Source organism: Pseudomonas sp. B6(2017) (assembly GCF_002112765.1).
Taxonomy (GTDB): domain Bacteria; phylum Pseudomonadota; class Gammaproteobacteria; order Pseudomonadales; family Pseudomonadaceae; genus Aquipseudomonas; species Aquipseudomonas piscis.
On the sequence record NZ_NEIQ01000005.1, the window covers coordinates 115,344 to 342,256 of the forward strand.

211 protein-coding genes and 3 pseudogenes (2 of these 214 cut by a window edge) are annotated in these 226,913 nt (G+C 64.0%); 96 read left to right on the forward strand and 118 right to left on the reverse strand.

All coding sequences use genetic code 11. The features are described 5' to 3' along the window. From CAG11_RS10015 to CAG11_RS10035, 5 genes are all read right to left on the reverse strand, one after another. On the reverse strand, positions 1-1,985 hold the start of the coding sequence (locus CAG11_RS10015; RefSeq protein WP_085596195.1) for a DNA repair ATPase. The gene continues 3,163 nt to the left of window position 1, outside the view; only the first 1,985 of its 5,148 coding nucleotides appear in the window; its start codon is at positions 1,983-1,985; the stop codon falls past the left edge of the window. A gap of 149 nt (positions 1,986-2,134) precedes the next feature. Continuing rightward, a complete protein-coding gene (locus CAG11_RS10020; RefSeq protein WP_022642517.1) occupies positions 2,135-4,207 on the reverse strand; it encodes a flotillin family protein in 2,073 nt (690 codons plus the stop codon). A gap of 36 nt (positions 4,208-4,243) precedes the next feature. After that, on the reverse strand, positions 4,244-4,885 hold the full coding sequence (locus CAG11_RS10025; RefSeq protein ID WP_053134372.1) for an OB-fold-containig protein: 642 nt from the start codon (positions 4,883-4,885) through the stop codon (positions 4,244-4,246). A 66-nt stretch (positions 4,886-4,951) separates the two neighbouring features. Then, the gene (locus tag CAG11_RS10030; protein WP_022642515.1) at positions 4,952-5,647 is read right to left on the reverse strand and encodes a PspA/IM30 family protein; all 696 of its coding nucleotides are present in this window, start codon (positions 5,645-5,647) and stop codon (positions 4,952-4,954) included. A 15-nt stretch (positions 5,648-5,662) separates the two neighbouring features. After that, positions 5,663-6,283: a YjfI family protein gene (locus CAG11_RS10035; RefSeq protein ID WP_085596196.1), complete on the reverse strand. Its 621-nt coding sequence runs from the start codon at positions 6,281-6,283 to the stop codon at positions 5,663-5,665. A 296-nt stretch (positions 6,284-6,579) separates the two neighbouring features. Between CAG11_RS10035 and CAG11_RS10040 the strand changes: the two genes are divergently transcribed. Together CAG11_RS10040 and CAG11_RS10045 are read left to right on the forward strand one after the other, a co-directional pair. Then, positions 6,580-7,779, forward strand: coding sequence for a CaiB/BaiF CoA-transferase family protein (locus CAG11_RS10040; RefSeq protein WP_031320958.1), 1,200 nt, complete (start codon positions 6,580-6,582; stop codon positions 7,777-7,779). 40 nt (positions 7,780-7,819) lie between these two features. Continuing rightward, the gene (locus CAG11_RS10045) at positions 7,820-8,671 is read left to right on the forward strand and encodes a TIGR02285 family protein (protein WP_085596197.1); all 852 of its coding nucleotides are present in this window, start codon (positions 7,820-7,822) and stop codon (positions 8,669-8,671) included. A 167-nt stretch (positions 8,672-8,838) separates the two neighbouring features. Here the strand turns inward: CAG11_RS10045 and CAG11_RS10050 are convergent, their stop codons facing one another. Next, positions 8,839-9,126: a DUF3509 domain-containing protein gene (locus CAG11_RS10050; protein ID WP_085596198.1), complete on the reverse strand. Its 288-nt coding sequence runs from the start codon at positions 9,124-9,126 to the stop codon at positions 8,839-8,841. 207 nt (positions 9,127-9,333) lie between these two features. On the opposite strand from CAG11_RS10050, the gene CAG11_RS10055 reads away from it, so the two are divergent. Continuing rightward, the gene (locus tag CAG11_RS10055; RefSeq protein ID WP_031320957.1) at positions 9,334-9,996 is read left to right on the forward strand and encodes a response regulator transcription factor; all 663 of its coding nucleotides are present in this window, start codon (positions 9,334-9,336) and stop codon (positions 9,994-9,996) included. On the opposite strand, the gene CAG11_RS10060 is transcribed toward CAG11_RS10055, so the two are convergent. The 6 genes from CAG11_RS10060 to xerD all read right to left on the reverse strand — a co-directional run bounded on the left by CAG11_RS10060 (position 9,993) and on the right by xerD (position 19,762). After that, on the reverse strand, positions 9,993-11,255 hold the full coding sequence (locus CAG11_RS10060; RefSeq protein ID WP_085596199.1) for an EAL domain-containing protein: 1,263 nt from the start codon (positions 11,253-11,255) through the stop codon (positions 9,993-9,995). The genes CAG11_RS10055 and CAG11_RS10060 overlap by 4 nt on opposite strands. Before the next feature lie 91 nt (positions 11,256-11,346). Beyond that, complete coding sequence (locus CAG11_RS10065) at positions 11,347-14,937, reverse strand: ATP-binding protein (RefSeq protein WP_143494534.1); 3,591 nt, start codon at positions 14,935-14,937, stop codon at positions 11,347-11,349. Positions 14,938-15,030: 93 nt separating this feature from the next. After that, positions 15,031-16,440: a threonine synthase gene (thrC, locus tag CAG11_RS10070; protein WP_085596201.1), complete on the reverse strand. Its 1,410-nt coding sequence runs from the start codon at positions 16,438-16,440 to the stop codon at positions 15,031-15,033. A 104-nt stretch (positions 16,441-16,544) separates the two neighbouring features. Next, positions 16,545-17,849 carry a homoserine dehydrogenase gene (locus CAG11_RS10075; protein ID WP_085596202.1) on the reverse strand — a complete coding sequence of 435 codons (1,305 nt, stop codon included), beginning with the start codon at positions 17,847-17,849 and terminating at the stop codon, positions 16,545-16,547. A gap of 137 nt (positions 17,850-17,986) precedes the next feature. After that, positions 17,987-18,718 carry a thioredoxin fold domain-containing protein gene (locus CAG11_RS10080; protein ID WP_022642502.1) on the reverse strand — a complete coding sequence of 244 codons (732 nt, stop codon included), beginning with the start codon at positions 18,716-18,718 and terminating at the stop codon, positions 17,987-17,989. A gap of 147 nt (positions 18,719-18,865) precedes the next feature. Then, positions 18,866-19,762: a site-specific tyrosine recombinase XerD gene (xerD, locus tag CAG11_RS10085; protein WP_085596203.1), complete on the reverse strand. Its 897-nt coding sequence runs from the start codon at positions 19,760-19,762 to the stop codon at positions 18,866-18,868. A 106-nt stretch (positions 19,763-19,868) separates the two neighbouring features. Here xerD and CAG11_RS10090 point away from each other — a divergent pair, with 106 nt between their 5' ends. Next, positions 19,869-21,671: a sodium:proton antiporter gene (locus CAG11_RS10090; RefSeq protein WP_085596204.1), complete on the forward strand. Its 1,803-nt coding sequence runs from the start codon at positions 19,869-19,871 to the stop codon at positions 21,669-21,671. 3 nt (positions 21,672-21,674) lie between these two features. Here CAG11_RS10090 and CAG11_RS10095 read toward each other — a convergent pair whose 3' ends face one another. From CAG11_RS10095 to ffh, 6 genes are all read right to left on the reverse strand, one after another. Beyond that, positions 21,675-22,088: an acyl-CoA thioesterase gene (locus tag CAG11_RS10095; RefSeq protein ID WP_085596205.1), complete on the reverse strand. Its 414-nt coding sequence runs from the start codon at positions 22,086-22,088 to the stop codon at positions 21,675-21,677. A gap of 91 nt (positions 22,089-22,179) precedes the next feature. Further along, positions 22,180-22,530: a 50S ribosomal protein L19 gene (gene rplS / locus CAG11_RS10100; RefSeq protein WP_053134351.1), complete on the reverse strand. Its 351-nt coding sequence runs from the start codon at positions 22,528-22,530 to the stop codon at positions 22,180-22,182. Positions 22,531-22,575: 45 nt separating this feature from the next. Continuing rightward, positions 22,576-23,328, reverse strand: a complete 753-nt coding sequence (gene trmD / locus CAG11_RS10105) for a tRNA (guanosine(37)-N1)-methyltransferase TrmD (RefSeq protein ID WP_031320952.1) — start codon at positions 23,326-23,328, stop codon at positions 22,576-22,578. 2 nt (positions 23,329-23,330) lie between these two features. Next, positions 23,331-23,867 carry a ribosome maturation factor RimM gene (gene rimM, locus CAG11_RS10110; RefSeq protein ID WP_022642495.1) on the reverse strand — a complete coding sequence of 179 codons (537 nt, stop codon included), beginning with the start codon at positions 23,865-23,867 and terminating at the stop codon, positions 23,331-23,333. 5 nt (positions 23,868-23,872) lie between these two features. After that, positions 23,873-24,124: a 30S ribosomal protein S16 gene (gene rpsP, locus CAG11_RS10115; protein WP_003198088.1), complete on the reverse strand. Its 252-nt coding sequence runs from the start codon at positions 24,122-24,124 to the stop codon at positions 23,873-23,875. 250 nt (positions 24,125-24,374) lie between these two features. Next, a complete protein-coding gene (ffh, locus tag CAG11_RS10120; protein WP_085596206.1) occupies positions 24,375-25,748 on the reverse strand; it encodes a signal recognition particle protein in 1,374 nt (457 codons plus the stop codon). 208 nt (positions 25,749-25,956) lie between these two features. Here ffh and CAG11_RS10125 point away from each other — a divergent pair, with 208 nt between their 5' ends. The 3 genes from CAG11_RS10125 (at position 25,957) to CAG11_RS10135 (ending at position 29,602) form a co-directional block, all read left to right on the forward strand. Beyond that, positions 25,957-26,769, forward strand: a complete 813-nt coding sequence (locus tag CAG11_RS10125) for an inner membrane protein YpjD (RefSeq protein WP_085596207.1) — start codon at positions 25,957-25,959, stop codon at positions 26,767-26,769. Between the two features lie 9 nt (positions 26,770-26,778). After that, positions 26,779-27,996 carry an HlyC/CorC family transporter gene (locus CAG11_RS10130; RefSeq protein ID WP_085596208.1) on the forward strand — a complete coding sequence of 406 codons (1,218 nt, stop codon included), beginning with the start codon at positions 26,779-26,781 and terminating at the stop codon, positions 27,994-27,996. 289 nt (positions 27,997-28,285) lie between these two features. Continuing rightward, positions 28,286-29,602, forward strand: coding sequence for an MFS transporter (locus tag CAG11_RS10135; RefSeq protein WP_085596209.1), 1,317 nt, complete (start codon positions 28,286-28,288; stop codon positions 29,600-29,602). A 93-nt stretch (positions 29,603-29,695) separates the two neighbouring features. Here CAG11_RS10135 and purT read toward each other — a convergent pair whose 3' ends face one another. The 5 genes from purT to CAG11_RS10160 form a co-directional block, all read right to left on the reverse strand. Next, complete coding sequence (gene purT, locus CAG11_RS10140; protein ID WP_085596210.1) at positions 29,696-30,877, reverse strand: formate-dependent phosphoribosylglycinamide formyltransferase; 1,182 nt, start codon at positions 30,875-30,877, stop codon at positions 29,696-29,698. Positions 30,878-30,971: 94 nt separating this feature from the next. After that, complete coding sequence (locus tag CAG11_RS10145; RefSeq protein WP_022642489.1) at positions 30,972-31,439, reverse strand: preQ0 transporter; 468 nt, start codon at positions 31,437-31,439, stop codon at positions 30,972-30,974. Between the two features lie 100 nt (positions 31,440-31,539). After that, positions 31,540-31,755: a DUF1289 domain-containing protein gene (locus tag CAG11_RS10150; protein ID WP_085596211.1), complete on the reverse strand. Its 216-nt coding sequence runs from the start codon at positions 31,753-31,755 to the stop codon at positions 31,540-31,542. Continuing rightward, positions 31,752-32,276 (reverse strand): gamma carbonic anhydrase family protein, encoded by a 525-nt coding sequence (locus tag CAG11_RS10155; protein WP_053134561.1) that lies wholly within the window; start codon positions 32,274-32,276, stop codon positions 31,752-31,754. The genes CAG11_RS10150 and CAG11_RS10155 overlap by 4 nt, the downstream gene beginning before the upstream one ends. A 55-nt stretch (positions 32,277-32,331) precedes the next feature. After that, positions 32,332-32,931, reverse strand: coding sequence for a CoA pyrophosphatase (locus tag CAG11_RS10160; RefSeq protein ID WP_085596212.1), 600 nt, complete (start codon positions 32,929-32,931; stop codon positions 32,332-32,334). Between the two features lie 149 nt (positions 32,932-33,080). On the opposite strand from CAG11_RS10160, the gene CAG11_RS10165 reads away from it, so the two are divergent. The 7 genes from CAG11_RS10165 (at position 33,081) to nagE (ending at position 41,601) form a co-directional block, all read left to right on the forward strand. Further along, positions 33,081-33,632 carry an NUDIX hydrolase gene (locus CAG11_RS10165; protein ID WP_022642485.1) on the forward strand — a complete coding sequence of 184 codons (552 nt, stop codon included), beginning with the start codon at positions 33,081-33,083 and terminating at the stop codon, positions 33,630-33,632. 48 nt (positions 33,633-33,680) lie between these two features. Then, positions 33,681-34,184, forward strand: coding sequence for a murein L,D-transpeptidase family protein (locus CAG11_RS10170; RefSeq protein WP_022642484.1), 504 nt, complete (start codon positions 33,681-33,683; stop codon positions 34,182-34,184). A gap of 270 nt (positions 34,185-34,454) precedes the next feature. Then, the gene (locus CAG11_RS10175; RefSeq protein ID WP_022642483.1) at positions 34,455-35,186 is read left to right on the forward strand and encodes a GntR family transcriptional regulator; all 732 of its coding nucleotides are present in this window, start codon (positions 34,455-34,457) and stop codon (positions 35,184-35,186) included. A gap of 29 nt (positions 35,187-35,215) precedes the next feature. Then, positions 35,216-36,322, forward strand: coding sequence for an N-acetylglucosamine-6-phosphate deacetylase (gene nagA / locus CAG11_RS10180; RefSeq protein ID WP_085596213.1), 1,107 nt, complete (start codon positions 35,216-35,218; stop codon positions 36,320-36,322). Next, on the forward strand, positions 36,303-37,325 hold the full coding sequence (locus tag CAG11_RS10185; protein WP_143494536.1) for an SIS domain-containing protein: 1,023 nt from the start codon (positions 36,303-36,305) through the stop codon (positions 37,323-37,325). Before nagA ends, CAG11_RS10185 begins: the two co-directional genes overlap by 20 nt. A gap of 28 nt (positions 37,326-37,353) precedes the next feature. Continuing rightward, the gene (ptsP, locus tag CAG11_RS10190; protein WP_085596215.1) at positions 37,354-39,870 is read left to right on the forward strand and encodes a phosphoenolpyruvate--protein phosphotransferase; all 2,517 of its coding nucleotides are present in this window, start codon (positions 37,354-37,356) and stop codon (positions 39,868-39,870) included. A 24-nt stretch (positions 39,871-39,894) separates the two neighbouring features. Continuing rightward, positions 39,895-41,601, forward strand: a complete 1,707-nt coding sequence (gene nagE, locus CAG11_RS10195) for an N-acetylglucosamine-specific PTS transporter subunit IIBC (protein WP_022642477.1) — start codon at positions 39,895-39,897, stop codon at positions 41,599-41,601. A 75-nt stretch (positions 41,602-41,676) separates the two neighbouring features. On the opposite strand, the gene CAG11_RS10200 is transcribed toward nagE, so the two are convergent. After that, entirely contained in the window at positions 41,677-41,988 is a 312-nt protein-coding gene (locus tag CAG11_RS10200; protein ID WP_085596216.1) for a YqfO family protein, read from the reverse strand. 4 nt (positions 41,989-41,992) lie between these two features. After that, the gene (gene purL / locus CAG11_RS10205) at positions 41,993-45,889 is read right to left on the reverse strand and encodes a phosphoribosylformylglycinamidine synthase (RefSeq protein WP_085596217.1); all 3,897 of its coding nucleotides are present in this window, start codon (positions 45,887-45,889) and stop codon (positions 41,993-41,995) included. A gap of 286 nt (positions 45,890-46,175) precedes the next feature. Between purL and mltF the strand changes: the two genes are divergently transcribed. Then, the gene (gene mltF / locus CAG11_RS10210) at positions 46,176-47,636 is read left to right on the forward strand and encodes a membrane-bound lytic murein transglycosylase MltF (protein ID WP_053134316.1); all 1,461 of its coding nucleotides are present in this window, start codon (positions 46,176-46,178) and stop codon (positions 47,634-47,636) included. A 93-nt stretch (positions 47,637-47,729) separates the two neighbouring features. On the opposite strand, the gene pdxJ is transcribed toward mltF, so the two are convergent. From pdxJ to lptF, 8 genes are all read right to left on the reverse strand, one after another. Continuing rightward, positions 47,730-48,473, reverse strand: a complete 744-nt coding sequence (pdxJ, locus tag CAG11_RS10215; RefSeq protein ID WP_085596218.1) for a pyridoxine 5'-phosphate synthase — start codon at positions 48,471-48,473, stop codon at positions 47,730-47,732. Positions 48,474-48,581: 108 nt separating this feature from the next. After that, positions 48,582-49,271: a DNA repair protein RecO gene (gene recO / locus CAG11_RS10220; protein ID WP_085596219.1), complete on the reverse strand. Its 690-nt coding sequence runs from the start codon at positions 49,269-49,271 to the stop codon at positions 48,582-48,584. A gap of 110 nt (positions 49,272-49,381) precedes the next feature. Continuing rightward, entirely contained in the window at positions 49,382-50,284 is a 903-nt protein-coding gene (gene era, locus CAG11_RS10225) for a GTPase Era (RefSeq protein WP_022642471.1), read from the reverse strand. Then, on the reverse strand, positions 50,277-50,966 hold the full coding sequence (gene rnc / locus CAG11_RS10230; protein ID WP_031320944.1) for a ribonuclease III: 690 nt from the start codon (positions 50,964-50,966) through the stop codon (positions 50,277-50,279). The genes era and rnc overlap by 8 nt, the downstream gene beginning before the upstream one ends. A 205-nt stretch (positions 50,967-51,171) precedes the next feature. Further along, positions 51,172-52,026 (reverse strand): signal peptidase I, encoded by an 855-nt coding sequence (gene lepB / locus CAG11_RS10235; RefSeq protein WP_016967828.1) that lies wholly within the window; start codon positions 52,024-52,026, stop codon positions 51,172-51,174. Between the two features lie 5 nt (positions 52,027-52,031). Further along, positions 52,032-53,831 (reverse strand): translation elongation factor 4, encoded by a 1,800-nt coding sequence (lepA, locus tag CAG11_RS10240; RefSeq protein WP_053134309.1) that lies wholly within the window; start codon positions 53,829-53,831, stop codon positions 52,032-52,034. A 166-nt stretch (positions 53,832-53,997) separates the two neighbouring features. Beyond that, positions 53,998-55,059, reverse strand: a complete 1,062-nt coding sequence (gene lptG / locus CAG11_RS10245) for an LPS export ABC transporter permease LptG (RefSeq protein WP_085596220.1) — start codon at positions 55,057-55,059, stop codon at positions 53,998-54,000. After that, positions 55,052-56,170 carry an LPS export ABC transporter permease LptF gene (gene lptF, locus CAG11_RS10250; RefSeq protein WP_085596221.1) on the reverse strand — a complete coding sequence of 373 codons (1,119 nt, stop codon included), beginning with the start codon at positions 56,168-56,170 and terminating at the stop codon, positions 55,052-55,054. Before lptF ends, lptG begins: the two co-directional genes overlap by 8 nt. 314 nt (positions 56,171-56,484) lie before the next feature. Here lptF and CAG11_RS10255 point away from each other — a divergent pair, with 314 nt between their 5' ends. From CAG11_RS10255 to rlmF, 5 genes are all read left to right on the forward strand, one after another. Then, positions 56,485-57,975, forward strand: a complete 1,491-nt coding sequence (locus CAG11_RS10255) for a leucyl aminopeptidase (protein WP_085596222.1) — start codon at positions 56,485-56,487, stop codon at positions 57,973-57,975. 59 nt (positions 57,976-58,034) lie between these two features. Next, the gene (locus CAG11_RS10260; protein WP_085596223.1) at positions 58,035-58,463 is read left to right on the forward strand and encodes a DNA polymerase III subunit chi; all 429 of its coding nucleotides are present in this window, start codon (positions 58,035-58,037) and stop codon (positions 58,461-58,463) included. A gap of 7 nt (positions 58,464-58,470) precedes the next feature. Continuing rightward, entirely contained in the window at positions 58,471-58,929 is a 459-nt protein-coding gene (locus CAG11_RS10265) for a DNA polymerase III subunit chi (protein ID WP_085596224.1), read from the forward strand. 119 nt (positions 58,930-59,048) lie between these two features. Beyond that, a complete protein-coding gene (locus CAG11_RS10270; RefSeq protein ID WP_085596225.1) occupies positions 59,049-61,895 on the forward strand; it encodes a valine--tRNA ligase in 2,847 nt (948 codons plus the stop codon). 156 nt (positions 61,896-62,051) lie between these two features. Continuing rightward, a complete protein-coding gene (gene rlmF, locus CAG11_RS10275) occupies positions 62,052-63,077 on the forward strand; it encodes a 23S rRNA (adenine(1618)-N(6))-methyltransferase RlmF (RefSeq protein WP_085596226.1) in 1,026 nt (341 codons plus the stop codon). Between the two features lie 93 nt (positions 63,078-63,170). Here the strand turns inward: rlmF and CAG11_RS10280 are convergent, their stop codons facing one another. Next, positions 63,171-63,452, reverse strand: a complete 282-nt coding sequence (locus CAG11_RS10280; RefSeq protein ID WP_022642462.1) for an HU family DNA-binding protein — start codon at positions 63,450-63,452, stop codon at positions 63,171-63,173. A gap of 395 nt (positions 63,453-63,847) precedes the next feature. Between CAG11_RS10280 and yejK the strand changes: the two genes are divergently transcribed. After that, positions 63,848-64,852: a nucleoid-associated protein YejK gene (yejK, locus tag CAG11_RS10285; protein WP_022642461.1), complete on the forward strand. Its 1,005-nt coding sequence runs from the start codon at positions 63,848-63,850 to the stop codon at positions 64,850-64,852. Further along, positions 64,852-65,205: a glutaredoxin family protein gene (locus CAG11_RS10290; protein WP_068583499.1), complete on the forward strand. Its 354-nt coding sequence runs from the start codon at positions 64,852-64,854 to the stop codon at positions 65,203-65,205. Before yejK ends, CAG11_RS10290 begins: the two co-directional genes overlap by 1 nt. 16 nt (positions 65,206-65,221) lie before the next feature. On the opposite strand, the gene CAG11_RS10295 is transcribed toward CAG11_RS10290, so the two are convergent. The 5 genes from CAG11_RS10295 to CAG11_RS10315 all read right to left on the reverse strand — a co-directional run bounded on the left by CAG11_RS10295 (position 65,222) and on the right by CAG11_RS10315 (position 69,129). Further along, positions 65,222-66,157, reverse strand: coding sequence for a glutathione S-transferase family protein (locus CAG11_RS10295; protein WP_085596227.1), 936 nt, complete (start codon positions 66,155-66,157; stop codon positions 65,222-65,224). 87 nt (positions 66,158-66,244) lie between these two features. Further along, on the reverse strand, positions 66,245-66,565 hold the full coding sequence (locus CAG11_RS10300; RefSeq protein ID WP_085596356.1) for a GIY-YIG nuclease family protein: 321 nt from the start codon (positions 66,563-66,565) through the stop codon (positions 66,245-66,247). Between the two features lie 52 nt (positions 66,566-66,617). Further along, positions 66,618-67,088: a nuclear transport factor 2 family protein gene (locus tag CAG11_RS10305; protein WP_085596228.1), complete on the reverse strand. Its 471-nt coding sequence runs from the start codon at positions 67,086-67,088 to the stop codon at positions 66,618-66,620. Positions 67,089-67,186: 98 nt separating this feature from the next. Continuing rightward, positions 67,187-68,455 carry a CynX/NimT family MFS transporter gene (locus tag CAG11_RS10310; RefSeq protein ID WP_085596229.1) on the reverse strand — a complete coding sequence of 423 codons (1,269 nt, stop codon included), beginning with the start codon at positions 68,453-68,455 and terminating at the stop codon, positions 67,187-67,189. Between the two features lie 14 nt (positions 68,456-68,469). Beyond that, positions 68,470-69,129 (reverse strand): FadR/GntR family transcriptional regulator, encoded by a 660-nt coding sequence (locus CAG11_RS10315; protein ID WP_085596230.1) that lies wholly within the window; start codon positions 69,127-69,129, stop codon positions 68,470-68,472. 262 nt (positions 69,130-69,391) lie between these two features. Between CAG11_RS10315 and CAG11_RS10320 the strand changes: the two genes are divergently transcribed. The 5 genes from CAG11_RS10320 (at position 69,392) to CAG11_RS10340 (ending at position 74,578) form a co-directional block, all read left to right on the forward strand. Beyond that, a complete protein-coding gene (locus CAG11_RS10320) occupies positions 69,392-70,048 on the forward strand; it encodes an alpha/beta hydrolase (protein WP_085596231.1) in 657 nt (218 codons plus the stop codon). Between the two features lie 96 nt (positions 70,049-70,144). Then, entirely contained in the window at positions 70,145-71,623 is a 1,479-nt protein-coding gene (gene rhlB / locus CAG11_RS10325) for an ATP-dependent RNA helicase RhlB (RefSeq protein WP_085596232.1), read from the forward strand. Between the two features lie 124 nt (positions 71,624-71,747). After that, the gene (locus CAG11_RS10330) at positions 71,748-72,701 is read left to right on the forward strand and encodes an ornithine cyclodeaminase family protein (RefSeq protein WP_085596233.1); all 954 of its coding nucleotides are present in this window, start codon (positions 71,748-71,750) and stop codon (positions 72,699-72,701) included. A gap of 34 nt (positions 72,702-72,735) precedes the next feature. Next, positions 72,736-73,863 carry an FAD-binding oxidoreductase gene (locus tag CAG11_RS10335; RefSeq protein WP_085596234.1) on the forward strand — a complete coding sequence of 376 codons (1,128 nt, stop codon included), beginning with the start codon at positions 72,736-72,738 and terminating at the stop codon, positions 73,861-73,863. 85 nt (positions 73,864-73,948) lie between these two features. Beyond that, a complete protein-coding gene (locus CAG11_RS10340; RefSeq protein ID WP_085596235.1) occupies positions 73,949-74,578 on the forward strand; it encodes a transcriptional regulator in 630 nt (209 codons plus the stop codon). 52 nt (positions 74,579-74,630) lie between these two features. Here CAG11_RS10340 and CAG11_RS10345 read toward each other — a convergent pair whose 3' ends face one another. From CAG11_RS10345 to moaC, 4 genes are all read right to left on the reverse strand, one after another. Then, on the reverse strand, positions 74,631-75,407 hold the full coding sequence (locus CAG11_RS10345) for an ABC transporter substrate-binding protein (RefSeq protein ID WP_085596236.1): 777 nt from the start codon (positions 75,405-75,407) through the stop codon (positions 74,631-74,633). A 213-nt stretch (positions 75,408-75,620) separates the two neighbouring features. Further along, complete coding sequence (moaE, locus tag CAG11_RS10350; protein ID WP_022642448.1) at positions 75,621-76,073, reverse strand: molybdopterin synthase catalytic subunit MoaE; 453 nt, start codon at positions 76,071-76,073, stop codon at positions 75,621-75,623. A 1-nt stretch (position 76,074) separates the two neighbouring features. After that, the gene (locus tag CAG11_RS10355) at positions 76,075-76,317 is read right to left on the reverse strand and encodes a MoaD/ThiS family protein (RefSeq protein ID WP_085596237.1); all 243 of its coding nucleotides are present in this window, start codon (positions 76,315-76,317) and stop codon (positions 76,075-76,077) included. Next, the gene (moaC, locus tag CAG11_RS10360; protein WP_022642446.1) at positions 76,314-76,787 is read right to left on the reverse strand and encodes a cyclic pyranopterin monophosphate synthase MoaC; all 474 of its coding nucleotides are present in this window, start codon (positions 76,785-76,787) and stop codon (positions 76,314-76,316) included. Before moaC ends, CAG11_RS10355 begins: the two co-directional genes overlap by 4 nt. 188 nt (positions 76,788-76,975) lie before the next feature. Between moaC and CAG11_RS10365 the strand changes: the two genes are divergently transcribed. Further along, positions 76,976-77,422: a DMT family transporter gene (locus tag CAG11_RS10365; protein ID WP_085596238.1), complete on the forward strand. Its 447-nt coding sequence runs from the start codon at positions 76,976-76,978 to the stop codon at positions 77,420-77,422. Between the two features lie 6 nt (positions 77,423-77,428). Here the strand turns inward: CAG11_RS10365 and CAG11_RS10370 are convergent, their stop codons facing one another. The 3 genes from CAG11_RS10370 to CAG11_RS10380 form a co-directional block, all read right to left on the reverse strand. After that, complete coding sequence (locus tag CAG11_RS10370) at positions 77,429-78,346, reverse strand: LysR family transcriptional regulator (RefSeq protein WP_022642444.1); 918 nt, start codon at positions 78,344-78,346, stop codon at positions 77,429-77,431. A 104-nt stretch (positions 78,347-78,450) separates the two neighbouring features. After that, positions 78,451-79,845 carry a PhoH family protein gene (locus tag CAG11_RS10375; protein WP_022642443.1) on the reverse strand — a complete coding sequence of 465 codons (1,395 nt, stop codon included), beginning with the start codon at positions 79,843-79,845 and terminating at the stop codon, positions 78,451-78,453. Positions 79,846-80,202: 357 nt separating this feature from the next. Next, positions 80,203-81,327, reverse strand: a complete 1,125-nt coding sequence (locus tag CAG11_RS10380) for a polysaccharide deacetylase family protein (RefSeq protein ID WP_085596239.1) — start codon at positions 81,325-81,327, stop codon at positions 80,203-80,205. A 136-nt stretch (positions 81,328-81,463) separates the two neighbouring features. Between CAG11_RS10380 and yaaA the strand changes: the two genes are divergently transcribed. The 14 genes and pseudogenes from yaaA to CAG11_RS10450 all read left to right on the forward strand — a co-directional run bounded on the left by yaaA (position 81,464) and on the right by CAG11_RS10450 (position 100,426). Further along, entirely contained in the window at positions 81,464-82,243 is a 780-nt protein-coding gene (gene yaaA, locus CAG11_RS10385; RefSeq protein ID WP_085596240.1) for a peroxide stress protein YaaA, read from the forward strand. Between the two features lie 812 nt (positions 82,244-83,055). Then, positions 83,056-84,372, forward strand: coding sequence for a nucleotide sugar dehydrogenase (locus CAG11_RS10390; protein WP_022642440.1), 1,317 nt, complete (start codon positions 83,056-83,058; stop codon positions 84,370-84,372). 95 nt (positions 84,373-84,467) lie between these two features. After that, positions 84,468-85,949 carry a mannuronan synthase gene (alg8, locus tag CAG11_RS10395; protein ID WP_085596241.1) on the forward strand — a complete coding sequence of 494 codons (1,482 nt, stop codon included), beginning with the start codon at positions 84,468-84,470 and terminating at the stop codon, positions 85,947-85,949. Between the two features lie 35 nt (positions 85,950-85,984). Then, complete coding sequence (locus tag CAG11_RS10400; RefSeq protein ID WP_022642438.1) at positions 85,985-87,154, forward strand: alginate biosynthesis protein Alg44; 1,170 nt, start codon at positions 85,985-85,987, stop codon at positions 87,152-87,154. Between the two features lie 2 nt (positions 87,155-87,156). Then, positions 87,157-88,548: an alginate biosynthesis TPR repeat lipoprotein AlgK gene (gene algK / locus CAG11_RS10405; RefSeq protein WP_085596242.1), complete on the forward strand. Its 1,392-nt coding sequence runs from the start codon at positions 87,157-87,159 to the stop codon at positions 88,546-88,548. 74 nt (positions 88,549-88,622) lie between these two features. After that, positions 88,623-90,080: an alginate export family protein gene (locus CAG11_RS10410; RefSeq protein WP_256578560.1), complete on the forward strand. Its 1,458-nt coding sequence runs from the start codon at positions 88,623-88,625 to the stop codon at positions 90,078-90,080. 8 nt (positions 90,081-90,088) lie between these two features. Next, positions 90,089-91,693, forward strand: coding sequence for a mannuronan 5-epimerase AlgG (gene algG / locus CAG11_RS10415; RefSeq protein WP_371857888.1), 1,605 nt, complete (start codon positions 90,089-90,091; stop codon positions 91,691-91,693). A gap of 11 nt (positions 91,694-91,704) precedes the next feature. Next, entirely contained in the window at positions 91,705-93,153 is a 1,449-nt protein-coding gene (locus CAG11_RS10420) for an alginate O-acetyltransferase (RefSeq protein ID WP_085596244.1), read from the forward strand. Positions 93,154-93,161: 8 nt separating this feature from the next. Further along, positions 93,162-94,286 (forward strand): mannuronate-specific alginate lyase, encoded by a 1,125-nt coding sequence (locus CAG11_RS10425; protein WP_085596245.1) that lies wholly within the window; start codon positions 93,162-93,164, stop codon positions 94,284-94,286. Between the two features lie 210 nt (positions 94,287-94,496). Beyond that, positions 94,497-96,074 (forward strand): MBOAT family protein, encoded by a 1,578-nt coding sequence (locus tag CAG11_RS10430; protein ID WP_085596246.1) that lies wholly within the window; start codon positions 94,497-94,499, stop codon positions 96,072-96,074. An 11-nt stretch (positions 96,075-96,085) separates the two neighbouring features. Beyond that, positions 96,086-97,204, forward strand: a pseudogene (locus CAG11_RS10435) (alginate O-acetyltransferase); the annotation flags it as partial. Between the two features lie 215 nt (positions 97,205-97,419). Beyond that, positions 97,420-98,076: an alginate O-acetyltransferase AlgF gene (locus CAG11_RS10440; RefSeq protein ID WP_085596248.1), complete on the forward strand. Its 657-nt coding sequence runs from the start codon at positions 97,420-97,422 to the stop codon at positions 98,074-98,076. Positions 98,077-98,178: 102 nt separating this feature from the next. After that, complete coding sequence (locus CAG11_RS10445; RefSeq protein ID WP_085596249.1) at positions 98,179-99,630, forward strand: mannose-1-phosphate guanylyltransferase/mannose-6-phosphate isomerase; 1,452 nt, start codon at positions 98,179-98,181, stop codon at positions 99,628-99,630. Between the two features lie 520 nt (positions 99,631-100,150). Beyond that, positions 100,151-100,426: a short-chain dehydrogenase gene (locus tag CAG11_RS10450; protein ID WP_085596250.1), complete on the forward strand. Its 276-nt coding sequence runs from the start codon at positions 100,151-100,153 to the stop codon at positions 100,424-100,426. Between the two features lie 674 nt (positions 100,427-101,100). Here CAG11_RS10450 and CAG11_RS10455 read toward each other — a convergent pair. After that, a complete protein-coding gene (locus CAG11_RS10455) occupies positions 101,101-101,688 on the reverse strand; it encodes a putative adenosine monophosphate-protein transferase Fic (RefSeq protein WP_085596251.1) in 588 nt (195 codons plus the stop codon). Further along, complete coding sequence (locus CAG11_RS10460) at positions 101,681-102,160, reverse strand: YhfG family protein (protein WP_177409107.1); 480 nt, start codon at positions 102,158-102,160, stop codon at positions 101,681-101,683. The genes CAG11_RS10455 and CAG11_RS10460 overlap by 8 nt, the downstream gene beginning before the upstream one ends. A 289-nt stretch (positions 102,161-102,449) precedes the next feature. Here CAG11_RS10460 and CAG11_RS10465 point away from each other — a divergent pair, with 289 nt between their 5' ends. The 4 genes from CAG11_RS10465 to CAG11_RS10480 all read left to right on the forward strand — a co-directional run bounded on the left by CAG11_RS10465 (position 102,450) and on the right by CAG11_RS10480 (position 106,092). Beyond that, on the forward strand, positions 102,450-102,914 hold the full coding sequence (locus tag CAG11_RS10465; RefSeq protein WP_022642426.1) for a hypothetical protein: 465 nt from the start codon (positions 102,450-102,452) through the stop codon (positions 102,912-102,914). A 34-nt stretch (positions 102,915-102,948) separates the two neighbouring features. Further along, entirely contained in the window at positions 102,949-103,773 is an 825-nt protein-coding gene (locus CAG11_RS10470) for an SDR family oxidoreductase (protein ID WP_085596253.1), read from the forward strand. Between the two features lie 245 nt (positions 103,774-104,018). Then, the gene (locus CAG11_RS10475) at positions 104,019-105,017 is read left to right on the forward strand and encodes a hypothetical protein (protein WP_085596254.1); all 999 of its coding nucleotides are present in this window, start codon (positions 104,019-104,021) and stop codon (positions 105,015-105,017) included. 49 nt (positions 105,018-105,066) lie between these two features. Next, complete coding sequence (locus CAG11_RS10480) at positions 105,067-106,092, forward strand: hypothetical protein (RefSeq protein WP_085596255.1); 1,026 nt, start codon at positions 105,067-105,069, stop codon at positions 106,090-106,092. A gap of 42 nt (positions 106,093-106,134) precedes the next feature. Here CAG11_RS10480 and CAG11_RS10485 read toward each other — a convergent pair whose 3' ends face one another. Genes CAG11_RS10485 through CAG11_RS10500 form a run of 4 tightly spaced genes read right to left on the reverse strand, consistent with a single transcriptional unit; the run spans position 106,135 to position 110,929 of the window. Beyond that, a complete protein-coding gene (locus tag CAG11_RS10485) occupies positions 106,135-106,998 on the reverse strand; it encodes an HlyD family secretion protein (protein ID WP_022642420.1) in 864 nt (287 codons plus the stop codon). Positions 106,999-107,008: 10 nt separating this feature from the next. Next, positions 107,009-107,209 (reverse strand): DUF1656 domain-containing protein, encoded by a 201-nt coding sequence (locus tag CAG11_RS10490; RefSeq protein ID WP_007930063.1) that lies wholly within the window; start codon positions 107,207-107,209, stop codon positions 107,009-107,011. After that, positions 107,199-109,406, reverse strand: coding sequence for an FUSC family protein (locus CAG11_RS10495; RefSeq protein WP_085596256.1), 2,208 nt, complete (start codon positions 109,404-109,406; stop codon positions 107,199-107,201). Before CAG11_RS10495 ends, CAG11_RS10490 begins: the two co-directional genes overlap by 11 nt. Before the next feature lie 11 nt (positions 109,407-109,417). Continuing rightward, on the reverse strand, positions 109,418-110,929 hold the full coding sequence (locus CAG11_RS10500; RefSeq protein WP_085596257.1) for an efflux transporter outer membrane subunit: 1,512 nt from the start codon (positions 110,927-110,929) through the stop codon (positions 109,418-109,420). A 272-nt stretch (positions 110,930-111,201) separates the two neighbouring features. Here CAG11_RS10500 and CAG11_RS10505 point away from each other — a divergent pair, with 272 nt between their 5' ends. The 3 genes from CAG11_RS10505 (at position 111,202) to CAG11_RS10515 (ending at position 113,796) form a co-directional block, all read left to right on the forward strand. Next, complete coding sequence (locus tag CAG11_RS10505; protein ID WP_022642418.1) at positions 111,202-112,170, forward strand: LysR family transcriptional regulator; 969 nt, start codon at positions 111,202-111,204, stop codon at positions 112,168-112,170. Positions 112,171-112,275: 105 nt separating this feature from the next. After that, complete coding sequence (locus CAG11_RS10510; RefSeq protein ID WP_085596258.1) at positions 112,276-113,253, forward strand: D-glycerate dehydrogenase; 978 nt, start codon at positions 112,276-112,278, stop codon at positions 113,251-113,253. Positions 113,254-113,427: 174 nt separating this feature from the next. Beyond that, positions 113,428-113,796, forward strand: coding sequence for a hypothetical protein (locus CAG11_RS10515; RefSeq protein ID WP_143494538.1), 369 nt, complete (start codon positions 113,428-113,430; stop codon positions 113,794-113,796). A gap of 54 nt (positions 113,797-113,850) precedes the next feature. On the opposite strand, the gene CAG11_RS10520 is transcribed toward CAG11_RS10515, so the two are convergent. After that, positions 113,851-114,750, reverse strand: coding sequence for a DMT family transporter (locus CAG11_RS10520; protein WP_085596260.1), 900 nt, complete (start codon positions 114,748-114,750; stop codon positions 113,851-113,853). A gap of 154 nt (positions 114,751-114,904) precedes the next feature. On the opposite strand from CAG11_RS10520, the gene CAG11_RS10525 reads away from it, so the two are divergent. Beyond that, positions 114,905-115,780, forward strand: a complete 876-nt coding sequence (locus CAG11_RS10525) for a helix-turn-helix domain-containing protein (protein ID WP_085596261.1) — start codon at positions 114,905-114,907, stop codon at positions 115,778-115,780. A gap of 8 nt (positions 115,781-115,788) precedes the next feature. Here CAG11_RS10525 and CAG11_RS10530 read toward each other — a convergent pair whose 3' ends face one another. The 12 genes from CAG11_RS10530 to CAG11_RS10585 all read right to left on the reverse strand — a co-directional run bounded on the left by CAG11_RS10530 (position 115,789) and on the right by CAG11_RS10585 (position 129,537). Then, positions 115,789-116,853 (reverse strand): hypothetical protein, encoded by a 1,065-nt coding sequence (locus CAG11_RS10530; protein WP_085596262.1) that lies wholly within the window; start codon positions 116,851-116,853, stop codon positions 115,789-115,791. After that, the gene (locus tag CAG11_RS10535) at positions 116,853-119,288 is read right to left on the reverse strand and encodes a TonB-dependent receptor (protein WP_085596263.1); all 2,436 of its coding nucleotides are present in this window, start codon (positions 119,286-119,288) and stop codon (positions 116,853-116,855) included. The genes CAG11_RS10530 and CAG11_RS10535 overlap by 1 nt, the downstream gene beginning before the upstream one ends. A 312-nt stretch (positions 119,289-119,600) precedes the next feature. After that, the gene (locus CAG11_RS10540; protein ID WP_085596264.1) at positions 119,601-121,304 is read right to left on the reverse strand and encodes a bifunctional UDP-sugar hydrolase/5'-nucleotidase; all 1,704 of its coding nucleotides are present in this window, start codon (positions 121,302-121,304) and stop codon (positions 119,601-119,603) included. A gap of 131 nt (positions 121,305-121,435) precedes the next feature. Then, positions 121,436-122,077: a MotA/TolQ/ExbB proton channel family protein gene (locus tag CAG11_RS10545; RefSeq protein ID WP_085596265.1), complete on the reverse strand. Its 642-nt coding sequence runs from the start codon at positions 122,075-122,077 to the stop codon at positions 121,436-121,438. A gap of 28 nt (positions 122,078-122,105) precedes the next feature. Continuing rightward, positions 122,106-124,346 (reverse strand): TonB-dependent receptor, encoded by a 2,241-nt coding sequence (locus tag CAG11_RS10550; protein ID WP_085596266.1) that lies wholly within the window; start codon positions 124,344-124,346, stop codon positions 122,106-122,108. Positions 124,347-124,388: 42 nt separating this feature from the next. Next, on the reverse strand, positions 124,389-125,174 hold the full coding sequence (locus CAG11_RS10555; protein ID WP_085596267.1) for an energy transducer TonB: 786 nt from the start codon (positions 125,172-125,174) through the stop codon (positions 124,389-124,391). A gap of 4 nt (positions 125,175-125,178) precedes the next feature. Then, positions 125,179-125,586, reverse strand: a complete 408-nt coding sequence (locus tag CAG11_RS10560) for a biopolymer transporter ExbD (RefSeq protein WP_022642394.1) — start codon at positions 125,584-125,586, stop codon at positions 125,179-125,181. A gap of 168 nt (positions 125,587-125,754) precedes the next feature. Further along, positions 125,755-126,744 carry a FecR family protein gene (locus CAG11_RS10565; RefSeq protein ID WP_085596268.1) on the reverse strand — a complete coding sequence of 330 codons (990 nt, stop codon included), beginning with the start codon at positions 126,742-126,744 and terminating at the stop codon, positions 125,755-125,757. Beyond that, positions 126,741-127,316 (reverse strand): RNA polymerase sigma factor, encoded by a 576-nt coding sequence (locus CAG11_RS10570; protein WP_022642392.1) that lies wholly within the window; start codon positions 127,314-127,316, stop codon positions 126,741-126,743. Before CAG11_RS10570 ends, CAG11_RS10565 begins: the two co-directional genes overlap by 4 nt. A 14-nt stretch (positions 127,317-127,330) precedes the next feature. Next, a complete protein-coding gene (locus CAG11_RS10575; RefSeq protein ID WP_022642391.1) occupies positions 127,331-127,657 on the reverse strand; it encodes a DUF3325 domain-containing protein in 327 nt (108 codons plus the stop codon). Beyond that, positions 127,658-129,235 (reverse strand): PepSY domain-containing protein, encoded by a 1,578-nt coding sequence (locus tag CAG11_RS10580; protein ID WP_085596358.1) that lies wholly within the window; start codon positions 129,233-129,235, stop codon positions 127,658-127,660. It lies immediately after the preceding gene. Further along, entirely contained in the window at positions 129,232-129,537 is a 306-nt protein-coding gene (locus tag CAG11_RS10585; RefSeq protein WP_085596269.1) for a DUF3649 domain-containing protein, read from the reverse strand. Before CAG11_RS10585 ends, CAG11_RS10580 begins: the two co-directional genes overlap by 4 nt. A gap of 212 nt (positions 129,538-129,749) precedes the next feature. On the opposite strand from CAG11_RS10585, the gene CAG11_RS10590 reads away from it, so the two are divergent. From CAG11_RS10590 to fecA, 3 genes are all read left to right on the forward strand, one after another. Next, positions 129,750-130,238, forward strand: a complete 489-nt coding sequence (locus CAG11_RS10590; protein WP_085596270.1) for a sigma-70 family RNA polymerase sigma factor — start codon at positions 129,750-129,752, stop codon at positions 130,236-130,238. An 8-nt stretch (positions 130,239-130,246) separates the two neighbouring features. Then, positions 130,247-131,212, forward strand: a complete 966-nt coding sequence (locus tag CAG11_RS10595) for a FecR domain-containing protein (protein ID WP_085596271.1) — start codon at positions 130,247-130,249, stop codon at positions 131,210-131,212. 167 nt (positions 131,213-131,379) lie between these two features. Further along, entirely contained in the window at positions 131,380-133,737 is a 2,358-nt protein-coding gene (fecA, locus tag CAG11_RS10600; protein ID WP_085596272.1) for a TonB-dependent Fe(3+) dicitrate receptor FecA, read from the forward strand. A 62-nt stretch (positions 133,738-133,799) separates the two neighbouring features. Here fecA and CAG11_RS10605 read toward each other — a convergent pair whose 3' ends face one another. Then, on the reverse strand, positions 133,800-134,207 hold the full coding sequence (locus CAG11_RS10605; RefSeq protein ID WP_031320917.1) for an HPF/RaiA family ribosome-associated protein: 408 nt from the start codon (positions 134,205-134,207) through the stop codon (positions 133,800-133,802). Positions 134,208-134,419: 212 nt separating this feature from the next. Beyond that, a complete protein-coding gene (locus CAG11_RS10610) occupies positions 134,420-135,367 on the reverse strand; it encodes a LysR substrate-binding domain-containing protein (RefSeq protein ID WP_053134202.1) in 948 nt (315 codons plus the stop codon). Positions 135,368-135,502: 135 nt separating this feature from the next. On the opposite strand from CAG11_RS10610, the gene CAG11_RS10615 reads away from it, so the two are divergent. From CAG11_RS10615 to CAG11_RS10625, 3 genes are all read left to right on the forward strand, one after another. Continuing rightward, a complete protein-coding gene (locus tag CAG11_RS10615) occupies positions 135,503-136,879 on the forward strand; it encodes an L-serine ammonia-lyase (protein WP_022642383.1) in 1,377 nt (458 codons plus the stop codon). A gap of 63 nt (positions 136,880-136,942) precedes the next feature. Further along, positions 136,943-138,244, forward strand: a complete 1,302-nt coding sequence (locus CAG11_RS10620) for a serine/threonine transporter (RefSeq protein WP_085596273.1) — start codon at positions 136,943-136,945, stop codon at positions 138,242-138,244. Between the two features lie 220 nt (positions 138,245-138,464). Beyond that, a complete protein-coding gene (locus CAG11_RS10625) occupies positions 138,465-138,782 on the forward strand; it encodes a DUF3509 domain-containing protein (RefSeq protein ID WP_085596274.1) in 318 nt (105 codons plus the stop codon). Here the strand turns inward: CAG11_RS10625 and CAG11_RS10630 are convergent. Further along, entirely contained in the window at positions 138,779-139,279 is a 501-nt protein-coding gene (locus CAG11_RS10630) for a phosphate-starvation-inducible protein PsiE (RefSeq protein WP_022642380.1), read from the reverse strand. The two genes, CAG11_RS10625 and CAG11_RS10630, sit on opposite strands and share 4 nt — an antisense overlap. 283 nt (positions 139,280-139,562) lie before the next feature. Here CAG11_RS10630 and CAG11_RS10635 point away from each other — a divergent pair. Beyond that, a pseudogene (locus CAG11_RS10635) lies at positions 139,563-139,817 on the forward strand (YebG family protein); the annotation flags it as partial. Positions 139,818-140,019: 202 nt separating this feature from the next. Here the strand turns inward: CAG11_RS10635 and CAG11_RS10640 are convergent. Together CAG11_RS10640 and CAG11_RS10645 are read right to left on the reverse strand one after the other, a co-directional pair. Continuing rightward, on the reverse strand, positions 140,020-140,274 hold the full coding sequence (locus CAG11_RS10640) for a hypothetical protein (protein ID WP_022642378.1): 255 nt from the start codon (positions 140,272-140,274) through the stop codon (positions 140,020-140,022). A 107-nt stretch (positions 140,275-140,381) separates the two neighbouring features. Next, complete coding sequence (locus CAG11_RS10645; protein WP_085596276.1) at positions 140,382-141,401, reverse strand: Glu/Leu/Phe/Val dehydrogenase dimerization domain-containing protein; 1,020 nt, start codon at positions 141,399-141,401, stop codon at positions 140,382-140,384. A gap of 181 nt (positions 141,402-141,582) precedes the next feature. Here CAG11_RS10645 and CAG11_RS10650 point away from each other — a divergent pair, with 181 nt between their 5' ends. Both CAG11_RS10650 and CAG11_RS10655 read left to right on the forward strand, forming a co-directional pair. Next, positions 141,583-142,389 carry a SirB1 family protein gene (locus tag CAG11_RS10650; protein WP_022642376.1) on the forward strand — a complete coding sequence of 269 codons (807 nt, stop codon included), beginning with the start codon at positions 141,583-141,585 and terminating at the stop codon, positions 142,387-142,389. Positions 142,390-142,461: 72 nt separating this feature from the next. Then, a complete protein-coding gene (locus CAG11_RS10655; protein ID WP_085596277.1) occupies positions 142,462-142,929 on the forward strand; it encodes a GNAT family N-acetyltransferase in 468 nt (155 codons plus the stop codon). 12 nt (positions 142,930-142,941) lie between these two features. Here CAG11_RS10655 and CAG11_RS10660 read toward each other — a convergent pair whose 3' ends face one another. From CAG11_RS10660 to hmgA, 4 genes are all read right to left on the reverse strand, one after another. Beyond that, entirely contained in the window at positions 142,942-144,312 is a 1,371-nt protein-coding gene (locus CAG11_RS10660) for an aromatic acid/H+ symport family MFS transporter (RefSeq protein WP_085596278.1), read from the reverse strand. A 147-nt stretch (positions 144,313-144,459) separates the two neighbouring features. Further along, positions 144,460-145,098, reverse strand: coding sequence for a maleylacetoacetate isomerase (gene maiA, locus CAG11_RS10665; protein ID WP_022642373.1), 639 nt, complete (start codon positions 145,096-145,098; stop codon positions 144,460-144,462). Between the two features lie 172 nt (positions 145,099-145,270). After that, entirely contained in the window at positions 145,271-146,575 is a 1,305-nt protein-coding gene (gene fahA / locus CAG11_RS10670) for a fumarylacetoacetase (RefSeq protein WP_085596279.1), read from the reverse strand. 3 nt (positions 146,576-146,578) lie between these two features. Beyond that, a complete protein-coding gene (gene hmgA / locus CAG11_RS10675; RefSeq protein ID WP_022642371.1) occupies positions 146,579-147,883 on the reverse strand; it encodes a homogentisate 1,2-dioxygenase in 1,305 nt (434 codons plus the stop codon). 167 nt (positions 147,884-148,050) lie between these two features. Between hmgA and CAG11_RS10680 the strand changes: the two genes are divergently transcribed. After that, on the forward strand, positions 148,051-148,848 hold the full coding sequence (locus CAG11_RS10680; protein ID WP_085596280.1) for an IclR family transcriptional regulator: 798 nt from the start codon (positions 148,051-148,053) through the stop codon (positions 148,846-148,848). Between the two features lie 7 nt (positions 148,849-148,855). Here CAG11_RS10680 and CAG11_RS10685 read toward each other — a convergent pair whose 3' ends face one another. The 8 genes from CAG11_RS10685 to CAG11_RS10720 all read right to left on the reverse strand — a co-directional run bounded on the left by CAG11_RS10685 (position 148,856) and on the right by CAG11_RS10720 (position 159,254). Continuing rightward, a complete protein-coding gene (locus CAG11_RS10685) occupies positions 148,856-151,396 on the reverse strand; it encodes a LuxR C-terminal-related transcriptional regulator (RefSeq protein ID WP_085596281.1) in 2,541 nt (846 codons plus the stop codon). Between the two features lie 160 nt (positions 151,397-151,556). Continuing rightward, the gene (locus CAG11_RS10690) at positions 151,557-152,924 is read right to left on the reverse strand and encodes a DUF1329 domain-containing protein (protein WP_085596282.1); all 1,368 of its coding nucleotides are present in this window, start codon (positions 152,922-152,924) and stop codon (positions 151,557-151,559) included. Positions 152,925-152,948: 24 nt separating this feature from the next. Continuing rightward, a complete protein-coding gene (locus CAG11_RS10695; protein WP_085596283.1) occupies positions 152,949-154,739 on the reverse strand; it encodes a DUF1302 domain-containing protein in 1,791 nt (596 codons plus the stop codon). A gap of 564 nt (positions 154,740-155,303) precedes the next feature. Then, entirely contained in the window at positions 155,304-156,215 is a 912-nt protein-coding gene (locus CAG11_RS10700) for an SDR family oxidoreductase (RefSeq protein WP_022642369.1), read from the reverse strand. A gap of 148 nt (positions 156,216-156,363) precedes the next feature. Next, positions 156,364-157,266 carry an alpha/beta fold hydrolase gene (locus tag CAG11_RS10705; protein ID WP_022642368.1) on the reverse strand — a complete coding sequence of 301 codons (903 nt, stop codon included), beginning with the start codon at positions 157,264-157,266 and terminating at the stop codon, positions 156,364-156,366. Beyond that, positions 157,266-158,048 carry a class II aldolase/adducin family protein gene (locus CAG11_RS10710; protein ID WP_085596284.1) on the reverse strand — a complete coding sequence of 261 codons (783 nt, stop codon included), beginning with the start codon at positions 158,046-158,048 and terminating at the stop codon, positions 157,266-157,268. The genes CAG11_RS10705 and CAG11_RS10710 overlap by 1 nt, the downstream gene beginning before the upstream one ends. A 143-nt stretch (positions 158,049-158,191) precedes the next feature. Continuing rightward, positions 158,192-158,878, reverse strand: coding sequence for an LrgB family protein (locus CAG11_RS10715; RefSeq protein WP_053134186.1), 687 nt, complete (start codon positions 158,876-158,878; stop codon positions 158,192-158,194). Further along, a complete protein-coding gene (locus CAG11_RS10720) occupies positions 158,868-159,254 on the reverse strand; it encodes a CidA/LrgA family protein (protein WP_022642365.1) in 387 nt (128 codons plus the stop codon). The genes CAG11_RS10715 and CAG11_RS10720 overlap by 11 nt, the downstream gene beginning before the upstream one ends. Positions 159,255-159,352: 98 nt before the next feature. Here CAG11_RS10720 and CAG11_RS10725 point away from each other — a divergent pair, with 98 nt between their 5' ends. Beyond that, on the forward strand, positions 159,353-160,249 hold the full coding sequence (locus CAG11_RS10725) for a LysR family transcriptional regulator (protein ID WP_022642364.1): 897 nt from the start codon (positions 159,353-159,355) through the stop codon (positions 160,247-160,249). Here CAG11_RS10725 and CAG11_RS10730 read toward each other — a convergent pair. After that, positions 160,230-160,685 (reverse strand): flavodoxin, encoded by a 456-nt coding sequence (locus CAG11_RS10730; protein ID WP_085596285.1) that lies wholly within the window; start codon positions 160,683-160,685, stop codon positions 160,230-160,232. The genes CAG11_RS10725 and CAG11_RS10730 overlap by 20 nt on opposite strands. A 154-nt stretch (positions 160,686-160,839) precedes the next feature. Here CAG11_RS10730 and CAG11_RS10735 point away from each other — a divergent pair, with 154 nt between their 5' ends. Both CAG11_RS10735 and CAG11_RS10740 read left to right on the forward strand, forming a co-directional pair. Continuing rightward, on the forward strand, positions 160,840-161,313 hold the full coding sequence (locus CAG11_RS10735) for a PAS domain-containing protein (protein WP_085596286.1): 474 nt from the start codon (positions 160,840-160,842) through the stop codon (positions 161,311-161,313). 51 nt (positions 161,314-161,364) lie between these two features. Then, the gene (locus tag CAG11_RS10740; protein ID WP_085596287.1) at positions 161,365-161,970 is read left to right on the forward strand and encodes a hypothetical protein; all 606 of its coding nucleotides are present in this window, start codon (positions 161,365-161,367) and stop codon (positions 161,968-161,970) included. Between the two features lie 17 nt (positions 161,971-161,987). Here the strand turns inward: CAG11_RS10740 and CAG11_RS10745 are convergent, their stop codons facing one another. Further along, positions 161,988-162,944 (reverse strand): MerR family transcriptional regulator, encoded by a 957-nt coding sequence (locus CAG11_RS10745; RefSeq protein WP_085596288.1) that lies wholly within the window; start codon positions 162,942-162,944, stop codon positions 161,988-161,990. A gap of 211 nt (positions 162,945-163,155) precedes the next feature. Between CAG11_RS10745 and CAG11_RS10750 the strand changes: the two genes are divergently transcribed. The 6 genes from CAG11_RS10750 (at position 163,156) to CAG11_RS10775 (ending at position 166,231) form a co-directional block, all read left to right on the forward strand. Then, a complete protein-coding gene (locus CAG11_RS10750; RefSeq protein WP_085596289.1) occupies positions 163,156-163,725 on the forward strand; it encodes an antibiotic biosynthesis monooxygenase in 570 nt (189 codons plus the stop codon). Between the two features lie 118 nt (positions 163,726-163,843). Beyond that, the gene (folM, locus tag CAG11_RS10755) at positions 163,844-164,554 is read left to right on the forward strand and encodes a dihydromonapterin reductase (protein WP_085596290.1); all 711 of its coding nucleotides are present in this window, start codon (positions 163,844-163,846) and stop codon (positions 164,552-164,554) included. A 22-nt stretch (positions 164,555-164,576) separates the two neighbouring features. Next, a complete protein-coding gene (gene folE, locus CAG11_RS10760; protein ID WP_022642355.1) occupies positions 164,577-165,137 on the forward strand; it encodes a GTP cyclohydrolase I FolE in 561 nt (186 codons plus the stop codon). Continuing rightward, complete coding sequence (folX, locus tag CAG11_RS10765) at positions 165,138-165,509, forward strand: dihydroneopterin triphosphate 2'-epimerase (RefSeq protein WP_085596291.1); 372 nt, start codon at positions 165,138-165,140, stop codon at positions 165,507-165,509. A 94-nt stretch (positions 165,510-165,603) separates the two neighbouring features. After that, the gene (locus CAG11_RS10770; RefSeq protein WP_085596292.1) at positions 165,604-165,900 is read left to right on the forward strand and encodes a DUF1244 domain-containing protein; all 297 of its coding nucleotides are present in this window, start codon (positions 165,604-165,606) and stop codon (positions 165,898-165,900) included. After that, the gene (locus CAG11_RS10775) at positions 165,893-166,231 is read left to right on the forward strand and encodes a HopJ type III effector protein (protein ID WP_085596293.1); all 339 of its coding nucleotides are present in this window, start codon (positions 165,893-165,895) and stop codon (positions 166,229-166,231) included. Before CAG11_RS10770 ends, CAG11_RS10775 begins: the two co-directional genes overlap by 8 nt. Before the next feature lie 66 nt (positions 166,232-166,297). Here CAG11_RS10775 and trxB read toward each other — a convergent pair whose 3' ends face one another. Beyond that, positions 166,298-167,260 carry a thioredoxin-disulfide reductase gene (gene trxB / locus CAG11_RS10780; protein ID WP_053134173.1) on the reverse strand — a complete coding sequence of 321 codons (963 nt, stop codon included), beginning with the start codon at positions 167,258-167,260 and terminating at the stop codon, positions 166,298-166,300. A 310-nt stretch (positions 167,261-167,570) separates the two neighbouring features. Here trxB and cysZ point away from each other — a divergent pair, with 310 nt between their 5' ends. After that, complete coding sequence (gene cysZ / locus CAG11_RS10790) at positions 167,571-168,326, forward strand: sulfate transporter CysZ (protein WP_085596294.1); 756 nt, start codon at positions 167,571-167,573, stop codon at positions 168,324-168,326. A gap of 120 nt (positions 168,327-168,446) precedes the next feature. Further along, on the forward strand, positions 168,447-169,727 hold the full coding sequence (locus CAG11_RS10795) for a glycosyltransferase family 1 protein (protein ID WP_085596295.1): 1,281 nt from the start codon (positions 168,447-168,449) through the stop codon (positions 169,725-169,727). Here CAG11_RS10795 and CAG11_RS10800 read toward each other — a convergent pair. The 3 genes from CAG11_RS10800 to CAG11_RS10810 all read right to left on the reverse strand — a co-directional run bounded on the left by CAG11_RS10800 (position 169,724) and on the right by CAG11_RS10810 (position 172,129). Further along, positions 169,724-170,827, reverse strand: a complete 1,104-nt coding sequence (locus CAG11_RS10800; RefSeq protein WP_085596296.1) for an NADH:flavin oxidoreductase — start codon at positions 170,825-170,827, stop codon at positions 169,724-169,726. The two genes, CAG11_RS10795 and CAG11_RS10800, sit on opposite strands and share 4 nt — an antisense overlap. 212 nt (positions 170,828-171,039) lie before the next feature. After that, entirely contained in the window at positions 171,040-171,522 is a 483-nt protein-coding gene (locus tag CAG11_RS10805; RefSeq protein ID WP_053134161.1) for a glutathione peroxidase, read from the reverse strand. A gap of 121 nt (positions 171,523-171,643) precedes the next feature. Further along, positions 171,644-172,129, reverse strand: coding sequence for a peptidylprolyl isomerase (locus tag CAG11_RS10810; RefSeq protein ID WP_022642345.1), 486 nt, complete (start codon positions 172,127-172,129; stop codon positions 171,644-171,646). On the opposite strand from CAG11_RS10810, the gene CAG11_RS10815 reads away from it, so the two are divergent. Genes CAG11_RS10815 through CAG11_RS10825 form a run of 3 tightly spaced genes read left to right on the forward strand, consistent with a single transcriptional unit; the run spans position 172,098 to position 175,500 of the window. Beyond that, a complete protein-coding gene (locus CAG11_RS10815) occupies positions 172,098-172,436 on the forward strand; it encodes a DUF3565 domain-containing protein (RefSeq protein ID WP_083456939.1) in 339 nt (112 codons plus the stop codon). The two genes, CAG11_RS10810 and CAG11_RS10815, sit on opposite strands and share 32 nt — an antisense overlap. 58 nt (positions 172,437-172,494) lie before the next feature. After that, positions 172,495-174,594 (forward strand): phosphate acetyltransferase, encoded by a 2,100-nt coding sequence (pta, locus tag CAG11_RS10820; protein ID WP_085596297.1) that lies wholly within the window; start codon positions 172,495-172,497, stop codon positions 174,592-174,594. Then, positions 174,595-175,500, forward strand: coding sequence for an acyltransferase (locus CAG11_RS10825; protein WP_022642343.1), 906 nt, complete (start codon positions 174,595-174,597; stop codon positions 175,498-175,500). A 115-nt stretch (positions 175,501-175,615) separates the two neighbouring features. On the opposite strand, the gene cysN is transcribed toward CAG11_RS10825, so the two are convergent. The 4 genes and pseudogenes from cysN to CAG11_RS10845 form a co-directional block, all read right to left on the reverse strand. Further along, positions 175,616-177,514 (reverse strand): sulfate adenylyltransferase subunit CysN, encoded by a 1,899-nt coding sequence (gene cysN / locus CAG11_RS10830; protein WP_085596298.1) that lies wholly within the window; start codon positions 177,512-177,514, stop codon positions 175,616-175,618. 64 nt (positions 177,515-177,578) lie between these two features. Continuing rightward, positions 177,579-177,908: pseudogene (locus tag CAG11_RS10835) on the reverse strand (four helix bundle protein); the annotation flags it as partial. 104 nt (positions 177,909-178,012) lie between these two features. Next, positions 178,013-178,930 (reverse strand): sulfate adenylyltransferase subunit CysD, encoded by a 918-nt coding sequence (gene cysD, locus CAG11_RS10840; protein ID WP_022642340.1) that lies wholly within the window; start codon positions 178,928-178,930, stop codon positions 178,013-178,015. A 213-nt stretch (positions 178,931-179,143) separates the two neighbouring features. Further along, entirely contained in the window at positions 179,144-179,902 is a 759-nt protein-coding gene (locus CAG11_RS10845) for a Nif3-like dinuclear metal center hexameric protein (RefSeq protein ID WP_022642339.1), read from the reverse strand. A gap of 103 nt (positions 179,903-180,005) precedes the next feature. On the opposite strand from CAG11_RS10845, the gene algW reads away from it, so the two are divergent. From algW to CAG11_RS10860, 3 genes are all read left to right on the forward strand, one after another. Then, entirely contained in the window at positions 180,006-181,160 is a 1,155-nt protein-coding gene (gene algW, locus CAG11_RS10850; RefSeq protein ID WP_022642338.1) for a Do family serine endopeptidase AlgW, read from the forward strand. A gap of 84 nt (positions 181,161-181,244) precedes the next feature. Continuing rightward, entirely contained in the window at positions 181,245-183,350 is a 2,106-nt protein-coding gene (locus CAG11_RS10855; protein WP_085596300.1) for a TonB-dependent siderophore receptor, read from the forward strand. A 21-nt stretch (positions 183,351-183,371) separates the two neighbouring features. Continuing rightward, positions 183,372-184,091 carry a DUF4198 domain-containing protein gene (locus CAG11_RS10860; protein WP_085596359.1) on the forward strand — a complete coding sequence of 240 codons (720 nt, stop codon included), beginning with the start codon at positions 183,372-183,374 and terminating at the stop codon, positions 184,089-184,091. Between the two features lie 90 nt (positions 184,092-184,181). On the opposite strand, the gene hisC is transcribed toward CAG11_RS10860, so the two are convergent. The 10 genes from hisC to CAG11_RS10910 form a co-directional block, all read right to left on the reverse strand. Continuing rightward, entirely contained in the window at positions 184,182-185,234 is a 1,053-nt protein-coding gene (gene hisC, locus CAG11_RS10865; RefSeq protein ID WP_085596360.1) for a histidinol-phosphate transaminase, read from the reverse strand. Positions 185,235-185,236: 2 nt separating this feature from the next. After that, positions 185,237-186,565, reverse strand: coding sequence for a histidinol dehydrogenase (hisD, locus tag CAG11_RS10870; protein ID WP_085596301.1), 1,329 nt, complete (start codon positions 186,563-186,565; stop codon positions 185,237-185,239). A gap of 155 nt (positions 186,566-186,720) precedes the next feature. Then, positions 186,721-187,356: an ATP phosphoribosyltransferase gene (hisG, locus tag CAG11_RS10875; RefSeq protein ID WP_053134145.1), complete on the reverse strand. Its 636-nt coding sequence runs from the start codon at positions 187,354-187,356 to the stop codon at positions 186,721-186,723. A gap of 125 nt (positions 187,357-187,481) precedes the next feature. Further along, positions 187,482-188,747, reverse strand: coding sequence for a UDP-N-acetylglucosamine 1-carboxyvinyltransferase (murA, locus tag CAG11_RS10880; RefSeq protein ID WP_022642334.1), 1,266 nt, complete (start codon positions 188,745-188,747; stop codon positions 187,482-187,484). A gap of 22 nt (positions 188,748-188,769) precedes the next feature. Continuing rightward, the gene (locus CAG11_RS10885; protein WP_022642333.1) at positions 188,770-189,009 is read right to left on the reverse strand and encodes a BolA family protein; all 240 of its coding nucleotides are present in this window, start codon (positions 189,007-189,009) and stop codon (positions 188,770-188,772) included. 118 nt (positions 189,010-189,127) lie between these two features. Further along, on the reverse strand, positions 189,128-189,433 hold the full coding sequence (locus tag CAG11_RS10890) for a lipid asymmetry maintenance protein MlaB (RefSeq protein ID WP_085596302.1): 306 nt from the start codon (positions 189,431-189,433) through the stop codon (positions 189,128-189,130). Continuing rightward, the gene (locus CAG11_RS10895) at positions 189,430-190,083 is read right to left on the reverse strand and encodes a phospholipid-binding protein MlaC (RefSeq protein ID WP_085596303.1); all 654 of its coding nucleotides are present in this window, start codon (positions 190,081-190,083) and stop codon (positions 189,430-189,432) included. Before CAG11_RS10895 ends, CAG11_RS10890 begins: the two co-directional genes overlap by 4 nt. 11 nt (positions 190,084-190,094) lie before the next feature. Beyond that, entirely contained in the window at positions 190,095-190,562 is a 468-nt protein-coding gene (gene mlaD, locus CAG11_RS10900; RefSeq protein ID WP_085596304.1) for an outer membrane lipid asymmetry maintenance protein MlaD, read from the reverse strand. Continuing rightward, positions 190,562-191,359 (reverse strand): lipid asymmetry maintenance ABC transporter permease subunit MlaE, encoded by a 798-nt coding sequence (gene mlaE / locus CAG11_RS10905; protein WP_085596305.1) that lies wholly within the window; start codon positions 191,357-191,359, stop codon positions 190,562-190,564. The genes mlaD and mlaE overlap by 1 nt, the downstream gene beginning before the upstream one ends. Continuing rightward, positions 191,359-192,168: an ATP-binding cassette domain-containing protein gene (locus tag CAG11_RS10910; RefSeq protein ID WP_085596306.1), complete on the reverse strand. Its 810-nt coding sequence runs from the start codon at positions 192,166-192,168 to the stop codon at positions 191,359-191,361. The genes mlaE and CAG11_RS10910 overlap by 1 nt, the downstream gene beginning before the upstream one ends. A gap of 262 nt (positions 192,169-192,430) precedes the next feature. Here CAG11_RS10910 and CAG11_RS10915 point away from each other — a divergent pair, with 262 nt between their 5' ends. The 10 genes from CAG11_RS10915 to CAG11_RS10960 all read left to right on the forward strand — a co-directional run bounded on the left by CAG11_RS10915 (position 192,431) and on the right by CAG11_RS10960 (position 199,537). Continuing rightward, on the forward strand, positions 192,431-193,405 hold the full coding sequence (locus CAG11_RS10915; protein WP_085596307.1) for a KpsF/GutQ family sugar-phosphate isomerase: 975 nt from the start codon (positions 192,431-192,433) through the stop codon (positions 193,403-193,405). Next, entirely contained in the window at positions 193,406-193,930 is a 525-nt protein-coding gene (locus CAG11_RS10920) for an HAD family hydrolase (protein ID WP_085596308.1), read from the forward strand. A 10-nt stretch (positions 193,931-193,940) separates the two neighbouring features. After that, complete coding sequence (gene lptC / locus CAG11_RS10925) at positions 193,941-194,513, forward strand: LPS export ABC transporter periplasmic protein LptC (RefSeq protein WP_085596309.1); 573 nt, start codon at positions 193,941-193,943, stop codon at positions 194,511-194,513. Further along, on the forward strand, positions 194,500-195,045 hold the full coding sequence (gene lptA, locus CAG11_RS10930) for a lipopolysaccharide transport periplasmic protein LptA (protein WP_053134140.1): 546 nt from the start codon (positions 194,500-194,502) through the stop codon (positions 195,043-195,045). Before lptC ends, lptA begins: the two co-directional genes overlap by 14 nt. Continuing rightward, the gene (gene lptB, locus CAG11_RS10935) at positions 195,045-195,770 is read left to right on the forward strand and encodes an LPS export ABC transporter ATP-binding protein (RefSeq protein ID WP_022642325.1); all 726 of its coding nucleotides are present in this window, start codon (positions 195,045-195,047) and stop codon (positions 195,768-195,770) included. Before lptA ends, lptB begins: the two co-directional genes overlap by 1 nt. 182 nt (positions 195,771-195,952) lie before the next feature. Beyond that, entirely contained in the window at positions 195,953-197,446 is a 1,494-nt protein-coding gene (locus CAG11_RS10940) for an RNA polymerase factor sigma-54 (protein ID WP_085596310.1), read from the forward strand. Positions 197,447-197,605: 159 nt separating this feature from the next. After that, the gene (hpf, locus tag CAG11_RS10945) at positions 197,606-197,911 is read left to right on the forward strand and encodes a ribosome hibernation-promoting factor, HPF/YfiA family (protein ID WP_011059268.1); all 306 of its coding nucleotides are present in this window, start codon (positions 197,606-197,608) and stop codon (positions 197,909-197,911) included. Positions 197,912-197,923: 12 nt separating this feature from the next. Beyond that, the gene (ptsN, locus tag CAG11_RS10950) at positions 197,924-198,388 is read left to right on the forward strand and encodes a PTS IIA-like nitrogen regulatory protein PtsN (RefSeq protein ID WP_085596311.1); all 465 of its coding nucleotides are present in this window, start codon (positions 197,924-197,926) and stop codon (positions 198,386-198,388) included. A gap of 2 nt (positions 198,389-198,390) precedes the next feature. Then, on the forward strand, positions 198,391-199,248 hold the full coding sequence (gene rapZ, locus CAG11_RS10955; RefSeq protein WP_011059266.1) for an RNase adapter RapZ: 858 nt from the start codon (positions 198,391-198,393) through the stop codon (positions 199,246-199,248). Between the two features lie 16 nt (positions 199,249-199,264). Beyond that, positions 199,265-199,537, forward strand: coding sequence for an HPr family phosphocarrier protein (locus tag CAG11_RS10960; RefSeq protein WP_085596312.1), 273 nt, complete (start codon positions 199,265-199,267; stop codon positions 199,535-199,537). 27 nt (positions 199,538-199,564) lie between these two features. Here the strand turns inward: CAG11_RS10960 and CAG11_RS10965 are convergent, their stop codons facing one another. The 6 genes from CAG11_RS10965 to pmbA form a co-directional block, all read right to left on the reverse strand. Continuing rightward, the gene (locus CAG11_RS10965) at positions 199,565-200,458 is read right to left on the reverse strand and encodes a ZIP family metal transporter (protein WP_085596313.1); all 894 of its coding nucleotides are present in this window, start codon (positions 200,456-200,458) and stop codon (positions 199,565-199,567) included. Positions 200,459-200,488: 30 nt separating this feature from the next. Beyond that, positions 200,489-201,100: a superoxide dismutase gene (locus CAG11_RS10970; RefSeq protein WP_085596314.1), complete on the reverse strand. Its 612-nt coding sequence runs from the start codon at positions 201,098-201,100 to the stop codon at positions 200,489-200,491. A 1-nt stretch (position 201,101) separates the two neighbouring features. Beyond that, positions 201,102-201,545 carry a hypothetical protein gene (locus CAG11_RS10975; RefSeq protein WP_085596315.1) on the reverse strand — a complete coding sequence of 148 codons (444 nt, stop codon included), beginning with the start codon at positions 201,543-201,545 and terminating at the stop codon, positions 201,102-201,104. Between the two features lie 27 nt (positions 201,546-201,572). Continuing rightward, positions 201,573-202,949, reverse strand: a complete 1,377-nt coding sequence (locus tag CAG11_RS10980) for an aspartate ammonia-lyase (RefSeq protein ID WP_085596316.1) — start codon at positions 202,947-202,949, stop codon at positions 201,573-201,575. Further along, positions 202,942-203,337, reverse strand: coding sequence for a FagA protein (locus CAG11_RS10985; protein WP_085596317.1), 396 nt, complete (start codon positions 203,335-203,337; stop codon positions 202,942-202,944). Before CAG11_RS10985 ends, CAG11_RS10980 begins: the two co-directional genes overlap by 8 nt. A 164-nt stretch (positions 203,338-203,501) precedes the next feature. Continuing rightward, the gene (pmbA, locus tag CAG11_RS10990) at positions 203,502-204,848 is read right to left on the reverse strand and encodes a metalloprotease PmbA (RefSeq protein WP_085596318.1); all 1,347 of its coding nucleotides are present in this window, start codon (positions 204,846-204,848) and stop codon (positions 203,502-203,504) included. A 108-nt stretch (positions 204,849-204,956) separates the two neighbouring features. On the opposite strand from pmbA, the gene yjgA reads away from it, so the two are divergent. Continuing rightward, a complete protein-coding gene (gene yjgA, locus CAG11_RS10995; RefSeq protein WP_085596319.1) occupies positions 204,957-205,478 on the forward strand; it encodes a ribosome biogenesis factor YjgA in 522 nt (173 codons plus the stop codon). 49 nt (positions 205,479-205,527) lie between these two features. On the opposite strand, the gene tldD is transcribed toward yjgA, so the two are convergent. From tldD to mreB, 8 genes are all read right to left on the reverse strand, one after another. Continuing rightward, positions 205,528-206,970, reverse strand: coding sequence for a metalloprotease TldD (gene tldD, locus CAG11_RS11000; RefSeq protein WP_085596320.1), 1,443 nt, complete (start codon positions 206,968-206,970; stop codon positions 205,528-205,530). Positions 206,971-206,996: 26 nt separating this feature from the next. Next, positions 206,997-207,836 (reverse strand): carbon-nitrogen hydrolase family protein, encoded by an 840-nt coding sequence (locus CAG11_RS11005; protein WP_085596361.1) that lies wholly within the window; start codon positions 207,834-207,836, stop codon positions 206,997-206,999. A 58-nt stretch (positions 207,837-207,894) separates the two neighbouring features. Further along, the gene (locus tag CAG11_RS11010; RefSeq protein WP_085596321.1) at positions 207,895-211,698 is read right to left on the reverse strand and encodes a YhdP family protein; all 3,804 of its coding nucleotides are present in this window, start codon (positions 211,696-211,698) and stop codon (positions 207,895-207,897) included. A 75-nt stretch (positions 211,699-211,773) separates the two neighbouring features. Beyond that, a complete protein-coding gene (gene rng / locus CAG11_RS11015) occupies positions 211,774-213,231 on the reverse strand; it encodes a ribonuclease G (protein WP_022642312.1) in 1,458 nt (485 codons plus the stop codon). 56 nt (positions 213,232-213,287) lie between these two features. Further along, on the reverse strand, positions 213,288-213,884 hold the full coding sequence (locus CAG11_RS11020) for a nucleoside triphosphate pyrophosphatase (protein ID WP_085596322.1): 597 nt from the start codon (positions 213,882-213,884) through the stop codon (positions 213,288-213,290). A gap of 43 nt (positions 213,885-213,927) precedes the next feature. Continuing rightward, on the reverse strand, positions 213,928-214,419 hold the full coding sequence (gene mreD / locus CAG11_RS11025; RefSeq protein WP_022642310.1) for a rod shape-determining protein MreD: 492 nt from the start codon (positions 214,417-214,419) through the stop codon (positions 213,928-213,930). Then, on the reverse strand, positions 214,419-215,510 hold the full coding sequence (mreC, locus tag CAG11_RS11030; protein ID WP_085596323.1) for a rod shape-determining protein MreC: 1,092 nt from the start codon (positions 215,508-215,510) through the stop codon (positions 214,419-214,421). Before mreC ends, mreD begins: the two co-directional genes overlap by 1 nt. A gap of 142 nt (positions 215,511-215,652) precedes the next feature. After that, entirely contained in the window at positions 215,653-216,690 is a 1,038-nt protein-coding gene (gene mreB / locus CAG11_RS11035; RefSeq protein ID WP_022642308.1) for a rod shape-determining protein MreB, read from the reverse strand. 211 nt (positions 216,691-216,901) lie between these two features. Here mreB and gatC point away from each other — a divergent pair, with 211 nt between their 5' ends. From gatC to CAG11_RS11065, 6 genes are all read left to right on the forward strand, one after another. Beyond that, complete coding sequence (gatC, locus tag CAG11_RS11040; RefSeq protein WP_022642307.1) at positions 216,902-217,189, forward strand: Asp-tRNA(Asn)/Glu-tRNA(Gln) amidotransferase subunit GatC; 288 nt, start codon at positions 216,902-216,904, stop codon at positions 217,187-217,189. Between the two features lie 16 nt (positions 217,190-217,205). Continuing rightward, entirely contained in the window at positions 217,206-218,657 is a 1,452-nt protein-coding gene (gatA, locus tag CAG11_RS11045; protein WP_085596324.1) for an Asp-tRNA(Asn)/Glu-tRNA(Gln) amidotransferase subunit GatA, read from the forward strand. Between the two features lie 10 nt (positions 218,658-218,667). After that, a complete protein-coding gene (gene gatB, locus CAG11_RS11050) occupies positions 218,668-220,113 on the forward strand; it encodes an Asp-tRNA(Asn)/Glu-tRNA(Gln) amidotransferase subunit GatB (RefSeq protein ID WP_085596325.1) in 1,446 nt (481 codons plus the stop codon). 115 nt (positions 220,114-220,228) lie between these two features. Next, entirely contained in the window at positions 220,229-220,603 is a 375-nt protein-coding gene (locus tag CAG11_RS11055; RefSeq protein WP_085596362.1) for a septal ring lytic transglycosylase RlpA family protein, read from the forward strand. A gap of 48 nt (positions 220,604-220,651) precedes the next feature. After that, positions 220,652-221,716, forward strand: a complete 1,065-nt coding sequence (locus CAG11_RS11060) for a calcium/sodium antiporter (protein WP_085596326.1) — start codon at positions 220,652-220,654, stop codon at positions 221,714-221,716. Then, positions 221,713-222,093 carry a carboxymuconolactone decarboxylase family protein gene (locus tag CAG11_RS11065; RefSeq protein ID WP_022642302.1) on the forward strand — a complete coding sequence of 127 codons (381 nt, stop codon included), beginning with the start codon at positions 221,713-221,715 and terminating at the stop codon, positions 222,091-222,093. The genes CAG11_RS11060 and CAG11_RS11065 overlap by 4 nt, the downstream gene beginning before the upstream one ends. A 39-nt stretch (positions 222,094-222,132) precedes the next feature. Here CAG11_RS11065 and CAG11_RS11070 read toward each other — a convergent pair whose 3' ends face one another. Then, complete coding sequence (locus tag CAG11_RS11070) at positions 222,133-223,074, reverse strand: AEC family transporter (protein ID WP_085596327.1); 942 nt, start codon at positions 223,072-223,074, stop codon at positions 222,133-222,135. 250 nt (positions 223,075-223,324) lie between these two features. On the opposite strand from CAG11_RS11070, the gene CAG11_RS11075 reads away from it, so the two are divergent. Continuing rightward, the gene (locus CAG11_RS11075; protein WP_085596328.1) at positions 223,325-224,962 is read left to right on the forward strand and encodes a phospholipase; all 1,638 of its coding nucleotides are present in this window, start codon (positions 223,325-223,327) and stop codon (positions 224,960-224,962) included. Between the two features lie 13 nt (positions 224,963-224,975). Continuing rightward, complete coding sequence (locus CAG11_RS11080) at positions 224,976-225,167, forward strand: hypothetical protein (RefSeq protein ID WP_022642299.1); 192 nt, start codon at positions 224,976-224,978, stop codon at positions 225,165-225,167. Positions 225,168-225,233: 66 nt separating this feature from the next. On the opposite strand, the gene CAG11_RS11085 is transcribed toward CAG11_RS11080, so the two are convergent. Next, on the reverse strand, positions 225,234-226,913 hold the 3' portion of the coding sequence (locus CAG11_RS11085) for an ABC transporter ATP-binding protein/permease (RefSeq protein WP_085596329.1). Its footprint extends 48 nt past the window's final position; 1,680 of the gene's 1,728 nt are visible here — the last part of the coding sequence; its start codon lies beyond the right edge, outside the window; it ends in the stop codon at positions 225,234-225,236.

Below are 226,913 nucleotides of genomic sequence, written 5' to 3' on the forward strand. Positions count from 1 at the left end.
TGGGTGGCATCGTCGATCTGCAGCGAAGCCATCAGGCTGGAGAGCATGTCCAGGTCGCCGGCCATGGCTTGCAGGGCGCCCAGGGGCTCGCCGAGCTGGGCCACGGTCTCGGCCTTCTGGGCCTGGGCATCGAGGTTTTCCAGCTGGCTGACCAAGGGCAGCAGGGCCTGCTCGCTGGCCAGGAAGGTCGCGGTGCCAGCGGCGGTACGCTCCTGGGCCTTGAGCAACTCGGCCTCCATGGCATCGATGCGGACCACGTCGATGTAGCGATAGTCGCGGATGGTCAGCAGCAGGCCGCGCTGGGCGGTGATGTCGTTCAGGGCATCGACGAAGCTCTGCACCTGGTCCCAGCTGTCCACCAGCAAGCCATCGAGCAGGGCTTTGTGCTTGGCCTCGGCGGCCACCATGGCCTGCTCCGACTGGAGCCGGATGCTCTCGACCTTCTCGTATTCGTCCAGCACCAGTTCCGAGGTGGCGGCCACTTCGCGCAGCAACGGCGCCAGGCCATCGAGCTCGGCGCTGCCCAGCCAGTGGTACACGTCGAACAGGCGCCGGGTGTTCTGGCACAGCAGCGAATAGCGCTGGACCGAGACCGCCGGGGTGTCGATCTCGCGGCACAGGTCATAGAGATCGGAAACGCTGCGCACCAGCTCGGCATTGCCGATGCGCCCCAGGAAGCCGCTGCGGGCCGGTTGCCGCGCGGCGTACTCCTCGGTGAAGAACGGGGTCTGCCAGACCTGCATCGGGTGGACCCGGGTCGGCTCGTCGCCCTCGGCGGCGAAGATCACCATGCGCCCGTCCTCCAGGCGCGCATAACCATGGCCGAACAGCGGGTTCTGCAACTGGCGGTTGATCATGTTGTAGGTCAGCAGTACCGAGCGCCCCTGCTCCGGGTGGTAGAAGATGTACTGCACATCTTCACCGTTGGGCGAACGGACCGAGCGCTTGAAGCGCATGCCTTCCATGGACTGCTCGAAGGTCTTGTACTCGCCGCTTTGCAGGTAGTAGCCACCGGGGAAGATGATCCCGTGGTCCTCCGGCAACTGGACGCAGGCCAGGCCCATGGCGTCGATGCGCTCCACCTGGCGGGTCAGGCTGTTGAACACCAGGTAGCGCCACTGCTCCTCGCGATACGGCAGGACCTTGAGCAGGATCAGGCTGCCCAGGCGGGCGAACTCGATCTGTGAGTCGTCCAGGGACTGGGTCTTGTCCAGCACCTCTTCGCGGTAGATGCCCAGGCCCGACTCGGTATTGTTCTCGACCTTGATGGTCAGGTCGCCACCGATGGTTTCGACGAACACGGTGTCGAGGATATTCAGGTGTGGGAAACGGCCCTCGACCACCATCTCGCGGGTGGCCTTCTTCCATTCGAAATCGAAGGGCGCCGGCAAGGCGATATCCCGTTCACCGCGGTTGTCGATGTAGCGCACGTCCCGGCCGTCCGCCGAGATCGACCAGCGGAACACCCGCACATCGGTGACTCGCTCGCCGATCTGGAAACTGGCCAGGAGCTTGCCATCGCGAATCGCCAGCTGCAGCAGGCGGGTGTTCTTGTAATAGGTGTACAGCTCGTTGAAATCGTTGAGGAAGCCCTGGGCTCCCAGGAAGCTGCCGTCCAGGGGCACGGACTCGGCTTCGTAGCCCTCGCCCTCCTCCACCAGCCGGTACAGGGAAAACACGTCGGCGACGCTGGTTTCCTTCTTCAGGCCCATGAACACGTTGTAGCCGAACAACAGGCAGTCGCCGACCTGGACGATGTCCCGGGCGATGCAGTTGTTCTCGGTGCGGATGCGCACCCGCCCGACCACTTCCATGCGGCTGTTGCCGAACTCGTCCAGACGCTTCTGGTTGAGACTGTCCGTGGTGGCGCGCAGGCGTTGGCCCTGGTCCTGCAGGCGCTTTTGCAGCACCTCATAGGCGCCGCCTTCGGCGACAGCCTTGTCCAATACGTCCTGCGGGGGAGTTGCGACTTGAGCGTCCGACATCGTGGCCTTCCTGGATCTACGGCGGTGTGCAAAAAAAGCGGGAGCCTGGAACCTGGCTCCCGGTACCCGGACTCAACCCCTGGAGCCCACCCGGGAGCCGCTGCCCAAGACAGCGGCTACCGGTGCATCAGCAGGTGAGTTCAGGTATTTCAGGCTTCGGCAGAGGGTGCCTCGACCTTGCGCGCGGCGGCGGCAGCCAGCTCGGCGGCTACGGCCGGTGCGGTCTTGCCGTTGAGCAGGCGTGCCAGGACGTCCTGGACCACCGGGCTCTTGCCCACCACGCCCTCGATGGCCTTGCCCACCGACAGCGACTTGGCGAAGGAGTTGAAGAAGTCGCCCTCGCCTCCGACGATCTCGATCTTGGCCTTGCTGAGCGCCGCGGACAGCACTTCGGCCTGCTCCTTGGCGATGTCCTTGTTGGCGGCGATGGCGGCCATCGCTTCCTCGAAGTTCTTCTCCAGTTGCATGCGGAACTCTTCGTGCTGGCGAGCGCTGTCGCTGAGGGCATCCAGGGCACCGAACTTCTTGCCCAGGCCTTCGGCCTCGGCGTTCAGGCGCTGCAGCAGCACTTCGGCTTCGGCCGAACCCAGGTCCTTGGTGGCCTTGGCCTTGGCCGCGCCCAGCTGTTCCTCGCCGCGTGCCTGGGCACCGAGTTTCTCTTCCAGGACCTTGGCGTCGGCCAGGCCGTCTTTTTCCTTGGCGGCAGCCTGGGCTTCCAGCACCCGGGCGTCGGCCAGGCCTTTTTCCTGGTCGCCACGGGCCTCGGCGATCAACTGCTCGGCACGTACCCGGGCCAGGGCCAGGCCTTCTTTCTCCTGGGCTGCAGCAGAGACTTCCAGCACCCGCGCATCGGCCAGGCCAGGCGCTGCACGCTCGGCTTCCAGGCCCTCGGCCAGGCGCTTCTTGGCCTCGGCCTGCTTGGCCGCGGCTTCCAGCTCGGCCTGGGCCAGGTTGTTGATTTCCACCGCCTTGTGCTTGGAGCGGGTTTCGTCGGCTTCGGCCTGCTTGACCTGGCGCACCAGGTCCTGCTCGGCTTCGGCCTGGGCCTGGATCACCACCACCTGCTTGGCGCGCTCGGCCTCGGACACTTCACGCACTTCCTTGATGCGCTCTTCTTCCTGGGCCACGGTCTTCTCGACCGCCACACGCTCGCGGATCACCGTGGCGATGTTCTTGCGCTGTTCTTCCAGGGCCTTTTCCTTCTCGATGCGCTGCAACTCCACTTCGCGCTCGCGGGCCACCACTTCCAGGTCCTTGGCGCGGGTGACTTTCTCCACCTCGATGACCACGGCACGCTGGCGGTTCTGCTGGGCCACTTCGACTTCGCGCTGGTGGTTCTCGGTGCGCACGTCGATTTCCTGCTGGGACTGGATCCGCGCCTGCTCGGCCTTCAGTCGCTCTTCTTCCTTGACCTTGGCGGTCTCGGCTTCCTCGCGGGCACGAATGGTCTCGATCTCGCGCTTCTGCCGCGCCTCGGCATCGGCCTGCTGGCGTTCCAGGGCCAGGGATGCCTCGCGGGTCTCGACGTTCTTCTTCTGGATCGCCAGCTCCTGGTTGCGCTCCAGCTCGTTGGTGATGACGTTCTGGGTCGCGGTCAGCTCGGTGATCTTGCGGATACCCTCGGCGTCGAGGATGTTGCTCGGGTCCAGGGAATGCTTGGCGGTTTGCTCCAGGTAGTCGATGGCCACGTCTTCAAGCACATAACCGTTGAGGTCGTTGCCAATGATCTCGATGATCCGATCGCGGAAGTCCTGGCGGTTCTCGAACAGCTGGACGAAGTCGAACTGCTTGCCCACGGTCTTCAGGGCTTCGGAGAACTTGGCGTTGAACAGCTCATTGACCGCCGCACGATCGGAGGCACGGTCGACGCCGATGGCCTTGGCCACCTTGAGCACGTCTTCCTGGGTTTCGTTGACCCGCAGGTAGAAGGCCACGGTGATGTCGGCACGCATGTTGTCGCGGCAGATCAGCCCGTCCTTGGCCCGACGATCGACCTCCAGGGTGATCAGCGAGATACGCATGAATTCCTTGAGGTGGATCACCGGGTACACCAGAGCACCGGTGAAATGCACCTTGGGCGTGGAAGACATGTCGTTGACGATCAGGGCCGTGCCTTGGGGGACCTTGATGTAGAAGGCCTTGAACAGGGCCAGCAGGCCGAAGACCACCAGGACGACAAGGCCGAGCCCGAGCAGGATGGGCAGCAGCGACGGTAAGTTCATGCAATCAATCTCCTTTGATTCTGAGGGAGTCCGGGCTCAGAGGCCGCGAAACTCGTCCTCGGTAATGACCCGATAGGCGTGTTGCGCCTCCAGATACTCCAGCAACACGACTCGGTCGCCGCGTTTGAATGCCCGCGCCTCATCGGCACGCACCCGCAGGATCAGCCCCGCGCCACCGTCCTCGAGCACGGCTTCGCCATGCTCCAGGGTGACCCGGCCACTGCGCACTACGGCAGTCTGCCCCAGCACCGACTTGCTGCTGGTGGCTTCCATCTTGTGAAACAGCGGGCGCAACGGAGCGCAGATCGCCGCACTGAGGGGCGCCGCCAGGAACAGTGCGAGCACCGCCAGCAGCAGGCCCAGGGGATAGCGCAGCCAACCCAGGGGCAACTGGCTGAAAATGTAGAGTTCGGTGAAATACGTCAGGAACCAGCTGAAGAACATCAGCAGGGTCAGCACCAGGGTGACCGGTACGCCATTGAGCTTGAACTTGATCAGCAGCCCGGCCAGGCCTTCGGCGCTGTGGGCGCCGTCGAGCAGCGAGTCGGCCTCGAAATCCAGGAGGTCCACCTCGAGCAAACCCATGGCGACCACGGCCCAGTAGATCACCGCCAGGCAGAGCATGAAGCTGAACAGCACAGTGGGGAACGACAAGACTGTCCGCAGGAAGATTTCCATTGCTTTCCTATCCCTGAAAAAGCCGGGCAAGGCCCATCGGCCCCGCCCCTGATACACAACGATGAATCAGGACTTGCTACGGTCCTTCAAACGCGCCAGCACGTTGTCGGCGCTGGTGCTGCCGGCGACGATCCCGGCCTCGCGCAGCTTGGCATCCAGGGCATCGTCCGGGTTGCCGGAGCTGGCCAGTTCGGCCGCGGCTTCCATTTTCGCCGCGCGCTCGGCCTGCTTCTGCTTGATCCGCTCCAGCGACTCCACGGCGGTGTGCAGCTTGCTCTGCGAGCCGCCATAGCGCTGGGCCACGGCCTGCTGGGCCTTCTGCACGCTTTCGGTGGCCTTTACGGTATCGACCTGTTGTTTCAAATGCTTAATGTTGCCTTCGGCCTGGGTCACGGCCTTGCGCAACTGGGCGACGCTGGCGGCGAACCCGTCGGCCTGCTCACGCTCCACCACCAGGTCGTTTTCCAGGTTGGCGATCTTCTGCGCCACTTCCTGGGCCAGGCTTTCATTGCCTGCTTCCAGGGCCTTGAGCGCATAGCTCTCGTATTCGGCGACCTTGGCCGCGGTGGCGTCGGCACGCTCGGCGGCGAGCTTCTGCCGGGCCATGATCTCGGCCAGGGCCTCCTTGGACTTGCGCAGTTCCTGGTCGGCGTCGCGGATTTCCTGATCGAGAATCCGCAGTGCCTGGCTGTCCACCAGGGCTTCGCCCGCCTCGTTGGCGCCACCGCGCAGGGCAGTGAGCAGCTTGCTCCATACGTTCATGTGCATTCCTCCAGGTCAGGCCTGAGCCTTCAGGTAGCCTTCATAGGCTTCGGTGGCCCTGATCACGTTGCCGGCCAGGGTTTCGATCTCGTAGAGCACATTGGAGAGGATCGAGGTGGCGCTCAGGGCGCCGAACATCATGTAGAAACGCTCGCCTCCGGGGCCTGTCTCCAGGCCGATGCTCGACAGCGGGAAGAGCTGGCGACTGAGCAGCACTTCCTCGTTGAAGGCGGCTACGTCGGTGACTTCGCTCTGCGGCCAGAGCAGTGCTTCCACCAGGATCTGCTCGCCGGACACGGCGACGAACAACGGCAAGTCGCCGTATTCGCGCATGGTCACGTGCAAGCTCGGCTCGGCGCCTTCGAGCAGCTCGACGTTGGCTTCACCGCCAGTGAACAACTCGGTGGCCGCCAGGGCCTGGCACAGCGATCGGGCATTCCAGATCTGCGGCATGCTCATTTCTCCATCCTTTTCCACAGAAACCAGCCCCTGGCAGGGCTGGCGCAGTTGGCGTTCAACCGCCAGCAACGCCTTGGCGTTCTCCGGCAGTATCCAGACTTCCTTTTTCACCAGGCCCTGGTCACGCAGGCGCTGGCGGAATAAACGTTGGTAATGGGCTGAGGATTTGTTTTCCATGGCGCACAGACTAAAACATCACATGTAATTATCGCAATTCATCACATGTAATTTTTGAGATCGGCATTTGTAACAAGATTATTCAAGATATTGCGACATCTGCAGGCACGACCACGCCGTCCTACCGAACCTTGTTCTGCGAAAAGGACGCCATTAGACACTGCGCGCCGGCCCGCTGAGAAGCGCAACCGCGCAAGGCCCAAGCCGGGAAAATGCCCGGCAAGAACCTCCAGGCGCTGCCTTAATGCCGACCAATGGTCTAGGCTAGGCGGATTTTCCTGCCCTGCGGATGCACCATGAACAGTCTCAGCAAGCCCCTCGCCGGATTGAAAGTGATCGAACTCGGCACCCTGATCGCCGGCCCCTTCGCCTCACGCATCTGCGCCGAGTTCGGTGCCGAGGTGGTCAAGGTGGAATCCCCCGACGGCGGCGATCCGCTGCGCAAGTGGCGCAAGCTGTATGAGGGCACCTCCCTGTGGTGGTTCGTGCAGGCCCGCAACAAGAAATCCCTGACCCTCAACCTCAAGCACCCCGAGGGCCTGGCAGTGCTCAAGCAACTGCTGGGCGAGGCGGACATCCTGATCGAGAACTTCCGCCCCGGAGTGCTGGAGAAGCTCGGCCTGGGCTGGGACGTGCTGCACGCGCTGAACCCCAAGCTGGTGATGGTGCGCCTGTCGGGCTTCGGCCAGACCGGGCCGATGAAGGACCAGCCGGGTTTCGGCGCCGTGGGCGAATCCATGGGTGGCCTGCGCTACATCACTGGCTTCGAAGACCGGCCACCGGTGCGTACCGGGATCTCCATCGGTGATTCCATCGCCGCCCTGTGGGGCGTGATCGGCGCACTGATGGCCCTGCGTCATCGCGAGGTCAACGGCGGCCAGGGGCAGGTGGTGGACGTGGCGCTGTACGAGGCGATCTTCGCCATGATGGAGAGCATGGTCCCCGAGTTCGACGTGTTCGGCTTCATCCGCGAGCGTACCGGCAACATCATGCCCGGCATCACCCCCTCCTCCATCCATACCAGCGCCGACGGCCGGCATGTGCAGATCGGCGCCAATGGCGATGCGATCTTCAAGCGTTTCATGCTGCTCATAGGCCGCCAGGACCTGGCCGACGATCCGGCCCTGGCCAGCAACGACGGCCGCGATACCCGGCGCGACGAACTCTATGGGGTGATCGATCGCTGGGTCGCGTCGCTGCCCCTGGACCAGGTGCTGGAGCAGCTGAACCAGGCCGAAGTACCGGCCAGCCGTATCTTCAGCGCCGAGGATATGTTCCACGACCCGCAGTTCCTGGCCCGGGAAATGTTCCTCCAGGCCAGCTTGCCGGACGGCAAGCCCTTCAAGATGCCCGGCATCGTGCCCAAGCTTTCGCAGACCCCGGGCAGCGCCGACTGGGTCGGACCGCAACTGGGCGAACACTCAAGCGAAATCCTGCAAGGCCTGGGCTACAGCGCCGAGCAGATCCGCGACCTGCGCAGCAGCGGAGCGATCTGAACTGGCCCGCCAGCGCCCGAGTTCCCGCCGGCGGCTGGCGATGCCCCTGGTGGCGCTGCTGCTCTGGCTGCCCAGCCTGCCGGGCCAGACGGCAGAGCTGCTGACCTGGCTGCTGCGCGACCTGCCGCCCTTGAGCATTTTCGAGGGCGAGCTGAAAGGACGCGGGGTGGTCGACCTGCTCATGCCGCAACTGATCGCCGAGCTGCCGCAGTACCAACACGAACTGATGCGGATCAACCGCGCCCGGGGCATGCAGATGCTCCGCGAACCCAGCTTCACCTGTGATCCCTCGCTGATCTGGAGCAAGGAGCGGGCGCAATGGGTGGCCTACTCCATCACCAGCCTGCGGGTCGTGAGCAACGGCCTGGTGATCCGCCGCGCCGATCGCGAGCACCTGGCGCCATTCATCCATGACGGCCAGGTCGATCTGCCGGCGCTGCTCGCCAGCGGCAAGCAGCGGCTGGGCATGGTGGCCGAACGCAGCTACGGCCAGCAGCTCGACAGCCTGCTGCAACAAGCGCCAGCCGGCACTCTCAACGCCCACTACGGCAATGACGCCCTGGGCAGCCTGTTGCAGATGCAGCGCCTGGAACGCCTGCAACTGCTGCTGGGCTACTGGCCGGAGATCCGCTACCAGGCCGTGCAGCAAGGCATCGACCCGCAAGAACTGCTGTTCTATCCGATCCAGGGCATCGACAAGTACCAGGATGTCCATGTCGGCTGCTCCGACACGCCCCAGGGCCGGCTAGCCATCGCCCAGATCAACCAGGCCCTGCTCAAGCTGCGCGAAGAGCGCCTGGTGGAGTTGTACGCCGCCTGGTTGGAGCCCGCCATGCGCGATGCATATCGGGCCGATGCCCATGCCTACTTCCAGGCCCACCCGGACCGCTGACAAACGCCAGGCAAAAAGAAACCCCGAGAAGTGGGGAGACGACTCGGGGTTAAACGTGGTCTTCAAGACCCGTACCTGCAGGTTGCAAGCATCGGAGCAAAATGCCTGTTTCCTGCTGGCATAAGGTCTGACTGACGGGATTGTCGGAAGGTTCCGTAAAAATCAATTCATGTACGGCGTTCGAAGACCTTGCCCTCGGTGGCGTGGCGCAAGGCCGCGAATACACAGGGCTCCAGGCGCCCCTCGGCAATCAGCACGTCACGGTGCAGACCGTCGACTACATCGGTGAGCAAGCGTTTGTCGGTGAGCTGGGCCTGGTTGACCTCACGCTCCACTACCAGGGCTCCAGCGGCATCGCTCACGCTTACCAGGCACTCGCCATGGGCTCCCGAAGGGGTCAGGGCCACTTGGTATGGACTTAGTGCCTCGTTCAACAAAAGACTGATACTTTCCATCTAGATCACCACTCAATAGCTCGAATTAAGGTTCGAAAACAAAAATGCCGGTAGCTTTCTGACATTCAAGTGACCGTTGCTCAGAGAGGAAAGTTCGCCAAACCTACAGCTACCGATCTGAGTCAATCGAGCATGCACGGGTAATATGACAAGCAAAAAACGGCCAACCAGGCGCCCGCCATACCGTCCCTGCAATGGAGTCCCGCCTTGATAGCTACGCCGAACAACAGATTGCGCATCATCCTCGCCGACGATCATCCGATCTTCCTGATTGGCCTGCGGGCAGTGCTGGAGCAGGACCACAGCCTGGAGGTGGTCGGCGAAGCCAGCTCGCCCTCAGCGCTGTTCCAGCTGGTGCAAGATACCCCCTGCGACGTGCTGGTGACCGATTTCATGATGCCCGAGGAGCAGCAGAACGATGGCCTGCGCCTGCTCGAGCAACTGCGCCGGCATCATCCCGGGCTGCCCATCGTGGTGGTGACCATGCTCAATCACGCCGGGCTGTTCCGCTCGATCCTCGACCTTGGGGTCATGGGCCTGCTGAGCAAGGCCAGCCTGGCCCAGGAGCTGCCCAGCGCCATCGAGCACGCTCGCCAGAACAGGCCCTACGTGGCCCAGGCGATCCAGCGGGCATTGAGCCTGGCCGGCGAGGTGGGCCCCGATCGGCTGGCGTCCAAGGACCAGCTCTCGCCCCGGGAACTGGAGGTGATCCGCCTGCTCGCCGCCGGCCATGCGGTGGGCGAGATCGCCGCCCAGCTCAACCGCAGCAAACAGACCGTCAGCGCACAGAAAGTCAGCGCCATGCGCAAGCTGGGCCTGGCCAGCGAGGCGGCGCTGTATATCTACGTCCAGGAACACGGCCTGGCCTAGGCACACATCCCGGCGGCCCGTACTGCCGATTCCGCAGACTCGCGCCCCAGGGTTTGCGCCAGCCATTGGCGCATGTCGGCGGCGCTCATCGGCGGCGCCATGAAGCACCCTTGCAGATGGGCCGCGCCCATGGTCTTGGCCACCTGGTACTCGGCTTCGGTCTCGATCCCCGCCACCACCACGCCCAGGGCGATGCGCCGGGCCATGCCCACTGCACTACCGACCAGCGCCTGCTTGCGCTCGTCCATGGCCATGCCGGCGACGAATGCCGGAGGGATCTTCAGCTCGGTGAATGGCAACTCCAGAAGGCGTTGCAGACTGGTACCGCCAACGCCGAAATCACCGATGGACAACTTGCAGCCGATCATCCGCAGGCGCAGCAAGGCTTCCACATGGGCGGTGTCGGTTTGCAAACAAGTGGTATCGACGATCTCCAGGGTCAACAGCCGCGCGGGGATCTCGAAGCGCCGCAGCAGGGCCTCCAATTGGCGCGGGAACAACGGCCGTTCGAGGATGCCCACCGGAACGTTCACCGCCACCGGCAGAGCATGGCCCATCACCAGCCGCACCCCCGCCGCCAGCTCCAGCGCCTGCTCCAGCATGTGCCAGGTGAACACCTCCTGCAGGCCGGCGAACTCGATCAACGGCAAGAACTCGGCCGGCATCAATAGCCCCCGTTCCGGATGCTCCCAGCGCGCCAGCGCCTCGACGCCGTGCAACCCGCCACACCGCTGGATGACCGGCTGGAAGTGCGCCACACCGTGCCCCAGGATCGCCGCCACACCTTCCTCAGGGGAGACATCCTCGGGGGCGAACAGGTCCAGGGCCAGCAAATCCCGGAGCAATGCCTGGTTGAGCGCTGGCGTCTGCCGGGACAGCTGCTGGTAGGTAGTGAGCAGCTCGCCGATCACCGCCACCGACGCCGGTTTTGGCAGGCAGGCGAGGATTTTCAGCCCCAGTTCCCGGGCCATGCCCGCGGCGCCTTCGAGCACATCCGGTTCGGCGTCGCTGAGGATGATCAAGGCCTCGGCCTGCCGCTCCCGGGCCAGTTCGCGGATCAACTCCAGGCCATCGGCCTGTTCCAGGTAGAGGTCGCAGATAGCGATATCCACCGGCCCCTTGCTGGCCAGCGAACGCCGTGCGGACTCAAGGTTCTCGGCGGCCAGCACGTTGTACACGCCATTGGCGTTGAGCATCTGGTGCAGGGCCATCAGCTGGAACGAGTTGTCTTCGAGAATCAGCACTTTAAGCGAATGCATGGGGCAACCTCCGGTACGACACAAGCGGGAACAGTCCACTAAGGGGTCGACACGGTAACCAGGCAAACCTTAATCACACATAGGACAAGTCCTAAACGTCCAGGGCCGCCTCGATATCGCCACGCAAGTTGTCGATAGCCTCCCGCAACGCCGGCCACCGGTCCTCTATCCCTTCCCCGGCCTTGATCCGCGCCTGCGCCTCGATGCAGGCCTTGGCCAGTGGCAAGGCATCGATCAGGCAACAGACGCCCTTGAGCCGGTGCAAGGTGGCGCCCAGGCGCCCAGGATGCTGGTCTTGCATGGCCGCCTCCAGGGCCTGGCGCTCCTGGGCCAGGTTGCGCTGCAACTCCTGCAGCATGCGTTGCAGTACCTGTTCGTCGGCCTGGGTCATCGTCCGCAGGGTCTGGATATCGAAGGACGGCGGCGGCAGGAACCGCGCCAGCGTCTGCGCCAGCTGATCCAGGGTCACCGGCTTGACCAGCAGCAGGTCCATGCCCGCCCGCTCGCAACGTTCTTGCTCATCCTCGAAGGCATTGGCCGTGCAGCCGATGACCGGACAAGCGCCGCGCCCCCGCTGCGCCTCGAACTGCCGGATCGCCTCGGCCAGGGCATAACCGCTCATGCCGGGCATCTGGCAGTCGGTCATCACCAGGTCGAACTCGCCGCCCTGCCAGAGCTCCAGCGCTTCCTGGGCGTTGTCGCAAGCCACCACCCGATGCCCGAGGAACATCAACTGCTGGCTGAGGACCATGCGGTTGGCGCTCAAGTCATCCACCACCAGCACTTCGATGCTGCGACTGGGCGGACGCTCGGCCGCCGTGGGCGAGGCTGCCCAGTCCTCGTCCAGCCGCTCCAACGCCAGTTCGATGGTCACCAGCGTCCCGGCACCCGGGGCGCTGTGCAGCTCGATGCGCCCCCCCATCAGCTCGACCAACTGGCGGCAGATACTCAACCCCAGGCCCGTGCCGCCATGGGCCTGGGAAGTCGCGGCGGTGGCCTGGACGAAGGGCGTGAATAGCTTCTGCTGCTGCTCGGGACTGATCCCCGGCCCGGTATCCGCAACGCTGATACGCAGGTTGGCAAGAGCGCAGTCCAGCTCCTGGCGCTCGACCTGGATGCGCACCTGGCCTTCGCTGGTGAACTTCAAGGCATTGCTCAACAGGTTGTGCATGACCTGGCGCAGGCGCAATGGGTCGAACAGGTAACGGCCCCCGGCCTGTTCGTCGAACACCAGATGCAGCTGCACACCGCGGCTGCGCGCAGTGGCATCGAACAGCTGGCGAATGCTCTCGAAGAACGGCTTGAGGGCCGTGGCCTCTGGCGCCAGTTGCATGTAGCCGGCCTCGATCTTGGCCAGGTCGAGACTGTCGCCCATCAGGCTGATCAGCTCCTGGGCGGACTGGTACGCCACTCGCAGGGCTTCGGAAAACGGCGCGCCGCGCACCCTGGCCTGTTCCTTCTCCAACTCCAGCAGGCCGATGATCGCCGTCATCGGCGTGCGGATTTCATGGCTCATGGTGGAAAGGAAGGCACTCTTGGCCGCGTTGGCCTGGTCGGCGGCGTGACGCGCCTGGACCAGCTGGTTCTCCAGGCGCTTGCGCTCGGTGATGTCGATCCAGCCGCCCAAAAGCCCCTGCAACTGCCCTTCGGCGCTGTAGAACGGCACCGTCCATTGGTAGGCGTGGATCGGCCCGTGGCGGGTTTGCACTTGTCGGTCGGCGAACACCGACTGCTCGGAGGCCAGCAGTTGCATGAGTTCGTCATGCAGCTGGCGGGCGGTGTCCGCCGGCAGCAGGTCCAGGTCGATCAACCGGCGCCCCTGGATCCGCTCCAGGCGAGTGCCCAGTTGCTGTTCGTAGCTCTTGTTGCAAGTGATCAAGCGCCCTTGCAGGTCGCGGACGAAAACCGGATTGGGCATGCCATCGAGCAACGCGCGCTTGAAGGCCAGCTGGTCGTTCAAGCGCTGCTCGGCCTCCAGCCGCTGCTGGATCTGGCGCTTGAGCCGGCTGCTCCAGGCCAGTGACAGCAGGCCGAACAGCAACGCCGTGCAGATGGCCCAGTAGACCCAATCCGGCACCCGCTGCCAGACGGGCATCGGCACCGGGGTCGAGCCCAGCCACTTCAGGCGCGTAGCACTGAGCTCGGCCACTGGCAGGGCTTCCAGGGCCTTGTTCAGGATGCTCAGCAGTTCCGGCTGGTCCTTGCGCACGGCGAATTCGTCGGCGGACCAGGTCCCCTCGACGCTGCGCCCTGCCCGCAAGCCTTCATAGGCCAGGTCCAGCGCTTGCACCTGGATCTCGTTCTGGATAGTGGCCAGGGCTTCGCCGTTCTTGACCAGGGCCCGGGCCTCCTCGTAGTTGGCCACGCTGCGCAGGCGGATATCCGGATAGTTGCGCCGGATATAGCTTTCCAGGGTATGCCGGGCCGGCAGGGCCAGCACCTCCCCCGCCATCTGCTTGAGGCTGCCCAGGCGACGATCCTCGGGACGGACGACGAACACCCAGGCGGCGCCACCGAAGGCATGGGAGAAATTCAGGAACAGCCGCCGGTCCTCGCTGTCGGTCAGGGTGGTGTTCATCTGCGCCTGCCCGCTTTCCAGCAACTCCAGGGTCTGGGCGGTGGATGCGCTCTGCTTGTGGACGAAATGCAGCCCGGTCATGCGTGCAATCCGGTTGAGCAGGTCAATGTTCAGGCCGACCCAGCGTCCTTCCTTGTCCTTGAACACATGGGGCGGATAGGACTGGGACGCCACCAGGACATGGGGGTGCTGGAGAATCCAGGCTTGCTCCTCGGCACTCAGCTCGATGCGTTCGCCGGAGTTGGTTCCCAGGCCTGTGGTCCAGCGCGCCTGGATTTCCCGGCGCAGCGATTCGTCGATGCTCTGCAGCGCCTGCTCCAGCAACTGCGCCAGGCGCGGGTTGTCGTCACGGGTGGCGAAAGCGAAGCCGGTGGGCGGCAAGCGGCTTTGCTCATGGATCTGCACCGCCAGGTAGGGCCGCAGGGCCTTGTAGGCGCGAACGATGATCTCGTTGCCGATAAAGGCATCGGTATCGCCCTGGTTCAGGGCTTCCAGGCCGCTGTAGAGGTTGGGCGAAAGCATGATCTGGCTGTCCGGGTAGGCCGCATGGACCTGCGCGGCATTGGCATAGCCATCGAGCAGCACCAGGCGCTTGCCGGCCAGGTCGTCAGCGGGCTCCGGCTCGTCGCGGCGCACGACCACCACGGCCTTGTCCGGCATGTAGTCGCTGGTGAAGCGCAGCCCCGGCACGCCACGCTCATAACCGTTGGCGCTGGTGAGGATATCGATGGTGCCGTTGCGCAGGGCCTCTACCGCCTGTTCACGCTCGGAAAACCCCAGCACCTCCATGCTCACCCCCAGTCGCTCGCCCACCAGCCCCAGGTAATCGGCGCTGATGCCCTGGTAGCGGTTGCGGTCGCGGGTGATGTCGATGGGTTGGTAGTCATCGATGGCGATGCCTACCCGCAGGGTCGGGTGCGCCGCCAGCCATTGGCGCTCGGCAGGCTTAAGGTCCAGTGGCTCGAGGTCGATGAAGGCCGGCACCAGCTTGAACGGCAGGCTCTTCGCGGCACTGGCCGGCAAGGCATGGAACATGCCCCAGGCCAGCAGGCCGGCGAGCAGCCAGGACAGCGCAGGGCAAGCGCGAGAAGTTCGAAGGGACATCAACCGGGCCTCCCTGCCTCTGGCGGGCTACAGGTTCGCGAAAAAACAAAGCCCGTCAGGAGACGGGCTTCGTGATCGGCAAGGCCAGGATACTTAGAGCGGCTTGCCACGATTGCCGTGCTGGCTGACAAAAGCCTGCACTGCCTTGAGGTCGTTGGCCAGCACCGTGCAGCGCTCTTCGCGCTGGAACAGGTCGGTCAGGTGCGCCGGCAGCTCCAGGGCCTTGCCAACGCCAGCCTTCTGTACCGCATCGGGGAACTTGACCGGGTGCGCGGTGCCGAGGGTGACCATCGGCGTATCGAGGCTGCGCCGGCATTCGCGGGCAGCGCGCACGCCGATCGCAGTGTGCGGATCCAGCACCTCGCCGGTCTGGGCGAAGACTTCGGCGATGGTCTGGCAAGTCTGCTCGTCAGTGACCGCCAGGGAGTCGAACAGCTTGCGCGCTTCGGTCCAGCGATCCTGTTCGACGCTGAAGCCGCCGCCCTGCTTGAAGCTGTCCATCAGGCCAGCCAGGGCCGCACCGTTGCGACCGTGCAGGTCGAACAGCAGGCGCTCGAAGTTCGACGAGACCATGATGTCCATCGACGGCGACAGGGTCGCGTGCAGGGTTTCCTTGACGTACTGGTTGCCGCTCATGAAGCGGTGCAGGATGTCGTTGCGGTTGGTGGCGACGATCAGCTGGCTGATCGGCAGGCCCATGTTGCGCGCCAGGTAGCCGGCGAAGATGTCGCCGAAGTTGCCGGTAGGCACCGAGAACGCCACGGAGCGCGCCGGGCCGCCCAGCTGCAGGGCCGCATGGAAGTAGTAGACGATCTGGGCCATGATCCGCGCCCAGTTGATGGAATTGACCGCTACCAGGCGCGTGCCCTTGAGGAAGCCCTGGTCGGCGAAGCTGGCCTTGACCATTTCCTGGCAGTCGTCGAAGTTGCCTTCGATGGCGATGTTGTGGATGTTCTCGCCCAGGATGGTGGTCATCTGCCGGCGCTGCACTTCCGAGACACGGTTATGCGGGTGCAGGATGAAGATGTCGACGTTGTCGCAACGCTTGCAACCTTCGATGGCCGCCGAACCGGTATCGCCGGAAGTGGCGCCGATGATCACCACGCGCTCGCCGCGCTTCTCCAGGACGTGATCCAGCAGGCGACCCAGCAGTTGCAGGGCGAAGTCCTTGAACGCCAGGGTCGGGCCATGGAACAGCTCCATCACCCATTCGTTGCCATTGAGCTGGCGCAGCGGCGCCACGGCGCCATGGGCGAAGACGCCGTAGGTTTCCTCGAGGATCTTCTTGAAATCGGCATCGGCGATGCTGCCGCTGACGAATGGGCGCATGACCCGGAACGCCAGCTCGTGATACGGCAGGCCCGCCCAGGAAGCGATTTCCTCCTGGGTGAAACGCGGCAGGTTCTCCGGCACGTAGAGACCGCCATCGCTGGCCAGACCGGCCAGCAGTACATCTTCGAAATTCAGGGCCGGTGCCTGGCCGCGGGTGCTGATGTAGCGCATAAGAGCAAACCTTCGGTTTGAGCGGCAAGCTGCAAGCTACAAGCGACAAGTCAAAGCAGATCCGCTTCTGACTTGCCGCTGGCTACTTGCAGCTTGCCGCTGCATTAATTGAGATGTTCGACGCGGACACGCGCCACTGGGCCGACGACGCCCTGCAGGGCCTCCAGCGCGGTGATCGCATCGTTGATGTGCTGCTCCAGGACCCGGTGGGTCAGCAGGATCATCGGCACCAGGCCGTCCTGTTCCTCGACTTCCTTCTGCATGATCGACTCGATGTTGATCCCACGCTCGGAAAGGATGCTCGCCACCTGGGCCAGTACGCCCGGATGGTCCTTGGCCTGGATGCGCAGGTAATAGGCGCTCTCGCAGGCTTCGATCGGCAGGATCGGGTGGTCGGACAGCGAATCCGGCTGGAAGGCCAGGTGCGGCACGCGGTTCTCCGGATCGCTGGTCATGGCGCGGACCACATCCACCAGGTCGGCCACCACCGAGGAAGCGGTAGGTTCCATGCCGGCGCCGGCGCCATAGAACAGGGTCGAGCCGGCGGCATCGCCGTTGACCATGACTGCGTTCATCACGCCGTTGACGTTGGCGATCAGGCGATCGGCCGGGATCAGCGTCGGATGCACCCGCAGCTCGATGCCGGCCTCGGTGCGCCGGGCCACGCCCAGGTGCTTGATGCGATAGCCCAGGGCCTCGGCGTAGTTCACGTCGGCTGTGGTCAGCTTGGTGATGCCCTCGGTGTAGGCCTTGTCGAACTGCAGCGGAATGCCGAAGGCGATGGACGCCAGGATGGTCAGCTTGTGCGCGGCGTCGATGCCTTCCACGTCGAAGGTCGGGTCGGCCTCGGCGTAACCCAGGGCCTGGGCCTCGGCCAGCACGTCTTCGAAGGTACGACCCTTCTCGCGCATCTCCGAAAGGATGAAGTTGCCAGTGCCGTTGATGATCCCGGCCAGCCAGTTGATACGGTTGGCCGACAGGCCTTCGCGGATCGCCTTGATCACCGGGATGCCGCCAGCCACCGCCGCTTCGAAGGCGACGATCACGCCCTTCTCCTGGGCCTTGGCGAAGATCTCGTTGCCGTGTACGGCGATCAGCGCCTTGTTGGCGGTGACCACATGCTTGCCATTCTCGATGGCCTTGAGCACCAGCTCGCGGGCCACGGTGTAGCCGCCCACCAGCTCGATGACGATATCGATCTCGGGGTTGGTGGCCACGGCGAACACATCGTTGGTAATCGCAATACCGGTCGTTTGGAACTGAGGCTTTGGCGTACGGGTAGCAATCTGCGCTACTTCGATTCCACGCCCGGCACGACGGGCAATCTCCTCGGCGTTGCGCTGAAGTACGTTGAAGGTACCGCCACCGACGGTACCCAGCCCACAGATGCCTACTTTGACCGGATTCACTCTGAACTCCCCATAAAACGGCCGACTCGAAGGCCGGCCGTGGAAATCAGCCGCAAACAGCGCGGCTCTCTATTAGATGACCCAGTGGCTGCAACCGCCGGGTCATGATCGTCAAAGGCTAGCGTGACGATGCAGGATTATTTCGCACCCAGCGCCAGTTTGGCGATCTGTGGTGCAGGCTGATAGCCCGGAATTACTTGGCCGTCGGCCAGGACGATGGCTGGAGTGCCGTTGACGCCGATCGACTGGCCCAGGGCGAACTGCTTGGAAACCGGGTTGGCGCACTTGGCCGCCTTGATTTCCTTGCCGTTGACCATCTGGTCCATGGCCGCCTTCTTGTCCGCCGAGCACCAGACCGCCTGCAACTGCTCATCACCTGGCGAGCCCAGGCCCTGGCGTGGGAAGGCCACGTAGCGCACTTCGACACCAGCCTTGTTCAGCGCCGGGATCTCGGCGTGCAGCTTGTGGCAGTACGGGCAGGTGGTGTCGGTGAACACGGTGATGTGGGTCTTGGTCTCGCCGATCGCCGGGTAGACCACAGTTTCCGCGACTGGAATACCGTTGATCAACTTGGAAATCCCCAGGCGCTCGGTTTTTTCCGTGAGGTTGACCGGCTTGCCGTCCTTGAGCTGGAACAGGTAGCCCTGGACCACGAACTGGCCGTCGGCGCTGGCGTAAAGCACGCGACTGCCCTTGAGCTTGACTTCGTACAGGCCGGCCAGCGGACTGGCGCTGATGCTCTCTACCGGAACCTCGAGCTGCAAGGTCTCGAGGCTTTTGCGAATAGCTTTCTCGGCACTGTCATCGGCCATGACGAAAGTGCTGAGCAACGCCAGGGAAGCGGCGGCAATAATCTGGGTCAAGCGCATGGGAACTCCTGAAGGCGGGCAAATAGGCAAATGGGAGCGGTCGCGGTGGCGACGGCTCGCAACAGCCGTTTTGCGAACCGGCAAAGCCTAACACATCTGTTTGTCTGCACCGACTACGGGCGACGCAAAGCGCCACCGGCAGGTCGCTCAGCCTCGCGGGTGATGCTTGGCGTGCAGATCCTGCAGGCGCGCGCGGGCCACATGGGTATAGATCTGGGTAGTGGACAGGTCGCTGTGGCCCAGCAGCATCTGCACCACCCGCAGGTCGGCACCATGGTTGAGCAGGTGGGTGGCGAAGGCGTGGCGCAGGGTGTGCGGCGACAAGGCCTTGCCGATCCCGGCAACCTTGGCCTGGTGCTTGATGCGGTGCCAGAAGGTCTGCCGGGTCATCTGTTCGCCCCGCAGGCTGGGAAACAGCACATCGCTGGGGCGCCCGCCAAGCAGCTCGGCCCGGGCATCGCGCAGGTAGCGCTCGACCCAGGCGATGGCCTCCTCGCCCATGGGCACCAGGCGTTCCTTGCTGCCCTTGCCCATCACCCGCAGCACGCCCTGGCGCAGGTTGACCTGTTCCAGGGTCAGACTGACCAGCTCGGTGACCCGCAAGCCGCAGGCGTAGAGGACCTCCAGCATGGCGCGGTCACGCTGGCCGATGGCTTCGCCCAGGTCCGGCGCTGCCAAAAGCGCCTCGACATCCGCTTCCGACAGCGACTTGGGCAGCGGGCGGCCCAGTTGCGGCATGTCGACTTGCAGGGTCGGGTCCACCTCGATCAGCTTCTCGCGCAGCAAGTAGCGATAGAACCCCCGCAGCCCGGAAAGAAAACGCGCAGTGGAGCGCGGCTTGTAGGCCTGCTCCACACGCCAGGCCAAGTGATCGAGGATCGACTCGCGCCCGGCCCCAGGCAGCTCCACCCCTTGCTCCTGCAACCAGCCGTTGAACAGCGCCAGGTCGCTGCGATAAGCGCCCCGGGTGTTGTCGGAGAGGCCTTTTTCCAGCCACAAGGCGTCGAGGAAACGGTCGATGAGGGGGTGGTCGATGGCAGGCATAAAGACTCGAACGGCGCGGCTGGCGAGGCGGCGGAAAAAAATAGTGAACTGCGCGCAGGGTCGCTAGTCTTTCATAGCCAGCCATTTCAAGGAACAGGGTAATCCCATGAGTGAACAACAGATCCTGCTGGCCTTCGGTGGCATCGGTGCGGCAGCCCTGGGCTGCCAGTGGCTGGCCTGGCGCCTGAAGCTGCCGGCCATCCTGTTCTTGCTGCTCAGTGGCATTCTCGCCGGACCGGTGCTGGGCTGGCTCGACCCCCAGGAGCTGTTCGGCCCGCTGCTGATGCCCCTGGTGTCCCTGGCGGTGGCGCTGATCCTGTTCGAAGGCAGCCTGACCCTGCATCTTTCGGAGTGGCGCGAAATCGGCAGCGTGGTGCATCGCCTGGTAACCCTCGGCGCCCTGTCCACCTGGGCGGTGATCACCCTGGCCACCCACTGGCTGCTGGGCTTCGACTGGATGCTGGCGTTGCTGTTCGGCACCCTGACCCTGGTCACCGGCCCGACGGTGATCGTGCCGATGCTGCGAGTCGTGCGTCCCAAGGCTTCGATCGCCAACATCCTGCGCTGGGAAGGCATCGTCATCGACCCCATCGGCGCGCTGCTGGCGGTGGTGGTCTATAGCTTCATCATCGCCAGTGCCGAGGGCGCAGGCCTGAGCCACAGCTTGATGACCTTCGGCGGCGTGATCCTGTGCGGCAGCCTGTTCGGTATCGCCGGCGGCTGGGTCCTGGGCAGCATCATGCGCCGCCAATGGCTGCCGGAGTACCTGCATAACCTGGCGACCCTGGCCGGAGTGCTGGGTATCTTCATCGCCTCCAACCAGGTGATGCACGAGTCCGGGCTGCTGGCGGTGACCTTGATGGGCATGTGGCTGGCCAACATGAAGGGCGTGGATGTGCGCCATATCCTGCACTTCAAGGAAAACCTCAGCGTGCTGCTGATTTCCGGGCTGTTCATCCTGCTCGCCACGCGCCTGGACCTCAAGGCATTGATCGCCCTGGGCCCGCTGGTGCTGATCCTGCTGCTGGTGATCCAGTTGGTGGCCCGGCCCCTGAACGTGTTGCTGTCCACCGCCGGCTCGAGCCTGAACTGGCGCGAACGCGCCCTGCTGGCCTGGATCGCTCCGCGGGGGATTGTCGCGGCGGCGGTCTCGGCGATCTTCGCCATCCGCCTGGACCAGGCTGGCCATGAAGGTGCCCTGCTGCTGGTGCCCCTGACCTTTGCCGTGATCATCGGCACCGTGGTCCTGCAAAGCGCCACCGCCCGGCCCTTGGCCCGCCTGCTGAAAGTGGCCGAACCGGCACCCAGCGGCTTCCTGATCGTCGGCGCCAATGGCCCGGCGCGGATCATTGGCAAAGCCTTGCAGCAGCTTGGCAGCCGCGTGCTGCTGACCGACTCCAGCTGGGAGAACATCCGCGCGGCACGCATGGAAGGCCTGCCCACCTATTTCGGCAACCCGGCCTCGCAGCACGCCGACGCGCACCTGGACCTGGTGGGCCTGGGGCACCTGCTGGCGCTGTCGCCATCAGGTGAGCTGAACACCCTGGCGGCCATGCGTTTTCGCCATGACTTCGGCCACCAGCGCCTGTACGCCCTGGCCAACAGCCAGGAAAGCCGGCGCACCGACAAGCATCGCGCCAGCCATGAGCACCGCGGGCAGTTGCTGGGCAGCGAGGCCCTGACCTATACCAAGCTCGCCAGCCTGCTGGGCCAGGGCGCGGAACTCTACAGCACCAACCTGACCGAGGCGTTCAGCTGGGAGGACTACCAGGCGCTGCATGGCGAGCGTGCGACGTTGCTGTTCGCCCGCGACACCGGCGGCTGGGTCCATGTACTGACCCCGGACAGCAGCCTCAAGCCGGCGCCAGGCTGGACCTTGCTGGCGCTGGTCCAGCCACAGACGCCCTGAGCCTCAGGCCGCGAACCCGGGCAATACCGGAACCGGGCGCTTGTCGTCATCGATGGCGACGAAGCTGAACAGGCCATGGATGGCCTTTTCGCGACCGTCGCAACTCATGCTCTCGACGAATACCTGCACTTCGACCTTGAGGCTGGTATTGCCCACCTTCACCACCCGTCCGACCAGTTCGACGATCGACCCGGCGGCGATCGGATGATTGAAGTCGATACGGTCGGTGGACACCGTCACCAGCGGCAACCGGCAAAAACGAGTGGCCGCGATGAACGAGACTTCATCCATCCAGGCCAGGGCGGTGCCGCCGAACAGGGTGTTGTGATGGTTGGTGGTGGAAGGGAATACAGCCTTGGTCACGCGGGTTACCGAAAGCTCGGTACGGCGCTGGATTTCTTGCTCGCGAGGGGACATGGATCTACTGCCTGAAACACTGATGAGGAATAAATGACGGGCAACAAAAAAGCAGCCCGTAGGCTGCTTTTTTCTGCATCGGAAGCTGGACTCAGGCCAGTTTTTCCTTGATGCGAGCTGCTTTACCCGACAGGTCGCGCAGGTAGTACAGCTTGGCTTTACGCACGTCACCGCGACGCTTGACAGCCATGCTGTCGATCTGCGGGCTGTAGGTCTGGAAAGTACGCTCTACGCCAACGCCGTTGGAGATTTTACGTACGGTGAACGCGCTGTTCACACCGCGGTTGCGCTTGGCGATAACTACGCCTTCGAACGCCTGCAGACGGGAACGATCGCCTTCCTTCACTTTCACCTGAACGACTACGGTGTCGCCCGGGGCAAAGGCTGGGATCTCTTTGCTCATCTGCTCTGCTTCGAGTGCAAGGATGATTTTGTTGGTCATGCTGTGCTCCTAAGGTAAATCGTCGGATCTACCATCGATACGTTGTTAACTATCGTCCCGCTCGCGGAGATATTCCTCGAGCAGCTTCTTCTCTTCTCCAGAAAGTGAGCGACTTTCCAGAAGATCGACGCGTCGTTCGTAGGTCCTACCAAGGGACTGCTGCAAACGCCAACGCCGGATATGTGCGTGATTGCCACTTAGCAACACGTCAGGAACACGCTGATCCGCATACACCTCAGGTCGGGTGTAGTGCGGGCAATCCAGCAGACCATCCGTGAAGGAGTCTTCCTCCGCGGAGTCCACATGCCCCAAAGCTCCGGGCAGCAGCCGTGTAACCGCATCGATCAGGACCATCGCCGGCAGCTCGCCACCGGACAGTACATAGTCGCCAACCGACCACTCTTCATCTACATGAGCGTCGATGAAACGCTCGTCGATGCCTTCATAACGACCAGCAATCAGGATCAATGCATCCTCATTGGCCAACTCGCGTACCGCCGACTGTTTCAGTTGGCGGCCCTGGGGCGACAGGTAGATCACCTTCGCACCCTCCCCGGCTGCATTCCTGGCCTGAACCAGCGCATCTTCCAGGGGCTTGATCTTCATCACCATGCCCGGACCACCGCCAAACGGGCGATCGTCCACAGTGTGATGTCGATCCGTGGTGTAGTCTCGCGGATTCCAACAAGTGAGCTGCAACAGCCCTTGTTTCACCGCGCGGCTGGTTATGCCGTATTCGCTGATGGCGGAAAACATCTCGGGAAACAGAGTGATCACTTCTACGCGCAAGTTAGCCACGCTTAGAAATCCGCGTCCCAATCCACCTTCATCTCGCCCGCGACCAGGTCGATGGCCAACACGCATTGCTCGGTATAGGGCAACAAGCGTTCGCGATCATCCAGGCTGCCAGCGCAAGGCTTGACCACCATTACATCGTTCGAGCCAGTCTCGAGCAGGTGATCGATCTGCCCGAGCAATTGCCCGAGGGTGTCGATGACCTTGAGACCTTGCAGCTGGTACCAGTAGTACTCGCCGTCGGTCAGTTCAGGGAACAGGTTGCGCTGCACGCAGATCTCGTAACCGGCCAGAAGACGAGCTTCTTCACGATCATCAAGACCCTTGAGCTTGGCGACCAGGAACTTGTCGTTCCCGCGTCCACTGACCAGCTCTACCTGTTTCACGCTGCCTTCGCGCTTGAGCGTCCAGGCTTTGTATTGCAACAGGTTTTTAATCGGATCAGTAAAGGAATAGACCTTCACTTCGCCGCGAACGCCATGAACAGAATAAATTTTGCCGACGACGATCAAATCATCAGCAGGGGCTGGCGTCGCGTTCATAGGGTTCAGGCTGCGGCCTTGGCCGATTCCTTCAGCAGCTGAGCAACGCGCTCAGATGGCTGTGCACCCACGCTCAGCCAGTAGGCTACGCGCTCTTGGTTCACGGACAGGCGAACTTCTTGACCACGGGCAACCGGGTTGAAGAAGCCAACTTGTTCTTTGTGCGAACCGTCACGTGGGTTACGGCTGTCGGTTACGGTCAGGTGGTAAAACGGGCGCTTTTTGGAGCCGCCAAGGGCAAGACGGATTGTTAGCATGTGAACATCGTTCCTGTAGTCGGTGCTGCAAATCTAAATGCACAGCGGGCATGGGTGCCCGAAAGGCCGCATATTCTAAGGAATATCCGGACTTTTGCAAATGCCTTTTTCCGACGCCCGTCGGCTGTCATCCAGATTCACCATGGAGCTGCCTTGTGCGGCAGCAGGGAGGACAGGCCCCGATCGGAGACCCGTCCCGACTTCCACGTCCCCGTGGAAAAAGCGCCGGCATGGTTGCCGGCGCGGATTCTCAGATCTTCGGCATGCCGCCGGGCAGCATGCCGCCCATGCCGCGCATCATCTTGGCCATCCCACCCTTGGCGGAAAACTTCTTCATCATCTTCTGCATCTGCTTGTGCTGCTTGATCAAGCGACCGATGTCCTGCACCTGCGTACCGGAACCCATGGCGATCCGACGCTTGCGCGAGCCGCTGATCATCTCGGGATCGCGACGCTCGGCCGGGGTCATGGAGTTGATGATGGCTTCCATCTGCTTGAACTGCTTTTCCGCAGCGTTCTGGGCGTTGCCCATCTGGGACAGGTTGACCCCACCGATGTTCGGCAGCTTGTCCATCAGGCCGCCCAGGCCGCCCATGTTCTTCATCTGTTGCAGCTGGTCGCGGAAGTCTTCGAGGTCGAAGCCCTTGCCCTTCTTCAGCTTCTTGGCCAGCTTGTCGGCCTTTTCCTTGTCGAGGGTCTGCTCGGCCTGCTCGATCAGGCTGAGCACGTCGCCCATGCCCAGGATCCGCGAAGCGATACGCTCGGGATGGAAAGGGTCCAGGGCCTCGCTCTTCTCGCCCATGCCGATGAACTTGATCGGCTTGCCGGTAATGGCCCGCACCGACAGCGCGGCACCGCCACGGGCATCACCGTCGACCTTGGTCAGGATCACGCCGGTCAGCGGCAGCGCATCGCCGAAGGCCTTGGCGGTATTGGCCGCGTCCTGGCCGGTCATGGCGTCGACCACGAACAGGGTCTCCACCGGCTTGATCGCTGCGTGCAGCGCCTGGATCTCGTCCATCATCTCGCTGTCGACGTGCAGGCGACCGGCGGTGTCGACGATCACCACGTCGATGAACTTGAGTTTGGCTTCCTTTATAGCCGCTTCGGCGATGGCCACCGGCTTCTGGCTCAGGTCCGATGGGAAGAAGGTCACGCCGATATCGTTGGCCAGGGTTTCCAGCTGCTTGATCGCCGCAGGACGGTAGACGTCCGCCGACACCACCATCACGCTCTTTTTCTTGCGCTCCTTAAGGAAGCGCGCCAGCTTGCCGGCAGTGGTGGTCTTGCCCGCGCCCTGCAGGCCGGCCATCAGCACCACCGCCGGTGGCACCGCGCTGAGGTTCAGGTCTTCGTTGGCTGCGCCCATCAGGCTTTCCAGCTCGGCCTGGACGATCTTCACGAAGGCCTGGCCCGGAGTCAGGCTGCGCGACACTTCGGTGCCGACCGCACGCTCCTTCACCGAGTTGACGAAATCCTTGACCACCGGCAGGGCGACGTCGGCCTCGAGCAACGCCATGCGCACTTCGCGCAGGGTGTCTTTGATGTTGTCCTCGGTCAGCTTGGCCTTGCCGGTGACATGGCGCAGCGTCTGCGAGAGACGTTCGGTTAGGTTTTCAAACATGCTCGATCCTTTCAGGCCCAGGGTAGACCGGGGTAATGGCGGCCCAGAGCATGACAAACAAGTGCTCGATGAGCCCGCGGCGTGGGCAGGCGGCGGATTATAGCGAAGACTGTGCGTGGCGCACACCTCGCCGTCTGCTTGCCTGGTCTTTCAGGGCTGTGGGTTCTATGCCAAACTCAGCTGCTTTCGGGCTTGCCTAACAGGATTTATGCTCCCCTTGTCACCCAGCTTGCTACCCACCCTCGCCGCCGCCGTTCTTTATGCCGCTGCGACCCTCTATCAAGGTTCCAGCCTGGCCAAAGGCGCCAAGGCGAACAAGCGCCTGCTGGTCGTGCTCGGCATCCTGGCGCTGCTGGCCCATGGCGCCAGCCTGATGACCCACCTGCTGACCCCGGTCGGCCTGGGCCTGGACTTCTTCAGCGCTGCCAGCCTGATCGCCGCGGCGGTAATCGGCCTGACCCTGCTGGCCTGCTGGCGCATCCCCGTGGAAAACCTGCTGGTCCTGTTGTTTCCCATGGGCGCCCTGACCACGCTGCTGGCCCAGTTCGCCCCGACCGGCACCGTACCGATCATCGACGAAGAGCCAGGGATCCTGGCGCACATCCTGCTGTCGATCCTGGCCTACGGCATGTTCACCATCGCGGTGTTCCAGGCCTTGTTGCTGCTGGTCCAGGACCATCAACTGAAGAACAAGCACCCTTCCGGCCTGATCAGGAACTTCCCACCCCTGCAGACCATGGAAAGCCTGCTGTTCGGCTTTCTCTGGGCCGGCTGGACCCTGCTTTCGCTGTCGCTGATCTCCGGCTGGCTGTTCGTCGACAACCTGTTCGCCCAGCACCTGGTGCACAAGACCCTGCTGGCCTGCCTGGCCTGGGTGGTGTTCAGCGTGCTGCTGTGGGGCCGCAATCGCCTGGGCTGGCGTGGGCACAAGGCGATCCGCTGGACCCTGGCGGGGTTCTGCCTGCTGATGCTGGCGTATTTCGGCAGCAAGCTGGTCCGTGAATACATCCTGCACATCTGACCACCGGCCATGACCGACTCCCTGCCCACCGGCCCGATGCTCGCGGTAATCGCCCTGCTGATCGTCTGGTCGGGACTGTTCACCGCCATCGATACTGCCCAATTGCACCTGCTGGCCCTGCGCAGCAGCTCGCGCTCAGGTGACAAAGCCGCAGCCCGACTGGCCTTTCCCAAGGAAAGCCTGATCCTCTGCAACACCCTGTGCCGGGTGCTGGCAGTCATCATCAGCACCGTGCTGGCCCTGTTTTACTGGGCAGAGAACGGTCCGTGGCTGGCCTGCCTGGCCAGCACCTGCGGCCTGCTGGTGTTGGCCGAGTACCTGCCGCGAGCCGTGGCCGCGCGCTACCCGGAGGGTACCTTGAGCTTCGGCAACGGCCTGCTGGCCATCCCCATGAAGCTCGTCTACCCCCTGGCCTGGCTGCTCGATGCCATTGGCCAACTGCTGCTGCGCCCCCTCGCCAGCAAGGCCAGTGCGGTCAAGCACAGCGATGACGACCCCGCCCTGCTGGACGACGAGCCAGCTCCGGAGCAGCATGCGCTGCCTGGCATCCACGCCCTGGACAACATCACCGTCAACGACATCCTGGTGCCCCGCAGCGAAGTCGACGGCATCAACCTGGACGAGCCGATCGAGCAGATCATCGCCCAGCTACGGCTGAACCGGCGTACCCGCCTGCCGGTGTTCCACAGCGATATCAACCAGGTCGAGGCGGTGCTCAATACCCGCCAGATCCGTCACTTGCTGCCCGACGCCAGCCTGACCAAGGAAGCCCTGCTGGCAGCCTGCCACGAACCCTACTTCGTCCCGGAAAGCACCCCACTGCAATTGCAGTTGCTCAATTTCCACAAGCAGCAACGACGCCTGGGCATGGTGGTGGACGAGTACGGCGAGGTACAGGGCATCGTCACCCTGGAAGACATCCTGGAAGAAATCGTCGGCGAATTCGAAAGCGAACACAGCCTCGACAACCCGCACATCCACCCCCAGGCCGACGGTCGCTACGTGGTGGAAGGCGCGGCCTCGATCCGCGAGCTGAACAAGAGCCTGGGCTGGCACCTGCCCAGTGACGGCCCCAAGACCCTCAACGGCCTGGTCACCGAAGCCCTGGAAACCATCCCCGACAGCGCCGTGTGCCTGAAGATCGGCCGCTACCGCCTGGAAATCCTCGAAACCGAGGAGAACCGCGTCAGCCGAGTGCTCATCTGGCACACCAGCACCACTCGCTGAGACCCGCCGGCCACAAGCCCGCAAGCCGTCGTTCACGGCCCGGCAGGCAAGCTGCAAACCACTGCGACAACTCCTTGTTGGATCGTTAGCAGCCTTTCTATAATCCCCTGGCTTACCCAAGCCCCCGCAGCCTCGCGTGCTACCCGCACCCTGCGAGACCCTGCACGCAACCACCGTGTCCGTTCGACGTCGCTCCCATCCCGAGCCACGCCCGCACCAAACCCACATCCCTGGGTGCTCGACCATAACAATTCGCTCCACTGGAGCAATGACTGTCAGGGATAACCGCATGACGACCAGCACGACCTACAGCACCGGCGCCACCGACCACCCCGGCAATTCCGCCAGCCGGGTGGCCACGGCCAGCTTCATCGGCACCGCCATCGAGTTCTACGATTTCTATGTCTACGCCACCGCCGCCGCGCTGGTGATCGGCCCGGTGTTCTTCCCCCAGAGCTCCGGCACCGCCCAGATGCTCTCGGCATTCCTGACCTTCGGCATCGCGTTCCTCGCCCGCCCCCTGGGCTCGGCGCTGTTCGGCCACTTCGGCGACCGGATCGGGCGCAAGTCGACCCTGGTGGCCTCGCTGCTGCTGATGGGCATCTGCACCACCCTGATCGGCGTGTTGCCGGGCTACGACAGCATCGGCGCCTGGGCCCCGATCCTGCTGTGCCTGCTGCGCTTCGGCCAGGGCCTGGGCCTGGGAGGCGAATGGGGCGGCGCGGCCCTGCTGGCCACCGAGAACGCTCCACCAGGCAAGCGCGCCTGGTTCGGCATGTTCCCGCAACTGGGGCCGTCCATCGGCTTTCTCGCCGCCAACGGCCTGTTCCTCGGCCTGGCCATGGGCCTGGACGACCAGCAGTTCCGGGCCTGGGGCTGGCGCATTCCGTTCCTGCTCAGCGCGGCGCTGGTCATGGTCGGGCTGTATGTGCGCCTCAAGCTGCATGAAACCCCGATCTTCGCCAACGCCGTGGCCCGCCACGAACGGGTGAAGCTGCCGCTGATCGAGCTCTTCAGCCAATACTGGCTGCCGGTGCTGTTGGGCGCCGCCGCCATGGTGGTGTGCTACGCGCTGTTCTACATCTCCACGGTATTTTCCCTGAGCTACGGCGTCTCGACCCTGGGCTACAGCCGGGAAACCTTCCTTGGCCTGCTGTGCTTCGCCGTGCTGTTCATGGCTGCCGCCACGCCCCTGGCGGCCTGGGCCAGCGACCGCTTCGGACGCAAGCCGGTGCTGATCGTCGGCGGCGTCCTGGCAATCCTCTCGGGCTTCACCATGGAACCGTTGCTGACCCAGGGCTCCACCGCCGGGGTGGCGCTGTTCCTGTGCATCGAGCTGTTCTTGATGGGAGTGACCTTCGCGCCGATGGGCGCCATGCTGCCGGAGCTGTTTCCCACCCACGTGCGCTACACCGGTGCTTCGGCGGCTTATAACCTGGGAGGAATCGTCGGCGCCTCGGCAGCCCCGTTCTTCGCCCAGAAACTGGTGGCGATGGGCGGCTTGAGCTGGGTCGGGGGATATGTCTCAGGGGCGGCGATCCTGAGCCTGATCGCGGTGTTGTGCCTGAAGGAAACCCTCAGCAGCGACCTGAACCAGGTCGGCTGACGGGGCGTCATCGCGGGCAAGTCGGATCGCCGTCCGCCCGCTCCTGCAGGTTGGCGCAACCTGGCAGGAACGAGGCTTGCCCGCGATGTTCTTTTACAGCTCTACAACGACTGCCTGGGAGGCGCGGGTCGCCTTGGCGCGGGCGGCTTCGATGGACTCATCACGGGCCAGGGCCACGCCCATGCGCCGCTGGCCGTTGACTTCCGGCTTGCCGAACAGGCGCAGCGCGGTATCCGGCTCGCTCAAGGCCGCTCCCAGGTTGGCGAAGGCGGTCTGGGTGGACTTGCCCTCCACCAGGATCACCGCCGAGGCCGAAGGGCCGAACTGGCGAACCAGCGGGATCGGCAGGCCGAGGATCGCCCGCGCATGCAGGGCGAACTGCGACAGGTCCTGGGAGATCAGGGTCACCAGGCCAGTGTCATGGGGCCGTGGCGAGACTTCGCTGAACCACACCTGGTCGCCCTTGATGAACAGCTCCACACCGAACAAGCCACGCCCGCCCAGGGCCTCGGTCACCGCCTTGGCGACCCTCTCGGACTCGGCCAGGGCCTTCGGGCTCATGGCCTGGGGCTGCCAGGACTCCTGGTAATCGCCCTTCTCCTGGCGATGGCCCACGGGTGCGCAGAAGGTGGTGCCACCGGCATGGCGCACGGTCAGCAGGGTGATTTCGTAGTCGAAGTCGATGAAACCCTCGATGATCACCCGGCCCTTGCCTGCCCGGCCGCCTTCCTGGGCATAGTCCCAGGCCTTCTGCACGTCGTCGGCGCTGCGCAGCAGGCTCTGGCCCTTGCCCGAGGAGCTCATCACCGGCTTGACCACGCAGGGGAAGCCCAGGTCCTGCACAGCCTTGCTGTAGTCCTCGAAGGTATCGGCGAAGTGGTATGGCGAGGTCGGCAGGTCCAGCTCTTCGGCGGCCAGGCGCCGGATGCCTTCGCGGTTCATGGTCAGCTGGGTGGCCCGGGCGGTCGGGATCACGGTGAAGCCTTCGGCTTCCAGCTCCACCAGGGTCGCGGTGGCGATGGCCTCGATTTCCGGCACGATGAAGTGCGGTTTTTCCGCCTCGATCACCGCGCGCAGGGCTGCGCCGTCGAGCATGTTGATCACGTGGCTGCGATGGGCCACCTGCATCGCCGGGGCGTTGGCATAGCGGTCCACGGCGATCACTTCGACGCCCAGGCGTTGCAGCTCGATCACCACCTCCTTGCCCAACTCACCACAGCCACAAAGCAAGACGCGGGTCGCGGTTGGCGACAGTGGAGTTCCGATACGAGTCATCTGAAGGTCCTCAAGGAAGCGGATCATCGAAGGCCGAGCGCCAGGCTGGCGACCCGGGAAAGCGCGGCATTTTACATGAACCGTGGCCTTTGGCTCAGCCGGCGCACGCCGCTTTGCGCAAACGCCAGGCCATGGCCAGCCACACCACCGTGACCCCGGCGAACTTCGACCCCAGGGCAGTGAGTATCACCCCTGGAGTCAGCGCGTCGATCATGCCGAAGAAAATGAAGGTATCCAGGGGGATGCTCAGCGCCGAGCTGATCCACAGCCGATCGTGCAGCGGGCGCTTGGTGATGCTGAACACCAGCCAATCGATGCTCTCCGAGACCGCGAAGGCAGTGGCACTGGCCAGGGCGATAGCCGGGTCGGAGGTCAGGTAGGACAACGCCAGGGCCGCCAGCATGGCGACGATGGCGCCATGGCCGAAGCGGGTCTGCACCATGTCGCGCAGGACGAACAGCAACCCGCCCCAGGCCGACCAGATGATGTCCAGGTGCGGAGCGACGGAGAAAGCGTAGTTGGTCAGCACGACACTGCTGATATAGGCGATCAGGAAGAACATGGAGGCGAAGAGTACCTGTCGGGAAGACGTACAGATTACTTGCGCCGTGGGAATCGGGCCAGGAAAGTCCTCGATTCCCCGACAAGACAGCAGAAACGAATCAGCTGCCGCTCCCCGAGCCCGTCAGCCACAGCAGCCCACTGTCCCTGGCGCGCTCATGGCACAGGGTCAATACCGCACGGCGCTCGGCATTGTCCATGCGTCCCCAACGGGTGATCTCGTCCACCGTACGCTGGCAACCGGTGCAGATATCCCGTTCGTCCAGGGCGCAGATGCTCACGCAAGGCGAGGCCACGGGTTTCTCCGGAAGGCTCATGGCTCCTGCTCGGCCAGGTCCCGGGCATAGCGCTGGGCGTTGTGCACATAGTGAGCGGCGCTGGCCTCGAGCATCTTCTTCTGCGGTTCGGTGAGTTCACGTACCACCTTGCCCGGCGAGCCCATGACCAGCGAACCATCGGGAATCTCCTTGCCTTCGCCGATCAGCGAGTTGGCGCCGATGATGCAGTTCTTGCCGATCTTCGCGCCGTTGAGGATCACCGCGTTGATGCCGATCAGGCTGTAGTCGCCCACGGTGCAGCCATGCAGCATGGCGTTGTGGCCAATGGTCACCCCGGTGCCGATGGTCAGTGGATACCCCATGTCGGTATGCATCACGGTGCCGTCCTGGACGTTACTGTGCCTGCCGATCAGGATCAGTTCGTTGTCGCCGCGCAGCACGGCGTTGAACCACACGCTGGCGCCCTCCTCCAGCTTGACCTTGCCCACCAGCGTGGCGTTCGGGGCTACCCAGCTCTGTGGATGGGTTTGGACTCGGGCATCGCCCAGGCGGTATTTCATCTTGTTGTCCTCATGGCTCAGGCAGCCGCGGGTGAGTGCCATACGTGCGATGGCTTCAGAGGGTGGCGGAATTCTTCGGTGGGTGGCGCAGGCTGATCCCGGCGTCATACAGCAGGTTGACCAGCTCGACGATCATGATCGCCGTCAGGCCCCAGATCTTGAACTCGCCGAAACGATAGCTCGGAACGTACCAGCTGCGCCCCTGGTAATCGATGCGGTGGGTATGCTCCCTGGGGTCCTGGCGAAAGAACTCCAGGGGGACGTTGAACACCGCGGCGATCTCGGCGTCGTTGGCGCGATACTCGACGAAGTCGGGAATCACCCCGACGTAGGGCGTGACCTTCAGTCCATGCTTGGAGATCAACGGGCTCAGGGGACCAATGACTTCCACCAGCCCAGGCGGCAGGCCAATCTCTTCCTCTGCTTCGCGCAGGGCGGTGAACACCAGGTCCGGGTCCTCCGGGTCACGCCGGCCGCCAGGAAAAGCCACCTCGCCGCCATGGGTGGAAAGCCCGCTGGCGCGCAGGGTCAGCACCAGTTCCGGCTCGTCGCTGCGGGTGATGGGCACCAGCACCGCGGCCTCGGGAAAACGTCGGTCGGCCTCCAATGTACGCGGCGTGTAGTGGCTTACCCGATGAAGTAGCTCGTCCAGCATGGGGTATCTCGATCTGTTGGCTACCGTGCATCATGCACCAATCCCGGCAGCCGCCCAACCCCCGTTCCCCGGGCATGTCGCTCAAGGATAACTTGCCGACAACGGGCCGCCCGCGCCAAGATAGCCGCAGCCTTTTCCGGACAGCCCCCATGAAATTTTGCAGCCAGTGCGGCAACCCGGTGACCCAGCGCATTCCCGAAGGCGACTCGCGCCTGCGCTTTGTCTGCGATCACTGCCAGACCATCCACTACCAGAATCCGAACATCGTCGCCGGTTGCCTGGCCACCTGGGAAGGCAAGGTCCTGTTATGCCGCCGGGCCATCGAGCCACGCCTGGGCTACTGGACCTTGCCGGCGGGCTTCATGGAGAACGGCGAGACAGTGGAACAGGGGGCGATCCGCGAAACCTTCGAGGAAGCCTGCGCCCGGGTGCGCGACCTCAGCTTCTATACACTGATCGACGTCCCACACATCAGCCAGGTGCATGTGTTCTTTCGCGCAGAGCTGGCCGACCCGGATTTCGGCCCCGGCCCCGAGAGCCTGGAAGTGCGGTTGTTCAGCGAAGCCGATATCCCTTGGTCCGAGCTGGCTTTCCGCACCGTCGGCCGTACCTTAGAATGCTTCTTCGCTGACCGGCGGGCAGGTGCTTTCCAAGTACGCACCGAGTCCATACCGCCACTCGCTCAGCCTGCCATCAGTTAAACAATGATCGTGCACGGGACCCCGTGCGCGACTGGGGATATCGTGTCAATGCGCTGGTTGCTTGCCCTCTTGTGCTGTTCGTTCGTCGCCGCATCCCATGCCTCCACGGTAGAAACCCTGGGCGGCAAGGTCGTGGAAAAGGTCCTGGTGCTCAAGTCCGCCCATCAACTGCAGTTGATCAACGACGGCAAGCCCCTCAAGACCTACCGCATTTCCCTGGGCAAGAAACCCAAGGGGCCCAAGCTCATGGAAGGCGACAAGCGCACGCCCGAGGGCCTGTACTGGCTAGACTGGCGCAAGACCAGCGACCGCTACTACCTGGCCATGCACATCTCCTATCCGAATATCAGCGACTCGGCCCGCTCCCGGCGCGAGGGCGTGCCTCCCGGCGGCATGATCATGATCCACGGCACCCCGGACACCGAGGAATTCCCCGAGCAGTATTTCCATACCCTGGACTGGACCGACGGCTGCATCGCCATGCGCAACGTCGACATGCGTGAGGTCTGGGGCCTGGTCAAGGACGGCACCATGATCGAGATCCGCCCTTAATCCCCTCTCCTGCAAAAAATATTTTCTCCGCCCCGCAAAACCCGCCTGCCCATACCACTTCGCGACCCACAGCGGGTCGCGGCCTGGCTTCTGGCCCTCGCTGCCAGACCTGCCTAATACCACTTCAATCCTTTATCCTCGCCAGCACCCCGATAGTGCCCATGCTGGCGCGCCTACTGCGGACCAGTGGCGTTGACATGGTATTTAAGTGGTATTAGTTTTTCGGCACTACCGGGCGACAACAACCTATAACCGCATCGGAAACCGACCATGAACCACCTCCTGAACCTGCGCCCGGACGACACCCAGCCCACCCCGCTATACCTGCAACTGGCCCGCAACCTGGAAGCGGCGATCCATGCCGGCCAGTGGAAAGCCGAGCAGGCCCTGCCCTCGGAGCGCAACCTCAGCGAGCTGCTGGGCATTTCCCGGGTGACCGCGCGCAAGGCCCTGGAAGTGCTTTTCGAGCAGGGCCTGATCCGCCGCAACCAAGGCTCCGGGACCTTCATCACGCCGCGCCTGGAACAACCGCTGTCGCGGCTCTCCGGCTTCAGCGAGATGCTGCGCCTCAAGGGCTTCGTGCCCGGTTCCCAATGGCTGGAACGCACCCTCACCCCGCCGACCCACGAAGAACTGATCCGCCTCGGCCTGTCGCCCAACGACAAGGTGGCGCGCCTCAAGCGCCTGCGCAAAGCCGACGATGTGGTGATGGCGATCGAGATGAGCACCCTGCCGGCACGCATCATCGCCCGCCCCGAAGCGGTGGGCGACTCGCTGTACGAGTACCTCGACGGTATCGGCCGACCCGTGGTGCGGGCGCTGCAACACATCCAGGCGATCAACGCCTCGGACGAGTTCGCCGCCCTGGTGGGCATCGCCCCCGGTACCGCCATGCTGCTGATGACCCGGGTCGGCTATCTGGAAGACAACACGCCGATCGAAGTCACCGACACCTACTGCCGCAACGACTACTACGACTTCGTCGCTGAATTGCGACGCTGAGCCCGATTTCAGGAGGCCAAGAAACGCCCATGTCCGAAGCCAACATACTCACGCCCCAGGGCTGGATCCGCGGCCACCTGGTCCATAACCAAGGCAAGGTGACCGCCATCGATGGCAGCCCCTGCGACCCGGCCGACAACGACCTGCCCTACCTGCTGCCCGGCTTCATCGACCTGCATGTACACGGTGGCGGCGGCAAGGACATCATGCAGGGCAGCGAGGCCTTCGAGACCATCGCCCGCACCCACCTGCGCTTCGGCACCACCTCGCTACTGGCCACCACCATGACCGCGCCCAGCACGGAAATCCGCCAGGTACTGGGGCAACTGGGCCATTACGCCCGGCAGCGCCCCGCCGGCTCCGCCCGGGTCCTGGGCGTGCACCTGGAAGGCCCCTACATCAATCCCGGCAAGCTCGGCGCCCAGCCCAACTTCGCCCATACCGCGCTGCTGGCGGAAATCGAGCAGTACCTGGAGCTGGCGCCGATCCGGGTGATCACCATCGCCCCGGAGATCGCCGGCCACAACGAACTGATCCGGGTCTTGAGCGAGCGCGGGATCCGCATGCAGATCGGCCACACCCTGGGCAGCTATGAAGAAGGCGTGGCCGCCATGGCCGCCGGCGCCACCAGCTTCACCCACCTGTACAACGCCATGAGCCCGCTGCATCACCGTGAACCGGGCATCGTCGGCGCGGCCCTGGCCCATGCCCAGTACGCCGAGCTGATTCCCGACCTCTTGCATGTGCACCCCGGGGCGATGCGCGTGGCCCTGCGCTCGATCCCGTGCCTGTACTGCGTCACCGACTCCACCGCCGCCGCTGGCATGCCCGACGGCGAGTACAAGCTGGGCAGCCACACGGTGACCAAGTGCCTGGGCGGCGTGCGCCTGCCGGACGGCACCCTGGCCGGCAGCACCCTGACCATGGACCAGGCCCTGCGCAACCTGGTGAAGATCGGCCTGCCCCTGGCCGAAGCCTCGCAGCGCCTGTCGCAGTTTCCCGCCGACTACCTCGGCCTACCCGAGCGCGGCCGCCTGCAACCTGGCAGCTGGGCCGACAGCGTGCGCCTGGACCGCGCACTCAAACTGACCGCCGTCATGGTCGAAGGAGAAGAGCTTGACTTCCAAGATGCTTGAAGAGGCGCTGTCCTCGCACACCGCCGTGAGCAACCAGCTGCAGCACCTGGAGCCGTCGCTGGTGGAGGTGGCCGGTCGCCTGCGACGCCAACCGCCGCAAGTGGCGATGACCGTGGCCCGGGGCAGTTCCGACCATGCCGCCAGCTACTTCGCCTACCTGACCATGCAGCATGTAGGCATTCCAGTGGCCTCCCTGCCGATGTCGGTGGTCACCATGCAGCAAGCGCCACTAAAGGTCAGCGGCCAGGCGGTCTTCGCCTTCTCGCAGTCGGGCCAGAGCCCGGACCTGGTGAACAGCGTGCGCCTGCTGCGCAAGCGCGGCGCCCTCACTGTCGGCCTGGTCAACGCCCCGAACAGTCCGCTGGAAGCGGCCAGCGAGTTTTCCCTGCCGCTGTACGCCGGGCCCGAACAGAGCGTGGCCGCCACCAAGAGCTTCATCGCTACCCTCAGCGCCAGCGCGCGGCTGATCGGCCACTGGAACGAAGACGCGCACCTGCTCGATGCCGGCCATGCCCTGTCCGAGGGGCTCGAGCAAGCCGCCACCGAGGATTGGAGCCCGGCCATCGAAGCCCTGCGCAATTGCCAGCGCTTGATGGTGATCGGCCGTGGCGCGGGCTTCGCCATCGCCCAGGAAGCGGCGCTCAAGCTCAAGGAAACCTCGGCGATCCAGGCCGAAGCCTTCAGCAGCGCCGAGGTGCGCCATGGCCCGATGGCCCTGATCGAGCACGACTACCCCCTGCTGGTATTCGCTCCACGGGGCGCGGAACAGGGCGGCCTGCTGAGCCTGGCCGCCGACATGCGCCAGCGTGGCGCCAAGGTACTGCTGGCCGCCCCGGACGATATCCAGGAACGGGACCTGCCCCTGTGCCTGGCCGAACACCCGGCGCTGGACCCGGTCCTGGCGATCCAGAGCTTCTATGTCATGGCCGCCGGCCTGGCCGAGGCCCGCCGCATGGACCCCGACCAGCCACGGCACCTGAGCAAAGTGACCCGCACTCACTAAGCCCCCCTTGATCGATGAGTACTGCGCCATGCACAACAACAATAACGACCTGACGCTCGGTGCCCCGCTAAGCGGGCCCGTCTTGCCGCTACGCAACGTTCCCGATCCGGTGTTCGCCACCGGCGCCATGGGCGACGGGATCGCCATCGATCCGCTCAACGATACCCTGCACGCCCCCTGCGCCGGCCAGGTGATCCAGGTCGCACGCACCGGCCACGCCGTGACCCTGCGCGCCGACAACGGCGCCGAAGTACTGCTGCACCTGGGCCTGGATACCGTCGAGCTGAAGGGTAAAGGTTTCGAGCTGCTGGTCCAGGAAGGCCAGCGCGTCAGCGCCGGCCAGCCTCTGCTGCGCTTCGACCTGGACTATGTCGCGCAGCATTGCCGGAGCCTGATCAGCCTGCTGATCCTGACCAACAGCGAGGGCTTCGAGCAGCGTCCGCTGAGCCTGGGCGCCGTGAAGATCGGCGAACCGCTGTTGCATATCACTCGACGCAGCCAGGCTCCGGCATCCTCATCTAGCGCCCCGGGTTCGGCGGAACAGGCCAGCGCCCGGGTCCGGGTTGCCCATCGCGGCGGCCTGCATGCGCGCCCCGCGGCCCTGGTCCGCCAATGCGCCGCCGGCTTCGCCAGCCAATCGCAGCTGAGTTTCAAGGACAAGAGCGCCCCCTGCACCAGCCTGGTGGCCCTGATGGGCCTGGGTATCGGCGAACAGGATGAAGTGCTGGTCAGTTGCCAGGGCGCCGATTGCCAGGCCGCCTTGCAAGCGCTGCTCAAGACCCTGGGCACGGCGCTGGAGAGCGACGCCCACCCGGCGCCCGCCGTGGTCGCGCCCAGCATCCGGCGCCCCGCCGAAGACGGCGTATTGCATGGGGTCTGTGCCGCACCAGGGCTGATCGCCGGCCCACTGCTGCGACTTGAGGCCATGCAATTGCCGGAGGACCTTGGCCAGCACCAGCCCCATGAACAGCGCCAAGCCTTGGAGAAAGCCCTGGAGCAGGTCCGCGCCGACATCCACCAGACCCTGGACCAGGCCCGCCGGCGCCACAACCAGGAAGAACAGGATATTTTCAACGCCCACCTGGCCCTGCTGGAAGACCCGACCCTGCTGGACGCCGCGCACGCCGCCATCGCCCAGGGCCGGGCCGCCACCCACGCCTGGAGCGCGGCGATCGCCGAGCAGTGCCAGGTGCTGCAAGGCCTGGACAACTCCTTGCTGGCTGAGCGCGCCAACGACCTGCGCGACCTGCAACAACGGGTGCTGCGGGCCTTGCTGGGTACAACCTGGCACTACGACCTGCCGCCCGGGGCGCTGGTCGCCGCCGATGAGCTGACCCCCTCGGACCTGCTGCAACTGAGCGCCCAGGGCGTGGCCGGCCTGTGCATGGCCGCCGGCGGCGCGACTTCCCACGTGGCGATCCTGGCCCGGGGCAAGGGCTTGCCGTGCCTGGTGGCCCTGGGCCAGGAAGTCCTGCACCTGGACAGTGGTCGCCAGGTGGTGCTGGATGCCGACGGCGGACGCCTGGAACTGGCGCCCGATCCACAACGCCTGCAGCAGGTACAAGAGGCCCATCGGGCTCGCTTGCAGCGCCGCGCCTTGCAGCAACAACAGGCCACGGAGCCGGCCCTGACCCGTGACGGCCTGGTGATCGAAGTGGCGGCCAACGTCGCCTCCAGCGACGAGGCCCGGGACGCCCACCTGGGTGGTGCCGACGGCATCGGCCTGCTGCGCACCGAGTTCCTGTTCGTCGACCGCCAGCACGCACCGGACCAGGCGGAACAGCGCCAGGCCTATCAGGACGTGCTGGATGCCATGGGCGACAAACCGGTGATCATCCGCACCATCGATGTCGGCGGCGACAAGCAACTGGACTACCTGCCACTGCCGGCCGAGGCCAACCCGGTGCTGGGCCTGCGCGGCATCCGCCTGGCCCAGGCCCGCCCCGAACTGCTGGACCAGCAACTGCGCGCCCTGCTCCAGGTGGCGCCGCTGGAGCGTTGCCGGATCATGCTGCCGATGATCACCGAGGTGGCCGAGTTGCTGCATATCCGCCAGCGCCTGGATGCCCTGGCCAGCGAACTGGGGATCGCCCAGCGTCCAGAACTGGGGGTGATGATCGAAGTCCCGGCGGCGGCCTTGATGGCCGAGCAACTGGCCGAGCATGCCGACTTCCTGTCCATCGGCACCAATGACCTGTCCCAGTACACCCTGGCCATGGACCGCGACCATGCCGGGCTGGCCGCCCGGGTCGACGCCTTGCACCCGGCGCTGCTGCGGCTGATCGCCCAGACCTGCGCTGGCGCCAGGCGCCATGGACGCTGGGTCGGGGTATGCGGCGCCCTGGCCTCCGATCCGCTGGCCACGCCGGTGCTGATCGGCCTGGGCGTCAGCGAACTGTCGGTCAGCCCGCCCCAGGTCGGGGAACTCAAGGACCGGGTCCGCCAGCTCGATGCCGGCCAATGCCGTCATCTGAGCCAGACCCTGCTCGACCTGCCCGGCGCCGCCGCTGTCCGCCAGGCCTGCGCCGAGCATTGGCCTCTATAAGCACAAGAATCCAGGAGAGACGCCATGTACCAGTATTTCATCGAGGGCCTGCAGCGCCTCGGCCGGGCGCTGATGCTGCCCATCGCCATCCTGCCCATCGCCGGCCTGCTGCTGCGCCTGGGCGACACCGACCTGCTGGACATCGCCATCATCCACGATGCCGGGCAGTCGATCTTCGGCAACCTGGCGCTGATCTTCGCCATCGGTATCGCCGTGGGTTTCGCCAAGGACAACAACGGTACCGCCGGCCTGGCCGGAGCGATCGGTTACCTGGTGATGATCTCGACCCTCAAGGTGCTGGACGCCAGCATCAACATGGGCATGCTCGCCGGGATCATCAGCGGGCTGACGGCCGGTGCGCTGTACAACCGCTTCAAGGACATCAAGCTGCCGGAATACCTGGCGTTCTTCGGTGGCCGGCGCTTCGTGCCCATCGTCACCGGCTTCACCGCCGTGGGCCTGGGCGTGGTGTTCGGCCTGATCTGGCCGCCGATCCAGCATGGCATCAACAGCTTCGGCCAACTGCTGCTGGAAAGCGGCAGCTTCGGCGCCTTCGTCTTCGGCGTGTTCAACCGCCTGCTGATCGTCACTGGCCTGCACCACATCCTCAACAACATGGCCTGGTTCATCTTCGGCAGCTTTACCGACCCGAACACCGGCGCCGTGGTCACCGGCGACCTGACCCGCTATTTTGCCGGCGACCCCAACGGCGGCCAGTTCATGACCGGGATGTTCCCGATGATGCTGTTCGGCCTGCCCGCCGCCTGCCTGGCCATGTACCGCAATGCCCTGCCGGAGCGGCGCAAGGTGATGGGCGGGATCTTCCTGTCCATGGCCCTGACCTCGTTCCTCACCGGGGTCACCGAACCCATCGAGTTCGCCTTCATGTTCCTGGCGCCGTTGCTGTACCTGGTGCATGCGCTGCTCACCGGGATGTCCATGGCCCTGACCAACCTGCTGGATATCCACTTGGGCTTCACCTTCTCCGGCGGCGCCATCGACATGGCCCTGGGCTGGGGTCGCTCCACCAATGGCTGGAAGGTGTTGCCGGTGGGCTTGCTGTATGCGGTGATCTACTACCTGGTGTTCGATTTCTGCATTCGCCGCTTCAACCTCAAGACCCCGGGTCGCGAGGACATCCCCACCGCCAACAAGAGCGAGCTGGCCAGCGACCAGCGCGCCACGGCCTACATCGAGGCCCTGGGCGGCGCCGCGAACCTGATCACCGTGGGCGCCTGCACCACCCGCCTGCGCCTGGAACTGGCCGACCGCGACCTGGCCCGCGACGCCGACCTCAAGGCCCTGGGCGCCATGGCCGTGGTACGCCCCGGCAAGGGCTGCAGCCTGCAAGTGGTGGTCGGCCCGACCGCCGATAGCATCGCCGATGAAATCCGCCAGGCCCTGCCGGCCTCGCGCAGCACTCCCGAACCGCTGCCGCAGACGCCGGCCCCGGTATCGATCGCGGTTCCCACCCAGGAAGCCCAGCAATGGCTCACCGCCCTGGGCGGTCGCGACAACCTGCTGCAACTGGACTGCGTAGCCCTGACCCGGCTGCGGGTGCAACTGGGCGACAGCCGTGGCTTGTCGGAAGCGGCGCTACGCAACCTGGGCTGCCAGGGCACAAGGCGCCTGGAAGGCGACGTCTGGCATGTGCTGATCGGCGAGAAGGCCGCCGGCCTGCAAGCCGCCCTCCAGGTGCTGATGCAGCGCGAGGTCAGTGCCAGCGCCTGAGGAGCGAAACCGCGCGCCCATAAAAAAGCCCGCTGGCCGTTTCCGGTCCAGCGGGCTTTCTACTTGTGGATAACCTCAGAACGCTTCCAGGCGCCAGACCTCGTAGGCCGGGGTCTCGTAGGGATGGCTCTGCTTGAGTGCCATCACCACGCCGCGGATCAGTTCATCGGCCACCACCAGCTCGACCTTCCACTCCTCCACCCGCTCCACCAGGCCGGTCTGCCCGAGGAACGGCTGGCTGCCGTCCAAGGGGCGGAACTGGCCCTGGCCGAGCACCTGCCAAGCGCACTGGTCGTAGGTGCCGATGCGTCCGCCACCTGCGGCGAACACGGCGCTCTTGACCTGCTCCACATGGCTGGGAGGCACGAAGAAGCTGAGCTTGTACATCGGCTCAGTTCACCCAGACGCGAGCGTTGAGGAACATGCGCATCCAGCCCGCATCTTCGTTCCAGTCATCAGGACGCCAGGAGTTCTGCACGGCACGGAACACCCGCTCAGGATGCGGCATCATGATGGTGACGCGACCGTCGCGGCTGGTGAGGCCGGTGATCCCGCGTGGCGAACCGTTGGGGTTGGCCGGGTAGCGCTCGGTGACCTTGCCGTGGTTGTCAACGAAGCGCAGGGCCACGCAACCGGACAGGTCGGCTTCCAGCAGCGCTTCTTCGCTTTCGAACTCGGCATGGCCTTCGCCGTGGGCGATGGCGATCGGCATCCGCGAACCAGCCATGCCCTGCAGGAAGATCGAGTTCGACTCCTGCACCTGGACCATGGCCACGCGGCCTTCGAATTGCTCGGAACGGTTGCGCACGAAGTGCGGCCAGAACTCACTGCCCGGGACCAGCTCGTGCAGGTTGGACATCATCTGGCACCCGTTGCACACACCAAGGGTGAAGGTGTCGTTGCGCTCGAAGAAGCCCTGGAACGCATCGCGGGCGCGGCTGTTGAACAGTGCCGACTTGGCCCAGCCTTCGCCGGCGCCCAGTACGTCACCGTAGGAGAAGCCGCCGCAGGCGACCATGCCCTTGAACTCGTTGAGGTCGACGCGACCGGCGAGGATATCGCTCATGTGCACGTCGATGGCGTTGAAGCCGGCACGGTCGAACGCCGCGGCCATTTCCACCTGGCCGTTGACGCCCTGCTCGCGCAGCACTGCCACCTGGGGCCGTACGCCCTTCTTGATGTAAGGCGCGGCGATGTCCTGGTTGACGTCGAAGCTCAGCTTGACGCTCAGGCCCGGGTTGTCTTCCTCCAGGACCACGTCGAACTCCTGCTCGGCGCAGTCGGCGTTGTCGCGCAGGCGCTGGATCTGGTAGCTGGTCTCGGCCCACTGGCGCTGCAGCAGGCGACGCTCGCCGGCGAACACGTTCTGGCCATTGAAGGTGATGTTGATGTGGCCGTTGTTGACCGGCTGGCCGATCACCGCCACGCAGTCGCCCAGGCCCGCGGCGCTGAACTGTGCGAGCACGCTCGGAGTGGCGTCCTGGCGAACCTGGATCAAAGCACCCAGTTCCTCGTTGAACAGGATGGCCGGGATATCGGCCGCGCTGGCAGCCAGGGCATCCAGGTTCAGGTTCAGGCCGCAGTGGCCGGCGAAGGCCATTTCCACTGCGCTGGTCAGCAGGCCGCCGTCGGAACGGTCGTGGTAGGCCAGCAGGTGGCCGTCGGCATTGAGGCCCTGGATCACCGCGAAGAAGGCCTTCAGGTCTTCGGCGTCATCGACGTCCGGAGCCTGCTTGCCGATCTTGCCGTGGGTCTGGGCGAGGATCGAGGCGCCCATGCGGTTCTGGCCACGGCCCAGGTCGATCAGGACCAGGTCGGTGGTGCCCTTGTCCATGCGCAGTTGCGGGGTCAGGGTCTGGCGGATGTCGGTGACCGGGGCGAAGCCGGTGACGATCAGCGACAGCGGCGCGGTGACGCTCTTGTCCACGCCCTCTTCGCTCCAGCGGGTGGCCATGGACATGGAGTCCTTGCCCACCGGGATGGTGATGCCCAGCTCCGGGCACAGCTCCATGCCGACAGCCTTGACGGTGTCGTACAGGCGCGCGTCTTCGCCCGGGTGGCCGGCAGCGGACATCCAGTTGGCGGAGAGCTTGATGTCGCTGATCTTGCCGATGCGCGAGGCCGCGAGGTTGGTCAGGGTCTCGCCGATGGCCATGCGCCCGGACGCCGGGGCATCCAGCAGGGCCAGCGGAGTACGCTCGCCCATGGCCATGGCTTCGCCGGTGTAGACATCGAAGCTGGTGGCGGTGACCGCCACGTCGGCTACCGGCACCTGCCACGGGCCGACCATCTGGTCGCGGGCCACGAGGCCGGTGATGGTGCGGTCGCCGATGGTGATCAGGAAGCTCTTGCTGGCCACGGCCGGGTGGTGCAGGACACGCCCGATGCTCTCGGCGACGTCCAGGGTGCTCGGATCGAAATCATCGCCCAGCTCGGCTTCGCGAACCGCTGAACGGTGCATGCGCGGGGCCTTGCCCAGCAGCACTTCCAGGGGCATATCCACCGGGCTGTTGCCGAAGTGACTATCCGTGACCGTAAGCTGCGGCTCGGCGGTGGCTTCGCCGACCACCGCGAACGGGCAGCGCTCGCGCTCGCAGATGGCCTTGAAGCGCTCGAAGTCCTCGGCGCCCACCGCCAGGACATAACGTTCCTGGGATTCGTTGGACCAGATCTCGTGCGGGGCCATGCCCGGCTCGTCGTTGGGAATGTTGCGCAGCTCGAAGCGACCGCCGCGGCCGCCGTCGTTGACCAGCTCGGGGAAGGCGTTGGACAGGCCGCCCGCGCCGACGTCGTGGATGAAGCTGATGGGGTTCTTGTCCCCCAGCTGCCAGCAACGGTCGATGACCTCCTGGCAACGGCGTTCCATTTCCGGGTTCTCGCGCTGTACCGAGGCAAAATCCAGGTCCGCCGAGCTGGTGCCGGTAGCCATGGAGGAAGCGGCGCCGCCGCCCAGGCCGATGAGCATCGCCGGGCCGCCGAGGACGATCAGCTTGGAGCCGACGGTGATCTCGCCCTTCTGCACGTGTTCGTCGCGAATGTTGCCCATGCCGCCAGCCAGCATGATCGGCTTGTGGTAGCCACGCACTTCTTCACCACGGGGGGTGGTGATGGACTGTTCGAAGGTCCGGAAGTAGCCGGTCAGGGCCGGACGGCCGAATTCGTTGTTGAACGCTGCGCCACCCAGCGGGCCTTCGATCATGATGTCCAGGGCGTCGACGATGCGCTCGGGCTTGCCGTACGGCACTTCCCAAGGCTGTTCGAAGCCGGGGATCTGCAGGTTGGAAACGGTGAAACCGGTGAGGCCGGCCTTGGGCTTGGCGCCACGACCGGTGGCACCCTCGTCGCGGATCTCGCCGCCCGAACCGGTGGAAGCACCAGGGAACGGGGCGATGGCGGTCGGGTGGTTGTGGGTCTCGACCTTCATCAGGATATGCACCGGCTCCTGCACCGCGCCGTACTGGCGGGTCTCGGGATTCGGGAAGAAGCGCCCGGCGACGGAACCGACGATTACCGCGGCGTTGTCCTTGTAGGCCGAGAGCACACCTTCGTTGTGCATCTGGTAGGTGTTCTTGATCATGCCGAACAGGCTTTTTTCCTGGGCCTGGCCGTCGATGTCCCAACTGGCGTTGAAGATCTTGTGGCGGCAGTGCTCGGAGTTGGCCTGGGCGAACATCATCAGTTCGATGTCGTGGGGGTTGCGTGCCAGGCCCTGGAAGGCCGTCATCAGGTAGTCGATTTCATCTTCGGCCAGGGCCAGGCCCAGCTCGCTGTTGGCCTTTTCCAGGGCGGCGCGACCACCGCCGAGGATGTCCACTGCGGTCAACGGCTTGGGTTCGGCGTGGCTGAACAGGCCGCCTGCCTGCTCCAGGTTGGCCATCACCACCTGGGTCATGCGGTCGTGCAACGCATCGCCGATCAGCTGGGCATCGGCCTCGCTGAACTCGCCGGCCACATAGCAGGCAATACCCCGTTCCAGGCGCTGGACTTTCGCCAGGCCGCAGTTGCGGGCGATGTCGCTGGCCTTGCTCGACCAGGGCGAGATGGTGCCGAACCGCGGCAGGACCAGGAACAGTCGGCCGCTCGGCTCTTGTACCGGAACGCTTGGGCCGTACTTCAGAAGGCGCGCAAGCACCTGCTGTTCGTCGCCGGTCAGGACGCCGGTGACTTCGGCGAAGTGAGCGAATTCAGCATACAGGCCACTGACAGCCGGTACTTTCTGGCTCAGTTGCTCAAGGAGTTTGCTGTGGCGAAAGGCAGAAAGGGCAGGAGCGCCGCGCAGGATCAACATCTTCGGGACAGCCTCGGGAAGGGGTGTGCTTTGAGGCCGTGCATTCTAACGTAAACCGCCAGCATCGGCACTCGAAACGCTATCCACCCACGCCTCCGGGCGTCGGCCCGGTCATGGCGCCCTATAACAAAGGCTTATCGAGGTTATCGCCAAGGGTTATTTGAATCGTCACATTGGCCGCCGAAGGCCCAATCCCGTGGCCTCCAGCCCAGGCCGCCAATCGCTAGCAGACAAGCCCTTCGCTGTCGAGATATGGCGGCCGTTGTGCTTTGCGTATACTGCGCCAATGTTTTCCCCTATGGCTTTACGTCCGCGCTGCGCCAAGTGGCTCATCGTTACCGGACTCTTCCTGATGCTCGGTGCCTGCGTTGAAAAACCCAGCACCCTGGAGCGTGTAAAGGAGGATGGCGTGCTGCGGGTGATCACCCGGAACAGTCCCGCCACCTACTTCCAGGATCGCAATGGTGAAACCGGCTTCGAATACGAGCTGGTGAAACGCTTCGCCGACGATCTGGGGGTCGAGCTGAAGATCGAGACCGCCGACAACCTCGACGACCTGTTCGGTCAGCTGGGCCAACCCAAGGGCCCGGTGCTGGCCGCCGCCGGCCTGGTGGGCAGCGAGCAGCGCAAGCAGCAGGTGCGCTTCTCCCACCCGTACCTGGAGGTCACCCCGCAGATCATCTATCGCAACGGCCAATCCCGCCCCACCACCGCCCAGGACCTGGTAGGCAAGCACATCATGGTGCTCAAGGGCAGCAGCCATGCCGAACAACTGGCCGAACTCAAGCTCAAGTATCCCGCTATCGCCTACGAAGAATCGGACGCCGTGGAAGTGGTGGACCTGCTGCGCATGGTCGACGAGGGGCAGATCGACCTGACCCTGGTGGATTCCAACGAACTGGCGATGAACCAGGTGTATTTCCCCAACGTGCGGGTAGCCTTCGACCTCGGCGACGCCCGCAGCCAGAGCTGGGCAGTGGCCGCCGGCGACGACAACAGCCTGCTCAACGAGATCAACGCCTTCCTCGACAAAGTGGAGAAGAACGGCACCCTGCAACGCCTCAAGGACCGCTACTACGGCCATGTGGACGTGCTCGGTTATGTGGGCGCCTACACCTTCGCCCAGCACTTGCAGCAACGCCTGCCCAAGTACGAGAAGCACTTCAAGGCCTCGGCCAAGCAGCAAAAGCTCGACTGGCGCCTGCTGGCCGCCGTCGGCTACCAGGAATCCATGTGGCAGGCCGAGGTGACCTCCAAGACCGGCGTGCGCGGCCTGATGATGCTGACCCAGAACACCGCCCAGGCCATGGGCGTCTCCAACCGCCTGGACCCCAAGCAAAGCATCAGCGGCGGGGCCAAGTACCTGGCCTACATCAGGGATCAGCTGGACGACAAGATCGAGGAGCCGGACCGCACCTGGTTCGCCCTTGCCGCCTACAACGTCGGCACCGGCCACCTGGATGACGCGCGCACCCTGGCCAAGCGCGAAGGCCTGAATCCGAACAAGTGGCTGGACGTGAAGAAGATGCTGCCGCGCCTGTCGCAGAAGCAGTGGTACAGCAAGACCCGCTATGGCTATGCCCGGGGCGGCGAGCCGGTGCATTTTGTGGCCAACATCCGTCGCTACTACGACATCCTCACCTGGGTGACCCAGCCGCAGCTGGAGGGCGACCAGGTCGCCGAAGGCAACCTGCACGTCCCGGGCGTCAACAAGGCCAAGCCGGCCGAGGAAAACCCGCCGCTCTGAAGCCGCCAGCCTCGGAGCGGAGAAGCCAGGCTGCGGCGATCGCTTGATCACGCCAGGTCTTGAGACCTTGCCGCAGCCTGCCGCAGCGCCTGGTCAGCCCTTGGCCGCCGCCAGGATCAGCGCCTTCATTTCCGCGACAGCCCCCTTGAAACCGACGAACAGCGCATGGGCCACCAGGGCATGGCCGATGTTCAGCTCGTTGATCCCCTTGATTGCCGCCACGGCCTCGACGTTGTGGTAATGCAGGCCATGGCCGGCATTGACGATCAGGCCCTGGGCCAGGCCCACCGCCACGCCGTCGACGATGCGTTGCAGCTCTTGCGCCACTTCGGCCGGGGTCTGGGCATCGGCGTAGCGCCCGGTGTGCAGTTCGATGGCCGGCGCGCCGACCCGCTTGGCGGCCTCGATCTGGCGCTCGTCGGCGTCGATGAACAGCGAGACCTCGGAGCCGATTTTCGACAGGCGCTGCACTGCAGCCTTGATCCGCTCCTCTTGCCCCGCGACATCCAGGCCGCCCTCGGTGGTCAGCTCCTGGCGGGTTTCCGGGACCAGGCAGATATGCGCCGGACGGATGCGCTCGGCGAAGGCCATCATTTCCTCGGTGACGCCCATTTCGAAGTTCATGCGGGTCTGCAGCACGTCCTTGAGCAGCAGCACATCGCGCTCCTGGATATGCCGGCGATCTTCACGCAGGTGCACGGTAATGCCGTCGGCGCCCGCCTCTTCCGCATCCAGCGCAGCCTTGACCGGGTCGGGATAACGCGTGCCCCGGGCCTGGCGCAGGGTGGCAACGTGGTCGATGTTCACGCCAAGAAGAATGCGATTGCTGGTGGTCACGAAAGCGCTCCTGAATAAATGAAGATTCGGCGCACAGCATACGGGCAGAACGGGGTTGGTTGCCATTTACCGATGCACCTTGGCATCGACCCGGCAAGCGCGGCGGACTCAAGGCTTGCGAAACAGCTCGCGACTGACCAGTGGCCGGCCACCCAGGTGAACAGCCAGGGCCTGGCGCATCAAGCGCTTGGCCGCCGACAAGGCGCCGGGCGCGCTCCAGTCGGCTTCGGCCATGGCCAGGAGCTCGGCGCCGTTGAACAAGCCCGGCTGCAGCAGGAACACCTGCTCCAGGCCGGCATCCACTTGCAGGCGATACAGGCCGTCGGCGGCGATGGAAGCGCCATGGATATCCTGATCAAGGGCGAAGCCGTAACCCAGATCGTCCAGCAAGCGCCATTCGAAGGCTCGCAGCAAAGGCTCCAGGGGACGGCCGGCGGCCAGGGCCAGCAAGGTCGCGGCGTAGTGATCGAACACCGCCGGATGGGGATCTTCCGCCGGCAACAGGCGGATCAGCAGCTCGTTCAGGTAAAGCCCGCTGAACAGCGCCTCGCCATTGAGCCAGGCAGCGACGCCGGCGCTTTCCATGCGCCCGACATTCTTCAGCTCGCCCCTACCACGAAACTCAACTTCCAGGGGCACGAAGGGGCGCGCGAGCGTACCGGCCTTGCCCCGAGCATTGCGCAACACCGCCCGCAGGCGCCCCTGGGGTGTGAGGAAGTCCACCAGGGCGCTGCTCTCGCGATAGGCACGGCTATGCAGGACATAGGCGAGTTGGCCGACAGGGGCGTTGCTGGACATGGTTGCGAGGAGTCTCAGGAAATAGAGAGGGAACCGGGTCCGAAAGGAGTATCGAAACTGTTCGTTGGCGAGTCGACTCCTGCCCGGAGCCGACTCGTCGGCACGAGGCTTTAAAGGTCGCCGTAGCCCAGCGAGCGCAGGGCGCGCTCGTCGTCGGACCAGCCGCCCTTGACCTTGACCCAGAGGTTGAGCATGACCTTGGAGTCGAACAGCAGCTCCATGTCCTTGCGCGCTTCCATGCCGATGCGCTTGATCCGCTCACCCTTGTCGCCAATGATGATTTTCTTCTGGCCGTCACGCTCGACGAGGATCAGGGCATGGATGTGCAGGGTCTTGCCCTGCTGCTTGAACTCTTCGATTTCCACGGTGATCTGGTACGGCAGCTCGGCGCCCAACTGGCGCATGATCTTCTCGCGTACCAGTTCGGCGGCAAGGAAACGGCTGCTGCGATCGGTGATCTGGTCTTCCGGGAAGAAGTGCTCGTTCTCCGGCAAGTGCTTGGCGATCAAGCCTTCCAGGGCATCCAGGTTATGCCCCTGCTGGGCCGATACCGGGACGATCTCGGCATTGGGCAACTGCTCCTGCAACCAGGTCAGGTGCGGCATCAGCTCGGCCTTGTCCTCGATGCGGTCGGTCTTGTTGATCGCCAGGATCACCGGGCCCTGCACGAACTGGACGCGTTCCAGGACCAGTTGGTCCTCGTCGGTCCACTTGGTGCGGTCGACCACGAAGATCACCACGTCCACGTCTTTCAAGGCTGCCGAGGCAGTCTTGTTCATGTAGCGGTTCAGCGCCTTCTCGTTGCTCTTGTGCATGCCGGGGGTGTCGACGTAGATCGCCTGCACGTCGCCCTCGGTCTTGATCCCGAGCATGTTGTGGCGGGTGGTCTGCGGCTTGCGCGAGGTGATCGCCAGCTTCTGGCCGAGGATGTGGTTGAGCAGCGTCGACTTGCCCACGTTGGGGCGGCCGACGATGGCGACATAGCCACAGCGTGTTGCAGTTGAATCAGTCATGGCCATTCTCCACGCCCAGGGCAATCAGTGCTGCGGCGGCCGCTACCTGTTCGGCAATGCGACGGCTCACGCCCTGGCCCCGGCTTTTTTCATTCAAGAGGGTGACTTCGCATTCCACGAAGAAGGTCCGGCAATGGGGTTCGCCCTGGATATCCACCACTTCGTAGCGTGGCAGTTCACAGGCCCGGGACTGGAGGAACTCCTGCAGCCTTGTCTTGGGATCCTTGTTGGTGTCCACCAGGGTCAGGCTGTCGAATTCCGAGGCCAGCCAGGACAGCACGCGGTCACGGGCGGTCTCCATGCCGGCGTCCAGGTAGATCGCGCCGATCAGGGCTTCCAGGGCGTCGGCGAGGATCGACTCGCGACGGAAACCACCGCTCTTCAGTTCGCCGGAGCCCAAGCGCAGGTACTCACCCAGGTCGAAGCCGCGGGCCAGTACCGCCAGGGTCTCGCCCTTGACCAGGCGTGCGCGCAGGCGCGACAGCTGGCCTTCACGAGCCTGGGGAAAACGCTCGAACAGCGCCTCGCCAGCCACGAAGTTGAGGATCGCATCACCCAGGAACTCCAGGCGCTCGTTGTTGCGTCCGGCAAAGCTGCGGTGAGTGAGGGCCAGGAGCATCAGCTCCTGGTCCTTGAAGGAATAACCGAGCTGGCGCTCGAGACGACTCAAAGAAACGCTCACGATCTACCCACACTGGTTTCGTCACCGAAACTCGCCATCCTATGGGCCGCGCACGAGGTGCGGGTGGCAATTAACGCTGTGTTCAAATCCACATCCTGAATATCGTTGATTGCATGCCCCTGGCCACGCACCACCCGGGGGACGGGTGGTTTTATACAAGAGCCAGAAAAGCATTCGGCGCTGTATTCAACAGCGCCGTGGGTGATTACTTGATCAGGCCAACCCGCGAGAAATTCGGCAGGTGGCTGAGTTTCGGTTCGGGCCAGCTCATCCAGACTGCAAAGGCCTTGCCGACGATATTCTTGTCGGGAACCATGCCCAGCAGGTCCTTGGGAATGCTCGGGTCATCCCAGTAGCGACTGTCGTTGGAGTTGTCGCGGTTGTCGCCCATCATGAAGTAGTGCCCGGCGGGAACTACCCAACGACCGTCCGGGGTAGCCCGATAACGACTCATTTCCTTGCGGATCAGGTGCTCGGCGGCGCCGAGTTTTTCCTTGTACAGTTCCGCGCTGCCCAGGGTTCCTGGCTCGGCCCCTACCAGTTGCTCCGCCACCGGCTGGCCGTTGACGAACAGGTGCTTGTCGCTGGTGTAGCGCACCTCGTCGCCCGGCAGGCCGACCACACGCTTGATGTAGTTGACGTTCGGATCGCTCGGGTAGCGGAACACCATCACATCGCCGCGCTGCGGGTCACCGACCTCGATGACCTTCTTGTCGATCACCGGCAGGCGAATGCCGTAGGAGAACTTGTTCACCAGGATGAAGTCGCCCACATCCAGGGTCGGCTTCATCGAGCCCGATGGAATCTGGAACGGTTCCACCAGGAACGAACGCAGCACCAGGACGATGAACAGCACCGGGAAGAACGACTTGCCGTATTCAACCAGCAGCGGTTCCTTGTTCAGCTTCTCGACCACCAGGCCATCCGGCTGGCTGACGCTGCCCTGATAGTTGGCGATGGCAGCGCGGCGACGCGGAGCCAGGAACACCAGGTCGAGCAACGCCAGGAAACCGCATACGAAGACAGCGATGACCAGCAACAGCGGGAAATTTAGTGACATAGGACCTAACTATCCAACCTGAGCACAGCAAGGAAGGCATCCTGTGGAATCTCCACGTTACCCACTTGCTTCATGCGTTTCTTACCGGCCTTCTGCTTTTCCAACAGCTTGCGCTTACGGCTTACGTCACCGCCGTAGCATTTGGCCAGTACGTTCTTTCTGAGGGCCTTGACGGTTGTCCGCGCGATGATCTGACCGCCGATGGCGGCCTGGATTGCCACGTCGAACATCTGCCGAGGAATCAGTTCTTTCATCTTCTCGGTCAACGCACGCCCTTTGTAGTGGGCATTGTCGCGGTGCACGATCAGGGCCAGGGCATCGACCCGGTCACCGTTGATCAGCACGTCCAGCTTCACCAGATTAGCCGACTGGTAGCGGTCGAAGTGGTAATCCAGCGAGGCGTAGCCACGGCTGGTGGATTTCAAGCGGTCGAAGAAGTCCAGTACCACCTCGTTCATCGGCAGGTCGTAGGTCACCTGGACCTGCGAACCGAGGAACAGCATGTCGCGCTGTACGCCGCGCTTTTCGATGCACAGGGTTATGACGTTGCCCAGGTGTTCCTGGGGCACAAGGATATTGGCCCGCACGATCGGCTCGCGCATGTCCTCGATGGAGGACAGGTCCGGAAGCTTGGACGGGTTATCGACGTAGATGGTTTCACCGGTCTTGAGCAGCAGCTCGAAGATTACCGTCGGCGCGGTGGTGATCAGGTCCAGGTCGTATTCGCGCTCCAGGCGCTCCTGGATGATCTCCATGTGCAGCATGCCGAGGAACCCGCAACGGAAGCCGAAGCCCAGGGCGTCGGAGCTTTCCGGGGTGTACTGCAGCGAGGAGTCGTTCAGGGTGAGCTTCTGCAGGGCTTCGCGGAAGTCCTCGAAATCGTCGGAGCTGACCGGGAACAGGCCGGCATAGACCTGCGGCTGGATACGCTTGAAGCCTGGCAGCACTTCCACGTCGGGCGTGGAGCTCAGGGTCAGGGTATCGCCCACCGGCGCACCATGGATGTCCTTGATGCCGGCGATGATGAAACCCACTTCACCGGCCTTGAGGTCCGCGGTAGCGGTGTGTTTCGGGTTGAAGACACCGACGCTGTCCACCAGGTGGATCTTGCCGGTGGACTTGACCAGGATCTTGTCGCCCTTCTTCACCCGGCCATGGCGCACGCGCACCAGGGACACGACGCCCAGGTAGTTGTCGAACCAGGAGTCGATGATCAGCGCTTGCAGCGGGTCTTCGATATTGCCGGTCGGTGCCGGGATGGTGGTCACCAGGCGCTCGAGCACTTCATCCACGCCCAGGCCGGTCTTGGCGCTGCAGGTCACGGCGTCGGCGGCATCGATGCCGATGATCTTCTCGATTTCTTCCTTGACCCGCTCCGGCTCGGCCTGGGGCAGATCGATCTTGTTCAGTACCGGCATGACCTCCAGGCCCTGCTCGATGGCGGTGTAGCAGTTGGCGACCGACTGGGCCTCGACGCCCTGGCCGGCATCCACCACCAGCAGCGCGCCTTCGCAGGCCGCCAGGGAACGGCTGACTTCATAGGTGAAGTCCACGTGGCCCGGGGTGTCGATGAAGTTCAGCTGGTAGGTCACGCCATCGCGTGCCTTGTAGTAGAGGGTGACGCTGTGGGCCTTGATGGTGATCCCGCGCTCACGCTCGAGGTCCATGGAGTCCAGGACCTGGGCTTCCATTTCGCGATCGGCCAGGCCGCCGCACATCTGGATGAAGCGATCGGCCAGGGTCGACTTGCCATGGTCAATGTGGGCGATGATGGAGAAATTGCGGATATGACTCAAATCACTCACGGATGAACACTCAAAAAGGCTGCAGGCAGGGCCCGCCGAAAAATAGCCGGGAATTGTACCTGATACTCGACACAAGCGTCACGCTCACCGGTCAGCGTCCGGCAAATGCAAAAACGCCCCGGCTTGCAGGCCGGGGCGTCGCACCAAAACGAGGCAAAAAGCCGCGTCAACCGGCCCGGCGCAGCATCCAGAACCCGGCGACCGCGCAGATCCCGGCCGGAACCAGCACCGCGAACAGCGGCGAGAACCCGAACACCAGGCTCGAAGGCCCCAGCAGGTCCTGGGCGATGCGGAACACGAAGCCCACCAGCACGCCGGTGAACACGCGCTGCCCCAGGGTCACCGAGCGCAGCGGACCGAAGATGAAGGAAATCGCCATCAGCACCAGGGCCGCAGTCACCAGCGGCTGCAGGATCTTGACCCAGAACGCCAGCCAGTAGCGACCATTGTTCAGCCCCTGGTCAGCCAGGTAGTGGATGTAGCCCCACAGGCCGCTGATGGACAGGGATTCCGGCGCCATCACCACGGTACTCAGCAGCTGCGGGCTCAAGGCCACATCCCAGCGCTCCTCGGGAACATTGATGACCTCGGTATGCCCCTCACGGAAATAGGTGGTGGTGACCTCGGTCAGCTGCCAGTAGTTCTCGTGGAAACGGGCCTGGCGAGCGAAGCTCGAGGACAGCATGTGGCGCTGATCGTCGAAATGATAGCGAGTCACCCCATACAACAGGCCGTTGGGTTGCACAGCGTTGATATGGATGAACTCGTCGCCCTGGCGGTGCCACAGGCCATGCTTGGAGCTCTGGGCATCCCCGGAACCCTGGGCCAGGGCACGAGCGGCCTGGGCCTGGGTTTCGGTGGCAGGCGCCACGTACTCGCCCACCAGCAGGCCAGCCAGCATCAGTAGCAGCATCGGCTTCATCACCGCCCAGACGATCCGACCGACGGATACGCCCGCGGCACGCATGATGGTCAGCTCACTGTTGCTGGCCAGGGCGCCGAGACCGATCAGGCAGCCGATCAGCGCGGCCATCGGCAGCATTTCATAGACCCGGCGCGGGGCGGTGAGCACCACGTAGCTCATCACGTCCATCACGGTGTAGGTATCGCTGATGCTGCCCGTCTCATCGATGAAGGCGAACAGCGAGGCCAGCCCGAGGATGATCCCCAGGACCGCGAGAATCGCCATGAACACACTGCTACCGATGTAGCGATCGAGCTTAACCACGAGCCATCTCCTTCATGCTGCGACGACTCGCCATTTTCAAACGCAACGGTTCCCAATACATCAGTCCCAGGCCGATCACCAGGAACAGTACATGAACCCACCACAAGCCCAGGGCCGGCGAGATCTTGCCTTTCTCCAGGGCGCCGCGCACGGAAATCAGGATGGTCAGGTACGCCATGTACAAGAGGATCGCCGGGATCAGCTTGAGGAAGCGGCCCTGGCGCGGGTTGACCCGGGACAGCGGCACCGCCATCAGGGTCACGATGAACACCAGCAGCGGCAGGGACAGGCGCCACTGCAGCTCGGCGCGGGCCCGCAGGTCGTCCTTGCCGATCAACTCGGAAGTCGGCATGGCGTCACGATCAGTGACCTCCTCGCTGATATCCGGGCGCTGCAGCAGTACGCCATAGGTGTCGTACTTGATCACCCGGTAGTTGGCCTCGCCCGGGTTGCCGTCATAGCGATAGCCGTTCTCCAGGATCAGGTAGCGGTTGCCGTCGGGCCGGATGTCCTGGTGCCCCTTCTCGGCCACCAGCACGGAAATGCCCTGGTCCTTCTTTTCCTGGTTCAGGCGCTTCTCGGAAATGAACACGCCGCCCAACTGGGTGCGGTCGTCCGACAACTGCTCGGTATAGGTCACCCGGCTACCGTCGTTGAGGGCCTGGAAACGCCCGGCCACCAGGGTGTCGAACTCGGTCAGGGCATCCTGCTTGTTCAGCAGCAACTGGAACTGGTTGGCCCCCTGCGGAGCCAGGCTCAGGCTCAACCAGGCCACCAGCAAGGCCACCAGGGCCGCCGGGATCATGGTCAGGCCCAGCAGGCGCTGCTGGCTCATGCCGGTAGCCGAGAGCACGGTCATCTCGCTTTCGAGATAGAGCCGGCCATAGGCCAGGAGAATGCCCAGGAACAATCCCAGGGGCAGGATCAGTTGCAGGAAACCCGGCAGGCGAAAGCCCATGATCAGGAACAGCGAGCCCGGATCCAGGGCGCCCGAGGCAGCCTGTGCGAGGAACTTGACGAAGCGCCCGCTCATGATGATGACCAGCAGCACCGCGCTCACGGCACTGAGGGTCAGCAGGACTTCGCGGGAAAGATAACGAAAGACGATCAAACCAGACACTCCAGGGTTGTCAGGCTAAGGCGGCCGAACAAGCAAACGATCGAGCCGGCCCCAGGATGCAGGGCCGCCGAAAAAGGATGGCGCATTATCCTGTGAATGCATGCGCCTGTCACGGCGGATGCTCACCCGACGCGGCAAAGCGGCGAACTTGGGCCAAACGAGGGTTGTCAGCCGCAAGCGCCGAGGTTCAAACTGGCGGCTTTGTCGTCGGCAGCACGCGACGCCTTCTTCTATATAGCTAAATAGCTAAGCCCCGCGCTGGAGTCTTTCCCGCGCGCTTTGACCATTCATTCAGGGACCCGGACATGGAACTGGTTGTAAAAAGCGTTAGCCCGGAAACGTTGAAGACCGCCACCCTGGTGGTCGCCGTCGGCGAAGGCCGCAAACTCGGCAACGTCGCCAAGCAACTCGACGAACTCAGCGGCGGCGCCATCAGCGCCGTACTCAAGCGCGGCGACCTGGCCGGCAAGATCGGCCAGAGCCTGCTGCTGCACGGCGTGGCCAAGCTCAAGGCCGAGCGCCTGCTGCTGGTGGGCATCGGCAAGGATGACGAACTGGGCGACCGTCCGTTCCGCAAGATCGTCAGCGGCGTGCTGGGCACCCTCAAGGGCCTGGGCGGCGCCGATGCGGTGCTGGCCCTGGACGAGGTGGCGGTCAAGGGCCGCGACAGCTACGGCAAGACCCGCCTGCTGGCCGAGACCCTGCTGGACGGCGGCTACGTCTTCGATCGCTACAAGAGCCAGAAGGCCGAAGCCCGTCCACTGAAGAAGATCACCCTGCTGACCATCAAGGCCGCCCAGGCTGAAGTGGAACGCGCTGCGACCCACGCCCAGGCCATCGCCAGTGGCATGGCATTCACCCGCGACCTGGGCAACCTGCCGCCGAACATCTGCCACCCAAGCTTCCTCGGCGAACAAGCCAAGGCCCTGGGCAAGGAGTTCAAGGGGCTGAAGGTCGAGGTCCTTGACGAGAAGAAGATCAAGGAACTGGGCATGGGCTCGTTCTATGCCGTGGGCCAGGGCAGCGAGCAGCCGCCACGGCTGATCGTCATGCAGTACAACGGCGGCAAGAAGTCCGACAAGCCGTTCGCCCTGGTGGGCAAGGGCATCACTTTCGATACCGGCGGCATCAGCCTCAAGCCGGGTGCCGGCATGGACGAGATGAAGTACGACATGGGCGGCGCCGCCAGCGTCTTCGGCACCCTGCGTGCAGTGCTCGAACTCAAGCTGCCGATCAACCTGGTGTGCATCCTGGCCTGCGCCGAGAACATGCCTAGCGGCGGCGCCTCGCGTCCTGGCGACATCGTCACTACCATGAGCGGCCAGACCGTGGAGATCCTCAACACCGACGCCGAAGGCCGCCTGGTGCTGTGCGATGCCCTGACCTACGCCGAACGCTTCAAGCCCCAGGCGGTGATCGACATCGCCACCCTGACCGGTGCTTGCGTGGTGGCCCTGGGCGCCCACACCTCGGGCCTGCTGGGCAACAACGACGAACTGATCGGCCAGTTGCTCAGCGCCGGCCAGCAAGCCGACGACCGTGCCTGGCAACTGCCGCTGTTCGACGAGTACCAGGAGCAACTGGACAGCCCGTTCGCCGACATCGCCAACATCGGCGGTCCGAAGGCCGGCACCATCACCGCGGCCTGCTTCCTGTCGCGCTTCACCAAGAACATGAACTGGGCCCACCTGGACATCGCCGGTACCGCCTGGACCAGCGGCGGCAAGGACAAAGGCGCCACCGGTCGCCCGGTGCCCCTGCTGACCCAATACCTGCTGGACCGCGCCAAGGCCTGAAAACCATGACCGTGGGGGGCCAGGCATGAGCGCCGCGCCCCCTCGGCTCAGGAACCCCGATGACCAAAGTCGACTTCTATATTCTCCCCAGCGCGGACCCGGCGGCCCGCCTGGACTTCGCCTGCAAGCTCACCGACAAGGCCTGGCGCATGGGCCACCGCATCTACCTGCATTGCAGCGATGCTGCCCAGCGCGACGAACTCGATGCCCGGCTATGGAGCTTCAAGGGCGAGACCTTCGTCCCCCACGGCCCCGCGGAGAGCGAGCCCGAAGGCCAGATCGTCCTGGGCCTGGGCCAGGAGCCCGGCGAGCATGCCGACCTGCTGGTGAACCTGGACCTCAAGGTCCCGACCTTCGCCCCGCGTTTTGCCCGGATAGCCGAGGTAGTGGTGGAAGAACCCACTATTCGTCAGGCCGCCCGCGAGAGTTTCCGTTTCTATCGCGAACAGGGCTATTCTCTGCAAGATCACCGCTTACAACGACTCTGAGCATCCGATGGACACTCCCAACCCACGCCCCAAGTCCGCACACCTGCTGGACGACCTCGAGTCGATCCGCCAACTGCTCGGTGACGAGAACCTGCAACCGCCGCTGCTGACCGAAACCGTCACCGGCGAAGGCCAGATCCCACTGCTGTTCGATATGGTGGGCAACCAGCAGCCCGCAGCGACGCCAGTGGAACCCACGGCACCAACCAAGCCCCAGGTACAGGCCGCCAGCTCCGAACCGGCTCCAGCCCCGGCCCCAAAACCGACCGCCAGCGCCAAGCCAGCCCCCGCCGACAGCAATGCCGATGCCCTGCTGCACCTGGACAGCGAACTGCGCGCTGCCGCCCAGCTGATCATGCAAGACGTGATCGACGACTTCGCCCCGCACATCGAGACCGAGATCAAGCGCCGCCTCGATGCCCGCCTGGAGCGCCTGCTCGCGGCAGCCACCAGCGGCAAGCCGTAAGCCACGAATCAAAGCCGGGCCTGGCCATCTTGTCGCTTGTCGCTTATGGCTTGCAGCTGCCCCCCTCCGCTATACTTCCCGGCTTTTCCTGAATAAATGCCAATAGGGTCCCGCCGCGCATGGATAAGACCTACCAGCCGCACGCCATTGAAACTTCCTGGTACCAGACCTGGGAGTCCGAGAACTACTTCGCCCCGCAAGGCGCGGGCGACTCCTACACCATCATGATCCCGCCGCCGAACGTCACCGGCAGCCTGCACATGGGCCACGGCTTCAACAACGCGATCATGGACGCCCTGATCCGTTTCCGCCGCATGCAGGGTCGCAATACCCTGTGGCAGCCCGGTACCGACCACGCCGGTATCGCCACCCAGATGCTGGTGGAGCGCCAGATCGAAGCCCAGGGCCAGAATCGCCACGACCTGGGCCGGGAGAAGTTCCTGGAGAAGGTCTGGGAATGGAAGGATCAATCCGGTGGCAACATCAGCCGCCAGATCCGCCGCCTGGGTTCTTCCGTGGACTGGAGCCGCGAACGCTTCACCATGGACGACGGCCTCTCGGAAGCCGTGAAGGAAGCCTTCGTGCGCCTGCATGAAGACGGCCTGATCTACCGCGGCAAGCGCCTGGTCAACTGGGATACCAAGTTGCACACCGCGATCTCCGACCTCGAAGTGGAAAACCACGACGAGAAGGGTTTCCTGTGGAACCTGAAGTACCCGCTGGCCGACGGCGCCAAGACCGCCGAAGGCAACGACTACCTGATCGTCGCCACCACCCGCCCGGAAACCATGCTGGGCGACGCCGCCGTCGCGGTGAACCCGACCGACGAGCGCTACCAGGCCCTGATCGGCAAGTTCGTCGAGCTGCCGCTGGTTGGCCGGCGCATCCCGATCATCGCCGACGATTACTGCGACCCTGAATTCGGCACCGGTTGCGTGAAGATCACCCCGGCCCACGACTTCAACGACTACGACGTCGGCAAGCGCCACAACCTGCCGCTGCTGAACATCTTCGACAAAAACGCCAGCGTCCTGCCGGCCTGCCAGGTATTCAACCTGGACGGCAGCCTGAACGACAGCATCGACGGCAAGATCCCGGCCGAATACGTGGGCCTGGACCGCTTCGAGGCGCGCAAGCAGATCGTCGCCGCCTTCGACGCCGCCGGCCTGCTGGTCAGCGTCGACGACCACGCCCTGAAAGTGCCGAAGGGCGACCGCTCCGGCACCGTCATCGAGCCCTGGCTGACCGACCAGTGGTACGTCTCCACCAAGCCGCTGGCAGAACCTGCCATCGCTGCCGTGGAAGATGGCCGCATCCAGTTCGTGCCCAAGCAGTACGAAAACATGTACTTCTCCTGGATGCGCGATATCCAGGACTGGTGCATCAGCCGCCAGCTGTGGTGGGGCCATCGCATCCCGGCCTGGTACGACGAGTCGGGCAAGGTCTACGTCGGCCGCAGCGAGGCCGAAGTACGGGCCAAGCACAACCTCGGCGCGGACATCGCCCTGCAGCAGGACAACGACGTCCTCGACACCTGGTTCAGTTCGGGCCTGTGGACCTTCTCCACCCTGGGCTGGCCGGAGCAGACCGAATTTCTCAAGACCTTCCACCCCACCGATGTGCTGGTGACCGGTTTCGACATCATTTTCTTCTGGGTCGCCCGGATGATCATGCTCACCATGCACCTGGTGAAGAACGAGGACGGTACGCCGCAGGTTCCGTTCAAGACCGTCTACGTGCACGGCCTGGTCCGCGACGGCCAGGGCCAGAAGATGTCCAAGTCCAAGGGCAACGTCCTTGACCCGCTGGATATCATCGACGGCATCGACCTCGAGACCCTGGTGCAAAAACGCACCACCGGCCTGATGCAGCCCAAGCTGCAGAAAGCCATCGAGAAGCAGACCCGCGCCGAGTTCGCCGACGGCATCGCCAGCTACGGCACCGACGCCCTGCGCTTCACCTTCTGCTCCCTGGCCACCACCGGTCGCGACATCAAGTTCGACATGGGTCGCGTCGAGGGTTACCGCAACTTCTGCAACAAGATCTGGAACGCCGCGCGCTACGTGCTGGACAAAGGCGAAGACTGTGGCCAGAACGGCGAGGCTTACGAGCTGTCCCTGGCCGATCGCTGGATCATCTCGCAGCTGCAGCGCACCGAAGCCGAAGTCACTCGCCAACTCGACCAGTTCCGCTTCGACCTGGCCGCCCAGGCGCTGTACGAGTTCATCTGGAACCAGTACTGCGACTGGTACCTGGAACTGTCCAAGCCTGTACTGTGGGATGAGAACGCTCCGGTCGAGCGCCAGCGCGGCACCCGTCGGACCCTGGTGCGCGTGCTGGAAGTGGCCCTGCGCCTGGCCCATCCGTTCATGCCGTTCATCACCGAGGAAATCTGGCAGCGCCTGGCGCCGCTGGCAGGCAGCACTGGCAAGACCATCATGCTGCAACCATGGCCGGTGGCCGTCGAGGCACGCATCGACCAGGCGGCCGAGGACGACATCGAATGGCTCAAGGGCCTGATGCTCGGCACCCGTAACATCCGTGCCGAGATGAACATCGGCCCGGGCAAGCCCCTGGCACTGTTCCTGAAGAACGCCAGCGCCGAAGACCAGCGCCGCCTGGCCGAGAACGAGGCCCTGCTGAAGAAGCTGGCCAAGCTCGAGTCCATCACCGTGCTGGGCGCCGGCGACGAAGCACCGCTGTCGGCCACCGCCCTGGTCGGCGAGATGGAAGTGCTGGTGCCGATGGCCGGCCTGATCGACAAAGGTGCGGAACTGGCTCGCCTGGACAAGGAAATCCAGCGCCTGCAAGGCGAAGTGCAGCGTGTGGGCGGCAAGCTGTCCAACGCCTCCTTCGTCGACAAGGCCCCTGCCGAGGTGATCGAGAAGGAACGCGCCAAGCTGGCCGAGGCCGAGCAGGCCCTGGGCAAGCTGGCCGAGCAGCACGCACGGATCTCCAGCCTGTAACGGCGACCAGCGCGACGTGAAGAAGGGAGGCCCACAGGGCCTCCCTTTTTTTATGGCGTTTGTCCGCTCCTCTCTTGTCGCTCACCGCTTGAAACTTGCCGCTGCTGTTGTGGGACAATGCCCGCCAATTTGAGCCAGCCCCGAATTCATTCCGCCATGACCGCCCCCAACACCCCCAAGCCGCCGCGCAAGAAGCCCAAGCCCGCCACTGCAACCAAGGTCGCCGCCCCCCGGGAAAAAGCCAGCCTGCACCCGCGCAACCGCCACCAGGGGCGCTACGACTTCCCGCAACTGATCAAGGGCACCCCGGAACTGGGCCAGTTCGTGATCCTCAACCCCTACGGCAAGGAAAGCATCGACTTCGCCGACCCCGCCGCCGTGCGCGTGTTCAACCGCGCCCTGCTCAAGGCCTTCTACGGCATCGCCCATTGGGACATTCCAGCGGACTTCCTCTGCCCGCCGGTGCCCGGCCGCGCCGACTACGTGCACTTTCTCGCCGACCTGCTGGCCAGTCACAACCAGGGCGAGATTCCCCGGGGCGCCGCCGTACGGGCGCTGGATATCGGCGTCGGCGCCAACTGCATCTATCCACTGATCGGCTACAGCGACTACCGCTGGCACTTCCTCGGCTCGGACATCGACAGCACCGCCCTGGCGGCGGCCAAGACCATCGTCCAGGCCAATGGCTTGAGCAAGGCCATCAGCCTGCGCCAGCAAGGCAACCCGAAGCAGATCCTCGACGGCTTGCTCGACAGCAACGAGCGCTTCGACCTGACCCTGTGCAACCCGCCCTTCCACTCCTCCCTCGAAGAGGCCACCCGGGGCAGCCAGCGTAAATGGCGCGCCCTGGGCAAGGCCGACCCCAAGCGCAAGCTGCCCGTGCTGAACTTTGGCGGCCAGGCCCGGGAGCTGTGGTGCGAAGGTGGCGAGATCGGTTTCGTCAGCCAGCTGATCAGCGAAAGCGCCGCGCTCGGCCAGCAAGTGCTGTGGTTCAGCACCCTGGTGTCGAAGGCATCGAACCTGCCGGCGATCGACAGCGCCCTGCGCAAGGCCGGGGTCCTGGAAAGCCGGGTAGTGGAAATGTCCCAGGGGCAGAAACAGAGCCGCTTCGTGGCCTGGACCTTCAAGGACAAGGCACAGCAACAGGCCTGGAGTCAGGAGCGCTGGGCAGGGAAGAACTGAGTAGGCGGGGGATTCAGCGACGATTCACCTTGCGTGAACCGTTATCACACAAACCGTGCCCGGAAGACTCTGAGCACGGTTTCACTGCAGGTATTACTTGTTGATAGCGTCGGTCAGGCCTTTGGCCACAACCAGCTTGATCACTTTCTTGGCAGCGATTTCGATGGCAGCGCCAGTCGATGGGTTACGGCCAGTACGGGCAGGACGCTCGGTCACTTTCAGTTTGCCGATGCCTGGCAGAGTGATTTCGCCGCCATTTTCCAATTGATCAGCAACGATCTGGGCCAGTTGATCCAGGGCGTTACGCGCGGTGGTTTTCGGCGCGTCGATAGCTTCAGCGATATCGGCGATCAGTTGGTCTTTAGTAATAGCCATTATGGTGTTCCTTCCCTATCAAATTCATTTGGATTGCAGAGTGCAGTGTCAGCCATCGAGCCAGATCTTGTGGATCTGGCACCCCGGTTACAACCACGACGGATCGGGGTTATAGATACCGAATTCTGGGTTTGGTTCGACCCGACAAATGCTGACTGCACGCTTAACGCAGAGACACCGCGTAAGACGGGGCAAAACTAGCACACAGACGGCGAAATATCCGCCTCTACCTAGCCATTTGGTCAGCTTTATTGCTCTAAATCGGTAAAAAACTGCATAAGCTGCACCTACGAGCCGTTCATCACCCGGCCAACCGCGCCAAAACCAGCGGGTGCGGTACACTGGGCACTTTTTCAGGGAGCCCGCCCTCCCCCCTTCAACCAGCCGAGAAGCCCATGCCGATCCGTCATTGCATCGTCCACCTGATCGACAAGAAACCCGACGGCAGCCCTGCCGTGCTGCACGCCCGCGACTCGGAGCTGGCAGAGTCCGCGGCCATCGAGAACATGCTCGCCGACCTCAACGAAAGCTATAACGCCAAGCAGGGCAAGGCCTGGGGCCTGTTCCATCCGGAGTCCGGCGCCTTTCCCTTCAGCGGCTGGCTGAAGGAATACCTCGACGGTGGCCAGGACTTCACCGCCTTCAGCCGAGTGGCGGTGGAACACCTGCAGAAGCTGATGGAAGAATCCAACCTGTCGGTGGGCGGTCACGTGCTGTTCGCTCACTACCAGCAGGGCATGACCGACTACCTGGCCATCGCCCTGCTGCACCACAGCGAAGGCGTGGCGGTGACCGACCAGCTGGACGTGACGCCCTCCCGTCACCTGGATCTGGGTCAACTGCATCTGGCGGCGCGGATCAACGTCTCCGAGTGGCAGAACAACAAGCAGTCCAAGCAGTACATTTCATTCATCAAGGGCAAGAACGGCAAGAAGGTCTCGGAATACTTCCGCGACTTCATCGGTTGCCAGGAAGGCGTCGACGGCCCTGGCGAGACCCGCACCCTGCTCAAGGCCTTCAGCGACTTCGTCGAAAGCGAAGACCTGCCCGAGGACTCGGCGCGGGAGAAGACCAAGGCCCTGGTGGACTATGCCAGCAGCCAGGCCAAGCTCGGCGAACCCGTAGGCCTGGAAGAGCTCTCGGAGTTGATCGACGAAGACCGGCCGAAGGCGTTCTACGACCATATCCGCAACAAGGACTACGGCCTGTCGCCGGAAATCCCGGCAGACAAGCGCACCCTCAACCAGTTCCGCCGCTTCACCGGCCGCGCCGAGGGCCTGTCCATCAGCTTCGAGGCCCACCTGCTGGGCTCGAAGATCGAGTACGACGAAGAAGCCGGGACCTTGATCATCAAGGGCCTGCCGACCCAGCTGACCGACCAGCTCAAGCGTCGCAACTGATGCTCCAGGGGGTCTTGAAGAAGTTCCTGCTGATCCTGCTGGTAGTGGTGCTCTACCAGCACTGGGGCAAGATCGAGCGATTGTTCGATCCTGGCGCGGCGGTTTCCGAGACCACCCGTAGCCAGGCCAGGGTGGTGCTGTACGCCACGGACTGGTGCGGCTACTGCAAGGCCACCCGGCGCTTTCTCGACCAGAAGGGCATTCCCTATCGGGAGTTCGATATCGAGAAAGACCCCAGCGCGCGCCAGGCCTACATCGACCTGGGTGGCGCCGGGATCCCGATCCTGGACGTGAACGGCACCCTGATCCGCACCTACGATCCCGACGCCATCATGGCCGCCCTGCCCAAGTAGCGGCCATGGCAGCAGGTCACTGGGCCTGGATGCCAAACCCCAGGCGCGGGAAGTGCACATGCACCACACCGGCGCGCGGGTCCTCACGACGCAGGATCAGCTCTTCGCTCCCGGCGAACAGCAACTCCCCGGCCACCGGATCGACCCCATAGTCGGTCGCGGCAATCACCACCTGCTGGCCGGCCTTGAAACCATTGGCATCGACGAAAGCTTCCTGGGGCAGCGGGGCCGGCGTCGCAGCATGCGCCACCGCCAGGGCCTCTTCGGCGCTCATCTCGCTGGAGGCGCCGTGGCCGAAATCCAGCACCCGGGCCAGCCAGGCGGCGACCGCAGGGTATTCATCCACCAGCGGCGCGGTCACCGGGGTGCCCTTGAGGAACCACAGGGGATGGGCCATGGCGATGTCGGCGATCGACGGTTGGCCAAACAGGAAGTCTCCCGGCTCACGTTGCAACTGCTGCTCCAGGCGCGCCATGAAAGTCGGCCATTGGTGCCTGGCCTGCTCCAACGGCACCCGGCGAGCACTGCCGCCACTGAACAGCCCGGCCCGGTCGGCCATGAATGCCTTGACGGCCTCCGGCGGCAGCTTGCCAAAGCGCACCGCAGCCGACTCAGGCTGGAACACCAGGGTCACCGCATGCTGGAACACCGTCGAGTCGGCCCAGGCAGCGAAGGTCGCGCTGGTCAGCTCCTGGCCTTCGGGAAACAGCGCCGGGCTGGCTTTTTCCTGCTCCAGGCGCCGGGCGATCATGGCCGTGTCGCAATAGATGTCGGCCCCCACCTGCAGGACCGGGGTCTTGCGATAGCCGCCCGTCAATGCGGTCAGGTCGGGCTTGGGCATCACCGGGGCGATCTTCACCGAACGCCAGGAAAGCCCCTTGAAACCCAGCAGCAAGCGGGCTTTCTCCGCAAAGGGTGAGGTCGAGTAATGATGAAGGATCAACTCAGACATACCAGGCTCCGCCATGAGAAAAAGAGGCTTGAGCTTAGCGCGCAATCGACGGATGACCTACGAATTCGACTGATGGGAAACCATCAGTCAGATTGATGACTGCCCTGCCGCCCCCGCCACCAGGCACTCCTTGGCACTCTTCTTGAGTTTCTTGATCAGCCGCTCCTGGCGCAGGGCCTCGCTCTTGTCGCGACAAGCCTCGGTATAGACCAGCGCGACCGCCGGACTGGAGAGAAAGAAACGCGCGCCCTTGCCGCTTTGGTGCTTGGCGAAACGCCGCTGCGGATCGTCGCTGATACCGCAGTACAAGGCGCCATTGGCCGCCCGCACCAGGTAGACGAACCAGGGTTTGCTGGCCGGCGCCGGTGGCACGGCGCAAGCGACGGGGGACGGATCGGGGTTGGTCACGAAAGGCATCGGGCTTGTGGATAACAAGCCGCGATCTTAACAGAGGATGGATTCAGCGACCGCCCTGGAAGGCCTTCAGACTCTTGCGCGCCTGGGCACGCACGGCATTCTTCAGCAGTGGCGTCCAGCCCAGCAGCAAGCCCTTGGCTCCCAGGGCCTGGCGAGCCCAGCGCCACATGTCGAAATGATCGTGGTGCTCGCAGATCTTGCCGTCGCGGAACACGAAACGCGCCTGGATATCGTTGACCACGGTGCGCCCGGTCTGGCTGAACAGGTAGGTCGCCACCCAGTGCGCGCCACCGCTGCGCTCATCGGCGCGCACACTGTCGAAGGTCAACGAGAAATCCTTGGCCCGCGAGGCCAGCATGCGCCACATGTCGCCGGCGTCACGCCCGCGCAGCTCACCGAACGCCGGGTCGCTGAAGAGCACATCCTCGGTGTAGCAGGCACTCATGGCCTCGGCATCCAGGCGTTGGAAAGCCTGGTAGAACTCGCTGATCAGCGCACGATGGGCATCGCTCATGGACAAACTCCGAAGGGACGTGGAATGCCTGCACGATAATCCGCAAACCGGCGCAACACTACCGACATTTGCCGGGTAAATACCGTCGGTGAGGCCGCTCAGATCCTTTCGCTTTGCACCTGCACATAAAGCGCACGGCCGGCGCCCAGCCCGGCGATGATGGCGCCACCGCCCAGCACCGCGAAGATCCAGCCCAGGGCATTCCAGCCACCGGTCCAGTCGTGCACCAGGCCCACCGCGAACGGGCCCATGGAGGCCAGCGTATAGCCGATGCCCTGGGCCATGCTCGACAGGTTGGCCGCCACGTGGGTATCGCGCGAGCGCAGCACGATCAGGGTCAGGGCCAGACTGAAGGTGCCGCCCTGGCCCAGGCCCAGGAGGATCGCCCAGCCCCACAGGCCATCGAGCGGCGCGTACAGGCAACCGAACAGGCCGCCCAGGGTCATCAGCATGACGATCACGATGGCCAGGCGCTGGTCCTTGCCCCGGGTCGCCAGCCAGGGAGCGGCCAGGGAGCTGATCAACTGCACGATCACCGAGCCCGACAGCACAAGTCCCGCCTGGGTCGGGCTCAGGCCACGACCGATGAGGATCGACGGCAACCAGCCGAACACGATGTAAGCGAGGGAAGATTGCAGGCCCATGTACAGGGTCACCTGCCAGGCCAGGCGGTCACGCAACAGCCCCCGCACGCGATAGGCCACATGATGGGCGCCGTGCTTCTGCCCGACCTGGGGCAGCCAGAACAGCCCCGCCACCAGCGCCGGCACCACCCAGAAGCCCAGGCCCATGGCCCAGCTGTCGCCAAAGGCATGGCTCAAGGGCACGCTGGCTCCGGCCGCCATGGCGGCGCCCAGGCACAGGGCCATGGTGTAGACCCCGGTCATGGTCCCGGCATGGCGCGCGAAATCACGCTTGACGATACCCGGCAGCAACACGCCGATCACCCCGATGCTGGCGCCCGCCAGGATGCTCCCGGCAAACACCCCGACCTCACCGGACGAGCTGCGCACGACGATGCCCAGGGCCAGGGTCAGCAAGATCCCCAGCACCACCCGCTCGGCGCCGAAACGCCGGGCCAGCACCGGTGCCAGGGGCGCGAACAGCCCCAGGCACAACACTGGCAGGGTGGTCAGCAAACCGGCCTTGGCTGCCGACAGCCCCAGGTGCTGCGATACATCACTGAGCAGCGGTGCCATGCTCGACAGCGCCGGCCGCAGGTTCAGCGCCACCAGGATCAACCCCAGCAGCAACAGCCAGGGGCGACGCAGCACTGGCGGAGCCTGCTGCACTTCTTCGTCGTCGGCCTCGGCGTCGATCAGCAGTTCCGGCGGTGGGGTATGGGGGGATGCCTGGTGGTTGGACATGGTCGGTCTCGGCTTCAGGATTCGTTGATCAGTTGGCGGGAAATACCCTTGGCGCGCTCGGGGTCGCCTTGTTCGATGGCATCGAGCAAGTGCTGGTGCAGGTCGAAGACGTCCTGGCGGCGCGGAGTGATGTTCAGGCTCTGGCGCAACTGGGCCCCCACCACGCTGGAGAAGTAGCGGTACAGCTGGCTGAGGGTCGGGTTGTGCGCAGCGTCCACCAGCCGTTGGTGGAACACCAGGTCGCAGGCGATGTAGCGTTCCAGGTCGCCATGGAAGTGCCCACTGCTGTCATGCAGGGCCACCTGCAACTCGTGCAGGTCCTGCTCGGTGCGACGCAAGGCCGCCAGGCCCACGGCCTCCACTTCGAGGATCTGCCGGGTTTCCCGGGCCTGCTCCACGGAGCATTGGGACAGGGCCTGGAGCATGTCCAGGGGATCGGCCACCGCCCGCAGGTAACTACCGTCGCCCTGGCGGATCTCGATCAACCCGGAAAACGCCAGGACCCGCATCGCCTCGCGCACCGTGTTGCGGCTGATGCCCAGCTCGGCCGCCAGTTCCGGCTCGGTAGGCAGGCGCTGGCCAACGACCCAGGCGCCCCGGGTGATCCGCAGGCGCAACTGCTCCAGGGCCTGGTCGACCAGGGAGCGTTTGATCAAAGGAGACATTTCACTCATGGCATGCGCTCTTGTCATCCAATCATTGGATGAATTTACCGACATGGTATTCAGGCTTTTCTCGTAGTTCAATGTTCTGTCTCGCAATTCCTCCTGTACCTGATCCTGCAAATTGAAGGACATAGCTGGCTATCCCCAGGCCGGCGCCAGCCTGTTAGTGTTACGCCAGCAACCGCTGGCCCTGGCGCCATCCTCACCGATCAATTTGCCGCGCCCCTGGGCCATGCCCGGGCCGGCGCACACGTACACAATTGGAGCAACCATGACCCAGCCCCTGACCCTTCAGCCCAGCAAGCCTGCCGATGCCTGCGTGATCTGGCTTCACGGCCTGGGTGCGGATCGCTACGATTTCCTGCCGGTGGCCGAGGCCCTGCAAGAGACGCTGCTGAGCACCCGCTTCGTCCTGCCCCAGGCGCCGACCCGCGCGGTGACCATCAATGGCGGCTACGCCATGCCCAGCTGGTACGACATCCTGGCCATGAGCCCGGCCCGGGCCATCAGCCGCGAGCAACTGGAGGAATCGGCCGACGAGGTCATCCGCCTGATCGAGGAGCAACGGGCCAGCGGTATCGACGCTTCGCGGATCTTCCTCGCCGGCTTCTCCCAGGGCGGCGCGGTGGTGTTGCACACCGCCTTCCTCAGGTGGCAGGGCCCCTTGGGCGGCGTGCTGGCGCTGTCCACCTATGCCCCGACTTTCAGCGACGAACTGCAACTGTCGGCCAGCCAGCAGCGGATCCCGGTGCTGGCGCTGCACGGTCAGTACGATGAAGTGGTGCAGAACGCCATGGGCCGCACCGCCTACGAACACCTCAAGCAACGCGGGGTCGACGTGAGCTGGCAGGAATACCCGATGGAACACGAGGTGCTGCCCGAGGAAATTCGCGATATCGGCACCTGGCTGGCCGCGCGCCTGCGCTAACCCTCCGCCCAGGGACCACAGGGCGAGCAACAGACTACGCCGCGCCCGTTTCTTGCATTACACTGGCCGGCGTACATTCCTTAACCAATTGATGAGATGACCGTGCTCAAAGCACTCAAGAAAATCTTCGGTAAAAGCGAGGCAGAGCCGATAGCGCCAAGCCCCAGTGCTCCCATCCCCCCTTCCAGCAGCCGCAATGACGGCCACCAGCCGGAACGGAGCGCGCCCGCTACCGCCACTAAAAAAGAACCGGTGACCACACCGGCCGCCCCTTCCACTCCCAAGGCGCCGCGCGCGGAAAAACCCAAGGCCGAGCAGCGTCGCCCACGCGCCCCGAAACCGCCGGTCAGTACCTGGAAGCTCGAGGACTTCGTGGTCGAGCCCCAGGAAGGCAAGACCCGTTTCCATGATTTCAAGCTCGCCCCGGAACTGATGCATGCCATCCACGACCTGGGTTTCCCCTACTGCACGCCGATCCAGGCCCAGGTACTGGGCTTCACCCTGGCGGGCAAGGACGCCATCGGCCGCGCCCAGACCGGCACCGGCAAGACCGCCGCGTTCCTGATCTCGATCATCACCCAGCTGCTGCAAACCCCGCCGCCCAAGGAACGCTACATGGGCGAGCCGCGGGCGCTGGTCATCGCCCCGACCCGGGAACTGGTGGTGCAGATCGCCAAGGACGCCGCGGCGCTGACCAAGTACACCGGCCTGAACGTGATGACCTTCGTCGGCGGCATGGACTTCGACAAGCAGCTCAAGCAGCTCGAAGCCCGCCACTGCGACATCCTGGTGGCCACCCCCGGCCGCCTGCTGGACTTCAACCAGCGCGGCGACGTGCACCTGGACATGGTCGAGGTGATGGTGCTGGACGAAGCCGACCGCATGCTCGACATGGGCTTCATCCCCCAGGTGCGGCAGATCATCCGCCAGACCCCGCCCAAGAGCGAACGCCAGACCCTGCTGTTCTCGGCCACCTTCACCGAAGACGTGATGAACCTGGCCAAGCAGTGGACCACCGACCCGGCGATCGTCGAGATCGAAGCCGAGAACGTCGCCAACGCCAACGTCGAGCAGCACATCTACGCCGTGGCCGGTGCCGACAAGTACAAGCTGTTGTACAACCTGGTCAACGACAACGGCTGGGAGCGGGTGATGGTCTTCGCCAACCGCAAGGATGAAGTGCGGCGCATCGAGGAACGCCTGGTGCGTGACGGCGTCAATGCCGCCCAGCTCTCCGGCGATGTACCGCAGCACAAAAGGATCAAGACCCTGGAAGGCTTCCGCGAAGGCAAGATCCGGGTCCTGGTGGCCACTGACGTCGCCGGCCGCGGCATCCACATCGACGGCATCAGCCATGTGATCAACTTCACCCTGCCGGAAGTCCCCGACGACTACGTGCACCGCATCGGCCGGACGGGCCGGGCCGGCGCCGACGGCGTATCCATCAGCTTCGCCGGCGAGGACGACTCCTACCAGTTGCCGGCGATCGAGGAACTGCTGGGACGCAAGATCAGCTGCGAAATGCCGCCCACCGAGCTGCTGCGCGCCGTGGAGCGCAAGCGCCCGCAAGCCTGAGTCCAAACGGACCCGGCCAAGCAAAGACGCAGCCCTGGGGCTGCGTTTTTTTTCGCCTGGATATTGCCCGGATAAACTAAAAGTCCATAATGGACAAATAAGTTTATAAAAACGGAGTACCTCCATGTCCAGCACGCCATTCGTGATTGCCCAGCCCCAGGCCCGCCAGTTGCTCGAGCAACTCGACGTGCCCCGGATCCTGCGCAAGCTGTTCCGTGACCTGGCCGCCGGGCTGGCCGTGCAACCACCGCAACAGCTGGTGGAATTCCCCCGGGGCGCCGGGGACTTCATCAACTTCCAGGGCGTGCTGGCCGAAGATCGGGTCTACGGGGTCAAGACTTCCCCCTACATCGTGCGTACCCAAGGCCCGCTGGTCACCGCCTGGACGCTGCTGATGTCCATGGACCACGGCCAACCGCTGTTGCTGTGCGATGCCGGGGAACTGACCACCGCTCGCACCGCCGCCACCACCGCCGTCGCCGTCGATGCCCTGGCCGGCCCTGGCGTCCAGCGCCTGACGATCATCGGCAGTGGCCCGGTGGCCCAGGCCCACCTGCACTACATCAAGGACCTGCGCCCCTGGCAGGACATCCGCCTGTACTCCCCGAGCCTGGCCCGGCGGTCCGCAGCGGAGCGCGCGCGCCTGCAGGCCCTCGACCCGCGCCTGGTGCTCGTCGACCAGCGCGAGGCGGCCCTGGAGCAAGCCGACGTGATCCTGCTCTGCACCTCGTCCGCCGGGCCAGTGATCGATCCGCGCCAGCTAAAGCGGCCCGCGCTGATCACCTCCATCAGCACCAATGCGCCACAAGCCCATGAGGTGCCGCCCGCTGCCCTGCAGGACATGCAGGTGTACTGTGACTACCGGCGCACCACCCCCGGCGCGGCCGGCGACATGCTGATCGCCAGCCAACAGCACGGCTGGGACAGCGGGGCAATTCTCGGCGACCTGCCGGAGTTGCTCAGCGACCAGGCCCGGCTGCCCAGCGGCGAACGCCACGTGTTCTTCCGCTCCATCGGCCTGGGCCTGGAGGATATCGCCCTGGCCAACGCCCTGTACCACTTGCGCCGCCAGCAATGAGCACCAGTTACCTGAATCCTTTGCGGAGTTTCGAATGACCGAGGCAGATTTCATCATCATTGGCGGCGGTATTGCCGGGGCTTCCACCGGTTACTGGCTGTCGCGCCATGGCCGGGTGCTGGTGCTGGAACGCGAATCCCATCCGGGCTACCACTCCACCGGCCGCTCCGCCGCCCTCTACACCGCCGCCTACGGCACGCCCCAGGTCCGCGCACTGACCCTGGCCAGCCGGGCGTTCTTCGACCAGCCGCCCGAAGGCTTCTGCGAGCATCCGCTGCTGAGCCCGCGAGGCGAGATGACCGTGGACTTCGACAACGACCCCGACGAGTTGCAGCGCCAGTACCTGAGCGCCAAGGCCAGCGTGCCGCAGATGCAACTGCTCGACGCCGACGAAGCTTGCGCCCGCCTGCCGATCCTGCGCCGCGACAAGGTCCACGGCGCCCTCTACGACCCGACTGCCAGCGACATCGACACCGATGCCCTGCACCAGGGCTACCTGCGCGGCATCCGCCGCAACCAGGGCCAATTGCATACCGATTGCGAAGTCCTGGGGCTGGAGCGCGATACCCAGGGCCACTGGCTGGTACGCACCAGCGGCCAGACGTTCAGCGCCCCGGTGCTGATCAACGCCGCCGGCGCCTGGGCCGATCAGGTCGGCGTGCTCGCCGGCGCCCGGCCCCTGGGCCTGCAACCCAAGCGCCGCGCCGCGTTCATCTTCGCCGGCCCGCAAGACCCGGACTGCCAGCACTGGCCGATGCTGGTCAGCCTCGACGAATCCTTCTACATGAAACCCGATGCCGGCATGTTCCTCGGCTCCCCGGCCAACGCCGATCCAGTGCCGCCCCACGATGTGCAGCCGGAAGAACTGGACATCGCCCTGGGCATCCACCGGATCGAGGAAGCCACGACCTTGAGCATCCGCCGCCCGACCCGGACCTGGGCCGGCCTGCGCAGCTTCGTCAGCGATGGCGACCTGCTGGCCGGGTTCGATCCGCAAGTGCCCGGGCTGTTCTGGGTGGCCGGCCAAGGCGGCTACGGCATCCAGACCTCACCGGCCATGGGCCAGGCCAGCGCCGCCCTGGTACGCGGCGCCGCCCTGCCGGAGGCACTGGCGGCCTTCGGCCTGGACGCCGCCATGCTGTCCCCCGCCCGCCTGGGCTGATACCTCGGGATGACGCGCCCGGACGATTGCGGCACACTCCCAGCGCCCGCCAGCGGCGGGCGCTGAAGCCGCCAGGAGTACACCCATGACCACACCCGCAAAGGACCCTGCCCTGGACAATTTCCGGGCGATCGCCGACGCCATTGCCACCCTGTTCTTCCCCCACGCCGAAGTGGTGCTCCACGACTTGCGCACGCAGAAGGTCGACTACATCGCCAACAATCTGTCCAAGCGTGAAGTGGGTGACGATGCGGCCCTGGAAGACATGCTCAGCGGCGACAGCGATGAACGGAACATCGGCCCCTACGAAAAGCTCAACTGGGACGGCCAGAAGATCCGCAGCCTGAGCACCGTGCTGCGCGACGCCAAGGACCAGCCGCTGGCGGTGCTGTGCATCAACCTGAACATCTCGCTGTTCGAGAATGCCAAGGCCGCGCTGGACCTGTTCCTCTCCCCCAGCAAGCTGATCCCACAACCAGACTCACTGTTTCGCGATGACTGGCAGGAGCGGATCAACACCTTCCTGCACAACTGGCTGCGCGAGCGGCAGCTGGGGCTGAACCTGCTGACCCGCGACCACAAGCGCGAACTGGTGCTGGCGCTGCACGCCGAAGGCGCATTCAAGGGCAAGAGCGCCGCCAACTATGTGGCCAACGTGCTGAACATGGGCCGGGCGACGGTGTACAAGCACCTCAAGGAACTCAAGGAGCAGTGATCCTCGGCGAGCGAGCGCCCCTGGGAGCGATCGCTCGCAAACGCCTGCGGCATCAGTCGCCGTAGATATCCGACTTGAAGTACTTGGCCTGGATCTTCTGATACTCGCCGTTGGCGCGGATGCCGGCGATGGCCTTGTCCAGTTCGCCCACCAGTGGCTCGTTCCCCTTGCGCACGGCGATCCCGGCGCCCTCGCCGACGTACTTCGGATCCTTGAGCTCCGGGCCGACGAAGGCATAGTCGGCGCCGCGGGGCATCGACAGGAAATCCTCCAGCGGGATGGTGTCGGCGAAGATCGCATCCAGGCGCCCCGCCGCCAGGTCCATGTAGATCTCTTCGTTATTGCTGTAGCGCGTCACCTTGATGCCCTTGGGTTCCAGGACCTCGGTGGCGTAGCGGTCGGTGGTGGTGGAACGCTGCACACCGATGGTCTTGCCCTTGAGGCTCTGGTACTGGTCGTCCACCACGGCGCCTTTCTTCATCACCAGGCGCGACGAGGTGAAGTAGTACCTGTGGGTGAAATCCACCGACTTGCGGCGCTCGGCGGTGATGGTCATGGATGACAGCGCGGCATCGATCTTCTTCACCTTCAGCGATGGAATCAGCCCATCGAACTCGACCTCGGTCCACTCACACTTGACCTGCATCTGCGCGCACAGGGCATTGCCGATGTCGTAGTCGAAGCCAGCGATGTTGCCTTCGGCGGTCTTGAAGGCAAAGGGTGGATAAGCGGCCTCGATCCCGAAGCGCAGGGTCTTCTCGGCGGCCGAGAGCTGGGTGCACGCCAACAGGCCCAGGACCAGGCCACTGATGAGGGGGAGTTTTTTCATGTTCGTTCTCTCGCGAATTGTTGTTGGTTTGGCAAGACAGAAAGAAGAGGTGGAACGGCGCAGCTGTTTTGTACTTTGAAATCCATACTGGACTTTAATGTATATATCGTCAACGGGGCACGACAAAGCCTGCACCTGGTGATCACCAGGTGCAGGCGCGCGGCTTGGCAGGTTTTGCACAAGGCGCAGGAATGCGCCAAGGCCTGTGGTGGATCAGTCTTCCCAGCGCTCGGCGGCGGCCTGGTCACTGTGCCGGCCTTCGACCCAGCGCGGGCCATCGGCGGTCTGCTCCTTCTTCCAGAACGGCGCCCGGGTCTTGAGGTAATCCATCACGAAGGCACACGCGTCGAAGGCCGCCTGGCGATGGGCGCTGGCGGCGGCGACGAAGACGATCGGCTCACCCGGGGCCAGGGCGCCGATGCGGTGCAGGATCTCCAGCTTGAGCAACGGCCAGCGCTGCCCGGCCTCCTCGGCGATCTTGGCCAGGGCCTTCTCGGTCATGCCCGGATAGTGCTCGAGGAACATCCCGTGGACATCCTGGCCATCGTTGAAATCACGCACGTAGCCGACGAACCCCACCACCGCGCCGACGCCGACATTGGCCGCGTGCATGGCATTGAGTTCGGCGCCGGGATCGAATGCCGCGTCCTGTACCCGAATGCCCATGTCAGCCTCCGGTCACGGTGGGGAAGAACGCCACTTCGTCGCCGTCGGCCAGGGGTTCGGTCAACTGGCACAACTCCTCGTTGCGCGCGCACATCAGGTTCTGCTCCCCCAGCACCGGGGCGCCCACGCCCTGCAGCAGGTGCTGGCGCACATCCGCGACGGTACGGAACTCGCCGTCGACCAGGGTTTCATCCAGGCCGATGGCCTCGCGATAGCGGGCGAAAAACTTCACCTTGATCTTCATGCCGGCTCCGCCTGGTAGTGGCCGCTCTTGCCGCCGAGTTTTTCCAGCACTCGCACGCCCTCGATGGTCATGCCCCGGTCCACCGCCTTGCACATGTCGTAGATCGTCAGCGCGGCGACGCTGGCGGCGGTCAGCGCTTCCATCTCCACCCCGGTCTGCCCCGAGAGCTTGCAGCGCGCCACGATGTGCACGCTGTCCTCGCCTTCGGCGCGCAGCTCGACCTTGACGCTGGTGAGCATCAACGGATGGCACAGGGGAATCAGGTCGCTGGTCTTTTTCGCCGCCTGGATCCCGGCGATCCGCGCCACGGCGAACACATCGCCCTTGGGATGACCGCCGCTGACGATCATCTGCAAGGTTTGCGGGAGCATGCGCACCCGGGCTTCGGCCGTCGCTTCGCGAAACGTCACGGCCTTGTCGGTGACGTCGACCATATTGGCGCGCCCTTGGGAATCGAGATGAGTCAGCACGGCGTTACTCCTGATCAGGTGGGGCGATTGTAAACCCGCCGGTCAGTTTTCCGCACGGGACAATCTGCCGCCGCCAGGGCCCTGCGGCCCGGAATCGACCCGACGAATGGCCCGCATCAGAACAGCGAATTGGAGCCGCTGCCGGCATTCGCGTACAAGGTCAGGCAACGACTCACAGGAACTTCTTCATGGCCTTGCTCATCCCGATCCTGCTCAGCCTGCTCGCCGGTTTCGCCGTGCCCCTGCAGGCCGGAACCAACGCCCGGCTGGGCAGCCTGCTGGGGCATCCACTCTGGGCCACCGGCCTCTCGCTGCTGGTGAGCCTGCTGGCCCTGGGCGTGCTGCTGCTGTTCATCAAGGTGCCTCGGCCCAACCTGCTGGCCGCCGCCCAGGGGCCCTGGTGGATCTGGCTCGGGGGCCTGGCCGGAGTGCTCTACATCACCGTGGCGTTGCTGATGGCGCCACGCCTGGGAGCGCTCAACTTCATCATGGCGGTGATCATCGGCCAGCTACTGATCTCGCTGATCATCGATTACTTCGGCCTGGTGGGCCTGCCGCAAAAGGACATCAGCCTGCAAAAGCTCTTCGGCGTGCTGGTGGTGATCGGCGGTTTCGTGATCACCGTCCGCGGCTGAGCCTCCTCAGGGGCCGGCCACGCTGGCCAGGCGGATCTGCTCGCGCAGCCAGGCATGGGCCGGGTCGTCACGGGAGCGCCCATGCCAGACCTGGACGAAATTGAACGCCGGCACCTGCATCGGCGGCGCCAGGCGCACCAGGCCATCCTCCAGCGCCAGCTCATCCAGGGTACGACTGGCCACCGTGAGGATCAGGTCGGTGCCACGGATCATCCCCGGCGCCGTGCCCCAATGGGGCACGCTGACCACGATCTGGCGCTGCAAGCCCTTATCCCGCAGGCGATGATCGACTTCGCCGTTGAAACAGCCATCCATCGACACCTGCAAATGCGGCCGGGCCAGGTACTGCGCCAGGTCCAGGGTGCCATCGGGGCCCAGGGTCGTGCGATCCAGCAGGCAGCTGAAGGTCTCCTCGAACAGCACCTCCTTGACCACCTCCTCCGACAGGTCGGGAAACACCCCCAGGGCCAGGTCCAGCTTGCCCTGCACCACTTGCTCGAACATTTCGTGGCGGCTGCCCTGGGTCACCACCACCCGCATCAGCGGGGCCTCCTGGCGCAGGCGCACCAGTAACCGCGGCAGCACGATCGCCGCACCGTAGTCGGACATCGCCAGGTGGAAGATGCGCTGGGAAGCGGCCGGGTCGAAGTCGATGGACTTGCCCAGCAGGGTCTCGATCTGGCTGAGGATTTCCTTGAGCGGCGCTTGCAGGCTGCGGGCCAGTGGGCTGAGCAACACATCGTTGCCCTGGCGGATCAGCAGCGGGTCGTCCAGGAGCGAGCGCAGCTTGCCCAGGGAGTGGCTGATGGCCGGCTGGCTCAGGTGCAGGCGCTCGCCGGTGCGGGTCACGTGCTTCTCCGTCAGCAGCGCATCGAGCACCACCAACAGGTTCAGGTCGATATTGCGCAGGGAAACAGTGGCCATCCGGGCGTTCCAGGTTCACGGCGGGAGCGCAGGATACTCCAGAGGCCGGGGGCGGATGCAAAACGGGCGGCCCGAAGGCCGCCCGTGGCAGGTGCGGGAGGGAACTACAGGTGGCTTTCGGCGTATTCGGCCAGGATCGAGCGCGGCACCCCTTGCAGGGTGATGTGCACGCCGTTGGGGAAGTCCTTGAAGCGTTCGGTGAGGTAGGTCAGCCCGGAGCTGGTGGCCGACAGGTAAGGGGTATCGATCTGCGCCAGGTTGCCCAGGCACACCACTTTGGAACCGGCGCCGGCACGGGTGATGATGGTCTTCATCTGGTGCGGGGTGAGGTTCTGGCATTCGTCGATCAGGATCAGGCTCTGCTGGAAACTGCGACCGCGAATGTAGTTCAGGGATTTGAACTGCAACGGCACCTTGCTGAGGATGTAGTCGACGCTGCCATGGGTGCTCTCGTCATCCATGTGCAGGGCCTCGAGGTTGTCGGTGATCGCCCCGAGCCAGGGCTCCATCTTCTCCGCCTCGGTGCCCGGCAGGAAGCCGATTTCCTGGTCCAGTCCCTGCACGCTGCGGGTGGCGATGATGCGCCGGTAGCGCTTGCTGACCATGGTCTGCTCGATGGCGGCAGCCAGGGCCAGGATGGTCTTGCCGGAACCGGCGGCGCCGGACAGGTTGACCAGGTGGATGTCCGGATCGAGCAGCGCGTACAAGGCCAGGGCCTGGTAGATATCACGTGGCTTCAGGCCCCAGGCCTCCTGGTGCAGCAGGGGCTCCTGGTGCAGGTCGAGGATCAGCATCACCCCATCGCGAATTTCCTTGACCCAGCCGACGAAGCCCTGCTCGTCGATGATGAACTCATTGATGTGCACCACCGGCAGCTCGTCGTTCAACGGCACCTGGTGCCAGGTCCGGCCGTGATCCTGGCGGGTCTCGACCTTGCTCACCCGGTCCCAGAACGAACCGCTCATGTTGTGGAAGCCGTTGGGCAACAGCTCCACGTCGTCCACCAGCTGGTCGGTGCTGTAGTCCTCGGCGGCGATCCCGCAGGCCCGCGCCTTGAGGCGCATGTTGATGTCCTTGGTCACGAGCACCACGGACAAGTCCTTGTTGCGCGCGTGCAGGTCGACCAACTGGTTGATGATGATGTTGTCGTTGAGGTTGTCCGGCAGCAGGCTGTTGGGCTCGTTGCGCTTGCTCATGAGGATCGACAGCAAGCCCTTTGGATCACCCTTGCCACGCTGGATCGGCACTCCCAGCTCGACATCCTCGGGCGAGGCCTCGCCCAGGGTCTTGTCGATCAGGCGAATCGCCTGGCGGCACTCGGCGGCCACGCTGTGATGCCCGCTCTTGAGCTTGTCCAGCTCCTCCAGGACGGTCATCGGGATCACGACATGGTGTTCTTCGAAATTCAGCAGGGCGTTGGGATCGTGAATCAATACATTGGTATCGAGTACGTAAAGGATTGGCTGGTTGGAGGAAGGGCTGCGTCCGCGGTCATCCATACTCGGTCACCTTATGTGGGAGCCAGTCGACGCCATACCATCGGGTATCGCGCCTCGAAGGACCACCGAAATCCACCCATCCGGGTTGGAGGTGAGCCGCACACAAGGAGTCTTGGGAGACGCCACCTGTGTTGCAGGTTTCGGCGGTCTGAATCCGTAATACTCCAAAAAGCGTGACAGGAAAAAGCACTTTGAAGCTTTTTTGATGTTTATTTTTCAGAGTGACGAATAGCCCTTGGCGAGCGGCCCGAGCGCCGCTAAAGTCGGAAGTCCGCCTGCCTCGAAATCCCTTGCGGATTTGCCCTTTTTCCCAGGTTTTCCTGCCCTTGTCCCGTATTTACGGGCATTTGGCGTTTTTCAGCGAAACGCATCCTGGCAGTCTTCCCAGCCGATCCCGCTTTGCGCGGTCTGCTCCAGCAACCAGGGCAGGCTGGCCTTGACCCCATCCTGCTTGGCATTGAAGGCAATCACCCCACGGCGCCACAACAGCATCAGGGTCAGTACCCGCTGGCGGCTGTCTTCGGCCTTGAGCTTGCCCGGGCCGTCCTGGGCATCGATGTCCCACAACGCGACCTGCATGCCCTGGGCATTGAAGAAGCTCTGGGCGTCGGCCCGGCGCTGGCCCATGGGCGGGCGGAACAGCGGCACGTAGTTTTCCGGCAGCTTGCCCTTGACCAGGTCGGCACTGCGCTGGATCGAGTACTGCCAATCCTGCCAGTGGCTATGGGAGCGGAACTCCCAGCCCTGGACCCCGACGCACTGCTGCGAGTACAGCGCTTGCAGGCTAGCGACCGAAGCCTTGTCGAGACGGCCCTGGATATCGTTGCCCAGGACGAAGAAGGTGCCGTTGAGGTTGGACTTGCGCAGGTATTCGGTGAGCCAGGCGGTGTTGTCCGGCGCCAGGTTGGCGGCGCTATCGAAGGTCAGGAGGAACATCCGGTCGTGGAGTTCGTCGCCATTGCGCTCGTAGTCGCCCAGGCGCAAGACCTCGCTGCTGGTCTGCGGGGTCAGGGCGGCCTTGCGCAACAACTCGTCCAGGTAGCGCTCATGGAAGGTCCGGCTCGGCTCACCCCAACGGGCGTAATAGGAGTCCTCGCCCAGCTGGAACTTGCCGGCCTGCTTGCGCAGTTGCTGCATGTTTTCCACCAGGAAACAGAAGGACGCATCCTGGTCGCAGCTCTGCTGGGCGAAGTCGTAGTTCTCCAGCAGGCGCTTCCACAGTTGCTCGCGCAGGCTGCCGATGGCTTCCATGTTGATCACCCGCAAGCCCAGGCGTTGCTTCAGGGACGCTTCGTCCCAGGCTTCGCTGACCAGCAAGGCCCGGGCGAAACCAAGGATCTCGGCCCGCGAGGCAACGTCGAACAGGGTCGGGCTGTCGAGTTTTTCCGGCCAGGTGCTGCGGTCCAGGGTCGCCACATCATTGGGCGCCGCCAGGGCACCGAGGCTGAATAACCAGGCCGAGAAGAACAACGCGATACGCAAGGGGAAACCTCCAGAACAGAACCCGCGCGGCACTATAGCCGATCCCCACCTGTGCCACGCGTCAGCTATTGCCTCGATAGGTGGAGTCCGGCGGCCCGAGCCCCTAGAATCCCCCGACGCTTAAAGGAGACGCCCCATGCTGATGGTGATTTCACCCGCCAAGACCCTCGACTACGAGACCCCGCCGGTAACCCAGCGCTTTACCCAGCCGCAGTACCTCGACCACTCCCAGGAGCTGATCCAGCAACTGCGGGAACTGACCCCGGCGCAGATCAGCGAGCTGATGCACGTATCCGACAAGATCGGCGGCCTCAACGCCGCGCGCTTCGGCAGCTGGACCCCGGCCTTCACCCCCGCCAACGCCAAGCAGGCCTTGCTGGCATTCAAGGGCGATGTCTATACCGGGCTCGATGCCCAGACCCTTGGCGAGGCGGATTTCGACTACGCCCAGCAGCACCTGCGCATGCTCTCCGGCCTCTATGGCCTGCTGCGCCCCCTGGACCTGATGCAGCCCTATCGCCTGGAAATGGGCACCAAGCTGGCCAACGCCCGGGGCAAGGACCTGTATGCGTTCTGGGGCACTCGCATCAGCGAATGGCTCAACGAGGCCCTGGCCGAGCAAGGCGACGACCTGCTGCTCAACCTGGCATCCAACGAGTACTTCTCGGCGGTCAAGCGTACGGCTCTCAAGGCGCGGATCATCAACACCGAATTCAAGGACCTGAAGAACGGCCAGTACAAGATCATCAGCTTCTACGCCAAGAAGGCCCGGGGCCTGATGAGCCGCTTCGTGATCCAGGAGCGCATCAACGACCCGGCCCAGCTCAAGCAGTTCGACGTCCATGGCTATCGTTTCAGCGCCGAACAATCCAAGGCCGACAACCTGGTATTCCTGCGCGACCACGCACCGGAATAAAGCGTTCCCCCTGCCGCGCTCGTTTTCATGGCGAGCGCGCCAGAATGTGAGCACCTGCACATTCTTTTCATTCTGCCAAGTCATTTTTTTGGCGTCATAAAACCTTCATCTATTTCCATGACTTTTCTTTCACTCGACAAGAGTGATTTTTTTCAGTAGTGGCACCACTTTTTTTATCCGGTAGTGGCACAAAAATATCCCACCGCTTTAACTCCCCAGAACTAAAGGGCCAAACCCTTAGTGCTATCAAATTGCGAGCAGTGCCATCTTTCTCGATATTTCAAAAAATTTCTGAAAACAGGATGAGCGGGCAGGAACTATGCCTGCGGAGACAGCTCATACCACCGGTAACGATTCTCAACGACGCTGTACGAGATGACTTACACGGACACCCTGAAAACTAAGAAAGTTACGAAACCGCTGACAGCGGCGTAACGACAATTTGAACTAACGGAATAACAACAGGAGATAACAGCCCCAACTATCCCCTAACAAGCCAAGGAATAGCTGGCCTTCAAGGCCTCCCAGCAAGCAATTGGAGAGCACGAACCACGTGACATCCAGCCACCCACAGGAACGCGGGTGGTTTTTCGGGAGTCCTGCAGCAGGAGCCGCCGGCAACATTAAAGGGCAAATCGAAACAACAAGGACCGGTTGCGCACAACTTGAGTGCATTTATTAAGTCACTCGGAACTTAGTCTGCCTGCACAGGATATTACGGCATTTTTCGCCGTACTTCCCCGTGCACAACTACAGCTGGCAAACATTAACTCCGGCCATCTAATGGCGTGAATAACACAGAGGTAAATGCGATGCGCATCAGCATATTTGGTTTGGGTTACGTCGGTGCAGTCTGTGCCGGTTGCCTGTCCGCTCGGGGCCATGAAGTGGTTGGCGTAGATATCTCCAAAGACAAGATCGACCTGATCAACGCCGGCAAGTCGCCGATCGTCGAACCGGGTCTGGGTGAACTTCTGGAACAGGGAATCCGCACGGCCCGCCTGCGCGGCACCACCAACTTCGCCGAAGCCATCCGCGATACCGAGTTGTCGATGATCTGCGTCGGTACCCCGAGCAAGAAGAACGGCGACCTGGAACTGGACTACATCGAATCGGTATGCCGCGAAATCGGTTTCGTCCTGCGCGACAAGACCACCCGCCATACCGTGGTGGTGCGCAGCACCGTCTTGCCGGGCACGGTGAAGAACGTGGTGATCCCGATCCTCGAGGACTGCTCGGGCAAGAAGGCCGGCGTCGACTTCGGCGTCGCGGTCAACCCCGAGTTCCTGCGCGAGAGCACCGCGATCAAGGACTACGACTTCCCGCCCATGACCGTCATCGGCCAACTCGACCAGGCCTCCGGCGATGTGCTGCAAGCGCTCTACGAAGAACTCGACGCGCCGATCATCCGCAAGGACATCGAAGTCGCCGAGATGATCAAGTACACCTGCAACGTCTGGCACGCGACCAAGGTCACCTTCGCCAACGAGATCGGCAACATCGCCAAGGCGGTGGGCGTCGATGGCCGCGAGGTGATGAACGTGGTCTGCCAGGACAAGACCCTCAACCTGTCCCAGTACTACATGCGCCCGGGCTTCGCCTTCGGCGGCTCGTGCCTGCCCAAGGACGTGCGCGCCCTGACCTACCGCGCCGGCGCCCTGGACGTGCAGGCGCCACTGCTCAACTCGCTGATGCGCAGCAACGAGTCCCAGGTGCAGAACGCCTTCGACATCGTTTCCAGCCACGACAAGCGCAAGGTTGCCCTGCTCGGCCTGAGCTTCAAGGCCGGCACCGACGACCTGCGGGAAAGCCCGCTGGTGGAACTGGCGGAAATGCTCATCGGCAAGGGCTTCGACCTGCGCATCTACGACAGCAACGTCGAGTACGCCAGGGTTCACGGCGCCAACAAGGACTACATCGAATCGAAGATCCCCCACGTCTCGTCCCTGCTCAACTCGGACTTCGACGCGGTGATCGACCATTCCGACGTGATCATCCTGGGCAACCGTGACGAGAAGTTCCGCACCCTGGTCGAGGACGTCCCCCACGGCAAGCAGGTCATCGACCTGGTGGGCTTCATGTCCAAGTCGACCTGCGCCCAGGGCCGTACCGAAGGCATTTGCTGGTAACGACAGCGGCAAGCTCCGAGCTTCAAGCCGCAAGTGGGAGCACCGCACTTGCAGCTTGCCGCTTGGAGCCTGCAACTGATTTTAGGACGTTGATTATGCACAGGCTAAAACACTGCCTGCTCCAGGCCGCCGGTTGGCTGTTCTACCTGAGTCTGTTGATGGGGATGGCCCTGCTGCTGCCCGCCTCGACCTTCGACTCGCAGTCCAAGGACTTCATCTTCCTGATCGGCGCCGTGGGCATCTGGCGCTACTCCATGGGCGCCACGCATTTCGTGCGCGGCATGCTGTTCCTCTACGTGGTCTACCCACACCTGCGGCGCAAGGTACGCAAGCTCGGCAAGGCGGCGGACCCGTCCCATGTGTACCTGATGGTCACCAGCTTTCGCATCGACGCGCTGACCACCGCCCAGGTCTACGGCTCGGTGATCCGCGAGGCCATCGACTGTGGTTTTCCCACCACCGTGGTCTGCTCGATCGTGGAGATGTCCGACGAGCTGTTGATCAAGAGCCTGTGGGCGCGGATGAACCCGCCCGAGCAGGTCAAGCTGGACTTCGTGCGCATTCCCGGCACCGGCAAGCGCGACGGCCTGGCCTTCGGCTTCCGCGCCATCTCCCGCCACCTGCCGGACGAACGTGCCGTGGTCGCGGTGATCGACGGCGACACCGTGCTGGCCGAAGGCGTGGTCCGCAAGACCGTGCCCTGGTTCCAGCTGTTCGGCAATGTCGGCGGCCTGACCACCAACGAATTCTGCGAAGTGCGCGGCGGCTACATCATGAGCGAGTGGCACAAGCTGCGCTTCGCCCAGCGGCACATCAACATGTGCTCCATGGCCCTGTCCAAGCGGGTGCTGACCATGACCGGGCGCATGTCGGTATTTCGCGCCACCGTGGTCACCGATCCGGACTTCATCGCCGACGTCGAGAGCGACTCCCTGCAGCACTGGCGCCTGGGCCGCTTCAAGTTCCTCACCGGCGACGACAAGTCCAGCTGGTTCAGCCTGATGCGCCTGGGCTACGACACCTTCTACGTGCCTGACGCGGCGATCAACACCGTGGAGCACCCGCCGGAAAAGAGCTTCATCAAGGCCAGCCGCAAGCTGATGTTCCGCTGGTACGGCAACAACCTGCGGCAGAACTCCCGGGCCCTGGGCCTGGGGATCAAGCGCCTGGGCCTGTTCACCAGCGTGGTGCTGTTCGACCAGCGGGTATCGATGTGGACCTCGCTGCTGGGCCTGACGGTGGCCATCATCGCCAGCTTCAAGTACGGCACCGCGTTCATCCTCGCCTACCTGCTGTGGATCGGCATCACGCGGCTGATCCTGACCCTGCTGCTGTCCTGCTCGGGACACCGGATCGGCCCGGCCTATCCGCTGATCCTCTATTACAACCAGATCGTCGGGGCCCTGGTGAAGATCTACGTGTTCTTCCGCCTCGACCAGCAATCCTGGACCCGCCAGGACACCAAGCTGACCCGCGACCTCGCCAGTTTTCAACGTTGGTTCAACACCTGGTCGTCCCGGACCATGACCTTCTCGGCCGGCAGCGTATTCGTCGCCGTACTGCTGCTGATGGTCTGAACCGCCCTGCCTGAATGAACTAGGAAATCGACCCTATGAACACCGCAGTCAACGTCAACGTAGTCCATGAATCCGAAGCCCAGCGCCAGCACGCCCGGGTCAGGATCCCGGCCAAGCTGCGCTTCTTCGGCACCGAGGCCAAGCCCCTGGAAGTGCGGATCCACGACCTCTCCGCCGGTGGCCTGAGCTTCAACGCCGGGCAACAACTGCTGGCCGTGGGCAGCGTGCACAAGGGCCGCCTGCAATTCGTCATCGACAACCTCGGCCTGGCCATGGACGTGGAGCTGCAAGTGCGCTCCTTCGACCGCCAGAGCGGCCGCGTCGGCTGCCAGTTCCAGAACCTGGAACCCCAGGACATCGCCACCCTGCGCCACCTGATCACCTCGCACCTGGCCGGCGACATCGTCAGCATGGGCGACGTGCTCGCCACCCTGCAGCGCGACAACTTCACCAAGGCGCGCAAGACCAAGGACAACGGCAGCGGCATGAGCCCCCTGGGCCGCCTGCGGGCCGTGACCTTCAGTGCCGGGATCTTCATCGTCGGCCTGGCCGCCTTCGGCTTCATCCTCAAGTCGGTGTATGGCATGTACTTCGTCAGCCACGCCGAGGCCGGCCTGGTGAACGTGCCGGGGATGAACGTGACCATGCCGCGCGACGGCACCGTGCAAAGCCTGGTGCAGGCCAACGGCAACGTGGCCAAGGGCGCGCCCCTGGCCAGCTTCAGCACCAGCATGCTGGATGTGCTCAAGGGCCACCTGGACGAGAACCAGCTACAGCCGGCCAAGGTCGAGGAGCTGTTCGGCAAGCAGATGACCGGCACCCTGACCTCGCCCTGCGACTGCACCGTGGCCCAGCAGCTGGTGGCCGACGGTCAGTACGCCAGCAAGGGCGACGTGATCTACCAACTGGTGCCACGGGGCAGCCTGGCCACCGTCGAGGCGCGCTTCTCCTACCGTCAGTTCGGCGACGTGCGCCCGGGCACCAAGGTCAACCTGCAGATCGCCGGGGAAGACCAGGTGCGCACCGGCACCATCGTCAGCAGCACCAGCCTCAACGGCAACGACCTGTCTTCGGATATTCGCGTGCAGATCAAGCCCGACGCGCCCCTGGGCAGCGAGTTCGCCGGCCGCCCGGTGGAGGTCAGCAGCGACCGCGGGCCTTCGATGAACTGGCTGATCGACAAAGCCATGGCCGCGGGTCTGTAACCATGAACACGCCTACTCAACTCGCGGTGTTGCCGTTGGTGGCCGCCCTGGCCCTGGCCGGTTGCGCCGGCCTGCCGGACCAGCGCCTGGCCAACGAAGCCCTCAAGCGCGGCGATACCGCCCTGGCCCAGCAGAACTATCGCCAGCTGGCGGACCTGGGTTATAGCGAGGCGCAAGTGGGCCTGGCGGATATCCAGGTGGAGAGCCGCGACCCGGCGCAGATCAAGCAGGCCGAGGCCACCTACCGCGCCGCCGATACCTCGCCACGGGCCCAGGCGCGCCTGGGCCGGTTGCTGGCGACCAAGCCCGGGGCCAGCGAAGCCGAACAGCACGAAGCCGAGGGCCTGCTGAAGAAGGCCTTCGCCAACGGCGAAGGCAACACCCTGATCCCCCTGGCGATGCTCTACCTGCAATATCCCCACAGCTTCCCCAACGTCGACGCCCAGCGGCAGATCGGCCAATGGCGCGCCGCCGGCTACCCCGAGGCCGGGCTGGCCCAGGTCCTGCTGTATCGCACCCAGGGCACCTACGACCAGCACCTGGACGAGGTTGAGAAGATCTGCAAGGCGTCGCTGAACAGCACCGACATCTGCTACGTCGAGCTGGCCACCGTCTACCAGAAACGCGGCCAGGCCGAGCAGCAAGCCGAGCTGGTCAAGCAACTGCAAGCCAGCCATGGCCGTGGCGCCGTCAGCGCCCAGCGGGTCGACAGCGTGGCCCGGGTCCTGGGCGACGCCAGCCTCGGCAAGCCCGACGAGAAAACCGCCCAGGCCCTGCTCGAGCAGGTGGCCCCGGTGTACCCGGCGTCCTGGGTCAGCCTGGCGCAACTGCTCTACGACTTCCCCGAACTGGGCGACGTCGAACAGATGATGAAGTACCTGGACAACGGCCGCGCCGCCGACCAGCCCCGCGCCGAACTGCTGCTGGGCAAGCTCTACTACGAGGGCAAGTGGGTGCCGGCCGATGCCAAGGTGGCCGAGCAACACTTCAAGCAAGCCCAGGGCCGCGAGGTCGCCGCCGACTACTACCTGGGCCAGATCTACCGCCGTGGCTACCTGGGCCAGGTGTATCCGCAAAAGGCCCTGGACCATCTGCTGACCGCCGCCCGCAACGGCCAGAACAGCGCCGACTTCGCCATTGCCCAGCTGTTTTCCCAGGGCCGTGGTACCCGCCCCGACCCGGTCAATGCCTACGTCTTCAGCCAATTGGCCAAGGTCCAGGACACCCCCCAGGCCAATGAACTGGCCCAGCAACTCGATGAACAACTGCCCCCCGGCCAACGCGCCGAAGCCCAGCGCCTGCTGCAACAGGAACAGGCCGTGCGCGGCACCCTGGCCCAGAGCACGCTGCAACTGCAGGCCCTGCAGGAAGAAGACGGCGAGGAATCCCTATGAAACGCTCTACTCACCTTGTAGCCGCTGCCGCAGGCTGCGACCGCCAGGCCCCCTTGCGCCTGTCGAAACTGGGCATGGCCCTGGGCGTCGCCCTGGCCTGGTCGACACCCTCTTTCGCGGCACTGAGCGAAACCAAGAACTTCGGCCTGGAAGTGAAGATCACCGCGCAATCCGAGGACGACCGCGACCTGGGTACCCAGCGTGGCGGCGACGTCAACGGCATCGGCCTGGACCTGCGTCCCTGGGTCTATGGCGAAAGCGGCAACTGGAGCGCCTATGCCATGGGCCAGGCGGTGACCTCCACCGACGTGATCGAGACCGACACCCTGCAGCAGTCCAGCGACGATGCCAGCCAGCAGTCGGCCAACGACGACCGCAAGGCCAAGAAGAACTACCTGGCCCTGCGCGAATTCTGGGTCGGCTACAGCGGCTTCACCGCCTACCCCGGCGAGCAACTGAAGTTCGGCCGCCAGCGCCTGCGTAACGACGATGGCCAATGGCGCGACACCAACATCGAGGCGCTGAACTGGACCTTCGACACCACCCTGCTGCGGGCCAACCTGGGCCTGGCCGAGCGCTTCAGCGAATACCGCACCGACCTCAAGGAACTGGCGCCCAAGGACAAGGACCGCCTGCATGCCTACGCCGACGTCGCCTACCAGTGGACGCCCGGCCAGTGGGTGGGCATTCGCGCCCACCATACCCACGATGACGGCAAGCTCGACTATGCCGAGCCCGGAGTCGCCAGCGACCCGCTGGACAAGAAGCAGAACGGCGACCTGACCTGGCTCGGCCTGGAAGCCAACAGCGACGCCTATAACTGGCGCAACACCAATACCGTCAACTACTGGGCCAGCCTCACCGGCATGCGCGGCGACCGCGACACGGTCAACCCGCTGAACGCCGACGGCAGCCGCCCGACCCAGGCCAAGCGTGGTGAAAACCTCGACGGCTGGGCCACCGTCCTGGGCGTGCGCCTGCGCCTGGACCCGAACTGGCAAGTGGGCGCGGCCTATGCCCGGGCCAGCGCCGAGTACGAGCAGAACGGCCTGCAAAGCAACCGCTCCAATTTCACCGGCACTCGCTCGCGGGTGCACCGCTTCGGCGAAGCCTTCCGGGGCGAAATGAACAACACCCAGACCGCCACCCTGTTCGGCTCCTGGCAGTTGCGCGAGGACTACGACGCCAGCCTGGTCTACCACAAGTTCTGGCGCGTGGACGGCAACAAGCCGGTGGGCAGCAATGGCATCAATGCCGTGCACAACGACTACGACGACACCACCGGCGCCCTGCTGGGCAGCACCTCGCTCCCCCTGCAAGACGGCAAGAAGGACCTTGGCCAGGAGATGGACCTGGTGGTCACCAAGTACTTCAAGCAAGGCCTGTTGCCGGCGGCCCTGAGCCAGTCGATCGACGAGCCCGCGGCCCTGGTGCGTTTTCGCGGGGGCGTGTTCAAGCCCGGCGACGCCTACGGCAAGGACGTCGACTCCTATATGCACCGCGCCTTCATCGACGTGATCTGGCGCTTCTGAGGCCAGCCATGAACGGAGTCCCCCAGATGCATCGCCATCCCCACACCCCGCTGCACAAAGGCTCCCTGGGCCTGCTGGCCGGTGCCCTGCTGCTGGCCAGCGGCACGGCCCTGGGCAACGTCGAGACGGCCAAGGCGCCGACCGTCGTCAAGGAGCTGCAACAGGCCAAGACCTACACCGTCAGCAGCGCCCCCAGCGAACCGCTGGCCCTGGCCAAGCCAACCCTGCCCGACCTCTCCGGCTACACCGCCGAAGCCGTGGCGGCGAAGATCGTGCGCAGCAAGCCGGGCAAGATCAGCGTGCGGCGGATGATGCAGGAAGACGCCCTGAAGGACTTCATCGGCGGCGACAACAAGATGGCCGAATGGGTGGTGCGCCAACACGGCATTCCCCAGGCGATCTTCGTCGACGATGGCTACGTCAACCTCAAGGACCTGGCAGGCAAGCTGCCCAAGCAGTACATCAGCGAAACCTCCCCTGGGGTCTACCTGGCCCGCCTGCCGATCGTGGTCGGGCGCCACGGCATCCTGGAGATCGACCAGCAGACCCGCGAGCTGCGCCTGTCCCAGGAAGCCGGCGCGTTCCTGGTCAACGATGGCCAGCTGTTCGTGCGCGACACCCAGGTCACCGGCTGGCGCGAGAAGGACAACGGCCCGGCGACCTTCCGCTCGGCCAAGGAATTTCGCCCCTTCCTGCTGGCCTGGGGCGGCACCCAGACCTACATCGCCAACAGCAAGATGGCGAGCTTCGGCTACGCCAATTCCAAGTCCTACGGGGTGAGCATTTCCCAGTACACGCCGAACATGGCCAAGGTGCTCAAGCGTCCCGAGCCCACTGGCTGGATCATCGACTCTGCGTTCTCGGACATGTGGTACGGCTTCTATTGCTACGAGACCGAAGGCTTCGTGCTCAAGGGCAATACCTACCGCGACAACATCGTCTACGGCATCGACCCCCACGACCGCTCCCACGGCCTGATCATTGCCGAGAACACCGTCTACGGCACCCGGAAGAAGCACGGCATCATCATTTCCCGGGAGGTGAACGACAGCTTCATCTTCAACAACCGCAGCTACGACAACCACCTCTCGGGGCTGGTGATCGACCGCAACAGCATCAACAACCTGATCGCCTACAACGAGATCTACCGCAACCACACCGACGGCATCACCCTGTACGAGAGTGCCGACAACCTGATCTACGGCAACAAGGTGGTCAGCAACCGCCGCCACGGCATCCGCATCCGCAACAGCGTCAACATCCGCCTCTACGAGAACGTCGCCATGGCCAACGGCCTGACCGGGGTCTACGGCCACATCAAGGACCTGACCAACACCGACCGCGACATCAAGCTCGACCCGTTCGATGCCCAGGTCTCGCTGATCGTGGTCGGCGGCGAGCTGGCGGCCAACGGCAGCGGACCGATGTCCATCGACTCGCCCCTGAGCGTGGAGCTGTACCGGGTGTCGCTGCTGGCACCGACCAAGAGCAGCGGCATCAGCTTCTCCGGCGTGCTGGGCGAGCGCCAGGACGAAATTCTCGACCTGCTGGTACGCCAGCGCAAAGCCGTATTGATCGACCCCGTCGAACGCCAGACCGAAATGCGCGATTGAGGATGACTTGCATGTACCCACACTTGATCAAATTCCTGGGCTTGTCGGCCCTCGCCGCGGGCATCCTCGCCGCCAGCGCCACGGCCCGGGCCGATGAGGTCGCCGCCCCGTCATTCAAGGCCGAGCCGTGCTGCAACCTGTGCCCGGCCGCCCACGATGCGAAGAACTACGTGACCCGCTACCAGCAGAACTTCACCACCCTGGTACAGGCCCAGGGCGACTGGCTGTTCCGTACCCAGGAGGATTTGCGTACCGAGTTCGACACCACACCCGAAGGCTATCGCCGCCTCAAGCAGTTGCACGAAGCCTTCAAGAGCAAGGGCGTGGAGCTGGTGGTGGTCTACCAGCCGACCCGCGGCCTGGTGAACCGCAACAAGCTCAACCCGGCGGACAAGGCCCGCTTCGACTACGACAAGGCCCTGGCCAACTACAAGGCCATGCTCGGGCGTTTCGCGCAGATGGGCTACGTGGTCCCGGACCTGTCGCCGCTGACCGACGAGCAATTGCCCGAGACCCTGCCGGCCCACGACTTCTACTTCCGTGGCGACCAGCACTGGACCCCCTACGGCGCCCAGCGCACGGCGCGGATCGTCGCCGACAAGGTCAAGCAACTGCCGGCGTTCGCCGACGTTCCCCGGCGCGAGTTCGAGACCCACAAGTCCGGGCGCATGGGCAAGACCGGCACCCTGCACAACATGGCCGGGCAGCTGTGCGGCACCAGCTATGCGATCCAGTACATGGACCAGTTCACCACCGAGCCCAAGGGCGAAGCCGGCGATGGCGATCTGTTCGGCGACTCCGGCAACCCGCAGATCACCCTGGTGGGCACCAGCCACAGCGGCAAGAACTACAACTTCGCCGGTTTCCTGGAAGAGGCCATCGGTGCCGACATCCTCAACGTCGCCTTCCCCGGCGGCGGCCTGGAAGGTTCGATGCTGCAATACCTGGGCAGCGAGGAGTTCCAGAAGAACCCGCCGAAGATCCTGATCTGGGAGTTCTCGCCGCTGTACCGCCTGGACCAGGAAACCATCTACCGGCAGATGATGGCGCTGCTGGACAACGGCTGCGAAGGCAAGCCGGCGCAGATGAGCGCCAGCACCACCTTGAAGCCCGGCAAGAACGAGCTGCTGGTCAACAGCCAGAACAAGGACCTGCGCAACAGCGCCCACCAGGTGGACATCCGCTTCGCCGACACCTCGGTGAAAACCCTGCAGGCCACCCTCTGGTACATGAACGGCCGGCACGAGGACATCAAGATCGAAAAACCGGAGACATCCGACACCGACGGGCGCTTCGCCTTCGAACTGCGTACCGACGAGGACTGGGCCGCGCAAAACCTGCTGGCGGTGGAAATCCAGGGCCCCGAGGCCGGCACCGCCGGGCAGAAGGTCGAAGCGAAAATCTGCAAACGCAATGTGTTCCCGAGCGCCGAGCAACGTACCGCGCAGATCGGGCAGTGAGGTTATCCATGCAAAGCACACGCGTGACACAACTACTGATACCGGGCCTGCTGGGCCTGGCGATGGTCGCCGGCAGTGCCCAGGCCGCCGCGCCGCTGCGCCCGCCCCAGGGCTACTACGCCCCGGTAGACAAGTTCAAGACCAGCGACAACAGCGACGGCTGCGATGCGATGCCGGCGCCCTACACCGGCGCCCTGCAGTTTCGCAGCAAGTACGAAGGCTCGGACAAGGCGCGGGCGACTCTCAACGTGCAATCGCAGCAGGCCTTCCATGACAGCACCGCGGACATCACCAAGATCGAGCGCGGCACCAGCAAGCAGGTCATGCAGTTCATGCGCGACGGTCGTCCGCAACAGCTGGACTGCACCCTGAACTGGCTCAGTGCCTGGGCCCAGGCCGACGCGCTGATGTCCAGGGACTTCAACCACACCGGCAAGTCCATGCGCAAATGGGCCCTGGGCAGCATGGCCTCGGCCTACCTGCGGCTGAAGTTCTCCGACTCCCATCCCCTGGCCACTCACCAGGAGCAGGCGCAGAAGATCGAGGCCTGGTTCGGCAAGATGGCTGACCAGGTGGTCAGCGACTGGGACAACCTGCCCCTGGACAAGACCAACAACCATTCCTACTGGGCCGCCTGGTCGGTGATGGCCACCGCCGTGGCCACCAACCGCCGCGACCTGTTCGACTGGGCCGTCAAGGAATACAAGGTCGGCGCAGGCCAGGTCGACGCCGATGGCTACCTGCCCAACGAACTCAAGCGCCAGCAACGGGCCCTGGCCTACCACAACTACGCCCTGCCGCCGCTGGCGATGATCGCCAGCTTCGCCCAGGTCAACGGCGTCGATCTGCGCCAGGAAAACAACAGCGCGCTCAAGCGCCTGGGCGAGCGGGTGCTGGCCGGGGTCAAGGACCCGGACACCTTCGAGCGCAAGAACGGCAAGCAGCAGGACATGACCGACCTCAAGGTCGACGCGAAATTCGCCTGGCTCGAGCCCTTCTGCAGCCTCTACACCTGCGCCCCGGATGTGCTGGAACGCAAGCACCAGATGCAGCCGTTCAAGACCTTCCGGCTGGGCGGTGACCTGACCAAGGTCTACGACCCGGCCTTCGAGAAGGGCAAGAAGGGCTCGTGATACCTGGACCTCAAGACGCAATACCTGTAGCCGCTGCCGAACTCCAGCGAGGCTGCGCCAAGGCTCGAAGAGCCTTCCAGGGCCCTCAAGAGCGGCGCCCCGGCAGCGGCTACAGGGCGAGATGAATGCAATACGCCTCCCATGGTTTTCCACGGGGGGGTTTGGGGGGGCTGCGGCCCCTGACTATTGGTTAAACATGGAGAGCTCGGGATGGTTTTCTCATCCAATGTGTTCCTGTTCCTGTTCTTGCCGGTGTTCCTCGGCTTGTACTACTTGAGCGGGCAACGCTATCGCAACCTGTTGCTGCTGATCGCCAGCTACGTGTTCTACGCCTGGTGGCGGGTGGACTTCCTCGCGCTGTTCGCCGCGGTCACCTTGTGGAACTACTGGATCGGCCTGAAGGTCGGCGCCGCCGGCGTCAGGACCAAGCCCGCCCAGCGCTGGCTGCTCCTGGGAGTGGCGGTGGACCTGTGCATCCTCGGCTACTTCAAGTACGCCAACTTCGGCGTCGAGAGCCTCAACGCGATCATGACCTCCATGGGCCTGGAGCCGTTCATCCTGACCCACGTGCTGTTGCCGATCGGTATCTCGTTCTACATCTTCGAGTCCATCAGCTACATCATCGACGTCTACCGCGGCGACACCCCGGCGACCCGCAACCTGATCGACTTCGCGGCGTTCGTGGCGATCTTCCCGCACCTGATCGCCGGCCCGGTGTTGCGCTTTCGCGACCTGGCGGACCAGTTCAACCATCGCACCCACACCCTGGACAAGTTCTCCGAAGGCTGCACGCGCTTCATGCAGGGCTTCATCAAGAAGGTGTTCATCGCCGACACCCTGGCGGTGGTCGCCGACCATTGCTTCGCCCTGCAACACCCCACCACGGGTGATGCCTGGCTGGGCGCCCTGGCCTACACCGCGCAGCTGTACTTCGACTTCTCCGGCTACAGCGACATGGCCATCGGCCTGGGGTTGATGATGGGCTTTCGCTTCATGGAGAACTTCAAGCAGCCCTACATCAGCCAGTCGATCACCGAGTTCTGGCGGCGCTGGCACATCAGCCTGTCCACCTGGCTGCGCGACTACCTGTACATCACCCTGGGCGGCAATCGCAAAGGCACCCTGATCACCTATCGCAACCTGTTCTTGACCATGCTCCTGGGCGGCCTGTGGCACGGCGCCAACTTCACCTACATCGTCTGGGGCGCCTGGCACGGCATGTGGCTGGCCATCGAGAAGGCCCTGGGCATCAACACCAGCCCACGCAGCCTCAACCCGATCCGCTGGGTCCTGACCTTCCTGCTGGTGGTGATGGGCTGGGTGATCTTCCGCGCCGAGAACCTGCACGTGGCCGGGCGCATGTACGGCGCCATGTTCAGCTTCGGCGACTGGTCGCTGTCGGAACTCAACCGCGCCAGCCTCACCGGCCTGCAAGTGGCGACCCTGGTCGTGGCCTACCTGACCCTGGCGTTCTTCGGCCTGCGCGACCTGTATCGCAACCCGGCGCCGACCAAAAGCAAGCCCGAAGCCGGCCCGGCCCTGGACACCCAGGCCGATGGCCCGGCCACCGCCCAACCCGGCCTGATCAAGGCAGCACCCGGCGACAACCCCGGCAGCATCCACCAGCCGGGCTACATCGTCGGCCGCGAGGCCCAGGTGCAACCGGCCTACTGGAGCGCCGACTGGTCGCGCTATGCCATGCGCGCCCTGGTGCTGCTGCTGTTCATTGCCTCGATTCTCAAACTCTCGGCGCAAAGCTTTTCGCCGTTCCTGTACTTCCAGTTCTGAGGAGGCCGCTCATGACCCGCTCATTACGCCTGTTCTACGTCGCACTGTTCCTGGTGACCCTGCTGGTCCTGGGTCTGTGGTCGGCGCGCAGCTTCTTCGGCTTCAGCACCAACAGTGACGCCACCGTGCTCGACGGGCGCTGGACCAAGGCGGTGGAAACCCACTACGACGACCAGTTCCCGATCAAGCGCCTGGGCACCAACCTCTGGGCCGCACTGGACTTCAAGCTGTTCAACGAGGGTCGTCCGGGGGTGATCCTAGGCCGCGACCAGTGGCTGTACAGCGATGAAGAATTCCATCCGGTGGTCAACGAGGAACTCAACCTGCAGGGCAACTACGCCCTGGTCGAGGGCGTGCGCCAGACCTTGAAGCAGCACGGGGTGAAACTGGTGATGGCCATAGTCCCGGCCAAGGTGCGGTTGTATCCGGAACACCTGGACACCGTGCGCCCGGCGCGAATCCACGCCAACCTCTACCAGGACTTCCATGCCCGGGTGGCCGCCGACAAGATCCTCGCCCCCGACCTGCTGGGCCCCCTGCAACAGGCCAAGCAACAGGGCCAGCAAGTGTTCCTGCGCACCGACACCCACTGGACGCCGGCCGGCGCCGAAGTCGTCGCCCACCAACTGGCCCAGGCCATCGCCGCCAAGACCCCGCTCAGTGGCCAGCCACAACGCTTCGTCACCCAGGCCCAGGAGACCGTCAAGCACAAGGGCGACCTGCGGCGTTTCCTGCCCCTGGACCCGTTGTTCGAGAACCTGATGCCAGCCCCGGAGCCCCTGCAAAAACGCGAGACCCACGCCGCTGGGGAACAGGCAGGCGCCGCAGACAACCTGTTCGCCGACCACGAAGTACCCGTGACCCTGGTGGGCACCAGCTACAGCGCCAACCCCAACTGGAACTTCGTCGGCGCCCTCAAGCAGGCCCTGCACAGCGATGTGCTGAGCTACGCCGAGGACGGCCACGGCCCGATCCTGCCGATGCTCAGCTACCTCAAAAGCGACGACTTCAAGAACCACCCGCCCCAGGTGCTGATCTGGGAATTCCCTGAGCGCTACCTGCCGGTGAACAACGAAATTGGCGACGCCGACCCGCAGTGGGTCGCAGAGCTCAAGCAAACCGGTGCCCAAGCTGGGCCGGATAGAAGCGTCGCGAGCGAAGGCAAGACAAGGCAAAAACAGGCGAGGACGCGGAGTTTACGAGCTGTAAATGAGCGGTCCGAGCCTGTTTTTAACGCTGGATTGCCGAGCGCAGCAGCTTCTATCCAGCCCGGCCAACAAACTGTGGCACTCAACACATCCGAGACGCCCGACCGGGCACACAACTGAAAAGAGAGGTGACACCCATGACTTTCACTATCAATCCGCGTCGTCTCGCCAAGGCCATCACCCTGGCTGCCGGCATGAGCGTCCTGTCCGTGCCCGCCTTCGCCGGGGGCGACGCCGCGCTGTACGGCCCCACCGCGCCCAAGGGCTCGACCTTCGTACGCATCTACAACGCCAGCAACAGCGAAGTCAGCGCCACCATCGGCAGCACCAACGTCAACGACGTCGCGCCCCTGGCCAGCAGCGACTTCAGCTTCATGCCCGGCGGCGACTACACCGCCAAGCTGGGCAGCCAGAGCGTGCCGGTGAAACTGGCCGCCGATCACTATTACACCCTGGTCAACAACGCCAGCGGCCAACTGCAACTGATCGAGGAGCCGCCGTTCAAGAACAAGCAGAAATCCCTGGTGCGAGTGCAGAACCTCAGCGACCAGGCCCTGACGCTCAAGACCGCCGACGGCAAGACCGACGTGGTCCAGGCCGTGGCCGCCAAGGGCCGCGGCGAACGCGAAATCAACCCGGTGAAGGTCAGCTTCGCCCTGTACGACGGCCAGAAGAAAGTCAGCGACCTCAAGCCCGTGGCCCTGGAGCGCGGCGAAGCGGCGGTGCTCTACGTCACCGGCAACGGCAGCAACCTGTCGCCGGTGTGGGTGAAACGCCCAGTCTCAACGCGCTAACCGCGCGAGCTATCAGCCACAAGCCTCAAGCGGCAAGTGAAGAGCTTTTAACTTGTCGCTTGCAGCTTGCGGCTCCCAACTGCATTTATTAGGAGTAACAACATGATTCCGGTGATCTTGTCAGGTGGTAGCGGCTCACGTCTTTGGCCGCTTTCGCGCAAGCAATTCCCCAAGCAATTCCTCGCCCTGACCGGCGAACACACGCTGTTCCAGCAGACCCTGGAGCGCCTGGTGTTCGAAGGCATGGACACCCCCATCGTGGTCTGCAACAAGGACCACCGCTTCATCGTCAACGAGCAATTGAGCAACCGCAGCCTCGAATCCCAGCGCATCCTGATGGAGCCCTTCGGCCGCAACACCGCGCCGGCCGTGGCCCTGACCGCGATGATGCTGGTCAACGAAGGTCGCGACGAGCTGATGCTGGTACTGCCGGCCGACCACGTGATGGACGACCAGAAAGCCCTGCAGCGGGCCCTGGCCCTGGCCACCGTGGCCGCCGAGCGCGGCGAGATGGTGCTGTTCGGCGTACCGGCGACCAAGCCGGAAACCGGCTACGGCTACATCAAGTCGACCCACGATGCGCTGCTGCCGGAGGGCGTCAGCCGGGTCTCGCACTTTGTCGAGAAACCCGATGAAAAACGCGCCACCGAGTTCGTCCAGGCCGGAGGCTACTTCTGGAACAGCGGCATGTTCCTGTTCCGCGCCAGCCGCTTCCTCGAAGAGCTGAAAAAACATGATCCGGACATCTACGACACCTGCCTGCTGACCCTGGAGCGCAGCCAGCAGGACCCGGACACCGTGATGATCGACGAAGCCACCTTCGCCTGCTGCCCGGACAACTCCATCGACTACGCGGTGATGGAAAAGACCCAGCGCGCCTGCGTGGTGCCGCTCAGTGCCGGCTGGAGCGACGTGGGCTGCTGGTCGTCGCTGTGGGACGTGCATGAAAAGGACGCCGACGGCAACGTCAGCAAGGGCGATGTGGTGATCCAGGACAGCAAGAACTGCATGATCCACGGCAACGGCAAGCTGGTGTCGGTGATCGGCCTGGAGAACATCGTCGTGGTCGAGACCAAGGACGCCATGATGATCGCCCACAAGGACAAGGTCCAAGGCGTGAAGCAGATGGTCAACACCCTCAACGAACAAGGCCGCAGCGAAACCCAGAACCACTGCGAGGTCTACCGTCCGTGGGGCTCCTACGACTCGGTGGACATGGGCGGGCGCTTCCAGGTCAAGCACATCTCGGTCAAGCCGGGCGCGTGCCTGTCCCTGCAGATGCACCACCACCGCGCCGAACACTGGATCGTGGTCAGCGGCACCGCCGAAGTCACCTGTGACGAGAACGTGTTCCTGCTCACCGAGAACCAGTCCACCTACATCCCCATCGCCTCGGTGCATCGCCTGCGCAACCCCGGCAAGATCCCCCTGGAGATCATCGAAGTGCAATCGGGCAGCTATTTGGGTGAGGACGATATTGAGCGGTTCGAGGATATCTACGGCCGCTCTACTCCGGTGGAACGTGGTGTTTCGGTGAAAACTATCGCTCAGTAAGAGCAGCGGCAAGCTGCAAGCAAGAGCAGCCGTAAGCTTCAAGCGACAAGCTGCAAGTAGAAGCAGATAGTCGTTGTCAGCGAGTCCTTTCAACCCCCTTCCGGTCGCCTGCGTCCCCTATCCGCAGGCGGTTGGACAGGGGGATTTTTTTCAGAAGCAGTGCCAAGTGCCAAGCCTCAAGCGGCAAGCCAGATCAGCAGCCACCTGTGGATGCAAAAGGTCGTTCAAGGCTACACATATCGGGTTGACCGCCCTCTTCTCGCTCCCTATCCTCGCGCCTGTCACGACTCATTCGTGATCGGGTTTGACGGCCCGCAACATCTCTCACGACGTGCATTGCCTCATCTCTACGCTCGGGCACACCTGTGCCTGCAGCATTGCGTTATGGCAACTGTGCGTGGGGCACCTTTGGGTGCGCCGGGTTACGTGAGACCGGTCCGTCAACCTGCGTACAGTTGCCACCCAACTCGTTTGACGGCGAGCCGATGGCAGCTCTTGATAACTCACGGAGCAACACACCATGACGGACCGTATCGCACTAACCAGCAACGAATCCTCCACTCCCTCCCTGTTTATCGACACCCGCGCGCCCTTGGACGAACTGCATGCCAGCGCCGCCTACCGCATCCTCGCGGTGACTCAACTGATGGAAAGCATCGTGCACATGGACAGCCGCCATGCCGATGCCACCGACCTGACACAGATCGCCCACGCCAGCGCCATTCTGCTGCGCGATGGTTGTGATCTGCTGGATGTGTTGGGTCGACGGATTCGTGGCAGTCAGTACCTGAACTAAAACGCCCCGTGATCGTTCCCTCCTTCAAATGCGGGGGGAACGATCTGCAGGCCTATCCCCTCTTCTTCATCTCCAACCCCACCTCATTGATCACTGCCGTCCCCCTCTGCATCAGAAAATGCATAGCCCTGTTGTGGGTGGCAGCCGTGCGCGGATTGGTCGACCGGAGATACAGGAACCCGGCAGGGCTGAAGCCCTTCCACGCACAGCCGCCATTGCACGAATACACAGGCGCACAACGAGCTTGCAATAGCGAAAGGGGGCGCTGCGGCAGCTGTATCAAAACGGGCTGCCAAGCGAAGGGGGGGCAGCTGCGCGCAGGTTGGTAAACCGGAGATACAGGAACCCGGCAGGGACGAGCCCTCCCACGCACAGCTGCCATTGCACGAGTGTGCAGATACAAAAAAGCGCCTGCAATAGTGAAATGTGGCGCTGTTGCGCCTGTATCGAAATGGGTTACCAAGCCCAGTCGCTGAATGGGCAGCGACGCTCAAAGGCCAGTCCGGGTTCGACACGGAGCAACGACAAAGGCGTCGCAGTTTATTGACCTGGAAAGCACATCACCTCATGTAGCTGCTGCCGAGCCCGCGAGGCTGCGACAAGGGCCGCAGGACCTTCAGCGAATTCAAGATCCAGGCGGCCGCTGCGCGCCCGTGCGCAGCCTGCGGTAGCGGCTACAGGGAGATTACGATGCGCTTGAATATTTCTGTCATGGGGGCGTAGTTCACATAGACCCCATTGATATTGGCTTCGAGCCATTCAGACTGGCTGACATCCTCCCAATCGAGTTCATAGCCCGCAGATAAAGCGAGATGTTCGAAAAATAGTCGTTGGACTCGACCATTGCCTTCACGAAATGGATGAATCATGTTGAGTTCGCAATAGAACTCCGCCAGCTTCTTGCAGAACTCTTCTTTATCGAGACCACCCAACCAACTGTCTTTCTGAAGAGCGGAAAAAATCTTCAGTGCCTCGGCTTCAATTCGCCCACAATGACAAAAAGGAGTTCCGCCCTTGGAGATATCAATATTTCTTATTTCTCCAGCCCACGCATAAAGATCAGAAAACAGTTTCCGGTGCAATAGCTTGAAATTCTCCAAGCTGTAGGGAGGGGCAACATAGACGACCCGACTCACTGTAATCGCGGTAATTTCCCTTTCAGCTGCCTCAAGGGCTGCCATCTCTTGGATGTCCAGCTTGTTCTTGAGTACCGATGAATTGGGATAGCAGTAATGATCGTTAGAGGCGTCATACTTATCCATTCAACTGCCGTCCATGTTTGGCCAGGATTTTTTCCAGGGAGAGTTTCTCGTCAAAAGCAGGAATTTCGATGCCTTCAAGCCTTGAACTATTCATGAAGTTCTTGCGTTTCTTCTTTTCGAAACGTTCATGCAGGTCGAGTTCGCGGGGAGTGACGCATGTCGAGATCCCGTGAAGCGCATCCTTCAACTCCGTCCAGTTTTTTGCCGTTATTTCAAAACCAATCATTTTCGCTGCGTTGGCTCGAGCGGCTGGATAAGAAGTGGTAGTACAAAAATAATGTTCATACTCGCAACTCGATTTTTCCAAGGCACGAATGGCTTTCAGTTTCAGCAACAAGGAGTTCCACCCTTTGGCGCCTAGCTTCAAGTAAAGCTGGGCCTCGACAAAGCGTTTTATTTCGAGAAACTTCCCCAATGCTTTCAGATCGTCAACCTGTGCAGTTTGGAAAATCTGCTGCAGCGATACGTCCATCATTCGACCCCATGACTTTTATCAAAGCCTGGAAATTATACACCCCATGGGGCATCCACACGCTTAGCAAAGAGACCACTCTGTCGCTCTTCATACAGAGCTGATGATCGTCACATCAGGTTGTAATAGCGGTTCGTCAAAGGCCATTCACCCATGACAAGCCACGCGCTCAATCATCATCTGCCTCCGGTCGCCAACAAATAGGTGAATATCAAGAGTCGAGTTCCTGCATCGCCAACCCCACCTACGCTTAGGTAGGATGCACCCACATTCCCCAGAGGTTCGCGTCATGTTCATCGGCGTCCTGCTGATCATTACCTGGCTGATCCTGCTCCTGCGCTACCCCGCCAAAGCCCTGCCCGTGTCCCTGGCCGCCGCCTGCGGCCTGGCCCTGGTGGCCGGCTGGGTGGTCTGGCTGGACAACCGCGAAGCCCAGCAACTGGCCCGCCTGGAACTGCGCCTGGCCTACGCCCCCGAACACTGCCCCGCCGACCGCCCGCTACAGGTCAAGCTCAACAACGGCAACAAAGTCCCCCTGACCGAACTGCGCTGGCGCGTCGCCGCCTACGCCCCGGGCGACACGGTGAACCTCGCCGACAACCAGTACAGCGCTCCACGCTATCGCGGCCCCGGCGAATTGCAGGCCGGCGCCAACTGGCAGGACTGCCTGCCCCTGCCACCGCTACGCCCAGGCTATCGCCCGCAAACCCTGGAGTTTCGCGCCGAGCGTTTGCAGGGTAGTTTCTCTCGCTGATCCCCTTCCCATCGCCCAGCACAAGGACCGCGCCATGCCCGTAGCGTTGATCACCGGTTGTTCCAGCGGCATCGGCCGCGCCCTGGCAGATGCCTTCAAACAGGCCGGCTACACCGTCCTGCCCAGCGCCCGCAAGGCCGAGGACGTCGCCGCCCTGCAAGCCGCCGGCTTCCACGCGGTGCAGCTGGACGTGAATGACGGCGCCGCCCTGGCCGCCCTGGCCGAGGACATCGACCAACAGCACGGCGGCCTCGATGTGCTGATCAACAACGCCGGCTACGGCGCCATGGGCCCGCTGCTCGATGGCGGCGTGGAGGCCATGCAGCGCCAGTTCGAAACCAACGTGTTCGCAGTGGTCGGGGTGACCCGGGCGCTGTTCCCGGTACTGCGTCGCAGCCGTGGCCTGGTGGTGAATATCGGCAGTGTGTCCGGGGTGCTGGTGACGCCATTTGCTGGCGCCTATTGCGCCTCCAAGGCTGCCGTGCATGCGCTCAGCGATGCCCTGCGCATGGAGCTGGCGCCGTTCGGCATCAAGGTCATGGAAGTGCAGCCCGGGGCCATCGCCTCCAGCTTTGCCAAGAACGCCGGGCATGAAGCCGAACAGTTGCTCAACGAACAATCGCCCTGGTGGCCGCTGCGCGAGGGCATCCGCTCCCGGGCCAAGGCCTCCCAGGACAAGCCGACCCCGGCCAGCGAATTCGCCGCCGGCCTGCTCAAGGCCGTGCAACAACCCAACCCGCCGCGCCTGGTCCGCCTGGGCAACGGCAGCCGCGCCCTGCCGCTACTGGCCAACCTTTTGCCCAAGGGCTTGCTGGAGAAGGGGCTGATGAAGCGCTTCGGCCTGGCCGCCAAGCTCTGACCCCCGTGATGTCCGGGGCCCGGAACCTGCAACCTAGGCATCTGCCTCGGGCCCTCTCGAAACAGCGCCCCCCAGGTTGTAGCCCGGCGCAATCTTAGTAGAATGCGCGCACTCAAGGCCCCGGGCCTCGATCAAGCCGCATGGAATCGCTGGCGTCTCAAGCACGGAACTGCTGAAGCTGCTCCTCCCGCCCTTTCCTGCCCGCCCATGCGCTACTTCGCCCAAAGCAGACCAGGAATCCGTCATTGAAGCCCCAACACTTGCTGCCACTGGCCCTGGCCACCTTGCTCATCGGCTGTGGCGAACCGTCGCCGGACGAAGCGCTGAACGCGACCCTGCCCCAGGTCGGCCTCGACCAGTTGCTGCCCCAAGCCACGCCCAACCAGTACTGCACCACCCAACTGGACAGCGAACTGCTGTTCGGCCTCGGCTACCAGTTGTACGACCACGACCAACCCGAGCTGGCGCGCAGTTGCCTGATCATGGCCGCGCCCAGCTACGACCGGGCGCTGTGCTACCTGGCGAAGATCGCGGAGCAAGACAGCAGCAAGGACAGTGCCGAGCGTGATCGCGAGGCCTTTGGCTACATGGCCTACTCGGCACGCAAGAACGACTCCTGCGCCGAATTCGGCATGTTCCAGAACTTCACCTTCGGGATGCGCGGGCAAACCCCGGACACCGCCTTGGGCTTGCGCTGGCTGGAGCGCTCGGCGCGCCATGGCGACACCGACGCCCAGCAGACCCTGGTGCGCCTGCATACCAACAAGGGCAACCTGGCCCTGGCCTACAGCTGGGCCAGGGCCCTGGACGACCAGCAGAAGATCCAGGGTCTGAAGCAGAAGATGAGCGCGCAGCAACTGGGCGAAGGCGAGCAGGAGTACCAGCGGCTGAGCCCACAGCTGACCAGCCAGGACAGCGTGCGCCAGCAAAACCGCGAACAGAACATCGCGCTGTATACGGCGGGCGTCTATCAACTGCGCCCCACGGCCTTCGAGGGCATGCCGGCAGCCGAGCGCCATGCCTTCATGGACCGGGCCCTGAGCCGGGTCAGCGCGCTCCCTGCGTTCACCAACCGGCTGCAGCTCTATACCTACGCGATCATCGCCCGCCAGGCGCAACTGCGGGACCCGCAACTGGACATCCTGCAAAACCCCCAGGTCCTGGCCCTGTTGCAGAACCCCGACCTGGACCTGGAGCCAACCGTGACCCAGGCCCTGGCGATCCTTGCGCCAAGCGGCTCATAGGCTGCACGGCGTCATTGTCTTTTCTCCATCACCGACCAGGGAACATCCTTTGAAATTGCTCAAGGCATTGCCACTGATCTTGCTCGCCGTACTGGCCGCATGTTCTCCCGAAACCCCGCAACCTGCCGCGCCCAAGGTCCCGGACCTGAATGACAGCCTGCCCAAGCTGAGCTTGCAGACCCTGCTGCCGCAGGTACCCGACACCCAGGACTGCAACCGCCAGATGGACAGCGATGTGCTCTACGGCATCGGCATGGCGCACTTCAACGACAACGACTATCCGGCGGCCAAGAGCTGCCTGGTACTGGCCGCCCCCGAGCAGCACCGGGCGTTCTGCTATTTGTCGATGATCGCCGAACAGGAAAGCGACGCCAGCGATGCCACGCCCAACCGCCAGTCGTTCGACTACCTGGCCTACGCCGCCAGCCAGAACGATTGGTGCGCCGAATACGGGCTGTACCAGGTGTACCGTTTCGGCCGCAAGGGCATGACCGCGGACCGGGCCCTGGCCCAGCGCTGGCTGGAACGCTCGGCCCAGCACGGCTACCCGGTGTCGCAACAGGCCCTGGTCCAGATCCACGAGGAACAAGGTGACCTGGCAAGCGCCTATGCCTGGTCGAAGATCATCGACGACCGCAATGCCAGCGGTGAGCGCGAAGCACTCAAGGCACGCCTGAGCCCCGAGCAACTGCTGGCCGCCGAGCAGCACTACAACCAGTTGTTGGGCCAGGTCACCAGCAAGGATGCGATGTACGCCCAAGCCCGGGAAGAAGATATCGGCCGCTACTCGGCCACCATCCAGCAGGCCTACCCGGACACTTTCCGTGGCATGGCCAGCCAGGAACGCCGGGATTTCGTCCGCCAGGCCATGCTCAAGGGCATCGACCTGCCGTACATCCACAACCGCCGCCAGATCACCAGCTACATGGTCATCAGCCGTCGGGCGCAGCTCAAGCAAGCCAACGCCGACGTGCTGCAGAACAAGCAGATCGTCGCCCTCCTGGGCAACGACGACCTGACGGTGGCGCAGATCCTGGACAAGGCCCAGGTCATCCTCGACAAGCACTACAAGTAGCGCACTCCCGCGCCAGCCGCTGTTTCGCCGGCGGCTGGCGGCTCAGTCCTGCGGGTCTTGGCGGACCACCACGGTGCAGGTGATGCCCGCCGCCAGCAGCACGCCCTCGGGCACCTCGTCGATATGGATGCGTACCGGCACCCGCTGGGCCAGGCGTACCCAGTTGAAGGTCGGGTTGACGTCGGCGATCAGCTCGCGGCTCTCGGGGTTGTCACGGTCGTAGATCCCCCGGGAAATGCTTTCCACATGGCCCTTGAGCACCTGGCCGCTCATCAACTGCATGTCGGCTTTATCGCCCACGCGCACGTGGGGCAGCTTGGTTTCCTCGAAGAAGCCGTAGACCCAGAACGAATTCATGTCCACCACCGCCATCTTCGGTTCACCAATGCGCGCGTAGTCGCCACGGTGCACGTTGAGATTGGTGACGTAGCCGTCCACCGCCGCCCGTACCTGGGTGCGGGCCAGGTTGAGTTCGGCGGCTTCCAGCTGGGCCTGGGCGTGTTGGTAGTCGGCCAGGGCCGAGTCGGCGATGTTGCCGGCGTCGTCGCGGTTTTCCTTGGAGATCACCAGGCTGTCCAGGTCGGCGCGGCGCCGGGCGTTGACCTTGCGCATCTCCCAGGTGGCCTTTTTCGAGGCCACCAGCGATTGCGCCTGCTTGACCGCGATCTGGTAGTGCTCGGGGTCGATCTGCATCAGCAAGTCGCCCTTGTGCACCAGCTGGTTGTCCTTGACCGGTACGTCCACCACCTCGCCGGTGACGTCGGCGGCGACATTGATGACGTCGGCGCGCACTCGTCCATCGCGGGTCCAGGGGGTGTACATGTAGTGCTCCCACAGGGTACGGCCGATCCACAGGGCCAGGGCCAGCACGAGCAGGGTGGCGAGCAGGCTGAAGAACTTTTTCATTGCGGGGGTCTCAACGGTAGACAGTGAGCGCCATGGCGCCGAACAGACAGCAGAACAGGCTCAGGCGCAGCAGCGCCGGGTGCCAGAAGAAGCGATACAGGTCATAACCGGAGATGAACCGGTCCAGGGCCCAGGCCAGGGCCGCGGCGATGAAGAACATCAGGGTCATGGTCGGCATGTAAACGCCGTGGAAGGCGATTTCACGAGGCATGTGCAGGTCCTTGGGGTGCAGGCACCGCCGGCTTGGCCACGGCATAGGCCGCCAGCGGCGATTGCGGGTCGAGCAACGAAGTACGGATGAAATGCAGGTAGCTCTTCACCCGGCGCAGGGCCGAGGTGTCGAAGTGCGGGGCGAAGGGTTCGTCGGTGGCCTGGACCCGGCTGATGGCATGGTCCACGGCGATCAGCCCGCGCTCCAGGTTGCTCTGGCTAGGCTGCAGGAACAGCCGCACCAGGGAACGGCCCATGACCCGGATCGCCTGGCGCCAGGGCTGGGATTCGGCATAGGCCGGGTGCACCGGGAGGATCGCCTGCTCCTTGCGCAGCTCGATGATGGCGTGGCCGACCTCCAGCACCACGAACATCCAGCGCAGCAGCTCGCTCTGCACCTTGGGCTGGCCCACCGCCAGGCCATAGGCCTGGTGCAGCAGGTCGCGAGTGCGACTCTCGAAGCTCGACGCCAGGCCCTTGAGCTTGCCGCTGATGGCATACACCACCTGGCCGCGCAGGTCCTGCTCCAGGCGGCGCCACAACCAGCGGCTGTTGGGCGGCAGGATGATCGCCCCGGCCGCGGCGCAGACCAGCATGCCCATGACCATGGCGATGTAGTCGTTGATGAAGGTGTAGGGGTTGTAGATCGTCAGGTTGTCCGGCACCGAGCCGGTGCTGAAGAAGATCAGCAAGCCCAGGCCGACCCCGGCGTACTTGGGCCGCGAGGCCAGGAACGAGCCCAGCACGATCACTGGCGCCAAGGTCAGGCACAGCAGCGGGAAGCCGTCGAGCCAGGGGAACACGAAGAACATCTCGACGAACCCCACCAGGGCGCCGATGAAGGTGCCGCAGGCCATCTGGAATGCCATGCGCTTAGGGTTTGGGGTGGCGGCCGACAGGCCGATGGTGGCGGCTGCGATCAGGGTCATGGTGGCGCCACTGGGCCAGGCGGTGGCGACCCAGTAGCTGCCCAGCACCACCAGGACGAAGGCGGCGCGAATCCCCGAGGCGGCCGAGGCCAGCCAGTTGGTCTGCGGGGTGTAGGGTTCGTCCCAGCGCTCGCGCTCATGGCTGTGCTCGGCCAGGGAGGCGTGGGTCTGGGCGTAGCTGTGCAGTTCGTCGACGAAGCGGTACAGCAGCTCGTAGGCGGTATGGAAATCCAGCTGCTCGGCATCGCTGGGGACGGTTTCCTGGAACGCCGCGCGCAGGCTGCGCACCCGTGCCGGCAGTTCGCCTTTATAAGCCGCCAGCGCCGTGGCCAGGCGGGCCGCGTCGGGGCTGGTCAGGGCCCGGCCGGAGAACCCGTCCAGCAGCTCAGCCAGGTCGTAGAGCCCGGGCTTGATCGCCGCCACGACGTGATCGGCACCGCTGCTGCGCAGGCGCTCGAGCAACTGGTGCAGGGCGTTGAAGCGCGTGGTGATGCCCATGAACTCGCTGTTCAAGCGGCTCAGGCGACCGTTGCGCCGACGCATGTGCGGGTCTTCGAACACGGTGACGCTGCGCAGCCCTTCCAGGCCCACCGCCTCGGCGATGAAGCGCACGTTGCTGCTTTCAAAAATGTCGCGCTGGCTGCGCCCGCGCAGGCCATCGGTGACGAACATCGCGAACACCCCGAAGCGCTGGTACAGGGCGTTGCGCATGGCGGCACTGGCGGTCTGCGGCAGGATCGCGGCGCTGACCAGGGTCGAGCAGAGAATCCCCAGGGAGATCTCCAGCACCCGCCAGACCGCCGCCATGAAGGCGCCTTCCGGGTGGGCCAGGGCCGGCAGGCCGACCATGGCCGCGGTGTAGCCGGCGAGGACGAAACCATAGGCGCGGAAGTTGCGATAGCGCGCAGCGCCAGCCGAGCAGATGCCGACCCAGATCGCCAGCGAGCCCAGGAACAGCTCGGTGTTCTGGGCGAACAAGGCGATCAGCGCCACCATCACCGCCGAGCCGGCCAGGGTGCCGAGGAAGCGATAGAAGCTCTTGGCGAACACTTGGCCGCTCTGCGGCTGCATGACGATGAACACGGTGATCATCGCCGTGCGCGGCTGCGGCAACTCCAGGCGCATGGCCAGCCACAGGGTGAGGAACGCCGCCGCCAGCACCTTGAAGATATAGACCCAGGTCACGCCATCGCTGCGTGCCCAGTCGAAGAAACCCCGGCGCCACTCAAGGGAATACAGCCAGCGCAAGGGTGCGGGCAAGGAAGTCATCGGAACCTGCTTCAGTGATCAAAGACGGCCAGGGCCGCCGGGGTCTTGGGCGCTTGGATCTGTTTGTCGGAGGGCACGTCGCGACCGGCTTGCAGGCCACCGCCCAGGGCAGTCACCAGGTCGGCCTGGGCGCTCAGGCGCGCGGCCTGGACTTGCTGCTGCACTTGTTGCTGATGGAACAGCAGGGTCTGGGCATTGAGCACATTGAGGTAGTCGGTCAGGCCGCGCTGGAACGCCACGGTGGCCAGGTCGTAGGTCTTCTGCGCGGCGGCCACCGACTCGGCGGCGAACGACTGCTGCTTGTCCATGGACTCGCGACGGATCAACTGGTCGGAAATGCCCTTGAGCGCATCCACCAGGGTCTGGTTGTACTTGGCCACGGCCAGGTCGTAGCCGGCCGAGGCCTCACCCAGTTGCGAACGCAAGCGGCCGCCGTCGAAGATCGGCAGGCTGATGGCCGGGCCGACGTTGTAGTTGAGCTTCTTGCCGGTGAGGAACTCCAGGGCCCCGCCGCCGGTGGCCATGAAGCCGATGCTGCCCACCAGGTCGACGTTGGGATAGAACCCGGCATGGGCCACATCGATGCCCCGGGCCTGGGCCGCCACCTGCCAACGGCTGGCCACCACGTCCGGGCGCTGGCCCAGGAGCTCGGCGGGCAGGGCCGAGGGCAGTTTCAGCGCCGCGCCCAGGGCCAGGCTCGGCCGTTGCAATTGCGCGCCCTCCCCCGGCCCCTTGCCGGCCAGGGCCGCCAGCTGGTTGCGGGCCAGGGCGATTTCTTCATCCAGGGCGTCGATCTGGCGATGGGTCTCCGGCAGTGGCGCCTCGGCCTGGCTCACCTCGAAATGCGTGCCGATGCCAGCGTCCAGGCGCCGTTGCGCCAGCTCGAGGATCTGTTGCTGCTGCTTGAGGGTAGCCAGGGCGATATCGCGCTGGGCGAAGTGCAGGGACAGCTGGATATAGCTGCGCACCACGTTGTTCACCAGCTCCAGCTGGGCCAGGCGGGCCTCGGCCACGCTCATGTGGGCCAGGTCCACGGCGCGCTCGGTGGCGTTGCTTTCCCGGCCCCACAGGTCCAGCGCATAGCTGAAGCCCAGGGCGGCGTTGTTGTCCCAGGTGGTGCTGTTGGATAGCGCCCCGGGGCCGTAGAAAGGGTCGGTGGGCCAGTTGTGGCGCTTGAGGGTGGCGTCGCCCTTGACCTGCAGCGACTCGGCCGACTCGGCGATACCGGCCATGGCCTTGGCCTGGCGCACCCGGGCGGCGGCCATGGCCATGCTCGGGCTGCCTTGTATGGCCAGGTCGATCCAACGGTTCAGCTGCGGGTCGCCATAGGCCTGCCACCACTGGGCAGTGGGCCAGTGGGCATCCCGCGCGGCGCTCTGGATCGCCTCGTCGGTGGCCAATGTATTAGCGGGAAGTGTCTTGCCTTGTGGGGCAATGCCTCCGGTTCCGATGCAGCCGCTGATTGCTAACGATAAAGCCCAAACATTGAGGGTCTTGAACCCTCTGCTGATGCGACGCGGCACTGCTGCGAATTCCTGAGATCGAGGGGGAAGGCAAATCTCTCGCAGGTGCCGGCAGGCCAACGGTCCAGGCCCGGATATCGGGTCGGACGGCGCTTCGTCGGCAAGGCTCCTGCGGATCGGCGCAATTCTAGGGGGCGGTCGGTTCGGCGATAAGCTGGGATTCCTGTGAATCTTTGTTACCGTAAACGCGATAATCCCTTGGTCGTATCCCCAGACGCCTGTAAAAACAGAAACTTCGTGTCACAATTTGCAATCTCCTTTGAGAGCACCCCATGGACACCTTGCAAAACATGCGTGCCTTCAGTTGTGTCGCCGAAGCCGGCAGCTTCACCGCCGCGGCCGTGCAACTGGACACCACCACGGCCAACGTCTCGCGTGCCGTCTCCAATCTCGAGGCGCACCTGCAAACCCGCTTGCTCAACCGCACCACCCGACGTATCGCCCTGACCGAGGCCGGCAAGCGCTACCTGCTGCGCTGCGAGCAGATCCTGGCCTACGTCGAGGAAGCCGAGGCCGAGGCCAGCGATGCCCATGCCCGTCCCGCCGGCCAGTTGAAAGTCCACACCATGACCGGCATCGGCCAGCACTTCGTGATCGACGCCATCGCCCGCTATCGCAAGTCGCACCCGGACGTGACCTTCGACCTGACCATGGCCAACCGCGTGCCGGACCTGCTGGACGAGGGCTACGACGTGTCCATCGTCCTGGCCAGCGAGCTGCCCGATTCGGGGTTCGTGTCCCAGCGCCTGGGGATCACCTACAGCATCGTCTGCGCCTCGCCAGCCTACGTGAAGGCCCACGGCTGCCCGCAGAAGCCCAGCGACCTGCTGCACCATGCCTGCCTGCGCCTGGTGAGCCCGGTGATTCCCCTGGAGAAGTGGGCCTTCGACGGTCCGGAAGGCCAGGAGATGGTCACCATCAACAGCTCGCCGTTCCTGGTGAACTCGGCCGACGCCATGAAGGCCGCGATCATCAGCGGCATGGGCATCGGCGTGCTGCCGGTGTACGCCGCTATCGAGGCCTTGCGCAACGGCACCCTGGTGCGGGTCATGCCCAAGTACCGCTCCCAGGAGCTGAACCTCTACGCCATCTACCCCTCGCGCCAGTACCTGGACGCCAAGATCAAGACCTGGGTCGAGTACCTGCGCGGTTCGTTGCCCGAGATCCTCGCCGCGAACCAGACCGAGCTGGCGTCCTATGAGCTGAGCGGCACCCTGGCCAGCGCCCGCTCCGGGCATTGAACAACCGGTCCCTGGCGCGGGGGCCAGGCCAGAAAAAGCCCATGGAACGGGCTGTTTGATGTTAGCGTGCCAAGCATTTTCCCCCGCCTGACGAGCCGCTTCGCGATGAAAAAGACCGTACTAGCCTTCAGCCGCATCACTGCCCAGATGACCGAACGCCTGCAACAGGACTTCGAAGTCATAGTGCCCAATCCCAAGCAGGGGGATATCGCCGCCCAATTCAACGAAGCCCTGCCCCGGGCCCACGGCCTGATCGGCGTCGGCCGCAAGCTGGGGCGCGCGCAGCTGGAGCACGCGACGCAGCTGGAAGTGGTGTCGAGCATCTCGGTGGGCTACGACAACTACGACCTGGACTACTTCAATGAACGCGGGCTGATGCTCACCAACACCCCCGATGTGCTCACCGAAAGCACCGCCGACCTGGCCTTCGCCCTGCTCATGGGCAGTGCGCGCCGGATCGCCGAGCTGGATGCCTGGACCAAGGCCGGGCAGTGGCAGGCCAGCGTCGGCCCGGCGTTGTTCGGCTGCGATGTGCATGGCAAGACCCTGGGGATAGTCGGCATGGGCAATATCGGCGCGGCCATCGCCCGCCGCGGTCGCCTGGGCTTCGGCATGCCGATCCTCTATAGCGGCAACAGCCGCAAGAGCGCCCTGGAACAGGAGCTGGGGGCGCAGTACCGCAGCCTCGAGCAGTTGCTGGCCGAGGCCGACTTCGTCTGCCTGGTGGTGCCGCTGAGCGAGCAGACCCGGCACCTGATCGGCCAGCGCGAACTGGCGCTGATGAAGCCCAGCGCGATCCTGGTGAACATTTCCCGTGGCCCGGTAGTGGACGAGCCGGCGTTGGTCCAAGCCCTGCAGAACGGCCAGCTCCGCGGTGCCGGCCTGGACGTGTACGAGAAGGAACCGCTGGCGCAATCGCCGCTGTTCCAATTGTCCAACGCCCTGACCCTGCCCCATGTCGGCTCGGCCACCACCGAGACCCGCGACGCCATGGCCGAGCGCGCCATGAGCAACCTGCGCAGCGCCCTGCTGGGCCAGCGCCCCCAGGACCTGGTCAACCCGCAGGTGTGGAAGGCCCAGTAACAGCCGGCAAACGATACCCCCGGCCCACTTCGCGCCCACAACCGCATAGCCAGGCACAGCCGGCGGGCGATGAACGAAAACCTGCGCCACCAGTCAGATGGCCAAGCCCGCTTGGCCAACCTGCCCTGCCAAGGCAATGCCCGCAGGCTGGCCACTGTCTCAGAGAGATCCTGCATGAAGTTGAAATATCTACTCCTGGCCCCGGCGTTCTTCCTCGCGGCCTGCGATCAGCAATCGCCAGCACAGGCGACCAGCCCCACGGCCAAGTCGCCGCTGATAGTGGCCCTGGAGTCCATGGGCAGCCACTTCCAGCAAGAACCCAGCAACGTGATGGTGAATCAGAAAGTCACCGGCGAGTCCCCGACCGAGGCGGTGGTCGAGATCGAGGAGTCAGGGTTGCTGGATGACTCGGTGTTCGCGCAAAAGACAATATTCAACCTGTCCATCGAGAACGAGCGCTGGACCGTGACCGACAAGACGACCCAGGTGAAATGCTACCCGGGCCGGGGCCATCAGGACTATGGGTCCGATCCTTGCCAGTAACGCTCCCACCGACGTGATCGCCCTCCGCCGGCAGCGACAGGCCGGCGTGGAGAATCAGGCCAGCTTCCCGGGAATTGCCGCCAAGGCCCTGGGTTTGCGAGACACCAGCACGTTGCCCAGCATCACCAGCACCAGGCCGGCCAGGGCCGGGGCGGTCCACTGGTAGCCTTCCACCACCGCCGAGACGTTCAGCGCCACCACCGGGAACAACACCGTGCAATAGGCCGCCCGCTCCGGTCCCATGCGCCCCACCAGGGTCAGGTAGGCGGTGAAGCCGATCACCGAGCCGGGAATCACCAGGTACAGCAGCGAGCCGATATAGCGCGTGTTCCACTCCACATCGAAGGCGATGCCCTGGGCCAGGCAGTACAGCGCCAGCATCGTCGCCCCGTAGGCCATGCCCCAGGCATTGGTGGTCATGGGCTTGAGCCCGGCCTTCTGCTGCAGGCTGGAGAGCATGTTGCCGGCGGAGAAACACAGGGTGCCCAACAGGCCCAGCCCCAGGCCGAGCAGGGTTTGCGGGCTGGCGCTATGTCCTGCCAGCTGCGGCCAGAACAGCAGCCCCAGCCCCAGAAGGCCCAGGCCGCCACCGAGCAGCACGTTGCGGGCGATCTTCTGGCCGAAGAACACCCGCGCATTGAGGGCGTTCCACAAGGTCGCGGTGGAGAACACCACCGCCACCAGGCCAGTGGGCACCCACTGGCTGGCATGCAGGAAACACATGAAGTTGAGGCAGAACAGGCACAGGCCCTGGGCCAGGCAGATCAGGTGGGCGCGGCGGTTCATCGCCTGCAGCTTGCCACTGACCAGGAGCAGGACGAACAGGACCAGGGCCGCCAGGGCGAAGCGATAGACGATGGATACCGGAATCGCCACCACGCCCAACTGCAGCTTCAGGGCGATCCAGGTGGTGCCCCAGATCAGCACGGTCAACAAGTACAACGACAGGTTCATGGCACGGCTCCTCGTATAAGGAACACAGTCTCGCGCCCGGAACCCGGCCTGCGCTTGCACAAACTTGCGGTTTTTATCGGCAACCGGCTGGCAGCCCGGACGCGACGGAGTAGGATGCGCAAAATCGGTACACGAACCTCGCGATTCGACCATCATGTCCGCACTGGATAGCCTGCAAGTCTTTCAAGCCCTGAACCGCTCGCCCAACGCGCGCCTGGAGCACAGCGCCGAACTGGGCGACGGCTTGTGGGCGGCCATGTGGAGCAACCATCACGACGCCCAGGAATATGCCGCGCCGAGCCACCACACCCTGTCCTGCTACATCGCCGGCGGCACCGGTACCTTCCGCCGCGACCGGCCCGGGACCATGGGCGGCCCGGGCAAGCTGTGCATCCTGCCCGCCGAGCACCAGTCGGCCTGGGTGATCAATGGCGACATTCGCCTGGCCCACGTGTACTTCAGCCCACAGCAGTTCGCCCTGGGTTGCGTCACCTTGCTGGACCGCGAACCCCGGGAGATGCAACTGCGCGAGAGCGTGTTCCTCGACGACCCGCAGCAGACCCGGCACTTCCAGCACCTGATCCGCTTGAACTGGGACGAGCCCGGCGAACGCCTGCTGACCAGCAGCCTGGCCCACGAAATGCTCGGCCACGCCTTGCTCAACCAGGCCGGCCTGCGCCAGGGCCTGCGCCTCAAGGGCGGCCTGGCCGCCCACCAACGGCGCCTGCTGGCGGACTACATCGACAGCCAGCTCGACACGCCCCTGAGCCTGGGCCAACTGGCCGGCTTGTGCGCCCTATCCGAGTACCACTTCGCGCGGATGTTCCGTGAAAGCTTCGGCCTGCCGCCGCACCAATATGTGCTGGCTCGGCGCCTGGAACGGGCGCGCCTGCTGTTGCGCAGCAGCGCCCGGCCCCTGGGGGACATCGCCCTGGCCTGCGGCTTCGCCAGCGCCAGCCACTTCACCAACCGCTTCCGCCAGGCCCTGGGCGGCACCCCGGGCGAATACCGCCAGGCCTTCGCCGGCTGACCCTGGCCTCAGGGCGCCAGGGTCAGGACGCTGAAGGTATTGGCGTGGAACAACGGATCCGCCTTCGGCTCACCCGGGACCGGCGCCGGTTGGGTGAAGTCCATCGCCGCCAGGTAGACCTTCCGGCTACGCGGGTCGAACGCCATGTTGTAGGCCATGGGTTGGGTGCTGACGCTGCCCAGCGCCTGATAGTGGTCGGCATCGAGCTGGGCGATCAGGCTGAGGTTGGCGTCCACCCCGCTGGCCACCAGCACCCGGCGGGACTGCGGGTCGTAGGCCAGGGCGTTGACGTCCCGGGTGATCGGCAGGCTGGCCTTGAGCGCGCCGTTGTCGCGATCGAGCACCAGCAACCGTGGGCGCTCACCGCGACAGGCGACGAACAATCGCGAACGCTGTTCATCCTGGGCCAGGGCACTGGGTCGCTGGCAATCGGGATACTGCCAGCGATCCATGACCTCGAAGCTGCTGGACGACAGCCGCGCCAGCACGCCTTCGTCGCGCATCGGCAAGAAGAAGCTGCCATCGCCCTTGAGCAGCAGCGGGTCGATCTTCTTCACCGCCAGGTCATGGGCGGCGACGATCCGCTCCTGCTGCGGATCGAAGACGAACAGCGTCGAGCGATCGCCCCGGCGCCCGCTGACGATGATCACCTGGCCGGTTTTCGGCTCGTACACCGCGCTGTTGAGGTTGCTCTGGGTCACGACGATGCGCTTGAGCGGCTTGAGTGTGGACAACTGCACCACGCCCAGGCTGCCATCGATGTTGAGCACCAGTAGCCGGTCCAGTTCGGGCACGAACACCACGCCATTGGCCCCCGCCGACTGCTCCAGGGTCCGCAGCGGGCGCTGCTTGTCCACATCGAACACGCTCAGGCCGTTGTCGCGCCGAGCCAGGAACAGGTACGGCCGGACCGGGTCCAGGGCGATGAACCCCCAGCTCGAACCGGCGCCCGGCAACAGCGCCTGGTGCTCACGGTGATACAAGCGGGCATCGGCCGCCGCGCCCTCGGGCTGCGCCGCCAGGGCCAGGTGGCAGAACCCCAGGGCCAGGAACCACAGGTGACGGATCTTCATCAGAACTCCAGGGTGCTGGACAGCGACACTTGCCGTGAGTCGCCCAGGGAAACGAAGTACTTGCTCACCGACGAGGTGTAGTAGGTCTTGTCGAACAGGTTCTTCACGTTGAGCTGGAACTTGACCTTCTGCCCTTCGAGCTTGGTGTCGTAGGTGGCGAAGGCGTCGGCCACGGTGTAGCCCGGCAGGTCGAAGCTGTTGGGCGCATCGCCGGCGCGCTCGCCGACATAACGGGCACCGGCGCCGACCCGCAGGCGATCGCCGCCCAGCAGGCTGCCGAAGTCGTAGACCGCCGACAGCGAGCCGCTGTTCTTGGCCACGTTCTGCAATTGCTTGCCTTTGTACTTAGTGTCCTTGGTCACTTCGGCATCGGTGTAGGCATAGCTGCCGATCAGGCTCCACTGGTCGCTGAGCTGGCCGGTCAGGTCCAGCTCCAGGCCCTTGGAATGCACCTCGCCGGCCACGCTGGTGACCGTCTCGGTCGCCGTGGCGGTGGACACCAGCACGTTGCGCTTGGTGATGTCGAACAGCGCCGCGCTGGCGGTGATGCGCCCGGGAATATCGAGCTTGGCCCCCAGCTCCCAGGACTTGGCTTCTTCAGGCTCGATGGAGCCGTCCAGCACCGCGGTGCCACCGGCCAGCTGGGCGATGCTGGAGTTGGGCTTGAACGATTCGGTATAGCTGCCATAGAACGACAGCTGGTCGGTGTAGCGATACACCAGGCCGGCACGGGGCACGAACTTCTGCCCGTTGCTGTTGGTGTTGGCATGGAACGGCCGGCCCTTGCCGGCGTACTGGTCGTATTCCTGGAAGCGTCCACCGCCCACCAGGATCCACTGGTCGGTGAGGTGGATGGCGTCCTGGAAGAACAGCGAATCGCTGCGCAGCAGATCGGTCTGGTCGCTGTCCGGGGCGCTGACGTTGGTGCCCGCCACCTGCTGGCCATACACCGGGTTGCGATAGTTGAAACTGGTGTTCTTGCCGCGAATCAGGTCGGCGCGATAGATCTTGCGGTACTCGTCGTCGAGACCGAACACCAGGTCGTGCTGCATGCCGGCCAGCTGCACCTTGCCTTCGAGGCTGGCGGTGGCGTAGCGGTCGGTGGTCAGGGCGCCCTGGGTGCCGTCCATGGTCCGGGTCAGGGTGCCGTTGGCATTCACTGCGCTCAGGCGCACCTGGCTGGCGTCGTAGGTCTCGCGGTTCCAGCTGTAGCCGAAGTGGGCCTTCCAGTCGTCGCCGAGTTCGTGGTCGACCTCGAAGCGGTACAGGTCCGAGCGCCCTTCCATGTTGTTGAACGGCTCGTCCAGGCGCCGGGTGGCCGGGATGTCCAGTGGATGGTTGGTCTTGGGATCGATGGCCGTGCCACGGTCGAACGGGGTCAGGAACTCGCGATGCTCGTAGGCCAGCAAGACCTTGGTGCGCTCGCCATACCAGGCCAGGGACGGCGCCACCAGGGATTCGCGATGGGTGCCGAAGTTGCGCCAGTAATCTTCGTCCTCATGATCGACGATCAAGCGATAGGCCAACCCGGAATCGCCGATCGGCCCGGTGGTGTCGAGACTGCCGCCGCTGCCGTTCTTGCCCGAGCCGTAGGTCGAGCCGCGCACGGTCAGCGCGGTGGATTGCTGCAGTTCGGGCTTCTTGCTGACCACGTTGATCACCCCGCCCGGGTCCTGGATGCCGTAGAGCAGCGATGACGGCCCCTTGAGCACTTCGACCCGCTCGGCCGTGGCGTTCAGGGCGCGGCCCTGCACCACCGGCATGCTGTCGCGCATGATCGAGCCGTTGCGGTTGTCGCCAAAACCCCGCAGCAGCACCGCATCCTGGGTGCCGCCCAGGGTGTTGGTCTGGGTGATGCCGCTGACGTTCTTCAGCGCGTCGTCCAGGTTGCGCGGGGTCTGGTCCTTCAGGACCTGGGCCGGGACCACGTTGATGATCTGCGGGATTTCCTGGTTCAGCGCCTGGCTGCGCGCCACCGAGGTGGTGGCCGGCGGCTGGTAGCTGGTGCTGTCGTCGGCGCCCACGGCGGTGACACTGGTGGCGCCCAGGTTCAAGGCTGCGCCCTGGGGCAATGGCTCGAGGACCAGGGTATGGGCATCGCTGCGCCGGTAGCTGAAGCCGGAGTTGCCGAGCAGGCGCTGCACGGCCTGCTCGGCGCTGAACTGGCCGTTGAGCGCCGGGGCCTTGAGGCCATAGGGCGCCTCGGAGGTGTAGACCACGCTGATACCGGTGACCCGGGTGAAATCACTCAGGGCCTGGGGCAGTGGCTTGGCCGCGATGGCGAAATTGAACAGCGTGCTGTGCTGGGCACTGCCGGATTCGGCCGCCAGGGCCACGCCCAGAGGCAGCAGCGCCAACCCCGACACCATCAGCGCGGATGCGCCGAACCAACGTTTTACCGAAGCGTTTGCCGCCGAACTTGCCCTGGACTTCATGCTTGAGACTCGTGTGTAGGAGCACATTGAATGCGAATTGATCGCACTTTCAAGCACTACACGGATGTCGAGGGCAAAGACCTCAGCAATTTTTTGAAAATATTTTCAGCCGCGCTGGAGTGAGTCGACGAGCGGAGCTGGCAAGCCGGATCTACGGCCGCTGCGCGACCGGGCGCAGCCTGCGGCAGCGGCCACACGAAGCGAGCGAACGCACGCACCTGTAGCCGCTGCTGAGCCTGCGAAGCTGCGACAAGGTCCGCAGGACCTTCGGCGCCCGATCGGCGGCCGCTGCGCAGCGGCCGCCCGGACACCTCAGTTGCTGCGCTGGATCCTTCCTGCGCTGGTGGCGGAGCCGGCCGGCTTGCCCTGGTGCTCCATGTCCTTGAGGTACTGCAACATGGCGTCCAGGTCGCTGATGCCCAGGTCGCTGCGCTGGGTGCCGTCCTTGAACAGGCTGAAGCGATCACCGCCCTCGCCCAGGAAGGCGTTCATCACCAGCCGGTAACGGGCATCGGCACGCAGTGGCTGGCCATCCAGGCGCAAGCTGCCCGGCACCACGCGATCCCCCACCGGGCGCTTGGCGTCCCAGCGGTAGCTGAAGCCCCGGGAGACCTGGAGGATGTTGGCATCGTCCGTGCCCTTCCACTGCTGGTTGAGCACCTGTTGCAACTGCCGGCCGGTGAGGTCGAAGGCAACCAGGGCGTTGTTGAAGGGTTGCAAGGTCGCCAGTTGCCCGTAGTTGAGCTTGGCCTGCCCGGGCTCCAGGGCCAGGTCGCTGCGAATGCCGCCGGTGTTCATGAAGGCGATCTTCGCGCCATTGGCCTGGCCGGCGGCCAGGTGGGCGTCGGCGATCAGGTCGCCCAGGGGCATTTCCCCGGCGCCATCGGCGCGTCGGGTGATGGACGGGGCGCCAATCGCCGCCACCGGGCTGAGCAGCACCTCATTGCTGCGCGCCTCGACGTCGCGCTGCAACCGGGCCAGGGCCGGGTCCTGTGGATAACGCGCCGGGTCGGCCAGCAGGTTGACTGCCTTGATGTCCGTGACCCGGTGTTGGCCCGGGGTCACTTGCAGGGTCAGGTGGGTCAGCAGGTGACCATAGGAATTGCCCTGGGTCACCAGCAGCGAACCGACCTTGCACAGGTAGCCCTGGTGCGAATGGGCGCTGACCAGCACGTCCACCGCCGGGTCGAGGCGCTTGGCCACGTCGATGATGTCGCCGCCAAGTTGCGAGCAGTCGGGCTTGTCGAACGGCTCGGGGGTCGCGCCGCCCTGGTGCACCACGGCGATGATGGCGTTGGCGCCCTGGGCCTTGAGCTCGGGAATCAGTTTATTGATGGAATCGGCTTCATCCGCCACTTGCAGGCCACGCATGCCCTTGGCGCTGACCATCGCCGCCACGTCGCGCAGTACCGCGCCGACGAAGGCCACCTTGACCCCGCGTACCTCCTCGATGCGATAGGCCGGCAGCAACGGCTTGCCGGTGTCGCTGTCCATCAGGTTGGCGGCCAGGTAGGGAAAGCCGCTGCCTGCGTAGTCCGGGCGGAACTGGCAGGCCTTGTCCGGCCGTGGCGATTGGCAGCCACCGTTGACCTGGCGCAGGAACTCGGCCTTGCCCTGGTCCAGTTCGTGGTTGCCGATGGCGCTGAGCTTCAGGCCCATCTGGCGCAGGGCGTCCAGGGTCGGCTCGTCGGCCCACATGGCCGACAGCGGCGGGCTGCCGCCCACCAGGTCGCCGGCGCCGATGAACAACAGCTGCGGATCTTCCTGGCGTAATTGGCCGAGCATGCCGCCGAGAGTGGCGATGCCGCCGGCCTGGAGCTTGCGCACGCCACCGGGGGCGGTTGGGTCCTTGAAGCTGAAGGGGTTGGCCTGCAGGTTACCGTGCAGGTCGTTGATGGCGACGATATTCACCGCCACCGGTTGCGGTTCGTGGGAGACCGAGTTGCAACCGGCCAGGGTGGCCAGGGCCAGGGTCAGCGCACCCAGCAACAGGGGTACGGGACGAAGACGCGACATTGAAAAGTCCTTGTATTGTCGGCAAGAAAAAGCCGCTGGCGCAGGCGGCGCGGCGAGCCTGGCGGACGCTCTGGGAGCGCCCGCCCGGTCATCGCCCGCGGCCTTGGGCAGCGGCTACGGCGCGTAGCTTATCAGGCAGGTTGCAGGGTGCCATGCACCGCTTGCGCCACCGGGGTTTTCAGGGCCGTGCCCATGCCGGCGCGCAGCAGCAGGATCTTCAGGTGGTCGGTGATGCGTTCGACCCGATCCTGGAAGTGGTTGTGGAAGATCATGCTGCCCAGGGCGATGGCGATCCCCAGTGCCGTGGCGTACAGCGCGGTGCCGATGCCCTTGGAGACCTCGCCCGGATCGGAGACACCGGTCTCGGCCAGGGCCTTGAAGGTGTCGATGATCCCCAGGATGGTTCCCAGCAAGCCCAGCAACGGCGCCGCGGTGACCACGGTTTCCAGCAGCCACAGGCCATGCATCAGCTTGCTGCGGGTGGCGATGTAGATCGACTCGCTGAGGTCTTCCAGGTCCTTGTGGCTGGCCAGCCCCTGCTTGTGGGCGAACAGCTCGGCGACCATTTCCAGGGGCAGGCTGTTGCGCTCGCGCAACTGCGCCGGCAGGTCGTCGACGCTGTGCATCTTCGGGTTGAGCACGGTCTCCAGCTTCTTTGCCTGGCGCAGGCTGAAGCTGAAGTAGATGCCCCGCTCCACCGCGATGAAGGCGGCGATCGCGGCCGCACCGTACATGGTGTAGAAGGTGATGTCGTGCAGCAGATTCATGTCCATCGTCATGTCCTCTTGTACCTGAAACGAATCAGAACGCGGCTTCCAGGGAGACCATCGCGGTCCGCTCCTCGCCGACGTTGTAGTAGGCGGTGCTCGGCGCCAGGCCATTGGTCTTCACCGAGTTGAACGACACGGTGCGGGTCGAGGCCAGGTATTCCTTGTCGAACACGTTGAGCATCGAGAAACGCAGGGTCGCGGACTTCAGCACCTTCTTGTCCACCGGCAGGTGGATGCCGGCGTTGAGGTCGAACACGGTGCGCCCGGAGATCTTCTCGTCGTTGGTCAGGTCGCCGTAGAAGGCGCCTACGTACTTGCCGACGACGTTGCCGTAGTAGCGCGAATCGTCGTAGCCCAGGCTCAGGTTGAACATGTTCTCCGGTACGTTGACCAGTTGCTTGCCGGAGGTCGGCAGCAGCACGTTCTTGTTGGTCAGGTCGTCCATCTGCTCGGACTTGGTGTAGGTGTACGAGGCGTAGTAGTTGAAGTTGTGCGGCAACAGGCCGCTCCACTCCAGCTCCAGGCCGCGGTTCTTCACCTCGCCGACGTTGGCCACCACGTAGTCGCCATTGACGTCGGTGGTGGAGATCTGCCGGTCCTTGAAGGTGATGTAGAACAAGGTCGCGCTCAACGCCATCTTTTCTTCGCTGTAGCGCCAGCCCAACTCCTGGTTCCAGCTCAGCTCGGGTTTCAGGCTGATGGAGTCGCCTTTGTTGTAGAGCACGTAGTTGGGTGGCGTGCGCATGTTGCGGGTGACGTTGTAGAACGCCTGGTTGTTCGGGTCGACCTGGTACTTGGCGTTGAAGCTGGGCAGGAACTGGTGATAACGCACGTTCCGTTTTTCCGCCTTGTCGGTCAGGCTGCCGAGGTTGTTGCCATCACGCTCCACATGCTGGTACGCCAGGGCCCCGGTCAGGGTCAGGTCCGGGGTCGCCTGCCAGGTATCTTGCACCCAGAGCTTCTGCGCCGGGGTCACGGTGTACTGGTGCCGGCCCTGGACCGTGGTGCCATTGCGGTCCACCAGTTGGTCGGAACCGTTGTAGTCACCCCAGACGTTCTCCGGCGCGCCATTGGCCTTGATGCCGATGAAGGGCTGGGTCTGGCGCTGGCGGGCGCGCTCGTACCAGTAGCCGAAGTCCAGGCTGTGCTCTTCGTTGAGGTCCCACTTGAGCTTGGTGGTCATCCCCGGGCGCCAGGTCTCGGTCCAGGAGGGCCGGTAGTAGCTGCCGGTGGGCAGGCCCGTCAGGTCATAGTTGCCAGCCTTGCTGGAAGAACTGGACAAGGTAGTGGCGGTCTGGCCACTGAAGCTGCCGCCATTGGACCACACATAGTACGGGTTGAAGGTCAGGCTCAGGTCGTCGCGCAGCTGGAAGCGCTGGGTCACCGAAGCCGTCAGGCTTTCGAAGGGGTTGCGGTTGAGCTTGTAGGACTGGGACACGCTGCCGTTCTTGAACACGGTGCTTTGCGAGTAGTCCACGCGCCGGCCCTGGGTTTGGAACTGGGCCTTGCTGACGCTGTTGTAGTTGTAGTTCTCCTGCTTGTTGTACTTGAAGATGGCGTTGGTGGAGTTGCCGTTGCCGTCTTCGAACAGGGTGTTCCACTCGATCTTGTCGGCACGCAAGGTGCCCTTGCCCTTCCACTTGTCGCCTTCGGTATGAGAAGCCGAGACCCAGGTCTTGAAGCCGCCCAGGTCGCCGGTGTTCAGCCGGGCGAAGGATTTGCGCAGGTTGTTCGAGCCCACCGATTGCTTGACGAACACCCCGAAATCCTTGGTCGGGCGCATGCTCACCAGGCCGATGTTGCCGCCGCTGGAACCGATGTGCGGACCGTCGGCCTCGGACGAGCCTTGGGTGACGAACACTTCGCTGAAGTTTTCCGAATCGCCCATCAGGTTCGGATAGATGGAGTAGTCACCCGAATCGTTGATCGGGAAACCATCGGAAGAAAGGCCCACCTGGTCGGAGTTCATCCCGCGCATGGTGAAGCTGGTGCCGCTCAGGCCCGTGGCATCGGTGCTGGAGACGTTGATCCCCGGGGTGTACTTGAGCTTGTCCACGGCGTTGGCGGTGGGCGCCATCTGGTCCATGGCTTCCTTGGTCACGGTGGAACGCGCCTTGGCGCTTTCTTCCTTGATCATGTGGCCATTGCCCAGGGACTGTTTGCCGACAACGTTCACCGCACCGACGTCCACGGTATCGTCGGCCAGAACCAATGGCGCAAAACTGCCCAGGCCCGATGCCAGAAGCAGGGCATAAAGTTTATTGATCTTCACGGGTCAATCCCTTGCTTACAACTTTCGTTAATAGGTGATGGGTTATTCCACGTTGTAGCTAAAGGTCGCGGTGAACCGTTGCTTGTTCTTGCCCGAGAAGGCGTCCGCCGGGAACGGCGAGACCTTTTCCACACGGCGCAAACTGGTTTGCGCGGCACGGTTGAGCAACATGTTCGGCGCCTTGTTTTCGATGCCACTGTCGAGCACGTTGCCGGCCCGATCGACTTCCAGCCAGATCACCACATCGCCCTGGGGACGCTGCAACGAGGCCTCGCGGCCGCTGGGGTATTGCTTGTGCTTTTCCAGTTCCTTGCGCAAAGCGGCGGTGTACAGGCTTTCCTTGATGGCACTGGCCGGCGCCGCGGGGGCTGGCGCTGGGGCCGGTGCTGGGGCCGGTGTCGCCACCGGGGGCCTTGGCGCCTCGGCCACGATGGGCTGCGGCGCCGGGGTGCTCTTGGCCACTTGCGCCGGGGCCGGTTTAGGCGCCACGGGCTTGGCTGGCTCGGGCTTGGCCACCAGCGGCTTGGGTACCACGGGCTTGGGCTTGACCACCGGCTTGGGCTTGGGCGGCTCGATCACCAGGGGCTCTTCATCCGGCGCCACCACCGGCGGCTCGGGCGCGAGGGGCAACGGCTCCGGCTCGGGCGGTGGCGGCTCGGCCACGGCCAATAGTTCGCTGGCATCCACCAGGGCCACTTCCACGGTGCTTTCGTCGTACACCGGCGTGATCTGCAATCGCTGCAACTGGCTGCTGTAGATCACCAGCAACAGAAGGCCGGCCGGCAGCAGGCATGCCAGCAGCTTGCGGGTTCGATAGAGACTGAACATGGCGTCAGGACTTGCGCGTGGCGATGGAGACGGACGAGAAACCATTGCCCTTGAGCAGGTCCATCACCGCCACCAGGCGCTTGACCTCCACGCCCTGGTCGCTGTTGATGATGATCACCAGCTTTTCGCTGCCGGTATTGAGCACCTTGAGTTGCGCCAGCAGGGCACCTTCATCCAGGTCCTGGCCATCGAGTTGCAGGCGCTCCTGCAGGCCCAGGGTGATGACCGCCTTGTTTTGCGGTTTCAACTGTTGCGCGGTACTGGCGACCGGCAACTGCGTCTTGATCCCCACGGCCGGGATCACGTTGAGACTGATGAGTACGAAGAACACCAAGAGAAACATCATCACATCGATCATCGGGATGATTTCGATATGGGCTTTTTTCTTTTTAGCTACATCCCAGCTGCGCATCGACTTGCTCCTGCTTCAGCCATCCCTCCCCTACGAGAGCTGAATCACAACCCTCTCCGATCCTGACCATGTGCTCAGGAATGCGCAGATCATCCGCGCCTCGTGTAACGGTTTAGTGACAGAACGAAGTGATATCGATGAATGTTCGGGAGCTCTGGGACAGGCTTCTCAGCGCAGGACGAGCAGCCTGCCGAACATCTTGTGCTGGCGAAAACCCAACACTGCCTGCAGGGAGTCGAGGACCGCTTGCGGGTCCTTGCTGGAGAAGCTGCCGCTGACTCGGCGCTGGGCCAATTGCGAGTCGAGCAACAGGATGCGCCCCGGGAAATAACGCCGCAGGTCCGCGACCACCTCGGCCAATGGCGCGTGGTAGTAGTTCAGCCAACCCTGGCGCCAGGCCAGTTGCGCTTCGCTGTCGGTCCCATGCAACGGCGCGGCCTGGCCCTGGCCATAGGCCACTTGCTGGCCGGCGCCAAGCACTTGCTGGGGCGCGCCCGCGGCCGGCGTGACCCCGACCCGTCCGGACAGCACCGTGACCTGGGCGCCCTGGGATTGCAGGCGCACTTCGAACTGGGTGCCCAGGACCCGGGCCTCGCCTTGCTCGGCGCTCACCACGAAAGACTCGCCGGTATGACTGACCTGGAAGAACGCGGCGCCACGGCGCAGTTGGACGTGCCGCTGGCCATGGCTGAAGTCCACGGCGATGGCGCTGTCGGCGTCCAGGGTCACTTGGCTGGCATCGGCCAGGGTCACGGTGCGCACCTGGCCCGGGGCCGATACATAGTCGGCGCCCAGGTCGTCGACCCAACGCCCCGGCTGCCACCCGGCGCCCAGGGTCACGGCCAGCAACAAGCTGGCAGCCAGCGCCAGGCCCACCGACCAGCGGCGCCGGGCCCGGCCCCTGGCCCCGTCCATCTGCCGCAGCAAGCCTTGCAGGGCCTGGTCCTCTTCGGCGGCCAGGGTCCGCGCCGGCTGCTCGCTCAACTCCCATAGCACCTGGACCTGGGCATAGGCTTCGACATGGGCCGGGTCGGCTTGCAGCCATTGGCTGAAAGTCGCCTGGTCGCCGCTGCTGGGCTGGTCGTGGAGCAGGCTCAGCCAGGCCAGGGCGGCCTGTTCCTGGGCAGGCGTCGGGGTGACGGTGGAGCGCTGGTTCACGGGGCATTCCTTGGCGTACGCGTGGTCGAGGGCTCCCGCAGGCTGGCCTTGCAGGCTTCGAGGGCGCGCATCATATGTTTTTCCACGGCGCTTTGGGACAGGTCCATCGCCTTGGCGATCTCGGCGTACTTGCGCCCATGGATGCGATTGAGCAGGAAGATCTGCCGGGTACGCTGGGGCAGGCCGCGCAAGGCCGCCTCCACATGGCGCAGATCGTTACCGGCCTCCAGCACGGCCTGGGGCTCGAGAGCGTGCTGGTCTTGCTGCTCCGGCACCCAGCCGGCGCTGACCCGCACCCGCGCGCCTTCGCTACGCAGGTGGTCGATGGCGATATTGCCGGCGCAGCGCAGCAGGTAGGTGCTCAGTTCCTCGACCTGGACCAGGGGCCGGCGCCAGAAGCGCAGGAACAACTCTTGCACCAGGTCCGCGGCGGTGGCCCGGCAACCGACCCGGCGACTGACCAGGGCCTCCATCTGCGCCCGCTGGGACAGGAACACCTGGAGAAAATGCGCACGAGTGCCCTGCGGGTCGGAGCGATCCAGCTCTGTGGGTTCCGGCGGCAGGATATTCATCGCAGGCGCGGTACTCAGAATTGGGCCAGGGCCGCCAGCGGACTGGCCAACAGGCTCGCGCCCGCCATGGACAGCACCAGGCGCGGGCGGTACGGCAGCAGCCAGACCAGCAGCAAGGCGCTGCACATCAACACCGCGCACCACTGCACCAGCCCCAGGCTCCAGCCGGTGTCTTGCACTGCGGCCACCAGCGACAGCCCCAGCAGCAGCCAGCCACCCAGGCGCAGGCCCTGGCGACGGCGGGCGCTGGGCTTGCTGCCCAGCACCTCACCGTGGTGCCGATCCAGGGACAGGCACAAACCGGTGAAGCCGGCATAACAGAGCAACAGGGCCAGGAGCATTCAATCCACCTCGGTTTCAGCGGCCCGAGAGCGGGCCCGGGACGGGTTGGCGACAGGAGCCCGGGCGGCGCGTTGCATCTTGTACGCGGCCCAGGCCAGGAACAGGCCACTGGCCAGGCAAGCCAGGTCGAAGCCGGCCCGGGTCCAGTCCCCACGACTGAGGAAACCATCGGCCAGGTTCGGCGCGGTCAAGGCATCGAGCAGCGCAATGCCGGCCAGCAACAGGGCCGCCAGCGCCAACTGCTCGATCCAGGCCCGGCGCCCACGACGCAACGCCGCATGCAACAGGCCCAGGCCCCAAGCACTGAAGAAGCTGTTGACCTCCCAGTCGGCGCGCTCGGCGAAGCCGGCCGGCAGCAGGCGGTTGGCCCAGAAGAACGCCGCCACCGCCAGCACCAGCCCGGACATGCTGGCGATGTTCAGCACCTCCACCAGGCGCAGCTCGAAGGGCATGACCGGGCTCTTGGCGTGCTTGAGTTGGCGCTTGCCGAGCCAGATCACCAGCCCGGTGCCGATCATCGCGGTGCTGGCCAGGCCACAGATGAAGTACAACCAGCGCAGCACCGGCCCGGCGAACATCCCCATGTGCAGCCCATAGAAGCTGCCGCCGATGGCCTTGGGCAGCGACTGCCCGGGACTTTCCGACAAGGGCTGGCCGGTGACGCCGTTGAACGCCAGCGCGCTGCCGAAGTTGCGAGCCACCTGGTCGGCCCCATGGCGCATGACCTGCACCGAAGCGTTCGCATCCCCGGGATTGTTCACTACCACCCGCTGCGCACGCCCACCCGACCAGTGCTGCAAGGCTTGCCTGAGCATCGGTTGCAAGGGCGCCAGCGGTGCTGGCTCACCGGCAGCCGGGGTATTGCGGGCTGCCGGTTGCAGGTCCTGGAAAAAGGCATTGTTGTCGCCCTTGTAGGCGATCAAGACGCCCGCCGGCATGACCATGGACATGAAGATCACCAGGCTGCTGTAGGTGATCATCAGGTGGAACGGCAGCACCAGCACGCCCAATGCGTTGTGCCCGTCGAGCCAGGTGCGCTGGCCCTTGCGCGGGCGGAAGGTGAAGAAGTCCTTGAAGATCTTCTTGTGGATGATGATCCCGCTGACCAGCGCCACCAGCATCACCATGGCCGCCATGGTCGATAGCCAGCGACCCCATGGATAGGGCATCTGCAATTGGAAGTGGAAGCGATAGAAGAACTCGCCGCCCCGGGTAGCTCGCGCATGCAGCTCGCTGCCCGTGGCCGGGTCCAGCAGCTTCTCGCTGAAGGCGCCGCGCTCGCCGGGTTTGCCCGGTGCCTGCCAGGCCACCGACAGGGCCGGCTCACGGGCGTCGGGCAGGCCGATGAACCAGCGTTGCGCGCCCTGGCCATGCTGCTCCAGGTAGCGCTGGGCCAGGCCCAGGCTGGTCTCGGCGTCCAGGGTCCGGGCCGGGATCTCGGGCTGCATCCAGTGGCTGATCTCGTGCTTGAAATAGGACAGGGTCCCGGTGAGGAAGATGGCGAACAGTAGCCAGCCGAACAGCAATCCGCTCCAGGTGTGCAACCAGGCCATGGATTGGCGCAAACCCTCTTTCATGGCAGGGCCGCCCAATAGGCGCTGCCAGCCACCAACGCCAGCACCAGGCAAGGCAGGAGCAAGCCGAACCAGGCATGCCAGGCGCTGCGGCAGGCGAAGCACCAGATCACCGCCAGCAGGTAGAACAGGAACGAACTCATCATCGCGCTGAGCACCGCGTCGACCTTGGACAACGGCAGCAGCAAGCTCAGGCAGGCGCAGGCCAGCGCCGCCAGCAGGTAGCCGCCCAGGACCGCGGCGCAAACCCGCGATGCCACCGCCAGGCGATAGGAAGCGGGAATTCCGCCGGCCTTGCTTTTCATGTTCGGACCTTGCAGCAAAAGAAAGCCCGGACGCGCATGCCCGGGCACAGAAGGCGGACAATATTAATGATAAATATTCTCATACGCAAAAAGCGCTGAGAGTCATCGCCCTGCCCGTCCATCCGCGCCAATTGCCGAAGCTCATATCGCCCCACTACAATGCGAACAATTCTCGTTACCTTATGCGTCTTGTCAGTGCAGGAGCCTCCGGCTTGTCCCATTCCGCTACCGTCGAAGGCCTCTACCTGGCCCATCACAGTTGGTTGAACACCTGGTTGCGGCGCCGCCTCGGCTGCCCCGACAGCGCCGCCGACCTGGCCCAGGACACTTTCATCCGGGTGCTGGGCGCCCGGGAAACCCCGCTCCTCGTCGAACCCCGGGCCTTCCTCGCCACCATCGCCAAGCGCGTGCTGTGCAATCACTACCGGCGCCAGGACCTGGAGCGCGCCTATCTGGAAGCCCTGGCGCAGTTGCCCGAGCAGGTCGCGCCTGCGGAAGAAGAACGGGCGATCATCCTGCAGACCCTGCAGGAGCTGGACAGCCTGCTCGATGGCCTGCCACCCCAGGTCAAGCGTGCGTTCCTGCTGTGCCAACTGGATGGCCTGGGCTACGCCGAGATCGGCCGCGAACTGGGTATTTCCATCGCCACGGTCAAGCGCCACCTGAACAAGGCGGCCATGCGCTGCTACTTCGCCCTTTGAGAGCGCCGATGAATCCCCACCTCAATGCCCAAGCTGAGTTCAGCAACCAGGTCGCCGAGCAGGCGGTGCACTGGTTGATCCAGATGCAGGACGGCCCGTTGGATCCGCGCCAGCAGCAGGCCTGGCAGCAGTGGCACGACGCCCACAGCGAACATCAGCGGGCATGGGCCCATATCCTGCGGGTCAACCAGCGTTTGCGCGGCTTGCCCTCGCCCCTGGCCCATGCCGCCTTGAATACCCCGAGGTCCAGCGGCCGGCGCCAGGCTCTCAAGCTGCTGCTGGTCCTGGGGGTCGGTTCCGCGGCGGCCTGGAACCTGCGCGAGCACAACCCGCTACCGCCGTTGCTGGCGGACTACAGCAGCGCCCGGGGCCAGCGGCGCAAGCTGCAGCTTAGCGACGGCAGCCAGTTGCAGCTCAACACCAGCAGCGCGGTGGATGTGCGCTTCGACAGCCAGCAACGGCTGATCCGCCTGCTGGAAGGCGAAATCATGCTCAGCGCCGGCAAGGACCCACGGCCACTGGTGGTGCAAAGCGCCGAGGGCCTGGTGAAGACCAGCGCCGCACGCTTGAACCTGCGCCAGTTCAGCGGCCACAGCCAACTGGCGGTGTATGCCGGCGCCGCCCGCGTGGAGCCCGGGACCTACAGCGCCGCGCCTTCCCAGGTAGCGGCCGGGCAGCAGCTGGACTTTCGCCGCGACGGCTGGGACGCTCCCCGCGCCCTGGAGGCCGGCAGCGGCGCCTGGAGCGAGGGCATGCTGGTGGCGGCCCACATGCGCCTGGCGGACTTCCTCGACGAGCTGGGACGTTATCGCCGGGGCCGCTTGCATTGCGATGCCCAAGTGGCGGACCTGCTGATTTCCGGCAGCTACCCCCTGGATGACAGCGAACGGATCCTCGACCTGTTGCAGGTCAGCCTGCCAGTCCGGGTGCGACGCTTCACCCGTTACTGGGTCAACGTCGAGGCTCGCGCCTGAACCTCGTAGCCACCTTGCTTACCAGCGACGGAGTCCGATGGATCGGCGAGCCAACCAAGCGCGCATTGCCTTGGGAAATTTTTTTCATGATCGATGAGCCGTTTTGCCAGGCTCGGGTGACAAGAAGGGAAAGCCACCTTGATTCTTCCTTCTCAGGATCGCCATCGATGACTCAGCAACCCTCTCGCCCCACGCCCCTGGCCCGCTCACTGCGTCACCTGCTGCTGGGGGCCAGCCTGGGTCTGGCCAGCCTGTCCCAGCTCCAGGCCGCCGAGGTTGCGGGCAAGTCCTACCACATCGCCCCGATGTCCCTGGAAAGCGCGCTGAACCAGTTCGGCCGTGAAGCAGGCGTGCTGATTTCCTTCGGCTCGCAACTCACCCATGGCGTGCAGAGCCACGGCCTGGATGGGCAATACAGCACCGAACAGGCCTTGCAGATCCTCCTGCAGGGTACTGGCCTGCAAGCCCGGGCCGAGGGCGGCAATGCCTTCAGCCTGCAACCGGCAACACCCGGCGCAGCAGCCACCCTGCAACTGGGCGCCTCCAGCGTGGTTGGCGATTGGCTGGGCGATGCCCGCCAGGTCGATGTCTTCGAGCATGCCGGGGCGCGGGACGTGATCCGCCGTGAAGAGTTCGAGCGCCAGGGCGCCACCCAGGCGCGGGACGTGCTCAACCGGATTCCCGGGGTCAACGCACCGGACAACAACGGCACCGGCAGCCATGACATGGCGCTGAACTTCGGCATCCGCGGGCTCAACCCACGCCTGGCTTCGCGCTCCACGGTGCTGATGGATGGCATCCCGGTGCCGTTCGCCCCTTATGGCCAGCCCCAGCTGTCGTTCGCGCCCATCAGCATGGGCAACATGGACGCCGTGGACGTGGTGCGCGGCGGCGGTGCCGTGCGCTACGGCCCGCAGAACGTCGGCGGCATCGTCAACTTCGTGACCCGGGCGATTCCCGAGACGCCGACCGTCAAGGGCGGCTTCCAGACCGAGACCAGCCCCTCCTCCAGCCATGACGGCTTCAAGACCAACGCCAACCTGCTGGCTGGCGGCACTGCCGACAATGGCCTGGGCGGCGCGCTGCTGTACTCCGGCACCCGCGGCGGCGATTGGCGCGAACACAGCGGCACGCGGATCGACGACCTGATCCTCAAGGGCAAGTACCAGATCGACGAGGCCAACAGCCTCAACGCAACGGCCCAATACTATGAAGGCGAGGCCGACATGCCCGGCGGCCTCAACGTGGCGGACTACAAGGCCAACCCTTATCAGTCGACCCGCCCCTACGACAAGTTCTGGGGCCGGCGGACGATGTTCAACCTCGGCTATCGCTACCAGGAGGATCGCCGCGAATTCACCGTCAACAGTTTCTTCACCAAGACCCTGCGCAGCGGCTACCTGGACCAGGGCAGCTTCCTCTCCCTGTCGCCCCGGGAATACTGGGTGCGCGGCCTGGAGACGCGCCTCGCCCAGGGTTTCGACCTGGGCAACAGTAGCCACGAAGTCGGGATCGGCTATCGCTACATCAACGAAGCCGGGCACGAGCTGCGCTACCGCACGCCCATCAGCGCCAACCAGCAGCTGCCCACCCGCAACAGCCGCAACGACCGCGACACCCGTGGCGGCACCGAGGCCCACGCATTGTTCGTCGATGACCGCATCGATATCGGCAAGTGGACCCTGACCCCGGGCATCCGCTACGAAATGATCGAGTCGCAGCAAAGCAACAACCTCAGCAACGTCAAGTACAAGGGCAACTACAACACCGCGCTGCCGGCGTTGAACGTGATGTACCACGTCGACGAAAACTGGAATCTCTACGCCAACACCGAGGGCTCGTTCGGCAGCGTGCAGTACAGCCAGATGCCCAACCGGGTGGCCAGCGGTGAGGTGAAGCCGGAAAAGGCCCGCACCTGGGAAATCGGCACTCGCTACGACGATGGCACCCTGCGCGCCGAGCTGGGCGCCTTCCTGATCAACTTCGACAACCAGTACGACAGCAACCAGACCAACGATACGGTGATCGCCCGCGGGCAAACGCGGCACCAGGGCATCGAGAGCAGCATCAACTACGCCCTCGACGGCCTGGATCCGGCATTGGCCGGGTTCAATGTCTATGCCACCTATGCCTACGTCGACGCCACCATCCGCGAGGACGGGCCGAACAAAGGCAATCGCGTGCCCTTCTCATCCAAGCACAAGGGCACCCTGGGGGTGAGCTACACCGAAGGTCCGTGGAAGCTCAACTTCGACAGCAGCTACCAGAGCAGCCAGTTCGCCGACAACGCCAACACCTCCCGCGAAAGCCTCGACGGCAGCAATGGACGCATTCCCGGCTACATGCTGTTCAGCACCCGCGCCGGCTATGACTTCGGGCCGCAACTGTCGGACCTGAACGTGGCGGTGGGGGTGAAGAACATCTTCAACCACCAGTACTTCACCCGCTCCTTCGACGACAACAACAAGGGCAAGTACGTGGGCGAGCCGCGGACCCTGTACGTGCAGACGTCGGTCGCGTTCTAAGGCCCCACAAAAGAAAACGGGCCTGCAATGCAGGCCCGTCAGGTCGAGGGAAAATCCAGCTATCAGCTATTGAGCGCAGCCTGCTGGTTTTCCAGGAATTCTTCTTCGAGCAGGGCATCCGCCTCGCTGCCGTCATTGTCGGACACTGCTGCCGGGCGCTTGGCGCGCAACTTGCCGAACATGTGCTCCAGGGCACTTTCCAGCTTGACGGTGGCGCCGTCGATGGCCTGCTCCAGGGTATCGGCCTTGTGGGTCACGGAAATCGGCTGGTGCCCCTTGGGCCGGGCCTCGAGCTGGCAACGCAGGTCATCGGGACCCGACTTGCCGCCGTTCTCGTCACGCAGATGGACCACCACCCGGGTCAGGTCTTCCTCGTAACGTTCGAGCGTGCTTTCAACGGTGCTGCGCACCCACTCCTCCATCCGAAGGCTGCTTTGAATATGGTTATCGCTATGGACTTGGATTTGCATAGTTCTTCCCTTATTTCAGCTTGCTCGCAAGAGGCCTGGAACCTGGCTGTGACCAGCATTTCGTGACCTCTTGATTACACAATTAGGCACGGCGAAGAACATTTCAACCCCTGGAAAAATATAAATATTCATACGCAAATAAAGCCGGACAAACCGCCAGGGCGCTGTTAGTGTGGGGAGTCAGCCGCGCTTGCGACACGACTTGAAACAGCTCATTCCTGCCCCTCTCCCAGGGGGTGCAGGCCGCGAAATATCTCCGCTTCCTCCACCAGCCAGTCATGCACCGCCCGCACCCCGGGGTGGCTCAGTGCGCCTGGCGCATAAAGCAGCACGTAACGCTTGTGATTGGGCACCGCGAGGCCGAACGGCACGATCAGGGTGCCGCGCTCCAGCTCGTCGTTGAGCAGGGTGCGCCGGGCGATCGCCACACCCATGCCGGCGATCGCCGCTTCGATGGTCAGGTGGTTGCGGTTGAAGGTATGGCCGCGACGCACATCGGCGCCTTCGAAGCCGATGGCATTGAGGTAGAACTCCCATTCGGCATATTCGTAGCTGCCACGCCAGGCAGTGATGTCGTGCAGCAGCGGAAAGTGCGCCAGGTCCGCCGGCCCGTGCAACGGTGGCCGCCCACGCAGCAGGCTCGGCGCGCACACCGGGAAGATCTGCTCGTCCAGCAGGGCGGTGGATTGCAGGCCCGGATAGCTGCCGTCGTTCAGGTCGATGGCCAGGTCGAAGTCACCCTCATGCAGCGCCACGCTGCTGTCCTCCGCCACCAGCCGCAACTGGATCTCCGGGTAGCGCTGCTGCAGGCGCGGCAAACGCGGGGTCAGCCACTTGCCGAGGAACGAGGGGATCGAGCGCAGGCGCAAGGTACCGCCGATCATGCCCGCATCCAGGCGGCGCAATTCGGCGTCGATGCTGCCGTAGGCCTCGCTCACTGTCAGGGCCAGGCGCTGGCCCTCGGCGCTGAGTTCGACACCCCGGGCCCGGCGGTGGAACAGGCGAAACCCCAGGCGCTCTTCGAGCTGGCGGATCTGCTGGCTCACCGCCCCGGGAGTGATGTGCAACTCCTCGGCACAGCGGGTGAAGGACAGGTGCCGCGCGGCACAGGAAAACACATGCAGCCAGACATAGGTCTGGGCATGAAACTGACGGCTCATCGTTTAGTCCTGCTAAAGGATCTCTTAGGAAATTTCGTTGGTCACTGCTGACCGAGGTTGGCAGTATCGCCGACATTGCGCTTGGCCTACAAAAAATGGCAGCGATCTACCTTCCATTGCTTGTAAGGCTTTAGCATGGCTATCAGTGTTTTCGATCTGTTCAAAGTTGGCATCGGTCCGTCCAGTTCCCATACCGTCGGCCCGATGCGCGCCGCCGCGACCTTTGCCCAGGCGCTGTTCGAGCAGGGCCTGCAAGAGCAGGTGCGGCGAGTGCAGATCCGCCTCTACGGCTCCCTCTCCGCCACCGGTGTCGGCCACGCTACCGACCGCGCCAGCGTCATGGGCCTGATGGGCGAATGGCCGGACAGCATCGACCCGCGCAGCATCGGTCCACGCATCCAGCAACTGCGCGAAAGCGGCCAGTTGCTGCTGGGCGGTCGCTCGAGCATCGCCTTCGATTGGCGGCAGGACTTGCTCCTGCTGGACGAAAGCCTGCCCTACCACCCCAACGCCATGACCCTGGTCGCCCTGGGCGAACACGGCGCCCTGCTGGAACAGACCTACTACTCGGTGGGCGGTGGTTTCATCGTCGAGGCCGCGCAGGTCGAGGCCGGGACCGAAGCCGGCGCCAGCGTGCAACTGCCCTACGACTTCAACAGCGCCGCCGAGCTGCTGGCCCTGTGCAAGACCCACAACCTGCGGGTCGGCGAGTTGATGATGGCCAACGAGCGGGCCTGGCGCAGCGACGCCGAGATCCGCAGCGGCCTGCTGCACATCTGGTCGGTGATGCGCGAATGCGTGGAACAGGGCCTGAGCCACGAAGGCATCCTGCCCGGCGGTCTCGACGTGCCACGCCGCGCCGCCAAGCTGCATCGCAACCTGCTGGAGATCGGCAAGCCCAACGTCATCACCTCGACCCTGTCGGCCATGGAGTGGGTCAACCTCTACGCCCTGGCGGTGAACGAAGAGAACGCCGCCGGCGGACGCATGGTCACCGCCCCCACCAACGGCGCGGCGGGGATCATCCCGGCGGTGCTGCACTACTACATGAAATTCAACCCGCAAGCCTGCGACGACGATGTCGTGAGCTTTTTCCTCGGCGCCGCCGCGGTGGGCATCCTGTGCAAGAAGAACGCCTCGATCTCCGGCGCCGAAGTCGGCTGCCAGGGCGAAGTGGGTTCGGCCTGCGCCATGGCCGCAGCCGGCCTGGCGGAAGTCCTGGGAGCCACCCCGGAACAACTGGAAAACGCCGCCGAGATCGGCCTTGAGCACAACCTCGGCCTGACCTGCGATCCGGTGGGCGGCCTGGTGCAAGTGCCCTGCATCGAGCGCAACGCGATTGCCGCGGTGAAGGCGATCAACGCCACCCAGATGGCCCTGCGCGGCGATGGCCAGCATTTCATTTCCCTGGACCGGGTGATCCGCACCATGCGCGATACCGGCGCCGACATGCATGACAAATACAAAGAGACTTCACGGGGCGGCCTGGCGGTGAGCTGGGTGGAATGCTGAGGAGCCTTCCCTGACCGTCCGTAACACGTGAGCCCGAGCAAGAATAATAACGAGGCGATACCGATGACCGATGTACCCACACCTGCTACTCAACATCCTGCCGTAGCGACACCCCGCGACAGCGCGCCAGCCTCCCGGGGCTGGAGCAAGCACGACACCACCTGGATGCTCGGCCTGTATGGCACCGCCATCGGCGCCGGCACCCTGTTCCTGCCGATCAACGCCGGGGTCGGCGGCTTCTGGCCGATGATCGTGCTGGCACTGCTGGCCTTCCCCATGACCTTCTTCGCCCACCGTGGGCTGACCCGCTTCGTCCTGTCCGGACGCTCCGGGGACATCACCGAGGTGGTGGAAGAACACTTCGGGGTCGGCGCCGGCAAGCTGATCACCTTGCTCTACTTCTTCGCCATCTTCCCGATCCTGCTGGTGTACAGCGTGGCCCTGACCAACACCCTGGGCAGCTTTATGGAACACCAGTTGCACATGGCCCCGCCGCCGCGGGCGGTGCTGTCGCTGTTGCTGATCCTGGGCCTGATGGCCATCGTGCGCTGCGGCCAGGACGTGATCGTGCGGGCCATGAGCCTGCTGGTCTACCCTTTCGTCGCCGCCCTGCTGTTGCTGGCCCTGAGCCTGATCCCCAACTGGAACGGCGCGTTCTTCGCCTCGGCCGGCGACGGCATGCCCATGCCGCTGTTCCTCAAGACCCTGTGGCTGGCGATCCCGGTGATGGTGTTTTCGTTCAACCACTCGCCGATCATCTCGGCCTTCGCCGTGGACCAGAAGCGCCACTATGGCCAGCAGGCCGAACGCAAGAGCAGCGGCATCCTGGCCATGGCCCACGCCATGATGGTGCTGACGGTGATGTTCTTCTGCTTCAGTTGCGTGCTGGCCCTATCGCCGGCGGACCTGGCTGCAGCCAAGGCGCAGAACATCTCGATCCTGTCGTACCTGGCCAACCACTTCCAGACCCCGGTCATCGCCTACGCCGCGCCACTGATCGCGCTGGTAGCCATTACCAAGTCGTTCCTGGGCCACTACATCGGCGCCAGCGAAGGCTTCCAGGGGCTGATCGTGAAAAGCCTGCGCGGTCGCGGCCGCGCCCTGTCCTCCAGCCACCTGGAAAAGCTCACCGCGTTGTTCATGGTGCTCAGCTGCTGGGCAGTGGCGACCTTCAACCCGAGCATCCTGGGCATGATCGAGACCCTGGGCGGCCCGGTGATCGCCTGCCTGCTGTTCCTGATGCCGATGTATGCGATCCAGCGCGTACCGTCGCTGCGCCAGTACTCGGGCCAGCTGTCGAATCTGTTCGTGGTACTGATCGGGCTGATCGCACTGTCGGCGATCATCTTCTCCTTCCTGCCCTGAAACGGGGCGACAACGAAAAAGCGGACCTTGCGGTCCGCTTTTTTTTGCTCACGGATTCATTGGCCGGCGCCGACCGCGGCATGCCCCTTGCTTGATCGCCCGAGAGGCGCACGGATGCCGGCAAGCCTCGACGAACGACCGGCCAGTGGTCCGCAATTGCGAACTAATCTCGCACCCGGCCGGTCAATGTCTGCACGATCCCAGCAGGCGGTGACGCGACATGGACAACCCATTGCAATTGATTACCGACACTTTCGCTCCCCAGTACCAGGTCAACCTGAGCATCCAGGGCCTGGACGGCAGCATGATGCTGACCCTGTCCCAGGCCGGCCAGGTGGTGGCCAAGCGCCTGATCAGCTCGGCCCAGCGCAGCGACCCGCAACGCATCGAACGCCTGGTACAGAGCATCCAGTTTGGTATCGCCATCGAGCAAGGCCACAGCGCCATGGCGATCCTCCAGGCCATGACCAACGGCGACCGCCTACCCCTGCCGCCACCGGCAAACCAGGCAGCCCAGGCGCAGGCGCGACCTCACTAGATCTCGCCTTTCTCCACTTCCGGGTGCTCGCTGGAACCCTCGCCGACCTTGCGTTGCGGGTGTTCGATCTTCACCGAGGGAAATTGCGAGGACGCGTAGCGCACCACCAGCACGGCAAAGGCCAACAGCAGGATGCCGCCGCACAGGTAGATGATCCCCAGGTCCGGCGGATTGTGGTGGGAGACGTTGGAGATCAGCAGCCGGGTCAATGCGGTGATCGCCACGTAGATCAGGAAACGCACCGGCATGTGGTTGGTCTTGAAGTAGATACCGACCATCGCGCCCAATTCCAGGTAGATGAACAGCAGCAGGATGTCGTCGATCTTGATGTGGCCTTCCTCGAGCATCTGCAGGAATTCCATCACCGCCGCCCAGGCGGTCACCGCGCCGATGGCGAACAGCGCCAGGTAGTGGAACGATTCGACGAACAGGTTGCCCAGGGACTCGGCCAACTGATGGACGTTCTGCCGCAGGTTTTCGGCCCAATTGATTTTCACGATGGTTATTCCTTAGGTCGTTTCGACCGGATGATGCGCAAGGGACGTGACGGTTGTCCTGCATGCAGAAAAAAGGCCAGGGGCACGTCATTGAGATGGCGAGCATTGCCGACGAGGCACGTACCTGACAGCAACTACTGCTGGGATCGATGGCCGGGGAAAAAAATCCGTCTACATTGAAAAGCCACTATCCAAGGGAAAAGGTTTCGCCTATTCTCTCGAACCTGTATATCGATACAGTATTTGTATCGACCCATTATCGTGAAGGCATGTGAGGTGGTGAATGGCCGTCGAAGTGGTATACCGCAGCAGCCGAGATCTGGAGCGCTTGTTCATGGATAAAGCCGAAGCTGACCGTCATGACAAGATGCTCGAACTGGCTGAAGTGCTGGCGCAGGTGCTGCAAAAAGCGGTGCCGTCGCTGACCGAGCAACAAGTGGAAGAAGCCGGCATCTACATGGCCAAGAATCGCGATGTATTCGCCAAGGCCTTCAAGAGCCAGCCGGATGCGCTGAACGAACTGCTCAGCGAGGCGGCGCCAGCCGTGGCGCCGGTCGAGAAGGAGCAGCCCGTAGAGGTGGAGGCGCCAGCCAAGCCGGCGAAAGCGGCCAAGGCCGCGAAATAGGCTTGCCCCGATCAAAAAGCCCTGCGTCCACGACACAGGGCTTTTTTTCATGCCTGGGAATGGAGTTGCCATCCGATGGCGTTCGCCCTGTAACGCCTTTGCGTACTCGCCACGCTCACGGAGCAGGTTCCCACACCCTGCACCGTGCCGGGCAGTACCCGGACGCGATGTCCATGGCCTCGAGGATGCGCTCTTCTTCAGCGCCAACCGCCTCGAGCCGAAGGTGGGCAAGACGGTCGTATACAGCCTGAGCTGAAAACCCGCGCTCCCTGTACAACACCAGGACCTGGCGGATCGCCTGAAGATCCAGAGCGCTGTGCAGCACCCGGGTCAGCTGTTGATCCAATCCGTCGTCGAGCACTTCAGCCATCGTCCAATGCATTCCCCGGGTGGTCGGTCGCAGCGATGGTTGGCCCCTTGCCCGCCAACCGCTGCAGATACCGATGTTACATAAAGCCAGCATCGGGTTACCGCTGCCTAGCGATAGAGCACCCGCTCCGCCAATTCGTCGGCGATGCGTGCCGGCGAGCGCTTTTGCGCCTGGGCATGGGCGAAGATCTCGGTAAGGCGCAGGCTGATCTGCGACAGGTGGGCGGTGATCACCGGCAGTTCCTCGTTATGGTGCTTGAGCGACACGTAGATCAGCCCTCCGGAATTGATCACGTAGTCCGGAGCGTAGAGGATGCCACGCCGCTCCAGCTGGTCGGCGACCTGCAGGTTGGTCAGCTGGTTGTTGGCAGAACCGGCCACTGCAGAACAGCGCAGCTGCGCCACGCTGCGGCTATTGAGCACCGCACCCAGGCCACAGGGCGCGAGGATGTCGCAAGGGGTGCTGAGCAAGGCGTCGTTGGCCACCGGATGCGCGCCCAACTGTTCCATGGCCAGCTGGACCTTGCCGGAGTCGATGTCGCTGACCAGCAATTCGGCGCCAGCGGCATGCAACTGCTCGGCCAGGGCATAACCGACATTGCCCAGCCCCTGGATCGCTACCCGCAAGCCCTCGAGGTTATCGCTGCCCAGGCGTGCCATGGCAGTGCTGCGAATACCGGCGAACACCCCCATGGCCGCATGGGGCGCCGGGTCGCCAGCGGCGCTGGTACTGGTGACGTAACGAGTCTGCTGGGCGATGCAGTCCATGTCGGCCACCGAGGTGCCGCTGTCGATGGCGGTGATGTAGCGTCCGTCCAGTTGCTCGACGCAACGGCCGAAGGCTTCGAACAACGCTGCGCGATTCTCCACATGGGCCGGGCGAATGATCACGGCGGTGCCGCCGCCCTGGGGCAGGCCGGCCAGCGCCGCCTTGTAGCTCATGCCCTGGGCCAGGCGCGCGGCATCGGCCACGGCACTGGCATCGTCGGGATAGGGCAGATAACGACAACCGCCCAAGGCAGGCCCCAGGCGGTTGTCGTGGATGGCGATCACTGCTTTCAACCCGGTCGCGGGGTCGATACTCAGATGCAGCGATTCAAGGCGGGTGCTGTGCATGAGAGCGAACATCGACGGGCTCCCGAATCACTTCTTGTAGTCGCCAGTATAGGCTTGCGCCTGAAAATTGCTGCGCCGCGCAGGAATAAGCCGCCCGGCTTTGCAACCTTGGAGAAATAACCAATGGCGATGGTCACAACACTGGACGAAGCGCCGGGACGGGGCTAAAACGAGGCATTCGCCGGAGGTTGCCATGAACCCGCGCCAAGCCTTTTTCGCCTGCCTGCACCGCTCGCCACCGGCCTTGCTGGAGGCCGCGCTATGGATCGCCGCCGAACACGAACCACAACTGGTGCCGGGCCAGTTGCTGGAGGAGTTCAAGCATATCCAGCAGCAGATCGGCGGCAGCCTGCCGTCGCTGCCTGCCAGCGAACTGGGCCAGCCCCTGCTGCGGCGGATGAACGACCTGGAATTCCAGCAGGACGAGTACCTGCCGCTGCGGCCCCAGGCAGCACTGATGGACAAGGTTCTCGAACGGCGTCGCGGGCAGCCCCTGGCCCTGGCCCTGATCGCCCTTGAACTGGCGCAGCGGCTGCATATTCCCCTGGTGGGGGTGAATTTTCCCGGCCACTTCCTGCTGCGGGTGCCCGGCGCCGACCACCTGCTGGACCCTTGCGGCGGGCGCCGCCTGTACCCCAACGACTGCCGCGAATTGCTGCAACGCCAATACGGCGATCACCTCAAGCTCAAGGCCGAACACCTGGCCAGCGCCGAACCACGACAGATGTTCCAGCGCCTGTCGCGCAACCTGCGCCAGTTGCACCTGGCCCATGACGACTTGCTCGGCGCCCTGGTCGACGCCGAGCGGGTGCTGGAATTGGGCGATGGCAACGCCGCCGACTACCTGGCCCGGGCCAGCCTCTACCAGCGCCTGGAATGCCCCAATGCCGAACGCTTCGACCTGGAACGCGCCCTGCTGCTCAGCGAGGATCCGATCCAGCGCCTGCGCCTGACCGAACGCCTGGGGCACCTGCCGCCGGCGAACAAAGTGGTGCACTGAGCCCGGCAAGGCATGACAGCGCCTTTGGCGCCCAGGCATGATGGCCGGCCCACTCCAAGGAATGGATCGAGCATGCTGATCAGAAAAGCCCACGGCGGCGACGCGCAAAGAGTCTTCGACATACGTAACCAGGCCATCAACCATCAATGCGCGGGGTACTACCCGGCTGCCGACCTGCAAGTGTGGACCGCTGGCAACCTTGGCCAGCCCTTCATCGAATGGCTGGAAAGCAGCGGGCATGTGGCGGTCATCGACGGCCAGGTCGCCGCCAGTGCCATCCTCGACCTTGAGTCAGGCCAGGTCGATGCGGTGTTCGTCGACCCGGCCTACATGGGCCGTGGAATCGGCCGGCAGATGATGGACTACATCGAACAGCAGGCCCTACAGGCCGGCTTGTCGCACCTGATCCTGGACTCGACCCTGAATGCCGCGGACTTCTACCGCCAGTGCGGCTTCGTCGGCGAGCGCGTCGCCCAGTACCAGTCACCCCGGGGCCTGACCCTGGCCTGTGTGCCGATGATCAAGCACCTGGCACGCTGACCCGGCCCCACCTCAAGACTTGAGCGGCGCCTGCAACGGCCCGGCCGCTCCCGTGCCGCTGCCGGTCGCTTCGCCAGGTCCACGGACCTGGATGATCAGCAACGCCGCCAGCAGGGCCGGCACCGCGCAAAAGAAGAAAATCTGCTGCACCGGGATATGCATCGCCAGCAACATGCTGCCCAGCAGCGGCCCGAGGATCGAGCCGAAGCGCCCCACTCCCAGCGCCCAGCCGGTACCGGTGGCGCGCACCTGGGCCGGATAGAAATTGCTGGCAAAGGCATTCAGGGTCAGCTGCCCACCGATGATGCAAAAGCCCGCGGCGAACACGAACACCACCAGGTACCGCGGGTTGTCGTGGTTCAACCCCAGCAGCACGGTGCACAGCGCCGCCAGGGCGAGCACTGCGGACAACAGCCGCACCTTGCGCTTGAGACGATCGGCGACCCAGGCCATGCAGATCGCCCCCAAGGTTCCGGCGAACAGGAACATCGAAGTCACCAGGTTGGCCTGCTTCAAGGCCAGGCCGCTTTCCAGCAGCAGGGTCGGCAGCCAGCTGATCATGAAATACAGCAGGATCAGGCTGACGAAGAAGGTCGACCAGATCAGCAGCGTCGGCCGCGCATACCCCTGGCGGAACAGTTCCACCACCGTGAACTTGCCACCGGTTTGTTGCTGGCCCTCATCGCCGCTCGCCACTGGCGGCTGCCAGTCCGGCAGCATGCGCGCGCTGAGCTTGCGCAGGCGCGCATAGGGTGGCGCATCGCGCAGCAGGCGTGGCAGCGATTCGGGCAAGCGCCAGAGCAGGAACGGGAACAGCAGCAACGGGGTCACGCCGCCCGCCAGGAACACCGCCTCCCAGCCGAAGCGATCGATGAAGCCGGCCGCGACGAAACCGCCGGCCGCACCACCGAAGGAGAAACCGCAGGCGGCCAGGGTCACCATCAGGGTGCGCAGGCGCGGCGGCGAATATTCGGACATCAGCGCCATGGCGCTGGGCATCGCCCCACCCATGCCAATGCCGCAGATAAAGCGCGCGGCCATGAGGCTGTCCAGGGATTGGCTGAACACCATCAACACCGTCAGGCTGGCGTAGATCAGCACGCAGCCCAGGAGGATCCGGCGCACGCCGAAACGATCCGCCAGGGGCGTCACCGCCAGGGAGCCCAGGGTCAGGCCCAGCAGGTTGGCACTGAACACCGGGCCGAAGGCGGCTTTCTCCAGGCCCCAGTCCTGGGCCAGGGCCGGTACCACGTAGCCCAGGACCTGGGCGTCGTAGCCATCGGTGACCAGCAGCAAGGCGAGGAGCAACAACAACGACCACTGGTAGCCGGACACCGGGCGGGCGTCGAGCGCAGCGCGAAAGCTGGCAATCTGGTTTTGCATCGCAAGGTACCTGTTCGGTTTCTTATGGTTATGGAAGGTGATGCGAGAGGCGCCTGGGCAGATCCCCTGGTGGTGGGACTCAAGATCCTGCAGCCGCTCCAAAGCGGCTGCAGGGGCCGGGTGCGCCCTGGGCCAGGGCGCCCAGGGTCAGGCCGGAGTGTCGGGCTGGTTGGCCGGGTGCGCGGCCTGGAACGCCGGATGCTCGGCAGCCAGCGCGGCCACCCGGCGAATCCGCGGGTAGGCCTCCAACGACACCTTGAAGCGCTCGGCGGCGTACAGCTGCGGGATCAGGAACACATCGGCCAGTCCCGGCTGCTCGCCGAAGCAGAAGCCGGCATCGCCGATCAGTTGTTCCAGGGCTGCCAGGCCCTGGCTGATCCAGTGGTCGATCCACACCAGCAACTGCGCCTCCTCATGGCCCCATTCACGCAGCAGGTTCTGCGTGCTGGAGTTGTGCAAGGGATGCACGTCGCAACCGATGATGGACGCCACGGCCCGGGCACGGGCACGGCCGACCAGGTCCTCGGGCAACAGCGGCACCTGTGGATAACGCTCCTCCAGGTACTCGATGATCGCCAGCGACTGGATCAGCAGGTCGCCCTGGTCGGTACGCAGGGCCGGAACCCGGCCCTGGGGGTTGATCTCCAGGTACTCCGGCAGGCGGTTGGCGCCGCCCTTGGGCACCAGCAGGTTGACCGGGATGGCCTGGTAGTCCAGGCCCTTGAGGCCCAGGGCGATCCGCACCCGGTAGGACGCGGTGGAACGGTAATAGGTATAAAGCTCCATACTGCACTCCCCTTAGCGGGCCGTTGAAAATCTACCTGCGTTGTCATCGCTGCGTTAAAAACAGACTGGTGCGCCAGCCCGGTCAAAATGCTCATTTACCACTCGTAAACTGCGCTTTTTCGCCTGTTTTTGCCTTGCGCTGGCTGCCTCGCCTACGTTTTTCAGCAGCCTGCTAGCGGGCTGGCTGGACGGTACCCCGGCATTCGCCGAAGCCGATGGAAGCGAAGCCTTCGCGGCGGCAACGCCCGCGCAGGATGATCTCGTCGCCGTCCTCGAGGAACTTGCGCACTTCGCCAGTGGCCAGCTCGACCGGTTTCTTGCCGCCCTCGGTGATCTCCAGCAGGCTGCCGAACTGGCCGCTCTGCGGGCCGGACAGGGTGCCCGAACCGAACAGGTCGCCGGCCTGCAACTGGCAACCGTTGACGCTGTGGTGCGCCACCATCTGCGCCACGGTCCAGTACATGTACTGGCTGTTGCTCAGGGTCAGGCGATGGGCTGGCAAGCCCTGCTCGCGCATGGTCCTGGTCAGCAGCAGCACTTCCAGCTCGATGTCGAAGCCACCACTGGCCTGGTCACGCTTGTCCAGCAGGTACGGCAGTGGTTGCGGGTCGCCTTCGGGGCGCGCCGGCTGGGCCTTGCGGAAGGGCTCAAGGGCCTCGGCGGTCACCACCCAGGGCGAGATGCTGGTGATGAAGCTCTTGGACAGGAATGGCCCCAGCGGTTGGTATTCCCAAGCCTGGATATCCCGCGCCGACCAGTCGTTGAGCAGGCAGAAACCGGCGATGTGCTCGGCGGCGTCGCCAATGGCGATCGACTCGCCCAGCTCGTTGCCCTGGCCGATCCAGATCCCCAGTTCCAGCTCGTAGTCCAGGCGCGCGCAAGGACCGAAGGTCGGCTCGCTCTGCCCGGCCGGCAGGGTCTGGCCCTTGGGCCGGCGCACGTCGGCACCGGAGGCGCGGATGGTCGAGGCCCGGCCGTGGTAGCCGATCGGCACGTACTTGTAGTTGGGCAGCAAGGGGTTATCGGGGCGGAACAGCTTGCCGACGTTCTGCGCATGTTCGATGCCCACGTAGAAGTCGGTGTAGTCATTGATCCTGGCCGGCACATGCATCTGGCAATCGGTGGCCTGGGGCAGCAGCTTCGCCCCCAGGGCCTGGATCTTGCCTTGCAGGCTGCTGCCTTCGGCCAGCAGTTCCAGCAGGCGCTCACGCAGGGCCACGCGGGCCGGGCGACCGAGCTGGAAGAAGGCGTTCAACTGGCCACCACGGGTAGCCTCCACCGCGGCCTTGGCCGGGCCTTCGAATAGGCCGGCATCCAGCGCGGCCGCAAGATCCAGGATCTGCTCGCCGATGGCCACGCCGCTGCGAGGTGCCGAGCCCTGGGTGCTGAAGACGCCCAGGGGCAGGTTCTGCAACGGGAAGTCGGGGTGACCGTTGGCAGACTCGACCCAGCTGCGGGTGATGGTGGACAAGGTCATGGGTTATCTCCGATTCGGGTTGAAGGTGACGGGCAGCGAAGCCCAGCAAGCATCGTAGTCGTTCTGCAGTTCGGCGCATTCCAGGGCGAAACGGCTCGGGCGCAGCACCTGGCTGGTCTCGAACATGAAGGCCATGGTGTTGTCGATCTTGGCTGGCTGCAATTGGGCGTTGATCGCCTTGGTGCAGGTCTCGCCATCCGGGCCATGGGCACTCATGCAACTGTGCAGCGAAGCGCCGCCGGGCAGGAAGCCTTCGGCCTTGGCGTCGTAGGCACCCTGGATCAGGCCCATGAACTCGTTCATCAGGTTGCGGTGGAACCATGGTGGACGGAAGGTGTTCTCGGCCACCATCCAGCGCGGCGGGAAGATCACGAAATCCAGGTTGGCCATGCCCGGCACGCTGGTGGGCGAGGTCAGGACGGTGAAGATCGACGGGTCCGGATGGTCGAAGCTGACGGTGCCGATGGTGTTGAAACGGCGCAGGTCGTATTTGTACGGCACGTTGTTGCCGTGCCAGGCCACCACGTCCAGCGGCGAGTGATCCAGCTCGCAGCCCCAGAGCTCACCCAGGTACTTCTGGACCAGGGCGGTGGGCTGGCGCAGGTCTTCGTAATGGGCCACCGGGGCCAGGAAGTCCCGGGGGTTGGCCAGGCCGTTGCTGCCGATCGGCCCCAGGTCGGGCAGGCGCAGCGGCGCGCCATGGTTCTCGGCGATATAGCCACGGGCTTGCGGGTCCAACAGCTCGACGCGGAACTTCAGGCCGCGCGGCAGCACGGCGATCTCCAGCGGTTCGAGCTCCAGCACGCCCAGTTCGGTGAGGATGCGCAGGCGGCCCAGCTCGGGCACCAGCAGCAACTCGCCGTCGGCGTTGAAGAACACTCGCTCCATGGAGCGGTTGGCGCGGTAGTGATAGACACTGATGCCGGCCGGTTTCTGCGCCGGCGAGTTGGCCACCATGGCCACCAGGCCATCGATGAAATCCGTAGGCTCCGCCGGGATCGACAACGGGCTCCAACGCAGGCGGTTGGGCGTCACTTGTCCCAGGTCGCCGCCCGCCAACTGGCGTTCGAGACGGGTGAAGGACGGGTGCTTGGCCGAAGGCTGGATGCGGTACATCCAAGTGCGCCGGGCTTCGCTGCGGGTCATGGTGAAGGCCGTGCCGGAGAACAATTCGGCGTACAGGCCGTAGGGGGCTTTCTGCGGGGAGTTCTGGCCGACGGGCAGTGCGCCTGGCAGGGCTTCGCTGGAAAATTCGTTACCGAAACCGGATTGGTAGCTGAGGGCGGACGCCGAAGAATCGAGGTTCATGGAGCCTCCTGGAAGTTGGAATAGGCAGGGGCCCACCACTCCTTCGCAAGAGTTATCGGCACGCCTGGGTTATTTTTATCGTAATCCAATTACGCATAACGTAATTTGATTGCCCAGGAGCGTCAAGCTATAAAGACCGCCACTTGTCACGGGACCCCTACACCTCCATGGAAAAGCCGCGCAGCACCAGCGACAGCAACGGTAAACAGAAAGTCCGCTCGGCCGAGGTCGGCACCGACATCCTCAAGGCTCTTGCCGAACTCTCGCCGTCCACGTCCCTATCGCGCCTGGCCGAACATGTGCAAATGCCTGCGAGCAAGGTCCATCGCTACCTGCAGGCACTGATCGCCAGCGGCTTCGCCGAGCAGAACACCGCTACCAACCACTATGGCCTGGGCCGCGAAGCCTTGCGGGTGGGTCTCGCGGCCCTGGGCAGCATGGATGTGCTGAAAGTCGCCGCCCTGCCCTTGGCCGAGCTGCGCGATGACTTGAACGAAACCTGTTTCCTCGCGGTGTGGGGCAACCAGGGCGCCACCGTGGTGCACATCGAACCCGCGGTGCGGGCGATGACCGTGGTCACCCAGCTGGGCTCGGTGCTGCCGCTGCTCAGCTCGTCCACCGGGCTGGTGTTCAACGCCTACCTGCCGCTGCGGGAAACCCTCGACCTGCGGCAGGAGGAGCTGGCCGAGGCCGACGCCCATCCCCTGGCCGAGAGCCACGTCCACGATGCCCTGGCCGAGCAGATCCGCCAGCGCGGCCTGCACCACATCCACGGGCTGCTGATGCCCGGGGTCGATGCCCTGTCCGCGCCGGTGTTCGATGCCACTGGCAAGATCGCCGCGGTGCTGACGGTGGTCGGGCCGGCCTCGATGTTCCATGCCGACGAAAACGGCCCGGCGGCGCAACGCCTGCTGGCGGCCTGTCGTGCGGTGAGCTGGCGCATGGGCTATCAGCCCCAGGGATAATCGCCGCTCAGTTCATCAGCCCCAGGGCCTGGGCCCTGGCCACCGCCTGGGTCCGCCGCTCCACCCCAAGTTTGCTGTGGATGCGCCGACCATGGGTCTTGACCGTATGCAGGGATATGAACAGGCGCTCGGCAATCTGCTGGTTCGAGCAGCCCTGGGCAATCAACTGCAGCACCTGCAATTCACGCAGGCTGAGCAGGCTGTCGTGATCCTCCCGGGCCGGCTCCGCCCCACTGGTCATCGGCATCATCGCCGGTTGCCGCAAGCCCAATTCGTGCATGGCCTGGGGCAAGTTGCAGCGCACCGCCAGTGCTTGCCCGGCCAGCAATGCCTCGGCCGCCAACTCCGGGAGCCCCTGCAGATGGGCCACCTCGGCCAGGGCCAGCCACAGCTCGGTCTCCAGCCCCTGCATGCCATTGATCCGGGCGGGTTCCAGTAGCCGTTGCAACCTGGCCACCGGTTCCCGGGCGCATCCCAGGTGAACCTCGGCCAGTACCAGCAGGTACTCGATGCCCGGGATCATCTCCAGGGTCGCCGGCGGCGCCTGCAAGGCTCCGGGTCCGCGGATGTGCCGCACGACCCGGCTCAAGGCCGCATGGGCAAGTTCCGGGCGTCCCTGCTGCAACCAGAACTGGCTGCTGACCTGCAACAGCACGCCTCGATACACAGTGTCGGGAATCTGCCGTTGCTGCATCAACCGCTCGGCGTCGCGCAAGTGCACGAAGGCCTGGGCATAGTCGCGCTGATTGGCCGCCAGCTGGGCCAGGCCGATGAAACCATACAAGGCTCGCTTGTCATGACTGTGCAGGCAATCCTCGAGGCCGTTGTGGAAAAAACCGGCAGCTTGCGGTTCCCGCCCCTGGCGCAGCGCCAGGCGACCACGACGCAAGGCAATGCGTCCCAGCAGCGGTGCAGCTCGCAGGGCTTGAGCACACAGGCGCTCGGCCACCTGCGCCAACAAGACTTCGGCCCGATGGGGCGCCCCACGCTGCTCCAGCAACTGTGCGTGATCCAGCTCCAGCAAGGCCTCGAACAGCAGCGCGTCATGAGCCCTGGCCAGGCACAGGGCGTCGCGATTCAGCGCCTGGGCCACGTCCAGCTCGCCTCCCAGCAGTGCTTGCTGAGTCAGTCCCGACAGGCACAGCAAGCGTGTGACCCAGGCACTGTCGGCCAGTTCGGCCAGGGCTTGGTGAAAATGCTCGCGCGCCGCCTCCATCCGCCCCTCCAGATGCAGCAGCCAGCCCTGTTGGGCCTGCCAGCGGGCCAGCAGCTGGACCTGGGCGGCGGCCGAAGGCTGGGGGGCGAACCGGGCCATCTGCGCCATGCATTGCTCGGCCTGCTCGAAGCGCCCGGCGAACAACATCGCCCCCACCAGCAAGGCCACCGACTGCGGACTGCCCAGCAGCAGTTCGGCCCCCTGGCGCTCATGCAACTGCAACAGCAAGAGCGCGTTGTGCTGCTGGAACAGGAACTCGAAACTCAAATGTTCCAGCAGGCTGACTGCCACCTCGTACTCTTCGGCCAGCAATGCATGTTCGAAGGCCGATTGCCAATCTTGCCGGGCGACGAACCACTGGCAGGCGCGCCGATGCCAGGAGCGTCCAGTGGGCCAGGATTCGTCGCGCATCAACCGAGCCAGGGGCGCAAAGACCTGCAGCCAGCCACCGCCACCCACCCAGGGCTCGATGAAACAACCCAGGTCTTGAAGGGTACGCAAGTACTGGCCGCCCTCCCCTGTACCGAACAAATGCTCGCACAGCGAAGTATTGAACCGTGGCAGGTGTGCCAGCACTTGCCAGGTTTGCGCCAGCTCCTCGGGCAGCACGCTGAACAACTCGTGTTCCAGGTATTCCAGCAAAGTGTTGGGCCGTCCAGGCTTGCAAGGCTGGCTGGCCAGTTCGCTGCCCTCGAGCAGGGCAATGCGTACCCCGGCACACCAGCCACCGCTGCGTTGCAGGATGCGCCCGGCGGCCTGGCCGCACAACGGCTGCGGCAACTGGCGCAGCAGCTGTTCGATGTCGTCCTGGCTGAAGGCCAGGGCAGGCCCAGCAAGCTCGACCAACTGGTCATCCAGCAACAGCCGGGGCCAATTGCACTGAGGACGCCGGCGACAACCCAGCCACCAGCTCAATTGCGGGTTATCCAGGCCCAGCAAGCGATCCAGCAGTAGGTCGAGGTCGGTTGCGCTGGCTCGGCAGTAGTCGTCGATGAACAGCCATAACGGCGTGTCCAGGTGCAGCAGGCATTGCAGCACCGCTTCTTCAGTGTCGTCCGCAAGGCCCAGGGCCATGGCCAAGGTGCGGCACAATTGCCGGGGGGCCTGCGCAGTTCCACCCAACGGCAACCAGATGACCCGGCAACCAACCGGCGCCTGCAACAGGCATTCAACGAGCAGAGCCGTCTTGCCACTACCGGCCGGTGCGCACAGCAGGCGTACCCGCGCGGCGCAAGCCAGCAGCGGCGCACTCAGGCGCTGGCGCGAGACATGATGGGAGGACAAACGGGGCATGAACCCGGAACGCTCGGGACAACGAGTCATGACGGTCATTGCGGCGTGCCTTTTTATAGTTGTGGCCAGCTTGCTCCCACCCTAGCCCTGACCTTGCGACCTGTTGAAGAAGTATTCAGCACGCTGATCGCCGACTATAAAAAGGCGACCGCCTGGTCGCCTTCGATCCTGCTGCGTCAAACCCTGATCCAGGCGCGCCCTAGCGCACCCCGGCAGCACGCAGGGCCGCGGGAGTGTAGTCGGCGGCCTTAGCCTGGAAGCCGAACTCGAGGCTGTGCTTTTCCTCGTTCTTCATGCCCAAGGCCAGGTAGCGGCCGGCGTTCAGGTCATACAGGGCCTCCAGGGTGTAAGCCGGCACCTGATGGTCGTAGTAATACTGCGCATGGCCTTCGGCAACCCGCCACAGCTGGCCGCGACCGTCGTAGTGGTCCACCAGGGCCACCTGCCAGCTGTCTTCGTCGATGTACATATGCCGGGTGGCATAGATATGGCGCTGGTTCGGCTTGACCGTACCCACGACTTCCCAGACCCGGTGCAACTCATAGCGGGTCAGGTCCTGGTTGATATGCCCGGCCTTGACGATGTCGTCGTACTTGAGACTCGGCGAATCCAGCTTGTAGCTGTTGTAGGGGATGTACATCTCCTTCTTGCCTACCAGCTTCCAGTCGTAGCGATCGGGAGCCCCGGAGAACATGTCGAAGTTGTCCGAGGTACGCAGGCCGTCGGCAGCGGTTCCCGGCCCGTCATAGGCCACTTGCGGTGCTCGTCGCACCCGGCGCTGACCGGCGTTGTAGATCCAGGCCGAGCGCGGTTCCTTGACCTGGTCCAGGGTCTCGTGGACCAGCAGCACGTTGCCCGCCAGGCGTGCCGGAGCAGTTACCGACTGCTTGAAGAAGTTTTGCACGTTGGCAGCCTTGGCCGGGTCCAGGTCGGGGATCAGCTGCGGGGCAGCCACTTCTTCCTCGAAGCGAATCGAGGTGTAGCTGCCATTGGTCTGCGGGGTGACCTGGGTGACGATGCGTTTCTGGTTACCACCGTGATAGCGGGTCAGGTGGTTCCACAGCACTTCGATGCCGTTCTTCGGAAGCGGGAAGGCGTAGTAGCGGTTACCGGTGAAGTTGGCCAGGCCGTTGCCGTCGTTGGTGGTAGTCACGCCCAGCGCACTGCGCTTGGCCGACTCGTAGATCTCAGGTGGCAGGCCAACGCTGCGGTGGGTGGGGTAGACCGGTATCCGGTAGCTGTCCGGATAACGCTTGAACATAGCCACCTGGCCGGCCGACAGCTTGTCCTTGTACTGGTCAACAGTAGCTGCGGTGATGACGAACAGCGGTTTTTCATTGGCGAACGGGTCGGCGAGAAAGCCCTTGCTGTCCACCGCCCCGGCATTCTTCGCGATACCCCCGGTCCAGGCCGGGATAGTACCGTCGGCGTTACCGGCCTTTTGCGCACCCACCGGGGTCAGGCTGGTGCCCAGCTTGGCGGCTTCGTCCGGACTGACCGCGGCCATCAGGTTAGCCGCCCACAGTCCCAGTGCCAGGGCGCTGCATTGCAGGATCATCTTGCGCATTCCAGTACTCCTTCTTGGGCCGATTCAGAAATTCACGCCGAAGCTCAACGCGAGGAAATCGCGATCGGTGAGGGTGTTGTAGCGTCCGCCAAAGAAGTCGGTGTAGCTGAGGCTGGCGGTGTAGGTGTTGCGGTAGTCGGCATCGACGCCAACGCTCAGGGCCTTGGCTCCCTGGTTGAACAAGCCGTTGGGACCATAACCGTTGACGTCATGGGACCAGGACAGGTTGGGCTTGAAGTTGATCCCGGCGAGCACGTTGCTGTAGTCGAGAATGGCCCGGGCGCGATAGCCCCAGGAAGTGGCCGTGACGAAGCCTGCGGTGTCCCCGCCATAACCGTATTGGCCATAAGCCGAGTCGCGGCCGTAGCGCAGCTTGCCCTTGTCCTCCAGGCCACCGACCCGGACGATCGCCGCCTCACCCACCAGGGTCAGGCGGTCCGCCCCCAGCACCTGGTCGAAGAATTGCGTCATGGTGCTCTGGACCTGGGTGATTTCCTTGCGCCGGTAACCGGTGTTGTCGGCACCCAGGGCCGTTCTGATCGGCGACGCCGCGCCCCCGGTAATGGGGTTGAGCAGGGCCAGGGTCAGGTCGTTGGTGTTGAGTTGCACCGGTGCATTGGGCCGGTAGCTGATCTCGCCGGTCCAGGCGGTGCCGGTGGGCAGGGTGGTGGAAAAGCTGGCGCCATACAGGCGAATGTCCTCGGGGTACTCCAGGTAATACTGGCCACGACCGAGCATCACACTCTGCACCAGGCCGCTGCCGGAGCCAGGGGCGATGCCGTTGGCGGCGCCAGCGATGGCGCCCAGGGTCGCCGCACTGATGTTGGCCGTGGTGGTACTGACCACGGGGCTGCGCGAGTGGTAGTTCATGAAGTACAGGCCATACTCGGTGTCGTCCCCGAGCCAGCGCAAGGCCGCGCCCCACTGCCCGGAGTCCCGCGCGTCGCGGTCACCGCCCCGAGGCAGGACCACGCCTTCGCGGGTCACCTGGAAGCCTTGGCCAAAGGCCGCCGCCACTGGGCGCAGGGGCGCGATCGCCGGGTTACCGACGGTGTAGCCGGTGGTGCAGCCGTCCGCCACCACGTCGCTGCCGAAGAACGTGCCGCAGTTGTCCACCACGGTCTGGTCCCACTCCAGCTGGTAGAAGCCCTCCAGCGTCAGCTGGTTGGTCAGGCCCTGGGAGGCGAACAGCATGTTCACCGGCACCAGGCCTTCCTTGATCTCGGCGCCGGGACGGCGAAAGGCCGAGACATCCACCGGGTTGATGCTGTTGATGGAGTTGCCGATGAAAGTGCTTTCGCCCCAACTGACGACCTGCTTGCCGGCCCGCACGGTGCCCGGCAGATCGGCGATGGAATAGTTGTGATAGACGAAGGCATCGAGGATCTGCGCCCCCGAGGACTTGGCGCCTTCCTTGCGATTGTGGTCGCTGATGGGCTTGAACTCGCGCCCCTCGTCCTTGAGTTCGAAGTCGTACCAGTATTTGCCACGCACGAACAACCCACTATCGCGGTACTTGAGCTCCAGGTCGTGCAGGCCCTTGAAGATCTTCGAGAAGGTCTCGCCCTTCTTGAAATTCAGCCGGCCATCATCGCCGGTGGATGACTGCGCGGTACCGCCGTTGGCGGTGCCGACGAAGTCCCGGTCGGCGTTGCGCATTCCCCAGCTGGCGCCCACGGACAACGACGAATCGAACTGCCCTTCGATTTCCCCGATGGTGAACGACACCGCCTGCGCCTGGACGCTGCAACCCAGCGCTAGCGCAGCGGCCAGGGCCTGCGGTTTGAAGATGGCGCGCATTGTTATTCTTGTCATGCGTCTTCCCCGGTGAGTGACAGGAGGCCCCACCCTACTGCCGGGATAGCGGGGACGATAAGCGCACCAAGGAGGTATTCGCCGTGTCGTTCCAAAGAGTGAGTGCCCTTGCCGGTCGGGCCAACCAAGGGTGCATCCATGGCCTGGATAGAGGCTCATCAGGAACATCGATACGGTGCAGCCATTCGCGCCGACTATTGCTCTGGCTGTAATAGTCCTTGTCCTGAATCGCTATTTTTCCGGGGTCGGCCAGGGCTTATTCTTCTTTCGCAGTCACGGCAAACAGCCTGGCTCCACCACCGAGACAAGTGCTGTGCAGGGCTTCTCGGCAACCGATTCCGGCAGGCTTGAAGCGACTCGATTCAAGCCGCCCACCCAGGTTCACTGACGTTGATTTTGTAGCTCCTTGATCTAACGTCTTACTTCGGCCGCTGCTCTTGCAGCGGCCTTTTTTATGCCTGGGAAAATGACCGGGCAGGACGCCCGTGAAGGGTGGTTGCGGCCGCCGCTCCAGGGCACGGACATGGCCCGGGAGAAAGCGTTCGAAGCGGCGGCCGGACGCAATCAGATCGCGTACTTTTGCAGGTTCTGCATCATCTCCTTGAGGGCCTCGAGGTTGTCCTTGGGATGGACCGCGCCGTCGAAATCGCAGATCTCTCGCCAATGGGCCGCGACATCCTCCGGCGAGAAACCCTGGCGCGGATCGAAGCCGGCGCCCAGGCTGCGCTCCCAGCGCACCTTGCCGATCCAGCCGCCACCGACCTCGAACAAGCCGGAGGTTTCCTGGCACTGCTCGCTGCCCAGGTACACCACCAGCGGGCTGACCAGTTCCGGCTTGAGCTGCTCGAACACCTGGGGCGGGATCAGGCCCTCGGTCATCCGCGTACCGCCGGTGGGGGCAATGGCGTTGACCAGGATATTGCTCTTGCGCCCTTCCAGCGCCAGGGTCCGGGTCAGGCCATATAACCCCAGCTTGGCCATGCCGTAGTTGGACTGGCCGAAGTTGCCGTAGATGCCCGAAGTGGAGGCGGTGAAGATCACCCGCCCATAAGCCTGCTCGCGCAGGTGCGGCCAGGCGGCGCGGGTGACCTTGTAGGCCCCCTCGACGTGCACCTGGTACACCAGGTCCCAGTCGGTGTCGTCCATCTTGTGGAAGGTCTTGTCCCGCAGGATTCCGGCGTTGTTGACCACCACGTCGACCCGGCCGAAGACATCCAGGGCGTTCTGCACGATCTTCTCGCCGTCGGTCACCGAGTCGTGGTTGGCTTCGGCGATGCCGCCCGCCTCACGGATCTGCGCGACCACCCGATCGGCCGCCGAGGCACTGGCGCCCTCGCCCTGGGCCGAACCACCCAGGTCATTGACCAGCACCTTGGCGCCGTGGCGGGCGAACAACAAGGCGTGGGCGCGCCCCAGGCCACCACCGGCCCCGGTGATGATCACCACTTTGTCTTCCAAGCGCACAGACTCACTCATACCGAACTCCAGCAGGGCCAATGGACAAGAACCCGAGTGTCGGGCAGCCGGCCGGGGCCTACAACGAACAGGGCCGCAGCTGAATGGTGCGCGATAAGACAGCGGGATAGTCGAGCCGGGGCCGCAGCGAGGCTGCGCCCCGCAGGGTTCAGGAGCCTACGGCGCGGCTGACCGGAGCCTGTAGTGCATCGCGAAAGGCCAGGTAGTGCTTGAGCACCGCCCGCGGCGCCTCGATCTGCGGGTAATGACCGATGCCCGGCAGCAGCACGGTGTCCGGCTGCGGGATCAGTTGGCGATAGCGCTCGACCATGTGCGCCCCGGAGATCGGGTCCTGGGCGCCATCGATCACCCGCAGCGGCACCTCGCCGTGCTGCATGGCCGCGACCCAGCGCTCGCGCTGCTGGCGCCGCTGCGGGATGTAGCCGATCAACTTGTGCAGGATGCGCGGCCCCCGGTTGCTCTGCACCAGGCTCCAGAAGTCGTCCAGCACCGTTTCGCTGGGCTGGCTCTGCGGACCGAACACCTGCTGCAGGTTCCTGGCCAGGCCCTCGCGACTGAACACGCGCCCGAGCATCCAGCCCAATGGGCTGAGCAGCAGTTTCTGGCTCAGCACCGGACGATGGGTTTCCGGGAACAGGCCGCCATTGAGGAACACGCAACTGGCGATCTCGATGCGCTCCTCGTAATGCCGGGCCAGCAGTTCCTGGGCGACGCTGTCGCCATAGTCATGGGCCAGCACGTGCAGCGGCCCCGCGATCCCCAGGTGCGCCAACAGCGCCTGCTGCAGGTCCGCCTGTTCCAGCAGGCTGTAGTCGTGATCCAGGGGCTTGGCCGAATCACCGAAACCGAGCATGTCGCAGGCGATCACCTGGTAGCGCCGCGCCAGGGGTTGCCATAGGTAGTGCCAGTCCCAGCTGGCGGTGGGAAAGCCATGGATCAGCAACAGCGGCTCGCCCTGCCCGGCCACCCAGTAGCGAACGGCCTGGCCGCGAAACTGCAAGTCCTGCCCATGGGTGCGCCAGACACTCAGGGGAATCTCGGCGAGAGGCATCAGGCTTTGTACCCCGGGTCGAGTTGCTCGAGCTTGCGCAGCAGGGCCGGCCAGGCCAACACCCCGCCCATGCCCTGGGCGCTGCGGGTGACCCCGGCGATCATCGCCTTGGCTCCACTGAGCACCGGCGCGGGAATGGCGATCAGCTCGGCACCGCCGTTCTGCGCCAGCACCTGGATTTCACAGGCACGCTGGAAGATGAACATCATCAGGAAAGTGTCGGCGATGCTCGCACCACAGGTCAGCAGGCCGTGGTTGTGCAACATCAGGAAATTGTTGTCGCCCAGGTCGGCCTGCAGCCGGGCCTTCTCCTCGGGGTTCAGGGCCACGCCCTCGTAGGGGTGGTAGCCGAGGCTGGCAAGGACGAACAGCGACTGCTGGCTGATGGGCAACACGCCCTGCTGCTGCGCCGACACCGCCACGCCCGCCGCGGTGTGGGTATGCAACACGCAAAGCACATCGTGGCGCACCGCATGGACCGCGCTGTGGATGGTGTAGCCCGCCGGGTTGATCTCGTAGGGGCTGTCCATCAGCTTATTGCCGGCCCGGTCGACCTTCACCAGGCTGGACGCGGTGATCTCATGGAACATCATGCCGAACGGGTTGATCAGGAACTCGTCGGTGCCCGGCACCTTGGCCGAGATGTGGGTGAAGATCAGGTCATCCCAGCCATGCATCGCCACCAGGCGATAACAGGCGGCCAGGTCCAGGCGGGTTTGCCACTCCTGGGCGCTGACCTGGTCCTTGACACTCGCAGTGGATTGAACGGGGGCTAGGCTCACGGCTGGGACCTCATGTTGGCTTTTATTGGAAGGAGGACCCTCGGAGTCTAGACACCCCTGGCGCACCACGGAGTCGCCTTGGCAGCCAGCTTGATGGCCGAGCGGGTCAGCCGGCGGCCGAGCCGCGCCGCCGGGCCTTCACGTCAAAGCAACGACGCCAGCAAAGGCGCGGCGAACAAGTTCAACAGCCCGGTGAGCACCATCACCAGCCCCGCTACCGAGCCTTCCTCGCCGCCGACTTCGTGGGCCCGGCTGACCCCGGCGCCATGGGCGCCGACCCCGAACAGCGCACCCCGGGCCAGGGCGCTGCGCAGGGGCAGCCAACGCAATAGCACGCCGCCGAGCATGGCACCGAAAACGCCGGTGAACATCACGAATACCGCCGTCAGCTCGGGCACGCCCCCAAGGTCGTGGGCCAGGGGCATGGCGAACGGAGTGGTGATCGAGCGTGGCACCAGCGACAGGGTCACCGAGCTGTCCAGGGCCAAGAGCCGGGCCAGGCCGAAGGAGCTGCCGATGGAGGCCGCGCTACCGGCCAGCATGCCCAGTAGCAGTGCCGACCAATGGCGCATCAGCAACTGGCGCTGCTGCCAGATGGGAATGGCGAAGGCCACGGTCACCGGGCCCAGCACCAGCATCAGCCAGTGGGTATTGGCGGCATATTCGGCGTAGGCGGTGTGCAACGGCACCGCGACCGCCAGCAGCAGCGCCGGCACCAGGATCAGCGGCGACAACAGGTAGCGCCCGGTGCGCCGGTAGATCCAGCGGCTGAACAGATAGGCGCCGAGGGTCAGCGCCAGCCAGAACATCGGCATCGCCTCAAGCTTCATGGCGCATCCTCCAGCGGCACACCAGTTCCACGGTCAGCGCGGTCACCAGCATCACCAGCAGGGTGCTGACGCCGATCACCAGCAGGATCCGCCAGCCGTCCTGGCGCAGCAGGCCGCCGTAGTCCAGCAGGCTCATCAGTGCCGGGATGAAGAACAGCAGCATCTCCGCCATCAAGAGGCCAGCGCCCAGTTGCAGGGCTGCCGGCTTGACCCAGCCCAGGGCGAAGGCCAGCAACAACATGGCCAGGCCGATGACACCGCCGGGAATCGGCCAGGGCAGCCAGGTAGCCAGTTGGCAGCCGAGAAAATAGATGGCCAGCAGCACCGCCAGCTCGCAAAGCAGGCGGCCTAAGCGTTTCAAGGTGGGAATGTTCATGGTGGTTCGGTCCTCTCGGGGTCCTATTTTATGAAAAGCCCCTTCATCACCGAAGCGAATTGTTAGACTGGAAGCCATTCCAAACTGGAATTACCACCATGGATTTCAAGCAACTGCGCAGCTTCGTCGAAGTGATCCACCAGGGCGGCTTCACCCAGGCCGCCAAGACCCTGCATATCAGCCAGTCGGCGGTGAGCAAGCAGGTCGCCCAGCTGGAACAGAGCCTGGGCACGCCGTTGCTGGAGCGCCAGGGTTCGCACATCCACCTGACCGCCGCTGGCAACGTGGTGCTGCAACGGGCCGAGGGCATGCTGCGCCTGCGCAACGAGCTGCTCAGCGAACTGGACGACTTGAGCCACATGACCCGGGGCGAGCTGCGCCTGGGCCTGCCGATGCTGGGCAGCGATACGCTGTTCGCCAGCCGCTTCGCCGAGTACCGGCGGCGCTATCCGAATATCCAGGTGCATTTGCTCGAGGGCGGCAGCTTGAACGTCGAGCAGGCGGTGCGCAGCGGCGAGCTGGAACTGGGCGGCAGCCTGACTCCCAAGGACCCGGCCTTCGCCTACCAGCCGTTCTGCGATGAACCGCTGGATGCCCTGCTGCCCGCCGATCATCCGCTGGCGATGAATGCCAAGGTGCGCCTGGAGGAACTGGCCGATACCCCGTTCCTGCTTTACCAGCGCAGCTTCGTGCTCAACGACCGCCTGCTCCAGGCCTGCCAGCAGCTGGGGTTCACTCCCAGGGAAGGTGGGCGCAGCGGCCAGGCGGACTTCCTCGCGGCGCTGGTGGCGGCGGGCCAGGGCGTGGTGCTGCTGCCCAGCGTGGTGGCCCGGGCCCTGGTACGCCCGGGCGTAGTGCGCCTGACCCTGAAGGCCCCGGAGTACCTGCGCTGGGACATTGCCTTCATCTGGCGCGAAGGGGCCTACCTGTCCAAGGCCGCGCAGGCCTGGCTGGCGCTGCTACGGGAACAGCCAGTCAGCCCCGCAGTGCGCTGACCAGCTCCGCCAGCCAGGGCTCGGCGTCGGTTTCCGGGGTCACGGTCTCGCTGGCGTCCAGGCGCAGCATCGGCAGCACCTCGCGTACGCCCAGTTCGGCGAACAGCTCGCGCATCTGCTCGCCGCCACCGCAAAAGGTATCGCCATAGCTGGAGTCACCCAGGCCGATCACCGCCCCGGACAAACCGCGCCAGGCGGCCGGCAGTTGATCGCGAATGCTCGAATACAGCGGCAGCAGGCTGTCCGGCAACTCGCCCATGCCGGTGGTCGAGGTCACGGCCAGGAACGCCTCTGGCGCGAACGCCTGGACATCGGCCAGGGTCGCACGGGGGTTGTGCCAGGCCTGGAAGCCCGCGGCGTCGAGGAGTTTGGCGGCATGCCGGGCGACTTCTTCAGCCGTGCCGTACACCGTGCCGGAAAGGATGGCGACTTTCATCAATCTGGTCCTGAAGCTGACTAAAAGCCTGGGATATTAACAGCTACGGAGTAAAATCCCGTCTTCGCTCGTCCTCAGGCTGCAAAGCAGCTGTAGACACAATGCCAGCATGCCTTAGAATCCAGCCCTTGCCGATCGAAGACGGGACTCCGGGATGATCAACGCCCACTTGCTGCAACGGATGATCAACGCCTCCAACGACGGGATTGTGGTCGCCGAGCAGGAAGGCGAGGACACCATACTGATCTATGTGAACCCGGCCTTCGAGCGGCTGACCGGCTACAGCGCCGATGAAGTGCTGTACCAGGACTGCCGTTTCCTGCAATCGGGCGATCGGGACCAGCCAGCCTTGCAGGCGGTCCGCCAGGCCCTGAAGGAGGGCCGGCCGTGCCGCGAGGTGCTGCGCAACTATCGCAAGGACGGCAGCCACTTCTGGAACGAGCTGTCGATCACCCCGGTATTCAACGACAGCGACCGGCTGCACTATTTCATCGGGGTGCAAAAGGACGTCACCGAACAGGTCAAGGCCCAGCAGCGCCTCTCGCAGGTGGAGCAGCAACTGGCCCAGGCCCGGGCTGAACTGGCCGCCCTCAAGGCGACCAACGGCCCTAATAAGTCGCAGGTTTAGTGGTCGTAGGGGTATCCCCGCTGACTTGTCTTCCACCTTCCGAGCAACATCATGCAGCGCGACGCCCTTCTCACTCAGGATGAACTGGACTTCATCCGGAGCATCCAGCACAACCCGCACCTCAATGTGCGCGACACCACATCCAGCCTGCTGGTCAACGGCGGCTCGCAGATCCGTGACTTGCTGACACGCCTGGCGGCCAACGAGAAGGTCACCATCCAGGCGCATTTCGACAATCAGCAGATGACCTTCCCGCTGCACCTGGTGGAAGACGAATTCCACGCCTTGCACCTGCGCCTGGGCGTACCGAGCATCTTCGAGGACGGCCCCATGGTGCGGCCATGGCGCCTGGCCCTGGAAGAACCGGTGGCCCTGGAGAATGCCAAGGGCCAGCCCGGGCGCCTGTGGGTGCGGGAAGTGTCGTTCAAGGGGGTGCTGCTGGAAGTCCGCAACAGGACCCGGCCGCCCAGGCAGTTCGCCCAGTGGTTCAGCCCCTCGGGATACGAGCGGATCGCCCTGCGCGGGCACTTGCAGCGCGAGACCGAGGCGGGTTTCTACGCCTATCGCCTGGAGCAGGACGATGCCGAGGAAACCGAGCGCCTGCGCCAGTTCATTCTCCAGCAACACCGCCATTCCCACCCCGCCCTGCACGCCTGAGGCATCCGCGTGCGGTGTCAGGTATCCAGGTGCCCGCCGAGGAATTGCCGCAGGCGCTGCTGCATCAACCGTCCCTCTCCACCCAGGCAGGCCACTGGCGACTCCGCCAGGCTGTCCTGGGCCAGGTCCGCGGCATCCCCGGCCAGCATCAGCGGGCAGTCCAGGGTCAGCGCCAGGCGCTTGAGGCGCTTGGGCAGCTCGGCCGTCGGCGCATGGTTGGAGAACACCACCAGGGCCTGGGGCTTGAGCTTTTCACAGACCAGGGTCAATTCCTCCAGCGGTACTCCCGGCCCCAGCACCTGTACGCCGAGCTGGTCGTGCCCCAGCAGCAGCGCCGCCACCAGCAGCTCCAGCTCGCGGCATTGCTGGTTGAATGCGGTGAGCAATAGCGGCTGCGAGCCTGTGCGCTGCAACAACAGGCGCTGGCTGATTCGCGAGCGCAGGAAGGCATCCAGGAACAGCCACTCGCTGGTATGGCCGAAGGTGTCGCGCTGCTGCAGCAGCTGCTTCCAGAACGGCAGGAAGATGTCCTGGAACACCACCGGCAGGGCATAGCTGGAGAACACCTGGCCGTAGATCCGCTCCAACTGCTCTTCATCGAAGGTATTGACCACCAGCTTCAACTGATCGCGCCACTGGGCGTATTCATCCTGCTGGCCATCGTCCGCCGAAGCCTTGAGCTGGGCCTGGACGGCGCGGTTCTTGGCCATGATCCGCCCGACCTTGCTCACCGCCACGCCGCGCTCGATCCAGCCGAGGATCTCGCGCACCGCCTCAACATCGTGCATGGAATACAACCTGTGCCCACTTTCGGTGCGCGTCGGCTGGATTAGACCGTAGCGTCGCTCCCAGGCCCGCAGGGTCACGGGATTGATGCCGGTCAGGCGGGAAACCTCGCGGATCGGGAACAGCTCGTCCTGCGCGACGGCGTCCGGAGCCTGGTGGGTGGCGGAAGGTGCAGTGGTGGCGGGCATCTGGGGGAGAGAACACCGATGGACAAGATGGCCGTCATTCTACTCTCCCAGGGTGCCGAAGCTTCAAGGGCGGGAATATCCGACCACTGTCATTGGTACATCCGTGCCAATCAGGAATAATCCTTGCTTGTCCAAGGTGCGGCCCGACACCCCGGTGCCCCGTCAACGACTGCCTTACCCAGGCAGCGTATTGGTTTTACGGAGATACATGATGTCTACCTCACCCGTCACCCTGATGGTGGCCCGGCGCGTTGCCGATGGTCGCTACCAGGACCTGATCGCCTGGCTGCGCGAAGGCGAGCAACTGGCCACCGACTTTCCCGGCTACCTGGGCTCCGGCGTCCTGGCCCCTCCGCCCGGCGACGATGAATTCCAGATCATCTTCCGCTTCGTCGACGAACAGACCCTGCACACCTGGGAACACTCCGCCTCGCGCACCGCCTGGCTGGCCCGCGGCAGCGACCTGTTCGCCCATCCGCTGGAACATCGGGTCAGCGGTATCGATGGCTGGTTCGGCGCCGCCGGACAGCGTCCGCCGCGCTGGAAGCAGGCCGTGGCGATCTGGCTGGCGTTCTTCCCGGTCTCGCTGCTGTTCAACTTCGTCCTCGGCCCGCTGCTCAACGACCTGGGCATGTTGCCCCGGGTGTTCGTCAGCACCTTGGCCCTGACCCCACTGATGGTCTACTTCTTCATCCCGCTGTCCACCCGGCTGCTGGCCAACTGGCTCAACGCCGCCCCGCCCCGCAGGCTGCCCGTGGCCCCTTCGACGCAAAACTCCTGAGCCTCATCCAAGCCGGTCACCGCCCACCACGGAGCGGTGCCGGCTTGCTGCCGATCCATCCCACGCCCGGGCGCCCCCGCTGGTATAGTTCTGCCCTACCCGCCGACGCGAGCCCGCCATGAACGCTTCCTCCGCACCGATCCTGATCACCGGCGCCAGCCAGCGTGTCGGCCTGCACTGCGCGTTGCGCCTGCTCGAAGACGGGCATCGGCTGATCGTCACCTACCGCAGCCAGCGCCCGGGGCTCGAGGCCCTGCGTGAGCAGGGCGCGACCCTGCTGTTCGCCGACCTGTCCTGCGAGGCCGGGATCATGGCCCTGATCAACGAGCTCAAGGCCCACACCGACAGCCTGCGGGCGATCATCCACAACGCCTCGGAATGGCTCGAGGAAAGCCCGGGCCAGGAAACCGAGGCCTTCGCCCGGATGTTCGGCGTGCACATGCTGGCGCCCTACCTGATCAACCTGCACTGCGCCCAATTGCTGCAGGCCTGCAGCCCGGCGGACATCATCCACATCAGCGACGACGTGACCCGCAAGGGCAGCGCCAAGCACATCGCCTACTGCGCCAGCAAGGCCGGCCTGGACAGCCTGACCCTGTCTTTCGCCGCCAAGTACGCCCCGACAATCAAGGTCAACGGCATCGCACCGGCCCTGCTATTGTTCAATCCCGACGACGACGCGGCGTACCGCGCCAAGACCCTGGCCAAATCCGCACTGGGCATCGAGCCCGGCGCGCAAGTGATCTACCAGAGCCTGCGCTACCTGTTGGACAATCCCTATGTCACCGGCACCACCCTGACCGTCAACGGCGGGCGGCACGTCAAATAGACCGGCCCCGCGAGGACCTTGCATGAGCCTTTCCCTGCCCCAGCACTACCGCGAGATCCTCAAGGGTCTCGGCGAAGACCCCGAGCGCGAGGGTCTGCTCGATACGCCCAAGCGCGCCGCCAAGGCCATGCAGTACCTGTGTCATGGCTACGAGCAGTCGCTGGAGGAAATCGTCAACGGCGCGCTGTTCGCCTCCGACAACGACGAGATGGTGATAGTCGCCGACATCGAGTTGTACTCCCTGTGCGAACATCACCTGCTGCCCTTCATCGGCAAGGCCCATGTGGCTTATATTCCCACGGGCAAGGTGCTGGGGCTGTCGAAGATCGCGCGCATCGTCGACATGTTCGCCAGGCGCCTGCAGATCCAGGAAAATCTCACCCGGCAGATCGCCGACGCAGTGCAGAGCGTGACCCAGGCAGCCGGCGTCGCCGTGGTGGTCGAAGCCAAGCACATGTGCATGATGATGCGCGGTGTCGAGAAACAGAATTCCACCATGCATACCTCGGTGATGCTCGGCGCCTTTCGCGAATCGAGCACCACTCGCCAGGAATTCCTGCAATTGATTGGACGGAGCAAGTAAATGCCACAACTTCAGCCAGGAATGGCTCGTATCCGAGTCAAGGACCTGCTCCTGCGGACCTACATCGGAATCAACGAGGAAGAAATCCTCAACAAGCAGGATGTCCTGATCAACCTGACCATCCTGTATCCCGCCCAAGATGCGGTGCGCGACAACGACATCGATCACGCGCTGAACTATCGCACCATCACCAAGGCCATCATCGCCCACGTCGAGGGCAACCGCTTCGCCCTGCTGGAGCGCCTGACCCAGGAACTGCTGGACCTGGTGATGAGCAACGCCTCGGTGCAGTACGCCGAGGTCGAAGTGGACAAACCCCACGCCCTGCGCTTTGCCGAATCGGTATCCATCACGTTGGCGGCAAGTCGCTAGCGGCAAGCGGCAAGTAAAAGCGGTTCGGCTTTGACTTGCCTCTCGTAGCTTGTAGCTTGCAGCTGTTCCCACCCCTCTATGTGCAGAGAGTCTTATGTCCCCTCAACAACGCCTGGAACTGGAAGCGGCGGCCTTTCGCCGCCTGGTGGCCCATCTGGACAACCGCAAGGACGTGCAGAACATCGACCTGATGAACCTTGCCGGGTTCTGCCGCAACTGCCTGTCCAAGTGGTACAAGGTCGAAGCCGACCAGCGCCAGATCGAGGTCAGCCTCGATGACGCCCGTGAAGTGGTGTATGGCATGCCCTACGCCGAGTGGAAGAATCTCTATCAGAAAGAAGCCAGCGCCGAGCAGCAAGCGGCGTTCGCCAAAGGAAAACCCCATGACTGACCTGAACACCCTGCGCGCCAGCCTCAACAGCGGCGAACACGCCTTTGCCGACACCCTGGCGTTCATCGCCGCCGGTTATGACTACCAGCCCCAGGCGTTCAGCAATGGTGGCGTGGAGAACGCCGCCGGGCAGAACGAAGGCTCGTGCAAGACCCTGGGCCTGGCCCTGCTGGAAGGCCTGAGCGACGCCGAAGCGTTGCTGGCATTCGGCGAGCACTATCGCTCGGTGCTGGCCACCCCAGAAGGCAGCGACCACGGCAACATCCGCGCCCTGATCGCCCATGGCCTGGCCGGAGTGAAGTTCAACGCCCAACCGCTGACCCGCCGCTGATCCACACCGGCAAGACCATCACCCATAAAAAAACCGGCTTGCGCCGGTTTTTTCATTTCAGGACGATCAGAACGAAGCGTTCTGCAGGCCGTCCAGGTAACGCTCGGTGTCCAGGGCCGCCATGCAACCGGCGCCGGCCGAGGTGATGGCCTGGCGGTAGACGTGGTCAGCCACGTCGCCGGCGGCGAAGATGCCCTCGACGCTAGTGGCGGTGGCATTGCCTTCACGACCGCCCTGCACGACCAGGTAACCGTCCTTGAGCGCCAGCTGGCCTTCGAACAGCGAGGTGTTCGGAGTGTGGCCGATGGCGATGAACACGCCGTCGACCTTCAGCTCGTCGAAGCTGCCATCGTTGTTCTTCAGGCGGGCACCGGTCACGCCCATGTTGTCGCCCAGCACTTCGTCCAGGGTCGCGTTGAGCTTGAGCTCGATCTTGCCTTCGGCAACCCGGGCGTGAAGCTTGTCGATCAGGATCTTCTCGGCGCGGAAGGTATCGCGACGGTGGATCAGGGTGACCTTGCTGGCGATGTTGGCCAGGTACAGGGCTTCCTCGACAGCGGTGTTGCCACCACCGACCACGGCCACTGGCTTGTTGCGGTAGAAGAAACCGTCGCAGGTGGCGCAGGCGGAAACGCCCTTGCCCATGAAGGCCTCTTCCGATGGCAGGCCCAGGTAGCGAGCGCTGGCGCCGGTGGCGATGATCAGGGCGTCGCAGGTGTAGGTACCGCTGTCACCGGTCAGGGTGTAGGGCTTGGCGGCGAAGTCCACGGCATTGATGTGATCGAAGACGATTTCGGTTTCGAAGCGCTCGGCGTGCTCGCGCATCCGCTCCATCAGCGCCGGGCCGGTCAGGCCGTGCACGTCGCCCGGCCAGTTGTCGACTTCGGTGGTGGTGGTCAGCTGGCCACCGGCCTGCATGCCGGTGATCAGCAGTGGCTTCAGGTTGGCGCGGGCGGCATAGACCGCGGCGCTGTAACCGGCAGGGCCGGAACCGAGAATAATCACACGCGAATGACGTACATCAGACATGACTCACTCCTATCGACCGGCCCGGCTGCCCTGGCGCGGAACGCCGGATTGCCGGCTGGAATAAAAAAGGACGGCGAAACCTTGGGGAAGGCTAAAACTCGTCCGTCCAAAAAATAATGGGTGCAGCGTATAGAGGGGGCGAAGATTAAGGAAATACGGTTTAACAATCCAGCTCATAGGCGGTCTCTATCTTCTGAAGACCCGTATGAAGAGGTCTTTGTTACCGTTGATGTCGCCCTATGCGCCGCACTTTCGCCCCTTGTGCAAAGCCGGTAAGGTCGGCGCGTTTTCCTTCTGCTCGGAGCCTTCTATGCCCGCCCCTGTCTTGTCCGGCCCGCAATACCTGCGTGAGGGCCTCAAGTTGATCCTCACGCCCGGCCTGCGCCTGTTCGTGCTCTTGCCGCTGCTGGTCAACCTGGTGCTGTTCGTCGGATTGATCTACTTCGCCGGTCATCAATTCAGCCTCTGGGTCGACGCCCTGATGCCGACCCTGCCGCAATGGCTGAGCTTTCTCAGCTACATCCTGTGGCCGCTGTTCGTGGTGCTGGTAGTGCTGATGGTGTTCTTCAGCTTCACCATGCTGGCCAATATCATCGCCGCCCCGTTCAACGGCTTCCTCGCGGAAAAGGTCGAGACCGTGGTCCGCGGCACCGATGATTTCCCTCCCTTCAGCTGGGGCGAACTGCTGGCGATGATCCCCCGCACCCTGTCCCGGGAGATGCGCAAGCTGGGCTACTTCCTGCCCCGGGCCATCGGCTTGTTCATCCTCTCGCTGATCCCGGTGGTCAACCTGGTGGCCGCGCCGCTGTGGCTGTTGTTCGGTATCTGGATGATGGCCATCCAGTACATCGACTACCCGGCGGACAACCACAAGATGAGCTGGCAGGACATGCTCGCCTGGCTGCGGGCCAAGCGCTGGCAGAGCCTGGGCTTCGGCGGCATCGTCTACCTGGCGCTGATGATTCCCTTCGTCAACATCCTGATGATGCCCGCCGCCGTGGCCGGGGCGACCCTGTTCTGGGTCCGCGAGCGCGGTGTGGATAACTTGCCGGGCCAACAGCGCTGAACCTGTCCGTCCCTGTTCCGGCTCCTGCACGACATCGCACGGGGGCCAACCTGCAAGCACTGCACCCGAACCCAATGCCGGGCAGTCATAAATCCATCATCCCAAGGTCACAATGACGACATGGCCCCAGCCGACACTGGGGCCATGAGCACAGCCCTGCATATCACTCTCATCACCGAGACCTACCCGCCGGAAATCAACGGTGTGGCCAATACCCTTGGCCGCCTGTGCGATGGCCTGCGGGCCCGTGGGCATCAGGTGGAACTGGTGCGCCCGCGCCAGGGTTGCGACCAGAGCCGGCGCAGCGACGAGGCCCTGCTGCTGTGCCGGGGCTGGCCGTTGCCGGGGTATCCGGGGTTGCAGTGGGGCCAGTCGTCGATGCACAAGCTGCTGCGCCGCTGGAAACGCCAGCGCCCGGATGTGCTGTACATCGCCACCGAAGGGCCCCTTGGCCTATCCGCACTACGGGCGGCCAAGCGCCTGGGGATCTCGGTGGTCAGCGGCTTCCACACCAATTTCCAGCAGTACTCCAGCCAGTACGGCCTGGGCTTGCTGACGCGCTTGCTGACCCACTACCTGCGCTGGTTCCACAACCGCTCGAAACTGACCCTGGTCCCCAGCGCCAGCCAGCGCCTGGAGCTGGAGCGGCGCCACTTCGAACGCCTGTCCCTGTTGTCCCGGGGCGTCGACAGCCAGTTGTTCCACCCGGCCAAACGGGTCAATGAGCTGCGCGCCAGCTGGGGCCTGGAGCCGGATGACCTGGCGGTGATCCATGTCGGGCGCCTGGCGCCGGAAAAGAACCTGGGCCTGCTCAAGCGCTGCTTCGAACAAGTGCAGGCGACCTACGCGCAGCGCAAGATGAAATTGATCGTGGTGGGCGATGGCCCGCAACGGGCCAGCCTGGAGCGCAGCCTGCCCCAAGCGCTGTTCTGCGGTAGCCAGCGCGGCGAAGCCCTGGCGGCCCATTACGCCTGCGGTGACGTGTTCCTGTTTCCCAGCCTTACCGAGACCTTCGGCAACGTGGTGCTCGAGGCCCTGGCTTCAGGCCTGGCGGTAGTGGCCTACGATCAGGCTGCGGCGGCGCAGCACATCCGTCACGGCTACAACGGCGTGCTGGCGATGCCGGGTGACGAGAATGCCTTCTGCGATGCCGCCAGCTGGCTGCTGGAAGAAACCGAGACCCTGCGCCGGGTACGCCTCAACGCCCGCCAACACGCCAGCCGCCAAGGCTGGGCAACGGTGATCGAACAGTTCGAGGAGCAATTGCGCAGCGCCTGCCAAGAGGCGCCAACGGCGGCCCTCCAGGCCGTGGCCGGGGCGACCGGTCTGGTAGAGGGCGGCGGCGAGACGCTCGGCGTGGCCAGGGGCTTGCCCCCCTCGCCACCCGGAGCCAGTGGTTAGACCAGGGTTGTCAGCGCATCACGGCTGAACGGCAGGATTTCCTGGTCACGCCCGTCCCGGACCTTCTGCGCCCAGTCCGGATCCACCAGCAGTGCGCGGCCTACGGCCACCAGGTCGAACTCGTCGTTATCCAGGCGTTGCAGCAGGTTCTCCAGGCTGGCCGGTTGCGCCACCTTGTCGGTCTTGACCATGAACTGCAGGAACTCGCCATCCAGGCCAACGCTGCCCACGGTGATGGTGGGCTTGCCGGTGAGCTTGCGGGTCCAGCCGGCCAGGTTCAGCTCGGAACCTTCGAACTCCGGTTCCCAGAAGCGCCGGGTGGAACAGTGGAAGATATCCACGCCGGCATCCACCAGCGGCTTGAGGAAGGCTTCCAGGGCCTCTGGGGTCTCTACCAGGCGGGCCGCGTAGTCCTGCTGCTTCCACTGGGAAAAGCGCAGGATGATCGGGAAGTCCGGGCCGACGGCAGCACGCACGGCCTGGATCAGCTCGATGGCAAAACGCGAGCGCTGGGCCAGGTCGCCACCATACTCGTCGGTGCGCTGGTTGCTGCCTTCCCAGAAGAACTGGTCCACCAGGTAACCATGGGCGCCATGGATCTCCACGCCGTCCATGCCGATGCCCTGGGCATCCTTGGCGGCCTGGGCGAATGCAGCGATCACCTCCTGGATATCCTGGTGGGTCATGCCATGCACCACCACCTGGCCGTCCTTGAGCTTCTCGCACGGACCGTAGCCCGGCACGCTGGCATCCGGCTCGGTGCCCAGGCGCCGCACGTTGCCCACATGCCACAGCTGCGGGACGATCTTGCCGCCCTCGGCGTGGACCGCGTCCACCACCTTCTTCCAGCCGGCCAGTGCCGCCTCGCCGTGGAACTGCGGCACATTGGGGTAGCCGTTGGATGCCTGGTGCCCGATGGTGGTGCCTTCGGTGATGATCAGGCCGACCCCTGCCGCGGCACGCCGGCGGTAGTACTCGATGACCTTGGAATTGGGCACGCCGCCCGGCGAGAACGAGCGGGTCATCGGCGCCATCACCACACGGGTCGGCAATTCCAACGCACCCAGCTGGAAGGGTTTGAACAAGGCTTGGACAGGCATGCTGCACTCCGACAGAAAAGGACTGGAGTCGAGGATCGACGCACAAGGCCGCGCCGGGTATGGCTCCCGGCGCACTTATGATGAGGATAATATTCGTCCCCCAAGGCACTGCACAGCACTATTGATTTGAGTGATCTGGAGGCAAAAACGCCGCTATGCAGCGGCGTCGGACAGGTAGCGCGGCAGGCCGGGCGAGCGCCCGGCGCGCGGAGTCAGCTCAGGGCTTTCTCGATGGCCTGGACCACGGCGGGATCATCGGGGGCGGTGCGCGGGGAGAAACGCGCCAGTACCCGGCCATCCTTGCCCACCAGGAACTTCTCGAAGTTCCAGGTAATGTCCCCGGGAAACTCCGCACCCTCGCCTGCCAGCAGGCGGTACAACTGGTGCCGCTCCGGGCCGTTGACCTCCAGCTTGCTGCTCAGGGGGAAAGTCACCCCGTAGTTGAGGCTGCAGAATTCCTGGATCTGTTGCTCGGTCCCGGGCTCCTGCCCGGCGAACTGGTTGCAGGGCAGGCCCAGCACGTTGAAACCCTGGGCCTTGTATTGCTGGTAGAGGTTCTCCAGAGCCGCATATTGTGGCGTCAGGCCACATTTGGAAGCGACGTTGACCACCAGCACGACTTGCCCCTTGAAGGGCGCGAGCGGCAGTTCCTGACCATCCAGGGCTTTCAGTTTAAGGTCGTGAAAAGCACTCATGACGAACTCCAAATTCCCGTGTTCTTGCAGAAGACAGCCTCTCGACAGTACAGCCAAAAGCCGCAGACTAAAAAGGCGCCCGCGGGCGCCTTTCGAGTAATCCTGAGCTTAGCGCAGAAACTCAGTGGTGATGACCGCCTTCGCCATGGACGTGGCCATGGGCGACTTCTTCCTGGCTGGCATCACGGATGGCAACGACCTTGACCTGGAAGTTCAGGCGCTGGCCAGCCAGTGGATGGTTGCCGTCGACGGTCACGTCGTCGCCGTCCAGGTCACGGATGGTGACGATCTGCATCTGGCCATCCGGAGCGGAAGCGTGGAACTGCATGCCCACTTCCAGCTCGTCGACGCCTTCGAACATGCTGCGGCTCAGGGTGCTGACCAGTTCGGCAGCGTATTCGCCGTAGGCGTCTTCAGGTTCCACGGCAACCTTCAGCTCGTCACCGACCTGCTTGCCTTCCAGGGCCTTTTCCAGGCCCGGGATGATGTTACCTGCGCCGTGCAGGTAGACCAGCGGGGCGCCGCCGGCAGAGCTGTCGATGACCTCACCAGCGTCGTTGGTGAGGGTATAGTCGATGGAGACAGCCTTATTGGCGGCGATCAGCATGGGGCGAGACCTTTTGCATAAGAATGAAGAACGTCCAAGTTTAGCGAAGCAATCGCGCGAAAGCGAACGGAACCCGGACAAACGGAATATGCAGCAGCCCCCGACAATCTGCGGTTTCCACCAGGACGAGGACGGCCACTGGGTGGTCGAACTGTCGTGCGGCCACACCCAGCACCTGCGCCACCAGCCACCATGGCAGTCACGCGCCTGGGTCCTGGACCCGGCGCGGCGGGCAGAAAAAATAGGCCGGCCCTTTGCCTGTGGCTGGTGTGCGCAGGACGCCGGAAACGATAACCTTAGCCCCTGACTAGCGCGGCAGACGGCCATAGACCGTCGCCCTTGCCATGCACCCTTCGAGAATTCGCATGCAAACTTTCTTCATCGCACCCACCGATTTTGGTGTGGGCCTGACCTCCATCAGCCTCGGGCTGGTACGCACCCTGGAGCGCGCCGGCCTCAAGGTCGGTTTCTTCAAGCCCATCGCCCAACCGCATCCGGGCGACACCGGCCCCGAACGCTCCACCGAGCTGGTGGCCCGCACCCACGGCCTGAAACCGCCGCAACCCCTGGGCCTGGCCCATGTGGAGCGGATGCTGGGCGATGGCCAGCTGGACGAGCTGCTGGAAGAAATCATCACCCTCTACCAGCAGGCGGCCATCGGCAAGGATGTACTGGTCGTCGAGGGCATGGTGCCGACCCGTGCCGCCAGCTACGCGGCCCGGGTCAACCTGCACCTGGCCAAGAGCCTGGATGCCGAGGTGATCCTGGTCTCGGCCCCGGAAAACGAAGTGCTCACCGAGCTGTCCGGGCGGGTCGAGCTGCAGGCGCAGTTGTTCGGTGGCCCACGGGATCCGAAGGTGCTGGGGGTGATCCTCAACAAGGTGCGCACCGACGAAAGCATCGAGGCGTTCAGCGCCCGCCTGAAGGAACATTCGCCGCTGTTGCGCAGTGGCGACTTCCGCCTGCTGGGCTGCATTCCGTTCCAGCCGGAGCTCAATGCCCCGCGCACCCGCGACGTGGCCGACCTGATGGGCGCCCAGGTACTCAACGCCGGGGACTACGAAACCCGGCGCATGACCAAGATCATCATTTGCGCGCGCACCATGCGCAACACCGTGGAGCTGCTCAAGCCCGGAGTGCTGGTGGTGACCCCGGGCGACCGTGACGACATCATCCTCGCCGTGAGTCTCGCGGCGATCAACGGCGTACCGCTGGCCGGCCTTCTGCTGACCAGCGGCACCCTGCCCGACCCGAAGATCATGGACCTGTGCCGTGGAGCGCTGAATGCCGGCCTGCCGGTGCTGTCGGTAAGCACCGGCTCCTACGACACCGCCAACCAGCTCAACAGCCTGAACAAGGAAATCCCCATCGATGACCGCGAGCGTGCGGAAATCATCACCGACTTCGTCGCCAGTCACCTGGACGCCGACTGGCTGCACCAGCGCTGTGGCACCCCGCGGGAAATGCGCCTGTCGCCGGCGGTGTTCCGCTACCAGTTGATCCAGCGCGCCCAGCAAGCCGACAAGCGCATCGTCCTGCCCGAGGGCAGCGAGCCCCTGACCGTGCAGGCCGCCGCCATCTGCCAGGCCCGCGGCATCGCCCGCTGCGTGCTGCTGGCCAAGCCGGACGACGTCCACGCCGTGGCTCGGGCCCAGGGCATCGAGCTGCCCGAGGGCCTGGAGATCCTCGATCCGGACCTGATCCGCGAGCGATATGTCGAGCCCATGGTGGCCCTGCGCAAGAGCAAGAGCCTGAACGCGCCGATGGCCGAGCAGCAACTGGAAGACCCGGTGGTGATCGGCACCGTGATGCTGGCCCTGGACGAGGTCGACGGCCTGGTTTCCGGGCTCGTCCACTCCACCGCCAACACCATCCGCCCGGCCCTGCAATTGATCAAGACCGCGCCGGGCTGCACCCTGGTGTCCTCGGTGTTCTTCATGCTGTTTCCCGAGCAGGTGCTGGTCTACGGGGACTGTGTGATGAACCCCCACCCCAGCGCCAGCGAACTGGCGGAGATCGCCCTGCAGAGCGCCGATTCGGCAGCGGCCTTCGGCATCTCGCCACGGGTGGCGATGATCAGCTACTCCAGTGGCGACTCGGCCAGCGGCGAAGAAGTGGAGAAGGTCCGCGAGGCCACCCTGCTGGCCCATGAAGCCCAGCGCTCGCTGTTGATCGACGGCCCGCTGCAGTACGACGCCGCCGCCAACGAGAACGTCGCCCGGCAACTGGCCCCCAACAGCCAGGTGGCGGGCAAGGCCACGGTGTTCGTGTTCCCCGACCTGAACACCGGCAACACCACCCACAAGGCGGTGCAACGCAGCGCCGATTGCGTGAGCCTGGGGCCGATGCTGCAAGGCCTGCGCAAGCCGGTGAACGACCTGCCGCGCGGCGCCCAGGTGGACGACATCGTCTACACCATCGCCCTGACGGCGATCCAAGCTGCCAACCGACCCATGGATGCCTGAATGCTGGACTTTCTACCGGGTGCCGTACGCGGCACCATCGCCTCGCTGCTGCTGGCGCTCAACACTATTTTGCTGTGCTCGTTCCTGTTCTGCGTGGCGCTCTTCAAGGCCTTGCCGTTGCGCCTCACCCAGCGTTTCAGCCACTGGTTGATGAACCACACCCACGAGGCCTGGATCAGCAACAACAAGGCCTGGATGCAGCTGGTCTGCCGCACTCGCTGGCACGTGCAAGGCCTTGAAGGCCTGGATTACCAGCACTCCTACCTGGTCACCAGCAACCACCAGAGCTGGGTCGATATCCTGGTGCTGCAGTACGTGCTCAACCGGCGTATCCGCCCACTGAAGTTCTTCCTCAAGCAGGAACTGATCTGGGTGCCGGTGATCGGCCTGGCCTGGTGGGCCCTGGGCTTTCCCTTCATGAAGCGCTACTCCAAGGCCTACCTGGAAAAGCATCCGGAAAAAAAGGGCAAGGACCTGGAAACCACCCGCAAGACCTGCGCGAAATTCCGCAGCAATCCGGTGGGTATCTTCAACTTCGTCGAGGGCACGCGCTTCACCGAGGCCAAGCATGCCCAGCAGCGATCGCCATTCAAGTACCTGCTCAAGCCCAAGGCCGGCGGCATCGCCTTCGTGCTGGATGCCATGGGCGAGCAGCTGCAATCGATCGTCGACGTGAGCATCCACTACCCTGCCGGCCGCCCGGGGTTCTGGGACTTGCTCAGCGGCAAGCTCAAGGACGTGGTGGTGCGTTTCGAAGAAGTGTCGATTCCCCAGCAGTTCATCGGGCGCAACTACGAACAGGACGCGGTTTATCGGCAGGCCTTCCAGGACTGGATCAACCAGCGCTGGCAAGCCAAGGACGCGCTGCTCGAGCAACTGCACCGGGAGTATCCGGGCAAGCGATGAAGCGCCTGCAAGGGCCTCTTCGCGTTCGAACAGACACAAAAAAGCCCGCGGACAGTCGCCTGTCCGCGGGCTTTTTCTTGCAGCTTGAAGCTAGGAGCTCGCCGCTGCCCTTACCTTAGATCGCGCCGCGCTTGCGCAGCAGATCCAGCACTTGCTTGACGCCCTCTTCCAGCGATACGGACTGGGTGTCGATCACCAGGTCGGCATCCAGCGGCACGTCATAGGGGAAGGACTCGCCCGGGATGTTGTCGCCACCGGCGGCATAGAGGCCCTGGGGATCACGCTGGGCGCATACGGCTGGCGAAGCCTGGACATAGACCGTCAGCAGACGCTCCTTGCCGATCAGCCCCTTGACCTGCTCGCGACCTTCGGCACTGGGCGCCACGAACGCCGCCAGGGTCAACAAGCCCGCCTCGTTGAACTGACGGGCAATGTGAGCCGCACGCCGCCAGTTTTCCGTACGCCCGGCGCGATCCTGGGGCAGGCCCTTGTTCAGGTCGTGACGCAGGTTCTGGCCGTCGAGGACGAACACCGCCCGCCCCATGTCGAACAGCTTGCGCTCCACGGCATAGGCCAGGGTGCTCTTGCCTGCGCCCGACAGGCCGCTGAACAGCACGGTGGCCGGCTGCTGGCCGAAGCGCTGGGCACGCTCCTCGGTGGCGACATGGGCCAGCTTGCCATGCTGGGAGGCGCTGCCGTGGGCCACAGGCTGGGCGATGATCATGCCGGCGCCAACGGTGCCGTTGGTCAGGCGATCGATGACGATGAACGCGCCCGTGGTGCGGTTGCTTTCATAACCATCCAGGGCGATCGGTGCGTCGAGGCTGACCTTGACCTTGCCGATCTCGTTCAGTTGCAGGGCGCTGGCAGCACCCTCTTCCAGGGTGTTCACATCGACCTTGTGAACGATGCTGGCGATCGAACCCGGCACATAGCTGGTGGCGCGCTTGATGTCGTATTTCTTGCCCGGCAGCATCGGCTCCTCGGCCATCCATACCAGCATGGCTTCGAAGTTCTCGGTCACCGGCGGCACGTTGTCGGCATGCACCAACAGGTCGCCCCGGGAGATGTCGATCTCGTCCTCCATGGTCAGGGTCACGGCCTGGCCGGGACCGGCCTGCTCCAGTTCGCCTTCGAAGGTGACGATGGACTTGACCCGGCTGCTCTTGCCCGAAGGCAGCACCACCACTTCGTCGCCCTTGTGCACGATGCCGCTGGCCAGGGTGCCGGCGAAACCGCGGAAGTTCAGGTTCGGACGGTTGACGTACTGCACCGGGAAACGCAGGTCGGTGAAGTTGCGATCGCCGGAAACCTCCACGGTCTCGAGGATTTCCATCAGCGACTGGCCGGTGTACCACGGCGAACGCTCGCTGCGGTTCACTACGTTGTCGCCCTTGAGCGCCGACATCGGCACGAAGTGCAGGCTGGTGGGCTGGATCTTCAGGCCCTTGGCGAACTGCAGGTAGTCGGCCTTGATCGACTCGAACACGTCCTGGTCGAACCCCTTGAGGTCCATCTTGTTGATGGCCACGACGATGTGCTTGATCCCCAGCAGGGAAGCGATGTAGCTGTGCCGGCGGGTCTGGGTCTGCACGCCGTAGCGGGCGTCTACGAGGATGATCGCCAGGTCGCAGGTGGAGGCGCCAGTGGCCATGTTGCGGGTGTACTGCTCATGGCCCGGGGTGTCGGCGATGATGAACTTGCGCTTGGCGGTGGAGAAGTAACGGTAGGCCACGTCGATGGTGATGCCCTGCTCGCGCTCGGCCTGCAGGCCATCCACCAGCAAGGCCAGGTCGATGTCGTCACCGGTGGTGCCGACCTTCTTCGAGTCACGGGTTATGGCTTCCAGGTGATCTTCGTAGATCATCTTCGAGTCGTGCAGCAGGCGCCCGATCAGGGTGCTCTTGCCGTCATCCACGTTGCCGCAGGTAAGGAAGCGCAGCAGTTCCTTGCGTTCGTGCTGGCCCAGGTAGGCGAGGATGTCCTCGCTGATCAGATCGGATTGGTGGCTCATAGCGTTCAAGCTCCAAGCTGTAAGCTTCAAGCGGCAAGCTTGTCGGCGTACAGCTAGTCAGAAATTTTTTGATCAAGCCGCTGAGCATCTTCGATAGCTCGCGGGTTTCTTTAATCCAATTCTCAGCCAGCGGGTTCGCGATGTAGGCAATTTCACGAGCGATAAGGATTTGAGTCCGGAGTTCGCCGCAAGAAGCTTTCGCAATCCAGAGAAAATGGACTTTCTCTTTATTGCTACGACGCTCCATGCCCTCGGCAATATTGGAAGGCACCGAAAGAACAGAGCGAGTGATCTGGTCCTTGAATCCAAAGTCCCCGCACTGCGCAAACTCTTTATAAATCCCCACCGCCAAAGCTTTGCTTCGCTGCCAAACAATCAGTTTCTCGAAATCCATGACGAGTGTTCCGATTCCGGCTCGCAACAACCGGCTGCAAGCAACAAACCACGACGTTACGCATACCGCCTTTAACTTGCTGCTTGCCGCTTGTAACTCGAAGCTTAAAAGTACCCTTGGCGTTTTTTGTCTTCCATCGAGCCTGCGCCATCGTGGTCGATGACCCGGCCCTGGCGCTCCGACGTACGGGTCAGGAGCATTTCCTGGATGATGTCGGTCAGGGTCTCGGCTTCGGACTCGACCGCGCCCGTCAACGGGTAGCAGCCCAGGGTACGGAAACGCACTTTCTTCTTGACGATGCGCGCCTTCTCCTCATCGCTGAGGTGTTCGAGGATGCGCTCGTCGTCGATCATGATCAGGGTGCCGTTCTTCTCGATCACTTCACGCTCGGCGGCGAAGTACAGCGGCACGATCGGGATACCTTCCAGGTAGATGTATTGCCAGATGTCCAGCTCGGTCCAGTTGGACAGCGGGAACACACGGATCGACTCGCCCTTGTTGACCTTGCCGTTGTACACGTTCCACAGCTCGGGACGCTGGTTCTTCGGGTCCCAGCGGTGCTTGCTGTCGCGGAACGAGTAGACGCGCTCCTTGGCGCGGGACTTCTCTTCATCGCGGCGAGCCCCGCCGAACGCGGCGTCGAAGCCGTGCTTGTCCAGGGCCTGCTTGAGGCCCTCGGTCTTCATGATATCGGTGTGCTTGGCGCTGCCGTGGGTGAAGGGGTTGATGCCCTGGGCCACGCCATCGGGGTTGACGTGGGTAATCAGGTCCAGGCCCATTTCCTCGACCATGCGATCGCGGAACTTGTACATCTCCTGGAATTTCCACCGGGTATCGACGTGCATCACCGGGAACGGCAGCTTGCCGGGGAAGAACGCCTTGCGGGCCAGATGCAACATCACCGCAGAGTCCTTGCCGATGGAGTACAGCATCACCGGATTGTCGAACTCGGCCGCCACCTCGCGGATGATGTGGATGCTTTCCGCCTCCAGCTGTTTCAGATGCGTCAGTTTGTCGACCATGGCTACTCACGAAAGCTTTCTTATGGACGGCCTGCGGGCCGTGTTCGAGCGGGGCATGCTAGCACAGCGGCCTTCTTCTAATCAGGGAGCCAACTAGAACGAAACGATATATGAATATACCCGCCCGTTCGCTGGTTCCGGGCCCTGCCGATGCGGCCGCAAACGGCGATCGACACCGGCGGGGCCCACCGGGAAAGACCTGACGAAATGCCGTCAGATCGGGTTCGGGCAATCGATGAACAGGTGCTCCAGGGCGAAGCGCCGGGCCAGGTAGTCACCCAGCGCCTGCACGCCGTAACGCTCGGTGGCATGGTGGCCGGCAGCGATGAAACTGATGTCGTTCTCCCGGGCGCTGTGGAAGGTCTGTTCCGAAGCCTCACCACTCAGGTACAGGTCGACCCCGGCCTGCACCGCCTGGTCGATGTAACCCTGGCCACCGCCGGTGCACCAGCCGACCCGGCGGATCATCTCGCTGCCTTCCACCAGCAGCGGTTCGCGGCCCATCGCTTCCTGTACCCGGCGGGCGAAGTCCCGCGCAGTGACGGGCTCGTCCAGGGAACCCACCAGCCCCACGACCTTGGGGTTCTCCGGATCCAGCGGGCCTTCCACGGTTATGTCCAGTTGCCGGGCCAATTGCACGTTGTTGCCCACTTCCGGATGCAGGTCCAGGGGCAGATGATAGGCCAGCAGGCTGATGTCATGCTTGAGCAGGGTCTTCAACCGGCGCTGCTTCATGCCGGTGATGCAAGGGTTCTCGCCTTTCCAGAAATAGCCATGGTGGACCAGCACCAGGTCGGCCTTGGCCTCTACTGCCGCGTCCAGCAACGCCTGGCTGGCGGTGACTCCACTGACGATGCGCATGACCTGTGGACGCCCTTCGACCTGCAGGCCATTGGGGCAATAGTCGGCGATACGCGAACTGCCCAGGTAGCGATCCGCTTCTTCTACCAGTGTGCTCAGGGCAACGGCCATGAAAGACTCCTAAATATCCCGTCCAGAGGCGCGTGCGGCCTCGTATAATGCGCGACATTATGGGGCCGTGCGCAGCCCTTCGTAACCACCCAGGACTTGCCCGATGCTCAAGGCTCTGCGTTTTTTCGGCTGGCCACTACTGGCCGGCGTGCTTATCGCGTTGTTGATTATTCAGCGTTACCCGCAATGGGTCGGCCTGCCCAGCCTGGATGTGAATCTGCAGCAAGCGCCGCAAACCACTGGTACCCAACAGGGCCCGGTGTCCTACGCCGATGCGGTGATCATCGCCGCCCCTGCGGTGGTCAACCTGTACACCACCAAGGTGATCAACCGGCCGGCCCACCCGCTGTTCGAGGACCCGCAGTTCCGACGCTTCTTCGGTGACAACCTGCCCAAGCAGCAGCGCATGGAGTCGAGCCTGGGTTCCGGGGTGATCATGAGCCCCGAAGGCTATCTGCTGACCAACAACCACGTGACCTCCGGCGCCGAGCAAATCGTGGTGGCCCTCAAGGACGGCCGGGAAACCCTGGCCCGGGTCATCGGCAGCGACCCGGAAACCGACCTGGCGGTACTCAAGATCGACCTGAAGAACCTGCCCTCGATCACCGTCGGCCGCTCGGAAAACGTCCGCGTTGGCGACGTCGCCCTGGCCATCGGCAACCCGTTCGGGGTAGGCCAGACCGTGACCATGGGCATCATCAGCGCCACTGGCCGCAACCAGCTGGGCCTGAACAACTACGAAGACTTCATCCAGACCGATGCGGCGATCAACCCGGGCAACTCCGGCGGCGCCCTGGTGGACGCCAACGGCAACCTGACCGGCATCAACACCGCGATCTTCTCCAAGTCCGGCGGCTCCCAGGGCATCGGCTTCGCCATCCCGATCAAGCTGGCCATGGAAGTGATGAAGTCGATCATCGAACACGGCCAGGTCATCCGTGGCTGGCTGGGAATCGAGGTGCAGCCGCTGACCCAGGAGCTGGCGGAGTCCTTCGGGCTGGCCGGGCGCCCGGGCATCGTGGTGGCGGGGATCTTCCGCGATGGCCCGGCGCAAAAGGCCGGCATGCAACTGGGCGACGTGATCCTCAGCATCGATGGCGAACCTGCCGGCGACGGCCGCCGCTCGATGAACCAGGTGGCCCGGATCAAGCCCACCGAGAAGGTGGCGATCCAGGTCATGCGCAACGGCAAGGAACTCAAGCTGACCGCCGAGATCGGCCTGCGACCGCCTCCCGCGCCAGTCAAGGAAGAGGAATGATGTGAGCCCGGCCATGCCGGGCTAACAATATACATTCTCATTGGTCATGTTATATTGTTTCAATATCGCTATTGGAACAGCCTCATGACGCCCCGAAGAATCTTCCCCCTGGCAGGCCTGACCCTGGGCCTGCTGGCCGATCCCGTATACGCCGAAGAACCGCAGCCGGTGGAACTGGAGACCATCCGCATCAGCGGCGAGTCCGAATCCGCCACGGGCCCGGTGAAAGGCTACCGGGCCACCCGCTCCGCCAGCGCCACCAAGACCGATACGGCGATTCGCGAGATCCCGCAGTCCATCAGCGTGATCCCCGCCAGCGTGCTCCAGGACCTGGGCAGCAGTAACGTCGAGCGGGCCCTGGACTTTGCCGGAGGCGTCTCGAAGCAGAACAACTTCGGCGGCCTGACCTTGTATGAATACAGCATCCGCGGCTTCACCACCTCGGAGTTCTACAAGGACGGCTTCAGCGCCAATCGTGGCTACCCCAGCACCCCGGACGCCGCCAGCATCGAACGCATCGAAGTGCTCAAGGGCCCGGCCGCCAGCCTCTACGGCCGCGGCGACCCCGGGGGCACGGTGAACATCGTCACCAAGAAGCCCCAGCCGCAGGCATTCACCACCCTGCGCACCAGTGCCGGTAGCTGGGATCGCTACCGCACCGAACTGGACCTCAACACCCCGCTGGATGCCCAGGGCAACCTGCTGTCGCGGGTCAACCTGGCGGTGGAGGACAACCACAGCTTTCGCGACCACGTCGACAGTCGCCGGGTGTTCGTCGCCCCCTCCTTGAGCTGGCAGTTGAACCCGGATACCAGCCTGCTGCTGGAAAGCGAGTTCGTTCGCCACAGCTCGACCTTCGACCGCGGCATCGTCGCCCCCGGCAACCGCTGGAATGGCGTCTCGCGCTCGACCTTTCTCGGCGAGCCCAGCGACGGCAACATCGACAACCACAACAGCATGCTTCAGGCCACCCTGGAACATCACCTCGACGACAACTGGAAGCTGCGCCTGGCCAGCCACTACAAGGAGGGCAAACTGTGGGGCTTCGCCTCGGAAACCCGCCCCTTGAATGCCGACCGGCATACCGTCGACCGGCGCTACCGCGAGCGCGACAATAACTGGCACGACAGCATCACCCAGCTGGAACTGCGCGGCCTGTTCGACCTCGGCAGCTGGCAACATGAGCTGCTGATCGGTAGCGAATACGAGAACTACCGCAAGAACGAGCGGGTCACCGCCATTGCTGGCAGCCCCTATGCCATCGATATCTACAACCCGGTCTACGGCCAGGCCAAGCCCGACGGCAAGCGCTCCGGCACTGACTTTTTCGAGCACGTCGAAAGCCGCGCCTTGAACCTCCAGGACCAGATCGTCTTCAGCGAACGCCTGCGCGGCTTGCTGGGCGCGCGTTTCGAACATTTCGAGCAGCGGATCGACGACCACGCCACCGGCAAGCGCAGCCGCCAGAACCACGACGCCCTGACCCAACGCGCCGGGCTCCTGTATCAACTGACTCCGCAGCTCGGCGTATTCGCCAACGCCTCCACCTCGTTCAAGCCCAACAATGGGCTGGATGCCGCCGGCAAGACCTTCAAACCCGAGGAAGGCGTCGGTTATGAAGTGGGGATCAAGAGCGAACTGTTCGACGAGCGCTTGAGCGCAACCCTCGCCGCTTTTCATATAGACAAGGAGAACGTCCTGGCCCTGGATCCCGGCACCGATTCCAGCCGCGCCATGGGCAAGGCCCGCAGCCAGGGCTTCGATTTGCAATTCAGTGGCCAGTTGAGCGACGCGGTACGGGTGATCGGCGCCTATGCGCTGATCGATGCCGAAGTCACCAAGGGCGACCAGGCAATTCCCGCCGGCAGCCGCATTCTCGGGGTCGCCAAGCACAGTGGCAGCCTGCTGGGGGTCTATGAATTCCAGGACGGTCGCCTCAAGGGCTCGGATATCGGCGCGGCCCTGACTTATGTCGGCGACCGTTCGGGCGAGGCCGGAGGCCGCTTCGAACTTCCCGCCTACCGTACCCTGGACCTGCTGGCCCACTACAAGGCCAGCGACAACCTGACCCTGGGCCTGAACCTGAACAACCTGTTCGACGAGAAGTACTACGAGCGCTCCTACAGCAACTACTGGGTCACCCCGGGAGAACCGCGCAACTTCACCGTCAGCCTGACACTCAACCTGTAGAAGGGAACCACCATGCAATCGATGCAAACCATTGTCCTGCTGGGCCTGCTCGGCACCCTGGGCACCACCCAGGCCGTGGCCCATGGCCTGTGGACCGAACAGCGACGCGGCAACATCGAGGTGGTGTACGGCCATGGCGCCGAGGACGATGCCTTCAAGCCGCGCAAGATCAGCGGCGCCTGGGCCTATGACAGCCTGGGAAGGATGATCCCGGTGACGGTGCAACGCCTTGCCGATCACGCCCGGCTGCAACCGCTCAAGCCTCCAGCTGTGCTGGCGGTCGCCCTGGACAACGGGCCCTGGTCGCAAACCGCCGACAAACAGTGGATCAACCAGGGACGTAGCCAGGTGCCTGGCGCCATCGCCTCGACCCATACCTTCAAGTACAGCCTGGCGATCTATCAGCCCGGAGCGAAGCTGCCCAGCCTCGATCAGCTCAAGCTGGTGATCGTGCCCGAGACCGATCCGCTGTTGGTGGGCCCCGGCAAGAGCCTGCCGGTACGGGTCCTGCTCGACGGCCAGCCGGCGGCGGGAGTGAAGCTGGTGGGGGATTACCGCAATGCACCCAATACCCTGAGCACCGAGACCGATACCCAGGGCCGCGCCCAGGTACTGGTGCGCAACGAAGGCTTGAACGTGATCGCCGCGCAGGTCGAGGTGCCGCTCAAGGACAACCCCGACGCGGCCTCCCGCGGCCTGTTCAGCTCCCTGACATTCCTGGGACAACCGCACCACGAATAAGCGCAGCCGCAGGCTGCAGTGGCAAAGCGGCAAGCCTTTAGCTGCAAGCGAGAAGCCCCAGGCACATGCTCAGGGCTTCCAGCTTGCCGCTTAGAGCTGCCCCAATCCGTCGACCAGGGCCTGGTTCTGCTCTGGCGTGCCGATGCTGATCCGCAGGAACTGGGCGATCCGCTGCTGCTTGAAGTGACGCACGATCACCCCCTGTTCACGCAGCTTGGCTGCCAGGCCCGCGGCATCGTGTTGCGGGTGGCGGGCAAAGATGAAGTTGGCCGCCGAAGGCAGCACTTCGAAACCCTTGGCCTGCAACTGCGCCACCAGCCATTCGCGACTTTCAATTACCTGCTGGCAAGTCTTCTGGAAGTACTCGCGATCTGCGAAAGCCGCGGCCGCACCGACGATCGCCAGGCGATCCAGGGGGTAGGAGTTGAAGCTGTTCTTGACCCGTTCCAGGGCCTCGATCAGGTCCGGATGCCCTACCGCCAGGCCCACCCGCAAACCCGCCAGGGAACGGGACTTGGACAGGGTCTGGGTCACCAGCAGGTTCGGGTAGCGATCCACCAGGCTGATGGCGGTCTGGCCACCGAAATCGATGTAGGCCTCATCCACGACCACCACCGAATCGGGGCTGGCCTTGAGGATCTGCTCCACCGCCTCCAGGGCCAGCAGGCAACCGGTAGGCGCATTCGGGTTGGGGAAAATGATGCCGCCATTGGGCTTGGCGTAGTCGGCCACGCGGATCTGGAATTGCTCGTCCAGCGGCACCGCCTCGAAATCGATGCCATACAGGCCGCAATACACCGGATAGAAGCTGTAGCTGATGTCCGGGAACAGCAGCGGCAGGTCCTGTTGCAGCAGGCCATGGAAGATGTGCGCCAGGACTTCGTCGGAACCGTTGCCGAGGAACACCTGGTTGGCCTGCACCCCGTAGTAGCTGGCCACCGACTGCTTGAGCAGGTCGCTGTTGGGATCGGGGTACAGCCGCAGGTTGTCGTTGAGCTCGGCCTGCATCGCGGCCAGGGCCTTGGGCGACGGGCCATAGGGATTTTCGTTGGTGTTGAGCTTGACCAGCTTGGTCAGCTTGGGTTGTTCGCCCGGTACGTAGGGCACCAGGTTCTTGACGAACGGACTCCAGAATTTGCTCATGCTCATTGCCCCTGTTCTTGGTCGTCGACGATACGGTATTCAGCGCTGCGGGCGTGGGCGGTCAGCGACTCGCCACGGGCCAGCACCGAGGCCGTACGGCCCAGTTCGGATGCGCCCTGCTCGGAACAGAAGATGATCGACGAGCGCTTCTGGAAGTCATACACCCCCAGCGGCGAGGAAAAACGCGCGGTGCCGGAAGTCGGCAGCACGTGGTTCGGGCCGGCGCAGTAGTCGCCCAAGGCCTCCGAAGTGTGGCGGCCCATGAAGATCGCCCCGGCGTGGCGGATCTGCCCCAGCCAGGCTTGCGGGTCGGCCACCGATAGCTCCAGGTGCTCGGGTGCGATGCGGTTGGCCACCTCGATGGCTTGGTGCATGTCGCGGACCTGGATCAGCGCGCCCCGGCCATTGATCGAGGTGTTGATGATCTCGGCCCGCTCCATGGTCGGTAGCAGCTTGGCGATGCTGGCGGCTACCCGATCGAGGAACTCGGCATCCGGGCTGACCAGGATCGCCTGGGCATCCTCATCATGCTCGGCCTGGGAAAACAGATCCATGGCGATCCAGTCCGGATCGGTCTGGCCATCGCACACCACCAGGATCTCCGAGGGACCGGCGATCATGTCGATACCGACCTGGCCGAATACATGCCGCTTGGCGGTGGCCACATAGATGTTGCCCGGACCGACGATCTTGTCCACCTGGGGCACGCTCTGGGTGCCATAGGCCAGCGCGGCCACGGCCTGGGCGCCACCGATGGTGAACACCCGGTCGACCCCGGCGATGCAGGCGGCGGCCAGCACCAGCTCGTTGACCTCGCCACGAGGAGTCGGCACCACCATCACCACCTCGGAGACACCGGCAACTTTCGCCGGGATGGCGTTCATCAGCACCGAAGACGGATACGACGCCTTGCCACCCGGTACATACAGGCCGGCACGGTCCAGGGGCGTGACCTTCTGGCCGAGCACGGTGCCATCGGCCTCGGTGTACTGCCAGGAGTCCTGCTTCTGCCGCTCATGGTAGACGCGCACGCGGTTGGCGGCCTTTTCCAGGGCCTCGCGCTGTACCGGAGTGATGCGGGTCAGGGCCAGCTCCAGGCGGGCACGGTCGAGGATCAGGTCATCGATGGCCTTGGCCTGGACGCCATCGAAACGCTGGGTGAACTCCACCAGCGCCGCGTCACCACGCTCGCGCACGGCCTTGATGATGTCGAGCACACGCTGGTTGACCGCGTCGTCGGACACGCTTTCCCAGCTCAGCAGATGATCCAGATGTCGGGCGAAATCCGCATCGGCAGCGTTGAGTCGGCGAATTGCAGTGGGAGCGGTCATAGCGAAGGCCTCATTGATTGGCGAATGCACAAAAGGACAAGCTTGGTTTTGCATGACTCAGGCGCCGCAAGACTACCAGGCCATCCGCGTGGGCACCTGAGCATGCTGGGTATGACGCGGATAGATGGGCGCGGCTCGTGGGCCACGCATGTGAGTCAGCCGCGGTGTCGCGATTCCACTGCCTTGCGCAGGGTATCGATGAGCAACTGGATGCGGGCGTGCTGCATCTTCATGGATGCCTTGTTGACCACCAGGCGGGAGCTGATGGTAGCGATCAGTTCCTGGGGTTCCAGGCCATTGGCTCGCAGGGTATTGCCGGTATCGACCACGTCGATGATCTTGTCCGCCAGGCCGATCAGCGGTGCCAGCTCCATGGAACCATAAAGCTTGATGATGTCCACTTGGCGGCCCTGCTCAGCGTAGTAGCGCTTGGCCACGTTGACGAACTTGGTGGCGATCCGCAGGCGGCCCTTGGGCTCCTGGGCACCGATGGCGCCGGCAGTCATCAACTTGCACTTGGCGATCTGCAGGTCCAGCGGCTCGTACAGGCCCTGGCTGCCGTACTCCATCAGGACGTCCTTGCCGGCCACCCCGAGATCGGCGGCGCCATGCTCGACATAGGTCGGCACGTCGGTGGCACGCACGATCAGCAGGCGTACATCGTCCTGGGTCGTGGGGATGATCAGTTTGCGGCTCTTGTCCGGATTCTCGGTTGGCACGATGCCCGCTTCAGCCAGAAGCGGCAGCGTGTCGTCGAGGATACGGCCCTTGGACAGTGCGATGGTCAACATGAGTAACGTAAGTCCTTATGCGGCGACTGATGCCCGGACGCAAACGGCGCCAGACATGCGTCGAGCCTGAAGACAGGCTCGACGTGGAACAAGAATCTGTGGCACCTCCCTGTGCCCACGGCAGGCTAGCCCGGTACGCGGCGGATCTTCGCGCCCAGCATCTGCAGCTTCTCTTCGATGCACTCGTAGCCACGGTCGATGTGGTAGATGCGATCGATCAGGGTATCGCCTTCGGCCATCAGGGCCGAGATCACCAGGCTGGCCGAAGCCCGCAGGTCGGTGGCCATCACTGGCGCGCCCTTGAGCAGGTCGGCGCCGGTGACGATGGCGGTGTTGCCTTCGACCTGGATCTTGGCGCCCATGCGGTGCAACTCGTACACGTGCATGAAGCGGTTCTCGAAGATGGTCTCGATCACCGCGCCAGTGCCCTCGGCAATCGCGTTCAGGGAAATGAACTGCGCCTGCATGTCGGTCGGGAAAGCCGGGTATGGAGCGGTACGCACGTTGACCGCCTTGGGGCGCTTGCCGTGCATGTCGAGCTCGATCCAGTCGCTGCCGGTGGTGACTTCGGCGCCCGCTTCCTTGAGCTTTTCCAGTACGGCTTCAAGGATGGTCGGATCGGTATCCTTGACCTTGACCCGGCCACCGGTAACGGCCGCGGCCACCAGGTAGGTGCCGGTCTCGATACGGTCCGGCATGACCTTGTAGGTGGCCGAGTGCAGGCGCTCGACGCCATCGATGGTGATGGTGTCGGTGCCGGCGCCGGAGATCTTCGCGCCCATGGCGATCAGGAAGTTCGCCAGGTCGACGACTTCGGGTTCGCGGGCGGCGTTCTGCAGCACGCTGCGGCCCTTGGCCAGGGCAGCGGCCATCATGATGTTCTCGGTACCGGTCACGCTCACGGTATCGAAGAAGAAGTTCGCGCCACGCAGGCCGCCTTCGGGGGCACGGGCCTTGATGTAGCCGCCTTCGACGTCGATCTGCGCGCCCATGGCTTCCAGGCCGCGGATGTGCAGGTCCACCGGACGCGAGCCGATGGCGCAGCCGCCAGGCAAGGCCACTTCGGCTTCACCGAAGCGCGCGACCATCGGGCCCAGCACCAGGATCGAGGCACGCATGGTCTTGACCAGTTCGTAAGGCGCCACCAGGGTCTTGATGGTCCGCGGGTCGATCTCGACGCTGAGTTTCTCGTCGATCACAGGCTCGATGCCCATGCGACCGAACAGCTCGATCATGGTGGTGATGTCGTGCAGGTGCGGCAGGTTGGCCACGGTGACCGGGCCATCGCACAGCAGGGTTGCCGCCAGGATAGGCAGCGCGGAGTTCTTGGCCCCGGAAATGCGGATCTCGCCATCGAGGCGTGCACCGCCGGTAATAATCAATTTATCCATAAGAGTCTCGACGCCCTTGGGCTCAGGTGCGCTCGGCCCAGGCCGCGCGGCTGAAAAATTTCATGGTGATCGCGTGGATGCTGCCATTGGCAATCCATGGATTCAAATGGGCATAGATGCTCTGCTGACGCTTAACCGGGCTCAAGGCCGACAGTTCGTCGCTAATCACGTTCAGCTGAAAGTTGCAGCCTTCGCCCTCAACTTCTACCTGAGTTCCGGGCAGCTTTCCCTCGAGAAAGCTCTTCACTTCGTTGGCCTGCATGCTCAACCTCAATCGGCGCCCTGTGCGCGCGGGTCGGACATCATACAAAAAAGCCCCGCGCCTGCGAACCCCGCATAAGCAGGACTCTGACGGGGGGCTTTGCGTGACCCTGTGGCGATTAGGGCTGCGCGAGGATCTCGGTCACTCCGGACACCTCGGCGATCTCCTTCATGCCGTCCGGAAGCGCATGCACACTCACGGCCTTGCCCAGCGCCTGGGCGTCACGCATGAAGGCCAGCAACAAGGCCAGGCCGACACTGCTGGAGCGCTCTACCGCCGAGCAGTCGAGCACCAGCGCCGGGGCCTGGCTCGACTTGATCAGCGCCTGGCCCTGCTTGCGCAGGCCCGGGCCGCTGCGATAGTCCAGCACGCCGCTGATCAACAGCTCCCCGGCGGTACCGAGGCGTACGCCCGCCTCGCTCATTGCTCGGCCTTTGGCGCGGCGTTGTCGGTAGCCTCCTTGGCCTTGGCCACTTCGCCGGCCCAGCCGTCGATGGTCTTGTCCAGGTTGTTGCCGTTGCGCTGCATGGCATCGGCGAACTGATCGCGGAACAGCTTGCCGATATTGATGCCATTGATGATCACGTTACGAATTTTCCACTCGCCGCTGATCTTCTCCAGGGTGTAGGACACCGGGTAGATCGCCCCGTTGTTACCCTTGACCTGCATGTCGACGCTGGTACGGGTACCGCTTTCATCCTTGGGAGGAGAAATGGTGATGCCCTGGTTGTTGTATTCCAGCAGCGCGTTGCCATAGAACTGGATCAGGCTGCGCTTGAAGTTCTCCTGGAAGCGCGCCATCTGCTCCGGGGTGGCCTTGCGCGAATACTTCACGGTCATGATGCTGCGGGAGATGCCATCGGCGTCCACCGCAGGGCCGACAATACCGTTCAGGGAGTTGTAGAAGTCGTTCGGGCTTTGCTTGTACTTCTCTTTATTGGCGGCAAGATCGGCCAGCAGGCGGTTGGTAGTGTCCTGCACCAGGTCATGGGCGGAGGTCGCGCTTGCCGCATTGGCCAGCAACGGCAGCGCAGCGAATAGCACCAGCAGGCCACGTCGCAAGATAGAAATCATCGAAAAACTCCTCATTTGGCGTCTTTGCTAACGGTATTGAGCAGGAATTTACCGATCAGGTCTTCCAATACCAGCGACGACTGGGTGTCGTGGATGGTTCCACCATCCTTGAGCAGGGCCTCTTCCCCACCCACGCTGATACCGATGTATTTCTCACCCAACAGGCCAGCAGTCAGGATAGATGCAGTGGAGTCGGTCGGCAGGTTATCCACGCGTTTTTCCAGTTGCATCGTCACCCGGCCAGTGAAGCTGTCGCGGTCCAGATCGATTGCCGTGACCTTGCCGACGGTCACCCCGGCCATGGTCACCTTAGCTCTGACCGTCAAACCGGCGATATTGTCGAAATAGGCATAAAGTTTATAAGTATCGGTGCTCGCGGTCGGAGACAAGCCACTGACCCGCAGGGCAAGCAACAGCAAAGCCAGGATGCCGGCCAGCAGGAAAAGGCCGACACCGATTTCCAGGGTGCGGTTTTGCATCAGAAATCTCCAAACATCAAGGCGGTCAGAATAAAGTCCAAGCCCAGTACGGCCAACGAGGCGTACACCACGGTCTTGGTAGTGGCACGACTGATCCCCTCTGAGGTGGGCTCACAGTCGTAGCCTTGGAATACGGCGATCCAGGTCACTACAAAGGCAAAGACGATGCTCTTGATCACGCCATTGAGCACGTCACTATTGAAATTCACGCTGTTCTGCATGTTCGCCCAGTAGGAACCTTCATAGACCCCCAGCCAGTCGACGGCCACCCACGAGCCACCCCAGATACCCACCACGCAGAATATAATGGCCAGCAGGGGCAAGGAGATGAAGCCAGCCCACAGGCGCGGGGCGATGATGTACTTGAGCGGATCGACACCGATCATCTCCAGGCTGGAGAGCTGCTCGGTGGATTTCATGTTGCCGATCTCGGCGGTCAGTGCCGAGCCGGCGCGGCCGGCGAACAGCAGCGCGGTGACCACCGGCCCCAGCTCACGCAGCAGGGTCAGGGCGACCATCTGGCCTACTGCCTGCTCCGAACCGTAGCTTGAGAGGATGTTGAAGCCCTGCAGCGCGAGCACCATGCCGATGAAGATGCCGGACACGACGATGATCACCAGGGACATGACGCCCACTGAATGCAGTTGCTTGACCAACAGGCCGAAACCACCGCCGATACTGCCGCGACCGAGCAGCGTATGGAACAGGAACAGGGTGGAACGCCCCAGTACCGCCAGGACATCGATGCCTGAGCGACCGAAGAGGCGAATCCTCTCGATTAGCGATATCTTGCGCATCAGCGCTTCCCCAGAAGATCTGCGCGGTAGTCCGGCGCTGGAAAGTGAAACGGTACCGGGCCGTCGGGATCGCCCTTCATGAATTGCCGGATACGCGGATTGTCGGAGTCCATCAACTCGGCAGGAGTTCCCTGGCCCAGCACCTGGCCATCCCCCACTACATAGAGGTAGTCGGCGATGCTCGCGGTTTCCGCCAGGTCATGGGACACCACGATGCTGGTGATGCCCAGGGCATCGTTGAGCAGGCGAATCAGGCGCACCAACACCCCCATGGCGATTGGGTCCTGGCCCACGAAAGGCTCGTCGTACATGAGGATCTGCGGATCCAGGGCGATGGCCCGGGCCAGGGCGACCCGACGCATCATGCCACCGGACAGCTCGTCGGGCATGAGGTCGACAGCCCCACGCAGCCCCACCGCCTGCAGCTTGAGCAGGACAATGTCACGAATCATTTCGTCAGGCAGCTGGGTATGCACCCGCAGCGGAAAGGCCACGTTCTCGAAGACATCCAAGTCGGTGAACAGCGCACCGCTCTGGAACAGCACGCCCATCTGCTTGCGAGCATCGAACAGATCGCTGCGCGAGAGCGTCGGCAGGTTCTGGCCATTGACCCAGACCTCGCCGCTGCTGGGCCGCAACTGCATGCCCATCAAGCGCAACAGGGTAGTTTTCCCACAGCCGGAAGGCCCCATGATGCCGGTGACCTTGCCCCGCGGAATACGGATATCCACGTTATTGAATATGCTGCGCGCACCGCGCTTGAAGGAAACGCCCTTCAGCTCGACCGCGTAAGCGTTGTCGGCACTCATCTAAACTCCTTGCGATGCAGCCTAACACTCGGACGCTAGGCTCTCTCCCGAGAGCACGTGCCCCTGGGCAGGCCGAACTGGCGGCGAACTATATCACTGCTGATGCAGAGCCCCCAAGGCCGAAGCCGGACCGTTCAGGTATAGGACAGGCAAAATCGCCAGATTCTCTGCGCAAGTAAACAAAGGCTGACGAACTTGCGTGAGGGATTCGATCATTACCGCTATAATCGCCGCCTTTTCATCGGGCTATACGATTTCAGACATGAGTCAATCCAGCGACCTGATTCAATCGGCACAACGCACAATTCGCCTCGAAATCCAGGCAGTAGAGAGCTTGCTGCCCCATATCGATGCAGATTTCGTTCGTGCTTGCGAGATGATTCTGGCCAGCAAAGGTCGAGTAGTAGTGGTCGGCATGGGCAAGTCCGGGCATATCGGCAACAAGATCGCCGCCACCCTGGCCAGTACCGGCACCACGGCGTTCTTCGTCCACCCGGCCGAAGCCAGCCATGGCGACATGGGCATGATCACCCGCGACGATGTGATCCTTGCCCTCTCCAACTCCGGCTCCACCAATGAAATCGTGACCCTGCTGCCACTGATCAAGCGCTTGGGCATCCAATTGATCAGTATTACCGGCAACCCTGATTCGCCGCTGGCCAAAGCCGCCGACGTCAACCTCAACGCCCATATCGAACATGAGGCCTGCCCACTGAACCTGGCACCGACCTCCTCGACCACCGCCGCCCTGGTCATGGGCGATGCCCTGGCCGTGGCGCTGCTGGAGGCGCGCGGCTTCACCGCCGAAGACTTCGCCTTCTCCCACCCCGGTGGTGCACTGGGGCGTCGCCTGTTGCTGAAGGTCGAGAACATCATGCATGCCGGCGAACAGCTGCCCCAGGTCCAGCGCGGCACCCTGCTCAAGGACGCCCTGATGGAGATGAGCCGCAAGGGCCTGGGCATGACCGCCATCGCCGAGGCCGATGGGCGCCTGGCCGGGGTCTTCACCGACGGCGACTTGCGCCGCACCCTGGACCGCAACATCGACATCCATCACACCACCATCGATGAAGTCATGACCCTGCACGGCAAGACCGCACGCGCCGAAATGCTGGCAGCCGAAGCCTTGAAGATCATGGAAGACAATCGAATCAACGCACTGATCGTGGTGGATAACGAGGATCGCCCGATCGGCGCCTTCAACCTGTCCGACCTGCTGCGCGCGGGAGTGATGTAAATGAACGACGACCTGCTGCAACGCGGCCAGCACATCAAGCTGGCGGTCTTCGACGTCGATGGCGTGCTGACCGACGGGCGCCTGTACTTCCTCGAGGATGGCAGCGAATTCAAGACCTTCAACACTCTCGACGGCCAGGGCATCAAGATGCTCATGGCAGCCGGAGTACAAACCGCCATCATCAGCGGTCGCAAGACGCCAGTAGTGGAGCGCCGGGCCAAGAACCTGGGAATCCCTCACCTGTACCAGGGCCGCGAAGACAAACTGGTGGTATTGGACGGGCTTCTCGCCCAACTGGGCCTAAGCTATGAACAGGTCGCCTATCTGGGCGATGACCTGCCCGACCTGCCGGTGATCCGCCGCGTCGGCCTGGGCATGGCGGTCGCCAACGCGGCCCCGTTCGTCCGCGAGCATGCCCACGGCACTACAACGGCGCGGGGCGGCGAAGGCGCTGCCCGCGAGTTCTGCGAACTGATCCTGCATGCCCAGGACCGCCTCGAAGCAGCCAACGCTGCTTATTTATAGGGTCCCACCGATGCTGAGCAAAAAGATTCGCAACATCCTGATCTTCGGGACCATCGCCCTGCTGTTCGCGGCGGTCGGTTACTGGAACATCAGCCCTGAGCGGTTTCTCGACAAGCCAGTGGTGCAGGTCGACGAAAGCGCCATCGACTATTTCGTGATCAACGCCCACAGCGTGCAGTACCTGCCCGATGGCAAGCTGCAGTACGAGATGACCTCGGACAAGGTCGAGCACGTCAAGGCCAGCGAAGTAACCCTGCTGACCAAGCCGGACCTGCAGATGTATCGCGGCACCACCTATCCGTGGCATGTCCAGAGCGAGCGTGGCGAGGTCAACCCCGATGGCACCGAAGTCGAGCTGATCGACTCGGTCCGCGTGGCCCGTACCGACGAGAGAAATCGCAACCTGCTGATCACCACCAGCCGCATGACAGTATTCCCGCAGAAGCAATATGCGCAGACCGAGCAAGCCGTTAGAATCGACGGCGCCGACGGCGTGACCACTGCCAAGGGAATGAAAGCGTATTTGAAAGACGGCAGGATGAACCTGCTATCGAACGTAAGAGGACAGTATGAGGCTCGTTAAAACCCTCCCTATTTTGCTCAGTCTGGGCGCAGCACTGGGAAGCGTGAGCGCCTGGGCTCTGCCGAACGATAGCCAACAGCCGATCCGCATCCAGGCCGATGACGCCCAGCTCGACGACAAGAATGGCGTGGCCACCTACAAGGGCGATGTAATCATCACCCAGGGCTCGATGAAGATCACCGGCAATACCGTGACCATCACCCGGGCCAAGACCGGTGAAATCGACGTAGTGACCTCGGTGGGCAACCTGGCCTACTTCGAGCAACTGCAGAAGCAGACCGATCCGAAGCCGGTCCAGGCCTATGCCGTGACCATCCAGTACCATGCCCAGCAAAACCGCATCGTGCTGATCGACAAGGCCAAGGTCATCAACGACGGCAACACCACCGAAGGCGAGAAAATCGTCTACGACACCGTCAAGCAAGTGGCCAACGCCGGTCGCGCCAACGGCAGCTCGGTTACCGCGCCACGTCCGCGAATCGACATGGTCATCCAGCCGAAAAAGAAAACCGACGAGCAAAAGGCCCAGTAATGGCAACTCTCAAAGCCCAGCATCTGGCCAAGAGTTACAAGAGCCGCCAGGTCGTGCGTGATGTCAGCCTGTCCATCGACAGCGGCCAGATCGTCGGCCTGCTTGGCCCCAACGGTGCCGGCAAGACCACCTGCTTCTACATGATCGTGGGCCTGGTCCAGGCCGACCAGGGCCGAGTCCTGATCGACGACCTGGACGTCAGCCACCAACCGATGCACGGCCGCGCCCGTGCCGGCATCGGCTACCTGCCCCAGGAAGCCTCGATCTTCCGCAAGCTGTCGGTGGCCGACAACATCATGGCCATCCTCGAGACCCGCAAGGAACTGGACAAGGCCGGCCGTCGCCAGGAGCTGGAAAGCCTGCTGCAGGAGTTCCACATCAACCACATCCGCGACAACCTCGGCATGAGCCTGTCCGGTGGTGAACGCCGCCGCGTGGAAATTGCCCGGGCCCTGGCCACCGCCCCCAAGTTCATCCTGCTGGACGAACCTTTCGCAGGCGTGGACCCGATCTCGGTCGGCGACATCAAGCAGATCATCCATCACCTCAAGGCCAAGGGGATCGGCGTGCTGATCACCGATCACAACGTCCGCGAAACCCTGGACATCTGTGAGACCGCCTATATCGTCAACGACGGACAACTGATAGCCGAAGGCGACTCCCAGACCATCCTGGCCAACGAACTGGTCAAGGAAGTCTACCTGGGCCATGAGTTCCGCCTGTAAGGGCTGAGGTGCAGGACCCATTGCCTGGGCGCTGGGAACGATAAAACCCCACAAACTTTATTGTTACAGCGCTCTAGGCAAACACTTCAGTTTCAGGCATATAATTTGCTTATGTTTGGCGCTCCGGCGCCCTGTAGTGGATGGCGCATGTGCGCCGGCAATTAAGGTGTTAAGCCCCTGCCATGAAACCATCGCTAGTCCTGAGAATGGGCCAGCAGCTGACGATGACACCGCAGCTGCAACAGGCCATCCGCCTGCTCCAACTGTCGACCCTGGACCTGCAACAGGAAATCCAGGAAGCCCTGGAGTCCAACCCGATGCTCGAACGCCAGGAAGACGGCGACGACTTCGACAACAGCGACCCCCTGGCCGACAACACCGAGTCCAAACCCAACACCGAGATCCAGGAACCCTCCTACCAGGAAACCACCCAGACGGTGGACAGCCTCGAGGACGGTGAATGGAACGAACGTATCCCCAACGAGCTACCGGTGGATACCGCCTGGGAAGATGTGTACCAGACCAGCGCCAGCAGCCTGCCCAGCAGCGATGATGACGAGTGGGACTTCACCACCCGCACCTCGGCTGGTGAAAGCCTGCAGAGCCACCTGCTCTGGCAGCTGAACCTGGCCCCGATGTCGGACACCGACCGCCTGATCGCAGTGACCCTGATCGACTGCATCAACAACCAGGGCTACCTGGACGAAACCCTGGAAGAGATTCTCGAAGCCTTCGACCCCGAGCTGGATATCGAGCTGGATGAGGTCGAGGCTGTGTTGCACCGCATCCAGCAATTCGAGCCGGCCGGCATCGGCGCCCGCAGCCTGGGCGAATGCCTGCTGCTGCAACTGCGCCAGTTGCCGGCGAAAACCCCTTGGCTGGCCGAGGCCCAGCGCCTGGTCAACGACTACATCGACCTGCTGGGCAGCCGCGACTATAGCCAACTGATGCGCCGCATGAAGCTCAAGGAAGACGAGCTGCGCCAGGTCATCGAACTGGTCCAGAGCCTCAACCCGCGCCCGGGTTCGCAGATCGAGTCCAGCGAAGCCGAGTACGTGGTTCCTGACGTCATCGTGCGCAAGGACAACGAACGCTGGCTGGTGGAGCTGAACCAGGAATCCGTGCCACGCCTGCGGGTCAACGCCCAGTACGCCGGGTTCGTGCGCCGCGCCGATACCAGTGCGGACAACACCTTCATGCGCAACCAGTTGCAGGAGGCCCGCTGGTTCATCAAGAGCCTGCAGAGCCGCAATGAAACCCTGATGAAGGTCGCCACCCAGATCGTCGAGCACCAACGTGGATTCCTCGAGTACGGCGACGAAGCGATGAAGCCCCTGGTCCTGCACGACATCGCCGAAGCGGTAGGCATGCACGAGTCGACGATTTCCCGGGTGACCACGCAGAAATTCATGCATACCCCACGGGGCATATATGAGCTGAAATACTTTTTCTCGAGCCACGTCAGCACCTCCGAAGGCGGTGAATGCTCGTCCACGGCGATCCGCGCGATCATCAAGAAACTGGTGGCTGCGGAAAATCAGAAAAAGCCGTTGAGTGACAGCAAGATCGCTGGTTTACTGGAGGCACAAGGTATCCAGGTAGCCCGCCGGACCGTCGCCAAGTACCGCGAATCCCTTGGGATCGCGCCTTCCAGCGAACGCAAGCGGTTGATGTAGCCGCCGGGCTGGCCACAGCGTTTCGGAGTGTGCTTGAAACCCGCCGAGCGATGACCGGGCAAGGTAGCCCGATCGATGTGCAGGCTGGTTTCAGACACAGTCTAGGTGGCAGGCAAAACGGCCTGCCGCGTTATGCACTGGCAACGAAGGAGAAGCTGTATGCAAGTCAACATCAGTGGACACCAACTCGAAGTGACTGAACCTCTGCGCGTCTACATCGGCGAGAAGCTCGACCGACTGGAACGCCATTTCGACAAGATCACCAATGTGCAGGTCACCATGGCCGTCGAGAAGCTGAAGCAGAAAATCGAGGCGACCCTGCACATCCACGGTGGGGAGGTCGTCGCCAATGCAGAACATGACGATATGTATGCCGCAATCGACCTGCTCACGGACAAGCTTGACCGCCAACTGAAAAAGCATAAGGAAAAGCAACTCCACCTTCTCCAAGGCACGGGTCGCTGATACTCCCCTCCCATGATCCGACTTGAAAGCATCCTGACCCCCGGCCGTTCCCTGGTGAACGTGCCGGGCGGCAGTAAAAAACGCGCCCTCGAACAAATTGCCAACCTGATCAGCCGTGAAGTGCCTGATCTGGAGATGCAGGACGTATTCGAGAGCCTGATCGCCCGCGAGAAACTCGGCTCCACCGGGTTCGGCAACGGCATCGCTATTCCCCACTGCCGCCTCAAAGGCTGCGAGTCCCCCATCAGCGCGCTGATGCACCTGGACGCTCCGATCGACTTCGATGCCATCGACGGCGCTCCCGTGGACCTGCTGTTCGTACTGCTGGTCCCGGAGGCCGCCACCGATGCGCACCTGGAACTGCTCCGGCAGATCGCCAGCATGCTCGATCGCAAGGAAGTTCGTGACCGGCTGCGCAGCGCCACCAGCAACGAAGCCTTGTACCAGGTCGTGCTGGACGAACAGAACGGTCGGTAACCATGCGTTTGATCATCGTCAGCGGCCGTTCCGGCTCAGGTAAAAGCACCGCCCTCGATGTTCTGGAGGACCACGGCTACTACTGCATCGACAACCTGCCAGCCGGCCTGTTGCCCGAGCTGGCCGAACGCGCGTTGATCCATACAGAATTGGCGCAACCGCTGGTGGCGGTGTCCATCGACGCCCGCAACCTGCCAAGCCACCTGTCGCGCTTTCCGGAGCTGCTGGAAGAGGTTCGCAGCCGGCACATCCAGTGCGATGTGCTGTACCTGGACGCCGACGAGGAAACCCTGCTCAAGCGCTTCTCGGAAACCCGCCGGCGCCATCCCTTGAGCAGCGCCAACCGCTCGCTGGCCGAGGCCATCCATGACGAGACCCAACTACTGGGGCCGATCGTCGACCTGGCCGACCTCAAGGTCAACACCACCAACCTCAATCTCTACCAGCTGCGGGATACCATCAAGCTGCGGCTGTTGAACCAGCCCGAGCCAGGCACTGCCTTCCTGGTGGAATCTTTCGGATTCAAGCGTGGCATGCCGGTGGACGCCGACCTGGTGTTCGATGTGCGTTGCCTGCCCAACCCGTACTGGAAACCCGAACTGCGCGCCCAATCCGGACTGGACGCTCCCGTGGCCGAATACCTGGCTGCGCAACCGGATGTCGAAGAGATGTTCCAGGACATCTCCAGCTACCTGCTCAAGTGGTTGCCACGCTTCGCCGCCAGCAACCGCGCCTACGTGACCATCGCCATCGGCTGTACCGGCGGGCACCATCGTTCCGTGTACCTGACCGAGCGCCTGGGCCAGGTCCTGCAAAAATCCCTGAAGAACGTCCAGGTTCGCCACCGCGACCTTAGCTGAAAGGATCTACCCCGCGATGCCAGCTCTGGAAATCGAGATCATCAACAAACTGGGCCTGCATGCCCGCGCATCAGCCAAGTTCGTCGGCGTCGCCGGCCAGTTTCCCTGCCAGATTCGCGCTGGCCGGACGCCGGAATCCATGGTCGACGGCAAGAGCATCATGGCCATGATGATGCTCGCCGCCGGCAAGGGCACCAAGATCTATCTCAAGACCGAGGGCGAACAGGAACAGCAAGCGCTGGATGCCCTGGTCGCCTTGATCAACAACTACTTCGACGAAGGCGAGTAAGCCTGCCCGGCATTGCCCAGCCGGCACTCAGGAGAGTGCCGTGTCCATTACCATCATCAGGCAGAAGCCGATACACAAGCCAAGACTGGCAAGCTTTTCGTGACCATTGCGCCGGGACTCGGGAATCACCTCATGAGTCACCACCAACAGCATGGCTCCGGCCGCCAGGGCCAACCCCAACGGCAACAGCACCTGTGCCAAGCTCACCAGCCAGGCACAAAGCAGGGCGAACACTGGCTCCACGAGGCCAGAAGCAGCGCCGATCAGGAACGCCCTGACTCGCGACATTCCAGCACCTGCCAATACCAGTGCGATCACCAGCCCTTCCGGCACATCCTGAAGCGCGATACCCATGGCCAGGCTATCCGCATCGGCCATGCCGCCGCCGGCCGACACTCCGACCGCCATGCCTTCGGGAATGTTGTGGGCAATGATGGCGAAGACGAATAACCAGATCCGCGGCGCGATGACTGGGTGCTCCGGCGTGCCCACCAGGGTCTGCGAACTGCCGCCGGAAATCTTCAGGTCCACCAGGAACAGGCCGAGGGCACCCAGCATGATCCCGGTACAGACCAGGCCACTGGCGCCCCAGGCCGACAGTCCCAGCTCCTGGGCCGCTGCGATGCCCGGCACGATCAGCGAAAACGCCGTCGCCGCCAGCATCACTCCGGCGCCAAAGCCGAGCAAGGTATCGCTCACCACGATCGGCATCTTACGGATCACCAGCACCGGCACTGCTCCCAGCGCAGTGCCCAAGGCGCAGATCGCACCACCCTGCAAGGCACGCAACAAACGCGGTTCCAGGTTCAGCCAGTTGAGCCCCTGAGCCACCAGCAATGCGGTACCCGCCAACACCAGCAGCGAACCGAAGGCATAACGAAACATCCGTCCGCTGCTGATCGCCAATGTCTCTGTGCCCATAGTCGACCTTATTTATTATCCAAGGAAAAATCAGGCCATCGCGGCGTGGTAACGCTGGGCGACTTCTGGCCAATTGATCACGTTATAGAAGGCATTGATGTATTCGGGCCGGCGATTCTGGTAGCGCAGGTAGTAGGCGTGTTCCCACACATCCAGGCCAAGAATCGGTGTGTTGCCATTCATCAGCGGACTGTCCTGGTTGCCGCTGCTCTCCACTACCAGGGTTTTCTCCGGAGTCACGCTGAGCCAGGCCCAGCCGCTGCCAAAACGGGTCAGCGCGGCCTTGGTGAAAGCCTCCTTGAAGCTCTCGAACCCACCCAAATGCCGGTCAATAGCCTGTGCCAGTGCACCATCGGGCTTGCCCCCGCCGGCAGGCGTCATCACTGCCCAGAACAGCGAATGGTTGGCGTGCCCGCCCCCCTGGTTGATCACCGCGGCACGCAACCCCTCCGGCAACTGCTGGATGCTCGCCACCAGCCTCTCTACTTCCCACTCGGCCCATTCGGTGCCTTCTATCGCCGCGTTGAGGTTGTTGACGTAGGTCTGGTGGTGCTTGGTGTAGTGGATTTCCATGGTCTGCGCATCGATATGCGGTTCCAGGGCATCGTATGCATAAGGCAGAGCAGGCAAGGTAAAGGACATGTCAGTGCACTCCATGAGAGGGGCTGCCGTGCCTATCCGCAGACAGGCACTCGGTGTTGTTGTCCAGCAAACGGTGGGAACGGGGATATGCGCCGTGCTCACCGATGAAATTGAGCAGCTCGAGGTAGGTCTTGCTGCTTTGGCGCAAGGCCGCTTCACGCAGCGCCAGGGGCAAGCGGTTGTCTTGCATGGTCTGCAACAACCGCTGGTGAATAGCACAGAGATACTCTGCGCTCTCCTCCGGCTGGTTCAGGCGTAAATGCAGGTCCGCCAGGTTGTGGTGGGAGATCACGCAGGCCGCCACCGCTTCGTCGGCATCAGGCCAGCGCTCGAACAGCACCTGGGCCAATGCCAGCGCTTGCAGGTAGAACTCACGGGCATCCACCAGCTCATCCTGCATGAACAGGCGATTGGCCCTTTCAATCGTGCGTTTCCAGTGCTCCATGATCGACCTCCAAAGCGCTAACGGGGGTTACACGCCACCTGCGGTGAGCTTCTCCGGATCCAACAGGACCTCCAGCTGGCTGCGCGACAGATCGGTGTGTTCAAGTGCCACATCGATCACCGGACGCCCCTGCTTGTAGGCGGTCTTGGCGATCTCCGCGGCCTTCTGGTAACCGATGATCGGGTTGAGGGCGGTCACCAGGATCGGGTTGCGCGAGAGCGCTTCCTTGAGCTTCGCTTCATTGACCTTGAAGCTGGCGATGGCCTTGTCTGCCAGCAGGCGGCTGGAGTTGGCCAGCAACTCGATACTGCTCAGCAGGTTCTGGGCAATGATCGGCAGCATTACGTTGAGCTCGAAGTTACCCGACTGCCCGGCCACGGTAATGGCGCTGTCGTTGCCGATCACCTGGGCCGCCACCATCGCTGTCGCCTCCGGAATCACCGGATTGACCTTGCCAGGCATGATCGACGAACCAGGTTGCAAGCCCTCCAGCTCGATCTCCCCCAATCCGGCCAGTGGTCCCGAGTTCATCCAACGCAGGTCGTTGGCGATCTTCATCAGCGAGACCGCCGTTGCCTTCAGTTGCCCGGAGACGGTTACCGCGGTGTCCTGGGAGCCGATCAGGGCGAACAGGTTCTTGCCCGGGGTGAACTGCACCTGGGTCAGCTCGCTCAGCTGCCGGCTGAAACGCGCGGCGAACTCCGGATGCGCGTTGATTCCCGTACCTACCGCAGTCCCCCCCTGGGCCAGGGCCTGCAGGCTCGGCAGCAAATCCTGCAGATGCGCGATGTTGGCCTTGAGCTGCTGTGCCCAGCCCTCCAGCACCTGGCTCATGCGTACCGGCATGGCATCCATCAGGTGGGTGCGGCCGGTCTTGACGAACGAGTGCACCTCCAACGCCTTGCGCTCGACGACCTCGACCAGATGCACCAAGGCCGGCAACAGTTGCTCATGCAAGGTCAGGGCGGCACTGACATGGATGGTGGTGGGAATGATGTCGTTGCTGCTCTGGCCACAGTTCACATGGTCATTGGGGTTGACCACCTCGCCCAGCAACCGGCTGGCCAGGGTCGCCAGCACTTCGTTGGCATTCATGTTGGAGCTGGTACCGGAACCGGTCTGGAACACATCCACCGGGAAGTGCTGCATGAAGTCGCCTTCCAGTAGCCCCTGGGCGGCATCCACGATGGCCTTGCCCTGGGACTGGCTGATTTGGCCCAGCTCGACGTTGGCCCTGGCCGCCGCGGCCTTGGCCAGGATCAGCGCCCGGATGAAAGCCCGCGGCATGCGCTGCCCGCTGATAGGAAAGTTATCCACCGCACGCTGGGTCTGCGCGCCATACAACGCCAGCTCCGGGACCTGCAACTCGCCCATGCTGTCGCGCTCGATACGGGTATTACTCATCGGGAAATCCTTGCACCAGTTCAATCAGGGGAATGGAAGGCAACAGCGAACAAGTCGCCAGTCGCCAGGCATGGCTTTGCCAGCGCTTGAGCCGGCACTTGCACAACGACAACCGCTCCATATCGCGCAGAGGTCGCCACGCCTGGTCCAGGCACAAGCTGCGCCAGTGCCAGGGCAACGCGGTATCGGTCGCGGTATCGATCAACAAACGGAAGGAGGTTTCGGCAACGGTCCAGGCGGATATGGCCGTGCAACAGGCCAGATATCGCCCTTCGGCCAGGTAATGCTCGATCAGACGGGGTTCGTCCGGGTCCAGTGCGCAACGGATCTGGCGGCTCATCCAGCGCCAGCTTTCAAGGTAAGGCTGCTCGTGCAAGGCAGGACTCATGACCTGGGCTCATTGAATAATGATTTTCATTATTAAATGATATTGAGAATCAAATCAATCTGGCTTGTACTGGTTTTGTCCAGCTCCTGCACCGCCATGGAAATGCCAGGCATAAAAAAACGCGCCACCCAAAGGGCGGCGCGTTCTGAAGACGCAAACGATGATCAGCTGCCAGCGACGGTCATGCGTTCGATCAGTACCGAGCCGGTGCGGATGTTGCTGCGCAGTTCCAGGTCATTACCCACGGCCACGATCTGCTTGAACATGTCCCGCAGGTTGCCGGCAATGGTCACCTCCTGCACCGGGAACTGGATTTCACCATTCTCGACCCAGAAACCGGCGGCACCGCGGGAATAGTCGCCGGTGACCATGTTCAGGCCATGGCCCATCAGCTCGGTGACCAGCAGCCCTCGGCCCATGCGCCGCAGCAAGGCGGCCTGGTCTTCATCGCCATGGGTGACGAACAGGTTGTGTACCCCACCGGCATTGGCGGTGCTCGGCATGCCCAGTTTGCGCCCCGAATAGGTGCCAAGCACATAGGACACCAACTCGCCATCCTTGACGAAAGGCTTGGCGTAGGTGGCCAGGCCGTCGCCATCGAAGGCCGAGCTGCCCATGGCGCGCAGAAGGTGCGGACGCTCGTCGATGGTCAGCCATTGCGGGAACAGTTGCTGGCCCAGGGCACCTTCCAGGAACGAAGACTTGCGGTACAGGTTGCCGCCGGAAATCGCCCCCAGGAAGCTGCCGAACAGACCACCGGCCAGCTCGGCGGAAAACAGCACCGGCACTTCGCAGGTAGGCACCGGGCGAGCGCCCAGGCGACTGGCGGCACGCTGGGCGGCGCGCTGGCCGATGCTCGCCGGATCCGCCAGCAACTGGCCCTGGCGATTGACGTCATACCAATAGTCGCGCTGCATCTGGCCATCGGCCTCGGCGATCATCACGCAGCTCAGGCTATGGCGAGTGGACGCGTAGCCACCGATGAAACCATGGCTGTTGCCATATACCCGGCAACCCTGGTGGGTGTTCAGGGTAGTGCCGTCGGCATTCTTGATTCGCGCATCGGCAGCGAACGCCGCCTCCTCGCAGGCCAGGGCTTGCTCGATGGCCTGCTCGGGAGTGATGTCCCAGGCATGGAACAGATCGAAGTCCCGCACCTCGCTAGCCATCAGGGACGCATCGGCCAGGCCCGAGGCCTCGTCCTCGGAAGTGTGCTTGGCGATCGCCAGGGCTGCGGCCACGGTTTCACGGATGGCGTCCGGACCACTGGCGGAAGTGCTGGCCGAGCCCTTGCGCTGGCCTACATAGAGGGTGATGCCAAAGCCCTGGTCGCGATTGAACTCCACGGTCTCCACTTCCCGCTGGCGCACCGAGGTCGACAGGCCCTGTTCCAGGGATACTGCCACTTCACAGGCACTGGCCCCCTGGCGCCGCGCTTCGGCGATGATCTGCTCCACTTGCTCCTGCAGGGCCGGCAAAGCTTGTGGGCCGACGCTTTGTGCTGCACTCATGGTGTTCTCCACTCAAATTCTGCTTTCGATTAAGGCCGGCGAGCGACCGGGCCGGACAAGCGGCCCTCGACTGGTTATCATGGCGGCGTTTCTTTGCGGACTGCCACCATGGTTGATTCTTACGACGACTCCCTCGATGGGGAGAAAAGCAAAACCCAGGTCAAACGCGAGCTGCATGCTCTGGTTGATCTCGGTGAGCGCCTTACCACTCTCAAACCCGATCTGCAGGCCAAACTGCCATTGACCGACGCCCTGCGCCGGGCCCTGGCGGAAGCCCCCAAGCATGTCGCCCATATCGCCCGTAAACGCCACTTGCAATTCATCGGCAAGCTGATGCGGGACCAGGACATAGACGCCATCTTGCAGTTGCTCGATCAACTCGATGCCTCCACCCGGCAGTACAACGAACGCTTCCATAACCTGGAACGTTGGCGCGATCGCCTGATCGCCGGCGGCGACGACGTGCTGGACAAGTTCGTCAGCGAGTATCCCGAGGCCGATCGCCAGCAACTGCGCTCGCTGATCCGCCAGGCCCAGCATGAGGTGGCCCATAACAAGCCCCCTGCCACCAGCCGCAAGATCTTCAAGTACATCCGCGATATCGACGAGTCCCAGCGCGGCCTGCGCTGAGCCTTGCTCCGGCTGGGCCGCCCAGGCCGCCCAGCCGTCCCTTGCCCAATCACGCCCCTGTGCCGCCCACCGTGATCGCATCGATCTTCAGGGTTGGCTGGCCGACGCCTACCGGTACGGACTGCCCGTCCTTGCCGCAGGTGCCGACGCCACTGTCCAGGGACAGGTCGTTGCCCACCATCGATACCCGGCTCATGGCTTCCGGGCCGTTACCGATCAGGGTCGCACCCTTGACCGGCGCGGTGATCTTGCCGTCCTCGATCAAGTACGCCTCGCTGGTGGAGAACACGAACTTGCCGCTGGTGATATCCACCTGACCGCCGCCGAGGTTTGCGCAGTAGATGCCCTTCTTCACCGAGGCGATGATTTCCGCCGGATCGCTTTCGCCACCCAGCATGTAGGTGTTGGTCATGCGTGGCATCGGCAGGTGTGCGTAGGACTCGCGGCGGCCGTTGCCGGTGCGCGCCACGCCCATCAAGCGCGCATTGAGCTTGTCCTGCATATAACCCTTGAGCACGCCGTTCTCGATCAACGTGGTGCACTGGGTGGGAGTGCCTTCGTCGTCCATGCTCAGCGAGCCACGGCGCTCGGCCAGGGTACCGTCGTCGACGATGGTGCACAGCTTGGAGGCGACCATCTCGCCGATGCGGCCGCTGTAGGCCGAACTGCCCTTGCGGTTGAAGTCGCCTTCCAGGCCGTGGCCCACGGCTTCGTGCAGCAGCACCCCGGACCAACCGGAGCCCAGTACCACGGGCAAGGTGCCGGCTGGAGCCGGAATCGCTTCCAGGTTGACCAGCGCCTGGCGCAGCGCCTCGCGGGCGTACCCCATGGCCCGGTCCTCGCTGAGGAAATAACGGTAGTCGGTACGCCCGCCACCGCCATGGCCACCGCGCTCGCGCCGGCCGTTCTGCTCGACGATGACGCTGACGTTGAAGCGCACCAGCGGCCGCACGTCCGCCGCCAGGCCACCATCGGTGGAAGCCACCAGGATCCGTTCCCAGACCCCGGCCATGCTCACGCTGACCTGCTGGATACGTGGGTCCAGGGCCCGGGTCGCGGCGTCAACGCGCTTGAGCAGTTCGACCTTCTCGGCACGACTGATGACCTCCAGCGGATTGTCCGGGGCATACAGCTGCGCCACGTCCTGGGTAGAAAACGCCTGCACCTTGCCGTTCTGCCCGGCCCGGGAAATCGAACGCGCCGCGCGAGCGGCCTGGCCCAGGGCCTCCAGGGTGATGGCGTTGCTATAGGCGAAACCGGTCTTCTCGCCGGACTGGGCGCGCACCCCGACACCCTGGTCGAGGTTGAAGCTGCCTTCCTTGACGATCCCGTCCTCCAGGGACCAGGACTCGGAGATCTGCCCCTGGAAGTACAGGTCGGCAGCATCGATGCCCGGACCTGCCAGGTCGCCCAGCACGCCTTGCAGGCTTTCGATGGTCACGCCGCCAGGGGCTAGAAGATGTTCACTGACTGAGGACAACAACCCGCTCATATGCTTTGGCCTTAAATTCGTCGTACTTATGCAAGTCGTTGAACGCCTTGCGAGAAAATGCGCCGGTGGCTGAACACCGGCATCCGCGCCCGGATGGACGCTTGTTCGCTGCTGTCACGCTCGGCCAGCAGCACGCCTTCGCCCTGCTCCTGCTCGGCCAGCACCCGCCCCCAAGGGTCGACGATCGCCGCATGCCCGTAGGTCTCGCGGGGGCCGGGGTGCACTCCGCCCTGGGCCGCCGCCAGCAGGTAGCACTGGGTCTCGATGGCCCGGGCTCGTACCAGCACCTCCCAATGGGCGGCCCCGGTCACGGCGGTAAAGGCCGAGGGCGCGGTGATCAGCTCTGCCCCGGCAGCGCGCAATTCGCTGTAGAGCTCGGGAAAACGCAGGTCGTAGCAGACTGTCAGCCCCAAACGCCCCACCGGCGTATCCGCCACCACCACCCGGTTCCCATGAGCATAGTCATCGGATTCGCGATAGCGCCCGCGATTGTCCGCCACGTCGACATCGAACAGGTGCAGCTTGTCGTAGCGCGCCACCACTTGCCCCTGGTCATCCACCAGTAGCGAGCAGGCATTGGATTTGGCCTCGGGCTGGTCCTGGGGTGGCAACGGCAAGGTGCCGGCGACTATCCATAACCTGAGGTCGCGGGCGGCCTGTTTCAACCAGGGCAGGATCGGACCTTCACCCAGGGCTTCGGCACGCCCGACGGCGGCCATGTCCCGGCGGCCCATGGCGGCGAAGTTTTCCGGCAGCACCGCCAGCTTCGCCCCGCCGGCAGCGGCGCGCTCCAACAGGCCGCGAGCCTGTGCCAGATTGGCCAGCACATCGCTCTGGCTGACCATTTGAATCACCGCAAGGGACATGGCGACCTCCATATTGGGTAGAGCGCCATGCTACTCCATGGACGCAAGCCGCAGATGCTCAAAACGGCTTGTCGAAGGTGATCTTCGGCTCTTTCCACGGCCCCTTGACGTTGTACTTGACGCTGGCGAACCGCGCCACGCGATCGCCGATCAGCTTGTCGATCAGGAACAGCGCGCCACCCACCGCCGGCGCCCCGACGATCAGGGCGGCGATCGGCAGGTTGTTCGTCACCGGCAGGGTCACCAGCAGCTTGGCGTCCACCCGGTCGGCCACCATGTCCAGGGTGCCGTTGAGCTCCAGGTTGCTCGAGGGCCCGGTGAGCGCGATGGGCTCACGGGTGACATACACCCCGTTGCTGGCCGCCAGCACGCCCCGTACCCGGTCGTAGCTCAGGCCCTTGCCGAACAGGTCGGAGAAGTCCAGGCGCAAGCGCCGGCCAATGGAGTTGAAATTGAGCAAGCCGAATACCCGCAAGGCCTGGGCGCCGCCCTCGACCTCGACGAACTGCCCCTTGTTCAGGGTCGCATCGAGGCTGCCGGAGAAACGCTTCAAGCCAACCCAGGCCGGCGAACCGGGCCAACGGCCATCGACGTCCAGGTGAAAGTCCTCGCTGGTGACGGTAGGGGCAAAGCCCCAGCCCTTGAGTACATCAGCCAGGTTCTTGCCACCGATGCGTCCCCGGTACCAACTGCTGCTGGCACCCGCCTGCCCCTCCCAGCCACCGTCGCCTTCGAGCAACATGCCCTTGAGTCCAAGGTTCAAGCCATTGAACGACATGCCCTTGGGCGTGGGCCGGACCTTGAGCGCCCAGCGGCCAATCAGGTCCGGACCCTGGAACAGCTGGGCAATGGAGATGTCCAGCGGCGGCACATTCTTGGGATCCACCGATGCCAGGGGGTCAGGGGCGTTTTCATCGGCCTGGACCGTCGGGTCGACAGCCGGCAGGCGGACGTACTGCATGTCGATGGCCATGGGCGCCGCCTTGGCATCGGGAATACCGACATTGCCCTTGGCCTGCTGGCTATCGATCTGCAGCTCCCAGGCGCTGGGCTTGCGGGTCAGCAACAAGTTGACCTGGTCCAGGGTGCTGCCGAAGGCCGTGAGCTTGCCGACCTTGAAGTCCGCACTGCTGAGTAGTTGCTTGGCGCTGCCTCCTGGGTCTTGCCCGGCATAGCGGTCGGCCAGGGCCTTCCAGGGTTCGACATCCAGCTCCGACAACACGCCTCGCACCCGCAGGCCCTTGACCGTCGGCAACTGGGCTTCGCTGCCACCGAGGAACAACTCCCCCCGGCCTTCGGCGAACTTGCCATTGGGGGCGGCGAAGGTGAAGCCCGCCAGGTCGCCGTAACTGAACCAGTAGCGACGCTCGGCACCTTGCAAGGTCATGCGAAACACGCTGTTGCGCCCAGTATTGGCGGACATGCCGAATGGTGCCGGCAGGTCCACCGCGGCGCCCTTGAGGCTGGAACTGACCATCAGTTGGCTATCGGCGCCATCGAGGTTCAGCTGCAACTGGAACGGCAACTCGCCAGACACCGGCAATGGCTGGCTGACCTGCAACCAGTCGGTAAGCTTCTTGACCGCCACCTGACCCTTGGCCACCACCCGGGTATTGAGCTTGCCGGCGCGGCCATCGGCGAAGATCTGCGCCGTCAGCGGCCGCTCGAATGCCTGGGCACTGATCCCTTCGCCACTCAAGCCCTTGGCGCTGTCGAAGCGGAAGTCGCCCTTGAGCTGGGTCAGCTCCAGCGGCGGCTCGCTGAGCTTGAGACGGGCCTTGTCGGTCTTGAAATCCACCACGATCTTCGGCTCTTCGCCCTTGGCCAGGGGGATATCCAGGTCCACCTTGCCTTGCAGGTCGCCCTCGCCTTGCCAGCCCGCGAAGGTCGAGGCGGTACCGATCGGAGCCTCCTGGAGGATCTTCAGGCCATCGCCCAGGCCACCGGCAAAATCGCCGTCGATGTACATGTGCGAGCTTTGCCCGTCCGGCGCATGGGGGATGTTGACGAACACATCGCGCACCTTGGTATCGAGCAACTGGCCCTTGCTGGCGACGATGCGCACCCGGCTGCCTTCGATGAACACGTCGCCGTTGACCTTGGTCAGGTGCGGCCAGCCCGGCTGGAAGGCCAGCTCGGCATCATGCACCTTGAAGAACAGGCTGATGCTGCGCGCGGCCTCGATGGCGTCGTGGTTCAGCGAGCCCTGGTACTGGAAGAACCCCTGGTCCACCGCGCCCTTGAGGATCGCCGTGCGCAGCCATTCATCCACCGCCGGGTTGAGCACCTGGGGCAGGTACTTGGCGGTATAGCGCCCATCGCCGTCCACCAGGCCGACCCGCAGGTCCATGTAGTCTTCCTGGGCATGATCGAAGTGCAGGCGGATCAGGAAATCGCCGGCGATCTTGCCTTCCTCGCCCAGCACCTTGAGATACGGAGCGATCAGGGTGAAGCCTTCCTGGTCGAGCTTCCAGGTCAGCGTCGCGTTGGCCTGGATGTACTGCCAAGGCTTGGCGAAGATCGGGTACAGGTGCAAGGAGAAGTCCTTGCTGTCCATGCGCAGCTCGCCCTTGCCCAGGTTGCCGCTGATGCTGCCGCTGACGTTACGTGCCGCAGGCGCGCCGTGATAGGCATCGAAACCGACACGGTCGAGGTTGGCGGCGAAACTCAGGCGCTCATCGCCCGTGGCCTGGGGCCGGTAGTCCAGCAGTACATTGCGCAGCCCGCCCGTGACCTTCAGGTGGTCGACAGCCGTGGCTACGCCCTCGGGCAAAGGCGCCAGCGCATCGAGGATCGGGGTGATGGGCGCCAGGTCCAGGCGGTCGGCCTGCAGGTGCCAGAGTTCTTCGTTCTGCTCGCCGGTATTGCGCTGCTGCAATTGCAGGCGCGACTCCCAGCGGGTCTGGCCCAGGTTCAAGGCCAGGGAGTCCAGCTGCACCTCGAGGCCCTGGGCATTGCGCTGCAGATTGGCGTTGAGCGCCAGGTTCTTCAGGGTCACCGGGGTACGCGCGGCGTAGGCACCGGTCAGTTGCGGTGCATTGAGGCGCAGCGCTGCCCTCTGCACGGTGCGCCGGCCCCAGCTGAGCCATAGCTCGCCGCCGGCCTTGAGCTCCGAGAACTTCCATTGCTGGGTCAGGCGCGGTGGCAGCCAACGCGCCCAGTCGCTCTGCGGCAGGCTCAGGTACAGGTCGGCCTGGGCATCGCGCCAGGCCTCGGCGCGGATCCGCGTGCGCAAGCTCAGGGCCAGGGGTTGGCCGTCCGGCAGGTTCAGGCGCAGGTCCAGGCGTTGGCGGCTGGATCCGCTGCGCAAATTGAGGCCGACATACGACAAGGCGATGGGCTGGTGGTCACGGGGCAACAGGGTGACCTGGCTGTCCAGCACCGAGAGTTCCGCCAGTTGCTGCAGGCGCGACAACAGTTGCTCCGGCTCCATGGGCTGGTCTTGCTGCACCGGCAGGCCTTCGAGCTGCCATTGGCCGTCCGCGCCTTCCTTGAAGCTCAGGCTCAGGCCGCTGAGCTCCAGGTGGCCGATCCGCAATTCGCGGGCCAATAGGCTACCGAGCATGTCCGGGGCGACGCTGACCCGATCCAGGCGCAGGGCATTGGCGCCCTCGCCCACCATCACGTCATGGGCCAGGAGGATCGGCGACAGGCCGCTCCAGCGCCCCTCCAGGCTGCCGATATGCACCGGCAGGCCGACGGCGTCCTGGACCTTGGCCTCGACCTCGGCCTGGTACTCGGCTACCAGCGGCGTCAGTTCCCGGCCCAGGCTGACGTACAAGGCGGTCGCCACCAGTGCCAGTGCACAGAGGCCCAGTCCCCAGCGAACCAGTGTGGTGAACAAGCGGATCAGCCGCTCCATGTCAGTTGGCTCCCATGGCAAATGTCATGCAAAAAGCTGAAGCCAGCCGTTTCCAATCATGTAGAACACGCGGAATCAGAGCAGCACCACGTCGTATTGTTCCTGGGAATACATGGTTTCGACCTGGAACCTGATGGTGCGACCGATGAAACCTTCCAGCTCCGCGACATTGCCCGACTCTTCATCGAGCAGGCGGTCGACCACCTTCTGGTTGGCCAGTACCCGATAACCTTCGGCCTGGTAGGCCCGGGCCTCACGGAGGATTTCGCGGAATATCTCGTAACAGACGGTTTCCGGGGTCTTCAACTTACCCCGCCCCTGACAGCTGCTGCAGGGCTCGCAGAGCACCTGTTCCAGACTTTCCCGAGTGCGCTTGCGGGTCATCTGCACCAGGCCCAGCTCGGTGATGCCGATGATGTTGGTCTTGGCGTGATCGCGCTCCAGCTGTTTCTCCAGGGTACGCAATACCTGGCGCTGGTGCTCTTCGTCTTCCATGTCGATGAAGTCGATGATGATGATCCCACCCAGGTTGCGCAGGCGCAGCTGGCGGGCGATGGCTGTCGCCGCCTCCAGGTTGGTCTTGAAGATGGTCTCTTCCAGATTGCGATGGCCGACGAAGGCGCCGGTGTTGACGTCGATGGTGGTCATGGCCTCGGCCGGGTCCACCACCAGGTAGCCGCCGGACTTGAGCGGTACCTTGCGCTCCAGGGCCTTCTGGATTTCGTCCTCGACCCCGTACAGGTCGAAGATCGGCCGTTCGCCCGGATAGTGCTCCAGGCGGTCGGCGATTTCCGGCATCAATTCGGCAACGAACTGCGTGGTCTTCTGGAAGGTTTCCCGGGAGTCGATGCGGATCTTCTCGATCTTCGGGCTCACCAGGTCACGCAAGGTACGCAGGGCCAGGCCCAGGTCCTCGTAGATCACGTTGGGTGCACCGATGGTCTTGATCTGTGCGCCAATCTGGTCCCAGAGCCTGCGCAGGTAGCGGATGTCCATCATGATCTCGTCGGCGCCAGCCCCTTCGGCGGCGGTGCGCAGGATGAAGCCACCGGCCTCCTGGATGCCCTCCTGGGCCACGCAATCGCTGACCACCTGCTTGAGGCGCTCGCGCTCGGCCTCGTCCTCGATCTTCAGCGAAATGCCGACATGGGCGGTGCGCGGCATGTACACCAGGTAGCGCGACGGGATCGACAGCTGGGTGGTCAGGCGCGCGCCCTTGGTGCCGATGGGGTCCTTGGTGACTTGTACCACCAGGCTCTGCCCCTCATGGACCAGGGCGCTGATGCTCTCCACCGCCGTGCCCTCGCGGCTGGAGATTTCCGAGGCATGGATGAAGGCCGCGCGGTCCAGGCCGATGTCGACGAAGGCCGCCTGCATGCCGGGCAGGACCCGCACCACCTTGCCCTTGTAGATATTGCCGACGATACCGCGACGCTGGGTACGCTCGACGTGGACCTCCTGCAGTACGCCGTTTTCGACCACCGCCACCCGCGATTCCATCGGTGTGATGTTGATCAGGATCTCTTCACTCATGGCAAGGTCTCGTTCGGACGTGTTCATGGAGGGCCGCATGGGTCGGATTGAATGCCTTAGTGCGCTGGAACGTCTTGCCAGCAGGAAATGCCGAAATCACCGAGCAGTTCTGCGGTCTCGCACACTGGCAAGCCGACCACGGCGGAATAGCTGCCATTGAGCCCTGCCACAAACACCGCTGCAAGCCCCTGGATCGCATAACCGCCGGCCTTGTCCCGGGGTTCGCCGCTGGCCCAGTAGCGCCTCGCCTCCTGTTCGCTGATCGAGCGCAACCGCACCAGGCTGCGCACCACCCGCGCCTGACTGCGCTGGCCGTCGAGCAGGGCGACTGCCGTCAGCACCTCATGCTCGCGCCCGGAAAGCGCCATGAGCATCTCCAGGGCGTCGGCCTGGTCCCGCGGTTTGCCGAGGATGCGGCCATCGAGCACCACTGCGGTATCGGCGCCCAGGACACAGGCCGTGGAATCGCTGGCCAACGCCGCGCGACCGGCCGCCGCCTTGCCACGGGCCAGGCGTTCGACATAGGCGGCAGGGGCTTCGGCGGCCAGCGGGGTTTCATCGATGTCCGCGCCGATGACAGTGAACGGCACGCCGATCTGGGTGAGCAGTTCACGCCGACGCGGTGAACCGGAAGCGAGGTAGAGCGGATTCATCAAGACATCTCCCTGTCGAGGTGCGGGCCAATGCCTGACCGGCTCAGTTGATCTTGAAACGCCGGCGCAAACCGCGCAGGCCGAAGCTGACCCAAGGCCACAGCAAAGCGCTGACCAGGGCCGGGAGCACCACCGCCAGGGTCGGCTGGCGGTTGCCGGTCAGGGCACTGAGCCAGAGTTGCACCAGCTGCGCCAGGCCGAAGATCACCAGGATCACCAGGCTCTGCTGCCACATGGGGAAAATCCGCAGGCGCTGCTGCAAGGACAGCACCAGGAAGGTGATCAGGGTCAGGATCAACGCGTTCTGTCCCAGCAGCGTGCCATACAGCACATCCATGGCCAGCCCCAGGCACCAGGCAGTGACCATGCCCACCTTGTGCGGCAGGGCCAGGCTCCAGAATGCCAGCAGCAAGGCCAGCCACAGGGGCCGCAGGATCTCCATGAACTGCGGCATCGGCGACACGCTGAGCAACATGCCCACCAGGAATGTCAGCCAGACGATCCAGCCGTTATTCGAATAGGTAGTGCCCGCCATTATTCTCTTCCTCCGGTGGTGGCCGGCGCTGCGGCTGGCGGCTTGGCGGCTGCCGGTTTCACCACGGGTTTGTGGACCGGCTTGGCCGGAGCATGGGCCGCAGGCTTGACCGGGGTCGCCGGAGTTGCCGCAGGAGCGCTGGCCGGCGCGGCCGCTGCAGGTGCAGGCGCCGCCGCGGGCTTGGCGACCGTGCCCGGCACAACGACGCCACCCTGCTGGTCCTGGGCCTCCTGGGCCTGGGCCGCGTCATTGGCGCGCTCCTCGGCGGTACGCGAATCGCTGAACACCAGCAGCAGGTAGCGACTGCGGTTCAACGCCGCGGTGGGCACCGCGCGAACGATAGCGAACGGCTGGCCGGAATCGTGGATCACCTCCTTGACGGTGGCCACCGGGTAGCCGGCGGGGAAACGCTGCCCCAGGCCGGAACTGACCAGCAGGTCGCCTTCCTTGATGTCTGCGGTGTCGGCCACATGGCGCAGTTCCAGGCGCTCCGGATTGCCGGTGCCGCTGGCGATGGCGCGCAAGCCGTTGCGATTGACCTGCACGGGAATGCTGTGGGTGGTGTCGGTGAGCAACAGGACGCGCGAGGTATAGGGCATCAGCTCCACCACCTGGCCCATCAGGCCCCGGGCATCGAGCACCGGTTGGCCGAGGAACACGCCGTCGCGCTCACCCTTGTTGATCAGGATGCGGTGGGTGAAGGGATTGGGGTCCATGCCGATCAACTCGGCCACTTCGACCTTTTCGTTGACCAGTGCCGAGGAATTGAGCAGCTCGCGCAGACGTACGTTCTGCTCGGTCAGGGCCGCAAGCTTCTGCAGGCGCCCCTGCAACAGCAGGTTCTCGGTCTTGAGTTTTTCGTTTTCAGCGGCCAGTTCGGTGCGACTGCCGAATTGGCTGGCCACGCCTTGCCATAGCCGTTGCGGCAGATCGGTGATCCAGTAGGACTGCATCAGCACCAGCGACATCTGGCTACGCACCGGCTTGAGCAGTGTGAAGCGCGCGTCGACCACCATCAGCGTGATCGAAAGCACGACCAGCACGAGGAGGCGCACGCCCAATGAGGGGCCTTTGGCGAAAAGCGGTTTAATAAGCCGCTCCTCCCGGGCAAATGTTGTGTCTATTCATAAGGCGTCGAACCGGCCTGGGTGCAGATTGACAGAAGATAAACGCGACAGGCAGCACTGCAAAGTGCTGCCTGTGAGCGCAACAGCATAGATGCCGACAGCGAAGTTATTCGCTGGAGAGCAGGTCCATGGTGTGTTTGTCCATCATTTCCAATGCACGGCCACCGCCGCGGGCGACACAGGTCAGCGGGTCTTCGGCGACGATCACCGGCAGGCCGGTTTCCTGGGCCAGCAGCTTGTCCAGGTCACGCAGCAGCGCGCCACCACCGGTCAGCACCAGGCCACGCTCGGCGATATCCGAAGCCAGCTCCGGAGGCGACTGCTCCAGGGCGCTCTTGACTGCCTGAACGATGGCGGCCAGGGACTCTTGCAGAGCCTCCAGCACTTCATTGGAGTTCAGGGTGAAGGCACGTGGCACGCCCTCGGCCAGGTTACGGCCGCGCACGTCGACTTCGCGCACTTCACCGCCCGGGTAGGCGGTACCGATTTCCTGCTTGATGCGCTCGGCGGTGGATTCGCCGATCAGGCTGCCGTAGTTGCGGCGCACGTAGGTGACGATGGCTTCGTCGAAGCGGTCGCCGCCGACACGGACGGACTCGGCATAGACCACGCCGTTCAGGGAGATCAGGGCGATCTCGGTGGTACCGCCACCGATATCCACGACCATCGAGCCACGGGCTTCCTCGACCGGCAGGCCGGCGCCGATAGCGGCGGACATCGGTTCTTCGATCAGGAACACTTCACGGGCACCGGCGCCGAGGGCCGATTCACGGATGGCACGACGCTCAACCTGGGTTGACTTGCATGGAACGCAGATCAGCACACGAGGGCTGGGCTGCAGGAAGCTGTTTTCATGAACCTTGTTGATGAAGTACTGCAGCATCTTTTCGCAGACGCTGAAATCGGCGATCACGCCATCTTTCATCGGACGAATGGCAGCAATGTTGCCCGGAGTACGACCGAGCATGCGCTTGGCTTCGGTACCAACCGCCACAACACTTTTCTGATTACCGTGGGTCCGGATGGCTACGACAGATGGTTCATTCAGGACAATACCGCGCTCGCGCACGTAAATAAGGGTGTTGGCAGTGCCCAGGTCAATGGAAAGATCGCTGGAAAACATGCCACGCAGTTTCTTGAACATGGGAAAGGGACCCTAGGCAACGCGTGGGTAAAAAAGTGCGGCAAACTCTAACAACGACAGGGATTTTGGGCAAGGCGCCAATATGTTAAATTGGCGGCTTTTCTGTGCACCAACCCCCACAATCGCGGCCGTAAGACCGTAGAAATACGGTAGTGTTCCGACAATCTGACACGCGGACGATTTCCGCTTTTGTTTTCCACTGGAGAATCCCATGGCGCTTGAACGCTCCGATGTGGAAAAAATCGCTCATTTGGCCAGCATCAAGCTCAATGAAGGCGATCTTCCACACATCACCTCCGCCCTGAACAGCATTCTGGGGCTGGTGGATGAAATGCAGGCAGTCGATACCGACGGTATCGAGCCGCTGGCCCACCCCCTGGAAGCCAGCCAGCGCCTGCGCGCAGACGTTGTGACCGAGTCCAATCATCGCGAGGCCTACCAGTCCATCGCGCCAGCGGTCGAAAACGGCCTGTACCTGGTTCCGAAAGTCATCGACTAAAGGGAAAGAGCCTGCAATGCACCACATGACCCTGGCCGAGATCGCCCGCGGACTCGCCGACAAGAAATTCTCCTCCGAAGAACTGACCCGGACCCTGCTGGCGCGCATCGCCCAGCTCGACCCGCAGATCAACAGCTTCATCAGCCTCACCGAAGACCTCGCGCTGACCCAGGCCAAGGCCGCCGATGCCCGTCGCGCAAATGGCGAGAGCGGCGCCCTGCTGGGCGCGCCGATCGCCCACAAGGACCTGTTCTGCACCCAGGGCATCCGCACCAGCTGTGGCTCGAAGATGCTCGACAACTTCAAGGCGCCCTACGACGCCACCGTGGTCTCCAAGCTGGCCGCCGCCGGTACCGTGACCCTGGGCAAGACCAACATGGACGAATTCGCCATGGGCTCGGCCAACGAGTCGAGCTGGTATGGCGCGGTGAAGAACCCGTGGAACCTCGAGCACGTGCCGGGCGGTTCGTCCGGCGGTTCCGCCGCAGCCGTGGCCGCACGCCTGCTGCCGGCCGCAACGGCCACCGATACCGGTGGCTCGATTCGCCAGCCCGCGGCCTTCACCAACCTCACCGGCTTGAAGCCGACCTATGGTCGCGTGTCCCGCTGGGGCATGATCGCCTATGCCTCCAGCCTCGACCAGGGCGGCCCGCTGGCACGCACCGCCGAAGACTGCGCGCTCCTGCTGCAAGGCATGGCCGGCTTCGACCCGAACGACTCCACCAGCATCGATGAACCCGTGCCCGACTACAGCGCCAGCCTCAACGGCTCGCTGCAGGGCCTGCGCATCGGCGTGCCGAAGGAGTACTTCAGCGCCGGCCTCGACCCGCGTATCGCCGACCTGATCCACGCCAGCATCAAGGAGCTGGAGAAGCTCGGTGCGGTGATCAAGGAAATCAGCCTGCCGAACATGCAGCACGCGATCCCGGCGTACTACGTGATCGCCCCGGCGGAAGCCTCCTCCAACCTGTCGCGTTTCGACGGCGTGCGCTTCGGCTACCGCTGCGAGAACCCCAAGGACCTGGAAGACCTGTACACCCGTTCCCGTGGCGAAGGCTTCGGCAGCGAAGTGCAGCGCCGGATCATGGTCGGCGCCTACGCGCTGTCCGCCGGCTACTACGACGCCTACTACCTCAAGGCGCAGAAGATCCGGCGCCTGGTGAAGAACGACTTCATGAACGCCTTCAACGAAGTCGACGTCATCCTCGGCCCGACCACGCCGAACCCGGCCTGGAAACTCGGCGCCAAGAACAGCGACCCGGTCGCTGCGTACCTGGAAGACGTGTACACCATCACCGCCAACCTCGCCGGTCTGCCGGGCCTGTCCATGCCGGCAGGTTTCGTCGATGGCCTGCCGGTGGGCGTGCAACTGCTTGCCCCGTATTTCCAGGAAGGCCGCTTGCTCAACGTTGCGCACCAGTACCAGTTGCACACCGACTGGCACACCCGCACCCCAACCGGCTTCTGAGGAGACACACATGCAATGGGAAGTCGTGATCGGGCTGGAGATCCATACCCAGCTCACCACTCAATCGAAGATTTTCTCCGGTAGCTCCACCGCCTTCGGCGCCGAGCCCAACACCCAGGCCAGCCTGGTGGACCTGGGCATGCCCGGCGTGCTGCCGGTGCTGAACCAGGAAGCGGTGCGCATGGCGGTGATGTTCGGCCTGGCGGTAGACGCCCAGATCGGCCAGCACAACGTGTTCGCCCGCAAGAACTACTTCTACCCGGACCTGCCCAAGGGCTACCAGATCAGCCAGATGGACCTGCCGATCGTCGGCAAGGGCCACCTGGACATCCCCCTGGAAGACGGTACCGTCAAGCGCATCGGCATCACCCGTGCGCACCTGGAGGAAGATGCCGGCAAGAGCCTGCACGAAGAGTTCAACGGCGCCTCCGGCATCGACCTGAACCGCGCCGGCACGCCGCTGCTGGAAATCGTTTCCGAGCCTGACCTGCGCAGCGCCAAGGAAGCCGTGGCCTACGTCAAGTCGATCCACGCCCTGGTGCGCTACCTGGGGATCTGCGACGGCAACATGGCCGAAGGTTCCCTGCGCTGCGACTGCAACGTCTCGATCCGACCCAAGGGCCAGGCCGAGTTCGGCACCCGCTGCGAGATCAAGAACGTCAACTCGTTCCGCTTCATCGAGAAGGCGATCAACTCCGAGATCCAGCGCCAGATCGACCTGATCGAGGACGGCGGCAAGGTGATCCAGCAGACTCGCCTGTACGATCCGAACAAGGACGAGACCCGTCCGATGCGCAGCAAGGAAGAAGCCAACGACTATCGTTACTTCCCCGATCCGGACCTGCTGCCGGTGGTCATCGAGGACTCCTTCCTCGCCCAGGTGCGCGCGACCCTGCCGGAGCTGCCACCGCAGAAACGCGAGCGCTTCCAGGAACAGTTCGGCCTGTCGGTCTACGATGCCAGCGTGCTGGCCTCCAGCCGTGAGCAGGCGGACTACTTCGAGAAGGTCGCCAACATCGCCGGCGACGCCAAGCTGGCGGCCAACTGGGTCATGGTCGAGCTGGGCAGCCTGCTGAACAGGCAGGGCCTGGAGATCGACCAAGCCCCGGTATCGGCCGAGCAACTGGGCGGCATGCTCCTGCGCATCAAGGACAACACCATCTCCGGCAAGATCGCCAAGACCGTGTTCGAAGCCATGGCCAACGGCGAAGGCAACGCCGACGAGATCATCGACAAGCGCGGCCTCAAGCAGGTCACCGACACCGGCGCGATCTCGGCGGTACTGGACGAAATGCTCGCGGCCAACGCCGAGCAGGTCGAACAATATCGCGCCGCGGACGAAGCCAAGCGCGGCAAGATGTTCGGCTTCTTCGTCGGCCAGGCGATGAAGGCCTCCAAGGGCAAGGCCAACCCGCAACAGGTCAACGAGTTGCTGAAAAGCAAGCTCGAAGGCTGACCGGGACATGAAGCCGTGGCTTGCCAGTCGAAACGGGGTCCGCGTACCGCCGTTCTCGCTGGCAAGCCCTCCTTCCCCATCGATGCCCGCCCCCCTTTTCCCCATGCGTTCGCCCCTGCAATCCTGGCTCGGCGCCTGCGCCCTGCTGGCACTGCTCAGCGGCTGCGCCAGTAGCCAACTGGTCGACCCCCGGGGTTATGACGAGACCGGAACCGCCTCCTACTATGGTGCCCGGCATCACGGCAAGCGCACTGCCAGCGGCGAAGCCTTCGACCAGAACGGCCTTACCGCCGCCCATCGCCAACTGCCCTTCGGCACCCGGGTGCAAGTCACCAACCTGGCCAACGACAAGCGCGTCGTGGTCCGTATCACCGATCGAGGCCCGCACACCCGCGGCCGCCTGATCGACCTGTCCCACGGTGCCGCCCAGCAGTTGGACATGCTGCGCAGCGGAACCGCGAAAGTACGTGTCCAAGCCCTCAGCGACTGATTCCCGGAGTTCATCATTACCGCCTTCGCCGAACTGCCCCTGCTCAGCCTGATCCAGCTCATCAGCGGCCTGCTGATGCTGGTCGCCGGTGCCGAGCTGCTGGTCCGTGCGGCCGTGCGCCTGGTGGTCCGCCTGCATGTGCGGCCGCTGATCATCGGCCTGACCATCGTCGCCTTCGGCAGCAGTGCCCCGCAGCTGGCCATCAGCCTGCAAGCGACGCTGGGCGGCAGCACCGATATCGCCGTGGGTAGCGTGATCGGCAGCAGCATCTTCAACATCCTGGTGACCCTGGGCCTCTCGGCGCTGATCATTCCGCTACGGGTTTCCCGGCAACTGGTGCGCCTGGACATCCCGTTGATGATCGGCGCCAGCCTGCTGGTATTCGCCCTGGCCTACAACGAGCACCTGGGCCCGCTCGACGGCGCGATCCTGCTGGCGGCGCTGGTGCTGTACCTGGCCCTGCTGTCGCGCCAGTCGCGCCACGCCACGCGCCTGCACTCCCCCGCGCCACCCGCGCGCAAGCACCCGACGCCCTGGTTCAGCAGCCTGCTGCTGATCCTCCTGGGCCTGGGCCTGCTGGTATTCGCCGGGCACTTGTTGCTGGGCGCCGCGATCACCGTGGCCGACGACCTGGGCCTGTCGGAGCGGGTCATGGGCCTGACGGTGATCGCCGTCAGCGCCTCGCTGCCCCAGCTGGCCACCTCGCTGCTGGCCGCCCTGCGCGGCCAGCGCGATATCGCCGTGGGCAACGTGATCGGCGGCAATCTGTTCAACCTGCTGGGAGTCCTGGGGTTCACCGCCCTGGTGGCGCCCACGCCGCTGTCGGTCTCGCCCAATGCCCTGGACTTCGACCTGCCGGTGCTGCTCGGTGTCGCGACCCTGTGCCTGCCGGTGTTCTATTCCGGCTACCGCGTGACTCGGGCCGAGGGCTTGCTGCTGCTCGGCCTGTACCTGGCCTACGGGCTGCACGTGATGTCCTTCACGACCGGCATGCCCCTGGCGGGCAAGCTGGAGCGCCTGATGCTGTTTTTCATCCTGCCGGCGCTGGTGGCGTTCCTGCTGTTCAGTTCGCTACGGGCCTGGCACCGCCAACACAAGAGGGAAACACCATGAGCGAGAACAATAAAAGCGGTCTGCAGATGCGTCGCCAGGTGATGGGCGATGCCTTCGTCGACCGAGCCCTGGGCAACGCCACCGAGTTCAGCCAACCCTTGCAGGACTTCGTCAACGAACATGCCTGGGGAGGCGTGTGGAACCGCGAAGGCCTGCCGCTCAAGACCCGCAGCCTGATCACCCTGGCGGCCCTGACCGCCCTCAAGTGCCCGCAGGAACTCAAGGGCCACGTACGCGGCGCGCTGAACAACGGCTGCACTGTCGAAGAGATTCGCGAAGCGCTGCTGCACTGCGCGGTGTATGCCGGGGTGCCGGCGGCCGTCGATGCCTTTCGCGCCGCCCAGGAAGTGATAGACGCCTACCAGCAAGACCAGTGATATCTCGTCGCCGGTCGCCCCTGCGCGCCGGCGTGCCCCCTAGATCCAGCCGCCCCACTGCAGCAGGAAGATCCCGATATTGGTGGTCACTGCCGCCATCACCGTGGTGATGACGATGATCGCCGCTGCCAGTTCATGATTGCCGTTGGCCGCCCGGGCCATGACGAAGCTTGCCGCCGCGGTGGGGCTGCCGAAGTACAGGAACAGGATTCCCAGTTCGGCCCCGCGAAAGCCGCAAAGCCAGGCGCCGAAAGTCGCCAGCGCCGGCAGGCTGATCATCTTCATCAGGCTGGAACTGATAGCCATCCGCCCGCTGTTGCGCAAGGCCGCCATGGACAGGGTGCCGCCAATGCAGATCAGCGCCAGCGGCAGGGTCATCTGCGCCAGGTACTGGCCCGAGGTCTGCAACCAGCCAGGCAGGCCGATCTGCCAGTAGGCGAATGGCCCGGCCGCCAGCACACTGACGATCAGCGGATTGCTGATCACGTTCTTGAAGATGCTCCAGGGGTCGGACTTGATCACCGGGCTGTAGACCGCCAGGACGATGGTCGACAGGGTGTTGTAGAAAAGGATCACCAGCGCCGCCAGCACCGCCCCCAGGGAGATGCCGTAGCTGCCATACATGCTGGCCGCCAGGGCCAGGCCGATGATCGCGTTGTTGCCGCGAAACGCGCCCTGGGTATAGATACCGCGATCCTCCCGCGGACAACGCCAGATCGCCCAGAGCCAGGCCAGGGCGAAGCACGCCAGGGTGGCCAGGGAAAAATACACCAGCACCCCGGGCTTGAGCGACGAACGCAGGTCGGCGTGGACGATACCCAGGAACAGCAACGCCGGCATGGTGACGTTGAACACCAGGGCCGAGGCGGTATGGATGAAGTTGTCGTTGATCCAGCCCACCCGCTTGAGCAACAGGCCCAGCAACAGCATGGCGAAGACGGGCGCGGTAATCGTCAGCGTTTCGAAAAAGATGGCCAGCATGGGCGGGTGGACCTTGATCCTGTCGTAAGGCGGCCAATGGTAATCCAATCATCCCGCGGCCGCTCGAGGAGCGAGCCGCCAACCCTTGGGCCAGAGGCCTCGCCAAACCGTCACTGCGGCCGGCGCGAAAAAACATCCTGCTTCGGATGCTTGCCATCTTGACGTGGAATGATTTTCGTTTATCCTCGATTTTAACTGTATATACATACAGTTAAATTCAAATAACCCATGACATATCAAGGAGCTAGAAATGTCAGGAATCTCTGCACAGAAGCAGCAACCGCAACATGCCGGCAAGATCATCGCCGACCTGGACCGCCTGTTCACCGAACAAGGCATCGCCATCAACGGCGATGGCGACAACCTGGTACTGGTCGCCGACGGCCACCACACCATCAAGTACCACCGCCCGGAACACCTGCCCCGTGAGCCACAGCCCGTAGCACCGGGCCAGCCATCGCTGCGCTTCGAAGGCGGTGAACACACCGCCATCGGCGACAGCACCCTGCTGCGTTTCGCCAAGGACGCCCCCGCCATCCCTGCCTGGCAAGTCGAACTGCACCTGCCCAACGGCCTGGCCCTGACCTACGGCCAGGTCGTCGCCCTGGGCGGTGACTTCTACGGTATTCCCGACCAGCCGATCTGCGATGGCGCGACCCCGGCCGAACGGGTGCAACGCTTCATCGCCGCATTCAACTCCCTGGCAGTGCTCCCCGCTTCCAAGGACGAGGCCCGGCAGATCCTGGCCGTGATGCAGAAGGAAATCGCCGCCGCCAACCAGGCCATCCGTGACGGCAAGCAACCCCACGAGGCCTATGACGCCCTCGGCGACAGCCTGTCCGAGGAATGGAACAAGATCACCGGCGGTGGCAGCGCGGTATCCGCGCTGTTCCCCCTGGGCCGCTACCTGAAGCTGGCCGCCAACAACGCCGACCATTTCGGCGAATGGGCGCTGGCGGCCTACACCGCCGGCCATACCGCCGCCCTGCAACAAGCGGTGCAGGCAGGCAAGACCGCGGATGACAAGCAACTGGAACTGGCCTATGCGATGAGCGCCTTCGCCGACCACTTCCTCACCGACCTGTTCTCCGCCGGCCATGTACGGGTGCCGCGCAAGCAAGTAGCGGCTGTGGTCACTCCCAGCGACCTGGGTTCGTTGATCACCCGCTTCATGCATGACGAGGACAGCAAGTTCGGCCTCAATGTCAGCAACGCCCAGGGCGATCGCTGGCACTCCTACGGCGACAAGCGCTATTTCGACAGCGTTGACCACCGCAATCGCCAGCTGGTGAAACTGGCGGTCCAACGCTCGGCCGACGAGATCTTCGCCAGCTACCTCAGCGGCAGCCTGCCGGCCCCGGCCAGCTATGCGGCGCTGAAAGTGGCACCGGACCTGAACGCCGCCAAGAGCGGCAACTTCTCGCCACTGTTCGTCACCAAGGGCGACCAGGTGCTGCGTCGCAGCGACGTCAACAACCTCAACGACAGCAAGACCATCGACAACTGGTGGGGCTGGAGCACCTACCTGCTGCTCAAGAACTACAGCCCCAACAAACCGGCGGGCTACCTTGAAGCCCCCAGTGCGATGCCTTCGATCGTCGCCGATGGCTGGCAGAGCCACACCCCCAGCGAACCGAACTGGCTGCCAGGCCACGCAGTGCGCTACGCCGTCAGCGAAACCAATGGCTTGAACGAGTCGTACATCGGCCCCTGGTCGGCCTATGTCGAGCTCGGCGACAGCTTCCAGCCGACCCTGGCGATCCCGGCCGGCACCAGCAACAGCGGCGCCAGCGGGCGCAATGTATTCCGCCAGTTCCGTGGCGGCTCACCGGAGCTGATCGGCTCCATCGACAAGAACGCCACCCGCTTCATCGACCGCAACGCCTGACAAGGACATCACCATGGCTATCAATCTGAACCTGCAACTGGCCTCCGGCCAATCCCTCAAGGGCGCTCCGCTGGAGCTGCTGCTCAACGGCGCGCCCATCGCCCGGGCCAGCGTCGACGAACGCGGCAACGTGGCCTTCAACGCCAAGCCGGGCAGCGGCCAGCTGGCGGTGCGGGTCGACCGCACTATCCTCAAGAACGGCTGACACCCGCGAAAAAAAGGCCCGCCCGGCAGCTACTGCCGGGCGGGCCTTCGTACATCCGGACGGTGATCAGGCGCTCAGGGGCTGCTCCACCAGCTGGCCCTGGTCGATGCGAACATGCCGCGGATGGAAACGCTTGAGGCTGCTGCGGTGGCCGACACTGACGATGCTCAACCCCGGCAGCTGGTCGATCAACGCCTGGTACAACGCCGCTTCGTCTTCTTCATCCATGGCCGAGGTGGCCTCGTCCATGTACAGCCACTGCGGTGCATACAACAGCGCCCGGGCAAAGGCCAGGCGCTGCTGTTCGCCCGGAGAAAGCATGCGCTGCCAGTGATTGGGCTCATCCAGGCGCGGTACCAGATGCGCCAAGCGGCAAGTATCCAGCACTTGCTCGTAGCGCTCCTGGGCATAGCTGTCGCCCGCTTGTGGATAACTCAGGGCCTCACGCAGGCTGCCAATGGGCAGGTAGGGTTTTTGCGGCAGGAACAGCGCACGCTGGTCCGGCAAGCGGATATTGCCGTGGCCCGCCGGCCACAGGCGTCCCATGGCCCGCAGCAGGGTGCTTTTGCCACTGCCGGAACGGCCGCTGAGCATCAGTCGCTCGCCCGGGCTCACGGTCATCTGCGCACCAGCCAGCAGGTGCCGGCCATCGGCCAGGTCCAGGCCCAGGTCATGCACTTGCAGCTGCTTGCCCTCGGTTCGCACGTCGATGGCCGGGGGGCGTTCCTCGTTGTCGCTCATGGCCTGGCGGAAACTCAGCAGACGGTCGCAAGTGGCGCGCCAGGCTGCGAGGTCGGAATAGGCCGTGATGAACCAGCTGAAGTTCTCCTGGACGTTGCCGAAGGCCGAGTTGATCTGCATCAGTTCGCCCAGCTCGATCTTGCCGGCGAAGTAACGTGGGGCCGCGACGATGAAGGGGAAGATGATCGCGATCTGGCCATAACCGGCCGTGAAGAAGGTCAGGCGCTTGGATACCTTCATGATGTCCCAGAAGTTGTGCCAGACCTTGCCGAAACGACTGCTCAGGCGCTGGTTCTCATTCTTCTCGCCGTCATACAGGGCAATGCTCTCGGCGTTTTCCCGGACCCGCACCATGGAGAAACGCAGGTCGGCCTCGAAACGTTGCTGCTGGTTGTTCAGGCCGATCAACCGGCGCCCGATCAGGTGGGTCAGCCAGCTGCCGACCAGGGCGTACACCAGGGCGCACCAGAACATGTAGCCGGGAATGGTATAGCCCAGCACCTCGATGCTGCCGGACACGCCCCAGAGGATGATGGAAAAGGACACCAGGCTGACCAGGTTGCGGATCAGCCCCAGGCCCAGCGCCAGGGTGTTGGTGGTGAAGCTGTTGAGGTCCTCGGAAATCCGCTGGTCGGGGTTGTCGGTATAACCGCCCTGCTCCAGCTGGTAGTAGTTCTTGTTGTCCAGCCAACGGGCGAAGTGCTTCTCGGTGAGCCAGGCCCGCCAGCGGATGGTCAGCATCTGGGTCAGGTACAGGCGGTACACCGCGCCCAGGATCGCCACCGCGGCAATGCCGCAGAAATACAGGATCAGGTGCCAGAATGCCGCTTCGTCCTTCTTCTGCAAGGCGTTGTAGAAATCCTTGTACCAGCTGTTGATCCACACCGAGATCGCCACGCTGAACAGCGACAAGCCGACCACCGCGATCAGCAGCAGCCAGGCCTTGCCCTTTTCCTCGCTGCGCCAGTAGGGCACGGTCATGGCCCACACCCGACGGAAGAATTG

Coding starts and splice junctions, on each gene's coding strand:
- CAG11_RS10685 (WP_085596281.1), bottom strand. CDS start 151,396: ATGACCGTCATGACTCGTTGTCCCGAGCGTTCCGGGTTCATGCCCCGT.
- yaaA (WP_085596240.1), top strand. CDS start 81,464: ATGCTGATGGTGATTTCACCCGCCAAGACCCTCGACTACGAGACCCCG.
- CAG11_RS10720 (WP_022642365.1), bottom strand. CDS start 159,254: ATGAACATTCCCACCTTGAAACGCTTAGGCCGCCTGCTTTGCGAGCTG.
- trxB (WP_053134173.1), bottom strand. CDS start 167,260: ATGTCTGATGTACGTCATTCGCGTGTGATTATTCTCGGTTCCGGCCCT.
- CAG11_RS10045 (WP_085596197.1), top strand. CDS start 7,820: ATGCCCCTGGTGGCGCTGCTGCTCTGGCTGCCCAGCCTGCCGGGCCAG.
- CAG11_RS10280 (WP_022642462.1), bottom strand. CDS start 63,452: ATGGCTATTACTAAAGACCAACTGATCGCCGATATCGCTGAAGCTATC.
- CAG11_RS10560 (WP_022642394.1), bottom strand. CDS start 125,586: ATGCGCAGCTGGGATGTAGCTAAAAAGAAAAAAGCCCATATCGAAATC.
- CAG11_RS10750 (WP_085596289.1), top strand. CDS start 163,156: ATGTCTACCTCACCCGTCACCCTGATGGTGGCCCGGCGCGTTGCCGAT.
- CAG11_RS10150 (WP_085596211.1), bottom strand. CDS start 31,755: ATGAGCCTTCCGGAGAAACCCGTGGCCTCGCCTTGCGTGAGCATCTGC.
- CAG11_RS10570 (WP_022642392.1), bottom strand. CDS start 127,316: ATGAATATCCTGCCGCCGGAACCCACAGAGCTGGATCGCTCCGACCCG.
- CAG11_RS10410 (WP_256578560.1), top strand. CDS start 88,623: ATGGCCCTGGGCGTCGCCCTGGCCTGGTCGACACCCTCTTTCGCGGCA.
- CAG11_RS10265 (WP_085596224.1), top strand. CDS start 58,471: ATGGACACTCCCAACCCACGCCCCAAGTCCGCACACCTGCTGGACGAC.
- CAG11_RS10620 (WP_085596273.1), top strand. CDS start 136,943: ATGACCGATGTACCCACACCTGCTACTCAACATCCTGCCGTAGCGACA.
- CAG11_RS10725 (WP_022642364.1), top strand. CDS start 159,353: ATGGATTTCAAGCAACTGCGCAGCTTCGTCGAAGTGATCCACCAGGGC.
- alg8 (WP_085596241.1), top strand. CDS start 84,468: ATGCACAGGCTAAAACACTGCCTGCTCCAGGCCGCCGGTTGGCTGTTC.
- CAG11_RS10540 (WP_085596264.1), bottom strand. CDS start 121,304: ATGTCGCGTCTTCGTCCCGTACCCCTGTTGCTGGGTGCGCTGACCCTG.
- CAG11_RS10885 (WP_022642333.1), bottom strand. CDS start 189,009: ATGCAGGCCAACGAAGTGAAGAGCTTTCTCGAGGGAAAGCTGCCCGGA.
- CAG11_RS10980 (WP_085596316.1), bottom strand. CDS start 202,949: ATGAGTAATACCCGTATCGAGCGCGACAGCATGGGCGAGTTGCAGGTC.
- mltF (WP_053134316.1), top strand. CDS start 46,176: ATGTTTTCCCCTATGGCTTTACGTCCGCGCTGCGCCAAGTGGCTCATC.
- CAG11_RS10545 (WP_085596265.1), bottom strand. CDS start 122,077: ATGGACATGAATCTGCTGCACGACATCACCTTCTACACCATGTACGGT.
- CAG11_RS10745 (WP_085596288.1), bottom strand. CDS start 162,944: ATGCCCGCCACCACTGCACCTTCCGCCACCCACCAGGCTCCGGACGCC.
- CAG11_RS10985 (WP_085596317.1), bottom strand. CDS start 203,337: ATGAGTCCTGCCTTGCACGAGCAGCCTTACCTTGAAAGCTGGCGCTGG.
- hisC (WP_085596360.1), bottom strand. CDS start 185,234: ATGAGCAAATTCTGGAGTCCGTTCGTCAAGAACCTGGTGCCCTACGTA.
- nagE (WP_022642477.1), top strand. CDS start 39,895: ATGTACCAGTATTTCATCGAGGGCCTGCAGCGCCTCGGCCGGGCGCTG.
- algK (WP_085596242.1), top strand. CDS start 87,157: ATGAACACGCCTACTCAACTCGCGGTGTTGCCGTTGGTGGCCGCCCTG.
- yjgA (WP_085596319.1), top strand. CDS start 204,957: ATGGTTGATTCTTACGACGACTCCCTCGATGGGGAGAAAAGCAAAACC.
- hmgA (WP_022642371.1), bottom strand. CDS start 147,883: ATGAACCTCGATTCTTCGGCGTCCGCCCTCAGCTACCAATCCGGTTTC.
- CAG11_RS10145 (WP_022642489.1), bottom strand. CDS start 31,439: ATGTTCTTCCTGATCGCCTATATCAGCAGTGTCGTGCTGACCAACTAC.
- thrC (WP_085596201.1), bottom strand. CDS start 16,440: ATGCGCTACATCAGCACCCGCGGCCAGGCACCGGCCCTGAATTTCGAA.
- CAG11_RS10390 (WP_022642440.1), top strand. CDS start 83,056: ATGCGCATCAGCATATTTGGTTTGGGTTACGTCGGTGCAGTCTGTGCC.
- CAG11_RS10795 (WP_085596295.1), top strand. CDS start 168,447: ATGGCCCCAGCCGACACTGGGGCCATGAGCACAGCCCTGCATATCACT.
- CAG11_RS10310 (WP_085596229.1), bottom strand. CDS start 68,455: ATGTCCAACCACCAGGCATCCCCCCATACCCCACCGCCGGAACTGCTG.
- CAG11_RS11080 (WP_022642299.1), top strand. CDS start 224,976: ATGGCTATCAATCTGAACCTGCAACTGGCCTCCGGCCAATCCCTCAAG.
- CAG11_RS10650 (WP_022642376.1), top strand. CDS start 141,583: ATGAACCCGCGCCAAGCCTTTTTCGCCTGCCTGCACCGCTCGCCACCG.
- CAG11_RS10080 (WP_022642502.1), bottom strand. CDS start 18,718: ATGCGCTTGACCCAGATTATTGCCGCCGCTTCCCTGGCGTTGCTCAGC.
- CAG11_RS10430 (WP_085596246.1), top strand. CDS start 94,497: ATGGTTTTCTCATCCAATGTGTTCCTGTTCCTGTTCTTGCCGGTGTTC.
- ptsN (WP_085596311.1), top strand. CDS start 197,924: ATGATCCGACTTGAAAGCATCCTGACCCCCGGCCGTTCCCTGGTGAAC.
- moaE (WP_022642448.1), bottom strand. CDS start 76,073: ATGGGCATTCGGGTACAGGACGCGGCATTCGATCCCGGCGCCGAACTC.
- CAG11_RS10400 (WP_022642438.1), top strand. CDS start 85,985: ATGAACACCGCAGTCAACGTCAACGTAGTCCATGAATCCGAAGCCCAG.
- CAG11_RS10345 (WP_085596236.1), bottom strand. CDS start 75,407: ATGAAAAAACTCCCCCTCATCAGTGGCCTGGTCCTGGGCCTGTTGGCG.
- folM (WP_085596290.1), top strand. CDS start 163,844: ATGAACGCTTCCTCCGCACCGATCCTGATCACCGGCGCCAGCCAGCGT.
- CAG11_RS10065 (WP_143494534.1), bottom strand. CDS start 14,937: ATGTCCCTTCGAACTTCTCGCGCTTGCCCTGCGCTGTCCTGGCTGCTC.
- folX (WP_085596291.1), top strand. CDS start 165,138: ATGCCACAACTTCAGCCAGGAATGGCTCGTATCCGAGTCAAGGACCTG.
- CAG11_RS10680 (WP_085596280.1), top strand. CDS start 148,051: ATGGAAAAGCCGCGCAGCACCAGCGACAGCAACGGTAAACAGAAAGTC.
- CAG11_RS10645 (WP_085596276.1), bottom strand. CDS start 141,401: ATGTTCGCTCTCATGCACAGCACCCGCCTTGAATCGCTGCATCTGAGT.
- CAG11_RS10130 (WP_085596208.1), top strand. CDS start 26,779: ATGACCGACTCCCTGCCCACCGGCCCGATGCTCGCGGTAATCGCCCTG.
- CAG11_RS11020 (WP_085596322.1), bottom strand. CDS start 213,884: ATGAATCCGCTCTACCTCGCTTCCGGTTCACCGCGTCGGCGTGAACTG.
- algG (WP_371857888.1), top strand. CDS start 90,089: ATGAACGGAGTCCCCCAGATGCATCGCCATCCCCACACCCCGCTGCAC.
- rplS (WP_053134351.1), bottom strand. CDS start 22,530: ATGACCAACAAAATCATCCTTGCACTCGAAGCAGAGCAGATGAGCAAA.
- CAG11_RS10460 (WP_177409107.1), bottom strand. CDS start 102,160: ATGGACGTATCGCTGCAGCAGATTTTCCAAACTGCACAGGTTGACGAT.
- rng (WP_022642312.1), bottom strand. CDS start 213,231: ATGAGTGAAGAGATCCTGATCAACATCACACCGATGGAATCGCGGGTG.
- CAG11_RS10200 (WP_085596216.1), bottom strand. CDS start 41,988: ATGTACAAGCTCAGCTTCTTCGTGCCTCCCAGCCATGTGGAGCAGGTC.
- fahA (WP_085596279.1), bottom strand. CDS start 146,575: ATGACCTTGTCCACCATCACCCGCAGCTGGGTCGAGTCTGCCAACGGT.
- tldD (WP_085596320.1), bottom strand. CDS start 206,970: ATGAGCGGGTTGTTGTCCTCAGTCAGTGAACATCTTCTAGCCCCTGGC.
- mlaD (WP_085596304.1), bottom strand. CDS start 190,562: ATGCAAAACCGCACCCTGGAAATCGGTGTCGGCCTTTTCCTGCTGGCC.
- mreB (WP_022642308.1), bottom strand. CDS start 216,690: ATGTTCAAGAAACTGCGTGGCATGTTTTCCAGCGATCTTTCCATTGAC.
- CAG11_RS10975 (WP_085596315.1), bottom strand. CDS start 201,545: ATGGAGCACTGGAAACGCACGATTGAAAGGGCCAATCGCCTGTTCATG.
- recO (WP_085596219.1), bottom strand. CDS start 49,271: ATGTCCAGCAACGCCCCTGTCGGCCAACTCGCCTATGTCCTGCATAGC.
- CAG11_RS10330 (WP_085596233.1), top strand. CDS start 71,748: ATGTCCAGCACGCCATTCGTGATTGCCCAGCCCCAGGCCCGCCAGTTG.
- CAG11_RS10490 (WP_007930063.1), bottom strand. CDS start 107,209: ATGCCTCGTGAAATCGCCTTCCACGGCGTTTACATGCCGACCATGACC.
- CAG11_RS10740 (WP_085596287.1), top strand. CDS start 161,365: ATGCAGCGCGACGCCCTTCTCACTCAGGATGAACTGGACTTCATCCGG.
- CAG11_RS10505 (WP_022642418.1), top strand. CDS start 111,202: ATGGACACCTTGCAAAACATGCGTGCCTTCAGTTGTGTCGCCGAAGCC.
- CAG11_RS10640 (WP_022642378.1), bottom strand. CDS start 140,274: ATGGCTGAAGTGCTCGACGACGGATTGGATCAACAGCTGACCCGGGTG.
- ptsP (WP_085596215.1), top strand. CDS start 37,354: ATGCACAACAACAATAACGACCTGACGCTCGGTGCCCCGCTAAGCGGG.
- CAG11_RS10425 (WP_085596245.1), top strand. CDS start 93,162: ATGCAAAGCACACGCGTGACACAACTACTGATACCGGGCCTGCTGGGC.
- CAG11_RS11075 (WP_085596328.1), top strand. CDS start 223,325: ATGTCAGGAATCTCTGCACAGAAGCAGCAACCGCAACATGCCGGCAAG.
- mlaE (WP_085596305.1), bottom strand. CDS start 191,359: ATGCGCAAGATATCGCTAATCGAGAGGATTCGCCTCTTCGGTCGCTCA.
- CAG11_RS10050 (WP_085596198.1), bottom strand. CDS start 9,126: ATGGAAAGTATCAGTCTTTTGTTGAACGAGGCACTAAGTCCATACCAA.
- CAG11_RS10465 (WP_022642426.1), top strand. CDS start 102,450: ATGTTCATCGGCGTCCTGCTGATCATTACCTGGCTGATCCTGCTCCTG.
- CAG11_RS10170 (WP_022642484.1), top strand. CDS start 33,681: ATGCGCTGGTTGCTTGCCCTCTTGTGCTGTTCGTTCGTCGCCGCATCC.
- gatB (WP_085596325.1), top strand. CDS start 218,668: ATGCAATGGGAAGTCGTGATCGGGCTGGAGATCCATACCCAGCTCACC.
- ffh (WP_085596206.1), bottom strand. CDS start 25,748: ATGTTTGAAAACCTAACCGAACGTCTCTCGCAGACGCTGCGCCATGTC.
- cysZ (WP_085596294.1), top strand. CDS start 167,571: ATGCCCGCCCCTGTCTTGTCCGGCCCGCAATACCTGCGTGAGGGCCTC.
- CAG11_RS11010 (WP_085596321.1), bottom strand. CDS start 211,698: ATGGAGCGGCTGATCCGCTTGTTCACCACACTGGTTCGCTGGGGACTG.
- CAG11_RS10770 (WP_085596292.1), top strand. CDS start 165,604: ATGTCCCCTCAACAACGCCTGGAACTGGAAGCGGCGGCCTTTCGCCGC.
- CAG11_RS10520 (WP_085596260.1), bottom strand. CDS start 114,750: ATGAACCTGTCGTTGTACTTGTTGACCGTGCTGATCTGGGGCACCACC.
- CAG11_RS10940 (WP_085596310.1), top strand. CDS start 195,953: ATGAAACCATCGCTAGTCCTGAGAATGGGCCAGCAGCTGACGATGACA.
- CAG11_RS10305 (WP_085596228.1), bottom strand. CDS start 67,088: ATGAGCGATGCCCATCGTGCGCTGATCAGCGAGTTCTACCAGGCTTTC.
- rpsP (WP_003198088.1), bottom strand. CDS start 24,124: ATGCTAACAATCCGTCTTGCCCTTGGCGGCTCCAAAAAGCGCCCGTTT.
- lepB (WP_016967828.1), bottom strand. CDS start 52,026: ATGTCACTAAATTTCCCGCTGTTGCTGGTCATCGCTGTCTTCGTATGC.
- CAG11_RS10555 (WP_085596267.1), bottom strand. CDS start 125,174: ATGTTCAGTCTCTATCGAACCCGCAAGCTGCTGGCATGCCTGCTGCCG.
- purT (WP_085596210.1), bottom strand. CDS start 30,877: ATGACTCGTATCGGAACTCCACTGTCGCCAACCGCGACCCGCGTCTTG.
- CAG11_RS10295 (WP_085596227.1), bottom strand. CDS start 66,157: ATGTCTGAGTTGATCCTTCATCATTACTCGACCTCACCCTTTGCGGAG.
- rlmF (WP_085596226.1), top strand. CDS start 62,052: ATGACCGCCCCCAACACCCCCAAGCCGCCGCGCAAGAAGCCCAAGCCC.
- CAG11_RS10660 (WP_085596278.1), bottom strand. CDS start 144,312: ATGCAAAACCAGATTGCCAGCTTTCGCGCTGCGCTCGACGCCCGCCCG.
- CAG11_RS10845 (WP_022642339.1), bottom strand. CDS start 179,902: ATGGCCGTTGCCCTGAGCACACTGGTAGAAGAAGCGGATCGCTACCTG.
- CAG11_RS10920 (WP_085596308.1), top strand. CDS start 193,406: ATGAACGACGACCTGCTGCAACGCGGCCAGCACATCAAGCTGGCGGTC.
- CAG11_RS10455 (WP_085596251.1), bottom strand. CDS start 101,688: ATGGATAAGTATGACGCCTCTAACGATCATTACTGCTATCCCAATTCA.
- CAG11_RS10695 (WP_085596283.1), bottom strand. CDS start 154,739: ATGACAAGAATAACAATGCGCGCCATCTTCAAACCGCAGGCCCTGGCC.
- pmbA (WP_085596318.1), bottom strand. CDS start 204,848: ATGAGTGCAGCACAAAGCGTCGGCCCACAAGCTTTGCCGGCCCTGCAG.
- murA (WP_022642334.1), bottom strand. CDS start 188,747: ATGGATAAATTGATTATTACCGGCGGTGCACGCCTCGATGGCGAGATC.
- CAG11_RS10700 (WP_022642369.1), bottom strand. CDS start 156,215: ATGAGTGAGTCTGTGCGCTTGGAAGACAAAGTGGTGATCATCACCGGG.
- algW (WP_022642338.1), top strand. CDS start 180,006: ATGCTCAAGGCTCTGCGTTTTTTCGGCTGGCCACTACTGGCCGGCGTG.
- CAG11_RS10450 (WP_085596250.1), top strand. CDS start 100,151: ATGACGGACCGTATCGCACTAACCAGCAACGAATCCTCCACTCCCTCC.
- fecA (WP_085596272.1), top strand. CDS start 131,380: ATGACTCAGCAACCCTCTCGCCCCACGCCCCTGGCCCGCTCACTGCGT.
- CAG11_RS10515 (WP_143494538.1), top strand. CDS start 113,428: ATGAAGTTGAAATATCTACTCCTGGCCCCGGCGTTCTTCCTCGCGGCC.
- CAG11_RS10175 (WP_022642483.1), top strand. CDS start 34,455: ATGAACCACCTCCTGAACCTGCGCCCGGACGACACCCAGCCCACCCCG.
- hisG (WP_053134145.1), bottom strand. CDS start 187,356: ATGTTGACCATCGCACTGTCCAAGGGCCGTATCCTCGACGACACGCTG.
- CAG11_RS10595 (WP_085596271.1), top strand. CDS start 130,247: ATGAATCCCCACCTCAATGCCCAAGCTGAGTTCAGCAACCAGGTCGCC.
- CAG11_RS10655 (WP_085596277.1), top strand. CDS start 142,462: ATGCTGATCAGAAAAGCCCACGGCGGCGACGCGCAAAGAGTCTTCGAC.
- CAG11_RS10470 (WP_085596253.1), top strand. CDS start 102,949: ATGCCCGTAGCGTTGATCACCGGTTGTTCCAGCGGCATCGGCCGCGCC.
- CAG11_RS10855 (WP_085596300.1), top strand. CDS start 181,245: ATGACGCCCCGAAGAATCTTCCCCCTGGCAGGCCTGACCCTGGGCCTG.
- CAG11_RS10730 (WP_085596285.1), bottom strand. CDS start 160,685: ATGAAAGTCGCCATCCTTTCCGGCACGGTGTACGGCACGGCTGAAGAA.
- CAG11_RS10800 (WP_085596296.1), bottom strand. CDS start 170,827: ATGCCTGTCCAAGCCTTGTTCAAACCCTTCCAGCTGGGTGCGTTGGAA.
- CAG11_RS10485 (WP_022642420.1), bottom strand. CDS start 106,998: ATGAAAAAGTTCTTCAGCCTGCTCGCCACCCTGCTCGTGCTGGCCCTG.
- CAG11_RS10910 (WP_085596306.1), bottom strand. CDS start 192,168: ATGAGTGCCGACAACGCTTACGCGGTCGAGCTGAAGGGCGTTTCCTTC.
- CAG11_RS10960 (WP_085596312.1), top strand. CDS start 199,265: ATGCCAGCTCTGGAAATCGAGATCATCAACAAACTGGGCCTGCATGCC.
- lptC (WP_085596309.1), top strand. CDS start 193,941: ATGCTGAGCAAAAAGATTCGCAACATCCTGATCTTCGGGACCATCGCC.
- CAG11_RS10580 (WP_085596358.1), bottom strand. CDS start 129,235: ATGAAAGAGGGTTTGCGCCAATCCATGGCCTGGTTGCACACCTGGAGC.
- CAG11_RS10775 (WP_085596293.1), top strand. CDS start 165,893: ATGACTGACCTGAACACCCTGCGCGCCAGCCTCAACAGCGGCGAACAC.
- rimM (WP_022642495.1), bottom strand. CDS start 23,867: ATGAACGCGACGCCAGCCCCTGCTGATGATTTGATCGTCGTCGGCAAA.
- CAG11_RS10020 (WP_022642517.1), bottom strand. CDS start 4,207: ATGAACTTACCGTCGCTGCTGCCCATCCTGCTCGGGCTCGGCCTTGTC.
- CAG11_RS10025 (WP_053134372.1), bottom strand. CDS start 4,885: ATGGAAATCTTCCTGCGGACAGTCTTGTCGTTCCCCACTGTGCTGTTC.
- CAG11_RS10445 (WP_085596249.1), top strand. CDS start 98,179: ATGATTCCGGTGATCTTGTCAGGTGGTAGCGGCTCACGTCTTTGGCCG.
- cysD (WP_022642340.1), bottom strand. CDS start 178,930: ATGGTCGACAAACTGACGCATCTGAAACAGCTGGAGGCGGAAAGCATC.
- CAG11_RS10060 (WP_085596199.1), bottom strand. CDS start 11,255: ATGCATTCGCTTAAAGTGCTGATTCTCGAAGACAACTCGTTCCAGCTG.
- CAG11_RS10320 (WP_085596231.1), top strand. CDS start 69,392: ATGACCCAGCCCCTGACCCTTCAGCCCAGCAAGCCTGCCGATGCCTGC.
- CAG11_RS10805 (WP_053134161.1), bottom strand. CDS start 171,522: ATGAGTGCTTTTCACGACCTTAAACTGAAAGCCCTGGATGGTCAGGAA.
- CAG11_RS10165 (WP_022642485.1), top strand. CDS start 33,081: ATGAAATTTTGCAGCCAGTGCGGCAACCCGGTGACCCAGCGCATTCCC.
- CAG11_RS10355 (WP_085596237.1), bottom strand. CDS start 76,317: ATGAAGATCAAGGTGAAGTTTTTCGCCCGCTATCGCGAGGCCATCGGC.
- CAG11_RS10815 (WP_083456939.1), top strand. CDS start 172,098: ATGGAGACAGCCTTATTGGCGGCGATCAGCATGGGGCGAGACCTTTTG.
- CAG11_RS10135 (WP_085596209.1), top strand. CDS start 28,286: ATGACGACCAGCACGACCTACAGCACCGGCGCCACCGACCACCCCGGC.
- nagA (WP_085596213.1), top strand. CDS start 35,216: ATGTCCGAAGCCAACATACTCACGCCCCAGGGCTGGATCCGCGGCCAC.
- CAG11_RS10705 (WP_022642368.1), bottom strand. CDS start 157,266: ATGCCTCTCGCCGAGATTCCCCTGAGTGTCTGGCGCACCCATGGGCAG.
- yejK (WP_022642461.1), top strand. CDS start 63,848: ATGCCGATCCGTCATTGCATCGTCCACCTGATCGACAAGAAACCCGAC.
- CAG11_RS10090 (WP_085596204.1), top strand. CDS start 19,869: ATGAGTGAACAACAGATCCTGCTGGCCTTCGGTGGCATCGGTGCGGCA.
- gatA (WP_085596324.1), top strand. CDS start 217,206: ATGCACCACATGACCCTGGCCGAGATCGCCCGCGGACTCGCCGACAAG.
- era (WP_022642471.1), bottom strand. CDS start 50,284: ATGACTGATTCAACTGCAACACGCTGTGGCTATGTCGCCATCGTCGGC.
- CAG11_RS10420 (WP_085596244.1), top strand. CDS start 91,705: ATGTACCCACACTTGATCAAATTCCTGGGCTTGTCGGCCCTCGCCGCG.
- CAG11_RS10625 (WP_085596274.1), top strand. CDS start 138,465: ATGGACAACCCATTGCAATTGATTACCGACACTTTCGCTCCCCAGTAC.
- CAG11_RS10375 (WP_022642443.1), bottom strand. CDS start 79,845: ATGGATGACCGCGGACGCAGCCCTTCCTCCAACCAGCCAATCCTTTAC.
- CAG11_RS10255 (WP_085596222.1), top strand. CDS start 56,485: ATGGAACTGGTTGTAAAAAGCGTTAGCCCGGAAACGTTGAAGACCGCC.
- CAG11_RS10890 (WP_085596302.1), bottom strand. CDS start 189,433: ATGAGCGAGGCGGGCGTACGCCTCGGTACCGCCGGGGAGCTGTTGATC.
- CAG11_RS11065 (WP_022642302.1), top strand. CDS start 221,713: ATGAGCGAGAACAATAAAAGCGGTCTGCAGATGCGTCGCCAGGTGATG.
- CAG11_RS10715 (WP_053134186.1), bottom strand. CDS start 158,878: ATGAAGCTTGAGGCGATGCCGATGTTCTGGCTGGCGCTGACCCTCGGC.
- CAG11_RS11005 (WP_085596361.1), bottom strand. CDS start 207,836: ATGTCCCTTGCGGTGATTCAAATGGTCAGCCAGAGCGATGTGCTGGCC.
- gatC (WP_022642307.1), top strand. CDS start 216,902: ATGGCGCTTGAACGCTCCGATGTGGAAAAAATCGCTCATTTGGCCAGC.
- rhlB (WP_085596232.1), top strand. CDS start 70,145: ATGACCGTGCTCAAAGCACTCAAGAAAATCTTCGGTAAAAGCGAGGCA.
- CAG11_RS10535 (WP_085596263.1), bottom strand. CDS start 119,288: ATGAAGTCCAGGGCAAGTTCGGCGGCAAACGCTTCGGTAAAACGTTGG.
- CAG11_RS10340 (WP_085596235.1), top strand. CDS start 73,949: ATGACCACACCCGCAAAGGACCCTGCCCTGGACAATTTCCGGGCGATC.
- CAG11_RS10915 (WP_085596307.1), top strand. CDS start 192,431: ATGAGTCAATCCAGCGACCTGATTCAATCGGCACAACGCACAATTCGC.
- CAG11_RS10690 (WP_085596282.1), bottom strand. CDS start 152,924: ATGCGCAAGATGATCCTGCAATGCAGCGCCCTGGCACTGGGACTGTGG.
- CAG11_RS10510 (WP_085596258.1), top strand. CDS start 112,276: ATGAAAAAGACCGTACTAGCCTTCAGCCGCATCACTGCCCAGATGACC.
- CAG11_RS10270 (WP_085596225.1), top strand. CDS start 59,049: ATGGATAAGACCTACCAGCCGCACGCCATTGAAACTTCCTGGTACCAG.
- hisD (WP_085596301.1), bottom strand. CDS start 186,565: ATGACCGCTCCCACTGCAATTCGCCGACTCAACGCTGCCGATGCGGAT.
- folE (WP_022642355.1), top strand. CDS start 164,577: ATGAGCCTTTCCCTGCCCCAGCACTACCGCGAGATCCTCAAGGGTCTC.
- hpf (WP_011059268.1), top strand. CDS start 197,606: ATGCAAGTCAACATCAGTGGACACCAACTCGAAGTGACTGAACCTCTG.
- CAG11_RS10610 (WP_053134202.1), bottom strand. CDS start 135,367: ATGAGCCGTCAGTTTCATGCCCAGACCTATGTCTGGCTGCATGTGTTT.
- CAG11_RS10155 (WP_053134561.1), bottom strand. CDS start 32,276: ATGAAATACCGCCTGGGCGATGCCCGAGTCCAAACCCATCCACAGAGC.
- CAG11_RS10125 (WP_085596207.1), top strand. CDS start 25,957: ATGCTCCCCTTGTCACCCAGCTTGCTACCCACCCTCGCCGCCGCCGTT.
- CAG11_RS10895 (WP_085596303.1), bottom strand. CDS start 190,083: ATGATTTCTATCTTGCGACGTGGCCTGCTGGTGCTATTCGCTGCGCTG.
- CAG11_RS11070 (WP_085596327.1), bottom strand. CDS start 223,074: ATGCTGGCCATCTTTTTCGAAACGCTGACGATTACCGCGCCCGTCTTC.
- CAG11_RS10035 (WP_085596196.1), bottom strand. CDS start 6,283: ATGGAAAACAAATCCTCAGCCCATTACCAACGTTTATTCCGCCAGCGC.
- CAG11_RS10335 (WP_085596234.1), top strand. CDS start 72,736: ATGACCGAGGCAGATTTCATCATCATTGGCGGCGGTATTGCCGGGGCT.
- purL (WP_085596217.1), bottom strand. CDS start 45,889: ATGTTGATCCTGCGCGGCGCTCCTGCCCTTTCTGCCTTTCGCCACAGC.
- CAG11_RS10370 (WP_022642444.1), bottom strand. CDS start 78,346: ATGGCCACTGTTTCCCTGCGCAATATCGACCTGAACCTGTTGGTGGTG.
- CAG11_RS10825 (WP_022642343.1), top strand. CDS start 174,595: ATGCTGGACTTTCTACCGGGTGCCGTACGCGGCACCATCGCCTCGCTG.
- CAG11_RS10860 (WP_085596359.1), top strand. CDS start 183,372: ATGCAAACCATTGTCCTGCTGGGCCTGCTCGGCACCCTGGGCACCACC.
- CAG11_RS10495 (WP_085596256.1), bottom strand. CDS start 109,406: ATGACTTCCTTGCCCGCACCCTTGCGCTGGCTGTATTCCCTTGAGTGG.
- maiA (WP_022642373.1), bottom strand. CDS start 145,098: ATGGAGCTTTATACCTATTACCGTTCCACCGCGTCCTACCGGGTGCGG.
- rapZ (WP_011059266.1), top strand. CDS start 198,391: ATGCGTTTGATCATCGTCAGCGGCCGTTCCGGCTCAGGTAAAAGCACC.
- CAG11_RS10030 (WP_022642515.1), bottom strand. CDS start 5,647: ATGAACGTATGGAGCAAGCTGCTCACTGCCCTGCGCGGTGGCGCCAAC.
- CAG11_RS10290 (WP_068583499.1), top strand. CDS start 64,852: ATGCTCCAGGGGGTCTTGAAGAAGTTCCTGCTGATCCTGCTGGTAGTG.
- mreD (WP_022642310.1), bottom strand. CDS start 214,419: ATGGCGGGCACTACCTATTCGAATAACGGCTGGATCGTCTGGCTGACA.
- CAG11_RS10160 (WP_085596212.1), bottom strand. CDS start 32,931: ATGCTGGACGAGCTACTTCATCGGGTAAGCCACTACACGCCGCGTACA.
- CAG11_RS10095 (WP_085596205.1), bottom strand. CDS start 22,088: ATGTCCCCTCGCGAGCAAGAAATCCAGCGCCGTACCGAGCTTTCGGTA.
- CAG11_RS10365 (WP_085596238.1), top strand. CDS start 76,976: ATGGCCTTGCTCATCCCGATCCTGCTCAGCCTGCTCGCCGGTTTCGCC.
- xerD (WP_085596203.1), bottom strand. CDS start 19,762: ATGCCTGCCATCGACCACCCCCTCATCGACCGTTTCCTCGACGCCTTG.
- CAG11_RS10525 (WP_085596261.1), top strand. CDS start 114,905: ATGTCCGCACTGGATAGCCTGCAAGTCTTTCAAGCCCTGAACCGCTCG.
- CAG11_RS10260 (WP_085596223.1), top strand. CDS start 58,035: ATGACCAAAGTCGACTTCTATATTCTCCCCAGCGCGGACCCGGCGGCC.
- lptA (WP_053134140.1), top strand. CDS start 194,500: ATGAGGCTCGTTAAAACCCTCCCTATTTTGCTCAGTCTGGGCGCAGCA.
- pta (WP_085596297.1), top strand. CDS start 172,495: ATGCAAACTTTCTTCATCGCACCCACCGATTTTGGTGTGGGCCTGACC.
- CAG11_RS10970 (WP_085596314.1), bottom strand. CDS start 201,100: ATGTCCTTTACCTTGCCTGCTCTGCCTTATGCATACGATGCCCTGGAA.
- CAG11_RS10605 (WP_031320917.1), bottom strand. CDS start 134,207: ATGCAAATCCAAGTCCATAGCGATAACCATATTCAAAGCAGCCTTCGG.
- cysN (WP_085596298.1), bottom strand. CDS start 177,514: ATGAGCCACCAATCCGATCTGATCAGCGAGGACATCCTCGCCTACCTG.
- CAG11_RS10575 (WP_022642391.1), bottom strand. CDS start 127,657: ATGCTCCTGGCCCTGTTGCTCTGTTATGCCGGCTTCACCGGTTTGTGC.
- CAG11_RS10315 (WP_085596230.1), bottom strand. CDS start 69,129: ATGAGTGAAATGTCTCCTTTGATCAAACGCTCCCTGGTCGACCAGGCC.
- CAG11_RS10530 (WP_085596262.1), bottom strand. CDS start 116,853: ATGAAGATCCGTCACCTGTGGTTCCTGGCCCTGGGGTTCTGCCACCTG.
- CAG11_RS10965 (WP_085596313.1), bottom strand. CDS start 200,458: ATGGGCACAGAGACATTGGCGATCAGCAGCGGACGGATGTTTCGTTAT.
- CAG11_RS10735 (WP_085596286.1), top strand. CDS start 160,840: ATGATCAACGCCCACTTGCTGCAACGGATGATCAACGCCTCCAACGAC.
- CAG11_RS10440 (WP_085596248.1), top strand. CDS start 97,420: ATGACTTTCACTATCAATCCGCGTCGTCTCGCCAAGGCCATCACCCTG.
- lptB (WP_022642325.1), top strand. CDS start 195,045: ATGGCAACTCTCAAAGCCCAGCATCTGGCCAAGAGTTACAAGAGCCGC.
- CAG11_RS10040 (WP_031320958.1), top strand. CDS start 6,580: ATGAACAGTCTCAGCAAGCCCCTCGCCGGATTGAAAGTGATCGAACTC.
- CAG11_RS10810 (WP_022642345.1), bottom strand. CDS start 172,129: ATGCTGATCGCCGCCAATAAGGCTGTCTCCATCGACTATACCCTCACC.
- CAG11_RS10615 (WP_022642383.1), top strand. CDS start 135,503: ATGGCTATCAGTGTTTTCGATCTGTTCAAAGTTGGCATCGGTCCGTCC.
- CAG11_RS10585 (WP_085596269.1), bottom strand. CDS start 129,537: ATGAAAAGCAAGGCCGGCGGAATTCCCGCTTCCTATCGCCTGGCGGTG.